This is a genomic window from Pseudomonas sp. LBUM1651 (assembly GCF_059716135.1).
On record NZ_CP166805.1, the window covers coordinates 5,447,984 to 5,678,669 of the forward strand.

215 protein-coding genes, 7 tRNA genes, 3 rRNA genes and 1 pseudogene (2 of these 226 cut by a window edge) are annotated in these 230,686 nt (G+C 58.7%); 93 read left to right on the forward strand and 133 right to left on the reverse strand.

The window, feature by feature from the left end; translation table 11 throughout:
• On the forward strand, positions 1-1,404 hold the 3' portion of the coding sequence (locus ACA066_RS25545) for a C13 family peptidase (RefSeq protein ID WP_497697111.1). Its footprint begins 315 nt before the window's first position; only the last 1,404 of its 1,719 coding nucleotides appear in the window; its start codon lies off the left edge, out of view; its stop codon occupies positions 1,402-1,404.
• Positions 1,405-1,431: 27 nt separating this feature from the next.
• On the forward strand, positions 1,432-2,073 hold the full coding sequence (locus ACA066_RS25550) for an oxidoreductase (protein ID WP_497697112.1): 642 nt from the start codon (positions 1,432-1,434) through the stop codon (positions 2,071-2,073).
• A 145-nt stretch (positions 2,074-2,218) separates the two neighbouring features.
• On the opposite strand, the gene ACA066_RS25555 is transcribed toward ACA066_RS25550, so the two are convergent.
• Genes ACA066_RS25555 through mpl form a run of 3 tightly spaced genes read right to left on the reverse strand, consistent with a single transcriptional unit; the run spans position 2,219 to position 4,474 of the window.
• Positions 2,219-2,503: a YceK/YidQ family lipoprotein gene (locus tag ACA066_RS25555; RefSeq protein ID WP_497697113.1), complete on the reverse strand. Its 285-nt coding sequence runs from the start codon at positions 2,501-2,503 to the stop codon at positions 2,219-2,221.
• The gene (gene ubiX / locus ACA066_RS25560) at positions 2,496-3,128 is read right to left on the reverse strand and encodes a flavin prenyltransferase UbiX (protein WP_008035761.1); all 633 of its coding nucleotides are present in this window, start codon (positions 3,126-3,128) and stop codon (positions 2,496-2,498) included. The genes ACA066_RS25555 and ubiX overlap by 8 nt, the downstream gene beginning before the upstream one ends.
• Complete coding sequence (gene mpl, locus ACA066_RS25565) at positions 3,125-4,474, reverse strand: UDP-N-acetylmuramate:L-alanyl-gamma-D-glutamyl-meso-diaminopimelate ligase (RefSeq protein WP_497697114.1); 1,350 nt, start codon at positions 4,472-4,474, stop codon at positions 3,125-3,127. Before mpl ends, ubiX begins: the two co-directional genes overlap by 4 nt.
• A 210-nt stretch (positions 4,475-4,684) precedes the next feature.
• Between mpl and ACA066_RS25570 the strand changes: the two genes are divergently transcribed.
• Together ACA066_RS25570 and ACA066_RS25575 are read left to right on the forward strand one after the other, a co-directional pair.
• Positions 4,685-4,879 (forward strand): hypothetical protein, encoded by a 195-nt coding sequence (locus ACA066_RS25570; RefSeq protein ID WP_497697115.1) that lies wholly within the window; start codon positions 4,685-4,687, stop codon positions 4,877-4,879.
• An 81-nt stretch (positions 4,880-4,960) separates the two neighbouring features.
• Positions 4,961-5,797, forward strand: a complete 837-nt coding sequence (locus ACA066_RS25575; RefSeq protein ID WP_497697116.1) for a J domain-containing protein — start codon at positions 4,961-4,963, stop codon at positions 5,795-5,797.
• Positions 5,798-5,859: 62 nt separating this feature from the next.
• Here ACA066_RS25575 and ACA066_RS25580 read toward each other — a convergent pair whose 3' ends face one another.
• Positions 5,860-7,776, reverse strand: a complete 1,917-nt coding sequence (locus ACA066_RS25580) for a sigma-54-dependent Fis family transcriptional regulator (RefSeq protein ID WP_497697117.1) — start codon at positions 7,774-7,776, stop codon at positions 5,860-5,862.
• Positions 7,777-8,212: 436 nt separating this feature from the next.
• On the opposite strand from ACA066_RS25580, the gene exaC reads away from it, so the two are divergent.
• The 11 genes from exaC to ACA066_RS25635 all read left to right on the forward strand — a co-directional run bounded on the left by exaC (position 8,213) and on the right by ACA066_RS25635 (position 20,139).
• Positions 8,213-9,733 (forward strand): acetaldehyde dehydrogenase ExaC, encoded by a 1,521-nt coding sequence (gene exaC / locus ACA066_RS25585; protein WP_497697118.1) that lies wholly within the window; start codon positions 8,213-8,215, stop codon positions 9,731-9,733.
• A 216-nt stretch (positions 9,734-9,949) separates the two neighbouring features.
• Positions 9,950-11,320 (forward strand): ethanolamine permease, encoded by a 1,371-nt coding sequence (gene eat, locus ACA066_RS25590; RefSeq protein WP_497697119.1) that lies wholly within the window; start codon positions 9,950-9,952, stop codon positions 11,318-11,320.
• 202 nt (positions 11,321-11,522) lie between these two features.
• Positions 11,523-12,917: an ethanolamine ammonia-lyase subunit EutB gene (locus tag ACA066_RS25595; RefSeq protein ID WP_497697120.1), complete on the forward strand. Its 1,395-nt coding sequence runs from the start codon at positions 11,523-11,525 to the stop codon at positions 12,915-12,917.
• An 8-nt stretch (positions 12,918-12,925) separates the two neighbouring features.
• The gene (gene eutC / locus ACA066_RS25600) at positions 12,926-13,750 is read left to right on the forward strand and encodes an ethanolamine ammonia-lyase subunit EutC (protein WP_497697121.1); all 825 of its coding nucleotides are present in this window, start codon (positions 12,926-12,928) and stop codon (positions 13,748-13,750) included.
• 120 nt (positions 13,751-13,870) lie between these two features.
• On the forward strand, positions 13,871-14,332 hold the full coding sequence (locus ACA066_RS25605; protein WP_497697122.1) for a GNAT family N-acetyltransferase: 462 nt from the start codon (positions 13,871-13,873) through the stop codon (positions 14,330-14,332).
• A gap of 306 nt (positions 14,333-14,638) precedes the next feature.
• A complete protein-coding gene (locus tag ACA066_RS25610) occupies positions 14,639-15,295 on the forward strand; it encodes a DedA family protein (protein ID WP_497697123.1) in 657 nt (218 codons plus the stop codon).
• Positions 15,296-15,298: 3 nt separating this feature from the next.
• Positions 15,299-16,111, forward strand: a complete 813-nt coding sequence (locus tag ACA066_RS25615) for a M90 family metallopeptidase (protein ID WP_497697124.1) — start codon at positions 15,299-15,301, stop codon at positions 16,109-16,111.
• 113 nt (positions 16,112-16,224) lie between these two features.
• Entirely contained in the window at positions 16,225-16,752 is a 528-nt protein-coding gene (gene ppa / locus ACA066_RS25620) for an inorganic diphosphatase (RefSeq protein ID WP_008052339.1), read from the forward strand.
• 228 nt (positions 16,753-16,980) lie between these two features.
• Positions 16,981-17,733 (forward strand): S24 family peptidase, encoded by a 753-nt coding sequence (locus ACA066_RS25625; protein ID WP_497697125.1) that lies wholly within the window; start codon positions 16,981-16,983, stop codon positions 17,731-17,733.
• A gap of 522 nt (positions 17,734-18,255) precedes the next feature.
• Positions 18,256-19,470, forward strand: a complete 1,215-nt coding sequence (locus ACA066_RS25630; protein ID WP_497697126.1) for a tyrosine-type recombinase/integrase — start codon at positions 18,256-18,258, stop codon at positions 19,468-19,470.
• Positions 19,471-19,488: 18 nt separating this feature from the next.
• Positions 19,489-20,139 (forward strand): hypothetical protein, encoded by a 651-nt coding sequence (locus ACA066_RS25635; RefSeq protein ID WP_497697127.1) that lies wholly within the window; start codon positions 19,489-19,491, stop codon positions 20,137-20,139.
• 3 nt (positions 20,140-20,142) lie between these two features.
• On the opposite strand, the gene ACA066_RS25640 is transcribed toward ACA066_RS25635, so the two are convergent.
• Together ACA066_RS25640 and ACA066_RS25645 are read right to left on the reverse strand one after the other, a co-directional pair.
• Positions 20,143-21,234: a YagK/YfjJ domain-containing protein gene (locus ACA066_RS25640; protein ID WP_497697128.1), complete on the reverse strand. Its 1,092-nt coding sequence runs from the start codon at positions 21,232-21,234 to the stop codon at positions 20,143-20,145.
• Between the two features lie 460 nt (positions 21,235-21,694).
• A complete protein-coding gene (locus ACA066_RS25645; RefSeq protein WP_497697129.1) occupies positions 21,695-21,925 on the reverse strand; it encodes a helix-turn-helix transcriptional regulator in 231 nt (76 codons plus the stop codon).
• Between the two features lie 417 nt (positions 21,926-22,342).
• Here ACA066_RS25645 and ACA066_RS25650 point away from each other — a divergent pair, with 417 nt between their 5' ends.
• The 3 genes from ACA066_RS25650 to ACA066_RS25660 all read left to right on the forward strand — a co-directional run bounded on the left by ACA066_RS25650 (position 22,343) and on the right by ACA066_RS25660 (position 25,121).
• Complete coding sequence (locus ACA066_RS25650) at positions 22,343-22,672, forward strand: hypothetical protein (RefSeq protein ID WP_497697130.1); 330 nt, start codon at positions 22,343-22,345, stop codon at positions 22,670-22,672.
• 73 nt (positions 22,673-22,745) lie between these two features.
• Positions 22,746-23,714, forward strand: coding sequence for a DUF932 domain-containing protein (locus ACA066_RS25655; protein WP_497697131.1), 969 nt, complete (start codon positions 22,746-22,748; stop codon positions 23,712-23,714).
• Positions 23,715-24,425: 711 nt separating this feature from the next.
• Positions 24,426-25,121 carry a hypothetical protein gene (locus tag ACA066_RS25660; RefSeq protein WP_497697132.1) on the forward strand — a complete coding sequence of 232 codons (696 nt, stop codon included), beginning with the start codon at positions 24,426-24,428 and terminating at the stop codon, positions 25,119-25,121.
• Positions 25,122-25,409: 288 nt separating this feature from the next.
• On the opposite strand, the gene ACA066_RS25665 is transcribed toward ACA066_RS25660, so the two are convergent.
• From ACA066_RS25665 to ACA066_RS25695, 7 genes are all read right to left on the reverse strand, one after another.
• Complete coding sequence (locus tag ACA066_RS25665; RefSeq protein WP_497697133.1) at positions 25,410-25,703, reverse strand: hypothetical protein; 294 nt, start codon at positions 25,701-25,703, stop codon at positions 25,410-25,412.
• A gap of 335 nt (positions 25,704-26,038) precedes the next feature.
• A complete protein-coding gene (locus ACA066_RS25670; RefSeq protein ID WP_497697134.1) occupies positions 26,039-26,854 on the reverse strand; it encodes a YfaP family protein in 816 nt (271 codons plus the stop codon).
• Between the two features lie 3 nt (positions 26,855-26,857).
• Positions 26,858-28,477, reverse strand: a complete 1,620-nt coding sequence (locus ACA066_RS25675) for a DUF2300 domain-containing protein (RefSeq protein WP_497697135.1) — start codon at positions 28,475-28,477, stop codon at positions 26,858-26,860.
• A gap of 1 nt (position 28,478) precedes the next feature.
• Positions 28,479-33,044: an alpha-2-macroglobulin family protein gene (locus tag ACA066_RS25680; protein WP_497697136.1), complete on the reverse strand. Its 4,566-nt coding sequence runs from the start codon at positions 33,042-33,044 to the stop codon at positions 28,479-28,481.
• Positions 33,041-33,691 carry a DUF1175 domain-containing protein gene (locus ACA066_RS25685; RefSeq protein WP_497697137.1) on the reverse strand — a complete coding sequence of 217 codons (651 nt, stop codon included), beginning with the start codon at positions 33,689-33,691 and terminating at the stop codon, positions 33,041-33,043. Before ACA066_RS25685 ends, ACA066_RS25680 begins: the two co-directional genes overlap by 4 nt.
• Positions 33,676-35,388, reverse strand: coding sequence for a DUF2138 domain-containing protein (locus ACA066_RS25690; RefSeq protein WP_497697138.1), 1,713 nt, complete (start codon positions 35,386-35,388; stop codon positions 33,676-33,678). Before ACA066_RS25690 ends, ACA066_RS25685 begins: the two co-directional genes overlap by 16 nt.
• Before the next feature lie 35 nt (positions 35,389-35,423).
• A complete protein-coding gene (locus ACA066_RS25695) occupies positions 35,424-36,215 on the reverse strand; it encodes a YfaP family protein (protein WP_497697139.1) in 792 nt (263 codons plus the stop codon).
• Positions 36,216-36,218: 3 nt separating this feature from the next.
• On the opposite strand from ACA066_RS25695, the gene ACA066_RS25700 reads away from it, so the two are divergent.
• The 5 genes from ACA066_RS25700 to ACA066_RS25720 all read left to right on the forward strand — a co-directional run bounded on the left by ACA066_RS25700 (position 36,219) and on the right by ACA066_RS25720 (position 42,531).
• Complete coding sequence (locus tag ACA066_RS25700) at positions 36,219-36,356, forward strand: hypothetical protein (RefSeq protein WP_497697140.1); 138 nt, start codon at positions 36,219-36,221, stop codon at positions 36,354-36,356.
• Between the two features lie 1,003 nt (positions 36,357-37,359).
• Positions 37,360-37,602 carry an exodeoxyribonuclease VII small subunit gene (locus tag ACA066_RS25705; RefSeq protein WP_007894317.1) on the forward strand — a complete coding sequence of 81 codons (243 nt, stop codon included), beginning with the start codon at positions 37,360-37,362 and terminating at the stop codon, positions 37,600-37,602.
• Entirely contained in the window at positions 37,599-38,486 is an 888-nt protein-coding gene (gene ispA, locus ACA066_RS25710; protein WP_497697141.1) for a (2E,6E)-farnesyl diphosphate synthase, read from the forward strand. The genes ACA066_RS25705 and ispA overlap by 4 nt, the downstream gene beginning before the upstream one ends.
• 92 nt (positions 38,487-38,578) lie before the next feature.
• A complete protein-coding gene (gene dxs / locus ACA066_RS25715) occupies positions 38,579-40,477 on the forward strand; it encodes a 1-deoxy-D-xylulose-5-phosphate synthase (protein ID WP_497697142.1) in 1,899 nt (632 codons plus the stop codon).
• 170 nt (positions 40,478-40,647) lie between these two features.
• On the forward strand, positions 40,648-42,531 hold the full coding sequence (locus tag ACA066_RS25720; RefSeq protein ID WP_497697143.1) for a TonB-dependent receptor domain-containing protein: 1,884 nt from the start codon (positions 40,648-40,650) through the stop codon (positions 42,529-42,531).
• 151 nt (positions 42,532-42,682) lie between these two features.
• On the opposite strand, the gene ACA066_RS25725 is transcribed toward ACA066_RS25720, so the two are convergent.
• The 12 genes from ACA066_RS25725 to nrdR form a co-directional block, all read right to left on the reverse strand.
• Entirely contained in the window at positions 42,683-43,483 is an 801-nt protein-coding gene (locus tag ACA066_RS25725; RefSeq protein WP_497697144.1) for a cobalamin-binding protein, read from the reverse strand.
• Complete coding sequence (locus ACA066_RS25730) at positions 43,483-43,902, reverse strand: MFS transporter (protein WP_497697145.1); 420 nt, start codon at positions 43,900-43,902, stop codon at positions 43,483-43,485. Before ACA066_RS25730 ends, ACA066_RS25725 begins: the two co-directional genes overlap by 1 nt.
• Positions 43,899-44,516 (reverse strand): GTP cyclohydrolase II, encoded by a 618-nt coding sequence (gene ribA / locus ACA066_RS25735; RefSeq protein ID WP_008033730.1) that lies wholly within the window; start codon positions 44,514-44,516, stop codon positions 43,899-43,901. The genes ACA066_RS25730 and ribA overlap by 4 nt, the downstream gene beginning before the upstream one ends.
• 252 nt (positions 44,517-44,768) lie before the next feature.
• Positions 44,769-45,506 carry a substrate-binding periplasmic protein gene (locus ACA066_RS25740; protein WP_497697146.1) on the reverse strand — a complete coding sequence of 246 codons (738 nt, stop codon included), beginning with the start codon at positions 45,504-45,506 and terminating at the stop codon, positions 44,769-44,771.
• 24 nt (positions 45,507-45,530) lie between these two features.
• Entirely contained in the window at positions 45,531-46,034 is a 504-nt protein-coding gene (locus ACA066_RS25745) for a phosphatidylglycerophosphatase A family protein (protein WP_131062001.1), read from the reverse strand.
• Positions 46,031-46,996: a thiamine-phosphate kinase gene (thiL, locus tag ACA066_RS25750; RefSeq protein WP_497697147.1), complete on the reverse strand. Its 966-nt coding sequence runs from the start codon at positions 46,994-46,996 to the stop codon at positions 46,031-46,033. The genes ACA066_RS25745 and thiL overlap by 4 nt, the downstream gene beginning before the upstream one ends.
• Before the next feature lie 29 nt (positions 46,997-47,025).
• A complete protein-coding gene (gene nusB, locus ACA066_RS25755; protein WP_214379096.1) occupies positions 47,026-47,526 on the reverse strand; it encodes a transcription antitermination factor NusB in 501 nt (166 codons plus the stop codon).
• Positions 47,523-47,999: a 6,7-dimethyl-8-ribityllumazine synthase gene (ribH, locus tag ACA066_RS25760; RefSeq protein ID WP_003228649.1), complete on the reverse strand. Its 477-nt coding sequence runs from the start codon at positions 47,997-47,999 to the stop codon at positions 47,523-47,525. The genes nusB and ribH overlap by 4 nt, the downstream gene beginning before the upstream one ends.
• A 238-nt stretch (positions 48,000-48,237) precedes the next feature.
• Positions 48,238-49,329, reverse strand: a complete 1,092-nt coding sequence (ribBA, locus tag ACA066_RS25765; protein WP_017341037.1) for a bifunctional 3,4-dihydroxy-2-butanone-4-phosphate synthase/GTP cyclohydrolase II — start codon at positions 49,327-49,329, stop codon at positions 48,238-48,240.
• Positions 49,330-49,345: 16 nt separating this feature from the next.
• A complete protein-coding gene (locus ACA066_RS25770) occupies positions 49,346-50,011 on the reverse strand; it encodes a riboflavin synthase (protein ID WP_008000433.1) in 666 nt (221 codons plus the stop codon).
• Positions 50,012-50,057: 46 nt separating this feature from the next.
• Positions 50,058-51,191 (reverse strand): bifunctional diaminohydroxyphosphoribosylaminopyrimidine deaminase/5-amino-6-(5-phosphoribosylamino)uracil reductase RibD, encoded by a 1,134-nt coding sequence (ribD, locus tag ACA066_RS25775; RefSeq protein ID WP_497697148.1) that lies wholly within the window; start codon positions 51,189-51,191, stop codon positions 50,058-50,060.
• Entirely contained in the window at positions 51,188-51,652 is a 465-nt protein-coding gene (nrdR, locus tag ACA066_RS25780; RefSeq protein ID WP_003228656.1) for a transcriptional regulator NrdR, read from the reverse strand. Before nrdR ends, ribD begins: the two co-directional genes overlap by 4 nt.
• A 128-nt stretch (positions 51,653-51,780) precedes the next feature.
• On the opposite strand from nrdR, the gene ACA066_RS25785 reads away from it, so the two are divergent.
• The 3 genes from ACA066_RS25785 (at position 51,781) to trxA (ending at position 53,952) form a co-directional block, all read left to right on the forward strand.
• Complete coding sequence (locus ACA066_RS25785) at positions 51,781-52,245, forward strand: YbaY family lipoprotein (RefSeq protein ID WP_214379102.1); 465 nt, start codon at positions 51,781-51,783, stop codon at positions 52,243-52,245.
• Positions 52,242-52,898, forward strand: coding sequence for a class I SAM-dependent methyltransferase (locus tag ACA066_RS25790; RefSeq protein ID WP_497697149.1), 657 nt, complete (start codon positions 52,242-52,244; stop codon positions 52,896-52,898). Before ACA066_RS25785 ends, ACA066_RS25790 begins: the two co-directional genes overlap by 4 nt.
• Before the next feature lie 181 nt (positions 52,899-53,079).
• Positions 53,080-53,952: a thioredoxin gene (gene trxA, locus ACA066_RS25795; RefSeq protein WP_497697150.1), complete on the forward strand. Its 873-nt coding sequence runs from the start codon at positions 53,080-53,082 to the stop codon at positions 53,950-53,952.
• A 201-nt stretch (positions 53,953-54,153) separates the two neighbouring features.
• Here trxA and ACA066_RS25800 read toward each other — a convergent pair whose 3' ends face one another.
• Complete coding sequence (locus ACA066_RS25800) at positions 54,154-54,504, reverse strand: hypothetical protein (RefSeq protein ID WP_497697151.1); 351 nt, start codon at positions 54,502-54,504, stop codon at positions 54,154-54,156.
• Between the two features lie 134 nt (positions 54,505-54,638).
• Here ACA066_RS25800 and ACA066_RS25805 point away from each other — a divergent pair, with 134 nt between their 5' ends.
• The 4 genes from ACA066_RS25805 (at position 54,639) to ACA066_RS25820 (ending at position 57,891) form a co-directional block, all read left to right on the forward strand.
• Positions 54,639-55,217: a DUF2796 domain-containing protein gene (locus ACA066_RS25805; RefSeq protein ID WP_497697152.1), complete on the forward strand. Its 579-nt coding sequence runs from the start codon at positions 54,639-54,641 to the stop codon at positions 55,215-55,217.
• Positions 55,218-55,383: 166 nt separating this feature from the next.
• The gene (locus tag ACA066_RS25810) at positions 55,384-56,094 is read left to right on the forward strand and encodes an ABC transporter ATP-binding protein (protein WP_497697153.1); all 711 of its coding nucleotides are present in this window, start codon (positions 55,384-55,386) and stop codon (positions 56,092-56,094) included.
• Position 56,095: 1 nt separating this feature from the next.
• Positions 56,096-57,361: an ABC transporter permease gene (locus ACA066_RS25815; protein WP_497697154.1), complete on the forward strand. Its 1,266-nt coding sequence runs from the start codon at positions 56,096-56,098 to the stop codon at positions 57,359-57,361.
• 11 nt (positions 57,362-57,372) lie between these two features.
• Complete coding sequence (locus ACA066_RS25820) at positions 57,373-57,891, forward strand: DUF3299 domain-containing protein (RefSeq protein ID WP_214379113.1); 519 nt, start codon at positions 57,373-57,375, stop codon at positions 57,889-57,891.
• A gap of 24 nt (positions 57,892-57,915) precedes the next feature.
• Here the strand turns inward: ACA066_RS25820 and ACA066_RS25825 are convergent, their stop codons facing one another.
• Entirely contained in the window at positions 57,916-58,089 is a 174-nt protein-coding gene (locus ACA066_RS25825) for a hypothetical protein (protein ID WP_497697155.1), read from the reverse strand.
• Between the two features lie 23 nt (positions 58,090-58,112).
• Between ACA066_RS25825 and ACA066_RS25830 the strand changes: the two genes are divergently transcribed.
• Positions 58,113-58,811, forward strand: coding sequence for an OmpW/AlkL family protein (locus ACA066_RS25830; RefSeq protein WP_497697156.1), 699 nt, complete (start codon positions 58,113-58,115; stop codon positions 58,809-58,811).
• Between the two features lie 123 nt (positions 58,812-58,934).
• On the opposite strand, the gene pgnE is transcribed toward ACA066_RS25830, so the two are convergent.
• Together pgnE and ACA066_RS25840 are read right to left on the reverse strand one after the other, a co-directional pair.
• A complete protein-coding gene (gene pgnE, locus ACA066_RS25835; RefSeq protein ID WP_497697157.1) occupies positions 58,935-59,864 on the reverse strand; it encodes a UDP-N-acetylglucosamine epimerase PgnE in 930 nt (309 codons plus the stop codon).
• Positions 59,857-60,741, reverse strand: a complete 885-nt coding sequence (locus tag ACA066_RS25840) for a sugar nucleotide-binding protein (protein WP_497697158.1) — start codon at positions 60,739-60,741, stop codon at positions 59,857-59,859. The genes pgnE and ACA066_RS25840 overlap by 8 nt, the downstream gene beginning before the upstream one ends.
• Positions 60,742-61,070: 329 nt before the next feature.
• Here ACA066_RS25840 and ACA066_RS25845 point away from each other — a divergent pair, with 329 nt between their 5' ends.
• Positions 61,071-65,408, forward strand: coding sequence for an Lhr family helicase (locus ACA066_RS25845; protein ID WP_497697159.1), 4,338 nt, complete (start codon positions 61,071-61,073; stop codon positions 65,406-65,408).
• Between the two features lie 95 nt (positions 65,409-65,503).
• Here the strand turns inward: ACA066_RS25845 and ACA066_RS25850 are convergent, their stop codons facing one another.
• Positions 65,504-67,621 (reverse strand): mechanosensitive ion channel family protein, encoded by a 2,118-nt coding sequence (locus tag ACA066_RS25850; protein WP_497697160.1) that lies wholly within the window; start codon positions 67,619-67,621, stop codon positions 65,504-65,506.
• A 390-nt stretch (positions 67,622-68,011) separates the two neighbouring features.
• Between ACA066_RS25850 and ACA066_RS25855 the strand changes: the two genes are divergently transcribed.
• The 5 genes from ACA066_RS25855 (at position 68,012) to ACA066_RS25875 (ending at position 73,438) form a co-directional block, all read left to right on the forward strand.
• Positions 68,012-69,223: an MFS transporter gene (locus ACA066_RS25855; RefSeq protein WP_497697161.1), complete on the forward strand. Its 1,212-nt coding sequence runs from the start codon at positions 68,012-68,014 to the stop codon at positions 69,221-69,223.
• A gap of 214 nt (positions 69,224-69,437) precedes the next feature.
• A complete protein-coding gene (locus tag ACA066_RS25860) occupies positions 69,438-70,364 on the forward strand; it encodes a DUF72 domain-containing protein (RefSeq protein ID WP_497697162.1) in 927 nt (308 codons plus the stop codon).
• Complete coding sequence (locus tag ACA066_RS25865) at positions 70,361-71,158, forward strand: endonuclease/exonuclease/phosphatase family protein (protein ID WP_497697163.1); 798 nt, start codon at positions 70,361-70,363, stop codon at positions 71,156-71,158. Before ACA066_RS25860 ends, ACA066_RS25865 begins: the two co-directional genes overlap by 4 nt.
• Positions 71,155-72,450 (forward strand): cardiolipin synthase ClsB, encoded by a 1,296-nt coding sequence (clsB, locus tag ACA066_RS25870; protein WP_497697164.1) that lies wholly within the window; start codon positions 71,155-71,157, stop codon positions 72,448-72,450. The genes ACA066_RS25865 and clsB overlap by 4 nt, the downstream gene beginning before the upstream one ends.
• Positions 72,437-73,438, forward strand: a complete 1,002-nt coding sequence (locus ACA066_RS25875; protein ID WP_497697165.1) for a lysylphosphatidylglycerol synthase domain-containing protein — start codon at positions 72,437-72,439, stop codon at positions 73,436-73,438. Before clsB ends, ACA066_RS25875 begins: the two co-directional genes overlap by 14 nt.
• A gap of 128 nt (positions 73,439-73,566) precedes the next feature.
• On the opposite strand, the gene ACA066_RS25880 is transcribed toward ACA066_RS25875, so the two are convergent.
• The 3 genes from ACA066_RS25880 to ACA066_RS25890 form a co-directional block, all read right to left on the reverse strand.
• Complete coding sequence (locus ACA066_RS25880; protein ID WP_497697166.1) at positions 73,567-74,325, reverse strand: alpha/beta hydrolase family protein; 759 nt, start codon at positions 74,323-74,325, stop codon at positions 73,567-73,569.
• Positions 74,315-75,424, reverse strand: a complete 1,110-nt coding sequence (locus ACA066_RS25885) for a DUF3182 family protein (protein WP_497697167.1) — start codon at positions 75,422-75,424, stop codon at positions 74,315-74,317. Before ACA066_RS25885 ends, ACA066_RS25880 begins: the two co-directional genes overlap by 11 nt.
• Before the next feature lie 293 nt (positions 75,425-75,717).
• Complete coding sequence (locus ACA066_RS25890) at positions 75,718-76,716, reverse strand: GlxA family transcriptional regulator (protein ID WP_497697168.1); 999 nt, start codon at positions 76,714-76,716, stop codon at positions 75,718-75,720.
• A 102-nt stretch (positions 76,717-76,818) separates the two neighbouring features.
• Between ACA066_RS25890 and ACA066_RS25895 the strand changes: the two genes are divergently transcribed.
• The 10 genes from ACA066_RS25895 to ACA066_RS25940 all read left to right on the forward strand — a co-directional run bounded on the left by ACA066_RS25895 (position 76,819) and on the right by ACA066_RS25940 (position 86,165).
• Complete coding sequence (locus ACA066_RS25895) at positions 76,819-77,373, forward strand: cysteine hydrolase family protein (protein ID WP_497697169.1); 555 nt, start codon at positions 76,819-76,821, stop codon at positions 77,371-77,373.
• Positions 77,374-77,671: 298 nt separating this feature from the next.
• Positions 77,672-78,253 carry a YjfI family protein gene (locus ACA066_RS25900; protein ID WP_497697170.1) on the forward strand — a complete coding sequence of 194 codons (582 nt, stop codon included), beginning with the start codon at positions 77,672-77,674 and terminating at the stop codon, positions 78,251-78,253.
• A gap of 24 nt (positions 78,254-78,277) precedes the next feature.
• The gene (locus tag ACA066_RS25905; protein WP_497697171.1) at positions 78,278-78,976 is read left to right on the forward strand and encodes a PspA/IM30 family protein; all 699 of its coding nucleotides are present in this window, start codon (positions 78,278-78,280) and stop codon (positions 78,974-78,976) included.
• A 152-nt stretch (positions 78,977-79,128) separates the two neighbouring features.
• A complete protein-coding gene (locus ACA066_RS25910) occupies positions 79,129-79,692 on the forward strand; it encodes a rhomboid family intramembrane serine protease (RefSeq protein WP_497697172.1) in 564 nt (187 codons plus the stop codon).
• Positions 79,693-79,763: 71 nt separating this feature from the next.
• On the forward strand, positions 79,764-80,798 hold the full coding sequence (locus ACA066_RS25915; RefSeq protein WP_497697173.1) for an ion channel: 1,035 nt from the start codon (positions 79,764-79,766) through the stop codon (positions 80,796-80,798).
• Positions 80,785-81,459: a DUF2491 family protein gene (locus ACA066_RS25920; RefSeq protein ID WP_497697174.1), complete on the forward strand. Its 675-nt coding sequence runs from the start codon at positions 80,785-80,787 to the stop codon at positions 81,457-81,459. The genes ACA066_RS25915 and ACA066_RS25920 overlap by 14 nt, the downstream gene beginning before the upstream one ends.
• A 14-nt stretch (positions 81,460-81,473) precedes the next feature.
• The gene (locus tag ACA066_RS25925) at positions 81,474-81,902 is read left to right on the forward strand and encodes a DUF350 domain-containing protein (RefSeq protein ID WP_497697175.1); all 429 of its coding nucleotides are present in this window, start codon (positions 81,474-81,476) and stop codon (positions 81,900-81,902) included.
• Between the two features lie 18 nt (positions 81,903-81,920).
• Entirely contained in the window at positions 81,921-82,634 is a 714-nt protein-coding gene (locus ACA066_RS25930) for a DUF1190 domain-containing protein (RefSeq protein ID WP_497697176.1), read from the forward strand.
• 12 nt (positions 82,635-82,646) lie between these two features.
• Positions 82,647-83,804, forward strand: a complete 1,158-nt coding sequence (locus tag ACA066_RS25935) for a glutathionylspermidine synthase family protein (RefSeq protein ID WP_497697177.1) — start codon at positions 82,647-82,649, stop codon at positions 83,802-83,804.
• A 156-nt stretch (positions 83,805-83,960) separates the two neighbouring features.
• Positions 83,961-86,165 carry an OsmC domain/YcaO domain-containing protein gene (locus ACA066_RS25940; RefSeq protein WP_497697178.1) on the forward strand — a complete coding sequence of 735 codons (2,205 nt, stop codon included), beginning with the start codon at positions 83,961-83,963 and terminating at the stop codon, positions 86,163-86,165.
• 190 nt (positions 86,166-86,355) lie between these two features.
• On the opposite strand, the gene ACA066_RS25945 is transcribed toward ACA066_RS25940, so the two are convergent.
• Together ACA066_RS25945 and ACA066_RS25950 are read right to left on the reverse strand one after the other, a co-directional pair.
• Positions 86,356-86,877 carry a single-stranded DNA-binding protein gene (locus ACA066_RS25945; protein WP_046028847.1) on the reverse strand — a complete coding sequence of 174 codons (522 nt, stop codon included), beginning with the start codon at positions 86,875-86,877 and terminating at the stop codon, positions 86,356-86,358.
• 9 nt (positions 86,878-86,886) lie between these two features.
• A complete protein-coding gene (locus tag ACA066_RS25950) occupies positions 86,887-88,284 on the reverse strand; it encodes an MFS transporter (protein ID WP_497697179.1) in 1,398 nt (465 codons plus the stop codon).
• 191 nt (positions 88,285-88,475) lie between these two features.
• On the opposite strand from ACA066_RS25950, the gene uvrA reads away from it, so the two are divergent.
• Entirely contained in the window at positions 88,476-91,310 is a 2,835-nt protein-coding gene (gene uvrA / locus ACA066_RS25955) for an excinuclease ABC subunit UvrA (RefSeq protein ID WP_497697180.1), read from the forward strand.
• A 138-nt stretch (positions 91,311-91,448) separates the two neighbouring features.
• On the opposite strand, the gene bfr is transcribed toward uvrA, so the two are convergent.
• The 55 genes from bfr to tyrS form a co-directional block, all read right to left on the reverse strand.
• On the reverse strand, positions 91,449-91,913 hold the full coding sequence (gene bfr, locus ACA066_RS25960; RefSeq protein ID WP_007933692.1) for a bacterioferritin: 465 nt from the start codon (positions 91,911-91,913) through the stop codon (positions 91,449-91,451).
• A 149-nt stretch (positions 91,914-92,062) separates the two neighbouring features.
• A complete protein-coding gene (locus ACA066_RS25965) occupies positions 92,063-93,517 on the reverse strand; it encodes a catalase (protein ID WP_497697181.1) in 1,455 nt (484 codons plus the stop codon).
• A gap of 200 nt (positions 93,518-93,717) precedes the next feature.
• The gene (gene rplQ, locus ACA066_RS25970; protein ID WP_007943777.1) at positions 93,718-94,104 is read right to left on the reverse strand and encodes a 50S ribosomal protein L17; all 387 of its coding nucleotides are present in this window, start codon (positions 94,102-94,104) and stop codon (positions 93,718-93,720) included.
• A gap of 42 nt (positions 94,105-94,146) precedes the next feature.
• Positions 94,147-95,148: a DNA-directed RNA polymerase subunit alpha gene (locus ACA066_RS25975; protein ID WP_003186012.1), complete on the reverse strand. Its 1,002-nt coding sequence runs from the start codon at positions 95,146-95,148 to the stop codon at positions 94,147-94,149.
• A gap of 22 nt (positions 95,149-95,170) precedes the next feature.
• Entirely contained in the window at positions 95,171-95,791 is a 621-nt protein-coding gene (gene rpsD / locus ACA066_RS25980) for a 30S ribosomal protein S4 (protein ID WP_003210056.1), read from the reverse strand.
• Between the two features lie 18 nt (positions 95,792-95,809).
• Entirely contained in the window at positions 95,810-96,199 is a 390-nt protein-coding gene (rpsK, locus tag ACA066_RS25985) for a 30S ribosomal protein S11 (RefSeq protein ID WP_002555466.1), read from the reverse strand.
• Between the two features lie 30 nt (positions 96,200-96,229).
• Complete coding sequence (gene rpsM / locus ACA066_RS25990; RefSeq protein WP_003186020.1) at positions 96,230-96,586, reverse strand: 30S ribosomal protein S13; 357 nt, start codon at positions 96,584-96,586, stop codon at positions 96,230-96,232.
• A 130-nt stretch (positions 96,587-96,716) separates the two neighbouring features.
• A complete protein-coding gene (gene rpmJ, locus ACA066_RS25995; protein ID WP_002555468.1) occupies positions 96,717-96,833 on the reverse strand; it encodes a 50S ribosomal protein L36 in 117 nt (38 codons plus the stop codon).
• 27 nt (positions 96,834-96,860) lie between these two features.
• The gene (gene secY / locus ACA066_RS26000) at positions 96,861-98,189 is read right to left on the reverse strand and encodes a preprotein translocase subunit SecY (protein ID WP_008073883.1); all 1,329 of its coding nucleotides are present in this window, start codon (positions 98,187-98,189) and stop codon (positions 96,861-96,863) included.
• Complete coding sequence (gene rplO / locus ACA066_RS26005) at positions 98,190-98,627, reverse strand: 50S ribosomal protein L15 (RefSeq protein WP_007896782.1); 438 nt, start codon at positions 98,625-98,627, stop codon at positions 98,190-98,192.
• Between the two features lie 3 nt (positions 98,628-98,630).
• Positions 98,631-98,807: a 50S ribosomal protein L30 gene (gene rpmD, locus ACA066_RS26010; RefSeq protein WP_003186033.1), complete on the reverse strand. Its 177-nt coding sequence runs from the start codon at positions 98,805-98,807 to the stop codon at positions 98,631-98,633.
• A gap of 2 nt (positions 98,808-98,809) precedes the next feature.
• Complete coding sequence (rpsE, locus tag ACA066_RS26015; RefSeq protein ID WP_003186035.1) at positions 98,810-99,310, reverse strand: 30S ribosomal protein S5; 501 nt, start codon at positions 99,308-99,310, stop codon at positions 98,810-98,812.
• A 3-nt stretch (positions 99,311-99,313) separates the two neighbouring features.
• The gene (gene rplR / locus ACA066_RS26020) at positions 99,314-99,664 is read right to left on the reverse strand and encodes a 50S ribosomal protein L18 (protein WP_003186037.1); all 351 of its coding nucleotides are present in this window, start codon (positions 99,662-99,664) and stop codon (positions 99,314-99,316) included.
• Positions 99,665-99,674: 10 nt separating this feature from the next.
• A complete protein-coding gene (gene rplF, locus ACA066_RS26025; RefSeq protein WP_003176412.1) occupies positions 99,675-100,208 on the reverse strand; it encodes a 50S ribosomal protein L6 in 534 nt (177 codons plus the stop codon).
• A gap of 12 nt (positions 100,209-100,220) precedes the next feature.
• Positions 100,221-100,613 (reverse strand): 30S ribosomal protein S8, encoded by a 393-nt coding sequence (gene rpsH, locus ACA066_RS26030; RefSeq protein ID WP_003186040.1) that lies wholly within the window; start codon positions 100,611-100,613, stop codon positions 100,221-100,223.
• Positions 100,614-100,823: 210 nt separating this feature from the next.
• The gene (rpsN, locus tag ACA066_RS26035) at positions 100,824-101,129 is read right to left on the reverse strand and encodes a 30S ribosomal protein S14 (protein ID WP_003176414.1); all 306 of its coding nucleotides are present in this window, start codon (positions 101,127-101,129) and stop codon (positions 100,824-100,826) included.
• A gap of 13 nt (positions 101,130-101,142) precedes the next feature.
• Positions 101,143-101,682: a 50S ribosomal protein L5 gene (gene rplE / locus ACA066_RS26040; protein ID WP_003210069.1), complete on the reverse strand. Its 540-nt coding sequence runs from the start codon at positions 101,680-101,682 to the stop codon at positions 101,143-101,145.
• A gap of 22 nt (positions 101,683-101,704) precedes the next feature.
• A complete protein-coding gene (gene rplX / locus ACA066_RS26045; RefSeq protein ID WP_003176416.1) occupies positions 101,705-102,019 on the reverse strand; it encodes a 50S ribosomal protein L24 in 315 nt (104 codons plus the stop codon).
• Between the two features lie 11 nt (positions 102,020-102,030).
• Positions 102,031-102,399 carry a 50S ribosomal protein L14 gene (rplN, locus tag ACA066_RS26050; RefSeq protein WP_002555479.1) on the reverse strand — a complete coding sequence of 123 codons (369 nt, stop codon included), beginning with the start codon at positions 102,397-102,399 and terminating at the stop codon, positions 102,031-102,033.
• 23 nt (positions 102,400-102,422) lie between these two features.
• Positions 102,423-102,689: a 30S ribosomal protein S17 gene (rpsQ, locus tag ACA066_RS26055; RefSeq protein WP_003176419.1), complete on the reverse strand. Its 267-nt coding sequence runs from the start codon at positions 102,687-102,689 to the stop codon at positions 102,423-102,425.
• A gap of 2 nt (positions 102,690-102,691) precedes the next feature.
• Positions 102,692-102,883 carry a 50S ribosomal protein L29 gene (gene rpmC, locus ACA066_RS26060; protein WP_008030901.1) on the reverse strand — a complete coding sequence of 64 codons (192 nt, stop codon included), beginning with the start codon at positions 102,881-102,883 and terminating at the stop codon, positions 102,692-102,694.
• The gene (gene rplP, locus ACA066_RS26065; RefSeq protein ID WP_019409905.1) at positions 102,883-103,296 is read right to left on the reverse strand and encodes a 50S ribosomal protein L16; all 414 of its coding nucleotides are present in this window, start codon (positions 103,294-103,296) and stop codon (positions 102,883-102,885) included. The genes rpmC and rplP overlap by 1 nt, the downstream gene beginning before the upstream one ends.
• A 12-nt stretch (positions 103,297-103,308) precedes the next feature.
• Positions 103,309-103,995: a 30S ribosomal protein S3 gene (rpsC, locus tag ACA066_RS26070; RefSeq protein ID WP_003176422.1), complete on the reverse strand. Its 687-nt coding sequence runs from the start codon at positions 103,993-103,995 to the stop codon at positions 103,309-103,311.
• A gap of 13 nt (positions 103,996-104,008) precedes the next feature.
• Positions 104,009-104,341, reverse strand: a complete 333-nt coding sequence (rplV, locus tag ACA066_RS26075) for a 50S ribosomal protein L22 (RefSeq protein WP_003103908.1) — start codon at positions 104,339-104,341, stop codon at positions 104,009-104,011.
• An 11-nt stretch (positions 104,342-104,352) separates the two neighbouring features.
• Positions 104,353-104,628: a 30S ribosomal protein S19 gene (gene rpsS, locus ACA066_RS26080; RefSeq protein WP_002555486.1), complete on the reverse strand. Its 276-nt coding sequence runs from the start codon at positions 104,626-104,628 to the stop codon at positions 104,353-104,355.
• 16 nt (positions 104,629-104,644) lie between these two features.
• Positions 104,645-105,469, reverse strand: coding sequence for a 50S ribosomal protein L2 (gene rplB / locus ACA066_RS26085; RefSeq protein WP_003210080.1), 825 nt, complete (start codon positions 105,467-105,469; stop codon positions 104,645-104,647).
• Positions 105,470-105,483: 14 nt separating this feature from the next.
• Positions 105,484-105,783, reverse strand: a complete 300-nt coding sequence (gene rplW, locus ACA066_RS26090; RefSeq protein ID WP_002555488.1) for a 50S ribosomal protein L23 — start codon at positions 105,781-105,783, stop codon at positions 105,484-105,486.
• Entirely contained in the window at positions 105,780-106,382 is a 603-nt protein-coding gene (gene rplD, locus ACA066_RS26095; protein ID WP_007896707.1) for a 50S ribosomal protein L4, read from the reverse strand. Before rplD ends, rplW begins: the two co-directional genes overlap by 4 nt.
• 12 nt (positions 106,383-106,394) lie before the next feature.
• The gene (rplC, locus tag ACA066_RS26100) at positions 106,395-107,030 is read right to left on the reverse strand and encodes a 50S ribosomal protein L3 (protein ID WP_003186059.1); all 636 of its coding nucleotides are present in this window, start codon (positions 107,028-107,030) and stop codon (positions 106,395-106,397) included.
• Between the two features lie 80 nt (positions 107,031-107,110).
• Positions 107,111-107,422: a 30S ribosomal protein S10 gene (rpsJ, locus tag ACA066_RS26105; RefSeq protein WP_003186070.1), complete on the reverse strand. Its 312-nt coding sequence runs from the start codon at positions 107,420-107,422 to the stop codon at positions 107,111-107,113.
• Between the two features lie 156 nt (positions 107,423-107,578).
• A complete protein-coding gene (gene tuf, locus ACA066_RS26110; RefSeq protein ID WP_007896660.1) occupies positions 107,579-108,772 on the reverse strand; it encodes an elongation factor Tu in 1,194 nt (397 codons plus the stop codon).
• A gap of 30 nt (positions 108,773-108,802) precedes the next feature.
• Positions 108,803-110,908 carry an elongation factor G gene (gene fusA, locus ACA066_RS26115; protein WP_150582440.1) on the reverse strand — a complete coding sequence of 702 codons (2,106 nt, stop codon included), beginning with the start codon at positions 110,906-110,908 and terminating at the stop codon, positions 108,803-108,805.
• Between the two features lie 30 nt (positions 110,909-110,938).
• Entirely contained in the window at positions 110,939-111,409 is a 471-nt protein-coding gene (gene rpsG / locus ACA066_RS26120) for a 30S ribosomal protein S7 (RefSeq protein WP_002555493.1), read from the reverse strand.
• Between the two features lie 118 nt (positions 111,410-111,527).
• Positions 111,528-111,899: a 30S ribosomal protein S12 gene (gene rpsL / locus ACA066_RS26125; protein WP_002555494.1), complete on the reverse strand. Its 372-nt coding sequence runs from the start codon at positions 111,897-111,899 to the stop codon at positions 111,528-111,530.
• Positions 111,900-112,115: 216 nt separating this feature from the next.
• Positions 112,116-116,315 (reverse strand): DNA-directed RNA polymerase subunit beta', encoded by a 4,200-nt coding sequence (rpoC, locus tag ACA066_RS26130; RefSeq protein WP_017341073.1) that lies wholly within the window; start codon positions 116,313-116,315, stop codon positions 112,116-112,118.
• 64 nt (positions 116,316-116,379) lie between these two features.
• Positions 116,380-120,453 (reverse strand): DNA-directed RNA polymerase subunit beta, encoded by a 4,074-nt coding sequence (rpoB, locus tag ACA066_RS26135; RefSeq protein WP_462019840.1) that lies wholly within the window; start codon positions 120,451-120,453, stop codon positions 116,380-116,382.
• Between the two features lie 220 nt (positions 120,454-120,673).
• Complete coding sequence (gene rplL, locus ACA066_RS26140; protein ID WP_007896630.1) at positions 120,674-121,039, reverse strand: 50S ribosomal protein L7/L12; 366 nt, start codon at positions 121,037-121,039, stop codon at positions 120,674-120,676.
• Between the two features lie 80 nt (positions 121,040-121,119).
• On the reverse strand, positions 121,120-121,620 hold the full coding sequence (gene rplJ, locus ACA066_RS26145) for a 50S ribosomal protein L10 (protein ID WP_010467255.1): 501 nt from the start codon (positions 121,618-121,620) through the stop codon (positions 121,120-121,122).
• Positions 121,621-121,818: 198 nt separating this feature from the next.
• On the reverse strand, positions 121,819-122,514 hold the full coding sequence (gene rplA / locus ACA066_RS26150) for a 50S ribosomal protein L1 (RefSeq protein WP_008041297.1): 696 nt from the start codon (positions 122,512-122,514) through the stop codon (positions 121,819-121,821).
• Positions 122,514-122,945: a 50S ribosomal protein L11 gene (gene rplK / locus ACA066_RS26155; RefSeq protein WP_017341076.1), complete on the reverse strand. Its 432-nt coding sequence runs from the start codon at positions 122,943-122,945 to the stop codon at positions 122,514-122,516. The genes rplA and rplK overlap by 1 nt, the downstream gene beginning before the upstream one ends.
• A gap of 117 nt (positions 122,946-123,062) precedes the next feature.
• Positions 123,063-123,596 carry a transcription termination/antitermination protein NusG gene (nusG, locus tag ACA066_RS26160; RefSeq protein WP_007896622.1) on the reverse strand — a complete coding sequence of 178 codons (534 nt, stop codon included), beginning with the start codon at positions 123,594-123,596 and terminating at the stop codon, positions 123,063-123,065.
• Positions 123,597-123,605: 9 nt separating this feature from the next.
• Positions 123,606-123,974: a preprotein translocase subunit SecE gene (secE, locus tag ACA066_RS26165; RefSeq protein WP_007896620.1), complete on the reverse strand. Its 369-nt coding sequence runs from the start codon at positions 123,972-123,974 to the stop codon at positions 123,606-123,608.
• 45 nt (positions 123,975-124,019) lie between these two features.
• Positions 124,020-124,095: transfer RNA gene (locus ACA066_RS26170), tRNA-Trp, on the reverse strand.
• Positions 124,096-124,263: 168 nt separating this feature from the next.
• Positions 124,264-124,339 (reverse strand) — tRNA-Thr (locus tag ACA066_RS26175).
• Between the two features lie 26 nt (positions 124,340-124,365).
• Positions 124,366-124,439: transfer RNA gene (locus tag ACA066_RS26180), tRNA-Gly, on the reverse strand.
• 24 nt (positions 124,440-124,463) lie between these two features.
• A tRNA-Tyr gene (locus tag ACA066_RS26185) sits at positions 124,464-124,548 on the reverse strand.
• Between the two features lie 142 nt (positions 124,549-124,690).
• Positions 124,691-125,131, reverse strand: a complete 441-nt coding sequence (locus ACA066_RS26190) for a hypothetical protein (protein ID WP_461952993.1) — start codon at positions 125,129-125,131, stop codon at positions 124,691-124,693.
• 7 nt (positions 125,132-125,138) lie between these two features.
• A complete protein-coding gene (locus tag ACA066_RS26195; RefSeq protein ID WP_497697182.1) occupies positions 125,139-125,888 on the reverse strand; it encodes a pantothenate kinase in 750 nt (249 codons plus the stop codon).
• Positions 125,878-126,837: a bifunctional biotin--[acetyl-CoA-carboxylase] ligase/biotin operon repressor BirA gene (birA, locus tag ACA066_RS26200; protein ID WP_497697183.1), complete on the reverse strand. Its 960-nt coding sequence runs from the start codon at positions 126,835-126,837 to the stop codon at positions 125,878-125,880. Before birA ends, ACA066_RS26195 begins: the two co-directional genes overlap by 11 nt.
• A gap of 136 nt (positions 126,838-126,973) precedes the next feature.
• Positions 126,974-127,089, reverse strand: a 5S ribosomal RNA gene (gene rrf / locus ACA066_RS26205).
• Between the two features lie 152 nt (positions 127,090-127,241).
• Positions 127,242-130,133, reverse strand: a 23S ribosomal RNA gene (locus tag ACA066_RS26210).
• 236 nt (positions 130,134-130,369) lie between these two features.
• Positions 130,370-130,445: transfer RNA gene (locus ACA066_RS26215), tRNA-Ala, on the reverse strand.
• A gap of 28 nt (positions 130,446-130,473) precedes the next feature.
• Positions 130,474-130,550: transfer RNA gene (locus tag ACA066_RS26220), tRNA-Ile, on the reverse strand.
• Positions 130,551-130,632: 82 nt separating this feature from the next.
• A 16S ribosomal RNA gene (locus tag ACA066_RS26225) occupies positions 130,633-132,169 on the reverse strand.
• The 16S, 23S and 5S rRNA genes sit together here with 2 tRNA genes alongside, the layout of an rRNA operon.
• Positions 132,170-132,721: 552 nt before the next feature.
• Complete coding sequence (gene tyrS, locus ACA066_RS26230; protein WP_497699964.1) at positions 132,722-133,921, reverse strand: tyrosine--tRNA ligase; 1,200 nt, start codon at positions 133,919-133,921, stop codon at positions 132,722-132,724.
• A gap of 212 nt (positions 133,922-134,133) precedes the next feature.
• On the opposite strand from tyrS, the gene ACA066_RS26235 reads away from it, so the two are divergent.
• Positions 134,134-135,552 carry a peptidoglycan DD-metalloendopeptidase family protein gene (locus tag ACA066_RS26235; RefSeq protein WP_497697184.1) on the forward strand — a complete coding sequence of 473 codons (1,419 nt, stop codon included), beginning with the start codon at positions 134,134-134,136 and terminating at the stop codon, positions 135,550-135,552.
• Between the two features lie 3 nt (positions 135,553-135,555).
• Positions 135,556-136,647, forward strand: coding sequence for an anhydro-N-acetylmuramic acid kinase (locus ACA066_RS26240; protein ID WP_497697185.1), 1,092 nt, complete (start codon positions 135,556-135,558; stop codon positions 136,645-136,647).
• 72 nt (positions 136,648-136,719) lie between these two features.
• Here ACA066_RS26240 and erpA read toward each other — a convergent pair whose 3' ends face one another.
• Both erpA and argC read right to left on the reverse strand, forming a co-directional pair.
• The gene (gene erpA, locus ACA066_RS26245) at positions 136,720-137,070 is read right to left on the reverse strand and encodes an iron-sulfur cluster insertion protein ErpA (RefSeq protein WP_007947969.1); all 351 of its coding nucleotides are present in this window, start codon (positions 137,068-137,070) and stop codon (positions 136,720-136,722) included.
• 168 nt (positions 137,071-137,238) lie between these two features.
• Positions 137,239-138,273 (reverse strand): N-acetyl-gamma-glutamyl-phosphate reductase, encoded by a 1,035-nt coding sequence (gene argC, locus ACA066_RS26250; protein ID WP_017341086.1) that lies wholly within the window; start codon positions 138,271-138,273, stop codon positions 137,239-137,241.
• A 135-nt stretch (positions 138,274-138,408) separates the two neighbouring features.
• On the opposite strand from argC, the gene hemJ reads away from it, so the two are divergent.
• From hemJ to coq7, 6 genes are all read left to right on the forward strand, one after another.
• Positions 138,409-138,837: a protoporphyrinogen oxidase HemJ gene (gene hemJ, locus ACA066_RS26255; protein ID WP_497697186.1), complete on the forward strand. Its 429-nt coding sequence runs from the start codon at positions 138,409-138,411 to the stop codon at positions 138,835-138,837.
• Between the two features lie 33 nt (positions 138,838-138,870).
• Positions 138,871-139,839 carry an NAD(P)H-dependent flavin oxidoreductase gene (locus ACA066_RS26260; RefSeq protein WP_497697187.1) on the forward strand — a complete coding sequence of 323 codons (969 nt, stop codon included), beginning with the start codon at positions 138,871-138,873 and terminating at the stop codon, positions 139,837-139,839.
• A 93-nt stretch (positions 139,840-139,932) separates the two neighbouring features.
• Positions 139,933-140,907, forward strand: a complete 975-nt coding sequence (locus ACA066_RS26265; protein ID WP_497697188.1) for a DUF805 domain-containing protein — start codon at positions 139,933-139,935, stop codon at positions 140,905-140,907.
• Between the two features lie 62 nt (positions 140,908-140,969).
• Positions 140,970-141,758, forward strand: a complete 789-nt coding sequence (locus tag ACA066_RS26270) for an SDR family NAD(P)-dependent oxidoreductase (protein ID WP_497697189.1) — start codon at positions 140,970-140,972, stop codon at positions 141,756-141,758.
• Positions 141,759-141,837: 79 nt separating this feature from the next.
• Positions 141,838-142,176 (forward strand): histidine triad nucleotide-binding protein, encoded by a 339-nt coding sequence (locus ACA066_RS26275; RefSeq protein ID WP_462020913.1) that lies wholly within the window; start codon positions 141,838-141,840, stop codon positions 142,174-142,176.
• Positions 142,177-142,390: 214 nt separating this feature from the next.
• On the forward strand, positions 142,391-143,038 hold the full coding sequence (gene coq7, locus ACA066_RS26280) for a 2-polyprenyl-3-methyl-6-methoxy-1,4-benzoquinone monooxygenase (protein WP_017341092.1): 648 nt from the start codon (positions 142,391-142,393) through the stop codon (positions 143,036-143,038).
• A gap of 136 nt (positions 143,039-143,174) precedes the next feature.
• Here the strand turns inward: coq7 and speD are convergent, their stop codons facing one another.
• Both speD and ACA066_RS26290 read right to left on the reverse strand, forming a co-directional pair.
• Complete coding sequence (gene speD, locus ACA066_RS26285) at positions 143,175-143,969, reverse strand: adenosylmethionine decarboxylase (protein WP_497697190.1); 795 nt, start codon at positions 143,967-143,969, stop codon at positions 143,175-143,177.
• A gap of 238 nt (positions 143,970-144,207) precedes the next feature.
• A complete protein-coding gene (locus ACA066_RS26290) occupies positions 144,208-144,630 on the reverse strand; it encodes an OsmC family protein (protein WP_007941657.1) in 423 nt (140 codons plus the stop codon).
• A gap of 229 nt (positions 144,631-144,859) precedes the next feature.
• On the opposite strand from ACA066_RS26290, the gene crp reads away from it, so the two are divergent.
• Positions 144,860-145,504 (forward strand): cAMP-activated global transcriptional regulator CRP, encoded by a 645-nt coding sequence (crp, locus tag ACA066_RS26295; protein ID WP_497697191.1) that lies wholly within the window; start codon positions 144,860-144,862, stop codon positions 145,502-145,504.
• Here crp and ACA066_RS26300 read toward each other — a convergent pair.
• The 14 genes from ACA066_RS26300 to ACA066_RS26365 form a co-directional block, all read right to left on the reverse strand.
• Positions 145,501-146,202: a lipoate--protein ligase family protein gene (locus ACA066_RS26300; protein WP_497697192.1), complete on the reverse strand. Its 702-nt coding sequence runs from the start codon at positions 146,200-146,202 to the stop codon at positions 145,501-145,503. The genes crp and ACA066_RS26300 overlap by 4 nt on opposite strands.
• A 152-nt stretch (positions 146,203-146,354) precedes the next feature.
• On the reverse strand, positions 146,355-147,191 hold the full coding sequence (gene trpC, locus ACA066_RS26305) for an indole-3-glycerol phosphate synthase TrpC (RefSeq protein WP_497697193.1): 837 nt from the start codon (positions 147,189-147,191) through the stop codon (positions 146,355-146,357).
• Positions 147,188-148,237, reverse strand: a complete 1,050-nt coding sequence (trpD, locus tag ACA066_RS26310; protein ID WP_497697194.1) for an anthranilate phosphoribosyltransferase — start codon at positions 148,235-148,237, stop codon at positions 147,188-147,190. Before trpD ends, trpC begins: the two co-directional genes overlap by 4 nt.
• Positions 148,238-148,246: 9 nt before the next feature.
• Positions 148,247-148,840, reverse strand: a complete 594-nt coding sequence (locus ACA066_RS26315; protein WP_017341098.1) for an aminodeoxychorismate/anthranilate synthase component II — start codon at positions 148,838-148,840, stop codon at positions 148,247-148,249.
• 114 nt (positions 148,841-148,954) lie between these two features.
• Positions 148,955-150,436, reverse strand: a complete 1,482-nt coding sequence (gene trpE / locus ACA066_RS26320; RefSeq protein WP_497697195.1) for an anthranilate synthase component I — start codon at positions 150,434-150,436, stop codon at positions 148,955-148,957.
• A gap of 71 nt (positions 150,437-150,507) precedes the next feature.
• Positions 150,508-151,326 (reverse strand): phosphoglycolate phosphatase, encoded by an 819-nt coding sequence (locus ACA066_RS26325; RefSeq protein ID WP_497697196.1) that lies wholly within the window; start codon positions 151,324-151,326, stop codon positions 150,508-150,510.
• Positions 151,323-151,997 (reverse strand): ribulose-phosphate 3-epimerase, encoded by a 675-nt coding sequence (rpe, locus tag ACA066_RS26330; RefSeq protein ID WP_008035979.1) that lies wholly within the window; start codon positions 151,995-151,997, stop codon positions 151,323-151,325. The genes ACA066_RS26325 and rpe overlap by 4 nt, the downstream gene beginning before the upstream one ends.
• 79 nt (positions 151,998-152,076) lie before the next feature.
• On the reverse strand, positions 152,077-153,225 hold the full coding sequence (locus ACA066_RS26335) for an iron-containing alcohol dehydrogenase (protein WP_497697197.1): 1,149 nt from the start codon (positions 153,223-153,225) through the stop codon (positions 152,077-152,079).
• A gap of 218 nt (positions 153,226-153,443) precedes the next feature.
• The gene (locus ACA066_RS26340; protein ID WP_497697198.1) at positions 153,444-154,268 is read right to left on the reverse strand and encodes an ABC transporter permease; all 825 of its coding nucleotides are present in this window, start codon (positions 154,266-154,268) and stop codon (positions 153,444-153,446) included.
• A gap of 12 nt (positions 154,269-154,280) precedes the next feature.
• Complete coding sequence (locus tag ACA066_RS26345; RefSeq protein ID WP_497697199.1) at positions 154,281-155,528, reverse strand: ABC transporter permease; 1,248 nt, start codon at positions 155,526-155,528, stop codon at positions 154,281-154,283.
• Positions 155,529-155,724: 196 nt separating this feature from the next.
• The gene (locus ACA066_RS26350; RefSeq protein WP_497697200.1) at positions 155,725-156,768 is read right to left on the reverse strand and encodes an ABC transporter substrate-binding protein; all 1,044 of its coding nucleotides are present in this window, start codon (positions 156,766-156,768) and stop codon (positions 155,725-155,727) included.
• A 44-nt stretch (positions 156,769-156,812) separates the two neighbouring features.
• Complete coding sequence (locus ACA066_RS26355) at positions 156,813-157,937, reverse strand: ABC transporter ATP-binding protein (protein WP_497697201.1); 1,125 nt, start codon at positions 157,935-157,937, stop codon at positions 156,813-156,815.
• A gap of 326 nt (positions 157,938-158,263) precedes the next feature.
• Positions 158,264-158,893, reverse strand: a complete 630-nt coding sequence (locus tag ACA066_RS26360; protein ID WP_084318557.1) for a response regulator — start codon at positions 158,891-158,893, stop codon at positions 158,264-158,266.
• Positions 158,894-159,047: 154 nt separating this feature from the next.
• Positions 159,048-161,444 (reverse strand): PAS domain-containing sensor histidine kinase, encoded by a 2,397-nt coding sequence (locus ACA066_RS26365; RefSeq protein ID WP_497697202.1) that lies wholly within the window; start codon positions 161,442-161,444, stop codon positions 159,048-159,050.
• A gap of 73 nt (positions 161,445-161,517) precedes the next feature.
• On the opposite strand from ACA066_RS26365, the gene ACA066_RS26370 reads away from it, so the two are divergent.
• Positions 161,518-162,510, forward strand: coding sequence for an alpha/beta hydrolase family protein (locus ACA066_RS26370; protein ID WP_497697203.1), 993 nt, complete (start codon positions 161,518-161,520; stop codon positions 162,508-162,510).
• Positions 162,511-162,646: 136 nt separating this feature from the next.
• Here ACA066_RS26370 and ACA066_RS26375 read toward each other — a convergent pair whose 3' ends face one another.
• Genes ACA066_RS26375 through ACA066_RS26385 form a run of 3 tightly spaced genes read right to left on the reverse strand, consistent with a single transcriptional unit; the run spans position 162,647 to position 165,103 of the window.
• Entirely contained in the window at positions 162,647-163,414 is a 768-nt protein-coding gene (locus ACA066_RS26375; protein ID WP_497699965.1) for a TerB family tellurite resistance protein, read from the reverse strand.
• Position 163,415: 1 nt separating this feature from the next.
• Positions 163,416-164,087 (reverse strand): N-acetylmuramate alpha-1-phosphate uridylyltransferase MurU, encoded by a 672-nt coding sequence (gene murU, locus ACA066_RS26380; RefSeq protein WP_497697204.1) that lies wholly within the window; start codon positions 164,085-164,087, stop codon positions 163,416-163,418.
• The gene (locus ACA066_RS26385; protein ID WP_497697205.1) at positions 164,084-165,103 is read right to left on the reverse strand and encodes an aminoglycoside phosphotransferase family protein; all 1,020 of its coding nucleotides are present in this window, start codon (positions 165,101-165,103) and stop codon (positions 164,084-164,086) included. Before ACA066_RS26385 ends, murU begins: the two co-directional genes overlap by 4 nt.
• Before the next feature lie 130 nt (positions 165,104-165,233).
• Between ACA066_RS26385 and ACA066_RS26390 the strand changes: the two genes are divergently transcribed.
• The 11 genes from ACA066_RS26390 to ACA066_RS26440 all read left to right on the forward strand — a co-directional run bounded on the left by ACA066_RS26390 (position 165,234) and on the right by ACA066_RS26440 (position 179,344).
• On the forward strand, positions 165,234-168,032 hold the full coding sequence (locus ACA066_RS26390) for an LPS-assembly protein LptD (RefSeq protein WP_497697206.1): 2,799 nt from the start codon (positions 165,234-165,236) through the stop codon (positions 168,030-168,032).
• Positions 168,013-169,329, forward strand: coding sequence for a peptidylprolyl isomerase SurA (surA, locus tag ACA066_RS26395; RefSeq protein WP_497697207.1), 1,317 nt, complete (start codon positions 168,013-168,015; stop codon positions 169,327-169,329). Before ACA066_RS26390 ends, surA begins: the two co-directional genes overlap by 20 nt.
• Positions 169,326-170,315, forward strand: a complete 990-nt coding sequence (gene pdxA / locus ACA066_RS26400; protein ID WP_497697208.1) for a 4-hydroxythreonine-4-phosphate dehydrogenase PdxA — start codon at positions 169,326-169,328, stop codon at positions 170,313-170,315. Before surA ends, pdxA begins: the two co-directional genes overlap by 4 nt.
• Positions 170,312-171,130, forward strand: a complete 819-nt coding sequence (gene rsmA, locus ACA066_RS26405) for a 16S rRNA (adenine(1518)-N(6)/adenine(1519)-N(6))-dimethyltransferase RsmA (RefSeq protein WP_017341115.1) — start codon at positions 170,312-170,314, stop codon at positions 171,128-171,130. Before pdxA ends, rsmA begins: the two co-directional genes overlap by 4 nt.
• A 123-nt stretch (positions 171,131-171,253) precedes the next feature.
• The gene (gene apaG / locus ACA066_RS26410; protein ID WP_262168358.1) at positions 171,254-171,634 is read left to right on the forward strand and encodes a Co2+/Mg2+ efflux facilitator ApaG/CorD; all 381 of its coding nucleotides are present in this window, start codon (positions 171,254-171,256) and stop codon (positions 171,632-171,634) included.
• Positions 171,634-172,515 carry a symmetrical bis(5'-nucleosyl)-tetraphosphatase gene (locus ACA066_RS26415; protein WP_497697209.1) on the forward strand — a complete coding sequence of 294 codons (882 nt, stop codon included), beginning with the start codon at positions 171,634-171,636 and terminating at the stop codon, positions 172,513-172,515. Before apaG ends, ACA066_RS26415 begins: the two co-directional genes overlap by 1 nt.
• A gap of 33 nt (positions 172,516-172,548) precedes the next feature.
• A complete protein-coding gene (gene glpE / locus ACA066_RS26420) occupies positions 172,549-172,878 on the forward strand; it encodes a thiosulfate sulfurtransferase GlpE (protein ID WP_497697210.1) in 330 nt (109 codons plus the stop codon).
• Between the two features lie 297 nt (positions 172,879-173,175).
• Positions 173,176-175,098 carry a PrkA family serine protein kinase gene (locus ACA066_RS26425; protein WP_214379233.1) on the forward strand — a complete coding sequence of 641 codons (1,923 nt, stop codon included), beginning with the start codon at positions 173,176-173,178 and terminating at the stop codon, positions 175,096-175,098.
• Between the two features lie 122 nt (positions 175,099-175,220).
• Positions 175,221-176,492, forward strand: a complete 1,272-nt coding sequence (locus ACA066_RS26430) for a YeaH/YhbH family protein (protein WP_084318393.1) — start codon at positions 175,221-175,223, stop codon at positions 176,490-176,492.
• Complete coding sequence (locus ACA066_RS26435) at positions 176,489-178,051, forward strand: SpoVR family protein (RefSeq protein WP_497697211.1); 1,563 nt, start codon at positions 176,489-176,491, stop codon at positions 178,049-178,051. The genes ACA066_RS26430 and ACA066_RS26435 overlap by 4 nt, the downstream gene beginning before the upstream one ends.
• A 63-nt stretch (positions 178,052-178,114) precedes the next feature.
• The gene (locus ACA066_RS26440; protein ID WP_497697212.1) at positions 178,115-179,344 is read left to right on the forward strand and encodes a multifunctional CCA addition/repair protein; all 1,230 of its coding nucleotides are present in this window, start codon (positions 178,115-178,117) and stop codon (positions 179,342-179,344) included.
• 84 nt (positions 179,345-179,428) lie between these two features.
• On the opposite strand, the gene folK is transcribed toward ACA066_RS26440, so the two are convergent.
• Both folK and folB read right to left on the reverse strand, forming a co-directional pair.
• Positions 179,429-179,947 carry a 2-amino-4-hydroxy-6-hydroxymethyldihydropteridine diphosphokinase gene (gene folK / locus ACA066_RS26445; RefSeq protein ID WP_497697213.1) on the reverse strand — a complete coding sequence of 173 codons (519 nt, stop codon included), beginning with the start codon at positions 179,945-179,947 and terminating at the stop codon, positions 179,429-179,431.
• Positions 179,938-180,294, reverse strand: a complete 357-nt coding sequence (gene folB, locus ACA066_RS26450; protein ID WP_008027044.1) for a dihydroneopterin aldolase — start codon at positions 180,292-180,294, stop codon at positions 179,938-179,940. Before folB ends, folK begins: the two co-directional genes overlap by 10 nt.
• Before the next feature lie 74 nt (positions 180,295-180,368).
• Here folB and plsY point away from each other — a divergent pair, with 74 nt between their 5' ends.
• Positions 180,369-180,938, forward strand: coding sequence for a glycerol-3-phosphate 1-O-acyltransferase PlsY (plsY, locus tag ACA066_RS26455; protein WP_497697214.1), 570 nt, complete (start codon positions 180,369-180,371; stop codon positions 180,936-180,938).
• 23 nt (positions 180,939-180,961) lie between these two features.
• On the opposite strand, the gene tsaD is transcribed toward plsY, so the two are convergent.
• Entirely contained in the window at positions 180,962-181,987 is a 1,026-nt protein-coding gene (gene tsaD / locus ACA066_RS26460) for a tRNA (adenosine(37)-N6)-threonylcarbamoyltransferase complex transferase subunit TsaD (RefSeq protein WP_497399950.1), read from the reverse strand.
• A 199-nt stretch (positions 181,988-182,186) separates the two neighbouring features.
• Here tsaD and rpsU point away from each other — a divergent pair, with 199 nt between their 5' ends.
• From rpsU to ACA066_RS26485, 5 genes are all read left to right on the forward strand, one after another.
• A complete protein-coding gene (gene rpsU, locus ACA066_RS26465; protein WP_002551877.1) occupies positions 182,187-182,402 on the forward strand; it encodes a 30S ribosomal protein S21 in 216 nt (71 codons plus the stop codon).
• Between the two features lie 481 nt (positions 182,403-182,883).
• On the forward strand, positions 182,884-184,863 hold the full coding sequence (gene dnaG / locus ACA066_RS26470; protein ID WP_497697215.1) for a DNA primase: 1,980 nt from the start codon (positions 182,884-182,886) through the stop codon (positions 184,861-184,863).
• A gap of 67 nt (positions 184,864-184,930) precedes the next feature.
• A complete protein-coding gene (rpoD, locus tag ACA066_RS26475) occupies positions 184,931-186,778 on the forward strand; it encodes an RNA polymerase sigma factor RpoD (protein ID WP_497697216.1) in 1,848 nt (615 codons plus the stop codon).
• Between the two features lie 121 nt (positions 186,779-186,899).
• Positions 186,900-190,646, forward strand: coding sequence for a bifunctional diguanylate cyclase/phosphodiesterase (locus ACA066_RS26480; protein WP_497697217.1), 3,747 nt, complete (start codon positions 186,900-186,902; stop codon positions 190,644-190,646).
• Positions 190,647-190,661: 15 nt separating this feature from the next.
• A tRNA-Ile gene (locus ACA066_RS26485) sits at positions 190,662-190,738 on the forward strand.
• A gap of 78 nt (positions 190,739-190,816) precedes the next feature.
• On the opposite strand, the gene ACA066_RS26490 is transcribed toward ACA066_RS26485, so the two are convergent.
• Both ACA066_RS26490 and ACA066_RS26495 read right to left on the reverse strand, forming a co-directional pair.
• A complete protein-coding gene (locus ACA066_RS26490) occupies positions 190,817-191,122 on the reverse strand; it encodes an XRE family transcriptional regulator (protein WP_497697218.1) in 306 nt (101 codons plus the stop codon).
• On the reverse strand, positions 191,115-191,483 hold the full coding sequence (locus ACA066_RS26495; RefSeq protein WP_497697219.1) for a type II toxin-antitoxin system RelE/ParE family toxin: 369 nt from the start codon (positions 191,481-191,483) through the stop codon (positions 191,115-191,117). Before ACA066_RS26495 ends, ACA066_RS26490 begins: the two co-directional genes overlap by 8 nt.
• A gap of 492 nt (positions 191,484-191,975) precedes the next feature.
• Between ACA066_RS26495 and ACA066_RS26500 the strand changes: the two genes are divergently transcribed.
• Positions 191,976-192,284 (forward strand): DUF3077 domain-containing protein, encoded by a 309-nt coding sequence (locus ACA066_RS26500; protein WP_497697220.1) that lies wholly within the window; start codon positions 191,976-191,978, stop codon positions 192,282-192,284.
• A 69-nt stretch (positions 192,285-192,353) separates the two neighbouring features.
• Here ACA066_RS26500 and ACA066_RS26505 read toward each other — a convergent pair whose 3' ends face one another.
• On the reverse strand, positions 192,354-193,001 hold the full coding sequence (locus ACA066_RS26505; protein ID WP_497699966.1) for a peptidase M41: 648 nt from the start codon (positions 192,999-193,001) through the stop codon (positions 192,354-192,356).
• A 207-nt stretch (positions 193,002-193,208) separates the two neighbouring features.
• Between ACA066_RS26505 and ACA066_RS26510 the strand changes: the two genes are divergently transcribed.
• The 10 genes from ACA066_RS26510 to ACA066_RS26555 all read left to right on the forward strand — a co-directional run bounded on the left by ACA066_RS26510 (position 193,209) and on the right by ACA066_RS26555 (position 204,212).
• On the forward strand, positions 193,209-193,670 hold the full coding sequence (locus ACA066_RS26510; protein WP_162436249.1) for an Lrp/AsnC family transcriptional regulator: 462 nt from the start codon (positions 193,209-193,211) through the stop codon (positions 193,668-193,670).
• Between the two features lie 259 nt (positions 193,671-193,929).
• Positions 193,930-195,612, forward strand: coding sequence for a flavin monoamine oxidase family protein (locus ACA066_RS26515; RefSeq protein WP_497621582.1), 1,683 nt, complete (start codon positions 193,930-193,932; stop codon positions 195,610-195,612).
• Between the two features lie 12 nt (positions 195,613-195,624).
• A complete protein-coding gene (locus ACA066_RS26520; protein ID WP_497697221.1) occupies positions 195,625-196,419 on the forward strand; it encodes a carbon-nitrogen hydrolase family protein in 795 nt (264 codons plus the stop codon).
• A 48-nt stretch (positions 196,420-196,467) separates the two neighbouring features.
• Positions 196,468-198,894, forward strand: a complete 2,427-nt coding sequence (gene pqqF / locus ACA066_RS26525) for a pyrroloquinoline quinone biosynthesis protein PqqF (protein WP_497697222.1) — start codon at positions 196,468-196,470, stop codon at positions 198,892-198,894.
• 155 nt (positions 198,895-199,049) lie between these two features.
• The gene (gene pqqA, locus ACA066_RS26530; protein WP_009045898.1) at positions 199,050-199,124 is read left to right on the forward strand and encodes a pyrroloquinoline quinone precursor peptide PqqA; all 75 of its coding nucleotides are present in this window, start codon (positions 199,050-199,052) and stop codon (positions 199,122-199,124) included.
• 72 nt (positions 199,125-199,196) lie between these two features.
• Complete coding sequence (pqqB, locus tag ACA066_RS26535) at positions 199,197-200,108, forward strand: pyrroloquinoline quinone biosynthesis protein PqqB (protein WP_497697223.1); 912 nt, start codon at positions 199,197-199,199, stop codon at positions 200,106-200,108.
• 140 nt (positions 200,109-200,248) lie between these two features.
• Complete coding sequence (gene pqqC / locus ACA066_RS26540) at positions 200,249-201,001, forward strand: pyrroloquinoline-quinone synthase PqqC (RefSeq protein ID WP_497697224.1); 753 nt, start codon at positions 200,249-200,251, stop codon at positions 200,999-201,001.
• Complete coding sequence (gene pqqD, locus ACA066_RS26545; RefSeq protein WP_497697225.1) at positions 200,998-201,273, forward strand: pyrroloquinoline quinone biosynthesis peptide chaperone PqqD; 276 nt, start codon at positions 200,998-201,000, stop codon at positions 201,271-201,273. The genes pqqC and pqqD overlap by 4 nt, the downstream gene beginning before the upstream one ends.
• On the forward strand, positions 201,245-202,420 hold the full coding sequence (gene pqqE / locus ACA066_RS26550) for a pyrroloquinoline quinone biosynthesis protein PqqE (protein WP_497697226.1): 1,176 nt from the start codon (positions 201,245-201,247) through the stop codon (positions 202,418-202,420). The genes pqqD and pqqE overlap by 29 nt, the downstream gene beginning before the upstream one ends.
• Positions 202,386-204,212: a S9 family peptidase gene (locus ACA066_RS26555; RefSeq protein ID WP_497697227.1), complete on the forward strand. Its 1,827-nt coding sequence runs from the start codon at positions 202,386-202,388 to the stop codon at positions 204,210-204,212. Before pqqE ends, ACA066_RS26555 begins: the two co-directional genes overlap by 35 nt.
• A gap of 122 nt (positions 204,213-204,334) precedes the next feature.
• Here the strand turns inward: ACA066_RS26555 and ACA066_RS26560 are convergent, their stop codons facing one another.
• The 4 genes and pseudogenes from ACA066_RS26560 to ACA066_RS26575 all read right to left on the reverse strand — a co-directional run bounded on the left by ACA066_RS26560 (position 204,335) and on the right by ACA066_RS26575 (position 206,776).
• Complete coding sequence (locus ACA066_RS26560; RefSeq protein ID WP_007904205.1) at positions 204,335-204,493, reverse strand: YqaE/Pmp3 family membrane protein; 159 nt, start codon at positions 204,491-204,493, stop codon at positions 204,335-204,337.
• 84 nt (positions 204,494-204,577) lie between these two features.
• A complete protein-coding gene (locus ACA066_RS26565) occupies positions 204,578-204,898 on the reverse strand; it encodes a helix-turn-helix domain-containing protein (RefSeq protein WP_497697228.1) in 321 nt (106 codons plus the stop codon).
• Positions 204,882-205,246: pseudogene (locus tag ACA066_RS26570) on the reverse strand (type II toxin-antitoxin system RelE/ParE family toxin). The gene ACA066_RS26565 and the pseudogene ACA066_RS26570 overlap by 17 nt, the downstream one beginning before the upstream one ends.
• A 246-nt stretch (positions 205,247-205,492) precedes the next feature.
• The gene (locus tag ACA066_RS26575; protein WP_497697229.1) at positions 205,493-206,776 is read right to left on the reverse strand and encodes an aspartate aminotransferase family protein; all 1,284 of its coding nucleotides are present in this window, start codon (positions 206,774-206,776) and stop codon (positions 205,493-205,495) included.
• A gap of 169 nt (positions 206,777-206,945) precedes the next feature.
• On the opposite strand from ACA066_RS26575, the gene ACA066_RS26580 reads away from it, so the two are divergent.
• Positions 206,946-207,866, forward strand: a complete 921-nt coding sequence (locus tag ACA066_RS26580) for a LysR family transcriptional regulator (protein WP_497697230.1) — start codon at positions 206,946-206,948, stop codon at positions 207,864-207,866.
• A gap of 226 nt (positions 207,867-208,092) precedes the next feature.
• On the opposite strand, the gene ACA066_RS26585 is transcribed toward ACA066_RS26580, so the two are convergent.
• The 10 genes from ACA066_RS26585 to bioB form a co-directional block, all read right to left on the reverse strand.
• Positions 208,093-209,871: an acyl-CoA dehydrogenase C-terminal domain-containing protein gene (locus ACA066_RS26585; RefSeq protein WP_497697231.1), complete on the reverse strand. Its 1,779-nt coding sequence runs from the start codon at positions 209,869-209,871 to the stop codon at positions 208,093-208,095.
• A gap of 317 nt (positions 209,872-210,188) precedes the next feature.
• The gene (locus ACA066_RS26590; protein WP_497697232.1) at positions 210,189-211,985 is read right to left on the reverse strand and encodes an acyl-CoA dehydrogenase C-terminal domain-containing protein; all 1,797 of its coding nucleotides are present in this window, start codon (positions 211,983-211,985) and stop codon (positions 210,189-210,191) included.
• A 90-nt stretch (positions 211,986-212,075) separates the two neighbouring features.
• The gene (locus ACA066_RS26595) at positions 212,076-213,362 is read right to left on the reverse strand and encodes a GGDEF domain-containing protein (protein ID WP_497697233.1); all 1,287 of its coding nucleotides are present in this window, start codon (positions 213,360-213,362) and stop codon (positions 212,076-212,078) included.
• A gap of 199 nt (positions 213,363-213,561) precedes the next feature.
• A complete protein-coding gene (locus ACA066_RS26600) occupies positions 213,562-215,367 on the reverse strand; it encodes a phenylacyl-CoA dehydrogenase (RefSeq protein WP_497697234.1) in 1,806 nt (601 codons plus the stop codon).
• 286 nt (positions 215,368-215,653) lie between these two features.
• Entirely contained in the window at positions 215,654-215,950 is a 297-nt protein-coding gene (locus ACA066_RS26605; RefSeq protein ID WP_497697235.1) for a pyrroloquinoline quinone biosynthesis protein PqqE, read from the reverse strand.
• Between the two features lie 120 nt (positions 215,951-216,070).
• Positions 216,071-216,751, reverse strand: a complete 681-nt coding sequence (gene bioD, locus ACA066_RS26610) for a dethiobiotin synthase (RefSeq protein ID WP_497697236.1) — start codon at positions 216,749-216,751, stop codon at positions 216,071-216,073.
• Positions 216,748-217,572: a malonyl-ACP O-methyltransferase BioC gene (bioC, locus tag ACA066_RS26615; protein ID WP_497697237.1), complete on the reverse strand. Its 825-nt coding sequence runs from the start codon at positions 217,570-217,572 to the stop codon at positions 216,748-216,750. Before bioC ends, bioD begins: the two co-directional genes overlap by 4 nt.
• Entirely contained in the window at positions 217,565-218,296 is a 732-nt protein-coding gene (locus ACA066_RS26620; RefSeq protein WP_497697238.1) for an alpha/beta fold hydrolase, read from the reverse strand. Before ACA066_RS26620 ends, bioC begins: the two co-directional genes overlap by 8 nt.
• Complete coding sequence (bioF, locus tag ACA066_RS26625) at positions 218,289-219,467, reverse strand: 8-amino-7-oxononanoate synthase (protein ID WP_497697239.1); 1,179 nt, start codon at positions 219,465-219,467, stop codon at positions 218,289-218,291. Before bioF ends, ACA066_RS26620 begins: the two co-directional genes overlap by 8 nt.
• A gap of 138 nt (positions 219,468-219,605) precedes the next feature.
• Positions 219,606-220,661, reverse strand: a complete 1,056-nt coding sequence (gene bioB, locus ACA066_RS26630; protein WP_262168446.1) for a biotin synthase BioB — start codon at positions 220,659-220,661, stop codon at positions 219,606-219,608.
• A 90-nt stretch (positions 220,662-220,751) separates the two neighbouring features.
• On the opposite strand from bioB, the gene ACA066_RS26635 reads away from it, so the two are divergent.
• From ACA066_RS26635 to rarD, 5 genes are all read left to right on the forward strand, one after another.
• Positions 220,752-221,492: a double zinc ribbon domain-containing protein gene (locus ACA066_RS26635; RefSeq protein ID WP_497697240.1), complete on the forward strand. Its 741-nt coding sequence runs from the start codon at positions 220,752-220,754 to the stop codon at positions 221,490-221,492.
• Between the two features lie 204 nt (positions 221,493-221,696).
• Positions 221,697-222,461 carry a TOBE domain-containing protein gene (locus tag ACA066_RS26640; RefSeq protein ID WP_497697241.1) on the forward strand — a complete coding sequence of 255 codons (765 nt, stop codon included), beginning with the start codon at positions 221,697-221,699 and terminating at the stop codon, positions 222,459-222,461.
• 58 nt (positions 222,462-222,519) lie between these two features.
• A complete protein-coding gene (locus ACA066_RS26645) occupies positions 222,520-224,421 on the forward strand; it encodes a PhoX family protein (protein ID WP_497697242.1) in 1,902 nt (633 codons plus the stop codon).
• Between the two features lie 206 nt (positions 224,422-224,627).
• Entirely contained in the window at positions 224,628-225,602 is a 975-nt protein-coding gene (locus tag ACA066_RS26650; protein WP_497697243.1) for a serine/threonine protein kinase, read from the forward strand.
• 152 nt (positions 225,603-225,754) lie between these two features.
• Positions 225,755-226,642, forward strand: a complete 888-nt coding sequence (gene rarD / locus ACA066_RS26655) for an EamA family transporter RarD (protein ID WP_214379298.1) — start codon at positions 225,755-225,757, stop codon at positions 226,640-226,642.
• Positions 226,643-226,857: 215 nt separating this feature from the next.
• Here the strand turns inward: rarD and ACA066_RS26660 are convergent, their stop codons facing one another.
• Positions 226,858-227,376, reverse strand: a complete 519-nt coding sequence (locus ACA066_RS26660) for a glycine cleavage system transcriptional repressor (protein WP_007947710.1) — start codon at positions 227,374-227,376, stop codon at positions 226,858-226,860.
• Positions 227,377-227,940: 564 nt separating this feature from the next.
• Between ACA066_RS26660 and ACA066_RS26665 the strand changes: the two genes are divergently transcribed.
• Positions 227,941-230,118 carry a malate synthase G gene (locus tag ACA066_RS26665; RefSeq protein ID WP_497697244.1) on the forward strand — a complete coding sequence of 726 codons (2,178 nt, stop codon included), beginning with the start codon at positions 227,941-227,943 and terminating at the stop codon, positions 230,116-230,118.
• A gap of 219 nt (positions 230,119-230,337) precedes the next feature.
• On the opposite strand, the gene ACA066_RS26670 is transcribed toward ACA066_RS26665, so the two are convergent.
• Positions 230,338-230,686, reverse strand: partial view of a response regulator gene (locus ACA066_RS26670; protein WP_497697245.1) — the 3' portion only. It continues 98 nt past the right edge of the window; the window shows 349 of its 447 coding nt (coding positions 99-447); its start codon lies off the right edge, out of view; the stop codon is at positions 230,338-230,340.

Consider the following 230,686-nt stretch of genomic DNA (forward strand, 5'->3'; position numbering starts at 1 on the left):
GGCTTCAAGGCGGGTCGGCGCGAAGGCGAAGGCACCCTCAAAGAAAACGGCATGACCTACCGCGGCGAATTCAAGGCCGATCAATATTCAGGGCTCGGACGTCTGGAACTCGAAGACGGCAGCTCGTATCAAGGTCAGTTCGCCCATGGCAAGCCCAACGGCGAAGGCCAGCGCGGCGACGCCAGCGGCAATCAGTTCACCGGACATTTCAAGGACGGTCAGCTGGAAGGCAACGGGACGTTCAACAGCGCTGAAGGCGACATCTACGTCGGCGGCTTCAAGAACAACCAACTGCATGGCAAGGGCCGCTACGAGAATGCCGACGGCGATGTCTGGCTGGGCCAATTCAAGGAAGGTTCGCTGAACGGCAAGGGCGAGTTGATTGGTGCCGACGGCAGCCACTACATCGGCCAGTTCAGCGACTGGCGCTTCACCGGTCAGGGCCGGCTGAACCTGCCCGACGGCAGCTTCTACATCGGTCAGTTCGACGGCGACAGTTATCAAGGTCGCGGCACGCTGGTATTGACCGATGGCACGGTGCAGAGCGGCACCTGGGTCAATGGCCAGCGAGTGCGCGATGCCGACGGCAAGCTGCTGCCCGACAGCCTCGAACTCGGCCTGCTGGCCCAGGGGCGCTTGCTCGAAGATGCACTGGCCAATGTGCCGGCCTCGACCCCGGCGATCGAGTTGTACACCCTGACTCTTGGCGGTGACGGCAAGCAGAGCGTGTTCCTTCGCGAATCCGATTACGTCAGCAACATGCTCACCAGCCGCTTCGGTGCGTTTAGCCAGATTCGTTTGGTGAACCACCGCGACCATCTCGTCGATCGGCCAATGGCCACCCGGGAGAACCTGCGCCGCGCCGCGCTGACGCTGGCCGAACGCAGCGGCCCGGAAGACTTGATCTTCATCTACCTGACCACCCACGGCACCAGCGAACACGAACTCGTGCTCGATCAGCCGCGCATGGAACTGTCCGACCTGCCGGCCGACGAACTCGCTGTCGTGCTCGCGCCGCTGAAAAACCGCGACAAGATCATCGTGATTTCGTCCTGCTACTCCGGTGGTTTCATTCCCGCGCTCAAGGACGAACGCACGCTGATCATGACGGCCTCGCGCGCCGACCGCGTGTCCTTCGGGTGCTCGGAAGAAGCCAACTTCACGTACTTCGGCGATGCGCTGTTCGCCCAGGCCCTGAATCAGACCGACGATCTGGAACAAGCCTTCAAGCTGGCCAAGGCCGCCGTGGCCGAGCGGGAGTTGGCAGACAGCTTCGAAGCCTCTGAACCGCAGATCTGGGCGCCGAAGACCGTTCTCTCCCACTGGCAGCTGTTACGCAAACAGCAGGCACGAAAAGCGCTACAAAGTGTCTCTATCAGCAGCAAGGATGCAAAGAGCAACTAAGCTGAACAGTATCAAGGGGGACACACTATGTACTTGACGCCTCAGCATGTACTGCTTGCCGGAGCTACCGGTCTGACTGGTGAACATTTGCTTGATCGCCTGCTCAACGAGCCCACGATCACGCGCGTATTGGCCCCCTCACGCCGGCCGCTGGCCGAGCATCCTCACCTGGAAAACCCGGTCGGCGACCCGGCGGAGTTCCTGCCGCAACTGAACGGTCGCGTCGACATCGCCTACTGCTGTCTCGGCACCACGATCAAACAGGCCGGCTCGGAAGAGGCGTTTCGCGCGGTCGATCTCGACATGGTGGTGGCTTTCGCCAAACGGGCGCGGGAAATGGGCGCGCGGCACTTGATCGTGATCAGCGCCCTGGGGGCCGATCGGAGGTCCTCGATTCTCTACAACCGGGTTAAAGGCGAGATGGAATACGCATTGCGCGCGCAAAACTGGCCACAGCTGACCATTTGTCGACCTTCGGTGTTGCTGGGCGATCGCATAGAGCCACGTATGGGTGAGAAAATCGCCGGGCCGTTGTCGCGCCTGATCCCCGGCAAGTACCACGGCATCGAAGCTTGCCAACTGGCCCGCGCCATGTGGCGGTTGGCGCTGGAGGAGCAGGATGGGCTGCGGATTGTTGAGTCGGATGAGTTGCGCAAACTCGGCAAATAATCCGCGGACCTGTGGCGAGGGGGCTTGCCCCCGTTGGGTCGCGCAGCGGCCCTCTGCTGCTTCAGTAACACTGAGTCGCCTGTTTCTGCGACTGCTTCGCAGCCGAACGGGGGCAAGCCCCCTCGCCACAGGAATCGCAGCTGCCTTAAAACCCGCCCGTCGCCTGAAAACTCACGCCGATCACCGTCAACACCGACAACGGCAACAACAGCGTATCAAGCAAAGCGCTAGCCGGCAGATCAACGCCAGGATAGCTCGGCGCCTCCGCACCAAAGCGATCCATGGCGCAGCAACCGCCATTCATGGCATACAAATCCAGCCGCGTTCCCGCATACACCACCGGCGCCCCCGGTTTGGCAGCATCCAGCGTGCGCGCCGTGGCGCAGCCCGCCAGTTGCAGCGCCAGCACGATCATCAGCAGCTTATTCATCGCTGGTCAGATGGTGTTCGCCCCACCGCGGCAGCATGTCTTGCGGAATGTTCAGCAGGTTGAGAATTCGCGCCACGACGAAGTCGATCAGGTCATCGATGGTTTGCGGCTGATGATAGAAGCCTGGCGACGCCGGCAGGATCGTCACGCCCATGTTCGACAACTTGAGCATGTGCTCCAGATGAATGCTCGAATACGGCGCTTCGCGCGGCACCAGGATCAGCTGGCGACGCTCCTTCAGCGTGACGTCAGCGGCCCGTTCGATCAGGTTGTTGCAGGCACCGGTCGCGATAGCCGACAACGTGCCAGTCGAACAAGGCACCACCACCATCGCCGACGGCGCGCCGGAGCCCGAGGCCACCGGCGACATCCAGTCTTCCTTGCCGTACACCCGAATCTGCCCGGCGGCAGCGCCGGTGTATTCGGTGAGGAAGGCCTGCATCATCTGGGTTTTCGGCGGCAACGTAACGTCAGTTTCGGTGGCCATCACCAGCTGCGCAGCCTTGGAAATCAGGAAGTGCACCTCGCGATCTTCACGGATCAGGCAGTCCAGCAGGCGCAAACCGTACTGGGCGCCCGAAGCGCCGGTCATCGCCAGCGTGATGCGTTCCGGACCGTTGTTCATTTAAGCGCCTCGGCCAGTTTGCCGTGCAGGCCGCCGAAGCCGCCGTTGCTCATGATCACCACGTGAGTGCCAGGCTGAGCCTGACTTTTCACGCGCTCGATAATGCCTTCCAGGGAATCGCTGACAATCGACGGCACCGTGCACAACGCCGCGGTAGCACCCAGGTCCCAGCCGAGGTTGGCCGGTGCGTACCAGATCACCTGATCGGCATCGACCACGCTTTCCGGCAAACCATCACGGTGAGCGCCGAGCTTCATGGAGTTGGAGCGCGGCTCGATGATGGCAATCAACGGCGCGTCGCCAATGCGTTTACGCAGACCGTCGAGGGTCGTCGCGATGGCCGTCGGGTGATGAGCGAAGTCGTCGTAGATGGTGATGCCACGGACTTCCGCGACTTTTTCCATCCGGCGCTTCACGCTTTTGAACGCGCTCAGCGCCGCGATGCCCATGGACGGCACAACGCCGACATGCCGCGCCGCCGCCAAGGTGGCCAAGGCGTTGGCGACGTTGTGCTGACCGGTCATGTCCCACTCGACCACGCCTTGAGCGACGCCTTCGAACATCACTTCGAATTTCGAACCGTCTTCACTCAGCAACTTGACCTGCCACTGACCGCCAGCGCCGGTAGTTTGCACCGGGGTCCAGCAGCCCATCTCGATCACACGCTGCAAGGCCGGTTCGGTGGTCGGGTGGATCACCAGGCCTTCGCTCGGGATAGTCCGCACCAAATGGTGGAACTGTCGCTCGATAGCGGACAGATCGGGGAAGATGTCGGCATGATCGAACTCCAGGTTGTTCAGGATCGCCGTGCGCGGGCGGTAGTGAACGAACTTGGAGCGCTTGTCGAAGAACGCACTGTCGTATTCGTCGGCTTCGATCACGAAGAACGGCGTGCCGCCCAGACGCGCCGACACCGAGAAATTCTGCGGCACGCCGCCGATCAGGAAGCCAGGGCTCATGCCCGCGTGCTCCAGCACCCAGGCGAGCATGCTGCTGGTGGTGGTTTTGCCGTGCGTGCCGGCGACGGCCAGTACCCAGCGACCTTGCAGCACGTGATCGGCCAGCCACTGCGGGCCGGAGACGTACGGCAAGCCTTTGTTCAGGACGTATTCCACAGCCGGGTTACCGCGGGACATGGCGTTGCCGATGACCACCAGATCCGGGGCCGGATCGAGTTGCGCCGGGTCGTAGCCCTGGGTCAACTGAATGCCCTGAGCCTCAAGTTGAGTGCTCATCGGCGGATAGACGTTGGCATCGGAGCCGGTCACGTGATGGCCCAGCTCTTTGGCCAGAACCGCCATCGAACCCATGAAAGTGCCGCAGATACCAAGAATATGAATGTGCATAGTCGACCTCGTAAAACATGGCCGCAGGTTAGCGTAGGGAGGGGAAATTCGCACCTGGTGTTTGACTGCCACATTGAGGTGCTGGAAGATTCCGTCCGCGCAACTTCGATAAAACAAATACCCGGAATATAGCCACACAAAGCAGCAATCTGCCTGATAAGTGGTGTCCTTGATAATGTTATTTCTCTCATTGATGCTCGGAATCACGCCATGAAAAACACTGACTATCAGCTGAGCATCGCCCCCGCGCCTGGGACGAAGAAACTCTCCGCCGGGCAGCGAAAATTCAATGGGCTTATCAAGAAAATCGAAAAGCAGCGGCAGACGCTGCAGGCATGGGAAGCTGCCGTTCCTCTTTATATGGAGCGCTGGAGCACTGAATTCAGGCCCGGGCTCGATTCATAGCACGCATGCAGCCTTGAGTTTCTGCACCTGCTGGACGCTCTCAGTGGACGAATCAAGCTCTCGAAGGCCGAACGCAAGACATTGAGTCAGGAAATCTGCGAGCTTGCCGTTTCGCTGATGGAGGACGATGACGATACCTTGAAAGCGTTGCACAACAAGCATAGCGGGCGTGACTTCGACACAGACCAGCACGAAGAAGACCAACTGTTCAAACAGGGGCTGCATGAGATATTCGGTGTCGAACTGGGTGAAGATTTCGATATGAAATCCCCTGACGCCATCGCCCAAAAGATGCATGAACAGCTTCAGGCCGAGCAAGCGGCGCATCAGCGCAAACCGCAGAAAAAAACCGCCCGTCAACTGCGCGAAGAGAAAGAGGCCGCCCAGGCCAGCCAATCGGTGCGTGAGGTCTATCGCAAACTGGCCAGCGCCCTTCACCCGGACCGGGAGAGCGACCCCGTCGAACGCGAACGCAAGACCGCATTGATGCAACGCGTCAACCATGCCTACAGCGAACGTAACCTGCTTGAACTGCTGCATCTTCAGCTGGAAGTCGAGCATATCGACACCGACACCATCAACTCACTCTCCGCCGACAGACTCAAACACTACAACCAAGTGCTGACTGAACAGCTCGAGGAGCTACAGCAGGAAACACTCTGTCTGGAACTGACGTTCAGGGACCAGTTCGACCTCGGCCCATTCGATCGGCTCACGCCTCAAAACCTGGCGAGCCAGTACCAGCATCAGCTCAACCGATTAATCACCGATACCGAATACCTGAAAAACCTGACTCAGGAACTACAAGAGGCCCCCAAGGCCTTGAAAGCCTGGCTCAAGGAGCAAAGGGAGCATCACAAAGCCATGGACCTTGAAGACGAATTCTTCGGTGATGTCCCGGACGATCTCTTTCGTTAAACGGCAGCCGTTCAAGCGGTGGCTGGGCATGTGCGTCGGTGTAATAGGCGCAGCGCCCTGAACTAGCGGGCGATGCCGTGTTTACGCAGTTTCCTGTAAAGCGTATTGCGGCTGACACCCAGCTGTTCGGCAGTGTTAGTCATGTGCCAACGCTGCTGCTCCAGCGCATTGAGCAGCGCCAGCCGCTCGGCATCATCCAGTGGATGTTCGGACGCGCACTCAACTGCTAACGCCACCACCGCCGGCCGGGCCTGCCGAATCATCGCCGGCAAATCCTCCAGCCCGATCCGCCCGCCGTCACACAACGCCGCCAACGTGCGCAACACATTGCGCAACTGCCGGACATTTCCGGGCCAGGCAAACCCCAGCAACGCCTGGCGTGCCGGTTCATCAATCAGCACCGTCTCCCCGCCCGCCTCTTCCGCCAGGAGAAAATCGAGCAACTGTGATTTGTCACTGCGCTCGCGCAACGCCGGCAGTGCGATTTCCAGACCATTTAGCCGGTAGTACAAATCCTCGCGGAAGCTGCCGTCCTGCACCCGCTCCAGCAAATTACGGTGAGTGGCACTGATGATCCGCACGTTGACCGACTCCGGTTCACCGCCAATCGGCACCACTTGCCGATCCTCCAGCACTCTTAACAGCCGGGTCTGCAATGCCAGCGGCATGTCGCCGATTTCATCGAGAAACAAGGTCCCGCCATCGGCCTGCTGCAACTTGCCGCGCATGCCTTCCTTGCGCGCACCGGTGAAGCTGCCGCCGCGATAACCGAACAGTTCGCTCTCGATCAGGCTTTCGGGGATAGCCGCGCAGTTGAGCGCGACGAAGGCCTTTTCAGCCCGCTGACTGGCCTGATGCACGGCTTTGGCGAAGGCCTCTTTGCCGGACCCGGTTTCGCCGTTGATCAGCAGCGGTACGTCCCGCTCGAAGACGCGCAGAGACTTGCGAAAATCTTCCTGCAACCCTGCATCGCCCAGACAAATGCCCGACAACCGCGACGGCCCGGCAATCACCGAAGCAGGTGCCACGGGCACTGGAATACTGCGCGGCTGACCGCGCAACACGGCAAACAGACTTCGCCCGTCACGGGTGCGCAACGGCCAACTGGCGCTGGCATTCGCACTCGCGCGGCCCAGCAACTCGTCCAGCGAGCAGTCGAAAAACGCTTCGACCGGTTTGCCCAGCAGTCCGCCGCGAACATGCCCCAGCAGGTTGAGCGCACTCTGGTTGACGGCACAGATCCGCCCTTCCCCGTCGAACGCCAGCAACCCTTCGCTGAACAGCCCGACGGACTCAGCCTGCAGGTGAAAACGCAGCAACCACTGATTGTCGAAGTAACGCAGGAAATAGCAGCTCTCGATCATCTTCGCCGACAGATTGACCAGCGCCATAGTGTGGAACTGACTTTGCCGCGAGACCTCGTGACGTGCCGAGGACACGTCGAGCACCGCCAGCAGCTCGCCATGCGGGTCGAACACCGGGCTCGCCGAGCAGGTCAGGCCGGTGTGGCGGCCGCGAAAGTGTTCGTCCTGGTGAATGGTCAGCGACTGACGCTCCACCAGGCAGGTGCCGATGCCGTTGGTGCCTTCGCAGGCTTCGCTCCAGTCGGCACCGAGCCAGAGGCCGGCGCGCTCGAAAATCTTCCGCTCGGCGGGCGCGGTCACGCAGTTGAGGATCACCCCGCGCGCATCGGTCAGAAGCACCGCATGGCCGGCGCCGGAGAGTTGCTGATGCAGGCTGCTCATTTCGTTGCCGGCGATGTGCAGCACTTGCTGCAAGCGTTCGCGGCTTTCAAGGACGCGGCCATGCTCCAGCACCGTCGGCGCCATGGTCAGGGCCGGGTCGAGGTGATAGTCCTCAAGACAACGCAGCCAGGACCGGGCAATGGACGGATCGCTGCCGGGCCCGTGCAGGTGGGATTTGCCCTGGGTCACGGTCAGCACTTGCTGGGCATGGCGACTCAAATGGTTGTCGTGCATTTCTTATTATTCTCCCCGAGCGGTTTACACCCCCTGTAGGAGCTGAGCTTTCTCGCGATGGCGTCCTTACATTCAACGTTGATGTTGGCTGTACAGGCGTCATCGCGAGCAAGCTCAGCTCCTACAGGTTATGCAGCAGCCATCTAAGGTGCGTAGATCGCTATGACTGTGTCATATGGGCTCCGAGCATCCTCCAGCCTAGCCTTCATTGCAATGCTGGCAAGACCGCCCGGTCACACGCTGTGCCACAAGCGGTACAAAGTGTCACTGGCACCGTACCGAAAGCGTCACAGGCGCCGCCCGCCCGTCCGACAAAAATTGCGCAAGGCCTTGATTTACCTGACCTGCAAGGCAGTGGCCCGACCTTTGCTCTACGCTTATAGCAAGCGCACAAGCGCTCTCCCTTATAAGCACAAAAAGCCAAGGAGAAATCACCATGCGTTACGCTCACCCCGGTACTGAAGGCGCTATCGTTTCGTTCAAGAGCAAATACGGTAACTACATCGGCGGCGAGTTCGTCGCGCCTGTCAAAGGTCAGTACTTCACCAATACCTCGCCAGTGAATGGCCAACCGATTGCCGAATTCCCGCGTTCCACGGCCGAAGACATCGACAAGGCCCTGGACGCTGCCCACGCCGCTGCCGACGCTTGGGGCGCCACGTCCGCCCAGGCGCGCTCGCTGGTGCTGCTTAAAATCGCCGACCGCATCGAACAGAACCTGGAAGTCCTGGCAATCACCGAATCCTGGGACAACGGCAAAGCCGTGCGTGAAACGCTCAACGCCGACATCCCATTGGCCGCGGACCATTTCCGCTACTTCGCCGGTTGCATCCGCGCCCAGGAAGGCAGCGCCGCCGAGATCGATGGCAACACCGTGGCCTATCACATCCATGAACCACTGGGCGTGGTCGGGCAGATCATTCCGTGGAACTTCCCGATCCTGATGGCCGCGTGGAAACTCGCCCCGGCCCTGGCTGCCGGTAACTGCGTGGTCCTGAAGCCTGCCGAGCAAACCCCGCTGGGCATTACCGTGCTGATGGAGCTGATCGGCGACCTGCTGCCGCCGGGCGTGCTGAACGTGGTGCAAGGCTTCGGCAAAGAGGCCGGCGAGGCTCTGGCCACCAGCAAACGCATTGCCAAGATCGCCTTCACCGGCTCGACCCCGGTAGGCTCGCACATCATGAAGTGCGCCGCCGAAAACATCATTCCGTCCACCGTGGAGCTGGGTGGCAAATCGCCGAACATCTTCTTCGAAGACATCATGCAAGCCGAACCGACCTTCATCGAGAAAGCCGCTGAAGGCCTGGTACTCGCGTTCTTCAACCAGGGTGAAGTCTGCACCTGCCCTTCCCGCGCCCTGGTGCAAGAGTCGATCTACGACGAGTTCATGAAAGTGGTCATGAACAAAGTCCTGCAAATCAAACGTGGCGACCCGCTGGACACCGACACCATGGTCGGCGCCCAGGCGTCCGAGCAACAGTTCGACAAAATCCTTTCGTACCTGGAAATCGCCAAGGGCGAAGGCGCCGAACTGCTGACTGGCGGCAAGATCGAAAAACTCGAGGGCAGTCTGGCGACCGGGTATTACATCCAGCCGACCCTGCTCAAGGGCACCAACAAAATGCGCGTGTTCCAGGAAGAAATCTTTGGCCCGGTGGTGAGCATCACCACGTTCAAGGACGAAGCCGAAGCCCTGGCCATCGCCAACGACACCGAGTTCGGCCTGGGTGCCGGCCTCTGGACCCGCGACATCAACCGCGCCTATCGCATGGGCCGCGCCATCAAGGCCGGTCGCGTGTGGACCAACTGCTACCACCTGTACCCGGCGCATGCCGCGTTCGGCGGTTACAAAAAGTCCGGCGTCGGTCGTGAAACCCACAAAATGATGCTCGACCACTATCAGCAGACCAAAAACCTGCTGGTGAGCTACGACATCAATCCGTTGGGGTTCTTCTAACTCAACGCGATACCGCGTAACGGCTATCGCGAGCAAGCTCGGCTCCTACAGGATCTGCCGTACCTGTAGGAGCATGGCTTGCCAGCGAAGGCGCCCTCAATGACACACCAAACATCGCCCTGCCGCTCTGGCACGGGCTTTGCGTGCCCGCTCTACAGGTAAATGCAGTTCCCGACAGTCCAACAGATCAAACAATAAAAAAGACAGCGAGGACTTATGACTTCTTCCACACAGCTCAAACCCACACTCGGCACCCTGCACTTATGGGGCATTGCCGTCGGCCTGGTGATCTCCGGCGAATACTTCGGCTGGAGTTACGGCTGGGGCACCGCAGGGACCCTGGGTTTTCTCGTCACCGCGCTGATGGTGGCGACGATGTACACCTGTTTCATCTTCAGTTTCACCGAATTGACCACCGCCATTCCCCACGCTGGCGGGCCGTTTGCCTACAGCCGACGGGCCTTTGGCGAAAAAGGCGGACTCATCGCCGGCATCGCCACCCTGATCGAGTTTGTCTTTGCGCCCCCGGCGATTGCCATGGCCATTGGTGCGTATCTCAACGTGCAGTACCCGGAGCTTGATCCCAAGCTCGCAGCAGTTGGTGCTTACTTCATCTTCATGACCCTGAATATTCTCGGCGTCAGCATTGCCGCGACGTTTGAACTGGTGGTCACGGTCCTGGCCGTCGCCGAATTGCTGGTGTTCATGGGCGTCGTTGCGCCGGGCTTCAGCTTCAGTAATTTCGCGCTTAACGGCTGGTCGGGCGCCAACGAGTTCACCATGGGCTCGATCCCTGGCATCTTTGCGGCGATCCCCTTTGCGATCTGGTTTTTCCTTGCGATTGAAGGCGCGGCGATGGCGGCCGAAGAAGCCAAGGACCCGAAACGCACAATTCCCAGGGCTTACGTCAGCGGCATTCTAACTCTGGTGTTCCTCGCGATCGGCGTGATGGTGATGGCGGGCGGCGTGGGTGACTGGCGCCAACTGTCGAACATCAACGACCCGCTGCCTCAGGCGATGAAAGCCGTGGTCGGCAACAATTCGACCTGGATGCACATGCTGGTCTGGATCGGCCTGTTCGGTCTGGTGGCGAGTTTCCACGGGATCATTCTCGGTTACTCGCGTCAGTTCTTCGCCCTGGCTCGTGCCGGTTACCTGCCTCGCTCGCTGGCCAAACTGTCGCGCTTCCAGACCCCGCACCGGGCCATTCTGGCCGGCGGCGTGATCGGCATCGCGGCGATCTACAGCGACGGCGTGGTCAACCTGCAGGGCATGACCCTGACGGCGGCAATGATCACCATGTCGGTATTCGGCGCCATCGTAATGTACATCATCAGTATGCTGAGCCTGTTCAAACTGCGTAAAACCGAGCCGAACCTGGAACGCAGCTTCCGCGCGCCGGGCTATCCGATCGTCCCGGGTATTGCGCTGTTTCTGGCAGTGGTGTGCCTGGGGGCGATGGCGTGGTTCAACCCGCTGATCGGCTGTGTGTTCCTCGGGTTCATGGCGGCCGGTTACCTGTATTTCCAACTGACCGCCAAGCAGCGCTTCGATGCGCCGGCGGATGCGATGCTCGAAGGCGTCTGAGTTGCACCGGCGCCGGGCCATATGCCCGGCGCCTGCCATATTGAAGTGCACGCAGTTCCCCTGTGGGAGCCAGCCTGCTGGCGATTGCGGTCTGACAGTCAGCATAGATTTTGAATGACACACTGCAATCGCCAGCAGGCTGGCTCCCACAAGGGGATGTCAGGGTTATCAAGACTTCTACACATCAGGAGGACACCGTCCCATGGCCACATTTGCCCATTCCGTCGGCGCCCAGACCTATCGCTTCGCCAGCCTCAAAGAGGTCATGGCCAAGGCCAGCCCGGCGCGCTCCGGCGATTTTCTGGCCGGCGTCGCCGCCCTCAACGATGGCGAGCGTGTGGCCGCGCAAATGGCCCTGGCTGATATCCCGCTGACTCATTTCCTGCAGGAAGTGCTGATTCCCTATGAGGCCGATGAAGTCACCCGTCTGATCATCGACACCCACGACAAACAAGCCTTCGCCGCGGTCAGCCATCTGACTGTCGGCGGTTTCCGCGACTGGCTGCTCAGCGATGCCGCCGACGAACAGAGCCTGCGCGCCCTCGCCCCCGGACTGACGCCGGAAATGGCCGCGGCCGTGTCGAAAATCATGCGCGTGCAGGACCTGGTGCTGGTCGCGCAGAAAATCCGCGTGGTCACGCAATTTCGCGGCACCATGGGCCTGCGCGGACGCTTATCCACACGCCTGCAACCCAACCATCCCACCGACGAACCGGCCGGCATCGCCGCGAGCATTCTCGACGGTCTGTTGTACGGCAACGGCGACGCGATGATCGGCATCAACCCGGCCACCGACAGCATTGCCTCGATTTGCGCGATGCTGGAAATGCTCGACGCGATCATCCAGCGCTATGAGATTCCTACACAGGCCTGCGTGTTAACCCACGTCACCACGTCCATCGAAGCGATCAATCGCGGCGTTCCGCTGGACCTGGTGTTCCAGTCGATCGCCGGTACCGAAGCGGCCAATGCCAGCTTCGGCATCAACCTGAACGTGTTGCGGGAAGGTTACGACGCCGGTTTGAGCCTGAATCGCGGCACATTGGGGCAAAACCTGATGTATTTCGAGACCGGCCAGGGCAGCGCCCTGTCAGCCAACGCCCACCACGGCCTCGATCAACAGACCTGCGAAACCCGCGCCTACGCAGTGGCGCGACATTTCAAACCGTTTCTGGTGAACACGGTTGTAGGATTCATCGGCCCGGAGTACCTCTACAACGGTAAACAGATCATCCGTGCCGGTCTGGAAGACCACTTCTGCGGCAAATTGCTGGGCGTGCCGATGGGCTGCGACATCTGTTACACCAATCACGCCGAAGCCGATCAGGACGACATGGACACCCTGCTGACCCTGCTGGGCGTGGCCGGGATCAACTTCATCATGGGCATCCCCGGTTCCGACGACATCATGCTCAATTACCAGACCACCTCGTTCCACGACGCGCTCTATGCCCGACAAACCCTGGGCCTGAAGCCGGCGCCGGAGTTCGAACAGTGGCTGGCAAAAATGGGCATTTTCACCCAGGCAGACGGCAAGATTCATTTCGGTGACCGTCTGCCGCCCGCCTTCCGCCAGGCGATGGGGCAACTGGGATGAGTGCCGAAATGGATAAACCGCCTGTTGATGCAGAAAACCCATTGCTGCAACTACGGCGCCTGACCCCGGCGCGGATTGCCCTTGGCCGCACGGGCACCAGCATGCCGACCAGCGCACAGCTGGATTTCCAGTACGCGCACGCCCAGGCTCGGGACGCAGTGCACCTGCCATTCGACCATGCCGGGCTCAGCGCGCAGTTGGCCGAGTGCGGATACGAAAGTGTGCTCCTGCACAGCGCCGCCACAAACAGGGACAGTTATTTGCAGCGCCCTGACTTGGGGCGGAAATTGAGCGATGAGTCCGCGCAAATCCTGCGCAACCATGCTTCAGCCCATCCCGGCGGCGTCGATCTGGTGATTGTCGTGGCCGATGGTTTGTCGGCACTGGCTGTGCACCGCCACACTGTGCCCTTCCTTGCGCGCATGCGAGAGCAGATCGAAGTCGATGGCTGGACGGTTTCGCCAGTGATTCTGGTAGAGCAAGGCCGGGTCGCGGTGGCCGATGAAATCGGTGAGCTGCTGGGCGCAAAAATGGTGGTGATCCTGATCGGCGAACGCCCTGGGCTCAGCTCGCCAGACAGCCTGGGTTTATATTTCACCTACAATCCAAAGGTCGGCCTGACGGATGCTTACCGCAACTGCATCTCCAATGTGCGACTGGAAGGCTTGAGTTATGGCATGGCGGCACACCGCTTGCTTTATCTGATGCGTGAAGCCTGTCGGCGGCAGCTGTCGGGGGTAAACCTTAAGGACGAAGCGCAGCTTCAGACGCTGGAGTCGGACTCAGGAGCGGACATGAAAGGTAATTTCCTACTGAATTCACCGAAGACCTGAACCGTTTCCGCATTGCGTTTCTGATTCGATTTCAGGCAGGATCGAAACACGGCTGCCCGAGTGAAGAACCGTTCGCCGTCAAAGCACGTGAAGACAGCCACTTGAAGACGAGACCTACCGATGCGGATTATTCAAGCGACCCTCGAACATCTGGACCTGCTGACCCCGTTGTTCGTCAAATATCGCGAGTTTTATGGTTCCCTGCCGTATCCGGACTCGTCCCGGGCGTTCCTCGAGAAACGCCTGCGCCGCAAGGAATCGGTGATCTACCTGGCCCTGGCCGATGACGACGACAAGAAGCTGATGGGTTTCTGTCAGCTGTACCCGAGCTTCTCGTCGCTTTCGCTTAAACGCGTGTGGATCCTCAATGACATCTATGTCGCTGAAGACGCCCGCCGTCAGTTGGTCGCCGACAACCTGATGCGCACCGCAAAAAAAATGGCCAAGGAAACCAATGCCGTGCGCATGCGCGTATCCACCAGCAGCAACAACGAAATCGCCCAGAAAACCTACGAATCCATCGGGTTCAAGGAAGACACCGAGTTCAAGAACTACGTGTTGCCGATCAGCGACGAGCTTTGAATAGGATACCTGTAGGAGCGAGCTTGCTCGCGATGGTCGTCAACGATAACGCTGACAGCCTGACTCCCCGCGGGGTTCTCAGGTTCATCGCGAGCAATCGAGCGTCGACCGGCTGCTCCTACAAAAAACCGCGCCCACCGCCGGTCTTGCACGACATCCCCCGCTACAAACTCGACGCGCTTTTCACTTGTCAGCCCGTATAATGGCGACCTTTCCGGCTTGTAAGAAAAACTACACCCGTCTGTAGCCTTACGCGAAGTCATCCGCACAGGCCTGCCGAGTCGGGCCGTCACCACAGGTGCCCCCATGGATTTCAACCCGCTCGACCTTATCCTGCATCTCGATGTTTACCTCGACTTGCTGGTAAACAACTACGGGCCATGGATCTACGCCATTCTGTTTCTGGTGATTTTCTGCGAAACCGGCCTGGTGGTGATGCCCTTCCTGCCGGGTGATTCCTTGCTGTTTATTGCGGGCGCCGTAGCGGCCGGTGGCGGCATGGACCCCGTGCTGCTGGGCGGTTTACTGATGCTCGCGGCGATCCTCGGCGACAGCACCAACTACATCATCGGACGAACGGCGGGCGAGCGTCTGTTCAGCAACCCGAACTCGAAAATCTTCCGTCGCGACTACCTGCAGCAAACCCACGATTTCTACGACAAACACGGTGGTAAAACCGTGACCCTGGCGCGTTTCCTGCCGATCATCCGCACCTTTGCACCGTTCGTCGCCGGCGTGGGGAAAATGCCTTATCCGCGTTTCTTTGCCTTCAGCGTTCTTGGCACCATCCTTTGGGTGGGCGGCCTGGTGACCCTCGGTTACTTCTTCGGCAACGTACCGTTCATCAAGCAAAACCTGTCGCTGCTGGTGGTCGGCATCATCCTGCTGTCGCTGGTGCCGATGATCATCGGTGTGGTCCGCAGCCGCTTCGGCAGCAACGCGTCCAAAGCCGAACCACGCTGAGCGATGTGGTCGCTCAGCGCCTGGCGTCGCCGGCGCATCCTGGCCAGACACCCGATTGCCGACGACATGTGGCAGCGGGTCCGCCATCACCTGAGTTTTCTCGACGGCATCAGCGCCGCTGAAGACCAGTGGCTGCGCGAAGCCAGTGTGCTGTTTCTCGAAGACAAACACCTGACCGCCCTGCCCGGCGTCGAACTCCATCAGGAGCAGCGCTTGCTGCTCGCCGCCCAGGCGCAATTGCCCTTGCTGAACCTGGGCGATCTGAACTGGTATCAGGGTTTTCACGAAATCGTCCTCTACCCCGACGACTTCCTCAGCCCGCAGCGCCATCGCGACGCCAGCGGCGTGGAGCACGAGTGGGACGGCGAACACAGCGGTGAGGCCTGGCAGCAAGGCCCGATCATCCTCGCCTGGCCCGGCGTGATGGCCAGCGGCGGCTGGGAAGGCTACAACCTGGTGATCCACGAACTCGCGCACAAACTCGACATGCTCAATGGCGACGCCAATGGCCTGCCGCCGCTGCACGCCGACATGCGCGTCAGCGACTGGGCCAGGGTCATGCAAGAGGCCTACGACGACCTCGACCGACAACTGGAGCGCAACCCGGACGCCGAAACCGCCATCGACCCCTACGCCGCGGAAAACCCCGCCGAGTTTTTTGCGGTTACCAGTGAATACTTCTTCAGCGCCCCGGATTTGCTGCACGAGGCGTATCCTCAGGTGTATGAACAGCTGAAGCTGTTTTACCGGCAAGACTCGTTGACCCGGCTGCGGCAACTTCTGGCCGAAGACCCGGTCTATCAGGCACGCGACTAAGGTCTCTACGACCCTTGGTACGTGGCATCAACGGCGGAATATGCCTATAATCGCCGCCACTTTTTGGTCAATCCGGCCAAGTGTTTTTGGTCAACTAACGGGGGCACCGCCCAATGAGCTACAGCAAGATTCCGGCTGGCAAAGACCTGCCGAACGACATCTACGTCGCGATCGAGATTCCGGCCAACCACGCGCCGATCAAATACGAAATCGACAAAGACAGCGATTGCCTGTTCGTTGACCGTTTCATGGCCACCCCGATGTTCTACCCGGCCAACTACGGTTACATCCCGAACACCCTGGCTGACGACGGTGATCCCCTCGACGTTCTGGTCGTGACCCCTTACCCGGTTGCCCCAGGCTCCGTGATCCGCGCCCGTCCGGTCGGCATCCTGAACATGACCGACGACGGCGGCGGCGATGCCAAAGTCATCGCAGTCCCACACGACAAGCTGTCCCAGCTGTACGTCGACGTGAAGGAATACACCGACCTGCCACCCCTGCTGATTCAGCAGATCGAGCACTTCTTCGCGAACTACAAAGATCTCGAAAAAGGCAAATGGGTGAAGATCGAAGGCTGGGCTGGTGCAGACGCCGCCCGCGACGCGATCACCAAGTCGGTTGCTGCCTATAAAGGCTGAGACGCCACTGGCCTTGCGCCACTGACGACTTGAAAAAAACCCCGGTTGATCCGGGGTTTTTTGTGCGTGTTTGAATATCAGCCTAAACAGAACGTTTAACTGGCGGGCAAACCGGTTTTTCTTGTTTAATTTTTACAAAAGACGTCTTACATCAGGACTTAAATTTCACGCCAGATTTGAACGGTTTGTTGAATCAAAGCCTTATGCCGCGCGGCTAGACTCGTGTTTATGAAAAAGAATAAAACCTGCGGCCCACGATTCAGAATGCTCCTGAAAGAGTTCCAAATCACGACAACGAGATTTGCCGAATTCCTGGGCATTCCCGACCCTCAAACTGTCCATAACTGGTATACCCGCGGAGTGCCCGACTACCGCATGGAGGATGTCGCCAGAAGACTGTCCGTGAACACCGAATGGCTGAAAACCGGCGAAGGACCGAAAGACGCCAGGGAATTGCATCTGATCGATGCATCCGGCAACACCTTCGACGCCCAGTCGATCCGGGGCACCTATCGGGTCATCGAGCCAGTCGATATCGAACTGCCCTTTTACAAGGAAGCAGCCACTACCTCCGGCTCCGACAAAACCCACGTCGTCAAAGACCCCAGCGAATCGATCCGCCTGCCTCGTAGCAATCTCGACTCCCTGGAAATCAACCACGCCGATGCCATCTGCGCCCGCATGGTCGGCAACAGCATGGCCGAAAAAATTGAAGACGGCTCCATCGTCGCCATTGATCGCGGGCTCACGCAAATTGTCGACGGAGAGATTTATGCCATCGAACACGATGGTATGTTGCGCATCAAATACCTGAGCCGGGTACCGGGCAATGCGATTCGCATGCGCAGCCACAACAGCGCCGAATACCCGGATGAGGTCTTCAGACCTCCCCAAATCGAAGAAGAAAACATCAGGGTGCTGGGATGGGTGTTCTGGTGGTCGACCCTGAACAAACGCAGGCCGCCGGTGCCGTTTTTGTAGCACCTCGACGGGCAATCCCCTCTTCCAGGCCTCACACAATCCCTGTAGGAGCGAGGCTTGCCCGCGAAGGCGTCCGAACAGTCACCCTCAATCCCAGGGTCGATCACCTGGCCCGAGCACCCGACAGCTCCACTCAACATACCAAGCTGGGAATTCCCCAAAAAAATCAGTATGCTGCGCCCCACATTTGCGCATCGACCCGCCCCGCGGCTCCGATCGCACCGACAAGGCAGATGATTTTCTCGCCGAGTCCCACAGCCGGACGCAAGATCCGGGTGTACGTTTTGAAGGCTGGCGCGGTTTACCAAAAATGAACCAAGCCAGTCCCCGAGAAGCCGGCCACAAGCCGGCTTTTTAATTGTCCAAAATAATTCTATCCCATCCGAGAATCCTGCTGATAGCCTAGCTATTACGGGCGCTTCAGGCGTATCCCTGTCCAATGGCGTTGAACGCCATTTGACCTCATCCGACGATGAGGTGGGGGGACAGGTGGGGGGACAAAGGGACGAAAGGGGAAAACAAATGGGTAAGCTGAATCCAAAACAAGTCGAAAACCTGAGCGAACCCGGCACCTATGAAGATGGCGATGGGCTTCGCTTGATCGTCAAACCAACCGGGCGCAAATCCTGGATTCTTCGCTTTCAACTGGCAGGTCGTCGCAGAGAGATGGGCTTGGGCTCATTCCCTGAGGTGAGTCTCAAGAAAGCCAGGCAAGACGCGAGCAATAAACGAAGCCAGTTGAGCGATGGTATAGATCCTCTAGCCGCTCGCGACATTGAGCGCGCTGCCCAACTTGAAGCCCAGCGAACGAGCGAGGCAAAACAGCTAAAGTTCGAGACACTCGCGAAGGAATACTGCGAGGCCCACGGAGGCACTTGGTCAGAAAAGTGGCGTAAAGGCTGGCTGCGGAAGCTGGAGCTGTATGCGTTTGACCACATCGGCAAGCTGTCAGCCGGAGAGATTGGTACGCCTCAGGTGCTCAAAGTGCTGCAACCAATCTGGATCACCAAAACCAGAACCGCCGACGAGGTACGCGGGCAGATTGAACAAGTACTGGACGCAGCCAAAGCACGTGGCCTACGCGAAGGTGAGAACCCTGCTCGCTGGCGTGGCCACTTAGACAATCTGTTGAGTCGTGCTGAAAAGAAGAAGGCTCGGAAGCGCGAGCACTTTGAAGCATTGCGGTGGCAGGATGTACCCACCCTGATGGCTAAACTCAGCGCAAACACCACACCAGCGTCCTTGGCTGCTCAATTGCTAATCATGACCAGCGCACGCGCCCACATGGTGAGGTTTGCACGTTGGGATGAGTTTGATCTGGAAGCCGGCACTTGGTCTCTGCCAGATGAGCGTATGAAAATGAGGGTAGCTTTTATCGTCCCGCTCGCTGATGAAGTCGTGAAACTGGTGCGGAGCATTCCACGAGCTGAAGGAAGCCCATTTCTATTCCCAGGGCAGGGCAAGACAGGGGTTATGCACGCAAACGCCGTACGCACGCTTCTGCATGGCATGGACTACGAACAAATCACCCGACACGGCTTTCGTTCGTCTTTTCGTGACTGGGCAGGTGAATGTACAAATTATCCTCGTGAGGTTTGCGAGATGGCACTCGCTCACGACGAGCGAGATCAAACAGAAGGGGCTTACTCCCGCTCCGACTTTCTAGACAGGCGGCGCGCCCTGATGATTGACTGGGCTAAGTTCCTAACCTCACCTAAACACAATGAAGAGTCATAAAACCTACGGAGAAAAAAAATGCTTTTTGAGAAGTTAGCTAATAAATCTCCAGAAGCCCTAATCTTAAACACATGGGAAACCCTTCGAACAACATATAACCTCATTCCAGAAAGCACTTGCTTTGATGGTTTTACTCAAAAACTTAGGGATAGCATTAAAAAAGGCAACGTTAGCGAGGCACTCCTCGAAGATCAATGGCTAGCACATATTGCTACAGATCAAATGAATCCAACCTATCCATTTATTTATGCATGCATCCTAAATGAAATCGCACAGCAAACCCTTGACAGTGGGGACCTGAATAAAAGCTGGCCCTTGATTGTGCAAGCCAGTACGAAAGCTGAAGTGGCGGCTGTCCATTTTTTCTACAATGCTGAAATAGATATCCCTGCTGCACTGAAACATCGCAGAGCATCTACTGCCGCCAATGCCAGCAATTCGAAACTCCAACCAGTAAAAGACTACGCTTTAACGCTCATGAGGGAAAAAAACCCCACACATGGCTGGCTGGATTTAAAGCATGCGGCACAATCAATAGAGAGCGAGTTAGGTGACTTTGTCGAAAGAGAAAGAATAAGCTTATCAAGAGCGCTGCTTGTAAACACCCTCAAACGGTGGCACAAGACCGATGAACGATTCCGTGACCTAGTCAATGAAATCATCGGCTAAAACCTAGATAGAAGCCTCAACAGTCACGCTGACGGGCAGCCTTCTAGGTCGCCCCCTCTTCTTCACGACTCTTTTAGGCATTTCCCCACGCCCAAAGGTCCTGGCCCGCCCCTCAGTTGCTATGCGCATGTAATACTCGATTTTAGTCAGATAGATTGCCGCCTTCTGCAAGTTCTTACGCTTCTCTCTATCGGAGTGTTCGATCATACCAATCCCACAGGCACGATAATTACTCTTGGTACGATTACAGTTGTAATACACCCCCTGCCCTTCCGTAGCTCGCTCCCAGAGCTCACCAACAGTCCTCGCCCAGGACACGTCTTCACGCACCTTCGAGCCATCTAGAAAAAACATACAGTGATAATGGAAACCCTTAGATAGACCAAACTCCAATTTCCACGCATGCCCCAAAAGAGCTTTAGAAGGCAGCTTACGTCGCAGCATTTTCAAGAGCTTCTCTCGTTGATTCTTAACAGTCTCAAACTGCAATCCTTCTCGAAAACCCCGATGAACAATAGATTTCGAATAACCGAGATCCACCCTCAAGACCAACACTCGCGAACACCCCTCGAAAATCGCATCTATGTAGGCCAGAAGACTTTTGTAGTTTTTATTCGAAAGCCTTCGGTGCATATTAATATTCGCTTTAAAAGCACCTCCACGCACAGCAGACCTTATCCTCTCAATGACATTATTCAGAGACTCCATCATTTCAGTGGGTTCGCGTTGAAGCTTTCTAAATGAGTAATAGGCGGAGGCATACTCCTGCACACACTCGAAGAATGCTTTTACATAAGGCGTAAAGTCATGAATAGGATAATACTTTTCGATCTCCTCCCGCGCCCACATATTCACTAACAACCTCCTCCCAGTCTGACTGATCACAGACGTTATTCCCCCTCGAATCACCTTTGTACGAAAATGAACCTCATCACTTGCTGCTATTTCCTTCACCAGTGATTCAATCTCTTTAATTTTTAGTGCCGCACCCCGCTCTACTCCAACAGCCATATCTTTAGTGTTAAGTGCATCGAAATACGTGATCGTACTTTCCAGCAAAGCCGCTTCGACACACTGAAGCTCTTTCTTTTTCATATGCAGTCTCAGTCCATTCTTTTCTAAACGCCTGTGCTTGTGATGCACAGGCTTATGCCGTGACAATTATGATAAACACATAGCCACCTAATTAGACTCACTGTCTTACGCGAACAAACAGCTGTTGCTAGACAATACAGCCAGCAACATTACTACCTACCAATGGATTGTAGGAACGGGTAATGAATAACAACCTATATCTACCAACCTAAAGACAATGATCTATAGTTGCCACCTCGATAGTCAAGACAGCTACAGCTGACAACTCTATAACCAGTAACCAATAGATCTATAAAGAGATAGATAACAGCTAATAACAAAGGATCCAGAACCCCTCACTCACCCCACACAGGGCAACTCAGGCAATAGAAAACCCGCGCGCCAGAGTCACCCCAAGCAAAATGATAATTTTCTCTTTATCCAGATTGTCGAGTTAGTGTCAAAAGCATCGGCTGACTCACTAATGTAAAACACTCGCCTCAGCCACTTTTGAACGAATCCAATCATTCACGCTTTCCTCCAGCCAACCAACGGCAGAGCATCCGATCTTCAACGGTTTGGGGAACGTGCTGTCGTATCGAGGTGAGGCAACATTCATCCGGTCATAAATAGTCGACCGCGATAAACCAATACGTTCCTGTACCTGCTTCAACCGAAGCACCCTCATTTGCGTGTGAGCTTTTGCGTCCATCGTGCACCTCTCGTCAGTCGATTTTGCTACGAGGCGGACTGTAAATGGTCTGCCTGGATACGTGCAGAAAGGTGCTTACGTTAAAAAATACATACCGCAAATCCACCCTGTGTTTCCACACATAAGAACCAACCCAACCATCACTCCCATCCTGGTGAGAACTAACTGACACAAGGGTTAGAGAACCAAGTCGACCACGCTCTAAAGATCACAATCGAATAACAGCCACGTTTATTATATTAATTTTGAATATAAACTTTTTTCAATAAATTCGCTTATGCAACGATGCAAAAGTCTATTCAAATTTATTTCAAACACATATTACAAAATTGAACCTCCGCCTCAATTAGTTAAAACAGGCTCACAGCCTTTTTTCTAACAACCAACAACTTTAAATACGGATTATGGAGAAAGAACATGTATACCCCTTGCCCAAGCTGTAACTCAGGACGAGTAGTTACTAAGAATATCGGCAAACAAACGGGAGGACTGATTGGTGCCGCAGGTGGTGCCGCCAGCGGTGCTGCCGGAGCGCTATCGGGCGCAGAAGTCGGTGCAGTACTGGGCGTGGTTGGTGGGCCTGTCGGGATTGCTATTGGCAGTATTGCGGGAGCACTACTCGGTGGACTGTTTGGTGGAGTGGCGGGCGGAATCGCCGGTGCCACCCTGGGTGAACAGATCGATACAAAAGTTCTGCACAACTATCAATGTTTGCATTGCGGTTACAGCTTCAGCGTTAACCAATAGGCCAATTTAAAAGTGACGTCGTAGGTTGATGACAACGACGCTCTTCTCCATTCATTTGCAAGGAATTAAACCCATGGCTCATCTCATCGAAACAATGGCCTACGTAAACGCGACGCCTTGGCATGGCCTGGGCAGTCGCCTCACTGAAAAACAAGCACTGGAAGTCTGGCAGCGTGAAGCCGGGATGAACTGGCAGATTCAAGAAAGCCCAGTTCACTTCAAGGCCGATACCGTTGGTAGGCTCGATACTATTCATTCTTTCCCTGAACAGAAAGTCCTGTATCGCTCCGACACCAAAGCGGCGCTGTCGGTCGTCTCCCAGCGCTACCAGGTGGTACAGCCCCGTGAGGTCTTGGAATTTTATCGTGACCTCACCGACGTGGCCGGTTACGAGCTGGAAACGGCTGGCGTGCTCAAAGGTGGACGCAAGTTCTGGGCGTTGGCGCGTACCGGGCAGACGGCGGCCCTCAAAGGTAACGACGAGGTCAATGGCTATCTGTTGCTGGCCACCTCCTGCGACGGCACCTTAGCGACTACCGCCACCCCGACCACCGTGCGGGTGGTGTGCAACAACACTCTGGCGATTGCCTTGGATGGCACCACCCGCGCCATCAAGGTGCCGCACAGCACCCGTTTCGATCCTCAGGCGGTAAAGAAGCAATTGGGGATCGCGGTCTTCCAGTGGGACTCCTTTATGTACCGGATGCGCTCGCTGGCCGAACGTAAAGTTCAATGGCACGAGGCATTGGGCTACTTCATGAACGTACTGTGTGACGCCAGCCCAGAGACTCCGCTGCCGACAGTCCTACCCAACGAGCGGGCGCTACGCAAGGTGCAAAGCCTGTATGAAGGCCAGGGACGCGGATCGACACTGGAGTCAGCTCAAGGAACCGCATGGGGATTACTCAACGCCGTGACCGAGTACGTGGATCACGAGCGCAGGGCCCGTAGTAGCGAGTACCGCATGGATTCCGCTTGGTTCGGCCAAGGAGCTATTCTTAAGCAACGAGCCCTCAAGGCAGCGTTAATGCTTGCAGCATAAAAACTACAACGCCCCCTAGCCCGCTTTACGCTGGCAAGGAGGTCGTTGTTAAAGCGCGCAATTTCAAAGACCTGCTTCGGCAAGAAGCTCGGATGGCTTGCACTGGATCGCTTTAGCAATCCGCAAAATGTTCAAGAACGCGACATTTCGCTCTCCACGCTAGATTTTTCCCATGTGGGATCGATCAATTTTAGCGAAATCAGCCAATACCTCTTGGGACAGCCCTAACGCCGTGCGGCGCGCACGTACAGCGGCCCCAAACGTGCGAGGTCATGATCTTTATCAAGGCTGGAAGAGACTCTTCCCATGCCAAGAATCGTTACGCTATGATGTCTAAACGACACCATGGCATTTACGGCCCATTTTTCATCTAAGCACGACGGTCTTGCCATCAACCGCCTGCAAACGATTGGTCTAGGGAAGTTCTCGGAGACACGAGGAACCTATGAGAGGGAAAGCCCAGCATTCAGAACCATTAAAAATAGTAATTCAACATGCCAAATACTATTTGCCGCAGCAGTAAACCCTGCAAAGCGCTATATGTCTTTTAGGCAATTTAACCAAGATAACAACAGCAAAAGAAAATCATAACAACTAGCCTAGCGGTCGCACGCACGGTAGTTCGCCGATCCAAATCACCCGGCGACAGACAACCAAATAAATTAAAAATATAAATCAATCAAATAAACAGCCACTAGGATAAAGGACCTCATGAAACTTTTCTACAAAACACTTGCAGCCGCCGCAATAATATCATCTAGCCTTGCCCATGCTGATACTTACCCAGAGTTCCAGCAGTACAACACCCCAGACATCATCAAGTGCGAGGCACTCAAAGACTGGTACCTCTGCACCGACAACAGTCGGCCAGATACACAGGTGATCAAGTACCAGAACAAAGCAACCGGCGAAATTTCAATGCAGGAAGAAAGAACTTTCGATCTAATCGAATGTAACTCTTCGAAGTGTGTGGATGGCGGAAAAAATTATCGCGGCAAAACCAATCTCTTCGCTTTGGGAAAGAACAATTCCAATAGATCTTTGAAGTTCATGGCCTTCAAGGACTACTACATATACCCCGGTGCTGATGGTGCAGATTACGGCTACAAAAATGGTACAGGGCCACTTTTCGGCGGCGCAATGGCGAAAACTACTGTGGTAGCACCAGCGACCGCTTCTTTGAAAGCAACCCCGTCGTCTGAGGGCACCTACGACGTTTGGTGTGATCCTGTGGGTGACGCCTGCAACATCACCATCGACGGCGGCAGTGACGCGATTGCGCGTGATCGTTTGCCGGAGTACATGCCAATGGCAAAGGACACTAGCAACTGCAATCTCGAGTTCTGCTCCAACTCCGACGAAGATGTAATCGGGCTTAATCCTGACTATGATCTCTGGAAAAAATAGACTCCTGATCGGTCTTTATGCTCATAGGAGGGACGTGGTGAGCTAGCAATGGCAACAACGTCGCCTCCCTCCAGGCTCGGCTGCAACCTACATATCGCCCTCTTGACCAATTGCTCGCGCAATCTGCTATGGACCTTCGCTACCACCATCCACCTCGCTCTAGCTCTTTCTTGCTACCATCTCGCATCGTAGATTTCAGATGGAGACGGGTGGATGGCTGTTAGTGAGAAAACGATAATCATCGGACGGATATTCGATACGCTTTACGACGAGAAGACAAACACGTTTTTACGCACGCTGGTCAGCGCAGCGGACGTCCGCATTAACATTTGAAAGCTGCTTGATCGCTCCGACTTGTACAAGTCGATCAGGTACTGGAGGCGCGGCGACTTGGCCGGCAGCGAGCTTGTTGGGCTGTCGATTCTCAGGATCTTCAATTCCATGTGCTGCCTTGGCCAAGGCAAACAGATCATCCTTATCTGCTTGGGTTAGGGTTCGATTAGCATAAAGCCGAGCAATCGCGTCCTGCTGCCAGGCCGGCAGGTTTTGGGACCACGAATAGATTTCTTGAATGATCGACACCAGAACCTCCTTGTACCTGCTTTAACGGTGCCCGAGTGTTGCTCGTTAATCTGACTAGATCAACCGCTGAGACTAGAACCCCGCGACACTGGGATTGCATAAGCGTCGCAGGAAGCATTCAATTCCTAGATAGGATGAGCAAACGAACTCCCGTTACGAACCGCTTCGATGGGGGGACAAATGGGGGGACAGAATTACCGAAAGCTTAGAAGCCCAGCAAAATAAGGCCACAACTCAATAATAACGCCGCCCACAAGCCGGCTTTTTAATGCCTGAAAGAAAGCAAACCCCATCAAGTCGCACAGGGCAGAATCCGCCAGCAGCCTGCTGACCAATTATGGATAACTAAACCCCTTAACCAACGTCAACTCCCCCACCGCCCGCATCGGCACCAGAAAAGTCTCCATCTTCTCGTTCGGCGTCCCCTCCTCCGTAATCACTGTCACCTGCGCCGTCGTCAGCGGTTGAACCGCATCCTCCTGCTCTTCCTCATCACTCCGATACCCGCCGCCAAAGTAATTCACATACACCAAATACTGCCCTTTGATCGGCGCAGGCATGGCGAAGATTTCCGGGCCGTACCCCGTCGTCACGTCCACATCCAGCGCAGCACCATTCGGCACAACACGATCGCCATACCAGATGTGCGCGCCATCGGGCGTGATGAGGTGCAAGTCCAGATCCGTACCGTCGCTGTCCCAGGCCAGCAACACCCGCAACTTGGCCGGTGTCGCACCGCCACTGGCGTTGAGGAATTGTGTGCGATGGCGCTGTTGGCCATCAGGACTGCGCACTTCGACGCTGTTGCTGCCGTTGGGGAACGAGAACGGTCGATCGAATCGGCCAGCGGGATCGATCTTCAGCGGCATGCTGACGCCGTTGACGATCAATCGGCCCGGTTCAGTGGACTTGGGTGTGGCGTTGATCTCGCCGGTGATGCGTGCGGTGTTGGCCTGTCCCACCGGCGTGTTCACTGAGGAAGCCGGGTAGTTGACGGTCTGGCGGAAGTTTTCACCTTCGCCTTCGACCGCACCGGTGCGCCAGCCGCCGACGGGGGTGTCGAGTTTGACGGCGCTTTCAGCCGCAGAAACCGTTGGCAATACACAAACAGAACAAAGGAACAGGAGGACCTGTGGATAACGGAGTTTCATGGCCTATTCCAGCAAGAGGTGGCGGGCGAGCCCTTCGATGTAGGTTTCATCCTGGCCGTTGGGATGAGCTTCAAAAGCCAGGTGCAGGTATTCGTGGGTCAGGTCGAGGCGGTCTTGCAGCGACAGTACGCCGCGCACATAAATGCGCTGGCGTTCGCGGTCGACATAGGGGCGGCCGAAAGCGAGGCGGCAGACGGCGAACGTGCTGACTTCGTTGTAGCCGACCTCGCTTTCCAACCGCGCACGCCAGCCGCGGCGTTGGGTTTGCAGCCAGTCTTGCGCGGCGGGCAGTACTTCGCAGGAGGCGACGGGGTTGTCCCAGCGGCTGAGGCTCGCGCGCGGGTAGGCGTGCAGCAGGATGGCGTCGTAGCGTTGGCCGGCGCTGGCTTGTTCGACGGCTTGTTGCCAGGAGAGTTTGTCCGGGCCGGGTTGGTCGGAGTGGTAGGTGACGGTGCTGCCGGCGAGAACGAGGTCGCTGGTCCACGCGGCGATGTTGCGTGATTCGGCAGTGGCCGGGCGCGGGGCAACGCGTTGGCGGCTGCTGCTGTCGTCGATGCTCAGGCAGTCGCCGTTGCGGGTGGCGTTTTGCAGCAGATAGGTGCGAATGGCGATGGCCAGGGCTTTAGCGGCTTCAGCAGGTTCAGATTTGGCTTCGCGCTGCAGGACCCGGGCGACGTACTCCTCGCGATCCAGGCGGGCGACCAGTTTATCCTTCACCAAAAACAGCTCACCGTCGCTGTGGATATCCAGTTGATTGCCGTTGGCGAAATCAACGCGATAGTCGCCCTGCAAAGGCCCGGAAGACACAACCCGATCCCCCGCCAGAACGCGTCCAATCGGATAACGTGAAAACAGACCAACCTCGACGCAGCGCCCCGCATCCAAAGGCCAATCAACCGGCAGCACCGAAGCCAACGCCTGTCCGTAATTGCGCAGAACCATCTGACTGGTCCCCCGCCCACCGGCCCAAATCGGCGTGCCATCCGCCATCCAACCCGCAAAACCTCCCTGACGCGACGACGGATCCTGATCACCCAACCAGCTCCAGGTTTTCACCCGCAACCGGCCACCGAGCTCGCCCACGACATTGCCATCGGCAGCGTTCAACACCACGTCCAGCAACACCCGCCGCGCCTGATCCTGCGCCGGCATCACGGCCAACATTCGCAGCAACTCCACCACCGGAACCCGCGTGGAGGGCTGCAATGAAGGCAAATCAAGCAGCCACTCCGGCGCTTTCCTCGCTTGCCAATACGTGCGCCAATCAGCGCCAGCAATACCCAACCGTGCTGGCTCAAAATAAAGACCGCAGGACTTCACCAGCGCCTGATCACGCTCAATTTTGCCGCCCGCGGTGCAGCAATAAACTTCTTCTTTCGACTGCCCGCGACATTCATACGCCGGCTCTCGGGCACCGGTGTCCACCAGCCAGCCGTAGACAAACAACTTCCACACACTACCCAACGGAGTCTGCAAGGAGTCAGGCAACGGCTCGCGAGAAATCACCTGGGTCCGGCTCAACGACAGCAATTCACCCTTGAAGCCCAGACGCAACGGCTCGTCCTGCGCTGTCGCCAGCGCAGGGATCAAACACAGCAGCCACCAGACCAAACGTCGGGTCATGTCAGTTGACCGTGATCTGACCAAGCGCCGGTTTCTGTTCCTGGGCCTGATGCTGCGGCGCATAGACCTGAGTGAAACGCACCGGCGGCAGGTTGAACTGGCCTTTCTGCGAGAAGCGCACCAGATGACGCAGACGCCGTTCACCACTCAACGCATCCACCGGAATCGCGTAAGCCATCTGACCCGGTTCGAAGCGCGCCTTCTCCAGCGCCGTCGGTTCAGTGCCGGCCTTGCCCATCAACTTGATGCCCCACGTGGTGCGCTCGACGTCCGCGCCCGGCGGCAGCGGCACTTCGATCATCCCGTAACGCAGCGGTTTCGCGGCTTTGCTGGTGATGATCACTTCGTCCAGATACAGGCTGTCGCTGGACAACGGCTTGGTGCCGACCGCTTCGAGTTTGAAAGTGAAGGCTTCGTCACCCGGCACCAGACGCGACAGGCGACGGGTGATGGTCACGGCCATCGGATCAACTGGAGGTTGTTTAGTCTGGAAACTCAACGCCGCCCGCAACGGGCGTTCTTGCGTCCCGGTCAGCGACAACACTGCAGGCACTGGCGCAGCGCCCTGCCAAGTCCAATACATCTCACCGGTATCACCATGATTTTTCTTCCAGCCTTCACCCGGTGCCAGTGCGATGGTCGGCGAGGCTTGCTCAATGCTGCGTTGCAACCAGGTCAGCGCCAACGCGCGTTCCAGGGTCGATTGCTGTGGCAACAGACGTTGCAACAAGGTTTGCGCGTGAGCCTGATCGAAGGCTTGCAGCGACAGGTTCAACGCTTCGGCAAACGGCTGGGAACTGACCGCCAGACGCTGTTGCGCATCGGGCAATTGACGATTGAAAGCGTCGGGCAACATCACCTTGGACTGACGAGCCAACGATGCCGTAAGCACACGCGCCGCCGCCAACCCGAGCGCCGAATCCGGATCGCTCATGACGATGCTGTCTTCGCCATCCTCCATCAGGTTCGCGGCATTGCCCTCGCCCGCTTTCGCCAGGTCGTCCATCAACCCGCTGAGCAAAGTGTTGACCGGCAATTGCATCTGCTTGGCAAACGACAGGATCAGCGCCCGCTGCAGCAGCGGCGTATTTTTCGCCTGCTTGGAATACACCTCCAGCACCCGCTGCCAGTGCTCCGGCGGCAGGCTCAGTTCCAGCGCCTTGCTGGCGTACCAGTCGGCGTAATAGGCGTACGCGGTGAGGAACGCATCCGGCTCACCGTCCATGCCCCACCAGGTGAAACTCGCGGATGGCCCGGCCATTTGCACCAGGCGCAGACGGCTGTTCTGCATGATCAGGCGCAGGCGATCGCGGATCTGCGGATTCGACGACAAGGTCGGGTACGCAATGCTCAACGGCAGCAAACGACTGGCCGTCTGCTCGACGCCGCCGTACGGATAGCTCAGCAAATCATCGAGCGCCGAGCGGAACAGCGCTTGCGGACTGTCATCCAGATGCAGGCGAATGTCCGTTGCGTCCGCCGGCAAGGTCAACGGTGTATCACCGCTGGCCACGTCCAGGCTTTGACTTTGTGTGACCTGCCAGCCTTCGCCGGTCGCGGTCAGGCGCACGGCCAGCGCGTCAGCGGTTTTGCCATCCAGCACCAGCTCGGCGGTCCACTCGCCAGTGGCCAAGGCAAACGCCGGCAGAGCGATGTAGTTGATGCCGTTGTTCAGCGTCACCGGCACCCGCTGTTCGGTGCCGCCGTAATGAATCACCAGCTCAGCCTTGACCGGTTTTTCCGCCTGACTGAAGGCGAACACACCGAGATCCGGTTTGTCGCCCGTACGGAATTTGCTCGGGCCACTCCACTTCAGGTACAGCGGTTTTTCCGAGCGCACGAATTGCTTTTTCTGCCCGACCTGACCGTCATCGGCGATGGCCCGGGCAGTGATGCGCCAGCGGGTCAGCGAATCGGGCATCTTGAAGGTGAAGCGGGTTTTGCCGTTGGCGTCGGTGATCAATTCCGGCTGCCATGCGGCGGTGTCGACGTCTTCACGACGCGGCCGCTCCAGCACTTTCACGCCGCGCTCGCTGCGGTTGGCTTTGCCCGGTGCACCAGGGCTGCCCGGCAACGCGACGTCGTAGCTGATGAACGACAGACTGGCGCTAGTGCGCACGTTGTTTCGGCGCGGGTGGTAGAAGAACTGGTCGATGGTCGGCGCGACTTCCGGTTGCAGCGCGTAGACCATTTCGTCGACCACGCTGACTGTCAGGTGCGCCGGAATCGGCTTGCCGGCAAATTGAGTGGTGAGGTCGACAGACACGGTATCACCCGGTTGATACGCCTCTTTATCGGTGGTGATAGCCACGTCGATCTGCGGTGCAATCACCTTGATCCCGGCGTTCTGGAAGCTGTATTGACCGCCTTTGGTGTAGAGCACGGAGAAGGTCAGGTTCGGCGCAAAATTGTCCTTCACCGGGATGCGTGCGCGGTATTGGGTGTCGCTGAGTTTTTCCATCTTCAGCCAGTCGCCGCCCTTGGACAGCAGCGCCGTGGCCTCGACCTTGTCCCGCTCAAGCGACAGCAGTGCATCGCTGACTGGCTCAGGGAAAGTAATCAACGCGAGGGCTTCGTCACCCGCCTTGTACTCGGGTTTGTCGAGGATGATTTCCACGGTGCCGGGCACGGCTTTGACGCCGTCCCCGGTGACCGAATGACCGGTCGCACCGACCACACGACCATGCTCATCCTTCAATGTCAGGTTGTAGGTGCCGGGACGGTCGAAGGCCAACGTGAAGCTTTTATCACTGGCGACGAGTTTGCCTTCACCGGTGCTCTGATCTTCCAGGCGCACCCAGCTGTAGCTGCTCGGCGTGACGGTTTTGCTTTGCTCGCTGCCACCTTCATTCAAATAGCTGAACGCAACCTTGTCGCCCACCGCACTGAAGCGCTGCGGCGCCCGCAGACTGAAACTCGCGGCGCCACGATCAATGAGGATTTCCTTGGTGGTCCTGACCCGATACGCCGCGCCATCGCTGGCAAAAACGGTGAGCATGTAACGGCTCGGTTTTTCGGCGGCCGGCAGGTCGAGGGTCGCGTTGCCTTTGGAGTCAGTGGTCAATTCAGCACTGGTCAGTTCCACCGGAAACTGCCCGAGGTATTGCAGCTCGTTATCGACCATCGACAGTTGCTGGGCACGCAGGTTCAGGGTCAACCTGGCATCGGCCACCGGTTTGCCGTCGGGGTACAGCAGCACCAGATTGCCTTTCACCGGTTCGCCGGTGCGGTAATCCTGCTTGGCCAGGTTCAGGGATATTTCGAAGTGCGGCTTGATGTATTCGGCCACGCGGAAGGCGCTGCTGTAGGCCTGATCCTTGTAGCTGAAGCGCAACTGATAACCACCCGCCACCGCGTTGTCCGGCAACTGGAAACGGCCTTGGGTGCCCGCCTTGGAATCGAGTTTCAGCGCCAGCGTTTGCAGCGCGGTGCCCGTGGCATCAAGCACCGTCACGTTGACGTCGGCAGCGGTTGGCAGCACCGAATCGCGAGCGTTCTTGAACTCGCGACCGACGATTTTCAGCGACACCCAATCCCCCGGCCGATACAGCGGACGATCAGTGAACGCATAGAGTTTGGTGTCGTAGATTTCGCTGTCGTAATAGAAGTTCTCGGAGACAAACACCCCGCCCTCTTCGTCCTCGCCGATCACGAACGAACGCTCCGGGCTGACGTGTTTCAGGCGCAGCAAACCATCGGTATCGGTGGCGCCGCTGCTCATCACGCCGAGGCCATCGGTCCACAGCACATTCACCTTCGGCACCGAACTGCCTTCGTGTTTGCGCGCAGCCCAGACCACCAGTTCATCACCGGCAATCTTGCTCACGGCCACAGTGTTGGAGACGAAGACCATGGTAGTCGCACGGTACTTGCCGATCAGCGCTTCGACCAGGTACAGACCCGGTTTCAGGTTGCCCAACGGGATGTACACGTTGCCCGGCGCGACAGTGACGAACTCGCTGGAAGAACCGGCGAGGTTCACACCTGTAGGCGGCTGGATTGGTTTGGCTTGCCACAGCGGATAACGGAACTGGCTGACCACCGGCAGGCCCGGAATCAGTGCGAATTGCGGCTGAGCATCGTAAGGCGTTGGCGCGGCGATGGCGGTGCCCATCTTCAGTTCCGGCACTTCCTCGGTGACTTGTTTGCGCGACTCGTAGGAAAACGCTCGCTGCATCACCCGACGGGATTTTCGATACCAGTTGTCCCACAGGTACGCGAGGGTGTTCGACAGGCCTTCGCCCTTGAACTGGCCGTCGCTGACCACGCGGTGCAGGTTCTTCTGGCGCTTGAGGAAATCCAGCGGTTTGTCGATGCGGTACACGCGAATGTCGGCGCCACCGTAAGGCTCCATGCGGAACCGGCGATAGTCGCGGCCCGGCGCTTCGAGACGGACCATCGCCTGCTCGTCGCTGGCGAAACTGCTGTCGGCCAGCAGGAAAAAGCTTTCACCGGCCACCGGCGTGTAACCGCTCGGCTCGACGGTGTCTTCGGCATTCACTGCCGAAAAAGGCAGCACCAATACCAACAGTAGAGACAGAAAGCGCAGCATGCGGGCACCGGTCATTGGGAGAGAAAGTTCAGTCGATAGACGCCGATGAAGTTGGGGTTGGCTGCGTCGGGTATCCATCGGGTGTCCTTCCATGTCATGAGTTGCTGCAGGCTCGCGGATCGCATGCCGTTGTCAGTGGGGGTGGTGGTGCCGGTGTGATAGGCGATGTAGCGGCCCATCCAGATCATCAGGTGCTGGTCGTCGCCCTGATCGAAAAACATCAGGTCGCCGGGCCGGGCCTGCGCCAGGTCGCGGCCAACCAGATGGCTGTTGAACTGAATCAGTTTGATCGCGTTGACGTACGGCCCGACCTTGCCGCCGCCCTGCTGCCATTGCTGGGCGAGGCCGCGTTGTGCCTCGCTCAATTGCAACTCGGGCGGCAGGTAGCGGTTGGACAGGCCATTGCTGCGCAGCCATTTGTCGTCGTGGACTTTCAGCGCTTCGTTGGCGGCAAAACGCACCAGCCCGGCGCAGTCCTGCTGATACCAGCGCGGGCTCGGGCCTTGGGTCAGTTGCTCCTGGGCGATGCGCACGAACCAGGCGCGAAACACCTGGGATTGCTGCGCGTCGAGCGGCGCCGCTTCGGTGGCAAATGCGCGACTGCCCAGCAACATCGCCAGCAGGCCGAGGCCTCGGATGAGTGCAGTCACAGTGCTTTCCATTCCAGCGGCAGCCACTGCCAATGGCCGTCGGGCTCGCTGCCTTCCGGCAACGTCAGCGCATATTTGCCATAGCCGCCGAGCTTGCGCAGTTTCGGGATCAGGTAGGTTTGCGCGGCGTTGTAGAACACCGGCTCCATGTCCTGCGGCAGGCTGTCGAGGGTTTCCTGCTGCATCAGCTGCGCCATGGAATCCGGGCCGAAGTAGACCGGCATCAGCAGGTCTTTCGGCACCACGTCGGCCATCGGCGGGAAGCGTTTGTCGAGGGTACCGAGGGCTTTGTCCACGAGCTTGTCGTCGAGGGAAAACAGCAGCGTCGAACCGTGGCGCGCCAGGCTGACTTTCATGAAGGCCTTGCCGGTGATCGCGTCCGGGTTCTCGGCATCCTTGGCTTTGTAGGGGCCGAAGTTGGAGCTGACCTGACGCTGCCATTGGTGGTTTTCGCCTTCCTGTTTCTCGACCACCGGGAACGCGTGTTCTTCGACGTTACCTTCATAAGCGCCGACCATCGAGCTGAACAAGTTGCCCAGGTCACCGTCGAGTTTGGCGCTGTCGTCGTCATTCAGGCTGGCCACCAGCAGCGGCGTGTACAGCCGCGAATCGGCGTACCAGCACAGGCCGGCGGCACCGGCCATGTGTTCGGTCAGGGCCTGGGCCACGGTCTCTTCGGCGCCGAGTTTCACCAGCAGCGGTTTCTGTTGTTCGGCGGCGAGCGGCAGGGCCACGCAAGCACTGGCGCCCATCGGCATGGCTTGCCAGATCGGTTTGAAATCGAAGTCTGGCTGGTTTTCCAGTTCGTCCATGGCCAGGAAGCTGTGCCAACCCTTGTCGTCCATGTCGAAGCGCAGGCCGGCGAAGTTCGGGATGAAACGTTGGTAACCCATGGCCAGGACGCTGGCATTGACCGAGAGGCGTTGTTTCACTTCAGGGGCGCGGGGTGGCAGGCCGAAGGCTTCGGGGAACAGTTTCTGGCCGCCGAGCAGTGCTTCCAGCGATTCAGTCGACACCATGCCGGGTTCGTCGACCGGACCGTGGCCGGTCTCATACAACTTGGCCGGATTGGACAGCACCACCAGTTTGTCGCCATGAGAGGCGAACAGCAGCGCTTTGCTGTGGTTGTAGGTGAGTTGATAAAGCGGCACCACATCGCCGCCGACCTTGATTTCACTGAGCTGGGTCAGCTGCGAATCATCCAGCACCACTTTCGCCAGCGGCTCCAGCACCTTGGCCAGACCACCGCGATCCATCACCAACAAAAAGTCTTTCAGACGGCCATCTGCCCCGCGCCACAGCGCCACATCCGCCGGTTGATCGAAAAGCTGTTCGATCAGGCTGTCCTGCAATTTCAGGTCATGCTCGTAGATAATCCGCCGCAGACTGCCAATCAAGCCGAGGCGATCGGCATGGGTTTCGTAATAGAAGACGAAATCTTCGGTGAGGGTTTCCTTAAGGAATGGCACCGCCAGCAAGTCCTTGGGCAACTGGCTCAAGGAATGGGTTTCGAGCAGGCCGTCCGGGCGGCTCATGCCCAGTTTGTCGCTGACCAACTCTGCGGGCGGCGCCTTGGGTTTGTGCATGAACCAGCCAAGTCCGGCCGCCACGCCAGCCACCAGGATCAGCCCGACCAGCAGCGCCGGCCAGCGACGAGGAGTTTTGGCAGCAGGCGCCTCAGCGGCCGGAGATACAGTGTTATCGCTCATTTCACAAAGCCCAATTCATCCGTGGTGCGGGATGCTTAATAGTTGAAAGTCTTGACCAGCAGCAGGTCACCGATCGCGCGCAGGGGCACGATGAAGGTTTCGCGTTTTTCGTCGACGGTGTTTTCGTTGAGCACCAGATTGATTTGCGAGGTGATCACCTCGTTCTGGTTGCTGGTCTCATCGAAGTTATAGCCGCCGCTGCCGAAGTTGCCCCAATAGTTCACGTAAACCAGATAGGTGCCATGCAGCGGCGCGGTCATGGTGAACATTTCCGGGCCGGGACCGTCGACGCCATCCGGGTCCAGGCCACCGCCGTTGCTCATCGCCGGGCGAGCCCAGAACGCATGCTGGCCGTCGGGCGTAATGATGTGCAGGTCGAGCTCGGCTTTCGGATCATCCCAACCCAGCACCACGCGAATCCGCGCCGGCGTGCGCAGGTTATTGGCTTCATAGAATTGGACGCGCTTAAGGGATTTGCCTTCGGCACTGCGCACTTCGACGCTGTTGGCACCGGCGCCAAACGCATACGGCCGGGCGAAACGCCCTTGGTCGTCGGTGTAGAGGTTCAATGGATTGCCGTTGACCGCCAGTGTGTGCGGCCCGCGTTGCGCGCCGATGGCCTTGAGCTGGCCTTCGATCATCGTACGATTGCGCTGCACGCCCCGGTCGATGGGAGGTGTGGGATAGGCGACTTGAGGGTTTTCGCTGCGATCGAGCAGGCCGTTGTAGCGCCAGCCGCCCACCGGTTCCGACAGCTCGGCCGTCGGCTCGGCGCAGGCAGCAGTCGCGCAGACCCACCCCATCAGGCATAGAAAAAATGAACGCATGTGATGCCTCCTGCCATGCATAACGAAACCTTGCGCCTGATCCTCGGCGCGTTACAGATGCAAAAACTGCGTTTCGTCAGAAAGACCCGTGACTATTGGGTCGTAGAAGGCGCGAAGGTTAGCCATTTGGCGGGTTTTTAACAATCGGATCCATCTTGATTTGCGGGGGATATCACGATGATTGTGGGGCGTGAGCCGAATAGCGGCCTTATTCGGCTCACAAAGTGAGCCGAATAATCCTGTACTGCGGATGTTTCCGGAACCATTGCGGGAGCGAGCCTGCTCGCGAAGGCTGCGTGTCAGGTTGCGGGGGGGTTTATGGTGTACATATCCGTTGTTGCGGTAACGGCTGCTATTGGTTCCGCCCTTACGGCGGGTTACTTGGAAGAGCGCCAAGTAACCAAGCGCCAGCGCCCCTGACGTACGGTGCCTCGCTATGGCTCGGCATGCCCTTGCTCCGGCCCTGCTCCGTGGGCCGCCGCCATCGGCCATCCGACGGGGCAGATCAAGATCAAAAGCCAGATCAACAGCCAAAGCCAAAGCCAAAGCCAAAGCCAGATCAACAACTAGAGCGAACTCATACCTGTGGGAGCTAGCCTGCTAGCGATAGACGTCCAGACACCGCGTTCATTCAGACAGCACGCGTTATCGTTGACGTCCATCGCTAGCAGGCTAGCTCCCACAGGGGAAATGCGTACGAACAAAGAGACAGGCCGGTAGGCCGCCTCGCGGTGCTGTGGCGGTAGTCGCCCCCCTTGAGAGGCCGAGTGGAGGTTCTGCGCAGTGGGCAACCCGGCATGGATGCCGGGTTAGCCGCCCCCGGCCATGGATGGCGATGGCGGCGGGCCCACGGAGCAGGACCGGAGCGAGGGCACCCTGAGCCTAAGCGAAGGGCCGAACGAAAGGGGCAAAAGCGCTTGGTTACTTGGCGCTCTTCCAAAGTGACCCGCTGTAAGAGCGGAACCAATAGCCACCGTTACCGAAGAAACGGATATACACCAACCAAATGAACACCCATCCCAAGCGAACAGCGCAGGCTGCGTTTCCCCCTCATGATCAGGGCTACCCAATGGCCGCTGATTTGCCCATACCCCCCATGTCTGCTAGTGTCGCGCCGGTTTAACGTCAACCGGAAATCGACGCCATGGCCCGCAAAAAAGCTGCACTGGATTTCGAACAATCCCTCGCCGACCTGCAAACGCTGGTGGAGCGACTGGAGAACGGCGAACTGTCGCTTGAAGACTCGCTGACCGCTTTCGAGCAGGGCATCGGTCTGACCCGCGACTGCCAGGCAGCGCTGGCCCAGGCCGAGCAAAAGGTTCAAGTGCTGCTCGAGCGTGATGGCGAGCTGGCCGAGGAACCCTTCGACGCGGATCAACCAGAATGATTGCAGCGTATTCGGCGACCAGCCAGGCCCGCGTCAACGCGGCACTGGAAACCTTGTTCAACGCGCCAAGCCCTGAACTCGCGCGGCTGTACGAAGCCATGCGCTACAGCGTGATGAACGGCGGCAAACGCGTGCGCCCTTTGCTGGCTTACGCGGCGTGCGAAGCGCTGGGCGGCAAGGCTGAGCAAGCCAACGGCGCGGCCTGCGCGGTGGAGCTGATCCACGCTTATTCGCTGGTGCACGACGATCTGCCGGCGATGGACGACGACGATCTGCGTCGCGGCCAGCCGACCACCCACAAGAAATTCGATGAGGCCTGCGCGATTCTCGCCGGCGACGGCTTGCAGAGCCTGGCCTTCAGCGCCCTGCTCGACCCGCGCCTGAGCTCATCGGATGCCGAGATTCGCCTGCAAATGGTCAGCGCACTGGCGTTGGCGGCCGGTCCGGCGGGCATGGTCGGCGGTCAGGCCATCGACCTGGGTTCGGTGGGTCTGAAACTCGATCAAAAAGCCCTCGAAACCATGCATCGGCACAAGACCGGCGCGCTGATCGAGGTCAGCGTCAAACTCGGCGCCCTCGCCAGTGGCCGTGCCGAGAAGGACGAACTGAAGTCCTTGCAGATGTATGCACAGGCCATCGGCTTGGCGTTTCAGGTGCAGGACGACATTCTCGACGTCGAAAGTGACACCGAAACCCTCGGCAAACGCCAGGGCGCCGACATCGCTCGCGACAAGCCGACCTACCCGGCCCTGCTTGGCCTCGATGCAGCCAAAGCCTACGCCCTGGAACTGCGCGACCAGGCCCTGCACGCGCTGCGACCGTTTGACGCGGCCGCCGAGCCGTTGCGCGATCTGGCCCGCTACATCGTCGAACGGCGCAGCTGACGGCGTATCCGCCAAGTTAAAACCAACGCGTGGGCAGGGGGCGATGCATCAGGTAAACTGCCGCATCTTTTATACCTATAACGATTCGCCTGATGCCCACGACGTTTCATGAGATTCCCCGCAAGCGCCCGACCACGCCCCTGCTCGACCGTGCCAACACGCCGGACGGCCTGCGCCGGTTGGGCGAAGCCGAGCTGGAAACCCTGGCCGATGAGTTGCGCCTGGAATTGCTCTACTCGGTCGGTCAGACCGGCGGGCATTTCGGTGCAGGCCTGGGCGTCATCGAGCTGACCATCGCGTTGCATTACGTCTTCGACACCCCGGACGACCGGCTGGTGTGGGACGTGGGTCATCAGGCCTATCCGCACAAAATCCTCACCGGCCGTCGCGAGCGCATGGGCACCCTGCGCCAGAAGGACGGCGTCGCCGCTTTCCCGCGTCGATCCGAGAGCGAGTACGACACCTTTGGCGTCGGCCACTCCAGCACCTCGATCAGCGCCGCGCTGGGCATGGCCATTGCCGCCCGCCTGCAAAACAGTGATCGCAAGGCCATCGCGGTGATCGGCGACGGCGCACTGACTGCCGGCATGGCCTTCGAGGCGCTGAACCACGCGCCGGAAGTGAACGCCAACATGCTGGTGATCCTCAACGACAACGACATGTCGATCTCGCGCAACGTCGGTGGCTTGTCGAATTATCTGGCGAAAATCCTCTCCAGCCGCACCTACGCGAGCATGCGCGAAGGCAGCAAAAAGGTCCTGTCGCGCCTGCCCGGCGCGTGGGAAATCGCCCGTCGTACCGAAGAATACGCCAAAGGCATGCTGGTCCCCGGCACGCTGTTCGAAGAGCTGGGCTGGAACTACATCGGCCCGATCGATGGCCACGACCTGCCGACCCTGATCGCCACCCTGCGCAACATGCGCGATCTGAAAGGCCCGCAGTTCCTGCACATCGTCACCAAGAAAGGCAAAGGCTTCGCCCCGGCGGAAGTCGACCCGATCGGTTACCACGCCATCACCAAACTCGAACCGCTGGACGCCCCGGCCGCCGTGCCGAAAAAGGCCGGTGGGCCGAAGTATTCCGGTGTGTTTGGCGAATGGCTGTGCGACATGGCCGCCGCTGATCCGCGCCTGGTGGGCATCACCCCGGCGATGAAGGAAGGCTCCGACCTGGTGGCGTTCAGCGAGCGTTTCCCACTACGCTACTTCGACGTGGCAATTGCCGAGCAACACGCCGTGACCCTCGCGGCCGGCATGGCCTGTGAAGGCGCGAAACCGGTTGTGGCGATTTACTCGACGTTCCTGCAACGTGGCTACGATCAATTGATTCATGACGTCGCGGTGCAAAACCTCGACGTATTGTTCGCCATCGACCGTGCCGGTCTGGTGGGCGAAGACGGCCCGACGCACGCGGGCAGCTTCGACCTGTCGTTCCTGCGTTGCATACCCGGCATGCTGGTGATGACCCCGAGCGATGAAAATGAGCTGCGCAAAATGCTCACCACCGGCCACCTGTACAACGGCCCGGCGGCGGTGCGTTACCCGCGCGGCAATGGCCCGAACGCGACGATCGAGAAAGACCTGCAACCGATCGAAATCGGCAAAGGCGTGGTTCGCCGCCAGGGCAGCAAAGTCGCCCTGCTGGCGTTTGGCGTGCAACTGGCCGAGGCCTTGAAAGTCGCCGAGACGCTGGATGCGACCGTGGTCGACATGCGTTTCGTCAAACCGCTGGACGAAGACCTGGTTCGCGAGATTGCCGGCAGCCATGAGTTGCTGGTGACCATCGAAGAAAACGCAATCATGGGCGGTGCCGGTGGCGCCGTCAGCGAATTCCTCGCCCGGGAAAACATCCTCAAGTCGATGCTGCACCTGGGCCTGCCGGATGTTTACGTCGAACACGCCAAGCCTGCGCAAATGCTGGCCGAGTGTGGGTTGGATGAAGCCGGGATCGAAGCGTCAGTACGTGAACGCCTGAAACTGCTGAACCTCTGATCCTCTGAGCAAATGCAAAACCCTGTGGGAGCGAGCCTGCTCGCGATAGCGGACTGACAGTCAACTAATTCATTGACTGACACACCGTCATCGCGAGCAGGCTCGCTCCCACATTGGTTTTTTGTCCCCTTCAAAATTTGTGTTCGCTTTAACGCACCAACGGACTGCCCATGAAACTCTCCCGCCTCGTCCTGACGCTGACCCTTCTGCCGTCCGGCCCACTCCTGGCCGACACCTTCGAACGTGATCAGGCCCTGAAGCTGCCCGACGTGCTGATCAGCGCCAACCGCCAGGTCGAAGCCCGCAACGACAGCAGCGCCGCCAACACCGTGTTCACCCGCGAAGACATCGACCGTCTGCAACCGGGCAGCGTCACTGACCTGCTGCGTCGTGTGCCGGGCGTGCAAGTCGGGCAAACCGGCGGGCGCGGCAGCCTGCCGGGGATTTACATTCGGGGGACGAAGTCGGCGCAGAGCCTGGTGCTGGTGGACGGTCAACGCATCGGCAACTCGACTTCCGGCGACAGCAACCTGCAACACATCAACATCGAACAGGTCGAGCGCGTGGAAGTGCTGCGCGGCTCCCGTTCGGTGATTTACGGCAGCGATGCGATTGGCGGGGTGATCCAGATTTTCACCCGCCGTGGCGCCGAACAAGGCCTGCAACCGCGCCTGCATGCGGGTTTCGGCAGCAACCAGACCTGGGAGCGAAGCGTCGGTTTGTCCGGGGGTGATGAGCAAACTCGTTTCAATCTGGGTGCCAGCCTCGATGAAACCGCCGGGATCAATCGCACCCACGAATCGTACCCGAGCGATGGCGATCACGATGAGTATCGCAACAAGTCGTTGAGTCTGAGCCTGAGTCACGCCCTCACCGATGACATCGAAATCGGCGCCAACCTGCTGGATAACCGTGGCAAAAGCGCATTCGACAATCCGTTCGGCCGCTTCGACAGCACCACCTTCAAATCGGTCCAGCAGCAACCCTACAACGAGTTCACCGTGAGCAGCCTCAGCAGTTACGTCGATGCGCGCATCAACGACCTGTGGAAAACCCGCGTCGAATTCGGCCACAGCGAAAACCGCGAGAAGTCCTTCGACAAGCTCAGCGACGAACGCGGCGTGTTCAACACTTACCGCGACTCGCTGAACTGGCAGAACGACCTGACGCTCGACACACGCAACAGCCTGATCCTTGGCGGCGACTGGTACGAAGACCGCATCAACAGCAGCACAGCGTTCGACGAGGACAGCCGCTGGAACCGTGCGGCATTTATCCAGCATCGCTATCAGGCGGACAGCTTCTCTACGGAACTGGGCCTGCGCCGAGACCAGAATCAGCAGTTCGGCAGTCAGAACAGCTGGAGCGGTACGTTCACCTTGCCGTTAAACCCGGACAACGACGTGCTGCTGACCTACAGCGAAGGCTTTCGCGCACCGACGTTCAATGACTTGTATTACCCGGATTTCAGCAATCCGGACCTGAAGCCTGAAACCTCGAAAAGCTATGAGCTGCAATGGCGCAGTCAGCTGACCGATACCAGTCGCCTCGAAGCCTCGCTGTATCGCACCGACCTAAAGGACGCAATCATCTTCGGCAGCAACGACCGCCCGCAGAACGTCGCCTCGGCACGGATCAACGGGTTTGAAGCGGCGTTGAAGCAAGAACTGCTCGGCTGGCAGAGCGCTCTTGGCGTGGCGATCATCGACCCGCGGGATCGCGACAGTGGCCACACCCTGGCGCGTCGCGCACGGCGGACGTTGAGCCTGGATCTGGATCGGCAGTTCGATCGACTGGGTTTCGGCGCCAGTTGGCAAGCGGTGAGCAGCAGTTATGACGATGAGAGCAATCAGCAGCCGTTAGGTGGGTATGCGTTGCTGGGATTGCGCGGCAGTTGGGAGCTGAATCGTGAGGTCAAGCTTGAGCTGAAGGTCGACAACCTGCTGGACAAGGGTTACAGCCGGGCGTTGTACAGTCATGACGGCAGCCAGTTTGGGTATCGCGAGGAAGGTCGGGCGTGGATGTTCGGGGTGACCTGGACGCCGGAGTTCTAAGAGCAACTCGGTCACCTGTGGCGAGGGAGCTTGCTCCCGCTCGACTGCGCAGCAGTCGCAAAACCGGCTGACGCAGTCCCATCTGAAGTAACCCACTGACAGATTTGGGGCCGCTTCGCAGCCCAGCGGGAGCAAGCTCCCTCGCCACAGGTCAGCGGTCGGGCGCGATGACTTGGCACAACTTGGCCGTCGCCTCGATCATCTGCCCACTCGGCCGCTCCAGACCCTTGTCGGTCATCAACCGCAACTGCCCATGAGCCACCGCCGCCACCTGCGGCCAGGCCTTCCACGCCTCCAGCTGCGCCTGATCGCTGGCCAGAATCACCTCGGGATTACGCTGCAACACCGCTTCCACACTGACCTGCGGCGCGGGTAATGTCAGGTCGGCAAACACATTGCGCGCGCCGCACACTTCAAGCGCATCGCTGATAATCTGCCCGCCACCGACGGTGTACAGTGGACGATCCCAGACCTGATAAAACACTCGCAACGGGTCGTCCCGTCGATAGCGCTGGCGCAGTGAATCCAGGCGCTGCCGCAAATCGGTGGCCAATGAAACGCCGCGTTCGGGCCTGCCGAGCTGCGCGGCAATCGCCTCGATTTGTGCGGTCAATTGTTCAAAGTTGTGCGGGTCGGCGATGTAGGTCGGGATGTTCAAGCGCTTGAGTTGTTCACGCTGCGCCGGGCCGACACTTCCGGGCCAGAGCAGCAGCAAATCGGGCTTCAGGCTGAGCAGCCGCTCCATGTCCAACTGGCCGTAGCGGCCAACGGAAGGAAGGTCTTTGAGTTCAGCAGGACGATCGCCGGCATCGAGCACGCCGACCAGAAGATCAACCGAATCCAGCTCAACAACGATTTCAGACAGAGACGGCGCGAGGCTGACGACGCGTTCGACAGCAGAGGCCATGCCGCTGACGGCCAGCAGCAAAACCACCAGCCCGATGCGGCACATCAGCCGAGTTGACGTGGGATACGGTAGAGGTAGAACAGCACCGTTGTCGACAGCGCCAACAGCACCAACGGCACCGCTTCAAGCCCGACGAACACCGCCAGGGCGCCGATCCAGGCGGGCAGGCAGGCCGCGAGAAACGCTGAACGGCGTTTAGCCGCGAGGGTGACCCAGGCGGCAGGCTCTTCAGGGGTATCGAGGGATTTCTGGGTGGCGATCAGCGCGTGTTTGTAGCCACCGAAAAACTTCAGGCTGACAAACATCGACGCCACACCGGCGATGAACAACGGCATCGCCAACACCGGCAGAAGCGCCTCGCTCTGGCCGAATACGCCGTTGATCACGAACAGCGGCAACAAGGCCAGCGCCAGGTATTGCCACCAGTTGACGGACAGTCGCCGCCGCACCTGACCGCGGGTCACGCCCGGTCTACCTCGCCCTGGTGCTCGTTGCCCATCATGTGGTCAAGCTTGCTGGCCTTGGTGGCCAGGTAGAGTTTGTTGTGCGGATTGTGGCCGGTGTGCAACGGAACGCGCTCGGCAACCACGATGCCCATGTCGGTCAGGGCTTTGACCTTGCGTGGGTTGTTGGTCATCAGACGCAGGGATTTCACGCCCAGATGCTCAAGCATCGGCAGGCACATGGCGTAGTCGCGCTGGTCGGCGGCAAAGCCCAGACGCTCGTTGGCTTCAACGGTGTCGGCGCCGCCGTCCTGCAATTCATAGGCGCGGATCTTGTTCAGCAGGCCAATGCCGCGGCCTTCCTGACGCAGGTACAGCAACACGCCACGGCCTTCACGGGCGATGGCCTGCAACGCCGCCTCGAGTTGCGAGCCGCAGTCGCAACGCTGGCTGAACAAGGCATCGCCGGTCAGGCATTCGGAGTGCAAGCGGCCGAGTACCGGCGCACCGTCGTCGAACTCACCGAGGCTCAGCACAACGTGCTCGCGCCCGTTTTCTTCATCGAGAAAGCCGTGCATGGTGAATTGCGCAAAAGGCGTTGGCAGCTTGGAAGCGGCGACAAAAACGACAGGCACCGGTGTGCTCCTGATCAATAAGTACTGGAGATTCGCAGACGCGGCATTGTAACAGCACGTTCCTACAGACGCTTAGGCTGAATTATGGAGCATAACGATCTAAAAGTTTGATCTCAGGCCCGCCTCTAAACCCGTAGGAGCAGAGCTTGCTCGCGAAGGCGTCCCGACATTCAACGTTGATGTTGACGGTACGGACGCCTTCGCGAGCAAGCTCTGCTCCTACAGGGTTCATTGTTTGCCATATAGTTGTGTTCAGTTCGAGTAGAGTGGATAAGGCTGCTTCCAGCGTTCGAAGATCGGTTTCAGCCGGCCGTTTTTGACCAGAACCTCCATTCGCTGGTCGAACAGCGCCATCAACTTCCGCGCCTTGGGCGTATCGGCAAAACACAGGTACAGCGGCAACTCCGCGATGTGCGTGCGCCGGAACTGGGACGGATCCTTGGCCCGGCGGACCACGTAATCAACTTCGGTCAGCGCATCAATGTAGTAGTCGGCGCGGTTGTGGGTCAGCATCGACAGAATGCCGGTGCGCCGAACGACTTCGTTATAGCGGTTAACGTTGGGCAGGTAATTCTGGAAATCGTAGCCGCGGACCCAGGCCAGTCGATAATTGCCCAGGGTCTCCGGAGTCGGTGCCGGGTTACTCGCCAGCCCCAGGGCGTAGATGTGATCGGTGTCGTAATTCCAGCGCGGATACAGCAGGTCGCTGACTTCATCGCGATAACCGCCGACACAGGCGTCCACTTCACCCCGCTGGGCCAGGCCGATGGCGCGAATGTAAGGTTCGGTGCGAATGTCCAGTTTGACGCCGGCCGGCTCGAAGACTTCGCGCAACACGTCCCAACCCAGGCCGTGGCCATCGGCGGCGGTGTAGTCTTCCCAGTCTTCGCTGGCCAGATGAATCACCGATGGCGTTGTCACCGCCTCCCCCGCCAGGGCGAGCGAAGCAAACAGGGTGAAACCCATCACAGCCAACCAGCGTCGAGCCATCCTAGTCTCCTGCTCCGCCAAGCATCAGGCGAAAATCCATACCAGCCCCTGCATCGCCAACCACGCGAACACCCCGGCCAATACGTCGTCGAGCATGATCCCGACGCCACCGTGCACATGCCGGTCGATCCAGTGAATTGGCCACGGCTTGAGAATGTCGAAGAAGCGGAACACCACAAAACCCGCGAGCAACCAGTACCAGCCTTCCGGCACCAGCCACAGGGTGATCCACATCCCGACCATTTCGTCCCAGACGATGCCTTCGTGGTCGTGCACCCGCAAATCGTCGGCCACTTTGCCGCACAGCCAGAAGCCGAACAGCATGGTGATGCCCAACATCAGCCAGTAACCCCAGTCGGGCAGCATCTGCCACAACGGAATAAAGGGTAGCGCCACTAACGAACCCCAGGTGCCCGGTGCCTTTGGCAAGGTGCCCGAACCGAAGCCGAACGCCAGGAAATGCCATGGATTGCGCCAGACCGACGGCGGTACGAATTCCGCCGGAACCTGTTTGGGATGATCTGTCACGGTGTCTCCCGAAAATGTTGATAGCCCCGTGTTTGCGGGGTGATGTCTTGTCCGGCAGCATCCAGCAGCACGACGCCCTGCCCCGTCACCACACGCCCGACCACATGGATCGGCCAGCCATCTGCCACCATCTGCGGCAACTCGACGGACGGTAAGGTGAAGGCCAGCACGTAATCGTCTCCGCCGCTCAGGGCGGCGTGTTCAGCGCCCGGTTGACCGAGGAAGGCCACTAAAGCCTTCGACAGCGGCAATCGGTCCCGTTCAACCCGAATGCCGACCTTCGACGCCAGCGCGAGGTGCCCGCAGTCGGCGAGCAGGCCATCGGAGATGTCCAGCGCCGAAGTCGCCTTGCCGCGCAATGCCTGCCCCAACGCGAGTTGCGGTTGCGGCGACCAGTAATGTGCCAGCAGCGGATCGGCGATGGCGGCGTCGGCGGTTCGCTGACCGAGTACCAACGGCAAGGCACCGGCGGCGTTGCCCAGCTCACCGCCGACACACAGCAGGTCGCCTGGCTGCGCACCGCTGCGGGTCAGAGCCTTTCCTGCCGGCACACGACCGAACACAGTCATGGTCAGGCTCAACGGCCCACGGGTGGTATCGCCGCCCACCAGCGCCACGCCGCAGCGCTGCGCCATGAGGGTCAATCCACGGGCATACGCTTGCAGCCAATCGGCGGTCGCCGAAGGCAAGGTCAGGGCAAGGGTAAAGGCAACGGGGGCGGCGCCCATGGCAGCCAGATCACTGACGGCCACGGCCAGCGAGCGCTGACCGAGCAGAAACGGGTCGCAAGGGTCTGCGAAATGCACGCCGGCAACCAGCGTGTCGGTGGAAATCGCCAACTGCTCCCCGGGAGGAACAGCCAGCAAGGCGCAGTCATCGCCGATCCCGAGGGCAACGCCTTCGCCGCCCTGCGCACAAGGCGCGGCGGCGAAGAAGTTGCGGATCAGCTCAAACTCGCCCATGGCTGAGACAAAGAGTGTTCAAGCGCCGATCAGCGCTTGAACGCCTTCACTTCAGCTTCACGCAGACGCGGGGCCAGCTTGTCGAGTACACCGTTGACGAACTTGTGGCCGTCGGTGGAACCGAAGACTTTCGCCAGCTCGATACCTTCGTTGATCACAACGCGGTAAGGCACGTCGACGCGCTCGAGCAGTTCCCAGGTGGACAGGCGCAACACCGCCAGTTCAACCGGGTCCAGCTCTTCGATGGTCAGGTCGAGGCAAGGCTTGAGCGCCGCGTCGATCTTGTCCTTCTGCGCGGGAACCCCGTGGAGGATTTCACGGAAGTAGGCGCCGTCGACATCGCTGAAATCGTTATCGACCCGGAACTGCGCTTCGATCTCGTTCAGCGACTGCTTGGCCATGTGCCATTGGTACAGCGCCTGAGTCGCGAGCTGACGGGCTTCGCGACGCTTGACGCTTTTCGATGGCTTGCCGGCATCCGCAGGCTTTGGATCGCGCGGGTTGAAACGATCGCTATCGTCGCTAATCACTTGGCCTCCAACTGCGCCAGCAGGCTGACCATTTCCAGAGCGGACAGGGCAGCTTCGGCGCCTTTGTTACCGGCCTTGGTGCCGGAACGTTCGATGGCTTGCTCGATGGAATCAACGGTCAGGACGCCGAAAGCGACCGGTACGCCGAACTCCATGGACACCTGGGCCAGGCCCTTGGTGCATTCGCCCGCCACGTATTCGAAGTGCGGAGTACCGCCACGAATGACCGCGCCCAGAGCGATGATGGCTGCGAACTCGCCCTTCTGAGCGACTTTCTGCGCAACCAGCGGGATTTCGAAGGCGCCAGGCGCACGGATGATGGTGATGTCGCTTTCGCTCACGCCATGGCGAACCAGGGCATCAACTGCACCGCTGACCAGGCTTTCAACGACGAAGCTGTTGAAACGGCCCACTACCAAAGCGTAGCGGCCTTTAGGGGCGATGAAGGTACCTTCGATGGTCTTCAGGGTCATTCGTTAGATCTCTTAAAGAGCCGGGACGCGTCTTCTACGCGTCCCTCAGTGATATTTGAACCGCGAATACAGCACCGGAAATTCCGCAACGACGTTCACTTTGTGGCGAGGGAGCTTGCTCCCGCTGGCTGCGTAGCAGCCCCTCTTGTGGGCGCTGCGCACCCAAGCGGGAGCAAGCTCCCTCGCCACAGTAAATCAAACAAGCCTTAAGTGAACAACGATGCCAAACCCCGGATCATTATTCGGAGGGCACGTATTCTACAACTTCCAGATCGAAACCGGATATCGCATTAAATTTCATCGGCGCAGACATCAGGCGCATTTTGCGTACGCCCAGGTCCCGGAGGATCTGCGAACCGGCACCGACAATGCTGTAGGTGGTCGGTTTTTTCACCGGTGCGTGCTCCGCTGTTTCACGGATGTGTGCCAGCAACACGTCGCCATCGAGCGGGTGACCGAGCAACAGCACCACACCGCTGCCGGCCTCGGCAACCGCGGCCATGGCGGCACGCAGGCTCCAGCGGCCAGGCTGCTTGACCATCAGCAAGTCGCGCAGCGGGTCCATGTTGTGCACGCGAACCAGGGTCGGTTCTTCGGCGCACACGTTGCCCAGGGTCAGGGCCATGTGCACGTCGCCTTCCACGGAATCACGATAGGTCACCAGGTTGAATTGGCCCAGTTCGCTGTCCAGCGGCTGCTCGGCAATCCGCTGAACGGTACGTTCGTGGATCATCCGGTAGTGAATCAGGTCGGCGATGGTGCCGATCTTGATGTTGTGCTCGGCGGCGAACGCTTCCAGTTCAGCGCGACGGGACATGGTGCCGTCGTCGTTCATCACTTCGCAGATCACGCCGCTCGGCTCGAAACCGGCCATGCGCGCGAGGTCGCAGGCAGCTTCAGTGTGCCCGGCGCGAGCCAGGGTGCCGCCAGCCTGGGCCATCAGCGGGAAGATGTGGCCGGGGCTGACGATGTCTTCAGCCTTGGCGTCTTTCGCGGCGGCGGCCTGCACGGTGCGCGCACGGTCGGCGGCGGAGATGCCGGTGGTCACGCCGGTGGCGGCTTCGATGGACACGGTGAACTTGGTGCCGAAACCGGAACCGTTGCGCGGCGCCATCAGCGGCAGCTTCAGCAGTTCGCAGCGCTCGCGGCTCATCGGCATGCAGATCAGGCCACGGGCGTGCTTGGCCATGAAGTTGATGTGTTCAGGCTGGCAGCACTCGGCGGCCATGATCAGGTCGCCTTCGTTCTCGCGGTCTTCGTCATCCATGAGGATGACCATCTTGCCTTGGCGGATGTCTTCAACCAGTTCTTCGATGCTATTGAGCGCCACAAGGCACCCCCTTGGGTCAGGATTTGAGGTAGCCGTTGGCGGCCAGAAAGCTTTCAGTGATGTTCCCGGACTTTGCAGGCTCTGCGGCCTTGTCGCCCAACAGCAGGCGCTCCAGGTAACGGGCAAGCAAGTCGACTTCAAGGTTCACCCGGCGACCTGGCTGATAAGACGCCATGATGGTTTCGCTCAGGGTGTGCGGAATGATGGTCAACAGGAACTCGGCGCCATCGACCGCGTTCACGGTCAGGCTGGTGCCGTCGACGGTGATCGAGCCTTTGTGGGCGATGTACTTGGCCAGTTCCTTCGGTGCACGGATGCGGAATTCCACGGCGCGCGCATTCTCGGTGCGGGCAACCACTTCGCCCACGCCATCGACGTGACCGCTGACCAGATGCCCGCCGAGGCGAGTGGTCGGGGTCAGGGCTTTTTCCAGGTTGACCGGGCTGCCGCTTTTCAGGTCGTTCATGGCGGTGCAGTCGAGGGTTTCGCGACTGACGTCCGCCGCAAAGCCATTGCCCGGCAATTCAACGGCGGTCAGGCACACGCCGTTGACCGCGATGCTGTCGCCCAGTTTGACGTCGCTCAGATCGAGCTTGCCGGTTTCTACGTGTACCCGCACATCTCCGCCTTTTGGGGTCAATGCACGAATACTGCCGATGGATTCGATGATGCCGGTAAACATGGAGTCCTCCTCGAGAACAGGGCCGTCGCGTGGCGCAGACCGGAAATTATACGCTCGCCGCTGGCGCAGGAATGGCAATGACTCGCCAGTCATCGCCAACCGCGCGGATTTCGGTGATTTTGAGCTCGGGCGCGTCTTTCATCTGCGCCAATGGCCAGTCCAGCAGCGGTCGTGCCGAGGAACCGAGGAACTTGCCGGCGATGAAGATCTGGAATTCATCCACCAGGCCTTGCTGAGCAAATGCACCCGCCAGACGCGGGCCCGCTTCGACCAGCACCTCGTTGACCCCGCGATTGGCCAGTTCGACCAGCAACTTGCGCAGGTCGACCAAACCATCCTCGCCCGCCACGATCAGGCATTCCGGACCGTTGGCGTATTGCTCTTCGATTGCCATGCAAGTGGCGACCAATGCCGGGCCGGCCTTGAAAAATGGCGCATCCAGCGGCACTCGCAGTCGGCCGTCGATCAGCACGCGAAGCGGCGGACGGCTCATGGCCAAAGCGGTTTGTTCGGCGTCCAGTCCCAGCTCGTCAGCGCGCACGGTCAAACGGGCATTGTCCGCCAGCACCGTGTCGGCGCCGGTCAGCACCACGCTGGCCTGGGCGCGCAGGCGTTGTACCGCCGAGCGTGCGGCCGGGCCGGTGATCCACTGGCTTTCGCCGCTTTCCATCGCCGTACGACCGTCGAGGCTCATGGCCAACTTGACCCGCACGAACGGCAACCCGTGTTCCATGCGTTTGAGGAAGCCTTGATTGAGCTTGCGCGCCTCGCCTTCCAGCACGCCGCTTTCGATAGCGATGCCGGCCTGAGCCAGACGCTGCATGCCGCGACCGGCCACCGACGGGTTCGGGTCCTGCATCGCCGCAACCACGCGAGCGACGCCGGCGTTCACCAGTGCATCGGCGCAGGGCGGCGTGCGGCCGTGGTGGCTGCACGGTTCGAGGGTCACGTAAGCGGTGGCGCCACGGGCCTTGTCACCGGCAGCGCGCAGCGCGTGGACTTCGGCGTGGGGTTCGCCGGTGCGCTCGTGCCAGCCTTCGCCGACAATCTGCCCGTCCTTCACGATCACACAGCCAACCCGTGGGTTGGGGTGTGTCGTGTAATGGCCTTTGCGCGCCAGTTCCAGGGCACGGGCCATGTAATGGGCGTCGAGGATGGCTTGTTCTGGGGAGGTGGTCATTCTTTCACCGGCTCACGGGCCAGGCGATCGATCTCTTCGCGGAACTCGTTGAGGTCCTGGAAGCGTCGATACACGGAGGCGAAACGAATGTAGGCAACTTCGTCGAGCTTTTGCAGCTCGGCCATCACCAGTTCACCGACCACGAGGGATTTGACCTCTCGCTCGCCAGTGGCGCGCAGTTTATGTTTGATGTGCACCAGCGACGATTCGAGGCGCTCGACACTCACCGGGCGCTTCTCCAGCGCCCGCTGCATGCCTGCACGGAGTTTTTCTTCGTCGAACGGCTGGCGGCTGCCGTCGGTTTTGATCAGGCGCGGCAACACCAGTTCAGCGGTTTCGAACGTCGTAAAACGCTCGCCGCAGGCCAGGCATTCGCGCCGGCGGCGCACCTGTTCGCCCTCGGCGACCAGACGCGAGTCGATGACCTTGGTGTCGTTGGCACCGCAGAAGGGACAGTGCATGGTGGCAGGCAACAAAAAAAGGGAGGGCCATGGTAGCGCATCCCGGTGGCAAGACAAGCCATAGGGTTTGCGGTATACAGACTGGCTATATAGAACGATCCATGGATTTCACCTTGCTGGAGCCGCTAATGTCACTCAGACCGCTTGTATTGCTCAGCCTTTTCAGCCTGTTGGTGGCCTGCAGCAGCGACGCACCCAAGCCCCAGCCGCCGACGCCAGGGCCTGCCCCACAGGCGGCGCAGAAGAAAGCCAAAGAGTCCGCCAACCTCGGCCCGCTGCCCGCGTATCAGCGTGAATTGAGCGGCACCCTGCAAGGCGTGCCGGCCGGCGCCGAAGTCGAACTGGCGCTGCTGGTGATCGACGAAAAGGACCGCCCGCAGCAATTGCTCGCCAGTTCGAGCCTGATCGGCACCAATCAAGTGTTGCCGTTTCATCTGCGTTTTAACCCGGAATCTTTCCCGGTCGGCGCCCGCGTTGAACTGCGGGGCCGCGCCAGCCAGTCCGGCCAGCTGATTTTGCACCTGCCGTCGCAGACCATCACGCAGCCAACCACGCAGGTTTTAGGCCAGCTGCAATTCGTCAAAGCGCCATGATTGCATCGCTCGACCTGCAACAGGCGTTAAGTGAACTGCTGGGTGACGCACAGCTTGTCCCGGTCGCATTGCCCGATACCGAGCTGAAACTCTGGCTGATCGACGGCGACAACATGGATCGCGCGTTCAGCCCGGAAGAAACCCGACGGATTCTGCATGACCCGCCGTACTGGAGTTTCTGCTGGGCCAGTGGGCTCGCGGTGGCGCGTTATCTCGCCGAATATCCCGAATGGGTCAAAGGTAAGCGGGTACTGGATTTCGGTGCCGGTTCCGGGGTCGTGGGGATTGCCGCCGTGAAGGCCGGGGCGCTGGAAGTGGTGGCCTGCGACCTGGATCCGCTGGCGATTGCCGCGTGTCGGGCGAATGCTGAACTCAATGATGTACACCTCAACTATTCGACGGATTTTTTCGCCGAGGCGGATCGGTTTGATCTGATTCTGGTGGCCGACGTGTTGTATGACCGGGCGAACCTGCCGTTGCTCGACGAGTTTTTGAGTCGTGGCCAGGAGGCGCTGGTGGCCGATTCGCGGGTGCGGGATTTTCGTCATCCGCTGTATCGGCGCATCGAAATGCTGGAAGCGATGACCTTGCCGGATCTGTGTGAGCCGGAAGAGTTTCGGCATGTGAGCCTGTACCACGCGCGCCGCCGCTAAAAGCATCGCGGGCAAGCCTTGCTCAGGTCCAGCGCCGCTCTCAATAACGGCGCGGACCTGTAGCAAGGCTTGCCCGCGAAGGCGTCCGGTCAGGCAACACACCTTTCAAAGGACACCCCGCTTCCGGCCGCCCCCCGCCAGGCCGTATAGTTGCCCCATTAACGCTTCCAAGAGATCCCCCATGAGTCAGGAAACGCCGTACATCTTCGACGCCACGACCGCCGATTTCGACCAGTCGGTGATCGAGAACTCTTTCCACAAACCGGTGCTGGTGGATTTCTGGGCCGAATGGTGTGCGCCCTGCAAAGTGCTGATGCCGATGCTGCAGACCATTGCCGAGGGCTATCAGGGCGAGTTGCTGCTGGCGAAGGTCAACTGCGACCTCGAACAGGACATCGTTGCCCGCTTCGGCATTCGCAGCCTGCCAACCGTAGTGTTGTTCAAGGATGGCCAGCCGGTGGATGGTTTTGCCGGTGCGCAGCCAGAATCCGCCGTCCGCGCGATGCTTGAGCCTCACGTACAAATGCCGCCACCGGCGGCGGCTGATCCATTCGAACAGGCACAGGCGCTATTCGACGAGAGTCGTTTCGCCGACGCCGAAGCCGTTCTCACTGTGCTGCTGGGCGAAGACAACACCAACGCCAAGGCTCTGATTCTTTATGCCCGCTGCCTGACTGAACGCGGCGAGCTGGGTGAAGCGCAAACCGTGCTCGACGCGGTGAAAAGCGATGAACACAAGGCTGCGTTGGCCGGCGCAAAAGCGCAGATCCAGTTTCTCGGCCAGGCCAAGGACCTGCCGGATGCCGCGGACCTGAAGGCGCGTCTGGCGAAGAATCCGCAGGATGATGAAGCGGTGTATCAACTGGCGATCCAGCAACTGGCCCGCCAGCAGTACGACGCAGCGCTGGACGCGTTGCTCAAGCTGTTCATCCGTAACCGCAGCTACAGCGAAGGCTTGCCGCACAAGACCTTGCTGCAGGTGTTCGAACTGCTGGGCAATGATCACCCGCTGGTGACCACGTATCGCCGCAAACTGTTCGCTGCGCTGTATTGACCGCAACCTTGTAGGAGCACGGCTTGCCGGCGAAGGCGTCCTTGAGATCGCCTTCGCGAGCAAGCTCTGCTCCTACAAATTTGGTTCGATCCAGCTATAGAACGGCGTATCCCCGCTGCGCTGTATTGACCGCAACCTTGTAGGAGCACGGCTTGCCGGCGAAGGCGTCCTTGAGATCGCCTTCGCGAGCAAGCTCTGCTCCTACAAATTTGGTTCGATCCAGCTGTAGAGCGGCGTATCCCCGCCGCTCGATACTTTCACATCAGCGCAATGTCGCAAGCGCACCAGCAAGCGCTTGCCCGACGCCGCGCTGCACGTCAGTCCTTCCAGTTGCTCCAGCAAATCCGGCCCGCTCAATTGCCCGGCCTTGCGCAACAAATCCTTTGCGACCTGCCACTGCGCATCATCCTGATTGATCGGTTTGGCCGGCGCCGCACTGGCTTCGGGTTTGACCACCTGCAACTGCGCGCCGAGCCGTGCCCAGTCACCGTCGTCCATCTCGAGGGTCAAATCCACCGGCCAGTCGCCGATGGTTCCGCGTATCCGCAACATAAGTCTGCTCCTGCACATTTCTGACCCACATGCTCCCATGGGACTTGTGCAACGCCAAGCGGGCGGTCAAACTCTCCGCACTTACGTTATAAGATTACATAACAATTTATTCATTTTACTTCCGGAGACCCGCCATGCGTCGTCTGCTGCTCGCTTTGCCGTTTGCCCTGTTGCCGCTGGCTGTCGCCCACGCCGCTGATGAACATGACCATGAGCACGGCAGCCTCGGCGCTCACGAACATGGCGTCGGGCGCCTGAACGCGGCGCTGGACGGTCAGACCCTGGAACTGGAACTGGAAAGCCCGGCGATGAACCTGGTGGGTTTCGAACACGCCGCCACTACCGACGCCGACAAAGCCAAAGTCGCCGCCGTCCGTGCACAGCTCGAAAAACCGCTGGCCCTGTTCAACCTGCCGAAAGCCGCCGGTTGTGTGGTGGCGAGCCAGGAACTGGAAAGCCCGTTGTTCGGCGACAAACCGGATGCCGATGACGATCACGACGACGATGCCAAAGACGAACATCACCACGACCACAGCGAAATCCACGCTCACTACCAATTCACCTGCGCGGCCCCGGGTGCGCTGAAAACCCTGGACCTGGCGAATATCTTCAACACGTTCCCGGCGACCCAAAAAATTCAGGTACAACTGATCAGCCCGAGCGGGCAGCAAGGAGTTGAAGTGACGGCCAAGGCTGCCGCCCTCAAATTCTAAATTCACCGAAGATCCCCTGTGGGAGCGAGCCTGCTCGCGATAGCGGCCGAACAGTCGACATCTATGTTGAAGGTGATGGCCTCATCGCGAGCAGGCTCACTCCCACAGGGGGTTGGTGTTGAATGTGAAGTTGAGACAAGTACCCAAAACCCATGAAACCGGCGCCATGACCCAAGCACTCATCGAACTGTCCGACCTGGGCTTCAGCTGGCCCGGTCACCCACCGTTGCTGGACATCCGGGCCTTCCGCCTGGAACCGGGCGAAACCCTGTTCCTCAAAGGCCCCAGCGGCAGCGGCAAGACCACCCTGCTCGGCCTGCTCGGCGGCGTGCAAAAGCCGGATCGCGGCAGCATTCGCCTGCTCGGCCAGGAACTGACCGAACTCGGCGCCGGTGCGCGTGACCGCTTTCGCGTGGATCACACCGGCTATATCTTCCAGCAGTTCAACCTGCTGCCGTTTCTCTCGGTGCGCGAGAACGTCGAGTTGCCCTGCCACTTCTCAAGACTGCGCGCCCAGAGGGCGATCCAGCGCCATGGCAGCGTCGATCAAGCCGCCGCCACCCTGCTCGCCCACTTGGGCCTGAAGGATGAAAGCATCCTCAGCCGCCGCGCCGATTCGCTGTCCATCGGTCAGCAACAACGCGTCGCCGCCGCCCGCGCCTTGATCGGTCAGCCGGAACTGGTCATCGCCGACGAACCGACTTCCGCGCTGGATTACGACGCTCGCGAAAACTTCATTCGCCTGCTGTTCGCCGAATGCCGCGAAGCCGGGTCGAGCCTGTTGTTTGTCAGCCATGACCAAAGCCTCGCGCCGCTGTTCGATCGCCACCTGTCGCTGGCCGATCTCAATCGCGCCGCCACCCCGTCCGAGGTCTGAGATGTATTTGTTTCGTCTAGCCATGGCCAGCCTGGCTAACCGCCGCTTCACCGCGATCCTCACTGCATTCGCCATCGCCCTGTCGGTCTGCCTGCTGCTGGCCGTGGAACGGGTGCGCACCGAAGCCAAGGCCAGTTTTGCCAGCACCATCAGCGGCACCGACCTGATCGTCGGCGCCCGCTCCGGCTCGGTGAACCTGTTGCTGTACTCGGTGTTCCGTATCGGCAACGCCACCAACAACATCCGCTGGGACAGCTTCGAGCACTTCGCCAACAACCCGAAAGTGAAGTGGGCGATCCCGATGTCCCTCGGCGACTCCCATCGCGGTTATCGGGTGATGGGCACCACCGAGGCGTACTTCGAGCACTACCAGTACGGCCATCAGCAACACCTGGAAGTGGCCGACGGTCGAGCCTTTGCCACCGACCCGTTCGAAGTGGTGCTCGGCGCCGAAGTGGCCGATGCGCTGCACTACAAACTCGGCGACAAACTGGTGCTGGCCCACGGCGTGGCGGTGATCAGCCTGGTCAAACACGACGACAAACCGTTCACCGTGGTCGGCATTCTGAAACGCACCGGCACCCCGGTGGACCGCACGCTGCACATCAGCCTCGGCGGCATGGAAGCGATTCACATCGACTGGCACAACGGTGTGCCCGCCCAGGGCCAAGGCCGGATCAGTGCCGATCAGACGCGCAACATGGACCTGACGCCGCAAGCGATCACCGCGTTCATGCTCGGCCTCAACAGCAAGATTTCGTCCTTTGCGCTGCAGCGCGAGATCAACGAATTCCGCGGCGAACCAATGCTGGCGATCCTGCCGGGCGTGGCGCTGCAAGAGTTGTGGAGTTTGATGAGCACGGCGGAAAAAGCCTTGTTCGTGGTCTCGCTGTTCGTGGTGCTGACCGGGTTGATCGGCATGCTCACGGCGATTCTCACCAGCCTCAATGAACGTCGGCGCGAGATGGCGATTCTGCGCTCGGTCGGTGCGCGGCCGTGGCACATCGCAACGTTGCTGGTGCTGGAGGCGTTTGCTCTGGCGCTGTCGGGCGTGATCGCCGGCGTGGCCCTGCTTTACGTGTGCATCGCTGCCGCGCAGGGTTACGTGCAGGCCAATTACGGTTTGTATCTGCCGCTGGCCTGGCCCAGCGAGTATGAATGGACGCTGCTCGGTGGCATCCTGATCGCCGCGCTGCTGATGGGCAGCGTGCCGGCCTGGCGCGCGTATCGCCAATCCCTGGCCGATGGCCTGTCGATCCGACTATGAGGACGTTAACGATGCCCCGCGCTCTGCTTGCGCTGTTGATGCTGGTTGCCCTGCCGTTGTGGGCGGCCGAGCCGAAAGAGCTGACCTGGTCGGAAATGATCCCGCCAGACGCCATGCCGGAAGTGCCGAACATGACGCCCCTGCATGACCTGTCGCAGATGGGCAACGCGCTGTCCGCCGAGTCGGCGCCAGCCGCCAAACAGGACATGCCGAATGCGCCGGTGGTGAAGAGCCTCGATGGCCAGAACATTCGCCTGCCAGGCTACATCGTGCCGCTGGAAGTGAGTGAAGAAGGCCGTACCACGGAGTTTCTGCTGGTGCCGTATTTCGGCGCCTGCATCCATGTGCCGCCACCGCCGTCGAACCAGATCGTGCATGTGAAAAGCGAAGTCGGCGTGAAGCTGGACGAGCTGTATCAGCCGTACTGGATCGAGGGGGCGTTGCAGGTCAAGGCGTCGACCAGTGAGTTGGCGGATGCGGGGTATCAGATGGAGGCGGACAAGATTTATGTGTATGAATTGCCGGAGTGAATCCGGCACTTTTGTGTTGCCTGATCAATCGTCATCGCGGGCAAGCCTTGCTCCTACAAGGTCGACCGATCCTGTAGGAGCAAGGCTTGCCCGCGAAGAGGCCATCAAAGGTTCCACAAAAACCCGGACCATCACCGTTTCATTGAGCTGAATCAAAAGACCGTACCAGACGGCTCCGTACCATTGGACATCGAACATTTTCAACGTCCTTTGGAGCCCCCATGCACAAGTCCGCGCTCTGCGCTTCGCTGTTTGCCCTCGCGCTCGCTGCCCCGCTCGCCTACGCCCACGAGGCGGGCGACATCCTCGTTCGTGCCGGTGCAATCACCGTCAACCCGAAAGCCGACAGCTCCAGCGTCAAGGTCGATCAAGGCCCGTTGGCCGGCGCCGATCTGGGTGGCAAGGCCACCATGAGCAGCGACACGCAACTGGGTCTGAACTTTGCCTACATGCTCAACAGCCACTGGGGCATCGAGCTGCTGGCAGCGTCGCCATTCGAGCACGACGTGAAGCTCAAAGGCACCGCCCTCGGCGCGGCCAACGGCAAACTCGGCACCCTGAAACACCTGCCACCGACCTTGAGCGTCGTGTACTACCCACTGGATGCGAAGTCCGCGTTCCAGCCATACGTCGGCGCCGGTATCAACTACACCTGGATCTACGACGAGCACGTCAGCAGCGATGCACAGTCCAACGGCTTCAGCAACTTCAAGGCCGATAACTCGTGGGGCATGGCGTTCCAGGTCGGTGCTGACTACATGATTACCGACAACATCATGCTCAACGCCCAGGTGCGCTACATCGATATCGATACCACCGCGACCGTTGAAAACAACGCCGTTGCACCAGGTACTCGCGCCAAGGTCGACGTGGATGTTGATCCGTTCATCTACATGGTGGGCCTGGGTTACAAGTTCTAAATCGTTCACGTGGTGGGAACGATATTTCTGTAGGAGCGAGCTTGCTCGCGATGGACCTGAGGACGACGCGCTCTACCAGGCAGTACGCGTTACCGTTCACGTCTTTCGCGAGCAAGCTCGCTCCTACAGTCCCAGCAACCGCGCCAGACCGACACTCATCGGTGTCTGCGTCGGACATGTAAAACGCTCCAGCAACCGCTGGTTATTCGCGCGCGAATGGCGGATATCACCGGAACGCGCCGGGCCGTAACTCACCGAAGGCAGCTCGCCGACGACCACTTTCAGCGCTTCAAGCATTTGCTTGAGGCTGGTGGCCTGGTTCCAGCCGACATTGACCGCGCCGCTTTCAACCCGCGGTTTGTCGATGGCTTGCACCAGCACGTCGACCAGGTCCTCGACGTACACGAAATCTCGCGTCTGCTCACCGTCGCCGAACACGGTGATCGGCAGGCCCTTCTGCGCGCGCTCGCTGAAAATGCTGATGACCCCGGAGTACGGCGAGGAGGGATCCTGGCGCGGGCCGAAGATGTTGAAGAAGCGGAAAATCACCGGTTCCAGCCCATGCTGGCGACGGTAGAAATCGAAGTAATGCTCACTGGCCAACTTGTCCGACGCGTACGGTGTCAACGGTGCCTTGGGCGTGTTTTCACTGATCGATTCGCCTTCACCATTGTTGCCGTAGACCGCCGCGCTGGACGCAAACAGCACACGCTTGACGCCGGTCTCGCGCATGGCTTCGCAGACATTCAGCGAGCCGATGAAATTGCTCTGGTGCGTCTTCACCGGATCGTCCACCGAGGCCTGCACCGAAGCCACCGCCGCCAGATGCGCGACCGCACTGCAGCCGGCCATCGCCTTGGCGACCAGCGCCGCATCGGCGACGTCGCCGACAATCAGCTCGACGCCAGGATTCTCCAGCGGCAGGTTGCTGCGTTTGCCGGTGGAGAGGTCATCGAGAATCCGCACCGAGTGGCCCTTGGCGAGCAAGGCCTCGGTCAGGTGCGAGCCGATGAAACCGGCGCCGCCGGTGATTAAAACAGGGCCGTCAGCCATGGCGATAGAACCTGTCCAGTAAGCCCGGGAGTGCCGCACGCCAGGCGCGGGGCTTGATCCCGAAGGTGTGGAGGATTTTCTTGCAGGCCAGCACTGCGTGTTGTGGCTCTTCGGCAGCGTCCGGTCGCGCGGCGTGAGCCTGGGCGGTCGGCGCTTCGATGGCCAGCTCGTGAAGGCTGCGCGCTTCGGTGAGGATCGCCTGCCCAAGCGCCAGCGGCGTGGTCGCCTCGTGCCCGGCGTAATGGTAGGTGCCCCACAGCGGCGCCGCGCAATCGAGTTGTTTGAGCACGGAAATGATCACCCGGGCCGCGTCGTCCACCGGGGTCGGATTGCCCCGGCGGTCGTCAGCCATCAACAGTTCTTCCGGTTTTTCGGCACGGGACAGGAAACGCCCAAGGGTGCCGTCGGGGCTGTCATCGAGCAACCAGCCGAACCGCAGCAGCACATGCTGCGGGCAGGTCGCGCGCACGCTTTGCTCGATCCGCCACAAGGCCTGACCACGCAGGCCCAGCGGCACCGGCTCGTCTTTTTCGCTGTAGGCCGTCGCCCGGGAGCCATCGAACACGCGATAGCTCGAGGGTTGCAGCAGAACGATGTTGTGGTGCTGGCACAGTTCGGCCAGACGCTCGACTGCGCGCTCCTGCCCGGCCAGACGCGGCTCGCTGACCGTCTCCGCCTGAAACCAGTCGAAGTAGTAGGCGAGGTTGATCAACGCGTCCGGTCGGGTGTCGTCGAGCAGTTGCGTCAGGCTCGCGGCATCCCAGCCATCTTGCGGTGGGCGGGGGGCGAGGAAACCGATGTCTTCCTCCGCACCGAGGCGAATCAGCGCCTGCCCAAGGGCATTTCCGCCGCCCAGTAACATAAGGCGCATTCGCATAGAGTCAGCAGGCCCAGTCTGATTGGAACAATGGCTTTATCGACACCGCTCGCGGGCGATGCCGTCGATAGATGCCGGAATCGTTGCATTTTGCGGGTTTAGTGCGCAACCGTCATCCGTAAAGTGTAGATACCTTGGTTGTGCGCTGCCTGTGCCGGCCTCATCGCGAGCAAGCTCGGCTCCTACAGATGATCTCTGTGAGATACAGATTTTGTGTACGACGCAAATCCACTGTAGGAGCCGAGCTTGCTCGCGAAGGGGCCCTAAAGGCCACCAGAAGTCTTGAGCGGTACTTGCATCTTCAGCCCCCCGCCCGCATAAACTGCTGCATGAATCTGCCAATCCCGACGGACAGCGCCCTGGCAGGCTTCCACCCCGCCGTCAGCGCCTGGTTCAGCAGTACCTTCCCGACGGCCACCGCCGCCCAGGTCCGGGCGTGGCCGCTGATCCGCCAGCACCGTTCGACCCTGATCGCCGCGCCCACCGGCTCCGGCAAAACCCTCACCGCGTTTCTCGCCGTTATCGACGACCTGGTTCACCGCGGGCTGGAAACCGCAGGCGGTTTGCCCGACGAAACGCTGGTGGTCTATGTCTCGCCGCTCAAGGCCTTGTCCAACGACATCCAGATCAACCTGCAAAACCCGCTGGCCGGGATCACTGAACAGTTACGCGTGATGGGCTTGCCCGAACTGCAGATCACTACCGCCGTGCGCACCGGCGATACGCCGCAAAAAGACCGCTCGGCGATGCGCAAAACCGCGCCACACATTCTGGTCACCACCCCGGAATCCCTTTACGTGCTGCTCGGCTCCGACTCCGGTCGGCAAATGCTCAGCACCACGCGCACAGTCATCGTCGACGAAATCCACGCCATCGCCACCAGCAAACGCGGCAGCCATCTGGCCCTGAGCCTGGAACGTTTGCAGGCGTTGTGCGCAGCACCGTTGATGCGCATCGGCCTGTCCGCCACGCAAAAACCGATCGAAGCCGTCTCGCGGTTTTTGGTGGGACGTGATCGCGAGTGCGAGATCATCGACATCGGCCACGCCCGTCCGCGGGATCTGGGCATCGAAGTACCGCCAGTGCCGTTGTCCGCCGTCATGGCCAATGATGTCTGGGAACTGGTCTACGACCGCCTCGCCGTCCTCGCCCGCGAACACCGGACCACGCTGATTTTCGTCAACACCCGACGCTTGGCCGAACGTTTGAGCCGGCATTTGAGCGAGCGACTCGGCAAGGAAGCGGTTGCCGCCCACCATGGCAGCCTGGCCAAGGAGTTCCGCCTCGACGCCGAACAGCGGCTCAAGCGTGGCGACCTGCAAGTGTTGATCGCCACGGCGTCGCTGGAATTGGGGATCGACATCGGCGATGTCGATCTGGTTTGTCAGATCGCCTCGCCGCGCTCGATTGCCGGGTTTCTGCAACGGGTTGGTCGCTCCGGCCACCAGGTCGGCGGCACGCCGAAGGGCCGGTTATTCGCCACCACCCGCGACGATCTGATCGAATGCACCGCCCTGCTCGACTGCGTGCGCCGGGGCGAACTCGATACTTTGCAGATTCCTCAAGCGCCGCTGGACGTGCTGGCCCAGCAGATCATCGCCGAGGTCAGTTGCCAGGAATGGCAGGAGCAAGCGCTGCTGGAGGTATTCCGCAAAGCCTCACCCTACGCCGAACTCGACGAAAAACATTATCAGGCGCTGCTGCAGATGCTCGCCGAAGGCTACAACGGTCGCCAGGGCATCCGCAGCGCCTACCTGCACCGCGACGCCGTGACTCGCACGATGCGTGGTCGCCGCGGCAGCAAACTGACCGCCGTGACCAGCGGCGGCACCATTCCGGACAACGCCGACTACAGCGTGCTGCTGGAACCGCAAGGGCTGAACATCGGCAGCGTCAACGAAGACTTCGCCGTGGAAAGCATCGCCGGCGATATCTTTCAGTTGGGCAATACGTCGTACCGAATCCTGCGGGTCGACACCGGCAAGGTCCGGGTCGAGGATGCTCACGGGCAGCCGCCGACCATTCCATTCTGGCTCGGTGAAGCGCCGGGGCGCAGCGCGGAATTGTCCTTTGCCGTGGCGCGCCTGCAAGCGCAACTCGATGCGCTGCTCGGCGCCACGCCCGGCAACTTGCAGCCCGCCCTCGACTGGCTGACCGACACCCTCGGCCTGAACCTCGACAGCGCCGAACAGCTGGTGGATTACCTCGCCCGCGCACGCCTGACACTGGGCGCCCTGCCGTCACAGGATACGCTGCTGATGGAGCGTTTTTTCGACGAGTCCGGCGGCACGCAACTGATCATCCACACGCCGTTCGGCAGCCGTATCAACCGCGCCTGGGGCCTGGCCTTGCGCAAGCGATTCTGCCGCACCTTCAATTTCGAATTGCAGGCCGCCGCCAGCGAAGACGCGATCGTCCTGTCGTTGTCCACCAGCCACAGTTTCGAGCTCGATGATGTCTGGCGCTACCTGCACAGCAACAGCGCCGAGCACCTGCTGATTCAAGCAGTACTCGATGCGCCGCTGTTCGGCGTGCGCTGGCGCTGGAACGCCGGGGTCGCGCTGGCGCTGCCGCGTTACACCGGCGGGCGCAAAGTCGCGCCGCAGATTCAGCGGATGAAAAGCGAAGACCTGATCGCCAGCGTGTTCCCCGACCAGATCGCCTGCGTGGAAAACCTCGCCGGCGAGCGCGAGATTCCCGAGCATCCGCTGGTGGAACAGACCCTCGACGATTGCCTGCACGAAGCCATGGACTGCGAAGGCTGGCTGGCCTTGTTGCGGCGCATGGAAAGCGGTGACGTTCGCCTGATCAGCCGCGACCTGCCGGCGCCCTCGCCACTGGCGGCAGAAATTCTCAGCGCCCGGCCTTACACCTTTCTTGACGACGCGCCGCTGGAAGAGCGCCGCACCCAAGCCGTGCTCAACCGGCGCTGGACCGATCCGCAGTCCACCGACGACCTCGGCGCGCTGGATGCCGAGGCGATTCAAGCGGTGCGCGATGAGGCCTGGCCGGCGCCGACCAGCCTTGATGAAATGCATGAGGCACTGATGAGTCTGGCGTGCGTCAGCGATGCCGAGGCGCAGGCCCATCCGCAGTGGCTCGATTGGCTGAAAGCCCTTGCCGAGGGCGGGCGCACCAGTCGCTTGCAGGTCGATACCGAGCGATCACTGTGGCTGGCGCTTGAACGACTGACGTGCCTGCGGGCGATTTATCCACAGGCGAAATTGTTCCCACCACTGGAGGCGCTGCCGGGGTTCGATGAGGTCTGGGAGCCGGACGAGGCGGTGCTGGAAGTCATCCGCGCACGGCTCAGCGCTTTTGGTCCGTTGCCACTGAGCGCGATTGCCGAACCGCTGGGATTACCTTCGATAAAAATCACCCAGGCGCTGGCGCAACTGGAACGCGAAGGATATGTACTGCGCGGGCAATTCACCCCCGGCGCCGATCAGCAGGAATGGTGCGAACGGCATCTGCTGGCGCGAATCCATCGCTACACGGTCAAGCGCCTGCGGCGGGAAATCGAACCCGTAGCGCTGCAGGATTTCATGCGTTTTCTGTTCGACTGGCAGCATCTTTCTACGGCGACCCAGGGCCAGGGCAGCGCCGTGTTGCCAGCGATTGTCGGGCAATTCGAAGGCTACGCCGCCGCTGCTTCCGCTTGGGACAGCGACATTCTGCCGGCGCGGATCAAAGGTTATTCGGCAGGTTGGCTGGATGACCTGTGCCGCAGCGGCAAACTGGTCTGGACGCGCCTGACCGCACGCAGCAAAAGCGCCAGCACCGCGTTGCGCAGCACGCCCATTGTGCTGCTGCCGCGCAGTCAGTTCGGGTTATGGAGCAGTCTGGCCGAGCAGACACCCGTCAGCGAACTGTCGCCGAAAACGCAAAAGGTTTACGAAGCCCTCAGTCAGCACGGCGCGCTGTTTTTCGATGAGCTGATTCACGAGGCTCATCTGCTGCGCTCGGAGCTGGAAATCGCCTTGCAGGAACTGGTCGGCGCCGGGCTGGTGAACGCCGACAGCTTTGCCGGTTTGCGGGCGCTGATTACGCCGGCGAGTAAACGCCAGGCCCGCAGCAGCCGACGCGGACGCGGACGCGGACGCGGGGCGTTTATCGGCGGCATGGACGATGCCGGGCGCTGGGCGTTGCTAAGACGCGGAACGCCTACGCCGGTGGTGGATAACAAACGTCCGGCACCGACGCCGAACGAGACCCTGGAACACATCGCCATGACCTTGCTGCGCCGCTACGGCGTGGTGTTCTGGCGCCTGCTGGAACGCGAAGCGGACTGGTTGCCGAGCTGGCGCGAATTGCTGCGCACGTTCCATCGGCTGGAGGCGCGCGGCGAGATTCGCGGTGGGCGGTTCGTCAGTGGTTTGGCCGGTGAGCAGTTTGCCTTGCCCGAGGCGATTCCGTTGCTGCGGGAAGTGCGGCGGCGGGCGCATGACGGGAGTTTGATCGCGGTGTGCGGGGTCGATCCGCTGAACCTGGCGGGCACGCTGTTACCCGGCGCGAAAGTTCCGGCGTTGGCGAGTAATCGACTGGTGTATCGCGATGGTCTTCCAGCGGCTGCCGAGATCGCCGGGAAGCAGGTTTTCTGGTTGGAGCTGGATCAGCAATCGACGAGTGATGTACGCATCAAGCTCACCCACCGTAATCCCCTGTAGGAGCGAGGCTTGCCCGCGAAGAACGATAACGCGGTCGTCTTGGTACACCGCGGCGCGTCCTTCGCGGGCAAGCCTTGCTCCTACAGGGATGATTATTACAAAGTACGCGGCTGATCCGGCAGCAACACCGGTGAGCTCTCTGGCGCCGCCCCGTCATTCTCCTGCTCAGCAACCGCATGCCGGGGCATCAAAACCTGCTGTGGATAAGTCTGCGCAAAATGTACCCACGGGCTGTTATCCACAAGCTTCTTCAGACGCTGGTTAAACGCCCGGCTCACCGCATACTGCCCACCCGATACCGTACGGAACTGCGCCGTCAGCACCACGCCGTTGAGGTCCATTTTGTCGACGCCAAACACGTCCAGCGGCCCTTGCAGGTTGTACTTGAGAAACGCGTCCTCACGGATCGACTCCCCCGCCTCGCGGATCAGCTCGATGGCTTTGTCCACATCGGTGTCGTAGGTGAACTGCACCGAAAAAAACGCATAGGCGAATTGCCGCGACTGGTTTGTCACGGCCTTGATCTGCCCGAACGGCACCGAGTGCACAAAGCCCTTGCCGTCGCGCAGGCGCAAGGTGCGGATGGTCAGGCCTTCGACGGTGCCGGTATGCCCGGAATCGAGCACCACCCAATCGCCAATCGACAGCGTGTCTTCAATGATGATGAACAGGCCGGTGATCACATCCTGCACCAGTTGCTGCGAGCCGAAACCGATGGCCAGACCGACCACCCCGGCACCCGCCAATAGCGGTGCCACGTTGATCCCGAGGTTCGCCATGGTGGTGATTGCGCAGATCACCACGAGGATGATTTTGATCGCGTTGCGCAGCAGCGGAAGAATCGTTTTTACCCGCGTACTGGGCTGTGTCGTGCGTTTATTGATCGGCGGTTTCAGCGCTTCCTGAATCGCTGTATCGAGCACCACCCACAGCAACCAGGTCACCAGAAAGATCAGGCCCATGCTGCTCAGCGACTCACTGATCGCCCGGCCCACCGAGTTACGCTCGGCGAACTCGAACAGCGAGACGCCCCAGATCCGCCCGAGAATTTCGATGAACACAACAGCCATGACAATCCGCAGCAACGCATGCAGCAAGCTGAGAAAGCGCTCCTTGTAGGCACTGCTGCGCTGGATCGCTTGGGCTTTTCCGGATTTGAACAGGTGCTGGAAAATCGTGCTGAGGAACACCGTGGCGATCAGCAGAATGGTGGTGAACAACGCACAGCGCAGGGCTTTCTGATTGTCCTCGCCGACGCCGATCAGGTTGATCGCCGAGACCATCACCATCAGCAGAATCGGCCAGTACCAGAGCCCGGAAAAGATCCGCAGGGATTCCTGCAATGAAGGCTGTTTCAAGCGCTGCGCCAGCGCCCGGTTGCGGATCAAATGCGCCACCGGACGCCTCAGGCGGATCACCAGTAATCCAAAGATGATTGAAGCAAACAGGCCGGTAAACACGGCGATGCTGCTGGTGATGTTGCCGCCCAGTTGCCGGGCGATCTGCGGGCTGGTCAAGGCGTCGCTGAGCGCCGCAAGGAAGCCGATCAGAAACAGCGGTTTGGGGCAGTAATCACGAATGATCTGCACCGCCCGGCGCTTGTGGCCGGTGTTGAACATGACGATCACGCACAAGAACATCGAGGTGGAGAAAATGCCGCTGCTGGTGGCGTAGGCAAAGCACAGGGCCAGCGCCCGGCCCACCGAGTTCGGCAGAAAATGGCTGACGTATAACGTCAGCGGCAGGCAGATCAACGCGGGAATCGTGTACGGCAACAGGTAGCCGAGCAGGTCCTGGCTGCGCTGCCGTTTTCGAAAAAACCGCCCTTCACTCAAGCGCTTGTCCAGCAGTGCACCGAGCACCGTGAGCAAGGCGAACACACCGAGCCAGACGCCGGACAACAACAGGAAATCGCCGACCACGCTCATCGGTGATCGAGAGGACGGCTGATTCACCAGTTTGTCGACTTCATCCGCCGCCCGATCCGCCCGCAGGCGCCAGGCGTCTACCAGATTTTCGTTGAGGTCGAGCTTGTCCTGAACGTCGTCGATGCTGGGACTGATCGCCCCGAGCAGACCGCCCTGGACCAGCGGTTCAGGTTTTGCCGGTTCCTCGGCTGCGGCGGGAAGTCCCGGCAGTGTGGCGGCTTCCAGCTCGTTGCCGCCTAAAAACAGCAACGCCCCCAGTAATATCGCGGTCTTGAACTTGAGCAAAACGGGGAGCTCCTTGAAAAGGGTCTGTAAGGAACTGATTGGTAAATGCCCGACAAGTTCGGTTTTGGCCGTGAGATAACAGCCTGCCCCGGTCCCTGTGAGGGAAAACACCAACCCTGTGGCGAGGGGGCTTGCCCCCGTTGGGGTGCGCAGCGCCCCCAAAAACCTGCAAACCGAAATTCCAGATACACCGCGTTGTATGGCTTTGCGACTGCTTCGCAGTCGAACGGGGCGATGCGGCGGTCCGACAAGCCCCCTCGCCACAGGGTTCATCACCAGCAGCACGATCTTTGCGCACAGAGCAAATATCAAATGCCCACCCCACTATTTTTCCGCACAACCCAAACCCGGACACTGCGCTCCATCAATCAATCCACCGGAGTTGCAGCCATGCCCATTGCCTTGCTCGCGCTGACCCTCAGCGCCTTTGCCATCGGGACGACTGAGTTCGTCATCGTTGGCCTGTTACCCACGATAGGCGCCGACCTCGGCGTCAGCCTGCCGTCCGCCGGCCTGCTGGTCAGTCTCTACGCCCTGGGCGTTGCCATCGGCGCCCCGGTGCTGACCGCCCTCACCGGCAAAGTCCCGCGCAAACTGCTGCTGTTGTCGCTGATGGTGCTGTTCACCCTCGGCAACCTGCTGGCCTGGAAAGCGCCGAGCTACGAATCGCTGATCATTGCGCGAATTGTCACCGGCCTGGCCCACGGGGTGTTTTTCTCGATCGGTTCGACCATCGCCACCAGCCTGGTGCCGAAGGAAAAAGCCGCCAGCGCGATCGCGATCATGTTTACCGGCCTGACGGTCGCGCTGGTCACCGGCGTGCCGCTGGGGACGTTTATCGGTCAGCATTTCGGCTGGCGTGAAACCTTCCTCGCCGTTTCTGCACTGGGTGTGATCGCCTTCATCGGCAGCCTGCTTTACGTGCCGAAAAACATTGCCCACAGCAAACCGGCTTCGCTGTTGCAGCAACTGCAGGTGCTCAAGCAACCGCGTCTGCTTCTGGTGTATGCGATGACGGCGGTCGGTTACGGTGGTTCGTTCATCGCGTTTACGTTCCTGGCCCCGATTCTTCAGGACATCTCCGGTTTCAGCGCCAGCACCGTCAGCCTGGTGTTGCTGGTCTATGGCATCTCGGTGGCGGTCGGCAACATCTGGGGCGGTAAACTGGCCGACAAACGCGGCCCGATCAGCGCCCTGAAAATCATCTTCGCCCTGCTCGCCGCCGTGCTGTTCGTGCTGACGTTCACCGCTGGCAACCCATGGCTGGCGCTGGCCACCGTGCTGGTCTGGGGTGCGGTTGCATTCGGCAACGTGCCGGGCTTGCAGGTGTATGTGGTGCGTCAGGCCGAACATCACACGCCGCAGGCGGTGGACGTGGCCTCTGGGCTGAACATCGCCGCGTTCAACCTCGGCATTGCCGGTGGCGCGTGGGGTGGTGGTTTGATCGTCGCGCACATGGGCCTGATCCACACCGCGTGGATCGGTGGCCTGGTGGTGCTGGTGGCGCTGGCGCTGACTGCGTGGAGCGGTCGTCTGGATCGTCTCGGCCCGGGGTACGCCGAGCCGGCGGAAGGCTCGACCCGCGTCGTCGCCAGCCACTGATCACCCCCTGTGGGAGCGAGCCTGCTCGCGATAGCGATCTGTCAGTCACATCAATGTTGAATGTGGTATCGCATTCGCGAGCAGGCTCGCTCCCACAATTGATCCGTGGTGTTCTTTCGAGCGTTAACCGTCCGTAGTCCCGTCGAAACTTTCTCGCTTGCCCCGCAGTCATCAAAAGACGGGGCAATCCGGGGACCATCCGACGGGAGGCGACATGGCGGCGATTCACATTGGCATTTCAGGCTGGCGCTACACACCCTGGCGGGGGGATTTCTACCCGAAGGGGCTGACCCAGAAGCGCGAATTGCAGTTCGCGTCACGGGCGGTCAACAGCATCGAAATCAATGGATCGTTTTACGCCCTGCAACGGCCCGAACGTTATGCCGAGTGGTACGACGAAACCCCGGCAGACTTCGTCTTCAGCATCAAAGCCCCGCGGTTCATCACCCACATCAAACGCCTGCGAGATGTCCATAAACCCTTGGCGAATTTCTTTGCCTCAGGGGTACTGGAACTCAAGGAAAAACTCGGCCCCGTCCTCTGGCAATTCCCGCCCAGCTTCAAATTCGACGCCGAGCTGTTCGAACACTTTCTCGAGCAATTACCCCGCGACACCGAACAGGCCGCCACCCTCGCCCGCCAGCATGATTCGCACGTGAACGGTCACGCCAGCATGAAGGCGTACAAGAAAAAGCCGCTGCGTCACGCCGTCGAGATCAGAAACGACACCTTCGTCGACCCGGCGTTTGTCCGCCTGCTCAAACGCCACAACGTCGCCTTGGTCATCGCTGACACGGCCGGTAAATGGCCGTATCGCGAAGACATCACCAGCGACTTCGTCTACCTGCGTCTGCACGGCGCCGAAGAACTCTATGCCAGTGGTTACACCCCCGAAGCACTGGAACGCTGGGGCGAGCGGATCGACGCCTGGAACCACGGCCGGCAACCCTCGGACCCGCAACTGATCGCACCACGGCAAAAGCCCAAGGCGCGCAAATCCCGGGAAGTGTTTTGCTATTTCGACAATGACATCAAGGTCCGCGCGCCCTTCGATGCCCGCCGCTTGCTCGAACATTTTCATCTCGACAAGAATCTCGCCACCGCCCCCGGCGAGCCTGCTGCCGAAGGGGTGCTGCCATGAATGGGCCCGAGCCGTTCAGTGCCACCGATGATCAACCGCCAGCCATGGCCGCCGTGCGCCGCTTCACCGTGCTGACGGTCAACACGCACAAGGGTTTTACCGCGCTCAACCGGCGTTTCATCCTGCCGGAACTGCGTGAAGCGGTGCGCAGCGTGTCCGCCGACGTGGTGTTTTTACAGGAAGTCCACGGCACCCACGAACATCATCCCCGGCGCTACAGCAACTGGCCGACGATGCCGCAGTACGAGTTTCTCGCCGACACGCTATGGCCGCAATTCGCCTACGGGCGCAACGCGGTGTACCCGGCGGGCGATCACGGCAATGCGCTGCTGTCGAAATTCCAGATCATTCGCCACGACAACCTCGACGTGTCCATCAGCGGACACGAGAACCGCGGCATTCTGCATTGTGTACTGCGCCTGCCCGGCGACGGCCCGGAAGTGCACGCCATCTGCGTCCATCTGGGGCTGCGCGAAACCCATCGCAACGAACAGCTGAAGCTGCTGGCCCAGCGTCTCGAAGAGTTGCCGACCGATACCCCGGTGATTGTCGCCGGCGACTTCAACGACTGGCGCCAGCGCGCCGATGCGCTGCTCAAGCCCTGTGGTTTGCGCGAGGTGTTCGCCGAACTACACGGCAAACCGGCGCGCAGTTTTCCGGCGCGCTTGCCGGCCTTGCGCCTGGACCGCATCTACGTGCGCAACCTCAAGGCCAGCCGTCCGCAAGTCCTGGCGGCGCGGCCCTGGTCACACCTTTCCGACCACGCACCGCTATCGGTGGAGATCGAGCTATGAGCAGCGCACCGATGGAAAAAACCACCGTGGAACACCTGGCCACCCACCCGTCGATCCGTGAGCCCGGCGTGGTCGACGTCCAATACGGCTGGCAGGGCAACAACCTGGTGGAACTGCTGGAAAACGGCGAAGCCTATTTTCCGCGGGTGTTCGAGGCCATGCGCCAGGCCAAGACTGAGATCCTCCTGGAAACCTTCATCGTGTTCGAGGACAAGGTTGGCAACGAGCTGCAGCAAGTGCTGATCGAGGCAGCGCAACGCGGCGTGCGGGTCGCCGCCAGCCTCGACGGTTTTGGCTGCGGCGAGCTGACCACCGGCTATCTCACCGCATTGAGCGAGGCCGGCGTGCGCATTCAGATATTTGACCCGGCGCCGAAACATCTGGGCTTTCGCACCAACTGGTTCCGGCGCCTGCACCGCAAGATTGTGGTGGTCGACGGCACGATTGCGTTCATCGGCGGGATCAACTTTTCCGCCGACCATCTGGCCGACTTCGGCCCCGAGGCCAAGCAGGATTACTCGGTTGAAGTGCAAGGCCCGGCGGTGGCCGACATTCATCACTTCGCCCTGCTGCAAAGCGGCCGCCCGGCGCGGGCCAAATACTGGTGGCAACGAAGGCGGCAGCGGCGTTCGGAGCTGGCCTTCAGCGACCACGATGGTCAGGTTCGTTTGGTGTACCGCGACAACGGCGATCACCAGACCGATATCGAAGAGGTTTATCGACAGGTGCTGCGCAGTGCCCAGCGCCGCGTAGTCATCGCCAACGCCTACTTCTTCCCGGGCTATCGCCTGCTGCGCGAGATTCGCGACGCCGCTCGCCGTGGTGTCGATGTGCGGCTGATTCTGCAAGGTCAGCCGGACATGAGGGTGGCCAAACTGGCGGCGCGCATGACCTATGACTACTTGCTCAAGGCCGGCGTGCAGATTCACGAGTATTGCGAGCGCCCGCTGCACGGCAAAGTCGCGCTGGTGGACGAGGACTGGAGCACCGTCGGTTCGAGCAACCTCGACCCGCTGAGCCTGTCGATGAATCTGGAGGCCAACGTGCTGATCCGCGATCGCGCCTTCAACCGCGATTTGTTCGAACGCCTCGAAACGCTGAGCAACAACCATTGCAAAGCCATGTGCGCGGACAAATCCCCGCGCGGACGGGTCTGGCACATGACCGTCGGTTTTCTGGTGTTTCACTTCCTGCGGCATTTCCCGGCGTGGGCCGGCTGGCTGCCGGCACACAAGCCGCGCCTGAAACCCTTTACCCACCTCGACGGAGGCGACCATCATGAACCGCGTTGAAGCGCACTCGGCGCCTCACGCCGACAGCCCGACACCCGCCTCGATAAAAAAAACACGCTGGAGTCGCTGGAAGAAACCGCTGACGATGCTGTTTTTCCTGGCGCTGATCGTGCTGTTCACGATGCTGGCCCAGCGCATCGAATGGAGCGAGGTGTTCGACAACCTTGCCGACTTCAAGGTGCGCACGCTGATCATTGCCTCCGGGCTGACGCTGGTGAGTTTTCTGGTGTACGCCTGCTTCGACCTGATCGGCCGCACCTACATTCGTCAGGACCTGACCTGGAAGCAGATCCTGCCGGTGGGCATCATCAGCTACGCCTTCAACCTCAACCTCAGCGCCTGGGTCGGCGGCATCGCCATGCGTTATCGCCTGTATTCGCGGCTCGGCGTGAGCAAAAGCAACATCGCGAAAATCCTCGGCCTGAGCCTGGCGACGAACTGGTTCGGCTACATGGTGATTGCCGGCGCGGTGTTCAGCAGCGGCCTGGTGCGCATGCCGCCCGGATGGAAACTCAGCACTGGCGCGTTGCAAGGTGTGGGGATTTTGTTATTGCTGGTGAGCGCGGGTTATCTGGCGGCGTGCCGGTTTTCCACGCGGCGCGAGTGGACCATTCGTGGCGTGGAAATCAACCTGCCTTCCTTGCGCATGGCGATCCTGCAACTGTGCCTCGGCGCACTGAACTGGTCGCTGATGGCGGCGGTAATTTTCACCTTGCTGCCCAGCAAGCTGGATTATCCGTTGGTGCTCGGGGTGTTGCTGATCAGCGCCATCGCCGGGGTCATCACCCACATTCCGGCGGGGCTCGGGGTGCTGGAAGCGGTGTTTGTGGCATTGCTGCAGCATGAGGTTTCGCGGGGGAGCCTGGTGGCGGGGTTGCTGGCGTATCGGGCGATTTATTTCATCTTGCCGTTGCTGATTACGTTGGTGATGTATCTGATCGTCGAGGCCAAGGCCAAGTCGCTGCGGATTGCAAAAAAGCCCAAGTGATTTGGTGATTGCGAGGACGCCTTCGCGGGCAAGCCTTGCTCCAGGTTGGGTGTCGATCACGAAATCGGGATACACACCCAACCTGTAGAAGCAAGGCTTGCCCGCGAAGGCGTCCGTAAGAGCACCACTTACTTGGATTGAATAATGCTCAACCGCTCACCCACCACCATCTCGGTAATCCAGTCCACCAGAATCGAGGTGTACGCCTGCTGCGAAACCGGCTCGCTCAATGCGTGATCGGCGCCGTCGATAATCCGGTGCGTCAGCGAATGCGTCTGCTGGCACGCGGCGCGGTAGCTCATGATCGTCGCGTGTGGCACGTAGTCGTCGGACTCAGACTCCACCAACAGCACATCCCCGGTAAATTGCGAACAGGCGTGCAACGCGCGATTGCTGTCAGCGCGAACCAGTGTGGCGCGGTAATCACGCAAATCCATCTTGTCCAGATCGCGCTTGGGCGTGTGCCATTGCTCATCGCGATACAGCGCCGGCACCCGCAGCGCCAGCCAGCGTACCGGACGCAATGAAGTCAGGATCGACGCCAGGTAACCGCCATAACTGGTGCCGACCACGGCAATCGCCGAAGTATCGAGTGCCGGATGCGCGAGCAATCGGTCGTAAGCCGCCAGCAGATCGCGCAGGTTGTCTTCTCGCGTGACCCGCGTCAGCGCAATGCCGGTGCCGCCGGTGTGCCCGCGCAAGTCGAACGTGAGGCACACGCAGCCGAGACCGGCGATGCCTTTGGCCCGCTCAAGGTCGCGCTCCTGGCTGCCACCCCAGCCGTGCACGAACAGCACGCCGGGGACTTTCGACTTGGGGCTGAGAAAAGTCCCGATCATCTGTTCATCGTCGATGTCGATCTGAATGGTTTCGCTTCTAGCCGTCATAGGATTGGACCGTTACGTACTTGAGAAGAAATTCACTGTTTTGCGCCGGCCCGCGGTACACCTCGATGGCGTCCGCCGGCAGCGCCTGATCGAGGTAGGTTTCCACCGAAGACACGCGGATGGCGCGCATGCCCGGGTGATTGACAAAACTCTGCAACGCCGCCACTTCCGCGCTGCTCGCGCCGCCCATGCGCCAGGACTGTTCGAGCACGCCACTGCGTTGCAGGCCGTTCGTGTCCAGGCCTTGCGCAATGTCGTAGTTGCGCCGCGACGCGTAGAAACCGGGATAGGCCTCGTCCGCGGCGTTGTCGAACACCTGCGCTTGCCGGATCGCCAATCGCACCTCATCGGGAAGATCCAGCCCGAGCAGATCGTCGTAGCCACCCTGCACCACGAGCAGGTTGGACCCTCCATAAACCTGCTCGCCCTGACCGTCTTTGGTCAAGTATTGATCACCGCAGTAGCTCAGTACTCTGTCGCCGATGAAGCTTTGGCCGACGCTGTGGGTCACCACGTCGGTCAGGTCCTGTTCCAGCACCACGCCTTCGGTGAACAGCGTTGGGGCATCGGGTCTGGCAAGGATTGCGTCGAACTGATCAAGGCTTTTGATTACCTCCTGACCCCGCCCGGCACAGGCATGAATCGGCTTCAAGCGAATGGGGCCGCTGTAGAGCAAGTGTTCCGCTGCAGGACGCGCATCGTCGAGGGAAAACACGCTGAGGCCATCAAGCACCACATTGCGCACCCGCTCGGAAAACAACGGCGACCAACCTTGCGGAGCATGAGCATTTTTGTTGCGCAGGCCGTGGCTGATGGCTTTGGTGCAGATGAAATCATGCTCGACGTAGCCACCCCACAAATCCTCCGGTCCGCTGACTCCGAGCTGTCGCGCGGCAGCGGCACCGACCAGGGTTTGGGTGGGCAACAGATAAAGGTCACGACCGCTGTGCAGTTCGGGGTCATAACTGCCACCGAATTTGAGCCCGAGGATATGCGCCAGCCAACGGGCCAGCGCGCGATTGGTTTCGACTTCATGTTGTGGCGCGTCGGGGCGCACCGAATGGGCGACTACCAGTTTCTTGCGGTTTGTTGGGGTCATGCGTCCCCCTTCAATCGGCGCTAGATGAATGTAGTTGTAGGGGTGCAGAGATCAGGCCAAGCGGGACTGGAGTGAAAGGTTCAGCAATTCAACCAGTTGCCGAAACGGTGATAGCACTGAGCCTGTCTCATTCTGCACGACACCTGTTTCAGTTCCCGCATTTTGCACGACCCAAGCCATGCATAGACCCACTGTGGGAGCGAGCCTGCTCGCGATGGCGGTGTGTCTTTAGCATTAATGCCTACTGATACACCGCTTTCGCGAGCAGGCTCGCTCCCACAGTAAGTTGACACCTACTGACGGGCCACGGCTGCAGTCGGCGTCACACCAAACCGCGCCCGATAATCACTCGGCGCCAGCCCCGTTATTTTCTTGAACGTCGCGCGAAAGGCGCTCGGGTCCTGATAGCCCACGGTCCAGGCAATGTGATCGATGGTGCCGTTGGTGAATTCAAGCATTTCCCGGGCCTTGCCGACCCGCAGGTGCTGGCAGTACTCGGTGGGTTTCAACCCGGTCGCCGCGCGGAATCGGCGCAGGAACGTGCGCTCTTCCAGCCCTGCCCGTTCGGCCATCGCCGTCAGCGACACATCAGTCGCCCCGGTGCTTTGCAGCCAGTGCTGAACCTTGAGAATCGAGGCGTCGCCATGGCTGAGAATCGGTGAAAAGTTACTGCCGCATTCGCTCGCACTGTCGCTGTGTTCCACCACCAGAAAACGCGCCGTGCCGGTGGCGATGCTCGGTCCCAGCAGTCGGTTGACCAGACGCAAACCCAGCTCGGACCAGGCCATCAACCCGGCGGTGGTAATCAGATCGCCGTCGTCGACGATCGGTGTATCGGCCTTGAGTCTGATCGCCGGGTAACGCTCGGCGAACGCCTTGGCCGAGGTCCAGTGGGTGGTGGCGCTGCGGCCGTCGAGCAGACCGCTTTCGGCCAATAGAATCGAGCCCACGCAGACGCCGCCAAGGGTCGCGCCTTGTGCATGTTGCTGCCGAATCCAGCTCAGCAAGCCTTGCGGCGCCTGGCCTTCGGAAAAACCGGCAATCGACGGCGGGATCAACACCGCCACCAATGCACCGTCCGGCGCGGGATGGCTGTCGTAGACGCGCTGGGGCGCCTGATCGCCATCGACCTGCCAATGGCTGACCCGCAACAGCGGCAACCGCGCCGCCTGATAGTCGGCGGCAATCCGGTTCGCCACCCCGAACAAGTCCGTCAGCCCGTGCACCGCCGCCATCTGCGCGCCCGGATAAATCAGCACGCCCAGCTCGGCGATTGCCCTTTGTGCGTCCATTGTCAGTTTTCCCCCTTCTATTGTCGGTGCGGCCAATCCTCGGACGGCCTGCCAGACCCGATACTTCATTCCACACCCAACAAGCACTTCGAGGAAACAGTCATGGCCAAGCAAGCACTCATCGTAGTCGATATCCAAAACGACTACTTCCCCCAAGGCAAGTGGCCGCTGGTCGGTGCGGATGCCGCTGCGGACAACGCCGTACGCCTGATCAAAGCCTTCCGCGATGCCGGTGATTCGGTGATACACATTCGCCACGAATTCACCTCCAACGACGCGCCGTTCTTCACCCCAGGCTCTGAAGGCGCGAAGTTGCACCCCAAAGTCCTCAACCGCGCCGACGAGCCGGTGGTGCTCAAGCACTTCGTCAACTCGTTCCGCGAAACCGAACTGAAGTCGATTCTCGACGAACAAGACATCAAGGAACTGGTGGTGGTCGGCAGCATGAGCCACATGTGCGTCGACGGCATTACCCGCGCGGCCGCCGACATGGGTTACGCCGTCACCGTCATTCACGACGCCTGTGCCTCCCGTGATCTGGAGTTCAACGGCGTCACCGTTCCGGCCGCCCACGTTCACGCAGCCTTCATGTCGGCCCTGGGTTTTGCTTATGCCAGCGTGGTGTCCACCGACGAGTTCCTGGCGGCCAGCCGCTAAGGTTTTTCGTCGAGCGTTTACAAGTCGACGCCCCTGAAAAATGAAAGGCCAGTAGCGTTCTCACGTTACTGGCCTTCTTTCGTTGCCCTTGCATGCCTGTCATAAAAATCTCACGCGTGAGCTATTGAGGGTAGCGAAGATTGCCTGTAGTGTTTCTCACGCGTGAGTTTTTCACAACGAGGTCAGCACCATGAAAAGCAGCTCTCCATCAGATCCGCCTTCCGGGTCTGGGACCGATGCACCGAGCAGCAAGGGAGAGCGCTCGAAGCCGTCCGCGAAAAAACCGTCGAGCTTCTACATGAAGCAGATGCGCGCGGGCCTGGGTGCCGCCGGTTATGTGAAACACGAGACTTGGGTGCTTCCCGAAAACCGAAGCCTGCTCAAGCAGATGGAGAAACAGCTACGCCAACCGATTCGGGCTGGCTCATTCATGTCGGAGAATTACATGAGCGCAGGTAACAACTGGAACATCGATCGCCTCTACAGCGCCCTTCAAGCCCTGGACGAAGTGGTCTCGAACGACATCACCCTCTCCCTGGTTCAAGGCTCCGAGTCCAGCATCAAGCTGGAAATGAACGACTTCGGTGGCTTGCCGATTTACATCGCAGTGGTGGGCGACCAGATCATCGTCGATACCGTACTGATCGACGTCGAGTCGATCAAGGACGTGCCGGTCTTCAATGATGCGGTGTTGCGCAGCCGGGAAATGTTTCCGCTGTCGTCGATCGGTATCGAGTCCATGCCCAACGGACAGGTCGTTTACAACATGTTCGGCGCGTTGAGTTCCGACTCGAGCCTGACCAACGTCGTGACCGAGGTCAAAACCCTCGTCGACAACGTCCAGCGCGCCAGCGAAGCCTTCGAACGTTTCTTCAATTAATTATTCGGGAATAGGGAATATCCAATGACTCAGTCCATCTGGAGCAAATTGTTCACCGCGCTGCGTGGCGGTGCCAATGAAGTCGGCGAATCGATCGCCGACCAGCAGGCCCTGCGCATCCTCGACCAGGAAATTCGCGATGCTGATAGCGCACTGGCCAACGCCAAGCGTGAGCTCGTCACCATCATGGCCAAGCACAAACTGTCGGCCGGTCGCGTCAGCGAGTACAACGCCAAGATCAAGGACCTGGAATCCAAGGCTCTGGCCGCGATCCAGGCCAACCGCGAAGACCTGGCACTGGAAGTGGCCGAAGCCATTTCGACCCTGACCAACGAACTGGATGTCGAACAAAAGCAGGCCACCGAGTTCGGCGGTTATGCGGACAACATGCGCAAAGACATCACCAAGGCTGAAAGCCGCATCAAAAGCCTGCGTCAGCAAGTGGACATGGCCAAGGCGCGGGAAAGCGTGCAGAAAGCCCAGGTCAGCGCGTCCATCGCCAGTGGCGGCGCCAACGGCAAACTGGAAACCGCGGTCGGTACGCTGAACCGCTTGCAAGCCAGGCAGCAGCAACGCGCCGCTGAATTGGAAGCGCACGACCAACTGGCCGATGCGTCGACCGGCACCGACCTGGAGCGCAAGCTTCGCGAAGCCGGCATCACGCCAGATACCGGCAGCGCCAACGCGATTCTGGAACGCCTGAAGCAAAAATCGGCCGAGTAAACGGGGCCGGATGCATAACCTGTAGGAGCGAGCTTGCTCGCGATGGACGTTAACGATAACGGGTGTTTTCTGAATAAACCCGCCGCTCTTGAGTCCATCGCGAGCAAACTCGCTCCTACAGAGGGCTGTTTTTTGTTGAATAGAGGTCAAGGATGGATGCCCTGAAGGGTTTCAAGACAATCGCCAGCCTCGCCATTTTCATGGTTGCGCTGCAACTGCTCAATGTCACGACCGGCTACAGCCTTGTGGCATTCGGCCTGGTGCCGAGAACAGTCCACGGACTGGTCGGCATCATCACCTCGCCCTTTTTACACGCGTCCTTTGCGCACCTCAGCGCCAACCTGATTCCCTTCCTGATTCTGGGCACCCTGGTCATTGTCGACGGGCTCAACCGGTTCCTTGCCGTCAGCGCGATCATCATTCTGCTGGGCGGCTCGCTGGTCTGGCTATTCGGTTTTGCCGGCGTGCACATTGGCGCCAGCGGCTGGGTATTCGGATTGTGGGCCTACCTCCTGTCCCGCGCCTGGTTTCACCGTAGCTGGGGCAATCTGATCACGGCGAGCGTCGTGGCGCTGCTCTATGGCGGCCTGGTCTTTGGCTTTCTTCCGCGTCAGGGTGTGTCCTTCGAAGGGCATCTGTTTGGTGCGTTCGCCGGATTTATTGCAGCCAAGGTACTTCTAACTGCACCGCGCAGCAGGTTTAATGCCGCTCGGTAACCGCACTCCAGCATTCAGATGCCGGGGCGATTACCTCGCCAGGAATGAGCCCCCACGGAGTCAGGGACGAAATGTCGATTTTCCTTTTACTGCGCCTGTACGCCTCGTCCCTCTTCCACCGGTTCGGTTGGGCGGGACTGGTGATAGCCCTGGGCGTGCACCTGACCATAGCGTATCTGGGCCTGGTGTTGCTGGGCGAACAGCACCTCACCGCCCCCGCCACGTTTACCTACTTCTATCTCACCACCACGCTCACCGTCGGCTATGGCGATCTCGCGCCACAGACATCGGCGGGACGCATTTTCGTGGCCACCTGGGTCATGCTCGGGGGCATTGCGCTGCTGACGGCAGCCATTGGTAAAACCACCAGCAGCGTTATCGATGTATGGAGAAAAGGCATGAAGGGCAAAGGTGATTACACCGGCAAGGTCGGGCATACGGTGCTCATCGGTTGGGAAGGTGCAGCCAGCGAACGGGTCGTTGAATTGTTGCTTCAGGATGAAACCTCCAACGACAACCTGATCGTCATTTGCGATTGCACCCTTGAAGAAAACCCCATGCCGGGCCAGGCCGCCTTCATCAGGGGTGAAAGCCTGTCCTCGGTGGCGCTGTTACTGCGCGCGGGTGTTCCGGGCGCCGAACGCGTCCTGGTGCGAACCCATTCAGACGACCTGACCCTGGCCACGGTGCTGGCGGTCAATCAACTGAAGCCTGTCGGGCATGTGGTTGCGCACTTCAATGACAGTGAAATCGCCGCGCTCGCCAGCGCCTACGCGCCCAGCCTGGAATGCACGTCAAGCATGGCCATCGAGATGCTGGTGCGCGCGTCTCAGGACCCGGGTTCGTCCGTGGTCATCAACGAACTGCTGTGCGTGGGCCAAGGCGCCACCCAATACCTGATGAAACTGCCCGAGACGTTCAACGCTACGTTCGGCGATCTGTACACGCAGATGAAGGAACACCACAACGCCACTCTCATCGGCTACCGCGCCAAAGGCGCCCGGCAACCGTCGATCAACCCGCCCAGCGCGACACGCGTTGACGGCGGCGAACTCTTCTATATCGCCTCCACCCGCCTGAAGGAAATCTCCAATGGGATGGTTTAAACAGCTGATGGGGCTTGAGGCCCCGAACGCGAATACGGAATCGAATTGGACCGCCAGCGAAACTCAGCCGGCCACCGGCCCGCTGTGTCTGGCGCTGGGCAAAGGCGTGATGTTCGACACCACGCTTAAATTGCTGCTCGACGGAAAAACCGCCGTGGCCATCCCGGACTCCCAACAGATCTGGAGCAACGGCACCATTGACCTCGGACAGTCGACCTGGCTGTCGCGCTACTACATGAATGACGAAGACTACTGGCTGCAAGTGCACACCACCGGCGACATCGCCGGCCAGATCGAGTCGGTGATCCTGTTCAACTACCTCAGCTACGTCACTATCAGCAGCGAAGCAGAGCTACGTCGGCTGGCCGGTCCGCAAAGCCTGATCGGGCTGCCGACTTACACACACAACGGCGTCGAGTACACCCGAGAATGGGGTACCGAGGATGGCCAGACTGAACTGGCGGCGTTGAGCGAACAGCTGAAAAATCCGGATGAGTCCTACAGTATCGAGCACCGCTCAATGCTGTACGCCCGCGACACCGGCCTGACCAATCGCCGGGAATTCCTGCTGTTTTCCGTCGAAGAGGACGCCGAAGGCACCATCAGCTTGAGCACTTCGCTGGGCATTTCGCTGTACACCACCGACCTGAACACTTTTTAAAAAGGAAGAAACCCATGCTAGAAGCGCTCTCCATTTCCCTGAACAAAGCCGCCGTGCTTGGGTTTGTCGTGTACATCCTCGGTGCCGCCGTGCTGTTCGCGCTGTTCCAGTTCATCTACACCCGACTTACCCCGCATAAAGAGTTCGAATTGATTCGTTCGGGCAATGTGGCTGCCGCAATTGCCTTGGGCGGCGCGATCATCGGTTTCGCGATTCCGGCCAGCAATGTGATTGCCTACTCGATCAGCATTCTCGACTTCGTCGTCTGGGCCGTGATCGCCGCGTTCGTGCAATTGCTGGCTTTCCTGATGACCAGCCTGGTGCTCAAGGGCACCTCCGAGCGCATCAAGAAAGGCGAAATCGCCGCGGGCATCTACGTGGCAGCAGTGGCTATCAGCGTCGGCATGTTGAACGCCGCCTGCATGACCCCTTCCCAGAACTGATCGCGCACGGAGCTCCCGATGAAACGAAGCAAGTACGTTCAGCTCTCGCTGGCAGCATCGGTCGCCATGGCGATATCAGGTTGCGGGCCAACGGAGAAAACCTACTCGGTACAGAAGAAGTACAACTTCCAGTCCGTGCAGCAATGCGCCGATGAAAAGCTTCCGGTAGATGTCTGCTCGGACGCCTTCATGACCGCCATGGCCGAACATCGGCGCATTGCGCCGGTGTACGACAACCAGGCCGATTGCGATGCCGACTTCGTCGCCGACTGGTGCCAGCAGGATTCCGCCGGCAAGTTCATCCCGAAACTGGGTGGCTTCGAACTGACCGCCGATGGCGAGGTGACGCAATCCCAGGTGGACGCCGCCAAGGCTCAATTACCCGCCTCGGAAGCGAACGGTGGCGGCTCCGGATTCTCCGGCACCAGCCTGCTGACCGGCCTGCTGATCGGCAACATGCTGAGCAATAACCGCAACAGCTACTATTCCGAGCCGGTGTACCGCTACCGCGATGACCGTGGCAGCTATTCGTCTTCGACGCTCGGCCAGCGGATTGCGAAAGGTTCGACCTTTACCAAATCCAATCAGGCGCGATACGGCAGCAGCAACTACGCCGACTCGATTCGTTCCGCCAGCAAACCGGTGTCCGTTGCCTCGTCCACTTCCCGTGGCGGCTTCGGCAGCAAAGCCAGTGCACGCAGCGGCTGGGGTGGCGGCGGGTCGAGCAGTTAAGGAAACCGGACCATGAAAAAAATCCATTGCGCAGAGCGTCCCGACTGGAAACAGACTGCCGAGAATCTCGGCTTTCTGTTCCATACCATCGACGACGAACCCTATTGGGACGAGAGTGCGTATTACCAATTCACGCTCAAACAAATCGAGAGAGATCTCGAAGACCCGACCACCGAGATTCATGAGATGTGCATGGACCTGGTGGCCCGCGTGGTGCAGAGCGAGGAATTGCTGGAGCGCTTGAGCATCCCCGCGCCATTCTTCGACATGGTCCGCACCTCATGGCTCGAAGGTCATCCGCATCTGTACGGGCGCATGGACTTTTCCTACAACGGCACCGGCCCGGCCAAACTGCTGGAGCTCAACTACGACACGCCGACCAGCCTGTATGAAGCGGCGGCGTTTCAGTGGGGCTGGCTGGAGCAATGCATCGAACGTGGCTTGCTGCCCCGGCACGCCGACCAGTTCAACAGCATCGACACCAAGCTGCATCAGGCTTTTGCTCAACTGCAGCTCACACAGCCCTTCTATTTCGCCTCGATGAAAGACTCGGTCGAGGACAAGGGAACCACCGATTACCTGCGGCTCGTTGCGGAAAAGGTCGGCATCGAATCCCGCCACATCGACATCGAAGACATTGGCCTCACCAGTGACGGACGTTTCGTCGATCTTGAAGATCGCTGGATTCCCCACCTGTTCAAGCTGCATGCCTGGGAGTTCATCTTCCACGAACCCTTTGGTGCAGCGATTGCCCAGAGTGATACGCAGTTTTTCGAACCGGCCTGGAAATCCATCATTTCCAACAAAGGTATCCTGCCGCTACTGTGGGAGTTCAACAAAGGTCACCCGAACCTGCTCGCCGCCCACCTGGATAACGACCCGAACAAAGCGGTGCCCAAGGGCTGGGTACGCAAGCCATTCTTCTCCCGGGAAGGCGCCAACATCGAGTTGCAAACTGCCGACGGTCTGATCGTTAAAGAGGACGGGCCCTACACGGATGCGCCGTTTATCCTTCAGGAGTTCGCGCCACTTCCCCAGTTTGGCGACAGCTACACGCTGATCGGTTCCTGGGTGATCGGCGATCAGGCGGCGGGGATTGGTGTGCGTGAGGACAACAGCTTGATCACCAAGGATTCGAGCCGGTTCTTGCCACACCTGATACTCGACTGAACACTCACCGTTAGTGGAAATGCCCGTTGCCATGCATCGGGCGTTGGCGTGAAACAGGTGCAAACCCGATCGCGGACCAGACAACCACAAGACTTACCGCCGAAAAGCCGGATAATGGCGGCCAAATCGTCTAGCCCGTTATTCTGGTAATCCCCCATGGAAATCAAGGTCAACTTTCTCGACAACCTTCGGCTTGAAGCCAAGTTCGACGACTTCACGGTGGTGGCCGATCAACCTATCCGCTACAAGGGCGATGGCTCGGCACCGGGTCCGTTCGACTACTTCCTGGCTTCGTCGGCGTTATGTGCGGCGTACTTTGTGAAGTTGTACTGCAGCACGCGCAATATCCCCACGGATAACATCCGCCTGTCGCAGAACAATATTGTTGACCCGGAAAACCGTTACAACCAGATTTTCAAGATCCAGGTCGAGTTGCCGGCGGACATCTCCGACAAGGACCGCCAGGGCATCCTGCGTTCCATCGACCGTTGCACCGTGAAAAAAGTGGTGCAGGCCGGGCCTGAGTTTGTGATCGAAGAAGTGGAAAACCTCGACGCCGATGCCCAGGCGTTGTTGATGCCTGCTTCCAGTTCAGAGGCGGGCACTTATATTGCGGGCAAGGATCTGCCGCTGGAGCAGACCATCGCCAATATGTCGGGGATTCTGGCGGACCTGGGCATGAAGATTGAAATCGCCTCGTGGCGCAATATCGTGCCCAATGTGTGGTCGCTGCATATCCGCGATGCGCACTCGCCGATGTGCTTCACCAACGGCAAGGGTGCGACCAAGGAAGGCGCGCTGGCGTCGGCGTTGGGCGAGTTTATCGAGCGGCTCAACTGCAACTTCTTCTACAACGACCAGTTCTGGGGCGAAGACATCGCCAACGCAGAATTTGTGCATTACCCGAACGAGCGCTGGTTCAAGCCAGGCCGAAAAGATGAACTGCCAGCTGAAATTCTCGACGAGTACTGCCTGAAGATTTACAACCGCGACGGCGAGCTACGTGGTTCCCATCTGATCGATACCAACTCGGGCAATGAAGAGCGCGGCATCTGCTCGCTGCCGTACGTGCGCCAGTCCGACGGCGAGGTGGTGTACTTCCCGTCCAACCTGATTGAAAACCTGTACCTGAGCAACGGCATGAGTGCCGGTAACACGCTGGCCGAAGCCCAGGTGCAGTGCTTGTCGGAGATCTTCGAGCGCGCGGTCAAACGCGAAATCATCGAAGGTGAATTTGCACTGCCGGATGTGCCGGCCCACGTGCTGGCGAAGTACCCCGGGATACTGGCCGGTATTCAGGCGCTGGAAGAACAGGGGTTCCCCGTGTTGGTGAAGGATGCGTCCCTGGGGGGTGAGTTCCCGGTGATGTGCGTCACGTTGATGAACCCGCGTACCGGCGGTGTGTTCGCCTCGTTCGGCGCGCACCCGAGCCTGGAAGTGGCGCTGGAACGCAGCCTGACCGAATTGCTCCAGGGCCGCAGCTTCGAAGGCCTCAACGACCTGCCCCAGCCGACGTTTGAAGGTCATGCGGTAACCGAGCCGAATAACTTCGTCGAGCACTTCATCGACTCCAGCGGCGTGGTGTCGTGGCGCTTCTTCAGCTCAAAATCGGATTACGAATTCGTGGAGTGGGACTTCTCCGGCCAGGGTGAAAACTCGAACGCCGAGGAAGCCGCGACCTTGTTCGGCATTCTCGAAGGCATGGGCAAGGAAGTGTACATGGCGGTCTACGAGCATATCGGCGCGACGGCCTGCCGTATCCTGGTGCCGGACTATTCGGAAATTTATCCGGTAGACGATCTGATCTGGGATAACACCAACAAAGCGCTGTTCTTCCGCGCCGACATCCTGAACCTGCATCGCCTGGACGAAGACGAACTGCAAGCGCTGGTTGAGCGTCTGGTGGAAAGCGAGCTGGACGACTACACCGACATCACCACCTTGATCGGCATCGAATTTGACGACAATACCGCCTGGGGTCAGCTGACGATCCTGGAGTTGAAGCTGCTGATTTATCTCGCCTTGCAGCAATTTGAAGAGGCGAAAGAGGCAGTGGAAATGTTCTTGCAGTACAACGACAACACGGTTGAGCGTGGCTTGTTCTACCAGGCCGTCAATGTGGTGCTGGAGATGAAGCTGGACGAAGACCTGGAACTGGAAGACTACGAGGCCAACTTCCGCCGGATGTTTGGCAACGAGCGGACGGATGCAGCGATCGGCTCGGTGGACGGCAGCGTGCGTTTCCATGGCTTGACGCCGACCAGCATGAAACTGGAGGGGCTCGACAGGCACCTGCGGTTGATCGACAGCTACAAGAAACTGCATTCGGCACGGGCCAACGTCACGACGTTATCCCGTTGACCGCAATCCTGTAGGAGCCAAGCTTGCTGGCGAAGAACGATGACGCGGTAAATCAGGAAAACTGCGGTATCGTTCTTCGCCAGCAAGCTTGGCTCCTACAAAATGAGGGGCAAAAGAAAACCCCCGACCAGTCCAGAGGACCGATCGGGGGTTTCGAGGCTAAACCTTATGGTTAAGTCTCGGATGTTTCCTAGAACGGGATATCGTCATCAAAGCTGTCGAAATCCGGAGCCGGCTGAGGAGCGGCCTGCTGTGGAGCCGGACGCGACTGTTGCGGTGCCGACTGCTGCGGACGCGGAGCCTGTTGGCGTGGAGCCGGGGCGGACTGCTGGTAGTTGTTGCCCCCGCCTTGTTGGTCGCCCTGCTGTGGACGGCCACCGAGCAGTTGCATGGTGCCTTGCATGTCGACCACGATTTCAGTGGTGTAACGCTTGATACCGTCTTTTTCCCACTCGCGGGTCTGCAGCTTGCCCTCGATGTAGACCTGCGAACCTTTACGCAGGTATTCGCCGGCGATTTCCGCAACCTTGCCGAACATCGACACACGGTGCCATTCAGTCTTCTCGACCTTCTGACCGGTTTGCTTGTCGGTCCACTGTTCGCTGGTCGCCAGACTCAGGTTGGTCACGGCGTTACCGTTAGGCAAGTAGCGAACTTCGGGATCCTGGCCGCAAGTGCCGACCAATATGACTTTGTTAACCCCACGGGCCATAACGTTCTCCTAGGCTACGCACGCTGCCCCGGCCGGGTTGTTCACCAGGCGCTCAAGGGTGGTGCGATCCAATAGTTCGGTGTCCAATTTTATGTAAATCGCCGCTTCATCTTCGACGATTACTGCATCTGTTACCCCTACGACGGCCTTCAGGCGCTCGACCAGACCCGCTTCGCGGATCGCCTCGGGCGACAACGGCAAGCGCAGGCTCGTCACGTAAGGTGGTTCGCGCATGGTAACAGCAAAGGCCAGCCAGAGGGCAGCCAGGCCGGCGCATCCGAGGAATACAGCCGACAAACCGCCGTGCTGGAACATCCAGCCGCCGAGGATCCCGCCCGCCGCCGAACCGAGGAACTGACTGGTGGAATAAACCCCCATCGCCGTGCCCTTGCCGCCTGCCGGTGAAACCTTGCTGATCAGCGATGGCAAGGAAGCTTCCAGCAAATTGAACGCGGTAAAGAACACCACCGTCCCGATCACCAGAGCCCGCAAGCTATCGCCGAACTGCCAGAAGAATAGCTCAGTGAGCATCAGCGTCAGCACCGAGCCCAACAAAACTCGTTTCATTTTGCGTTTCTTCTCGCCGTAGATAATGAACGGGATCATGGCGAAGAAAGAAATCAGCAGCGCGATCAGGTAGACCCACCAGTGCTGCTCTTTGGGCAGCCCGGCTTTTTCAACCAGGGCCAGCGGCAATGCAACGAAGCTCGACATCAACATCGCGTGCAACACAAAAATGCCCAGGTCCAACCGCAACAGGTCCGGGTGCTTGAGCGTCGGCATCAGCGCCTGACGTGCTACGCCGGACTCGCGATGCTGCAACGGCCCGGTGGAGCGCGGCACCATGAACATCACAATCACGATGCCAAACAGCGCCATGCCACCCGTAGCAAGAAACAATCCGGACAGACCGAAAGCGCGGGTCAGCAACGGTCCTACCACCATGGCGACCGCGAACGACAGACCGATCGTCATGCCGATCATGGCCATGGCTTTCGTCCGATGCTGTTCGCGGGTCAGGTCTGACAGCAACGCCATCACTGCCGCGGAAATTGCCCCGGCGCCTTGCAGGATTCGTCCGGCAATAACGCCCCAGATCGAATCGGCATTGGCCGCCAGCACGCTGCCGAGGGCGAAGACGATCAGCCCCAGGTAAATCACCGGGCGGCGCCCGATGCGGTCAGAAATGAAACCGAAAGGAATCTGAAAAATCGCCTGGGTCAGGCCGTAAGCGCCAATCGCCAGCCCGATGAGGGCCGGGGTCGCTCCTGCCAGATCCATCCCATAGGTCGCCAATACCGGCAACACCATGAACATGCCAAGCATACGGAAGGCGAACACAAGGGCCAGACCGCTTGCTGCGCGGGTCTCACTGCCACTCATGCGTTCGCTGTGGGGATCGTGCATGGAAAAACCTCATGTGAACCGGCGGCGATTCTACCAGTCCCATCGATTGACGGGGTATATCGCGACGCTTTGACGCGCTCCGCTGACAGACTCTTCATGTACGACAGTCACCCACTCGTTTGATAGTGTGCATCCATCCAGTATTTGGCCGTATACTCCTACGTTTTCGACGCCCGCCGAGCGAGGCCACTTTGGACAAGATCCTGATTCGTGGGGCCCGAACCCACAACCTGAAGAACATCGACCTGACCCTGCCACGGGACAAACTGATCGTCATCACCGGCCTGTCCGGATCCGGCAAATCGTCCCTGGCATTCGACACGCTGTACGCCGAAGGTCAGCGCCGCTATGTCGAATCGCTGTCGGCCTATGCCCGGCAGTTTTTGTCGATGATGGAAAAACCTGACGTCGACACCATTGAAGGCCTGTCGCCAGCCATTTCCATCGAGCAGAAGTCGACCTCGCATAACCCGCGTTCGACTGTCGGCACCATCACCGAAATCTACGACTACCTGCGCCTGCTTTACGCTCGCGTGGGTATTCCACGCTGCCCGGATCACGACATTCCGCTGGAAGCGCAGACTGTCAGCCAGATGGTTGACCTGGTCCTCGCCCAACCGGAGGGCAGCAAGCTGATGCTGCTGGCACCGGTGATTCGCGAGCGCAAAGGTGAACACCTTTCGGTCTTCGAAGAGTTGCGCGCCCAGGGCTTTGTCCGGGCCCGGGTCAACGGCAGGATCTGCGAACTGGATGAGCTGCCGAAGCTGGATAAACAGAAGAAGCATTCGATTGATGTAATAGTCGACCGCTTCAAGGTTCGCGCCGACCTGCAACAGCGCCTCGCCGAATCGTTCGAGACCGCGCTGAAGCTGGCGGACGGCATTGCCCTGGTTGCGCCGATGGACGATGAGCCGGGTGAAGAAATCATCTTCTCCGCGCGCTTCGCCTGCCCGATTTGCGGCCACGCCATCAGCGAGCTGGAACCCAAGCTGTTCTCTTTCAACAACCCGGCCGGTGCCTGCCCGACGTGCGATGGTCTGGGCGTGAAACAGTTCTTCGACATCAAGCGACTGGTCAATGGCGAACTGACCCTGGCCGAGGGCGCGATTCGCGGCTGGGACAGGCGCAACGTCTATTACTTCCAGATGCTCGGGTCGCTGGCGTCGCACTACAAGTTCAGCCTCGAAGTACCGTTCAACGAACTGCCCGCCGATCAGCAGAAATTCATCCTGCACGGCAGCGGCTCGCAGAACGTCGACTTCAAATACCTGAACGACCGTGGCGACATCGTCAAACGCTCGCACCCGTTCGAAGGCATCGTACCGAACCTGGAGCGTCGCTACCGCGAAACCGAATCGGCCTCGGTGCGCGAAGAGCTGGCCAAGTTCCTCAGTACCCAGCCGTGCCCGGATTGCCGGGGTACACGCCTGCGTCGTGAGGCGCGGCATGTCTGGGTGGGCGAGAAGACTTTGCCGGCCGTCACCAATCTGCCGATTGGCGATGCCTGCGAATACTTCGGTGTGTTGAAGCTGACCGGGCGTCGCGGTGAAATTGCCGACAAGATCCTCAAGGAAATCCGTGAGCGTCTGCAGTTTCTGGTCAACGTTGGCCTCGACTATCTGTCGCTGGATCGCAGTGCCGACACGTTGTCTGGTGGTGAAGCTCAGCGGATTCGTCTGGCCAGTCAGATCGGCGCCGGTCTGGTTGGTGTTCTGTACATCCTCGATGAACCGTCGATTGGTCTGCACCAACGCGACAACGATCGGTTGCTGGGCACGCTCAAGCACCTGCGCGATATCGGCAACACGGTGATTGTGGTCGAGCACGATGAAGATGCGATTCGCCTTGCTGACTATGTGGTGGATATCGGCCCGGGCGCTGGTGTGCATGGCGGCCATATCGTCGCCGAAGGCACACCGGCCGAGGTCATGGCTCACCCTGACTCGTTGACCGGCAAGTACTTGTCGGGCCGGGTGAAGATCGCCGTACCGGCCAAACGCACACCGCGTAACAAGAAGTTGTCGCTGTCCCTCAAGGGTGCTCGCGGCAACAACCTGCGTAACGTCGATCTGGACATTCCGATCGGTCTGCTGACCTGTGTCACCGGCGTATCTGGCTCGGGCAAATCGACGCTGATCAACAACACACTGTTTCCGTTGAGCGCTACCGCACTCAACGGTGCAACGACGCTGGAAGCATCGGCTCACGACAGCATCAAAGGGCTGGAGCATCTGGACAAGGTCGTCGACATCGACCAGAGCCCGATCGGCCGCACCCCGCGCTCCAACCCGGCGACGTACACCGGGTTGTTCACGCCGATTCGCGAGCTGTTCGCCGGCGTGCCGGAATCCCGTTCGCGCGGTTACGGGCCGGGGCGTTTCTCCTTCAACGTGAAGGGCGGACGCTGCGAGGCCTGTCAGGGCGACGGCTTGATCAAGGTTGAAATGCACTTCCTGCCGGACATCTATGTTCCGTGCGATGTCTGCAAGAGCAAGCGCTACAACCGCGAAACGCTGGAGATCAAGTACAAGGGCAAGAGCATCCATGAAACCCTTGAGATGACCATCGAGGAGGCTCGGGTGTTCTTCGATGCGGTGCCTGCCTTGGCGCGCAAGCTTCAGACGTTGATGGATGTCGGCCTGTCGTACATCAAGCTGGGGCAATCGGCGACCACGCTGTCCGGTGGTGAAGCGCAGCGGGTGAAACTGTCCCGCGAACTGTCCAAGCGCGATACCGGCAAGACGCTCTATATCCTTGATGAGCCAACCACTGGCCTGCACTTCGCGGATATCCAGCAACTGCTCGACGTGCTGCATCGCCTGCGCGACCACGGCAACACCGTGGTGGTGATCGAGCACAATCTGGACGTGATCAAGACGGCTGACTGGTTGGTGGATCTTGGGCCGGAAGGTGGCTCCAAGGGCGGGCAGATCATTGCGGCCGGTACGCCTGAGGAAGTCTCCGAGATGAAGCAGTCTCACACCGGCTTCTACCTCAAGCCGCTGCTGGCTCGCGACAAGGCCTGAATCAGGCCCATGAAAAAGCCCCTGTCACTTTGTCGGTGACAGGGGCTTTTTTGTGTTGAAACTGTAGGAGCACAGCTTGCTGGCGATGGCGATCTCGGGGATGCCATCGCCGGCAAGCCGTGCTCCTACAGTTCAGAGTCAGAACTGCGATTGCAGGTAATTCTCCAGACCGATCAACTTGATCAGACCCAACTGCTTCTCCAGCCAGTAGGTGTGATCTTCTTCGGTATCGTTCAGCTGGATGCGCAGGATCTCACGACTGACGTAGTCCTTGTGCAACTCACAGAGCTCGATGCCCTTGCAGAGTGCGGCGCGGACTTTGTATTCCAGGCGCAGGTCGGCGGCGAGCATATCCGGTACTGTGGTACCGACATCCAGGTCATCCGGACGCATGCGTGGCGTGCCTTCGAGCATCAGGATACGGCGCATCAGGGCGTCAGCGTGCTGCGCCTCTTCTTCCATTTCGTGGTTGATACGTTCGTAGAGCTCGGTGAAACCCCAGTCCTCGTACATCCGCGAATGGATGAAATATTGATCACGCGCCGCCAGTTCGCCGGTCAGCAACGTGTTGAGGTAATCGATTACGTCTGGGTGGCCTTGCATCGCCCTACATCTCCCTGCTTGAAAGTCTGTAGTTTGAACCACGGCGACTGTTTGGTCACTTTGTTTGCGCGATAAAAGCGAAGATATTCTGAGAAAAGTCATTTAAATAGCGCAAAAACCGCCCAAATGAGGGCGGTTCTGCTTCTCGTTTAAACTTCTTTAATCTGTACGTTGAGTGCCTTTGCGATTGCTTCTCCATACGCCGGGTCGGCCTTGAAGAAATGCTGCAATTGGCGATCAATCACATCGCTTGAAACGCCAGCCATCGCACCGGCAATGTTGTTGACCAACAGCGTCTTCTGCTCACCACTCATGAGTCGGAACAGCGCACCGGCATGGCTGTAGTAGTCGGTGTCTTCGCGATGATCGTAACGATCAGCCGCGCCACTCAATGCCAGAGCTGGCTCAGCATAGCGAGGCGCTTGTTTCGGCGATTCGACGTAGCTGTTCGGCTCGTAGTTCGGCGCAGCACCGCCATTGCTGCCAAACGCCATGGAGCCATCACGCTGGTAGCTGTTGACCGGGCTGCGAGGCGCATTCACCGGCAGTTGCTGGTGGTTGGTGCCTACACGGTAGCGGTGCGCATCTGCGTAAGCGAACACGCGACCTTGCAGCATGCGGTCTGGCGACAGGCCGACACCCGGCACCATGTTGCTCGGACCGAACGCCGCCTGCTCGACTTCAGCGAAGTAGTTCAGCGGATTGCGGTTGAGCTCCAGTTCGCCGACTTCGATCAGTGGAAACTCTTTCTGCGACCAGGTCTTGGTTACGTCGAAAGGGTTCTCGTAATGTGCCGCCGCCTGGGCCTCGGTCATGATCTGAATGCATACGCGCCATTTCGGGAAATCACCGCGCTCGATTGCACCGAACAAGTCGCGCTGTGCGTAATCCGGATCCGTACCGGCCAGGCGAGCAGCCTCTGCCGGCGCCAGGTTCTTGATCCCTTGCTGGGTCTTGTAGTGCCACTTCACCCAGTGACGCTCGCCGCTGGCGGCGATCAGGCTGTAGGTGTGGCTGCCGAAGCCGTGCATGTGACGATAGCCGTCAGGAATGCCACGATCCGAAAACAGGATGGTGACCTGGTGCAGCGCCTCAGGCGAGTGCGACCAGAAGTCCCACATCATCTGCGCGCTTTTCAGGTTGCTCTGTGGCAGGCGTTTTTGAGTGTGGATAAAGTCCGGAAATTTGAGCGGATCGCGAATGAAGAATACCGGTGTGTTGTTGCCAACGATGTCCCAGTTGCCTTCCTCGGTGTAGAACTTCAGGGCGAAGCCACGTGGATCGCGCTCTGTGTCGGCCGAACCGCGCTCACCGCCTACGGTGGAAAACCGCAGGAACGTTGGGGTTTGCTTGCCGATGGATTCAAACAGTTTGGCGCTGGTGTACTCGGTGATGTCACGCGTGACGGTGAACGTACCGTAAGCACCCGAACCTTTGGCGTGCACGCGGCGCTCCGGGATATTTTCACGGTTGAAGTGGGCAAGCTTCTCGATCAGGTGGAAGTCGTCGAGGAGCAATGGGCCGCGAGGGCCAGCGGAGCGAGAATTCTGGTTGTCGGCGACAGGAGCGCCACTGGCGGTTGTAAGTATTTTGTTTTGGCTCATGCGATCTCTTCCTCTGTCAGTCTTTAACTGCCGGCTAATCGGCTGAGAGGGAGTATTGATCAGGAACGTTACACCTACTAATTCATTAACCTGTAGGCATCGATAGAAAATAACTAATGAAACGAGCCGTACGGGCAAACTTTTCGATCGCCCACAAAAAACCGGGCACAAGGCCCGGTTTTTCGTTTCAGACTGACGTCTTACTCAGCGGATACAGCTTCACCGCCGGTAGCACGATCAACCAACTCGACGTACGCCATAGGCGCGTTGTCGCCAGTGCGGAAACCGCACTTGAGGATGCGCAGGTAGCCACCCTCACGGGTAGCGTAACGCTTGCCCAGGTCGTTGAAGAGCTTACCAACGATAGCTTTCGAACGAGTACGGTCGAAAGCCAGACGGCGGTTAGCCAGGCTGTCTGTCTTGGCCAAAGTGATCAGCGGCTCAGCAACGCGACGCAGTTCTTTAGCTTTCGGCAGTGTAGTTTTGATCAGCTCGTGCTCGAACAGCGACACTGCCATGTTTTGAAACATGGCCTTGCGGTGCGAGCTAGTGCGGCTCAGGTGACGACCACTTTTACGATGACGCATGGTTCATTCCTTACCAAACACGACGTTCGGTGATTACGACGATCAGGCAGTCGCCTTGTCGTCCTTCTTAAGACTTGCAGGCGGCCAGTTGTCGAGGCGCATGCCGAGGGACAGACCGCGGGAGGCCAGAACGTCCTTGATTTCAGTCAAGGATTTCTTGCCAAGGTTCGGAGTCTTCAACAGCTCTACTTCGGTACGCTGAATCAGGTCACCGATGTAGTAGATGTTTTCCGCCTTAAGGCAGTTAGCCGAACGTACAGTCAGTTCCAGATCGTCAACCGGGCGAAGCAGGATCGGATCGATCTCGTCTTCCTGCTCGACAACCACTGGCTCACTGTCACCTTTGAGGTCGACGAACGCAGCCAACTGCTGTTGCAGAATGGTTGCAGCGCGGCGGATAGCCTCTTCAGGATCCAGGGTACCGTTGGTTTCCAGATCAATAACCAGCTTGTCCAGGTTAGTACGCTGCTCGACACGGGCGTTTTCCACCACGTATGCGATACGGCGAACCGGGCTGAACGAAGAGTCAAGCTGCAAGCGACCGATGCTGCGGCTTTCGTCTTCATCGCTCTGACGCGAGTCTGCCGGTTCATAACCACGACCACGAGCTACGGTGAGCTTCATGTTCAGGGCGCCGTTAGACGCCAGGTTAGCGATTACGTGATCGGGGTTAACGATCTCGACATCATGATCCAGCTGAATATCGGCAGCGGTAACCACCCCCGAACCCTTCTTCGACAAGGTCAGCGTAACTTCGTCACGACCGTGCAGCTTGATAGCCAGACCTTTAAGGTTCAACAGGATTTCAATTACGTCTTCCTGTACGCCTTCGATGGCGCTGTACTCATGGAGTACACCGTCAATCTCGGCCTCGACTACTGCACAGCCGGGCATTGAGGACAACAGGATGCGGCGCAGCGCGTTGCCCAGGGTGTGGCCGAAACCACGCTCGAGAGGCTCGAGAGTGATCTTGGCGCGGGTTGGACTGACAACCTGCACATCAATATGGCGGGGTGTCAGGAACTCATTTACCGAAATCTGCATGGATGCACCTATTTTCTAGCCCTTACTTGGAGTAGAGCTCGACAATCAGGCTTTCGTTGATGTCGGCGGACAGATCACTGCGAGCTGGAACGTTCTTGAAAACGCCCGACTTCTTCTCAGTGTCTACTTCTACCCATTCTACGCGGCCACGTTGGGCACACAGATCGAGAGCTTGGACAATGCGAAGTTGGTTCTTTGCTTTCTCGCGAATCGCGACCACGTCACCAGCACGAACCTGGTACGACGGCACGTTTACGGTCTGACCGTTAACGCTGACGGATTTGTGCGATACCAGCTGACGGGATTCGGCACGAGTAGAGCCAAAACCCATACGGTATACAACGTTGTCCAGACGGCATTCGAGCAGTTGCAGCAGGTTTTCACCAGTTGCACCTTTCTTGCCAGCAGCTTCTTTGTAGTAGCCGCTGAATTGACGCTCGAGAACGCCGTAGATACGACGGACCTTCTGCTTTTCACGCAGTTGGGTGCCGTAATCGGACTGGCGACCGCGGCGTTGGCCGTGGATACCAGGTGCTGCTTCAATGTTGCACTTCGATTCGATCGCGCGCACGCCGCTCTTCAGAAAGAGATCGGTGCCTTCGCGACGAGCGAGTTTGCATTTTGGACCAATGTAACGAGCCATTCTTTACAATCTCCTGGATTACACGCGGCGCTTCTTCGGCGGACGGCACCCGTTGTGCGGGATTGGCGTCACGTCGGTGATGCTGGCGATCTTGTAGCCACAGCCGTTCAAAGCGCGGACTGCAGATTCACGACCTGGGCCTGGACCTTTGACGTTAACGTCGAGGTTTTTCAGACCGTATTCCAGCGCAGCTTGACCAGCACGTTCAGCAGCTACTTGAGCAGCAAACGGGGTGGACTTGCGGGAACCGCGGAAACCCGAACCACCGGAGGTAGCCCAGGAAAGAGCGTTGCCTTGACGGTCGGTGATGGTCACGATTGTGTTGTTAAAAGAAGCATGGATGTGGGCGATGCCATCAACCACTGTCTTTTTAACTTTTTTACGAGGACGAGCAGCAGGTTTAGCCATGATTAATTTCCTGTCGATTCGCTGGGGCGATTACTTGCGGATCGGCTTACGCGGACCTTTACGGGTACGCGCGTTAGTCTTGGTACGCTGACCGCGTACTGGAAGACCACGACGATGACGCAGACCGCGATAGCAACCGAGGTCCATCAAACGCTTGATTTTCATGTTGATTTCGCGACGCAGGTCACCTTCAGTGGTGAACTTCGCCACTTCGCCACGCAGCTGTTCAATCTGCTCGTCGCTCAGATCCTTGATCTTTGCGGCTGGGTTTACCCCAGTCACTGCACAAATTTTCTGTGCAGTAGTGCGACCAACACCATAGATGTAGGTCAGCGAGATAACAGTATGCTTGTTATCTGGAATGTTAACGCCTGCAATACGGGCCATTCAGTGGGACTCCAATTGACAGCTACCTACGCCCCGGAAGCCAAGAAATAGGGCGCGAGATAATATCGCTGTAATAACAAATAATCAACCCGGTAGCGCACTAGCTACCGGGCTTGAAGCACAATCACACTCAGCCTTGGCGCTGTTTGTGACGCGGTTCCGCGCTGCAAATTACTCGAACAACACCTTCGCGGCGAATAATCTTGCAGTTACGGCACAGCTTTTTCACCGATGCACGAACTTTCATCACCAACTCCTCGAACCTTATGGGTACTCAGCGCAACATGCCGCTGCCGTAACCCTTCAGGTTGGCTTTCTTCATCAGGGATTCGTACTGGTGCGAAACGAGGTGCGATTGTACTTGGGACATGAAGTCCATCACAACCACGACGACGATCAGCAACGAGGTCCCGCCAAGGTAGAACGGAACGTTTGCTGCAACCACCAGGAACTGGGGCAACAGGCACACGGCCGTCATGTAAAGAGCACCGAACAGGGTCAAACGAGTCAGAACGCCATCAATGTAGCGCGCAGACTGCTCACCTGGACGGATGCCCGGAATAAAGGCACCGGACTTCTTCAGGTTTTCCGCTACGTCTTTCGGATTGAACATCAACGCCGTATAGAAGAAGCAGAAGAAAATAATCCCTGCACTAAACAGCAGAATATTCAACGGCTGACCAGGAGCGATCGACTGCGAGATATCCTGCAACCAGCCCATACCCTCGGACTGACCAAACCAGGTACCCAACGAAGCCGGGAACAGCAAGATGCTGCTCGCGAAAATGGCCGGAATAACGCCCGCCATGTTCACTTTCAACGGCAAGTGGCTGGTCTGCGCAGCAAAGACCTTGCGGCCCTGCTGACGCTTGGCGTAATGCACAGCAATACGACGCTGGCCACGCTCAATGAACACCACAAAACCGATAATCGCTACTGCCAACAAACCGATGGCAACCAAGGCGAAAATGTTGATATCACCCTGACGCGCAGACTCGAAAGACTGCCCGATCGCCCTCGGAAGACCGGCGACGATACCTGCGAAAATCAACATCGAGATACCGTTGCCAACACCACGCTCAGTAATCTGCTCACCCAGCCACATCATGAACATCGCACCAGCCACAAAAGTGGATACCGCAACGAAATGGAAGCCAAAGTCACCAGTGAACGAAACGCCCTGCCCCGCCAGACCAATGGACATGCCAATTGCCTGAACGAGAGCGAGGACGACAGTGCCGTAGCGGGTGTACTGGGCAATCTTACGACGCCCAGCTTCACCTTCCTTCTTCAACTGCTCCAGCTGCGGGCTGACGGCGGTCATCAGCTGCATGATGATCGATGCCGAAATGTACGGCATGATCCCCAGTGCAAAGATGCTCATCCGCTCAAGCGCGCCACCGGAAAACATGTTGAACAAGCTAAGAATGGTCCCCTCATTCTGTCGAAACAGGTCCGCGAGTCGGTCCGGATTGATACCTGGAACCGGGATGTGTGCGCCTATTCGGTAGACGATAATCGCCAGGAACAGAAAACGCAGACGAGCCCAGAGTTCAGACATACCGCCTTTGCCGAGCGCAGAGAGAGCACCTTGCTTAGCCATTTATTCCTCGAACTTGCCGCCAGCTGCTTCGATAGCCGCACGCGCACCTTTGGTGGCGCCGATTCCCTTTCCGATGGTAACAGCGCGAGTCACTTCGCCGGACAGCATGATTTTCACACGCTGTACGTTGACGTTGATCACGTTGGCATCTTTCAAGGACTGCACGGTGACGATGTCGCCTTCCACTTTAGCCAGCTCGGACAGACGCACTTCTGCGCGATCCATGGCTTTCAGGGAAACGAAACCGAACTTCGGCAGGCGACGATGCAGCGGCTGTTGACCGCCTTCAAAGCCTGGAGCAATGGTGCCACCGGAGCGGGAGGACTGACCTTTGTGGCCACGGCCACCGGTCTTGCCCAAACCACTACCGATACCACGGCCCGGACGATGCTTTTCGCGACGGGAACCCGGCGCTGGACTCAGATCATTGAGTTTCATCGATTAACCCTCGACACGCAGCATGTAGTAAGCCTTGTTGATCATCCCGCGATTCTCGGGAGTATCAAGTACTTCTACAGTGTGACCGATGCGACGCAGACCCAGACCCTTAACGCACAGTTTGTGGTTAGGGATGCGGCCGGTCATGCTTTTGATCAGCGTAACTTTAACGGTAGCCATGATCAGAAGATCTCCTTGACGCTTTTGCCACGCTTGGCGGCAATGGATTCAGGAGACTGCATAGCCTTCAAACCTTTGAAAGTGGCGTGAACCACGTTTACCGGGTTAGTCGAGCCGTAGCACTTGGCCAGAACGTTCTGAACGCCAGCAACTTCGAGAACAGCACGCATAGCGCCGCCAGCGATGATACCGGTACCTTCAGAAGCCGGCTGCATGTACACCTTCGAAGCGCCATGGGCGGACTTCATTGCGTACTGCAGAGTGGTGCCGTTCAGATCAACTTGGATCATGTTGCGGCGAGCAGCTTCCATTGCCTTCTGGATCGCAGCAGGCACTTCACGCGACTTGCCACGGCCGAAGCCAACGCGCCCTTTACCATCACCAACCACGGTCAACGCGGTGAAAGTGAAGATACGGCCGCCTTTAACGGTTTTGGCTACGCGGTTAACTTGAACCAGCTTCTCGATGTAGCCTTCGTCGCGCTTTTGGTCGTTATTTGACATAACTTAGAACTCCAGCCCAGCTTCACGAGCAGCATCAGCCAGCGCCTTGACGCGGCCGTGGTACTTGAAGCCAGAGCGGTCGAAAGCCACCTGCGAGACGCCAGCGGCTTTAGCACGCGTAGCGACCAGCTGGCCAACCTTAGTGGCCGCGTCGATGTTGCCAGTGGCGCCATCACGCAGTTCTTTATCCAAAGTCGAGGCAGATGCCAGGACTTTGTTGCCGTCGGCCGAAATGACCTGGGCGTAGATGTGCTGCGACGAGCGGAACACGCAGAGACGCACGACTTCGAGTTCGTGCATTTTCAGGCGTGCTTTGCGAGCGCGACGCAGTCGAGTAACTTTTTTGTCGGTCATTTGCTATGCCCTACTTCTTCTTGGCTTCTTTACGACGGACGACTTCGTCCGCGTAGCGCACACCTTTGCCTTTGTACGGCTCTGGTGGACGGAAGTCGCGGATCTCGGCGGCCACTTGACCTACCAGCTGCTTATCGATGCCCTTGATCAGGATATCGGTCTGGCTAGGAGTCTCAGCGGTGATGCCTTCCGGCAGTTCATAATCCACTGGATGCGAGAAGCCAAGAGCCAGGTTCAGCACTGTGCCTTTTGCTTGCGCTTTGTAACCAACACCGACCAGCTGGAGCTTGCGCTCGAAGCCTTGGCTTACGCCTTGGACCATGTTGTTTACCAACGCACGAGTGGTACCAGCCATTGCGCGAGTTTGTTGATCGCCATTGCGAGCAGCGAAACGCAGCTCACCAGCTTCTTCAACGATCTCAACGGACGAATGGATGTTCAGTTCGAGAGTGCCCTTGGCACCCTTCACCGAAAGCTGTTGGCCTGCGAATTTGACTTCGACACCGGCTGGCAGCTTAACGGGGTTCTTAGCGACGCGTGACATGCTTATCCCCCCTTAGAACACAGTGCAAAGAACTTCGCCGCCGACACCGGCAGCGCGCGCAGCACGATCCGTCATCACACCTTTGTTGGTGGAGACGATAGACACACCGAGACCGCCACGAACTTTTGGCAGATCATCGACGGACTTGTACTGACGCAGGCCTGGACGGCTAACGCGCTTCACTTCCTCGATGACCGGACGGCCTTCGAAGTACTTCAGCTCGATGGACAGCAGTGGCTTGATTTCGCTGCTGATCTGATAACCCGCAATGTAACCTTCGTCCTTCAGGACTTTGGCAACAGCTACCTTCAAAGTAGAAGATGGCATGCTTACGACGGACTTTTCAGCCATCTGGGCATTACGGATTCGAGTTAGCATGTCCGCTAACGGGTCCTGCATACTCATGGGCTAGACGCTCCTAATACACAAAAAATTAGCCTTGCGGCTACTACGTGTCGCCGAGTACATCCATGCGAAAAAAGCACGGGCTCAGGCGAGCCGGGTATTCTAGACACACCCCACAAATGAATCAAGCCCCAAAAGGGGCTTGATTCAAGTTCAAGGTCACCGGTGGTCAGGATCTCACGATCCCGAACACCGAGACTTTGATAGTGCTTACCAGCTGGCTTTAACCAGACCAGGTACGTCACCACGCATTGCAGCTTCACGCAGTTTGTTACGGCCAAGGCCGAACTTGCGGTAAACGCCGTGTGGACGACCGGTCAGGCGGCAGCGGTTACGCATGCGCGAAGCGCTTGCGTCACGTGGCTGCTTCTGCAGAGCTACTGTAGCTTCCCAACGCGCTTCTGGACTTGCGTTCAGATCAACGATGATAGCTTTCAGTGCTGCACGCTTTTTGGCGTACTTGGCAACCGTGAGCTGACGCTTCAGCTCGCGGTTTTTCATGCTCATCTTGGCCATTTTCCTACTCCAATCAGTTGCGGAACGGGAATTTGAAAGCACGCAACAGGGCGCGACCTTCATCATCGTTCTTGGCAGTGGTGGTCAGGGTAATGTCCAGACCGCGGAGAGCATCGATCTTGTCGTAGTCGATTTCCGGGAAGATGATCTGCTCTTTAACGCCCATGCTGTAGTTACCACGACCATCGAAGGACTTGGCATTCAGGCCGCGGAAGTCGCGGACCCGAGGCAGGGAGATCGACAGCAGACGATCCAGGAATTCGTACATACGCTCACGGCGCAGGGTCACTTTGACGCCGATCGGCCAACCTTCACGGACTTTAAAGCCAGCGATGGATTTCCGAGCGTAAGTCACAACGACTTTCTGGCCGGTGATCTTTTCCAGGTCAGCAACAGCGTGCTCGATGACTTTTTTGTCGCCGATCGCTTCGCCCAGACCCATGTTCAGGGTGATTTTGGTAACGCGCGGAACTTCCATCACGTTCGAAAGCTTAAGTTCTTCCTTAAGTTTCGGAGCGATTTCCTTCCGGTAAATCTCTTTTAGTCGTGCCATGGTCTCATCTACCTAGCAGTGTTCAAGCATCAACCGCTTTTTGGGTCGACTTGAAGACACGAATTTTCTTGCCGTCTTCTACTTTGAAACCAACGCGGTCAGCCTTGTTGGTTTCGCCGTTGAAAATGGCGACGTTAGAAGCATCCAGTGGAGCTTCTTTTTCGACGATACCGCCCTGCACGCCCGACATCGGGTTAGGCTTGGTATGACGCTTAACCAGGTTCAGACCGCCAATAACCAAACGGTTGTTAGCGAGAACCTTAAGCACCTTACCGCGCTTACCTTTGTCTTTGCCGGCGATCACGATGATCTCGTCGTCACGACGAATCTTTTGCATGTCGGATCTCCTTACAGCACTTCTGGGGCGAGCGAGACGATCTTCATGAACTTCTCAGTACGAAGTTCACGGGTCACTGGCCCAAAGATACGGGTGCCGATCGGCTCTTGCTTGTTGTTCAGAAGAACAGCAGCGTTGCCATCAAAGCGGATAATGGAGCCATCTGCACGGCGAACGCCGTGACGAGTGCGGACTACTACTGCAGTCATCACTTGGCCTTTTTTCACCTTACCGCGAGGAATTGCTTCCTTCACGGTAACTTTGATGATGTCACCGATACCAGCGTAACGACGATGGGAGCCACCCAGCACCTTGATGCACATAACACGGCGAGCGCCGCTGTTATCGGCCACATCGAGCATGGATTGAGTCTGAATCATATAATTTCTCCGACCCCTAGTCCTTAGACTTCCACAGCGCGTTCGAGAACATCAACCAGCGCCCAAGACTTGGTCTTGGCCAAAGGACGAGTTTCACGAATAGTGACTTTGTCGCCGATGTGGCACTGATTGGTTTCGTCGTGCGCGTGCAGCTTAGTCGAACGCTTAACGTATTTACCGTAGATCGGGTGCTTTACGCGACGCTCGATCAGAACGGTGATGGTCTTGTCCATTTTGTCGCTGACAACACGGCCAGTCAGCGTACGGACGGTTTTTTCGGCTTCAGCCATGATTACTTACCTGCCTGCTGTTTGAGCACAGTCTTCACGCGAGCGATGTCACGCTTAACTTGCCGGAGCAGGTGAGACTGCCCCAACTGGCCAGTTGCTTTCTGCATCCGCAGATTGAACTGGTCGCGCAGCAGGCCGAGCAGTTGCTCGTTAAGCTGCGGCGCGTCTTTTTCACGAAGTTCATTCGCTTTCATCACATCACCGTCCGTTTAACAAAGGAGGTGGCGAGTGGCAGCTTCGCAGCAGCCAGGGCGAAAGCCTCACGCGCCAGCTCTTCAGAAACGCCCTCGATTTCATACAGGACTTTGCCTGGCTGAATCTGGGCAACCCAGTACTCCACGTTACCCTTACCTTTACCCATCCGAACTTCGAGTGGCTTTTTGGAAATAGGCTTGTCCGGGAATACACGGATCCAGATCTTGCCGCCACGTTTAACGTGACGGGTCAGTGCACGACGCGCTGACTCGATCTGACGAGCGGTGAGACGACCACGAGCTACAGACTTCAGCGCATACTCGCCGAAGCTGACTTTGCTACCGCGCAATGCCAGGCCACGGTTGTGACCAGTCATTTGCTTGCGGAACTTCGTACGCTTTGGTTGCAACATTTGGCGTACCCCTTACTTAGCAGCTTTTTTACGAGGCGCTGGTGCTTGTGGTTTCAGCTCTTCTTGGCGACCACCAATTACTTCGCCTTTGAAGATCCAAACCTTTACACCGATCACACCATAAGTGGTGTGAGCTTCGTAGTTGGCATAGTCGATGTCGGCACGCAGGGTGTGCAGTGGCACACGACCTTCGCGATACCATTCAGTACGTGCGATTTCAGCACCGCCGAGACGACCGCTCACTTGGATTTTGATGCCTTTGGCACCAATGCGCATGGCGTTCTGTACAGCGCGCTTCATAGCGCGACGGAACATTACGCGACGCTCCAGCTGCTGAGCTACGCTCTGCGCAACCAACATACCGTCGAGTTCCGGCTTGCGGATTTCTTCGATATTGATGTGCACAGGCACACCCATTTGCTTGGTCAGGTCCTGACGCAGTTTCTCAACATCTTCACCTTTCTTCCCGATAACGATACCTGGACGAGCGGTGTGGATGGTGATACGTGCAGTTTGGGCCGGACGATGGATATCGATACGGCTTACGGACGCGCTTTTTAGTTTGTCTTGGAGATACTCACGCACCTTCAGATCAGCGAACAAATAGTCCGCATAAGTCCGACCGTCTGCGTACCAGACGGAGGTGTGCTCCTTGACGATTCCCAGGCGAATGCCAATGGGATGTACTTTCTGACCCATCTCTTCGACTCCGTTACTTGTCAGCAACCTTGACAGTGATATGGCAAGACCGCTTGACGATGCGATCAGCACGGCCTTTGGCACGTGGCATGATTCGCTTCAGCGAACGCCCTTCGTTGACGAAAACGGTGCTGACTTTAAGGTCATCAACGTCTGCGCCTTCGTTATGCTCGGCGTTGGCTACGGCCGACTCCAGCACTTTCTTCATGATCTCGGCGGCTTTCTTACTGCTGAAAGCCAACAAGTTGAGCGCTTCGCCCACCTTCTTCCCGCGGATCTGGTCGGCGACCAAGCGGGCTTTCTGGGCGGAGATTCGAGCGCCCGACAACTTAGCGGCTACTTCCATTTCCTAACCCCTTAACGCTTGGCTTTCTTGTCAGCCACGTGCCCACGATATGTGCGGGTACCGGCGAACTCGCCCAGTTTGTGGCCGACCATGTCTTCGTTCACGAGAACTGGCACATGTTGACGACCGTTGTGTACTGCGATGGTCAGACCGACCATTTGTGGCAGGATCATCGAACGGCGCGACCAGGTTTTAACTGGTTTGCGATCGTTCTTTTCCGCCGCCACTTCGATCTTCTTCAGTAGGTGAAGATCGATAAAAGGACCTTTTTTCAGAGAACGTGGCACTGTCGTATCCCTCTATTTACTTGCGACGACGGACGATCATTTTGTCGGTACGCTTATTACCACGAGTCTTCGCGCCCTTAGTCGGGAAGCCCCATGGCGATACCGGATGACGACCACCAGAGGTACGACCTTCACCACCACCATGTGGGTGGTCAACCGGGTTCATGGCAACACCACGAACGGTTGGGCGAACGCCACGCCAGCGTTTGGCACCAGCTTTACCCAGCGAACGCAGGCTGTGCTCGGAGTTCGAGACTTCACCCAGGGTCGCGCGGCATTCAGCCAGCACTTTACGCATCTCACCAGAACGCAGACGCAGGGTCACGTAGACACCTTCACGAGCGATCAGCTGAGCCGAAGCACCAGCGGAACGAGCGATTTGCGCGCCTTTACCTGGCTTCAATTCGATGCCGTGTACGGTGCTACCAACTGGAATGTTACGCAGTTGCAGAGCGTTGCCCGGCTTGATCGGTGCCAGAGCACCTGCGATCAGCTGGTCACCAGCACTCACGCCTTTAGGGGCGATGATGTAGCGACGCTCGCCATCTGCGTACAGCAGCAGAGCGATGTGAGCAGTACGGTTTGGATCGTATTCGATACGCTCGACAGTGGCAGCGATGCCATCTTTGTCGTTGCGACGGAAATCGACCAGACGATAATGCTGCTTATGGCCACCACCAATGTGACGAGTGGTAATACGACCATTGTTGTTACGACCACCAGTCTTCGATTTTTTCTCGAGCAGCGGTGCGTGAGGAGCGCCTTTATGCAGCTCCTGGTTGACCACCTTGACCACAAAACGGCGGCCAGGGGAAGTCGGTTTGCATTTAACGATTGCCATGATGCACCCCTTCCTTACTCAGCACTGCTGCTGAAATCGAGATCTTGGCCTGGCTGAAGGGAGATAACTGCCTTCTTCCAGTCATTACGCTTGCCCAGACCGCGAGCAGTGCGCTTGCTCTTACCCAGAACATTCAGGGTAGTAACACGCTCTACTTTCACGCTGAACAGGCTTTCGACGGCCTTCTTGATTTCCAGCTTGGTTGCGTCAGTTGCAACCTTGAAAACGAACTGGCCTTTCTTGTCAGCCAGAACCGTAGCCTTCTCGGAAACGTGCGGGCCAAGCAGAACTTTAAATACGCGTTCCTGGTTCATCCCAGCAGCTCCTCGAATTTCTTCACGGCCGACACGGTGATCAACACCTTGTCGTATGCGATCAGACTAACTGGATCGGAACCTTGCACGTCACGTACATCAACGTGTGGCAGGTTGCGAGCAGCCAGGTACAGGTTCTGATCAACTACTTCAGACACGATCAAGACGTCAGTCAGACCCATGCCAGTCAGTTTGTTCAGCAGATCTTTGGTCTTCGGTGCATCAACAGCGAAGTCCTGAACCACAACCAGACGATCAGTACGCACCAGCTCAGCAAGGATGGAACGCATTGCTGCGCGGTACATCTTCTTGTTCAGCTTCTGGGTGTGATCCTGAGGACGAGCTGCGAAAGTGGTACCGCCGCCACGCCAGATTGGGCTACGGATAGTACCGGCACGAGCACGGCCAGTACCTTTCTGACGCCATGGGCGCTTACCGCCACCACGAACGTCGGAACGGGTCTTTTGCTGCTTGCTACCTTGACGGCCGCCGGCCATGTAGGCCACGACTGCTTGGTGAACCAGCGTCTCGTTGAATTCGCCGCCAAATGTCAGTTCGGAAACTTCGATCGCTTGAGCGTCATTTACATTTAATTGCATGTCAGCTTCCCCTTAACCGCGAGCCTTGGCTGCTGGACGTACAACCAAGTTGCCGCCAGTAGCGCCAGGAACAGCGCCCTTGACCAACAACAGATTGCGTTCAGCGTCCACGCGCACTACTTCGAGGGACTGCACGGTCACGCGCTCAGCGCCCATATGACCGGACATTTTTTTGCCCTTGAATACACGACCAGGAGTCTGGCACTGGCCGATAGAGCCTGGAACGCGGTGGGACACGGAGTTACCGTGGGTATTATCTTGCCCGCGGAAGTTCCAACGCTTGATCGTACCCTGGAAGCCTTTACCTTTGGACTGACCGGTTACATCAACCAGTTGACCAGCGGCGAAGATTTCAGCGTTGATCAGATCGCCGGCCTGGTACTCGCCTTCTTCAAGGCGGAATTCCATTACGGTACGACCAGCGGCAACGTTCGCTTTAGCGAAGTGGCCAGCCTGAGCAGCTGTAACACGCGAAGCACGACGCTCGCCTACAGTGACTTGCACTGCACGATAGCCATCGGTCTCTTCAGTTTTGAACTGGGTGACGCGATTCGGCTCGATCTCAATGACCGTGACCGGAATGGAGACACCTTCTTCGGTGAAAATACGGGTCATACCGCATTTACGACCGACTACACCAATAGTCATGTTGTAAACCTCATGAGTGTACGGGGCTTTCACCCGCTATGGCCGCCCATTTCAGAGCGTTACACGACTAAGACCGAGTCTTAGCCGAGGCTGATCTGCACTTCCACACCGGCCGCAAGATCAAGCTTCATAAGAGCATCAACGGTTTTATCCGTTGGCTGGACGATGTCCAGAACGCGCTTATGAGTACGGATCTCGTACTGGTCACGCGCGTCTTTGTTGACGTGCGGGGAGACCAGAACGGTGAACCGCTCTTTACGGGTAGGCAGTGGAATTGGACCACGCACTTGAGCACCAGTACGTTTCGCGGTTTCCACGATTTCCTGGGTGGATTGGTCGATCAGGCGATGGTCAAAAGCCTTCAACCTGATACGGATTTGCTGATTTTGCATTGGATTTCAGACTCCGGCTGCTATTCCCACCGGGCGCAATACGCCCGTTAAAAGGAGGCGCAATTCTATAGACGCCCCAGATAGGTGTCAACCCAATAAAAAAGCCCCCGCTAAGCGGGGGCTTTTTCAACTCATCAAAGCTTACTCAAAAAGAGCTTACTCGATGATTTTGGCTACGACGCCAGCGCCGACGGTACGACCGCCTTCACGGATAGCGAAACGCAGACCGTCTTCCATTGCGATGGTCTTGATCAGGGTGACAACCATTTTGATGTTGTCGCCTGGCATTACCATTTCAACGCCTTCTGGCAGTTCGCAGTTACCAGTCACGTCAGTAGTACGGAAGTAGAACTGTGGACGGTAGCCTTTGAAGAACGGAGTGTGACGGCCGCCTTCTTCTTTGCTCAGAACGTAGACTTCAGCTTCGAACTTGGTGTGCGGCTTAACCGAACCTGGCTTAACCAGAACCTGGCCACGCTCAACGTCGTCACGCTTGGTACCACGCAGCAGAACGCCGCAGTTCTCGCCAGCACGACCTTCGTCGAGCAGCTTACGGAACATTTCAACACCGGTGCAGGTGGTGACGGTAGTGTCACGCAGACCAACGATTTCCAGTGGATCCTGAACCTTGACGATACCGCGCTCGATACGGCCAGTTACAACAGTACCGCGACCGGAGATCGAGAATACGTCTTCGATTGGCATCAGGAACGGCTTGTCGATAACACGAACTGGATCTGGGATGTAGCTGTCCAGAGTCTCAACCAGTTTACGAACGGCAGTGGTGCCCATTTCGTTGTCGTCTTGGCCGTTCAGAGCCATCAGAGCCGAACCGATGATGATCGGAGTGTCGTCACCTGGGAAGTCGTAAGTGCTCAGCAGATCGCGCACTTCCATCTCAACCAGTTCCAGCAGCTCAGCGTCGTCAACCATGTCAGCCTTGTTCAGGAAGACAACGATGTACGGAACGCCAACCTGACGGGACAGCAGGATGTGCTCACGGGTTTGTGGCATCGGACCATCAGCGGCCGAGCAAACCAGGATAGCGCCGTCCATCTGAGCAGCACCGGTGATCATGTTCTTCACGTAGTCAGCGTGACCTGGGCAGTCAACGTGAGCGTAGTGACGGATCAGCGAGTTGTATTCAACGTGCGCGGTGTTGATGGTGATACCACGAGCTTTCTCTTCCGGAGCGCTATCGATCTTGTCGAAAGCAACAACGGCCGAACCGAAAACTTCGGAGCAAACGCGAGTCAGAGCAGCGGTCAGCGTGGTTTTACCGTGGTCAACGTGACCAATGGTGCCAACGTTGACGTGCGGGAGGGTACGGTCAAATTTTTCTTTAGCCACGACAATTAACTCCTAGCCTAAAGGACTGAATCAGCCTTGTTTTTTGGTAACGGTTTCGACGATGTGCGACGGAGCCGTATTGTATTTTTTGAATTCCATAGAGTAGCTTGCGCGACCTTGGGACATGGAACGAACGTCGGTCGCATAACCGAACATCTCGCCCAACGGAACCTCGGCACGAATTACTTTACCGGAAACCGTATCTTCCATACCCAGGATCATGCCGCGACGACGGTTAAGGTCGCCCATCACGTCACCCATATAGTCTTCAGGTGTAACAACCTCTACCGCCATGATCGGCTCGAGCAACTCACCACCGCCCTTCTGGGCCAGTTGCTTGGTCGCCATGGAAGCAGCCACCTTAAACGCCATCTCGTTCGAGTCGACGTCGTGGTAGGAACCATCAAACACGGTAGCCTTCAGGCCGATCAGCGGATAGCCGGCAACTACGCCGTTCTTCATCTGCTCTTCGATACCTTTCTGGATAGCCGGGATGTACTCCTTAGGAACCACACCACCCACTACTTCGTTCACGAATTGCAGACCTTCCTGACCTTCGTCAGCAGGAGCAAAACGGATCCAGCAATGGCCGAACTGACCACGACCGCCGGATTGACGAACGAACTTGCCTTCGATTTCACAGTTCTTCGTGATGCGCTCACGATAGGAAACCTGAGGCTTACCGATGTTGGCTTCGACGTTGAACTCACGGCGCATCCGGTCAACCAGGATGTCCAGGTGCAACTCGCCCATGCCGGAGATGATCGTTTGACCAGTCTCTTCATCAGTCTTGACGCGGAAAGATGGATCTTCCTGAGCAAGCTTGCCCAGAGCGATACCCATTTTTTCCTGGTCATCCTTGGTCTTAGGCTCTACGGCAACCGAAATAACCGGCTCCGGGAAGTCCATGCGAACCAGGATGATTGGCTTGTCAGCGCTGCACAAGGTTTCACCAGTGGTGACGTCCTTCATGCCGATCAAGGCCGCGATGTCACCAGCGCGTACTTCCTTGATTTCTTCACGGGCGTTTGCGTGCATTTGCACCATACGACCCACGCGCTCTTTCTTGCCTTTAACCGAGTTGATCACGCCGTCGCCGGAGGCCAACACGCCCGAGTAAACGCGGACGAAGGTCAAGGTACCCACGAATGGGTCGGTAGCAATTTTGAAAGCCAGAGCCGAGAACGGCTCGCTGTCATCTGCGTGACGCTCCATTTGCTTTTCCTCGTCATCCGGGTCAGTACCCTTGATGGCAGGAATGTCGGTTGGAGCAGGCAGGTAATCGATAACGGCGTCGAGAACCAGGGGAACGCCCTTGTTCTTGAAGGAAGAACCGCAAACAGCCAGAACGATCTCACCAGCGATAGTACGCTGACGCAGAGCGGCCTTGATTTCCGCGTTGGTGAGTTCTTCACCTTCGAGGTACTTGTTCATCAGCTCTTCGCTGGCTTCGGCCGCAGCCTCAACCATGTTGCCGCGCCATTCGTCAGCCAGTTCCTGCAGTTCAGCAGGGATAGGCTTGCGAACTGGAACCATGCCTTTGTCGGAGTCATTCCAGTAAACAGCTTCCATGGCCATCAGATCGATCTGACCCTGGAAGTTGTCTTCGGAACCGATAGCCAACTGGATTGGCACCGGGGTGTGACCCAGGCGCTGCTTGATCTGACCGATCACGCGCAGGAAGTTAGCACCAGCACGGTCCATCTTGTTTACGTAAACAAGACGTGGAACGCCGTACTTGTTGGCTTGACGCCATACGGTTTCCGACTGAGGCTCAACACCCGAGGTGCCGCAGAACACAACGACCGCGCCGTCGAGAACACGCAGGGAACGCTCAACTTCAATAGTGAAGTCAACGTGGCCCGGGGTGTCGATGACGTTGAAGCGGTATTGATCTTTGTGCTGCTTCTCGGAACCCTGCCAGAAGGCGGTAATCGCAGCAGAAGTAATGGTAATACCACGCTCCTGCTCCTGCACCATCCAGTCGGTGGTCGCGGCGCCGTCATGCACCTCGCCCATTTTGTGACTTTTGCCAGTGTAAAAAAGGACGCGCTCGGTGGTGGTGGTTTTACCAGCATCCACGTGAGCAACGATACCAATGTTACGGTAGCGATTAATCGGTGTTGTACGAGCCATAAAGCCCTCGCAAAATTAGTGACGCTAAAATTAGAAGCGGTAGTGCGAGAAAGCCTTGTTGGCTTCAGCCATACGGTGCACGTCTTCACGCTTCTTAACTGCAGCACCTTTACCTTCAGCAGCGTCCAACAGTTCGCCAGCCAAACGCAGAGCCATAGACTTCTCGCCGCGCTTACGGGCGAAGTCTACCAACCAGCGCATTGCCAGAGCGTTACGACGGGACGGACGAACTTCGACCGGAACCTGGTAAGTAGCACCGCCTACACGGCGCGACTTTACTTCGACCAGCGGAGCGATGGCGTCGAGAGCTTTCTCGAAGATTTCCAGGGGGTCGCTGTTCTTGCGTTCTTTAACTTTTTCCAGCGCGCCATAAACGATACGCTCGGCAACGGCTTTCTTGCCGCTTTCCATTACGTGGTTCATGAACTTGGCCAGGATCTGGCTGCCGTATTTTGGATCGTCAAGCACTTCGCGCTTGGCTGCTACGCGTCTTCTTGGCATGGATAAGCCCTCAAACGGTCTTCAGGTTCGCTCGGAATCAGTGCCCTTTCGGGACGCCTCCGACCTTACTCTTATCGACTCAGAAAAATAGAAAATCTGTTTTTACAAAAAGCCACTACTACTTAGGCTTCTTGGTACCGTACTTCGAACGACCCTGGTTACGACCTTTAACGCCGGAAGTATCCAAAGAACCGCGAACGGTGTGGTAACGAACACCCGGCAAGTCTTTTACACGGCCGCCACGGATCAGTACGACGCTGTGCTCTTGCAGGTTGTGGCCTTCACCGCCGATGTACGAGGAAACCTCGAAACCGTTGGTCAGACGCACACGGCATACTTTACGCAGTGCCGAGTTAGGTTTTTTCGGCGTGGTGGTATACACACGAGTGCATACGCCACGACGTTGCGGGCAGTTCTGCAGCGCAGGCACGTCGGATTTCTCGACGATACGCTTACGCGGCTGACGTACCAGCTGGTTGATAGTTGCCATCTACTAGCTCCACTGTTGTCTTGCGACGCTATTGTCTTGCAAGAAAAGCAAAATGGCAGGAACGAATTCCCGCCAAATTTAGGGGTACAAGAGTCTAAAGAGGATCTTGTCCCCAGTCAAGGCAAGGCCCCGACCTTCCCGCTCACCCAACCTCGACAAATTGTCTTGATTCGATGAACGGAACGACCGGGGCCTTACGCTCATTTATCGCAGAACTCAGTTACCGCTAGAGTTCAGCGCTTCGGTCAGTGCAGCTTCCACTTCACTGGCGCTTACGCGCAACGGTTTGTCAGCATCACGGCGACGCTTACGCTCGCTGTGATAAGCCAGACCGGTACCCGCCGGGATCAGACGACCCACGACTACGTTTTCTTTCAGGCCGCGCAGGTAATCGCGCTTGCCGGTTACCGCCGCTTCGGTCAGTACGCGAGTGGTTTCCTGGAAGGAAGCCGCCGAGATGAACGATTCGGTGGACAACGACGCCTTGGTGATACCCAGCAGCACGCGAGTGAACTTGGAAACGAATTTCTCGTCGCCAGCCAGACGCTCGTTCTCTACCAGAACGTGAGTCAATTCCATCTGGTCGCCCTTGATGAAACTGGAATCGCCGGATTCAGCGATTTCAACTTTACGCAGCATCTGACGCAGGATGGTCTCGATGTGCTTGTCGTTGATCTTCACGCCTTGCAGACGGTAAACGTCCTGGATCTCGTTCACGATGTACTTGGCCAGCGCACTCACACCCAGCAGACGCAGGATGTCGTGTGGATCGCTTGGGCCGTCGGAGATAACTTCGCCGCGGTTTACCTGTTCGCCTTCGAAGACGTTCAGGTGGCGCCACTTCGGAATCAGCTCTTCGTACGGATCGCTACCGTCGTTCGGGGTAATGACCAGACGGCGCTTGCCTTTGGTCTCTTTACCGAACGCGATGGTGCCGCTGACTTCAGCCAGAATCGAGGCTTCTTTCGGACGACGGGCTTCGAACAAGTCGGCAACACGCGGCAGACCACCGGTGATGTCACGGGTTTTCGAAGTCTCTTGCGGAATACGAGCGATAACATCACCGATCGCGATTTTCGCACCGTCCGCTACACCAACCAGGGCGTTAGCAGGCAGGAAGTACTGAGCAATTACGTCGGTACCCGGCAGCAAGAGATCCTTGCCGTTGTCATCAACCATCTTCACAGCAGGACGAATATCTTTACCGGCAGCTGGACGGTCTTTGGCGTCGAGTACTTCAATGTTGGTCATACCGGTCAATTCGTCAGTCTGACGCTTGATCGTGATGCCTTCTTCCATGCCCACGTAGGTCACGGTACCTTTCATTTCGGTAACGATTGGGTGAGTGTGCGGATCCCACTTGGCCACGATTGCGCCAGCGTCGACCTTGTCACCTTCTTTAACCGAAATCACAGCACCGTACGGCAGCTTGTAACGCTCGCGCTCACGACCGAAGTCATCAGCGATTGCCAGCTCACCGGAACGGGATACAGCAACCAGGCAACCATCCACTCGCTCAACGTGCTTCAGGTTGTGCAGACGGACGGTACCGCCATTCTTCACCTGAACGCTGTCGGCTGCGGAGGTCCGGCTTGCCGCACCACCGATGTGGAACGTACGCATGGTCAGCTGGGTACCCGGCTCACCGATGGACTGGGCAGCAATAACGCCGACCGCTTCACCGATGTTCACCTGGTGACCACGAGCCAGGTCACGGCCGTAGCACTTGGCGCAAATGCCGTAGCGGGTTTCGCAGCTGATCGGCGAACGCACGATCACTTCGTCGATGCTGTTCAGCTCGATGAACTCGACCCACTTCTCGTCTACCAGCGTGCCGGCAGGAACGATAACTTCTTCGGTACCTGGCTTGAATACGTCACGGGCAATGACACGACCCAATACGCGTTCACCCAATGGCTCAACAACGTCACCGCCTTCAATGTGCGGAGTCATTACCAGGCCATGCTCGGTGCCGCAATCGATCTCGGTCACAACCAGATCCTGCGCCACGTCTACCAGACGACGAGTCAGGTAACCGGAGTTCGCAGTTTTCAACGCGGTATCCGCCAAACCTTTACGAGCACCGTGAGTCGAGATGAAGTACTGAAGTACGCTCAAACCTTCACGGAAGTTCGCAGTAATCGGCGTTTCGATGATGGAACCGTCCGGCTTGGCCATCAGGCCACGCATACCGGCGAGCTGACGGATCTGCGCAGCAGAACCCCGTGCGCCCGAGTCGGCCATCATGTACATCGAGTTGAAAGACTCTTGGTCGACTTCGACGCCATGACGGTCGATGACTTTCTCTTTCGAGAGGTTGGCCATCATCGCCTTGGAAACTTCGTCGTTCGCCTTGGACCAAAGGTCGATCACTTTGTTGTACTTCTCGCCCTGGGTTACCAGGCCGGAGGCGTACTGACTCTCGATCTCTTTCACTTCGTCGGTGGCAGCACCGATGATGCGGGCTTTCTCATCCGGGATAACGAAGTCGTTAACACCGATGGAAACGCCGGAGATGGTCGAATAGGCAAAACCGGTGTACATCAACTGGTCAGCGAAGATCACGGTCTCTTTCAAACCAACCACGCGGTAGCACTGGTTGATCAGCTTGGAGATCGCCTTTTTCTTCATCGGCTGGTTGACGACGTCGTACGACAGGCCAGGTGGAACAACCTGGAACAACAGCGCACGGCCGACAGTGGTGTCGACGATACGGGTGTTCTTGACGCTGCCACCGTCACGATCGTTAACGGTTTCGTTGATCCGCACTTTGACCTTGGCATGCAGTGCGGCTTCGCCGGCACGGAACACACGGTCAACTTCCTGCAGATCCGCGAACACACGACCTTCGCCCTTGGCGTTGATCGCTTCACGAGTCATGTAGTACAGACCCAATACAACGTCCTGCGACGGAACGATGATTGGCTCACCGTTGGCTGGCGACAGAATGTTGTTGGTCGACATCATCAACGCACGCGCTTCCAGCTGGGCTTCCAGTGTCAGCGGTACGTGCACGGCCATTTGGTCGCCGTCGAAGTCGGCGTTGTACGCAGCACAGACCAGAGGGTGCAGCTGGATAGCCTTACCTTCGATCAGTACCGGTTCAAACGCCTGGATACCCAGACGGTGAAGGGTCGGTGCACGGTTTAGGAGAACCGGGTGTTCACGGATAACTTCAGCGAGAACGTCCCAAACCTCTGGCAGCTCGCGCTCGACCATCTTCTTGGCTGCTTTGATGGTGGTCGCGAGACCACGCATTTCCAGCTTGCCGAAAATGAACGGCTTGAACAGCTCGAGAGCCATTTTCTTAGGCAGACCGCACTGGTGCAGACGCAGGGTCGGACCTACGGTAATTACCGAACGACCGGAGTAGTCAACACGCTTACCGAGCAAGTTCTGACGGAAACGACCCTGTTTACCCTTGATCATGTCAGCCAGGGATTTCAGAGGACGCTTGTTGGAACCGGTGATAGCGCGGCCACGACGACCGTTGTCGAGCAGTGCGTCGACGGCTTCCTGCAACATACGCTTTTCGTTGCGCACGATGATGTCCGGAGCGGACAGGTCGAGCAGACGCTTCAAGCGGTTGTTACGGTTGATCACTCGACGATACAGATCGTTGAGGTCGGAAGTCGCGAAGCGACCGCCATCCAGCGGGACCAGTGGACGCAGATCTGGCGGCAGAACCGGCAGAACGGTCAGCACCATCCATTCTGGAAGGTTGCCGGAACCCTGAAAGGCTTCCATCAACTTCAGACGCTTGGACAGCTTCTTGATTTTGGTTTCGGAGTTGGTTTGCGGAATTTCTTCACGCAGACGGCCAATCTCGTGCTCCAGGTCGATAGCGTGCAGCAGTTCGCGGACAGCTTCGGCACCCATGCGGGCATCGAAATCGTCGCCGAACTCTTCCAGCGCTTCGAAGTACTGCTCGTCGTTCAGCAGCTGACCTTTTTCAAGGGTGGTCATGCCTGGATCGATAACGACATAGCTCTCGAAGTAGAGAACGCGTTCGATATCACGCAGGGTCATGTCCATCAGCAAGCCGATACGGGACGGCAGCGATTTCAGGAACCAGATGTGGGCAACTGGCGAGGCCAGTTCGATGTGCGCCATGCGCTCACGACGAACTTTAGCCAGCGCGACTTCAACGCCGCACTTCTCGCAGATCACGCCACGGTGCTTCAAGCGCTTGTACTTACCGCACAGGCACTCGTAATCCTTTACCGGGCCAAAGATCTTGGCGCAGAACAGGCCGTCACGCTCTGGTTTGAACGTACGGTAGTTGATGGTTTCCGGCTTTTTAACTTCACCGAACGACCACGAACGGATCATCTCAGGCGATGCCAATCCAATACGGATGGCGTCGAACTCTTCGACTTGACCCTGGTTTTTCAGCAAATTCAGTAGGTCTTTCAAGGCCTTTCCTCCTGGCGGAGCAGAGAGCGGGCAATCCTGCCCCGCTCTCGATTCGCGTCACGTGTTATTCGGTTTCCAGATCGATATCGATGCCGAGGGAACGAATTTCCTTGATCAACACGTTGAAGGACTCGGGCATGCCCGGCTCCATACGGTGATCGCCATCCACGATGTTTTTGTACATCTTGGTACGGCCGTTCACATCGTCCGACTTCACTGTGAGCATTTCTTGCAGAGTGTAAGCAGCACCGTATGCTTCCAGTGCCCAGACCTCCATCTCCCCGAAACGCTGACCACCGAACTGCGCCTTACCACCCAGCGGCTGCTGAGTAACCAGGCTGTACGAACCGGTAGAACGAGCGTGCATCTTGTCGTCTACCAAGTGGTTCAGCTTCAGCATGTACATATAGCCGACAGTAACCGGGCGCTCGAACTTGTTGCCGGTACGGCCGTCGGTCAGCTGCATCTGGCCGCTTTCTGGCAGGTCTGCCAGTTTCAGCATGGCCTTGATTTCGCTTTCCTTGGCACCGTCGAACACTGGAGTGGCCATTGGAACGCCGCCACGCAGGTTCTTCGCCAGATCCAGGATTTCCTGGTCGGAGAAGCTATCCAGATCTTCGTTACGACCGCCGATCTGGTTGTAGATCTCGTCGAGGAATTTACGAAGCTCAGCGACTTTGCGCTGCTCTTCGATCATCCGGTTGATCTTCTCGCCCAGACCTTTAGCCGCGAGACCGAGGTGGGTTTCAAGGATCTGACCAACGTTCATACGCGAAGGTACGCCCAACGGGTTGAGGACAACGTCGACCGGGGTGCCATTGGCATCGTGCGGCATGTCTTCAACCGGCATGATCACGGAGACCACACCTTTGTTACCGTGACGACCGGCCATCTTGTCGCCCGGCTGGATGCGGCGACGGATTGCCAGGTAAACCTTGACGATTTTCAGCACGCCTGGAGCCAGGTCATCGCCCTGCTGCAGCTTGCGCTTCTTGTCTTCGAACTTATCGTCCAGCAGACGGCGGCGATCAACGATGTAGGCCTGAGCCTTCTCGAGTTGCTCGTTAAGAGCATCTTCAGCCATGCGCAGTTTGAACCACTGACCATGCTCAAGACCGTCGAGAACTTCGTCGGTGATTTCCTGACCTTTCTTCAGACCGGCGCCGCCTTCGGCTTTGTGGCCGACCAGAGCGGAACGCAGACGTTCGAAAGTGGCGCCTTCAACGATACGGAACTCTTCGTTCAGGTCCTTGCGGATCTCGTCGAGTTGAGTCTTCTCGATCGACAGTGCACGAGCATCACGCTCAACACCGTCGCGGGTGAAGACCTGTACGTCGATGACGGTACCCTTGGTGCCAGTAGGCACGCGCAGGGAGGTGTCTTTAACGTCGCTGGCTTTTTCACCGAAGATGGCACGCAGCAGTTTTTCTTCCGGAGTCAGTTGAGTCTCGCCTTTCGGAGTGACCTTACCGACCAGAATGTCGCCTGCGCCAACTTCAGCACCTACGTAAACGATACCGGCTTCGTCCAGCTTGTTCAGTGCAGCTTCACCCACGTTCGGGATGTCTGCAGTGATTTCCTCTGGCCCAAGCTTGGTGTCACGGGCCACACAGGTCAGTTCCTGGATGTGGATCGTGGTGAAGCGGTCTTCCTGAACCACACGCTCGGACAGGCAGATGGAGTCTTCGAAGTTGAAGCCGTTCCATGCCATGAACGCGATGCGCATGTTCTGACCCAGAGCCAGCTCACCCATGTCGGTGGACGGACCATCGGCCATGATGTCGCTACGCTGAACCCGATCACCTTTACGCACCAGCGGACGCTGGTTGATGCAGGTGTTCTGGTTGGAGCGGGTGTACTTGGTCAGGTTGTAGATGTCGACACCAGCTTCGCCGGTTTCAACTTCGTCATCAGCAACACGAACCACGATACGGCTGGCGTCGACGGAATCGATAACGCCGCCACGACGAGCCACGACGCAAACGCCGGAGTCACGAGCTACGTTACGCTCCATGCCGGTACCGACCAGCGGCTTGTCAGCGCGCAGGGTTGGTACAGCTTGACGCTGCATGTTCGAACCCATCAACGCACGGTTGGCGTCGTCGTGCTCGAGGAACGGGATCAGCGACGCTGCAACCGAAACTACCTGCTTCGGCGATACGTCCATCAAGGTGACGTCTTCCGGCGCCTTGACGGTGAACTCGTTCAAGTGACGAACAGCTACCAGCTCGTCGATCAGGACTTTCTTGTCGTTCATCGTGGCCGAAGCCTGAGCGATCACGTGATCAGCTTCTTCAATGGCGGACAGGAACACGATCTCGTCGGTGACCAGAGCGTCTTTCACCACGCGGTACGGGCTCTCGAGGAAGCCGTACTGGTTGGTGCGCGCATAGGCGGCCAGGGAGTTGATCAGACCGATGTTCGGACCTTCCGGCGTTTCGATCGGGCAAACACGACCGTAGTGCGTCGGGTGTACGTCACGAACTTCAAAGCCAGCACGCTCACGAGTCAAACCGCCAGGGCCGAGTGCAGACACACGACGCTTGTGGGTGATCTCGGACAGCGGGTTGTTCTGGTCCATGAACTGGGACAGCTGGCTGGAACCGAAGAACTCCTTCACCGCCGCAGCCACTGGCTTGGCGTTGATCAGGTCTTGCGGCATCAGGCCTTCGCTTTCAGCCATCGACAGACGCTCTTTGACCGCACGCTCAACACGTACCAGGCCAACGCGGAACTGGTTCTCGGCCATTTCGCCTACGCAGCGAACACGACGGTTACCCAGGTGGTCGATGTCATCGACGATGCCTTTACCGTTACGGATGTCGACCAGAGTCTTCAGAACCGCGACGATGTCTTCTTTGCACAACACGCCCGAACCTTCGATCTCGGTACGACCGATACGACGGTTGAACTTCATCCGGCCGACCGCAGACAGGTCATAGCGCTCAGGGCTGAAGAAAAGGTTGTTGAACAGAGTCTCGGCAGCGTCTTTGGTTGGCGGCTCGCCTGGACGCATCATGCGATAGATCTCGACCAGCGCTTCCAATTGGTTGCTGGTGGAGTCGATCTTCAGTGTGTCGGAGACGAACGGACCGCAGTCGATATCGTTGGTGTACAGAGTTTCGATACGAACGACCTGAGCCTTGGCGATTTTTGCCAGGATCTCGGTGTTCAGCTCGGTGTTGCACTCTGCCAGGATTTCGCCGGTTGCCGGATGCACGATGACCTTGGCGGTAGTGCGACCCAGGACGTAGTCCAGAGGCACTTGCAGCTCTTTGATCCCTGCTTTTTCCAGCTGGTTGATGTGGCGAGCAGTAATACGACGACCTTGCTCGACAATAACCTTGCCTTTGTCATCCAGGATATCCAGGACAGCAATTTCACCACGCAGGCGCTGAGGCACCAGTTCCAGACTGAGGTTTTCACCTTGCACGTGGAAGACGTTGGTGGTGTAGAACGCGTCAAGCACTTCTTCAGTGGTATAGCCGAGCGCGCGCAGCAGTACCGATGCAGGCAGCTTGCGACGACGGTCGATACGCACGAACACGCAGTCTTTCGGGTCGAACTCGAAGTCCAGCCACGAACCGCGGTAAGGAATGATGCGCGCGGAGTACAGCAGTTTACCGGAGCTGTGCGTCTTGCCACGGTCGTGGTCGAAGAACACGCCCGGGGAACGGTGCAGCTGGGAAACGATTACACGCTCGGTACCGTTGATTACGAAGGTACCGTTCTCAGTCATCAGGGGAATTTCACCCATGTAGACTTCTTGCTCTTTGATGTCCTTGATCGCTTTGTTCGACGATTCTTTGTCGAAAATGATCAGGCGCACTTTTACCCGCAAAGGTACGGCGTAAGTTACACCGCGCAATACGCATTCTTTGACATCAAATGCCGGTTCGCCCAGGCGATAACCGACGTACTCCAGCGCAGCATTGCCGGAGTAGCTGATGATCGGGAAAACGGATTTGAAGGCCGCATGCAGGCCCACGTCGCGGAACTGATCTTTAGTCGCTCCCGCTTGCAAGAATTCACGATACGAATCCAGCTGGATGGCCAGGAGGTACGGCACATCCATGACGTCCGGCAACTTGCTAAAGTCCTTGCGGATACGTTTTTTCTCAGTATATGAGTAAGCCATCAGCGTTCCCCAGCTTGGTCACCTGCTTGTTTGGCCTCTCCCGACGGGAGCAGCCAGAAAATCGTGCAAACCCCATGGTTTGCGCCACCACATCGGGTGGTTACAGCTCGTTATCAGCACCGACCCAGTCGGCTGCCAATAACGGAAAAAGGCCGGTGGCAAGAGCCACCAGCCATCAGCCTTTCGCTTAACGCTCGGGCTGGAGGAGCAAAGTCGATGCTTACTTCAGCTCGACTTTAGCGCCTGCTTCTTCCAGAGTGGCTTTTGCTTTGTCAGCTGCATCTTTCGATACGGCTTCCAGAACGATGCCAGGAGCGCCGTCAACTACTGCCTTGGCTTCTTTCAGGCCCAGACCGGTCAGTTCACGTACTGCCTTGATCACGTTAACTTTCTTCTCGCCAGCTTCGGTCAGCATGACGTTGAATTCAGTTTGTTCTTCAACAACGGCAGCAACAGCAGCTGGACCAGCGGAAGCAGCGGCAGCGGAAACGCCGAACTTCTCTTCCATGGCCTTGATCAGCTCAACGATTTCCAGAACGGATTTTTCGCCGATTGCTTCGATGATTTGGTCGTTAGTCAGAGACATGACTATAAATTCCTGTATTGGGGTGACAGCCTACGCGGCCATCGAAATAAACAATAAACGCTGAAAGAAGTCGCTCAGCCTTAGGCTGCAGCAGCTTCTTTCTGGTCGCGAAGAGCCGCCAGAGTACGAGCCAATTTGCTGGTTGCGCCTTGAATCACGCTCATCAGCTGAGAAATTGCTTCGTCACGGGTCGGCAGGCTTGCCAGTACGTCGATCTGATTAGCCGCGAGGAACTTGCCCTCGAACGCAGCTGCCTTGATCTCGAACTTATCCTGACCTTTTGCAAATTCCTTGAAGATACGAGCAGCAGCGCCCGGATGTTCTTTGGAGAATGCAATCAAGGTCGGGCCAGTGAACACGTCGTTGAGCACGTCATATTGAGTGCCAGCAACGGCGCGCTTGAGCAGGGTGTTACGTACAACACGTACGTAAACGCCAGCTTCACGAGCCTCTTTACGGAGTCCGGTCATAGCGCCTACTGTTACGCCACGGGCATCAGCCACGACAGCGGACAGAGCAACTTGGGCAGCCTTGTTGACTTCAGCGACGATGGCCTTCTTGTCTTCAAGTTTAATTGCCACGGGAAAAACTCCTGCTTGTTACCGTTTCATCCAACCGAGGCCAGATGTCGTTTTGGTGTCTGATTCGGTAAGGAACCGGGAGCACCATCTGCGTAGGCTTGAGGTTTAAGACTTGCGCCGCCTACGGTCTTGGATAGCCCCCGCCAGGCAGGGACCCCAATCTTTCAATTGGCGCAATCGCTCGCGCCAACCTGTGTCTTACGCGTCGAGCGAGCTTTGGTCGATGACCAGACCTGGGCCCATGGTGGTGCTCAGGGTAACGCGCTTGACGTAAATGCCTTTCGAGGAAGCTGGCTTGATACGCTTCAGATCAGCGATCAGGGCTTCAACGTTTTCCTTCAGCTTGACGGCGTCGAAGCCAATCTTGCCAACGGAGGTGTGGATGATGCCGTTTTTGTCGGTGCGATAACGAACCTGACCAGCTTTGGCGTTTTTAACCGCGGTAGCTACGTCTGGTGTTACGGTGCCGACTTTAGGGTTAGGCATCAGACCACGTGGACCGAGGATCTGACCCAACTGACCTACAACGCGCATTGCATCCGGGGATGCGATAACTACGTCATAGTTCAGGTCGCCGCCTTTCATTTCGGCAGCCAGGTCGTCCATACCTACACGGTCAGCGCCGGCAGCCAGAGCGGCCTCAGCAGCTGGACCCTGGGTGAACACAGCAACGCGAACAGTCTTGCCAGTGCCGTGCGGCAGCACAGTAGCGCTACGAACGACCTGGTCGGATTTACGCGGGTCAACACCCAGGTTCACAGCAACGTCGAACGACTCGCTGAACTTTACAGTCGACAGCTCAGCCAGCAGAGCAGCAGCGTCTACAAAGTTGTAGGACTTGCCTGCTTCGATTTTGCCGGCGATAGCCTTTTGACGCTTGGTCAACTTAGCCATTACACACCCTCCACGTTAAGGCCCATGCTACGAGCAGAACCGGCGATGGTACGCACGGCTGCTTCCATATCAGCTGCAGTCAGATCCGCGTTTTTAACTTTCGCGATATCTTCCAGCTGAGCACGAGTCACGGTGCCAACCTTAACGGTGTTCGGACGAGCGGAACCGCTAGTCAGACCGGCCGCCTTCTTCAGCAGAACCGAAGCAGGGGTGGATTTGGTTTCGAAAGTGAAGCTACGGTCGCTGTAGACAGTGATGATCACTGGAGTCGGCAGACCTGGTTCAATACCCTGAGTACGGGCGTTGAAAGCCTTGCAGAATTCCATGATGTTCACGCCGTGCTGACCCAGAGCAGGACCAACAGGTGGGCTTGGGTTAGCCTGAGCGGCCTTCACTTGCAGCTTGATGTAAGCGGTAATCTTCTTGGCCATGAGGCACTCCAATTACGGGTTCGAACGCCTCGAAAGGCTCCCCGGTTACTTGCGCGTTTATCCCAGTGACGACAAAACCCCACAGCCTAGGGCTGCGGGGTTGGGATGCTTGCCCAGCTAGACCTTTTCGACCTGGCTGAACTCGAGCTCTACCGGAGTAGAGCGACCGAAAATGAGCACTGCCACTTGGATTCGGCTCTTTTCGTAGTTAACTTCTTCAACCGTACCGGTAAAATCGGCAAACGGTCCGTCGTTGACACGTACCGACTCGCCCGGCTCGAACAACGTCTTCGGCTTCGGCTTGTCGCTACCGTCAGCGACACGACGCAGAATCGCTTCTGCCTCTTTATCAGTGATTGGCGCAGGCTTATCAGCGGTACCGCCGATGAAACCCATCACCCGAGGAGTATCCTTGACCAAGTGCCAAGTACCCTCATTCATGTCCATCTGAACCAGCACATAACCTGGGAAGAACTTGCGCTCGCTTTTGCGTTTCTGGCCATTACGCATTTCAACCACTTCTTCAGTGGGAACCAGAATCTCGCCAAAGCCATCTTCCATGCCAGCCAGCTTTACGCGCTCGACCAACGAGCGCATGACATGCTTCTCGTAACCGGAGTAAGCATGCACAACGTACCAACGCTTAGCCACGGGACACCCTTAGCCGACAATCAAGGAAACAAGCCAGCCGAGCAGGGAATCAAGCCCCCACAACAGCAACGCCATAACCAGAACAACAGCCACAACAATCAACGTGGTCTGCGTGGTTTCTTGGCGAGTTGGCCATACGACTTTACGAATCTCGGTGCGAGCTTCCTTCACCAGCACAAAGAAAGACTTGCCCTTGACTGTCTGCAGGCCTACAAAGGCAGCTACAGCAGCAATGACAAGCAATGCAAGCACACGGTACAGGATCGGCGAAGCAGAGTAATACTGATTACCAACAACGCCAACGACCACCAAAGCGACTACTACTAGCCACTTGAGCAGATCGAAGCGAGAGCCTTGAGCTTCAGCTTTAGGAGTCATCTATGAAGATCCTGTGAAAAGAAAGCCAGACACACCAAGTGAATCTGGCAGGTCAGGAGGGAATCGAACCCCCAACCTACGGTTTTGGAGACCGTCGCTCTGCCAATTGAGCTACTGACCTAAAACAAAATCAGGCCGACCATTATGCCGGCCCAAAAAAGACATTACAACAATTTACTCAACAGCCTTTGCGCCCCACCAGCACCGGGATTCAAACCACCCCCGGAACAACGAAACACAACCAGACCATTAAAACAAAGGCAGATATTTTCATATCTGCCTTGTTATATGGAGCTCTTGAGCGGATTTGAACCGCTGACCTCACCCTTACCAAGGGTGTGCTCTACCAACTGAGCTACAAGAGCGTAACACTGTGCAAAACCTGCAAACTTGGAGCGGGTAGCGGGAATCGAACCCGCATCATCAGCTTGGAAGGCTGAGGTTCTACCACTAAACTATACCCGCGAGGCTTGCAGCTCTCGCTAAAAATGGTGGAGGGGGAAGGATTCGAACCTTCGAAGTCGTAGACGTCAGATTTACAGTCTGATCCCTTTGGCCGCTCGGGAACCCCTCCTAAGCGAGCCGGCATTCTATATCATGCCAGCCTTCTGTCAAGCATTTTCTCATTAAAAACCTGAGGTTAGCTGCGTTGACCTCGCCTTGCACCGTTGACCTTTAAAGGTCTTCACTGCGAAGCGGGCGCCATTCTATGCAAACTATTCAGCGGGCGCAACCCCCTCGCACGGCATTATTTTATGTTTTAACTCATTGAATTCTCTGGAAAGGTTTTGCAGCTGTACATCATCCAGCCAGCGCCGGCTTTCTGGGGCCACGCGCACCCAGTAACCCGCAAACTCGGGAAGATCCTTTGGCAGGGACTGATATTTGATCTCCATGCCATTCAAGCGCCGCTCAACAGCCTGAGCAGCTTCTGGACGAACAAAACCACCCAAGTACAGACAGCTATTGTCCGCCTGAGCAGCTTTTCCTTTATCCCGGGATGCATCAGTCGTCTCGCTCAACAAGCGAATATCCTGCTGAGCCCCCCGATACAAACTCAAAGGAGTGACATCCTTCGCGCGCAGAGGAGCCTCTTGTTGGTGCCAGATGTAATAGAACACGTTGAGAACAAGCAGCAGCAGGAACAACCAACGCATATGAACCTCAGGACAAAGGACATGCCATAGCCAAACCTACAAATACCAGATCTGGAACCACTCTGGCCTCAGGCACGATCTCGGAAACCAGCCCCGCATCTCCACCAGTAAGGAAAACGGAAAAATCTGCCCCCCAGTAGCTACGCGCGAGCTCTAACTGAGTCAGAACAAACCCCCTGAGCATCAGCGAGCAACCCCGCTCAACCGCCTCGACGGTTGTCCGACCCGGGACGAGACTTTCCAGAGCGCGCTCGGCAGCGAGATCTCCATAACGAATTTTACGGGTATGGGTACGCAACTGATTCCGCATCAACGGCATACCCGGACAAATGAATCCTCCGAGATGCTCTCCATCACCGGCGACGTAATCCGCAGTGACAGCAGTGCCGAAATCCAGCACTAGGCAAGCACGCGATGCCAAGTGGAATCCTCCTAGCATCGCCAGCCAGCGATCTAGCCCCAGGCGTTCGAACTCCTCGTAGCCATTGCGAACCCCAGACATTTCGCGAGCAGGGGTCGCGCAAGCTACCGACACTTCAAAAGTCTCTGTCAGCAGAGAAACCAACGCACCGGTTTCCTCGACCGTTCTGACACTAACCAACCGACAGAACTTGAGAGCAAGTCCCTTGAGCGTATTCAAACTCTCCAGCAATGCGAGATTCGAATCGACGACTCCTTCACCGACCGTCTGACGCGCATCCGCGCCAAGCACTCGCCACTTGATGAAACTGTTTCCGCAGTCGAGCTCAAGAATCATTACGCAACCTCAAGCTGAGCTCACCACCACTAAAGACTTTTTCCACACCACCCACCTTCAAGCGCAGAGCACCCTGACTATCAATACCCAGCACTTCGCCATCTATTTGGTTAACACCAGCGATCAACGACACCGCCCGTCCCTGCCATAGATGATTTTGCTCCCACTCAGCCTGGATAGCGGGAAATCCGTCGACCTGATGCCGACTCAAATATACCTGGAGCATCTGACCCAACCGCGCGACCAGTTGATTGCGATCGAATGCCCGCCCCGACTCGAGCCGCATGGATGTCCACTGCTGATCAACCTCATCGGTCATCTGCATATTCACATTAATTCCAACACCCAGCACCACGTGACACACATCAGCAGGATCTCCGACCAACTCGAGCAATATTCCCGCGATTTTTTTCTGACCAACCAGAACATCGTTCGGCCACTTCAAGCCCGCATCTGAAACACCCAGCCCTCTCAGGGTTTGCATGACGGCAAGCCCGACAACGAGGCTCAGACCTTCCAGCTGGCGCATGCCTCCATCAATACGCAGCACCAGACTGTAATAGATATTTTCCGCAAAAGGACTCGCCCACTTACGCCCACGGCGTCCACGACCAGACGTCTGCCGCTCGGCGAGCACAAGGAATGGCGCTGCTTGGCCACGATCAATTGCACGTAGCGCTTCAGCATTCGTGGAGTCAATTGAATCGAAAACCAGAATGGGCCAATCAGAAGAAGGCGCCTGCTCTGCTATCGCGACAGAATCAAGCAGAGTCAACGGCGAAGCCAGTTGATAACCGCGCCCTCGCACTTTGTGGATGGACAAGCCAAGTTCAGCTTCTAAAAGCTGAAGCTGTTTCCATACAGCACTACGACTGACACCCAAAGCGGCGCCCAGGGCCTGACCTGAATGGAATCGGCCATCCTTAAGAAGCTTCAACAATGTCAGCATGCAAGTCTCGCCTCACAATGAGGCCCGCATGATAGCCACGCCTTGAGCTGTTGCATAGAAACCGTATCAGGCAGATTTTCCTGCGGGCAAAACAAAACCCCTACCTGCATACGCAGATAGGGGTTTCGGAATTTAATCTTGACGATGACCTACTCTCACATGGGGAAACCCCACACTACCATCGGCGATGCATCGTTTCACTGCTGAGTTCGGGATGGGATCAGGTGGTTCCAATGCTCTATGGTCGTCAAGAAATTCGGGAGCCAGGTCGTTTACCTTTCGGTTCACGCTCCAGCGAATGGGTATGCGATAGTTTGTGCGTTGCTCTCGAACTTTCGGTTCGTCTCGTCTTCACACACCGCAATCTGATGCTCTTTCGAGTAGTCAAATTGCTTGGGTGTTATATGGTCAAGCCTCACGGGCAATTAGTATTGGTTAGCTCAACGCCTCACAGCGCTTACACACCCAACCTATCAACGTCGTAGTCTTCGACGGCCCTTCAGGGGACTCAAGGTCCCAGTGAGATCTCATCTTGAGGCTAGTTTCCCGCTTAGATGCTTTCAGCGGTTATCTATTCCGAACATAGCTACCCGGCAATGCCACTGGCGTGACAACCGGAACACCAGAGGTTCGTCCACTCCGGTCCTCTCGTACTAGGAGCAGCCCCTCTCAAATCTCAAACGTCCACGGCAGATAGGGACCGAACTGTCTCACGACGTTCTAAACCCAGCTCGCGTACCACTTTAAATGGCGAACAGCCATACCCTTGGGACCGGCTTCAGCCCCAGGATGTGATGAGCCGACATCGAGGTGCCAAACACCGCCGTCGATATGAACTCTTGGGCGGTATCAGCCTGTTATCCCCGGAGTACCTTTTATCCGTTGAGCGATGGCCCTTCCATACAGAACCACCGGATCACTAAGACCTACTTTCGTACCTGCTCGACGTGTCTGTCTCGCAGTCAAGCGCGCTTTTGCCTTTATACTCTACGACCGATTTCCGACCGGTCTGAGCGCACCTTCGTACTCCTCCGTTACTCTTTAGGAGGAGACCGCCCCAGTCAAACTACCCACCATACACTGTCCTCGATCCGGATAACGGACCTGAGTTAGAACCTCAAAGTTGCCAGGGTGGTATTTCAAGGTTGGCTCCACGCGAACTGGCGTCCACGCTTCAAAGCCTCCCACCTATCCTACACAAGCAAATTCAAAGTCCAGTGCAAAGCTATAGTAAAGGTTCACGGGGTCTTTCCGTCTAGCCGCGGATACACTGCATCTTCACAGCGATTTCAATTTCACTGAGTCTCGGGTGGAGACAGCGCCGCCATCGTTACGCCATTCGTGCAGGTCGGAACTTACCCGACAAGGAATTTCGCTACCTTAGGACCGTTATAGTTACGGCCGCCGTTTACCGGGGCTTCGATCAAGAGCTTCGCGTTAGCTAACCCCATCAATTAACCTTCCGGCACCGGGCAGGCGTCACACCCTATACGTCCACTTTCGTGTTTGCAGAGTGCTGTGTTTTTAATAAACAGTCGCAGCGGCCTGGTATCTTCGACCGGCATGGGCTTACGGAGCAAGTCCTTCACCCTCACCGGCGCACCTTCTCCCGAAGTTACGGTGCCATTTTGCCTAGTTCCTTCACCCGAGTTCTCTCAAGCGCCTTGGTATTCTCTACCCAACCACCTGTGTCGGTTTGGGGTACGGTTCCTGGTTACCTGAAGCTTAGAAGCTTTTCTTGGAAGCATGGCATCAACCACTTCGTGTTCTAAAAGAACACTCGTCATCAGCTCTCGGCCTTAAGATCCCGGATTTACCTAAGATCTCAGCCTACCACCTTAAACTTGGACAACCAACGCCAAGCTGGCCTAGCCTTCTCCGTCCCTCCATCGCAATAACCAGAAGTACAGGAATATTAACCTGTTTTCCATCGACTACGCTTTTCAGCCTCGCCTTAGGGACCGACTAACCCTGCGTCGATTAACGTTGCGCAGGAAACCTTGGTCTTTCGGCGTGGGTGTTTTTCACACCCATTGTCGTTACTCATGTCAGCATTCGCACTTCTGATACCTCCAGCAAGCTTCTCAACTCACCTTCACAGGCTTACAGAACGCTCCTCTACCGCATCACCTAAGTGATACCCGTAGCTTCGGTGTATGGTTTGAGCCCCGTTACATCTTCCGCGCAGGCCGACTCGACTAGTGAGCTATTACGCTTTCTTTAAAGGGTGGCTGCTTCTAAGCCAACCTCCTAGCTGTCTAAGCCTTCCCACATCGTTTCCCACTTAACCATAACTTTGGGACCTTAGCTGACGGTCTGGGTTGTTTCCCTTTTCACGACGGACGTTAGCACCCGCCGTGTGTCTCCCATGCTCGGCACTTGTAGGTATTCGGAGTTTGCATCGGTTTGGTAAGTCGGGATGACCCCCTAGCCGAAACAGTGCTCTACCCCCTACAGTGATACATGAGGCGCTACCTAAATAGCTTTCGAGGAGAACCAGCTATCTCCGAGCTTGATTAGCCTTTCACTCCGATCCACAGGTCATCCGCTAACTTTTCAACGGTAGTCGGTTCGGTCCTCCAGTTAGTGTTACCCAACCTTCAACCTGCCCATGGATAGATCGCCCGGTTTCGGGTCTATTCCCAGCGACTAGACGCCCTATTAAGACTCGCTTTCGCTACGCCTCCCCTATTCGGTTAAGCTCGCCACTGAAAATAAGTCGCTGACCCATTATACAAAAGGTACGCAGTCACCCAACAAAGTGGGCTCCCACTGCTTGTACGCATACGGTTTCAGGATCTATTTCACTCCCCTCTCCGGGGTTCTTTTCGCCTTTCCCTCACGGTACTAGTTCACTATCGGTCAGTCAGTAGTATTTAGCCTTGGAGGATGGTCCCCCCATATTCAGACAAAGTTTCTCGTGCTCCGTCCTACTCGATTTCATGACCAAGAGATTTTCGCGTACAGGGCTATCACCCACTATGGCCGCACTTTCCAGAGCGTTCCGCTAATCTCAAAGCCACTTAAGGGCTAGTCCCCGTTCGCTCGCCACTACTAAGGGAATCTCGGTTGATTTCTTTTCCTCAGGGTACTTAGATGTTTCAGTTCCCCTGGTTCGCTTCTTAAGCCTATGTATTCAGCTTAAGATACCTAACTTATGTTAGGTGGGTTCCCCCATTCAGACATCTCCGGATCACAGTCTGTTTGCCGACTCCCCGAAGCTTTTCGCAGGCTACCACGTCTTTCATCGCCTCTGACTGCCAAGGCATCCACCGTATGCGCTTCTTCACTTGACCATATAACCCCAAGCAATCTGGTTATACTGTGAAGACGACATTCGCCGAAAATTCGCGATTAAACTCACAAATTTTACCTTAGCCTGATCCGCTACCAGTGAAAGTAACGTCCAGTCTATCTTTCTATCACATACCCAAATTTTTAAAGAACGATCTAGCCAAAGACTAGAAATCAACATTCACCACCATCACGATGGAATGCTCATTTCTAAGCTTTATACAATCAGAAGCAGTAGTGGTGGAGCCAAACGGGATCGAACCGTTGACCTCCTGCGTGCAAGGCAGGCGCTCTCCCAGCTGAGCTATGGCCCCGTATTGCTACAGGATCCCACACAAAAATTGGTGGGTCTGGGCAGATTCGAACTGCCGACCTCACCCTTATCAGGGGTGCGCTCTAACCAACTGAGCTACAGACCCAATTTCGGGCTGCTTCTTATCGTCTTCTTCAATGAATCAAGCAATTCGTGTGGGAACTTATGGAGCAGCTGATGTCGTCGATTAAGGAGGTGATCCAGCCGCAGGTTCCCCTACGGCTACCTTGTTACGACTTCACCCCAGTCATGAATCACACCGTGGTAACCGTCCTCCCGAAGGTTAGACTAGCTACTTCTGGTGCAACCCACTCCCATGGTGTGACGGGCGGTGTGTACAAGGCCCGGGAACGTATTCACCGCGACATTCTGATTCGCGATTACTAGCGATTCCGACTTCACGCAGTCGAGTTGCAGACTGCGATCCGGACTACGATCGGTTTTATGGGATTAGCTCCACCTCGCGGCTTGGCAACCCTCTGTACCGACCATTGTAGCACGTGTGTAGCCCAGGCCGTAAGGGCCATGATGACTTGACGTCATCCCCACCTTCCTCCGGTTTGTCACCGGCAGTCTCCTTAGAGTGCCCACCATAACGTGCTGGTAACTAAGGACAAGGGTTGCGCTCGTTACGGGACTTAACCCAACATCTCACGACACGAGCTGACGACAGCCATGCAGCACCTGTCTCAATGTTCCCGAAGGCACCAATCCATCTCTGGAAAGTTCATTGGATGTCAAGGCCTGGTAAGGTTCTTCGCGTTGCTTCGAATTAAACCACATGCTCCACCGCTTGTGCGGGCCCCCGTCAATTCATTTGAGTTTTAACCTTGCGGCCGTACTCCCCAGGCGGTCAACTTAATGCGTTAGCTGCGCCACTAAGAGCTCAAGGCTCCCAACGGCTAGTTGACATCGTTTACGGCGTGGACTACCAGGGTATCTAATCCTGTTTGCTCCCCACGCTTTCGCACCTCAGTGTCAGTATCAGTCCAGGTGGTCGCCTTCGCCACTGGTGTTCCTTCCTATATCTACGCATTTCACCGCTACACAGGAAATTCCACCACCCTCTACCATACTCTAGCTTGTCAGTTTTGAATGCAGTTCCCAGGTTGAGCCCGGGGATTTCACATCCAACTTAACAAACCACCTACGCGCGCTTTACGCCCAGTAATTCCGATTAACGCTTGCACCCTCTGTATTACCGCGGCTGCTGGCACAGAGTTAGCCGGTGCTTATTCTGTCGGTAACGTCAAAACAGCAAAGTATTAATTTACTGCCCTTCCTCCCAACTTAAAGTGCTTTACAATCCGAAGACCTTCTTCACACACGCGGCATGGCTGGATCAGGCTTTCGCCCATTGTCCAATATTCCCCACTGCTGCCTCCCGTAGGAGTCTGGACCGTGTCTCAGTTCCAGTGTGACTGATCATCCTCTCAGACCAGTTACGGATCGTCGCCTTGGTGAGCCATTACCTCACCAACTAGCTAATCCGACCTAGGCTCATCTGATAGCGCAAGGCCCGAAGGTCCCCTGCTTTCTCCCGTAGGACGTATGCGGTATTAGCGTCCGTTTCCGAGCGTTATCCCCCACTACCAGGCAGATTCCTAGGCATTACTCACCCGTCCGCCGCTCTCAAGAGAAGCAAGCTTCTCTCTACCGCTCGACTTGCATGTGTTAGGCCTGCCGCCAGCGTTCAATCTGAGCCATGATCAAACTCTTCAGTTCAAACATCTTTGGGTTTTTAAGAAACCCTAAACTTGGCTCAGCAATCGTTGGTTACATCTTTGATTTCTCGCGGAGTAACTTGTGATGCTGATAATCTTGTTGACTATCAGTCTGACTCCACAAGCACCCACACGAATTGCTTGATTCAGTTGTTAAAGAGCGGTTGGTCAAGGACTTTCGTCTCAACCGAGGCGCGCATTCTACAGCGTCCTCTGTATCTGTCAAGCGGTTATTTTCAGAATTTTTCAAAGTTTCCTTTGCAACTTCAACCACTTGCGCTTCCGATCTCTCGTTAGCGGGAGGCGAATTCTACAGCGTTAGTCGCTGCTGTCAACACCTCTTTTTCTCCGCTTTCGACCGAGAAGATCGAACCGTCAAAAGAGCCAAACAACACCGCTCTTTCAACTCCTTCGGGGCTTCGATGAACTGAAGCAGCTCGCTGCCGAAAACTGCGTAACTCTTTGTTTACCAAGAAGTTTTCCGTTTCGACTGCGCCGGAAGTGGGGCGAATTATAGACTTCCAGAATCTGCAGTCAACCCCTGATTTCAGCTTTATTCGGATTTAAGCGAAATACGCGCAAATGCCTTCTTTCCAGCCTGGCAAACATGGGTCGCACCCAGTACGTATATAAAGGTGCGATCGACAACCTCACCATCTATACGAACACCGCCAGAGTTCAGGAGATCGCGCGCCACCGCCGAGTTCTTCACGAGTCCGGCCTTATTAAGGACGGCAGCGATCGGCATATCTTCGGTAGCGGTCAATTCGATTTCTGGCAGATCGTCCGGCAGTTCGCCATCCTTCATGCGGTTACCCGCTGCACGGTGAGCATTGGCTGCGGCCTCCTCACCATGGAAGCGTGCAACGATCTCCTCGGCCAGCTTGATCTTGATGTCACGCGGATTGGCACCCGCCTCAACATCAGCACGGAATGCACTGATCTCGTCCATGGAGCGGAAGCTGAGCAATTCGAAGTAACGCCACATCAGCGCATCCGGAATGGAAACCAGCTTGCCGTACATCACACCCGGAGCTTCCTGAATACCGACATAGTTGCCCAACGATTTGGACATCTTCTTCACGCCATCCAGGCCTTCGAGCAACGGCATGGTCAGAATGCATTGAGCCTCCTGCCCGTAACCACGTTGCAGCTCACGCCCCATCAGCAGGTTGAACTTCTGGTCGGTGCCGCCCAGTTCGACATCCGCGCGCAAGGCGACCGAGTCGTAACCCTGAACCAGCGGATAGAGGAACTCATGAATGGCAATTGGCTGATTGGTCGTGTAGCGCTTGTCGAAGTCGTCACGCTCGAGCATGCGCGCAACGGTGTACTGCGATGTCAGGCGAATGAAGTCGGCCGGCCCCATCTGATCCATCCAGGCGGAGTTGAACGCCACTTCGGTTTTCGCCGGATCAAGAATCTTGAAGACTTGAGTCTTGTAGGTCTCGGCATTCTCGAGAACCTGCTCGCGGGTAAGCGGCGGGCGTGTTGCGCTCTTGCCGCTCGGATCACCGATCATCCCGGTGAAGTCACCTATAAGGAAGATCACCTGATGCCCCAGCTCCTGGAACTGACGCAGCTTATTAATAAGCACGGTGTGACCCAGGTGCAAATCCGGCGCGGTTGGATCGAAGCCTGCCTTAATACGCAGCGGCTGGCCACGCTTGAGCTTTTCGATCAGCTCGGACTCGACCAACAGTTCTTCCGCACCACGTTTGATCAGCGCTAGCTGCTCTTCAACCGACTTCATAACAGACCCGCAAGGCTCGAATTCAAAGGGGACCAACCATACAAGATCGCGCGTCAAATACAAAGTTTGGCCGGCGCAATGACGCCAATCCGCTGGCAGAACGACCACGGACTTGCTTCAGAGATGATTTGGTTATATTTTATACAGTTATTTCATCTTCATCATGTCATTCATCTTTTCCAATTCATCTTTTTTCAAAGTCAAAATTACCCATGACCAAAGAATCGTCTAAAGCGCCACCGCTTTACCCGAAGACCCACCTGCTCGCAGCAAGTGGCATCGCCGCCCTTCTGAGCCTGGCGCTTCTGGTATTTCCTTCCAGTGATGTAGAAGCCAAAAAGACGACCCTGAGTCTTGAACTGGAAAGCCCTGCTGAACAACTGACACAAGATCAAGACGCCGCCGACGCGGTCCAAGCCACAAATGAGCCGACAACTTCCCCTTTCGCGCAAATCGAAAACAGCGCCGAAGACACCCCGGAAACCGCTCAGGCCGTACCTGCGCCAGTTGTCGAAGAAAAGAAGGCGCCCAACCACAGGGAAGTGATCGTCGCCAAAGGTGACACGCTCTCCACCCTGTTCGAGAAAGTCGGTCTCCCGGCCGCTTCGGTGCATGAAATACTGGCCAGCGACAAGCAAGCCAAGCAATTCAGCCAGCTCAAGCATGGCCAGAAACTCGAATTCGAACTGAGCCCTGAAGGCCAGCTGACCAATCTGCACAGCACGGTCAGCGACCTTGAAAGCATCACCATGACCAAGAATGACAAGGGTTATGTGTTCAACCGCATCACCGCGAAGCCTAGCGTGCGTTCCGCTTACGTTCATGGCGTGATCAACAGCTCGCTGTCGCAATCCGCCGCTCGCGCCGGCCTGTCCCACAGCCTGACCATGGACATGGCCAGCGTGTTTGGCTATGACGTCGACTTTGCCCAGGATATTCGCCAGGGTGACGAGTTCGACGTGATCTACGAACAGAAAGTCGTCAACGGCAAGGCCGTCGGCAACGGGCCGATCCTCTCAGCGCGCTTCACCAACCGCGGCAAGACCTATACCGCCGTGCGTTACACCAACAAACAAGGCAACAGCAGCTATTACACCGCTGACGGCAACAGCATGCGCAAGGCGTTTATCCGTACGCCAGTGGATTTCGCCCGCATCAGCTCCAAGTTTTCCATGGGCCGCAAGCACCCGATCCTGAACAAGATCCGCGCCCACAAAGGCGTCGATTACGCTGCTCCGCGCGGCACGCCAATCAAGGCTGCCGGCGACGGCAAAGTGTTGTTGGCCGGTCGCCGCGGCGGCTACGGCAATACCGTGATCATTCAGCACGGCAACACCTATCGCACGCTGTATGGCCACATGCAGGGATTTGCCAAAGGCGTCCAGACAGGTAGCTCTGTAAAACAGGGTCAAGTGATTGGCTACATTGGCACCACCGGCCTGTCTACTGGCCCGCACCTGCACTACGAGTTCCAGGTCAATGGTGTGCACGTCGATCCGCTGGGTCAAAAAGTGGCGATGGCCGATCCGATTTCCAAAGCAGAACGCGCTCGCTTCCTCGCGCAGAGTCAGCCGCTGATGGCGCGCATGGACCAAGAGAAATCCACCCAACTGGCTTCGAGCAAGCGCTAAGCCATGACGTTCTATATAGGTGTGATGTCCGGAACCAGCCTCGATGGCCTGGACATCGCCCTGGTCGAGGTGGCACCGGCGATCAAGCTGATCGCCACGCACTACATTCCCATGCCTGACTCCCTGCGCACCGAGCTGCTTGGCTTGTGCGCCAGCGGTCCGGACGAAATTGCCCGCTCAGCCATCGCCCAGCAGAACTGGGTAAAGCTGGCGGCGCAGGGCATTCATACCCTTCTCGATCAACAAAACCTGAAACCCGAAGACATTCGCGCGATTGGCAGTCACGGCCAGACCATTCGCCACGAACCGGCGCGCGGTTTCACGGTGCAAATCGGCAACCCTGCCCTGCTGACCGAATTGACTGACATCACCGTGGTCAGCGACTTCCGAAGCCGCGATGTGGCCGCCGGCGGTCAAGGTGCCCCACTGGTTCCCGCCTTCCACGAAGCCTTGTTTGAAGAACAGGCCGGCAACCGCGCGGTACTGAATGTTGGCGGCTTCAGCAACCTCAGCCTGATCGAGCCCGGCAAACCTGTGGCGGGCTTCGACTGCGGCCCAGGGAATGTGTTGCTGGACGCCTGGATTCATCAGCAACGCGGCGAGAACTTTGATCGCGACGGTCAATGGTCCGCCAGCGGCAAGGTCGAACCTGCTCTTCTGAAAGCGCTGCTCGGCGATCCATTCTTCGTGACCAAAGGCCCGAAAAGCACCGGCCGCGAAGTGTTCAACCTGCCATGGCTGACACAGCATCTGTCAAAACTGGCGACCTTCGCCGCCGAAGACGTGCAAGCAACGCTGCTTGAACTGACCGCACTGACCATCACCGAATCACTGCAAAGCGCTCAATCGGATACCCGGGAGTTGCTGGTCTGCGGCGGCGGCGCACACAACGCCACATTGATGAAGCGGCTGGCCAGCCTGCTGCCTGGCGCGACAGTCAGCAGCACAGCCACTCACGGCGTTGACCCCGACTGGGTAGAGGCCATGGCCTTCGCCTGGCTGGCCCATTGCTGCCTGGAAGGCATTGCAGCCAATCGCCCAAGCGTCACCGGCGCCCGCGGCCTGCGCATACTCGGCGCCATCTACCCCGCCTGAAGCAGAATCCCGGACAGCAAAACGCCGCAGGACCCTGAGGTCCTGCGGCGTTTGTTTATACGGTAAGCGCGATCAGATCGAGAACGAAGAGCCGCAGCCACACGTGGTGCTGGCGTTCGGGTTCTTGATCACGAAACGCGAACCTTCCAGACCTTCCTGATAATCCACCTCGGCGCCTGCCAGGTACTGGAAGCTCATCGGATCGACGACCAGGCTCACACCTTCGCGCTCCACGATGGTGTCGTCATCGGCCACTTCTTCATCAAAGGTAAAGCCGTACTGAAAACCTGAACAACCGCCGCCCGTAACGAATACGCGCAGCTTCAAGCGATCATTCCCCTCTTCATCGACCAGGCTCTTCACCTTGTGCGCGGCACCGTGGGTGAATTGCAAAGCCGTGGGGGTGAAGGATTCGACGCTCATGCTAACTATCTCCCGGCGTTACGCCGCCATAATGCGTGATGACGCGCATTATCCGCTTCTCCTAGAAAATCGGTCAACTATTGTTACGGTATATCAATAAACCCGATTGCCGGCCGGAAATGCGAAAAGGCCCGTTTGACGGGCCTTTTTGCTGAGTGGGATAAAACCTTACGGCAACATGCCGGCATGGGACAGTCCCAGACGCTCATCCAGCCCAAACAGGATGTTCAGGTTCTGCACTGCCTGGCCCGACGCGCCTTTGACCAGGTTATCGATCACCGACAACACCACCACCAGATCACCGTCCTGCGGACGATGCACGGCGATACGGCAGACGTTGGCACCACGCACGCTGCGGGTTTCCGGATGGCTGCCCGCCGGCATCACATCAACGAACGGTTCGTTGGCATAACGCTTCTCAAACAGCGCCTGCAGATCCACCGAGCGATCCACGACCGTCGCGTAGAGCGTCGAGTGAATGCCGCGAATCATCGGGGTCAGGTGCGGAACGAAGGTCAGCCCGACGTCCTTGCCTGCTGCGCGACGCAGCCCCTGGCGAATTTCCGGCAAGTGACGGTGACCTTTAACGGCGTAGGCCTTCATGCTTTCCGACGTCTCAGAGTACAGCGAACCTACGGAAGCGCCACGGCCGGCACCGCTGACGCCGGATTTGCAGTCAGCGATCAAGCGAGTGGTATCGGCCAGACCAGCTTCGAGCAATGGCAGGAAACCCAATTGCGTGGCGGTCGGGTAGCAACCCGGCACGGCGATCAGGCGAGCCTGTTTGATCTGCTCGCGATTGACTTCCGGCAAGCCATAGACGGCTTCTTCCAGCAGCTGCGGAGCACCGTGAGGCTGGCCGTACCACTTTGCCCATTCATCTGCGTCTTGCAGACGGAAGTCCGCCGACAGGTCGATGACCTTGGTCCCCGCCGCCAGCAGTTCACCCGCCAACGCATGGGCAACACCGTGAGGCGTGGCGAAGAACACCACGTCGCAGGCGCCCAGGGTCTTGATGTCCGGAACGCTGAACGCAAGGCCATCGTAATGACCGCGCAGGTTCGGGTACATATCAGCCACGGCCAGACCGGCCTCGGATCGGGAAGTGATCACGACCACTTCTGCCTGCGGATGCTGTGCCAACAGACGCAGCAGTTCGACACCGGTGTAACCCGTGCCGCCGACGATACCGACCTTGACCATAAACCTGCCCTCAACGAACCCACTGGAAAGCCGTCGATAATAGGGCCCGCATCGTCCTGCGACAACCGTCAAGGTGACGTGCGGACGCGCTACCCTCTACTATCTTCGCTACCGTGAACCTGGGAATAACTAAAAATGCTTTATCTGTGGCTCAAAGCGCTTCACATCATCAGCATGGTCTGCTGGTTTGCCGGCCTGTTTTACTTGCCGCGCCTGTTCGTCTATCACGCCCAAAGCGAAGACGCTGTCAGCAAAGAACGCTTCAGCCTGATGGAGCGCAAGCTGTACCGCGGCATCATGGGGCCGGCGATGATCGCCACACTGATTTTCGGCATCGCACTGATCGGCCTGAACCCGAGCATATTCAGCCAGGGTGCGTGGATTCACGCCAAGTTGACGCTGGTGGTAATCCTGATCGGCTACCACCACATGTGCGGCGCGCAGGTAAAACGTTTTGCCCGTGGCGAGAACACCCGCAGCCATGTCTTTTATCGCTGGTTCAATGAAGTGCCGGTTCTGATATTGCTGGCTATCGTAATTCTGGTCGTCGTTCGGCCGTTCTAACTTCAATCAGCACCACTCACCGGGGTACTTCCAATGTCGCTGCCCGCTTTGCTCGAACAACGTTTGCGTCTGCCCGTCGTGGCAGCGCCGATGTTCCTGATTTCCAATCCACAATTGGTACTCGCCTGCTGCCGTAATGGCGTGGTGGGCAGCTTTCCCGCGCTGAACCAGCGTGAGAGCAGCGGCTTCAAGGCCTGGCTGGAAGAAATCGAGGCAGGCCTGGCGACACTGGATAACCCCGCGCCTTATGCCGTGAATCTGATCGTCCACAACAGCAACCCGCGGCTGCAGGCGGACCTGGACATCTGCATCGAGCACAAGGTGCCGATCGTGATCACCAGCCTCGGCGCCGTGAAAGAACTGGTCGATGCCGTTCACAGCTATGGCGGCCTGGTCTTCCATGACGTGACGACCCGTCGCCATGCAGAGAAAGCCGCCGAAGCGGGCGTCGATGGCTTGATTGCCGTGGCCGCGGGCGCCGGTGGACACGCCGGCACGTGGAGCCCGTTCTCGTTGATTGCCGAGATTCGCCAGTTCTTCGACAAGACGCTGCTGCTGGCCGGCTGTCTGAACCACGGCCACGAGATTCTGGCTGCGCAATTGCTCGGTGCGGATCTGGCCTACTTCGGTACGCGATTTATCGGCACCGCTGAAAGTCATGCGCCTGACGCCTACAAAGAGATGCTGCTGAACGCCAGAGCGGCAGACATCATCCATACGCCGGCGGTGTCGGGCGTCCCGGCGAGCTTTATGCGTCAGAGCCTGGAAGCGGCCGGTTTCGACATGGCGGCGTTGCAAAACAAGGGCGAGGTCAATTTCGGCTCCAAGCTCAAGCCACTGAGCGATGAAGCCAAGGCCTGGAAAACCGTGTGGTCCGCCGGCCAGGGCGTCGGGGAGATCGATGATTTGCCGAGCGTGGATCAATTGGTCGCCCGGCTGGACGCTGAATACCGCAAGGCGCTGGAGCTGGCAGCACAACTGTCGAAACGCTGGCCGCGCTGACAGGAAAATTTGGCCAGCCATCCTCGGCTGGCCTTACACTCCGCGCTCGCAACTCTCTAAATACTCAAACACTCGCGACAAGGATGCCTCGCAATGAGCGATAACCGTTTCAAGATCGTATTCGACGGCGCTCTGCTGCCGGGGGTCGATATCACCACTGCCAAACTCAATCTGGCGGCGTTGTACAAAAGCGAAGTGGTGGCCATCGAACGGCTGTTCACTGGACAAACGGTTGCGCTCAAGCAAGGTCTGTCGCAGACAGAGGCGCAAAACTATCATCAGGCGCTGACGAAAACCGGCATCGATGCCCGTATCGAAGCCGAACCCTCGATTGAATTGAACCTGGCCGACGTTCATCACGCTCCCGCCAGCAGCCAACCGGTGTTCGCAGATCCCGAGTCGCCGTATGCACCGCCCCAAGCCACGGTCGGCGAAAGCCTGCCCCAGTACTCCACGCTCAAGCCTTTTGGCGTCGAAGGACGCATCGGCCGTTTGCGTTACCTGGCCTGGACCATGGTCCTGACGCTGGTCATGCTCGGCATCGGGTCGGTGGTAGCCGTTTTCGCCATCGCCCTGATCAGCAGCGATTCGACCGCAGGCCTGATTGTCGGAGGGCTGTTGGTATTTTTCCTGTGCATCGCCATCGCGGTCGTCAGCATTCAGATCAGCGTTCAGCGCCTGCACGACATTGGCTGGTCCGGCTGGCTCTGGTTACTGAATCTTGTGCCGTTCGTGGGCAGCTTCTTTCCGTTTGTGATCATGTGCGTGCCGGGCACCAACATCGCCAATCGCTACGGCCCTCCACCACCGCCGAACACCACGGCAGTCAGAGTGTTGTCTTCGCTGTGGGTCGTGGTGATTGCCCTCGGCTTTATTGGTCTGCTGGCGGGTGGCTTCAGTGCGATCCAGCAAGAGTACGAAAGCGCGGCCGAAACCAGCTATGACAGCGGTTCGGTAACCACCGACGAAGTGGAAGTCGAGCCTGCCGCGGAGGCCGAAGCGGCACCCGATTCCGCAGACGAAGAAGCCGAAGAAGCCCCGGCCCCTGTAGACTCTGCGAAAGAATGAACAGCGCTCCCCGCCCGTGACACCTGCGTCGCCGGCGCGGAGTTGTTGCGATGGAGAACTGCATGACCCGTTACGCTCTGATCACTGGCGCTTCCAGCGGCATCGGCCTGGCGATGGCCGAAGCGCTCGCCCGCCGTGGCCGCAGCCTGATTCTGGTGGCCCGACAGCGTGATCAGCTGGAAAGTATTGCTACTGAACTGACCCAACGTTTTGGCGTGGAAGTGTTGTTCCGCGCCTGCGACCTCGGCGAGCCACTGCGCCTGTCCGGGTTTCTGCTGGAACTGGAAGAAGGTGACCGGCAGATCGACCTGCTGGTGAACTGCGCCGGCATCGGCACCTGCGGCCCGTTCCTGGCGCAGGACTGGATGACCGAACAAGACCTAATCGAAGTGAACATCCTCGCCCTGACCCGTCTGTGTCACGCCATCGGCAACAGCATGGCGCTGCAGGGTGGCGGGCAGATCTTGAATGTCGCTTCGGTCGCGGCCTTCCATCCCGGCCCCTGGATGAGCACTTACTACGCCAGCAAGGCGTATGTGCTGCACTTTTCCGAAGGACTGCGCGTCGAGCTGAAGAAATGCGCGGTCAAGGTGTCGGTGCTTTGCCCCGGCCCGACCCGCACGGCGTTTTTCCGCACCGCACAACTGGATACCGACAAACTGGTCGACAGCAAACTGCTGATGAGTCCCGAGGAAGTCGCGCTCTATACCGTGCGGGCGCTGGATAAGAATCGCGCCATTATCATTCCGGGTCGACTGAACCGCTGGTTCGCGTTCCTGCCACGGCTTGGCTCACGCTGGCTGACCCGGACAATCGCGGGCATGGTCAACAAGGCCTACTGTCCGCGCTGATCAACCTTCAAGGCAAAAGGCTGGGCTCGGCGATATCCGATGAGTACACTCAGGCCAGCCAAATAACGGAGAAACAGCTGTGGATACTCTGTTCACCAAAATCATCAACCGGGAAATCCCGGCGAAGATCATTTACGAGGACGACCAGGTACTGGCCTTCCACGACATCGCCCCACAGGCGCCAGTGCATTTTCTGGTGATCCCGAAGAAACCTGTGCGCACCCTCAACGACCTCACCGAGGACGATAAGGCATTGGCTGGACATATTCTGTTCACCGCCCAGCGTCTGGCACTGGAACTGGGCTGCGAAGACGGTTTCCGTGTCGTCATGAACTGCAATCCACTGGGTGGGCAGACCGTCTATCACATTCATATGCACGTACTGGGTCAGCGCCAGATGCACTGGCCGCCGGGCTGATTAATCACCTGCTCTTTGTAGGAGCGAGCGGTGCGGCGATCCGACTTGCCCGCGAAAGGGCGACGCGGTCATTCAGGGGGACTGCGTTATCGTTCTTCGCGGGCAAGCCTCGCTCCTACAGGTTCGGTGGTGACCCCGCCAGAAATGACCCAGCGCAAACCTTCCCTGGCCGATTGGGTTAAACTGGCCGCCGAGATTCTTCCCGGAGGTCAGCATGACTACCCAACGTCACTACTCGCCGATTGACCGTCTTCTGCTGCAAGCCGATGCCGCGATGCGTACCCTGCTGCCCTTCAGTGGCCAGCCGTACCGTCCGTCCCCCGCGATCGTGCAGCCGGAAACGCAGATGAGCGACGAAGACACCCGGCACGTTGCCGGCTTGATGCGTATCAACCACACCGGCGAAGTCTGCGCCCAGGCGCTGTATCAGGGCCAGGCCCTGACCGCCAAGCTGCCGCAGGTGCGCGCGGCCATGGAACATGCTGCCGAAGAAGAAATCGACCACCTGGTCTGGTGCGAACAACGCATCAAGCAGTTGGGCAGCCACACCAGCATTCTCAACCCGCTGTTCTACGGCATGTCGTTCGGCATTGGTGCGGTGGCCGGGTTGATCAGCGACAAAGTCAGCCTGGGGTTTGTTGCGGCTACCGAGCATCAGGTGTGCAAGCACTTGAATGAACATCTTGAACAGTTGCCGGCCGAGGACGAAAAGTCCCGGGCGATTCTTGAGCAAATGCGTATTGATGAAGAGCACCATGCCGAAAGTGCGCTGGAGGCAGGGGGCTTTCGTTTTCCGGCACCGGTGAAGTTCGGGATGAGTTTGATGGCCAAGGTGATGACCAAGAGTACGTACCGGATCTGATGTAGGAGCATGGCTTGCCCGCGATGGCGTCCTTGAGATCGCCATCGCGGGCAAGCCATGCTCCTACAACGGTATCGCAGCAGACATAAAAAAGGCGACGGCCGTGAGGTAGTCGCCTTTTTTTGTGTTCAAAGTCTTAGGTCGGCATGTTGCGCGCGTAGAAGATTTCGAGCATTTCGTGTTTCACACGGTCGGTCACTTGAGCACGCTGCTCAGGGGACAGGTTGTTGGTCGCATCACCGAACAGGTAGCTATCAAGTTCGAAGTTCTTCAACAGCATTTTGGTGTGGAACAGGTTTTCCTGGTACACGTTCACGTCGGTCATCTGGTACGCGTCGCGGGTGTCGTCGGAGAGGTAGTTCTGAATCGAGTTGATCTCGTGATCGATGAAGTGCTTGTTGCCTTCGACGTCACGGGTGAAACCGCGCACACGATAATCCACGGTCACGATGTCCGAATCGAACTGGTGAATGAGGAAGTTGAGCGCTTTAAGCGGTGAAATGACGCCACAAGTCGACACGTCAATGTCCACACGGAAGGTCGCAATGCCGTCGTCCGGATGGATTTCCGGGTAGGTATGCACCGTGATGTGGCTCTTGTCGAGGTGGGCCAGGATAATCTCGGGCAACGGGCCCGGGGATTCTTCGATCTGGCTGTCGGTCGGGGTCACCGGCTCTTCCGAGATCAGAATCGTGACGCTGGCGCCCTGTGGATCGTAGTCCTGACTGGCGATGTTCAGGATGTTGGCACCAATGATATCGACAACTTCTGTGAGGATCTGCGTCAGGCGCTTCGCGTTGTACTCTTCATTGATGTACTCGACGTAAGCCTGCTGGTCTTGCGGGGTTTCCGCGTAGCAGATGTCATAGATGTTGAAGCTCAAGGTCTTTGTCAGGTTATTGAACCCGTGGAGCTTGAGTTTGCTTTTCACCGTTAAAAACTCTCTATGTATGCGGCCCGGGCCGCGTGATCAAGCATGCCCGTCAGATGCGAACGACGCACCCGCGTAGGACGGTTAACACCTCTTCGCGATGGCGATTTTGGTTGTCTGTTCGGGCAAGCGGCCGGTCGGCTGACGGACCACTCCCCTGAAAAAAGTGGCGCATTATGCAGACGTCAGCTTGGGATCGCCAGAGTCTGCACTGCTTTTATGATAGTTGAATGTCGATTCAACCGAGTTCGATGATTTCGTAGTCGTGGGTAATCGCAACACCGGCCGCGCCGAGCATGATCGACGCCGAGCAATACTTCTCGGCAGACAGCTCGATGGCGCGTTTGACCTGGGCTTCTTTCAGCCCGCGGCCCTTGACCACGAAATGCATGTGGATCTTGGTGAAGACCTTCGGATCCTCGGTCGCACGCTCGGCTTCGAGGAAGGCTTCGCAGCTTTCGACGGCCTGACGGGACTTCTTGAGGATGCTGACCACATCGAAATTGCTGCAACCGCCGACACCCAGCAGGAGCATTTCCATCGGCCGGACACCCAGGTTACGACCACCGGCATCGGGCGGACCGTCCATGACCACGACATGACCGCTACCGGATTCGCCGAGGAACATGGCTTCGCCAGCCCATTGGATGCGTGCCTTCATCGCCAAGACTCCACTGTCTAAAAAAGGGTCGCCAGCTTAGCACAGGGCCCTGGATTGACAGTGCTCGCCGTCCTACGAGATAACCACCAGCTTTGTAGGTAAATTCTCGAATATTGCAGGAAGTGTCTGGTAAGCTGGCGCCAATTCACTGGCGCATAGCCAGTTTCGCTGCAACCCCAGTGCCTCATAAAAAACCAAACACACCGTGCAGTCTTTTCGGGATACAACCATGGTTGCTATTGCCCCTACACCCAAAATCAAGAACATCGACAAGCTGTTGATGCATTGTCAGCGCCGTCGTTATGCGGCCAAGAGCAACATCATTTGTGCCGGCGACCGCTCGGAGACGCTGTTCTTCATCATCAAAGGCTCGGTCACCATCCTGATCGAGGATGACGACGGCCGTGAAATGATCATTGCCTACCTGAACGCCGGGGACTTTTTCGGGGAGCTGGGTCTGTTTGAACAGGCCGGCCTGGAACAGGAACGCAGCGCCTGGGTGCGCGCCAAGATCGAGTGTGAAGTCGCGGAAATCAGCTACGCGAAATTCCGCGAGTTGTCCCAGCAAGATCCAGACATTCTTTACGTACTCAGCGGACAAATCGCACAGCGCCTGCGCAACACCACCCGCAAGGTCGGTGACCTGGCGTTCTTCGACGTCACCGGCCGAGTCGCTCGTTGCTTGCTGGAACTGTGCAAACAGCCAGACGCCATGACCCACCCCGATGGCATGCAGATCAAGGTGACCCGACAGGAAATCGGGCGGATTGTCGGGTGCTCCCGGGAGATGGTCGGTCGCGTGCTCAAGGACCTGGAAGAGCGCAACCTGGTCGACGTCAAAGGCAAGACCATGGTGGTCTTCGGTACGCGCTAAGCCTTGAACATGTCTGCCAGCATCTGGCGATAGAGCGCGTCGAGCCGCTCCAGTGCATCGGGCGCCGCAAACTTTTCATGCAAGGCGATGTGGCTCCCGGCACGAACCCGCTGTTCCAGACCGCACGCCTCGTTGAAGCGATTGACTGCCGCGACCATCGATTCGCGCTCGTTATCCAGCAACAAAGCACCGTGCACCAACCCGACCGGGCGTGAACCACCCTTGCTCTGGCGCCAGCGCTGAGCGGTGCCGACCATCTTGCGTCCGTCGAGATTGACGTTGAAACGGCCATCGCAGAACGCGCCATCCACTTCGCCCAAAGACGAAACGCCGCCCAGTTCATCCAGCAACTGACAGATAGGGTCGCAGAGTCGGCGATAAGCGGTTTCGATGCGGTTCTGGTCGCCCTCGCTGCGTGGCGGCGCGTAGACCAGCGCGATGTTGATGGTTGATGCCGATTGCGGCACCGGTTCGCCGCCGGTTTCGCGCAACAGTACTGGCCAGCCTGCGGCGGCAGATACTTCGCAGGCGGCGTCGAAGCCAGGCAGGCGATTCAAGCGGCGTGGCATGACCAGTGCTTTGTCACTTGGTTGCCAGAACAGCAGGCCGAACTCTGAATCGCCGGTGCAGACTGAGGCCAACAAATCCTGTTCGGCTTGCAGGCCGGCTTCGACGGTCAGAATGGTCGGCAGGGTCATGGACTACTCCGTAAGGCATGAAGTCTTTGAGGGATTTGAGTGCCCCATCGCGAGCAAGCTCGCTCCCACATTTGATCGGCGTTGATTAATTGAACGCGGACTAATGTGGGAGCGAGCTTGCTCGCGATGGGGTCGGCTCGATCTGCGTGCAATCAGTCGAGGGTCGAGCCGCTGACAGCAACGCCACGCTCAGGGAAGAACAGACGCTGCAATTCGGTACCAGGGCTTTCGGCGCGCATGAACGCTTCACCAACCAGGAACGCATACACGTCGCTGATTTCCATCAGCTCGACATCGGCCCGATTGAGAATGCCGCTTTCAGTGATTACCAGACGGTCACGCGGAATCCGCGGCAACAGGTCGAGGGTGGTTTCCAGACTGACTTCGAAGGTGTGCAGGTTGCGGTTGTTCACGCCGACCAGCGGAGTATCGAGGGTTTTCAAGGCCCGCTCCAACTCGTCGCCATCGTGGACTTCCACCAGCACATCGAGGCCGACGCTTTTGGCCACTGCCGCCAGCTCGGCCATTTTCACGTCATCCAGTGCGGAGACGATCAATAGCACGCAGTCAGCGCCCAAAGCACGGGCTTCGACGATCTGGTACGGATCGATCATGAAGTCCTTGCGGATCACCGGAAGATTGCACGCCGCCCGAGCCTGTTGCAGATACGCATCGGCGCCCTGGAAGTAATCGATATCGGTGAGTACCGACAGGCAGGTCGCGCCGCCCTTCTCGTAACTCCTGGCAATGTCCGCCGGAACGAAGTTCTCGCGAATCACGCCTTTGCTTGGCGAAGCTTTCTTGATTTCAGCAATGACCGCCGGGTGTTTCAGCTTGGCCTGCGCGATCAATGCCTTGGCAAAACCACGGGGTGCATCGGCCGCCTTGGCCAGACTTTCCAGCTCCGCCAGGCTCACACGAGCGCTACGCTCGGCGACTTCCTGGACTTTGCGCGCCAGAATGTTTTCCAGAACCGTCGGTACACTCATCCCTCATTCTCCACTTTGAATACCGCGGTAAATGCACCCAACTCCTCAAGTTTTTCCCGGGCGAGGCCTGTGTGCAGCGCATCGTGCGCCAGGGCAACGCCTTCTTTCAAACTGGTCGCCAGGTCGGCGGCATAAAGCGCAGCACCGGCATTGAGCACAATCATCTCGGCGGCTTTCTGACCGCTCTCGGTCTTGCGCTTGCCGAGGGCATCGCGAATCAGCTCGAGCGAAGCGGCCGGGCTTTCCACCGCCAGGCCGTGCAGGCTCTGGCTCTTCATGCCCAAATCTTCCGGTTCGACCCAATACTCGGTGATCTGGTCATTTTTCAGTTCCGCCACGAAGGTCGGCGCGGCCAGACTGAACTCGTCCAGGCCATCCTTCGAGTGCACCACCAGCACATGCTTGCTGCCCAAACGCTGCAAGACTTCGGCCAACGGCCGGCACAGCGCCTGGCTAAACACGCCCACCACCTGATGTTTCACGCCGGCCGGATTCGTAAGCGGGCCGAGCATGTTGAACAAGGTACGCAAACCGAGATCCTTGCGCGGGCCGGCGGCGTACTTCATGGCACGGTGATGAGTCTGGGCAAACATGAAACCGATGCCGACGTTGTCGATGCAACGCGCCACCTGAACCGGGGTCAGGGTCAGGTAGATGCCCGCCGCTTCCAGCAGATCGGCGCTGCCGCTTTTACCCGACACCGCACGGTTACCGTGTTTGGCCACAGTGCAACCGGCCGCTGCCACCACGAAGGAAGAAGCCGTCGAAACGTTGAAAATGTTGGCCCCGTCACCGCCGGTGCCGACCACATCGACCACGCCGTCGAGGGTCTTGAGTTCGACCTTGTCCGCCAGCTCGCGCATGACCGACACGGCGCCGACGATCTCGTCGATGCTTTCGCTCTTCATGCGCATGGCCATCATGAACGCGCCGATCTGCGCGTCCGTGCACTGCCCGGTCATGATTTCGCGCATCACATCGCGCATTTCTTCGGTGCTGAGGTCGAGGTGATCGACGATACGGCTCAGGGCTGTCTTGATATTCATGGAAAGTCCTTAGCGCGTACCGCCGGTTTGTTTGAGGAAGTTGGCGAACAGCTCGTGGCCCTGTTCAGTCAGGATAGACTCAGGGTGGAACTGCACACCTTCGATGTTCAACGTCTTGTGGCGCAGGCCCATGATCTCGTCGACCGAGCCGTCTTCAAGCTGGGTCCAGGCGGTCAGCTCCAGACAATCCGGCAGCGTTTCGCGCTTGACGATCAACGAGTGATAGCGCGTAACCGTCAGCGGATGATTCAGGCCTTCAAATACACCTTTGTCCTCGTGGAACACCGGGCTGGTCTTGCCGTGCATCACCTGACGGGCGCGGACCACGTCGCCACCAAAGGCCTGGCCGATGGACTGATGGCCCAGGCAGACGCCCAGAATCGGCAGTTTGCCGCCAAAATGCTTGATCACATCAATCGAGACGCCGGCTTCGGTCGGCGTGCAAGGACCCGGTGAAACCACGATCCGCTCAGGGTTGAGGGCTTCGATTTCGGCAATGGTGAGTTCATCGTTGCGCACGACTTTTACCTCGGAGCCGAGTTCGCCCAGGTACTGCACAACGTTGTAAGTAAAAGAGTCGTAGTTATCGATCATCAGCAACATGGCTTGAGAACCTCTTGAATTCACTGACTATAAAGACTGCCTTCGAATGAGTGACCCGCAGCGTCCAGCGCTTTGTCAGGCAAAGCGGCATGGCATACGGGGCACGTTCATCGGTCAGCTTTCCGGGGTTTGTTCAGCCAGGGCGACTGCACGGAACATTGCGCGGCGCTTGTTCAGGGTTTCTTCCCATTCCAGCGCCGGCACCGAGTCGGCAACGATGCCGCCACCCGCCTGCACGTGCAGTTCGCCGTTCTTGATCACCGCGGTGCGAATGGCAATCGCGGTGTCCATGTTGCCGTTCCAGGCGAAGTAACCGACCGCGCCGCCGTAGACGCCACGCTTGACCGGTTCCAGTTCGTCGATGATTTCCATCGCGCGAATCTTCGGTGCGCCGGACAAGGTGCCCGCCGGCAGGATCGCCCGCAGCGCGTCCATCGCCGTCAGCCCGGCCTTCAGTTGCCCGGTGACGTTGGAAACAATGTGCATCACGTTGGAATAACGCTCGATGACCATCTTCTCCGTGAGCTTCACCGAACCGATTTCCGAAACGCGACCAGTGTCGTTACGACCCAGGTCGATCAGCATCAAGTGCTCGGCGATTTCCTTGTCGTCGGACAGCAGGTCTTTTTCCAGTGCCAGATCGGCTTCTTCGTTGGCCCCGCGCGGACGCGTGCCGGCGATCGGGCGCACGGTGATCAGGTTGTCTTCGACCCGCACCAGCACTTCCGGCGAACTGCCGACGACATGGAAGTCGCCAAAGTTGAAGAAGTACATGTAAGGCGTCGGGTTGAAGCAGCGCAGCGCCCGGTACAGATCAATCGGCGCAGCCTTGAAGTCGATCGACATGCGCTGGGACGGCACGACCTGCATGCAGTCACCGGCCAGGATGTATTCCTTGATGGTGTCGACGGCTTTTTCGTAATCGTCCTGGGTGAAACTGGAGCGGAACACCGGGTCAGCCGATTGTTGCTTGCTGAAATCCAGGCCTCGGCGCGGGGTGATGGGCTGGCGGAGTTTTTCCAGCAGCTCTTCCAGGCGGGCGCGGCCTTGCTCGAAGGCGTCTTCCTGCGACGGGTCGGCCAGGACAATCGCGTGCATCTTGCCAGCGAGGTTGTCGAACACCACCACCGCATCGGACACCATCAGCAGAATGTCCGGCACGCCCAGCGGATCCGGGTTCGGGCACTTGCCCAGACGCTTCTCCACATAACGCACGCAGTCGTAGCCGAAGTAACCCACCAGACCGCCGTTGAACCGCGGCAGGCCGGGGATAGTCGGTACGTTGTAACGGGCTTTGAAGGCTTCGACGAACGCCAGCGGATCTTCCGCTTCATGGCTTTCGATCTCGACGCCGTCATGAGTCACGCTGACGTGATGGTCATGAACTCGCAGCACGGTGCGGCACGGCAGGCCGATGATCGAGTAACGGCCCCACTTCTCCCCGCCCTGCACCGATTCGAGCAGGTAGGAATTGGGTTCGTCAGCCAGTTTCAGGTAGATCGACAGCGGCGTGTCGAAGTCGGCCAGGGTTTCGCAGGCAAGCGGGATGCGGTTATAGCCGGCAGCGGCCAAACGCAGGAATTCTTCGCGGATCATGGAGTAGCCTCGTGGCTTGAGGTGCTAACAGTCAGGTATGCAAACGCGCCGGCAGACCGGCAAGGAACAAGTCAGGCGCGCCAACGCCAGCGGGCCAGGGCCTTGATGACTTTCATCCAGAGTTTGCGAGTGACCACCACGATGGCGTTTCCAGAAGGGGGTTGAACAGCGTCGGCCAACGTTATCTCAGCGGCCGGATCCAGGCAACCGGGAATTAGTTTGCGCAGGTCGTCGATGACCAGCGCCGGCGACTCCTCGGCAATCGGCCGACCATGGTTGTAGCCATAACTGAGCGCCACACATTTGACCCCCGCCGCTTTCGCCGCCAGCACATCGCTGCGCGAGTCACCGACGAACAACGATTGCGACGCCGGAATGTTGGCCATTTTCATCACGAAAAACAGCGCCGCCGGGTCGGGTTTCTTCTGCGGCAGGGTGTCGCCGCCGATGATCCATTTGAAATAACGGCCGATTTTCATCTGATCCAGCAGCGGTGCGACGAAGCGCTCCGGTTTGTTGGTGATCAGCGCCATTTCCACGCCTTGTTTGTTCAGCCACTTAAGGGTGTCGCGCACGCCGGGGTAAACCACCGTCAGGTCGTGACCATCCTCATAAAAGCCGTTGAACAATTCCAGCGCATGCTCGGCTTCAACGTCATCGACACCCTCGGCGTCTATGTGATTGGCCAGGGCCCGACGCACCAGCATGTACACGCCGTTGCCGACCCAGTCACGCACCGATTCGATGCCGACAGGCTGACGCCCGAGTTTGAGCAGCATGTTATCCACCGCCGCGGCGAGGTCAGGGACCGAATCGACCAGCGTGCCGTCCAGATCGAACATCACCAGCCGTGGCAGATGCCCCGGGAACAGCTGCTCAAAGCCGCTCATGGGCGGGCCAACGCCAGTTCGGAACGCATCTTCTCGATGACTTCCTGGTAGTTCGGCGCATTGAAGATCGCCGAGCCGGCCACGAAGGTGTCAGCGCCAGCCGCTGCGATTTCACGGATGTTGTTCACGTTGACGCCGCCGTCGATTTCCAGGCGAATGTCACGACCCGAGGCATCGATCAATGCGCGAGCTTCACGCAGCTTGTCGAGGGTGCCAGGGATGAACTTCTGCCCGCCGAAGCCCGGGTTGACGCTCATCAGCAGGATCATGTCGACCTTGTCCATCACGTACTTGAGCACGTCCAGCGGGGTCGCCGGGTTGAACACCAGTCCCGACTTGCAGCCGCCCTCGCGGATCAGTTGCAGGGAACGGTCAACGTGCTGCGTGGCTTCCGGGTGGAAAGTGATGTAGGTCGCACCAGCTTCGATGAAGTCACCGACGATGCGGTCCACCGGGCTGACCATCAGGTGCGCGTCGATCGGCGCGGTCACGCCGTACTTGCGCAGCGCGGCGCAGACCATCGGGCCGATGGTCAGGTTCGGCACGTAGTGGTTGTCCATGACATCGAAGTGCACGAAGTCGGCGCCGGCGGCCAGAACGTTGTCCACTTCCTCCCCCAGGCGGGCGAAGTCGGCGGAGAGAATCGACGGAGCAATTACGAAGGGCTGCATGACGCACCTTTTCTGAGCAGAATCACGATGGCGCGCATTGTATACCTCATGCTTTGACGCGCGCACCGTGACGCGATAATCAGTAAGCCGCGCGGTAGATCTTCTCGATATCAATCGCGCTCAATTTGCGCGGATTATTGCGCATCAGGCGCTCGATCCCCGCCGCTTCCACGGCCATGGCCGGGATCGCATCCTCGGGAACGCCGAAACTGCGCAGGCCTGGCGGGATTTCTACGGCTGCGCACAACGCGGTCATCGCCTCGACGGCTTTGTCCGCGGCGTCATTGGCGCTCAGATGAGCGGTCTTCACCCCCATGGCTTCGGCAATATCCTGCATGCGCTCGACGCAGGCCATCTTGTTCCAGGTCATGACATACGGCAGCAACAAGGCGTTACTGACGCCGTGGGCGATGTTGAAACGACCGCCCAGCGGATACGCCAGCGCATGCACCGCGCCGACCCCGGCATTGCCGAACGCCATGCCGGCCATCAAGCTGGCGGTGGCCATGTCTTCGCGGGCTTGCAGGTTGGACGGATTGGCGTAGGCCTTGGGTAACGCTTGGGTGATCAACTTGATCGCGCCGATGGCCAGCGCGTCGGTAATGGCTGAAGCATTGAGGGACAAATAAGACTCGATGGCGTGCACCAGCGCGTCGACGCCACTGGCGGCGGTGACGCTGCGCGGGCACGTCAGGGTCATTTGCGGGCTGACCAGAGCCACATCCGGCAACAGATAGTCGCTGACGATGCCTTTTTTCAGCTGCGCGACCTTGTCGGAAAGGATCGCGACGTTGGTCACTTCCGAGCCGGTGCCGGCGGTGGTCGGGATGGCGATCAACGGCGGGCCTTTTCGCGGCACCTGGTCGATGCCGAACAGGTCTTCCAGTTCCCCGTGGTAACCGGCGTAGGCCGCGACGCTTTTGGCTATGTCGATCGCACTGCCGCCGCCCAGACCGATCAGCCCGTCATGCCCGCCTTCGCGGTAAACGCGCATGCAGTCTTCGACGATGGCGATTTCCGGGTCCGGCAATACACGGTCGAAAATCTCGTAGCTCCGATCACCCAGCTGCGCGAGTGCCAGCTCGACCGTACCGGACTTGACGAGCGCGGCGTCGGTGACGATCAGCGGGTTGTCGATGTCCAGGCGCGTGAGTTCGGCGGCCAGTTGCTCGATGGCCCCTGCGCCGGTGATCAGTTTGCGAGCAATTTTGAAAGAGGAAAGACTCATCGTGCGCAGCCTCTTATAGATAGGGGAGCTGGGCACAATAGTAGCTGGGGATTGGGGTTTGTCTGCTATTCAGGGTGTGAATGATCAAACATAGGAAACAACATAAATCCAATGTAGGAGCAAAGCTTGCTCGCGAAGGGGCCCTGTCAGTCAACATCGATGCTGAATGTTATGGCCTCTTCGCGAGCAAGCTTTGCTCCTACAAAATCAAAAGCTAATCAGACCTGGGCGGTACGCAATTTTTCGCTGCGGCCACGCAGCCATTCCAGGGTCAGCAGCAGGATTACCGAGAAGGCGATCAGCAGTGTCGCCGCAGCGGCAATGGTCGGGCTGAGGTTTTCGCGGATACCGCTGAACATCTGCCGAGGCAAGGTCGCTTGCTCGGGACCGGCGAGGAACAGCGTCACCACCACTTCATCGAACGAGGTCGCGAAGGCAAACAGCGCGCCGGAGATCACGCCGGGAGCAATCAGCGGCAAGGTCACGCGACGGAACGCCGTCAGCGGCGAAGCCCCCAGACTTGCAGCGGCCCGCACCAGGTTCTGGTTAAACCCCTGCAACGTCGCCGACACCGTGATGATCACGAACGGCACACCCAACACCGCATGCACCACGATCAGCGAGAAGAAGCTGTTGCCCAGACCCAGCGGCGCAAAGAACAGATAACTCGCCACACCAATGATCACCACCGGCACCACCATCGGCGAAATCACCAGCGCCATCACCAGCGGCTTGCCCGGGAAGTCGCCGCGGGTCAGGCCAATCGCCGCCAGCGTACCGAAGATCATCGCCAGCACGGTCGCCGCCGGGGCGACGATGATGCTGTTCTTCAGTGCGCGCATCCATTCCGCTGAAGCGAAGAAGTCCTGATACCAGTGCAGCGAAAAGCCTTGCAGCGGGTACACCAGGAAACTGCCCGAGTTGAACGACAGCGGAATGATCACCAGCACCGGCAGAATCAGGAACAACAGAATCAAGCCGCAGAGAATCCGCAAACTGTAGAACCACACCCGCTCGACGGGCGACATATAAGGACTCAGCATTTCATTCTCCCCTTAGCTCAGGCGCAGGCGACTGGCGCCCACCAGCCAGCTGTAAATCAGATAAAGCACCACGGTCGCCAACAGCAGCAGCCCACCGAGCGCAGTCGCCATGCCCCAGTTGATGCTGGTGTTGGTGTAAAAGGCGACGAAGTAGCTGACCATCTGATCGTTCGGGCTGCCCAGCAACGCCGGAGTGATGTAGTAGCCGATGGCGAGGATGAACACCAACAGGCAACCGGCGCCGACACCGGCATAGGTCTGCGGGAAGTACACCCGCCAGAAGCTGGCGAACGGGTGGCAGCCGAGGGAAATCGCGGCGCGCATGTAAGTCGGCGAGATGCCTTTCATGACGCTGTAGATCGGCAGAATCATGAACGGCAGCAGGATGTGCACCATCGAGATGTAAACCCCGGTGCGGTTGAACACCAGCTCCAGCGGCTTATCGATGATGCCCATGGCCATCAGACCGCTGTTGATCAAACCGCCTGATTGCAGCAACACGATCCACGCGGCGACGCGCACCAGGATCGAAGTCCAGAACGGCAGCAGCACCAGAATCATCAACAGGTTGCTTTGGCGCGAGGGCATGTTTGCCAGCAGGTAAGCCAACGGATAGGCCAGCACCAGGCAAATGGCGGTGATGATCAGGCCCATCCAGAAGGTGCGGGCGAAGATGTCGAGGTAAATCGCCTGATCCGGCGTGGCCGGGGCGATTTCGCCGAGGTCGTCGATGCGATGATCGACCGCCGCCAGCAAGTAGTAAGGCGTGATGTTGCTGGCGTTGCGGCGTACCGCTTGCCAATAGGCCGGATCACCCCAGCGTTCGTCGAGCCCTTCCAGCGCTTCTTTATAAGAGGCCGGTTCAGTGGCGAACGGCAAGGCGCGGGCGGTTTTGGTCAGCAGGCTGCGGTAGCCGGCCAACTCCATGTTCAAGCGCTTGGACAGGTCGCCCAAGGTCTGATTCTTGCGCGCTTCAGCAAGGTCTTCGCTGGCCGCTTTGTACACCGGTTCAGCGGGCAGGCCGCGGCCGTCCCAACCGGCGATGGCCGCCACGGTGCGCGGCATGCCGCCGACCACTTCCGGGTTGCCCACGCTTTTGTAGAGCAGCGCCACGATCGGTACCAGGAACACCAGCAACAGAAACAGCACCAGCGGCGCGATCAAGGCCTGGGCCTTCCAGCGATTGATCCGCTCGGCGTGCTTGAGCCGCTGCTTCAAGGTGGGGTCAGTGCCCGCGTTCAGGGGAATGGCGGTGGCCATGGCGTACTCCGGAAATCTTTGATCAATCGATGAAGTGGGAGCGAACCTGTGTGGCGAGCGAGCTTGCTCGCGCTGGGCTGCGGAGCAGCCCCAAAATTCTGTTAACAACATCCAATTTTGTGAGTGCTACGCACTCAAGCGGGAGCAAGCTCCCTCGCCACAAAAGCCCGCCCTCACAGGAGGGCGAGCCCTCTAGTTACTTCGCAGCCCAGGAATTGAAGCGCTGTTCCAGTTGCTCGCCGTTGTCAGCCCAGAAGCTGACGTCGATCTGCACCTGGTTGGCGATGTTTTCCGGGGTGGTCGGCATGTCTTTCAGGACATCCTTGGCCAGCAACGGAACAGCCTGGGTGTTGGCCGGGCCGTAGGCGATGTTTTCCGAGTAGGTCTTCTGCTGCTGTGGTTGTACCGAGAACGCGATGAATTTCTTCGCCGCTTCGGCACGCGCCTTGTCGAGACCTTTTGGAATCGCCCACGCATCGAAGTCGTAGATACCGCCGTTCCACACGACTTTCAGATTGCTTTCTTTCTGTACCGCTGCGATCCGGCCGTTGTAGGCCGAGCTCATGACCACGTCACCCGAAGCGAGGTATTGCGGCGGTTGCGCGCCGGCTTCCCACCACTGAATGCTTGGTTTCAGCTCATCGAGCTTCTTGAACGCGCGGTCCTGACCGTCTTTGCCGGCCAGCACTTTGTAGACGTCTTTCGGCGCAACGCCGTCGGCCATCAGTGCGAATTCCAGGGTGTACTTGGCGCCTTTGCGCAGGCCGCGCTTGCCCGGGAATTTCTTGGTGTCCCAGAAATCCACCCAGCTGGTCGGTGCGGTTTTCAGCTTGTCGGCGTTGTAGGCCAACACGGTCGACCATACGAAGAAACCCACGCCGCAAGGCTGGATGGCGCCTTTGACGTAGTCTTCGGTCTTGCCGAACAGTGCCGGGTCGAGTTGCTCGAACATGTCTTCGTCGCAACCACGGGACAATTCTGGCGATTCAACTTCCACCAGGTCCCAGGACACACTCTTGGTGTCGACCATGGCTTTGACCTTGGCCATCTCGCCGTTGTACTCGCCGGCGACAATCTTGCCGTTGCCCGCCGCTTCCCACGGTGCGTAGAAGGCTTTGACCTGCGCGGCCTTGTTCGCACCGCCAAAGGACACCACGGTCAGGTCCGGGCCCGCCGCCATCGCGTGTGCCGCACCGATCATGCCCATGACCAGGGCGGTGAATTTCAGGGATCTCAACATTTATTGTTCTCTCCACGTGCAGGGTTGGTTGAAGCAGGGGGCGATCAGTTCGCCTCTAGAAGTGGGTCGAGCGCGCGAACGTGTTCGACCTGCCAGCCAAGCGGTACCACGTCGCCGACAGCGAGCGCAGGATCGAGCTCGGCAATCGGTTGTTTCACGAAGAAGTCGGTCTTGCCACAGACTTCCAGGCGAACCCGGACGTGGTCGCCCAGATAGATGAATTCCGCCACCCGCCCTGAGAAGCGGTTGACGCAGGACTCGCTCGAACCATTGAGGCTCACGCGTTCCGGACGAATCGACAGCGTGACGGGCTCGCCGGTCTTGCCGACGTTGACCGCCAGGGCTTCAACCTTTTCACCGCGACCGAGTTCGACCACGCAACGGTCGCCGGTGTGGCTGTGCAAACGGCCGTTGAGACGGTTGTTCTCGCCGATGAAGTTGGCGACGAAGGTGTTCTTCGGTTCTTCATACAGGCTGCGCGGCGGGGCGATCTGCTGGATTTCGCCCTGATGGAACACCGCCACGCGGTCGGACATGGTCAAGGCTTCGCCCTGATCGTGGGTCACGTAGACCACGGTCACGCCGAGGCGCTGATGCAGGTGCTTGATTTCCATCTGCATGTGTTCGCGCAGTTGTTTGTCGAGTGCACCAAGGGGCTCGTCCATCAATACCAGTTGCGGTTCGAACACCAACGCGCGGGCCAAAGCCACACGCTGCTGCTGTCCGCCGGACAGTTGCGCCGGATAGCGCTGGGCGAAGGTGTCGAGCTGAACCATGCTCAGGACACGTTTGACCCGGTCACTGACATCGCTCTTGTTCAAGCCGCGCACGGTCAGCGGAAACGCGAGGTTCTCGGCGACGGTCATGTGCGGGAACAGTGCGTAGTTCTGGAACACCATGCCGATGTCGCGTTTGTGTGGCGGCACGTTGTTGATGGAGCGCCCGGCCAGGAGGATTTCGCCGGCGGTCGGCGTTTCGAATCCGGCGAGCATCATCAGGCTGGTGGTCTTGCCCGAGCCGGACGGCCCGAGCAAGGTGAGGAACTCGCCTTTGCGAATGTCCAGGTTGAGGTCTTTGACGATCAGGTTCTCGCCGTCGTAGCTCTTTTGCACTCCACGAAAGCTGACCAGAATGTCGCTGGCCCCTGCGTTTGAATCGACCTGGCTCATACCCACACCTATGTTGTTGATGACTGCTGTGGACTAAGCCTAGTGGACGCTGGTGAGCACGCAAATCGGGGCGCAGGAGAGAATCGCCTCAGCCGGATGGAAGGTTGGGGGTAGGGATTGCCCTACAAGGATGGCGGGATTGGATAGCGGCAGCGGCAAGTTTCAAGCTGCAAGCCGCAAGACCGGGCAAAAGCGGGTTTGCAGGCGTGTCGCAATTGGATATGACGACGAGATTCCTGTAGGAGCAAGGCTTGCCCGCGAAGGCGTCCTCACAGGCGCTAAAGGCTTCGCGGGCAAGCCTTGCTCCTACAGGTGATGGGGTACTTTCAGAGCAGTTTGTGCTCCATCGCGTATTTCACCAGTTCGGCCAGCGAGGTGATGTTGAGTTTCTGCATCAGCCGCGCCTTGTGGGTGCTGATGGTCTTGCTGCTCAGGGCCAGTTGCTGGGCGATGTCGTTGACGTTGGCGCCCTGGGCCAGGCGTTCGAACACCGAGAACTCACGCTCCGACAACAGTGAATGCAGCGGCCGCGAATCGGTCAGGCCGACTTCGAAGACCATGCGGTCGGCCAGCTCCGGGTCGATGTAACGCCCGCCCGCCGCGACTTTGCGGATCGCCGTCAGCAGCAGCGCGGGGTCGCTGTCCTTGGTCGCGTAGCCTGCAGCACCGACCTTCAAGGCCCGTGCAGCCATTTGCGCTTCGTCGTGCATCGACAACACCAGGATTGCGGGCGGATTGTTCAACGCACGGATCCGCGGAATCGCTTCCAGGCCATTGACCCCAGGCATGGAGATATCCAGCAACACCACTTCGCAGGGAACATGACGCAAGGTCTCGAGCAACTGCTCGCCATTGCTCGCCTCCCCCACCACCAGCAAATCCTTGGCCAGGCCGATCAATTGTTTAATGCCTTCGCGAACGATGGTGTGGTCTTCGGCTACCAGTACACGGATCACAGACTTCTCCAGATTCAAAATCTATCGCGAGCAGGCTCGCTCCCACAGTGGATTGGGGTGTGTCAGCTATTTATGCCCCTACACGAATCCCTGTGTGCGGGCTTGCTCCGGGCGGCGTTCCGACGAAGGCGTCAGTAAAACCAACACAAATGCTTCAGAACTCATCCAACGGCACGCGCACACTCAGGGTCGTACCCTCCCCCGGCTCACTTTCGAGCGACAACTGCCCACCCATGATCAACACCCGCTCGCGCATGCCAACAACCCCAAAGGATGTCGGCCTTCCGGTAGCGGCGACAAATCCTACGCCATCATCACTGACCGTCAGACACAACTCGTCGCCTTCAAGCGTCAACGTCAGTTCGACAGTATGCGCCTGGGCATGCCGCATGACATTGGTCAGCGCCTCCTGAAGGATCCGGAACAGGCCAATCGCCTTGGCATCACTGAGCGCCGGCAAGTTGTCCGGCACCTGCACCAGACATGGAATCTGCGTGCGCGCCTCGAAGCGCCGGGCCTGCCATTCGATGGCCGAGGCGATACCGGCATCGAGAATCGGTGGGCGCAGCGCCGTAGCAACATCGCGCACCAACTGGAACAACTGAGCGATCAAGCGCTTCATGCTGTTCAAACGTTCGTTCAGACCAGGGTCGAGCTGGGCGTAGGCCAATTCGCACATCGACGTTTCCAGCTTCAACACGGTCAACATCTGACCCAACTCATCGTGAACTTCCCGGGCGATACGGGCCTTCTCCTCTTCCCGCACGCTTTCAAGGTGTGCCGATAACTCACGCAACTGCTCACGGGAGCTGGCCAGTTCCAGTTCGATGCGTTTGCTCTCGCTGATGTCCCAGACGATGCCGTCCCAGACATAGGCGCCATCTTCGAGGCGTCGAGTGATGGCTTTGATCTCGGCCCAGCGCTGCTCGCCCTGACGCGTGAGAATCCGCCCCTGCCACGACCAGTCGCTGTCAGTGTCCAGCGCGTGATCCTGCGTCCGGTGGTAGCTGGCCTTGTCGTCCGGATGCACCAGGCTGCGCAGGCCTTTGTCGCGATGGGCCAGGGTCGCCGGCGAATAACCCACCAGGCTCTCGCTGCCTTCGCTGATGTAGGCAAAGTCGATCTGCCCCGTCACCGGCGCCCGTTCCAGGCGAAAGACCAATCCCGGCACGTTGGCGGCGATCCCTTGCAGGCGCGCCTCGCTTTCCTGCAACGCGGCCAGGGCGCGACGGCGCTCGGTGACGTCATTGAGGTAGACCACCAGGTATTCGCCGTCACGGAAACGCAAGAAGCTCAACGAAACATCCGTCGGCAAAAGGCTGCCATCGGCCCGCAGGCAATTGGTTTCGAAACTTTGCGGGCCTTCCTCGCTGGCGCGGGCGCGTTTCCACAGGTTCAGCCAGCGGTCCATGTGCAGACCGGGCTCGAAGTCGATCAGCGGTCGGTCGATGATGCCTCCCGCCGGATAGCCGAGCATGGTTTCGGCGGCCCGGTTGGCGTAGCGCACATGGCTGTCCCAGTTGACCCAGAGAATGCCGACCGTGCTCTGATCAATGGAAAACTGCGTGAGGCGCAACGCTTCTTCACTGGCGGCTCGCAAGGCAATGTCTTCCCGCGCCGCTAACAGACGATGCTCCAGGCTGTGTTGCTGCCGCCGCTGCCAAAATACGATCGCCATGCAGCTCAGCATCAGCACCGCCAACAGCAGACTGAGGTTCTGCCAGAACCCCGGGGACTCCGTCAGTCGCGGGTACTTGGGTTGCAGCCATTGGTTGTGCAGTTGCTCCAGATCCTTGGCCGGGATCGCTCGCAGCGCGCTTTCGACAATGCCGGCGAGTTCCGGCCAGTCCCGCCGCGTGGCCACGCGCAACAATTGCGGCAGACCGATGTCGCCGACCACCACCAGCCCGGCAAACTCCGGCTCGACAGACAGACGCCCCAACTGTGCTTCGTCGACCACGGCGTAACTGGCCTGTTGACTCAGCAACAGTTGCAAGGCCTGGCGCTCGATCGGGACGCCCTGGAGGTTCAGGTGCGGATAATTACTGCGCAGGTAATCGGCGGTGGCGCTGGGCATGCGCACGGCAACGCGGGTCTGGCTGTCGAGTTTTTCCAGCTCCACCACGCCGGCCGCCTTCTGGTCGCTGACCACCAGTTGCGGCACCCGCATGTACGGGTCGGAAAACTGCCACAGGCGCAGGCCACCGGGGGTTTGCGCCAGCCCCGGCGCGATGTCGATTTCACCTTCGCGGGCGGCGGCCTCCAACTGCGCGAGGTCGGGAAAGTTGCGCCAGCTCAGCTCGACCTTGAGCGACTTGGCCAGCCACTTCATCAACTCGACGTTGACCCCGGACAACCGCTGCAAGCGGCGATCGTATTGCGCATAGGGCACTTGCAACACCAGCCCGACGCGCAATTCATCATGCTGCGCCAGCCATTGCTGCTGACGTGCGGACAATTGGGCGACGTGCGCCGGTGGCGCAGGCGCCGCCCAGCCCATCAAGGGAAACCACAAACAGCCGATAACCCACAGGCAGCGAAAACGCTTCATCGAAGTCTCACACACTGACAAATACTGACCAACCCATTAGGCTGCCGGAATAACTTCTGGCCTGGAATATCCGATGCCCCCTGTCTACCGCCTGGCACTGCCAGCATTGTGCCTGTCGCTGATCCTGCCTTGCGCCTTTTCCGTCCAGGCCGCTGATCCCGCACCCGCTGCCGCGGAAAAATCCGCAGACGAAAAACCGGTCGAACGTCAGCCGCTGCTTGAGCGTAGTCAGGAAGAAGCGACAGCACTTGAGCGAAAAATCCCTGCTCAGGAACAGCAACAACTGCAAGCGGGCAGCGATACCTTTCTGGCCTTGTGGAAACCGGCCAATACGGCGGATCCCAAAGGAGCGGTGATTATCATCCCGGGCGCCGGTGAAACCGTTGACTGGCCGCAAGCAATCGGCCCCCTGCGACGCAAACTGCCGGACGCCGAGTGGAGCAGCCTGAGTATCACCTTGCCTGACCTGCAAAGCGATGCCATTGCGCCACGTACCGTTGAAGTAGCGCCAACGCCCAAGGCGCCTGACGTCGGCAGCAAGGACTCGACCACCGCAGCCCCCATCGAGCAAGCGGCTGGCGGTGAAGCGGAAGTCGTCGACAAGGCCATCGCCGAAACCAGCGACGAGCAGGCCAAAGCCGACGCCGAGCGAATCTTCGCACGCATCGATGCGGCCATTGCCTACGCCGAACAACAGAGCGCTCGCCGCATAGTGGTGCTCGGTCATGGCACTGGCGCGTACTGGGCCGCACGTTACCTGAGTGAGAAGCAGCCTTCGCAAGTCGAGAAATTCGCGATGGTCGCCGCCCAGACGCCCGTTGCGGCGAAGACGGAACTGGCTGAATTGACGCCGACCCTTAAATTGCCGACGGCCGACATCTTCTATCTGGACAAGCCACTGGATCGCAACGCGGCGCTGGAACGCTTGCAGGCCAGCAAGCGTTTGAAGGCTTCGGCGTTCAGTCAGGTATCGCTCAAGGCATTGCCGGGGGATAGCAAGGCTGAGCAGGAGCAGTTGGTGCGGCGGGTGCGGGGGTGGTTGAACCCCAAGCCAGAGGTGAACTGACAGACCGAGTTGCTCCCTTCGCGGGCAAGCCTTGCTCCTACAGGTTTTATGTCGATCATAAAAATTGCGTACGACATAAAACCTGAGCAAGGCTTGCCCGCGAAGGCGTCAGCGCTGTCGATACATAACTCACCGGCTAGCGAAAATCCCGCCGCTGACGAATCAACGTATAGGCGCTATGCAATTCGCGCGTCTTGTCAGTCGCTTCACGCACCTGCAACGCCGTCGCCCCACTGCCGGCAATCTTGTCCGGATGATGGCGACTCAGCAAACGTCGATAAGCGCGCTTGATCTGCGCCGGGTCGGTGGTGGCGGACACGCCCAACAGCAACATCGCTTCCTGATAAGTGACCGCACTGCTGGCGACCGATGGCCTGGACGGTACGTAGTCCGCCGCCAGCGCCTGAACCTGGTACGACGTCCAGCCGAGCCATTTGCCCCATTGGGCAATCAGCTTGCGCTCGGCATGACCGGCGCGGCCATCGGCCCAGATCATTCGCCAGCAGGCGCGCAACACGCCCTCCGCCGCATGGGGCTGGGCACTCAAGCGTCGCAGATAACCGCGCAACCGGTCATGCCCTGACTTGCCGCGATTGAACGCCGCGATCGCCCGGCGCTTTGCCGACTCGGTCATTTCCAGCGCCTGCATTTCCTGACGCGCCTGCTGGATGTGGCTATCCACCACCCGTCCGTCACACTTGGCCAGCCGCCCCAGCAACACAAACAGCAGTTCATCGTTGCGCAGCACCGGACGACCACCGAGCGCTTCCCGCAAATGCCCCCAGCTCTGCAGTTTCAAGTGCCGATCCAGCGCCTGCCCCAACAACGCGCCGAGCATGGCCCCCGGAATGCTGGCGATGGCATAGCCCGCTCCGGCTCCAATGAGAGTCCCTGGCCACAGCATGTCAGCGACTCGCTTCAATCAGCGTTTCGACTTCAGCCAGACGCTCGTGAGTGCCAACATCCACCCATCGACCGTGCAGCCGCTCACCCGTCACCTGGCCGTCAGCCATGGCTTTGCGCAACAGCGGTGCAAGCTTGAAAGCTCCGGCCGGGCAGCCGTCGAACAACTGTGGATGCAACACCGCGATGCCGCTGTAAGTCAGGGTCGACGTATCAGGCTGGCCATCGTGCACTTGTCCGTCGACCAGGGTGAAATCGCCCGCCGGATGGTGGTTCGGGTTATCCGCCAGCACCAGATGCGCCAGACCGTTGATGGGCTGATGCAACACGCTGAAGTCGTAGTCGGTCCAGATGTCACCGTTGACCACCACAAACGCCTCATCACCCAACAACGGCAACGCGCGAAAAATCCCGCCGCCGGTTTCCAGTGGCTCACCTTCCGCCGAGTACTGAATGCTCACGCCATACGGCGAGCCGTCACCCAGATAGTCTTCGATCTGCTGACCCAACCACGCATGGTTGATCACGATCTCGGTAAACCCGGCGGCGGCCAGCGCACGCAAGTGGTACTCGATCAACGGCACGCCGCCGGCACGAACCAGCGGTTTGGGCGTCGTCAGGGTCAGCGGGCGCATGCGTTCGCCCTTGCCCGCTGCCAGAATCATTGCCTTCATGCAGTCGCTCCAGCACGCAGACTGAGGAGCAACACATCCAGCTCGGCCAGTTCAGGGCGGCGGGCGATCACGGCGTCTATATAAGCAAAGAAGCGCGGCACGTCGGCCAGGTAGCGCGGCTTGCCGTCGCGATGGCAGATGCGCGCGAAGATACCGATGACTTTCAGGTGACGCTGCACGCCCATCAGGTCGCTGGCGCACAGGAAGTCTTCAAAGTCCGGCTGAACCGGAATGTCCAGGGCGCCCGCTTGCTGCCAGTAAGCTTCCAGCCAGCCGCGCACACGCTCTTCGGGCCAGCTCAGGAACGCGTCCTTGAACAGGCAGGTCACGTCGTAGGTCACCGGGCCGTAGACCGCGTCCTGGAAATCCAGCACGCCGGGATTCGGCTCGCTGAGCATCAGGTTGCGCGGCATGTAGTCGCGATGCACCAGCACTTTGGGCTGCGCCAGCGCGCTGTCGATCAACAGCTCCGTGACGTTCTGCCAGAGCATTTGCTGCGCAGCGTCGAACTCGATGCCCAACTCACGCTTCACATACCACTCAGGGAACAATTCCAGCTCGCGGCGTAACAGCGCCACGTCGTAACTCGGCAGTGGCGCAACCATCGGCAGTTGCTGAAAAGCGAGCAGTGCCTGCAGGGCATCCTTGAACAAATCGTCGGCATTTTCACTGTCGATGACGTCCAGATACGTCTTGTTGCCCAGGTCATTGAGCAAAAGAAAACCGCGTTCCAGGTCCTCGGCATAAATTTTCGGAACATTTACTCCGGATTTCGCCAGTAAAAAAGCGATGTCCACGAAGGGTTTGCAGTTTTCCTGGGGCGGTGGCGCGTCCATTACGACGAAACTTCTGCCTGCGCCTTCCCAGCGAAAATAGCGCCGAAAACTCGCATCACTACTGGCCGCGGTCAACGTGGCCGGGGGTACGGCGCCCCAACCTTGCTCCGCAAAGAGGGTCGCCAACTGCTCATCGAGCCAAACTTTCAGGTGTTGCAAACGTACATCTTGGTCAGGCATTGCAAGGGTCTCCGACGGCGCTAGCCGTCAAGCGGGTCATGCTTTATTATCCAGCATCTTTTTCAGACCATCGAGAGGCGTGCGGCCCACACCGCGGGCAGATGGCACGCAGGAAGCCCGGACTAATAAGATGGCATTGAAATCCCCCGCGTTTCGTAAAAAATTTCCGTTGTTGGTCACCGGCAGTCTGCTGGCCCTGCAACCTCTAGCCACTTCGTTCGTGGTCGCCGCGGAACAGTATGACTGCTCAGTCTCTGCTTCGGGTGCCTGGAACTGTGCGCCAAAGACGCCGGCGGCTGCATTGCCTCCACGTCCCGCCCATGACGGCAGCGCAGTCTCCGCGACCGGTGAAGCCCCGGCCGAGAGCGCCACCGGCGAAGACACTGGCGCCAAGACTGCGCTGGTCACCGAATCCAAAGGTCGCGGACTCAAGTCCCGTAGCGAAGACTACAGTCACCTCGACTGGGTTCCGCGCGAGAAGCTCACTGCAGCGCAATTGGCCGAAACCGGTCCTTATTGCTCTGGTTCCTATATCGAACCGATTCGTCCTGGCATGAATGACAAGACGAATAAAAGTGACGCTCCGACCTTTGTCGGCGCCAAGGCCTCCCGCTATAAGCAGGATGAGCAGATCGCTACCCTCGCGGGCGACGTGGTCTTGCGTCAGGGCAGCATGCAGGCTGAAGCCGACGAAGCGAACCTCTATCAGGCCGAGAGCCGTGGCGAGCTGGACGGCAACGTGCGCATTCGCGACAACGGCGCGCTGATCGTCGGCGACCACGCCGAAGTGCAGCTCGACACCGGGGAAGCCAAGATCGACAACGCCGAATACGTGATGCACAAATCCCGTATCCGCGGTAATGCGCTGTACGCCAAGCGTGCCGAGAACGCGATCATCCGCCTCAAGGATGGTACGTACACCACGTGCGAACCGAACAGCAACGCCTGGCAGCTCAAAGGCAACAACATCACCTTGAACCCGGCCACCGGTTTCGGTACCGCGACCAACGTGACGCTGCGGGTCAAGGACATTCCGGTTCTGTACACGCCGTATATCTATTTCCCGATCGACGACCGTCGCCAGTCCGGCTTCCTGCCGCCGACCATTGGCACCGGCAGCGATACCGGCTTCCTGCTGGTCACTCCGTACTACTTCAACCTGGCGCCGAACTACGATGCCACGTTGTACCCGCGCTACATGAGCAAGCGCGGCCTGTTGATGGAAGGCGAATTCCGTTACCTGACCAAGTCCAGCGAAGGTCAGTTCGGCGCCGCGTACCTCAACGATGACAACACCGATCGTAGCCAGCAAACCGACTACGAAAAAACCCGCTACATGTACAACTGGCAGCACAAGGGTGGTCTTGACTCTCGCGTTTTCACCCAAGTGGATTACACCAAGATCAGCGATCCGTACTACTTCCAGGATCTGCAGACTGATCAGATTGGCGTGAAAAGCGAGGATTACGTCAATCAGCAGGGTTCCGTCACCTACCGTGGCGACAGCTACACCGCTCGCTTGAACGCCCAGGCGTATCAGCTTGCAACCGTTTCGAACATCACACCGTATGATCGTTTGCCGCAGATCACCTTCAGTGGTCAGCTGCCAACGCACCCGAACGGCCTGAATTTCGACTACGAAACAGAAATCGTACGTTTCGATCGTGACCTGAAAACGGGTCAGTTCTCCGATGAAGACGGCAACCTGTCGCCTCGTCTGGACACCAATGTATTTGGCCTTGCCCGCGCCAACGGTGACCGCCTCAACGTCAAGCCAGGCGTCAGCCTGCCGCTAGATTGGACCTATGGCTTCGTGAAGCCGTCGCTCAAGTATCAGTACACTCAGTACCAGCTGGATCTCGACGGTCAGGGTAAAGCCGACATCGCCGGTCAGGGCGCCGAAGGCGATCGCCTCAACGGTACCTTCAGCAGCAACCAGAACCGTGGCGTCCCGATCGCGAGCATCGACAGCGGCCTGTATTTCGACCGCAATACCACCTGGTTCGGTAAAAACTATCGCCAGACCCTGGAACCACGCCTGTTCTACCTGTATGTGCCTGAAGAAGACCAGAAGGACATCCCGGTCTTCGACACTGGCGAATACACCTTCAACTATGCGTCGCTGTTCCGTGAAAACCGCTTCTCGGGCTCCGACCGTGTCGGCGACGAGAACAAACTGTCGTTGGGCGTGACCAACCGCTGGATCGAAGAAGACGGTTTCGAGCGTCAACGCATCAGTGTCGGCCAGGCCTTGTATTTCAAGGACCGCAAAGTCCAGTTGCCGGGTATCGATGCGAATACCCGCAAGGATGCGCAATCTGATGTCTCGCCTTATGCGCTGGAATACGAATACCGCTGGAACCGTGATTGGCGCACGACTGCCGATTACAACTGGGATCCGGACAGCCGCAGCCCTCGCTCGGGCAGCGCGATGTTCCACTACCAGCCTGAAGACAACCCGAACAAGGTCATCAACGCCGGTTATCGCTATCGTAATGACCAGGTCCGTTACGACCAGAACACCGGCCAGTGGTCGGTGGGCGGCGGTGACTACGGCACTCCGGGCACCCCGGGCTACGTGAAGGACTACTACAAGATCCAGCAGCACGACTTCTCGGTGATCTGGCCGATCGTGCCGCAATGGAACGCCATCAGCCGCTGGCAGTATGACTACAACCGCAACCGTACCCTGGAAGCCTTCGGTGGTTTCGAGTACGACAACTGCTGCTGGAAACTGCGCCTGATCAATCGGTACTGGGTGTCGTATGACGAATTCAGTCAGAACGCCCCGGAAAACGAAAAAGGCGACCATGGCATCTTCCTACAAATCGTTCTGAAAGGTCTCGGCGGCCTCACCGGCGCCAAAGTAGAGAGCTTCCTCGACAAAGGCATCCAAGGTTATCGTGAACGTGAAGACCAAGCTTTCTGATTGTCTGCGCCCGCTAGTGCTGGGCGCGCTGTTCCTGGGTACTGCGGCGAATGCCGCGGTACAGTCCATCGATAAAGTGGTGGCCATTGTCGATAACGATGTGGTCATGCAGAGCCAACTGGACCAACGGGTTCATGAAGTTCAGCAAACCATCGCCAAACGCGGTGCTTCTGCACCGCCGGCCGGTGTGCTGGATCAGCAGGTGCTCGAGCGTCTGATCGTCGAGAACCTGCAACTGCAGATCGGTGAACGCTCCGGCATCCGCATTACCGATGAAGAGCTGAACCAGGCTGTCGGCACCATTGCCCAGCGCAATAACATGTCGATTGAGCAATTCCGCGCCGCACTGACTCGCGATGGTCTGTCTTACGACGACGCCCGTGAACAGATTCGCCGCGAAATGATCATCAGCCGTGTGCGCCAGCGTCGTGTGGCCGAGCGCATCCAGGTGTCCGAACAGGAAGTGAAGAACTTCCTCGCCTCCGACCTTGGCAAGATGCAGTTGTCCGAAGAATTCCGTCTGGCCAACATCCTGATCCCTACGCCGGAAAGCGCTAACTCCGACGCAATTCAGAATGCAGCCAAACAGGCAGACGCGGTTTACCAGCAGCTCAAGCAAGGCGCTGATTTCGGTCAGTTGGCAATTGCCAAATCCGCCAGCGAAACCGCACTGGAAGGCGGCGACATGGGCTGGCGTAAAGCCGGTCAGCTGCCACCTCCGTTCGATCGCATGCTGAGCACCATGGCTGTCGGCGATATTACCCAGCCAATGCGCACGCCGGGCGGCTTCATCATCCTGAAGATCCTCGACAAGCGTGGCGGTGAGACCCAGACGCGTGACGAAGTGCACGTGCGTCATATCCTGGTCAAACCTAGCCCGATCCGCGACGAAGCGAAAACCAAAGCCCTGGCTGAGTCGCTCTACACCCGAATCGAATCGGGCGAAGATTTCGGCGAGCTGGCGAAAAGCTTCTCGGAAGATCCGGGTTCTGCCCTCAATGGTGGTGACCTGAACTGGATCGACCCGAATGCACTGGTGCCTGAATTCCGCGAAGTGATGGCCAAGACCCCACAAGGTCAGCTGTCCAAGCCGTTCCAGACTCAATATGGCTGGCACGTTCTGGAAGTCCTTGGCCGTCGCGCCACCGACAGCACCACCCAGGCCCGTGAGCAGCAAGCCATGACCGTACTGCGTAACCGCAAATACGACGAAGAGCTGCAAACCTGGCTGCGTCAGATCCGTGACGAAGCGTACGTAGAGATCAAACTCCCTGGTGCAGACCAGGCAGCGCAGTGAAACCCAAGCGTTTCGCGCTGACACCCGGTGAACCGGCCGGCATAGGTCCTGACCTGTGCCTGCTGCTCGCCTCGCAAGCCCAGCCACACCCCCTGATTGCCATTACCAGCCGCGACCTGCTCATAGAGCGGGCCGCGCAACTGGGTGTGGTTGTCGATTTGCTGCCAGTCACGCCTGATGCCTGGCCGGATGTGCCCGCGCCAGCCAACAGCCTGTATGTCTGGGATACACCGCTCAGTGCACCGGTGACTGCTGGTCAACTCGACAAAGCCAATGCTGCTTTCGTTCTGGAAACCCTGACCCGCGCGGGCCAGGGCTGCCTCGACGGGCATTTCGTCGGGATGATTACCGCCCCTGTGCACAAGGGTGTGATCAATGAATCAGGCATCGCCTTTTCCGGTCATACGGAATTTCTCGCTGACCTGACGCATACCGCGCAAGTGGTGATGATGCTCGCGACTCGCGGATTACGCGTGGCGCTGGTCACCACTCACCTGCCCCTTCGCGAGATTGCCGATGCAATCACGCCGGAGCGTCTGGAACGGGTCACGCGGATACTGCACGCAGACCTGCAAGAAAAATTCGGCATCGCCCGGCCACGCATCCTGGTCTGCGGGCTCAACCCGCACGCCGGTGAAGGCGGACACCTGGGCCATGAAGAAATCGACATCATTGAACCTACATTAGAGCGCCTGCGCGGCGAGGGCATGGACCTTCGCGGCCCCCTGCCCGCCGACACTCTGTTTACCCCCAAATATCTGGAGCACTGCGACGCGGTGCTGGCGATGTACCACGACCAGGGCCTGCCCGTGCTGAAATACAAAGGCTTCGGCGCGGCAGTCAACGTGACCCTCGGCTTGCCGATCATCCGCACCTCGGTCGACCACGGCACTGCCCTGGACCTGGCCGGCAGCGGTAAAATCGACACCGGCAGCCTGCAAGTCGCCCTGAAAACCGCCTACCAGATGGCCGAGACCCGTTTATGACCGAGCATTACCAACACCGGGCGCGCAAGCGTTTCGGCCAGAATTTCCTGCACGATGCCGGCGTTATCGACCGCATCCTGCGCTCCATCCATGCCAAACCCGAAGACCGCCTGCTGGAAATCGGCCCGGGCCAGGGTGCGCTGACTCAAGGCCTGCTGAACAGCGGTGCCCAGTTGGACGTGGTGGAACTGGACAAAGACCTGATCCCGATCCTCAACCAACAGTTCGCCGGCAAGAGCAACTTCAACCTGCATCAGGGTGACGCGCTGAAGTTCGACTTCAACAGTCTGAACGCCGCACCGAACAGCCTGCGGGTGGTTGGCAACCTGCCGTACAACATCTCTACGCCGCTGATTTTTCACCTGCTGAACAACGCAGGCATCATCCGCGACATGCACTTCATGCTGCAGAAAGAAGTGGTCGAGCGTCTGGCGGCAGGCCCTGGTGGTGGAGACTGGGGTCGCCTGTCGATCATGGTTCAGTACCACTGCCGCGTAGAGCACCTGTTCAACGTTGGCCCGGGCGCGTTCAACCCACCGCCGAAAGTCGATTCGGCCATCGTACGCCTGGTGCCACACGCGGTACTGCCACACCCGGCCAAGGATCACCGGCTGCTGGAGCGCGTCGTGCGCGAAGCCTTCAACCAGCGCCGCAAGACCCTGCGCAACACCCTAAAATTGCTGCTGAGCAACGACGAAATCACCGCCGCCGGTGTCGACGGCAGCCTGCGCCCAGAGCAGCTCGATCTGGCCGCCTTTGTGCGCCTGGCTGACAAGCTCAGCGAACAAGTCCTACAGAAACCCGCCGCCGACTGACAGGCAACAAGCGTTATCGGGTAGGACACCAGCCCCCATGTCTGGTTTACTACCCGATACTTGGCCTAGACTGAGTAACATCAGCTACGCCCCGCGTCCCGCTTCGTTTTTAAGGCCTCTTGCATGTCCGATCCTCGTTATCAGGTCGACGTCAGCGTCGTCACCCGCTATCTGGCAGAACAATCGCAACCCGAGCAAAACCGCTTTGCCTTCGCTTACACCATCACCGTGCACAACAATGGCGAATTACCGGCCAAGCTGTTGTCGCGGCACTGGGTGATCACCGATGGCGACGGGCATGTCGAGGAGGTGCGGGGTGCCGGCGTTGTGGGTTTGCAGCCGCTGATCCAGGCCGGCGACAACCACACCTACAGCAGTGGCACGGTGATGACGACCAAGGTCGGCACCATGCAAGGCACCTATCAAATGATTGCCGATGACGGTAAGCACTTCGACGCCATCATCGCCCCATTCCGCCTGGCGGTGCCTGGGGCCCTGCACTGATGGCGACGTATGCCGTCGGTGACCTGCAAGGGTGCCTCGAACCCTTGAAATGCCTGCTCGAGCAAGTCGCCTTCGACCCTGCCCGGGACAAACTGTGGCTGGTCGGCGATCTGGTCAACCGTGGCCCGCAGTCGCTGGAAACCTTGCGCTTCCTTTATAGCCTGCGCGAATCACTGGTGTGCGTACTGGGCAACCACGACCTGCACTTGCTGGCCGCCGGGCATAACATCGAACGCCTGAAGAAAGCCGACACCCTGCGCGAGATTCTCGAAGCACCGGATCGCGCGGAACTGCTGGAGTGGGTCCGCCAGCAAAAGCTCATGCATTACGACGAACAGCGCGACATCGCCCTGGTCCACGCTGGCATACCGCCACAATGGTCGCTGCGCAAAGCCTTGAAGTGCGCCGCCGAGGTCGAAGAGGCCCTGCGCGACGACAACCGTTTTGCTCCTTACCTCGACGGGATGTACGGCAACGAACCGTTGAAATGGGACAATGACCTCAAAGGCGTGACCCGCCTGCGCGTGATCACCAACTATTTCACCCGCATGCGTTTCTGCACCAGCGAAGGCAAGCTGGACCTCAAGAGCAAGGAAGGTCTCGACACTGCACCGGAGGGTTACAAACCCTGGTTCCAGTTCAAGGAGCGCAAGACCAAGGGTGTGAAAATCATCTTCGGTCACTGGGCAGCGCTTGAGGGCCAGTGCAACGAGCCGGGCATCTTCGCCCTCGACACCGGTTGCGTCTGGGGTGGTTCGATGACCCTGATGAACGTCGACACCTTTGAGCGCCTGCAGTGCAAATGCGACGAGCATGGCCATACCCTGCCGCCAGTCGCCTCCCCTATTCCCGAACAAACGTCGGTCAGCGCCCAGCGCTAGACTGCGCTTTCATCCGAGCCACAGGAGCCCGCCATGAGCGAATTCAAACGCATCCCCCCAGAACAGGCCCAGGCCCTGCGCGAACAAGGCGCAGTGGTGGTCGATGTTCGAGATCCTGCAACATTTGCCGCGCTGCATATCGCCGGCTCGAAGCATCTGGACAACCATTCTCTGCACGTTTTCATTCAGGGCGCCGACCTGGATGCCCCGACGGTCGTGGTCTGCTATCACGGCAATTCCAGCCAGGGCGCAGCGGCCTACCTGATCAGCCAGGGCTTCTCTGACGTCTACAGCATGGATGGCGGTTTTGAGCTGTGGCGTACGACTTATCCTTCGGAAACAGCGCAAGGCACTTCCGAATAATATTTTTGTAACGCGCAAGCCCCCGGCTCCCGCGGGCTAGCGCGGTGGCAGACGAACGGTCAGCCACAACTAATTACGTATCCGCCCTTTACCTCCTGAATTCCCAACTATCCTTAAGCGCAGGCCATCCAAAACAGGGGAGAGCCGGTACACCGGCGCGCGGATCATCGGGAGTAGCTTTCGAAGTAGTCAGCTTCGAGAGAGTTCTGGGGGGTAAACAGCGACTGCCTGTTCGGTTGCTGCCAGCATCGACTGAATGATCCGGCGTCGGCTCCACGTATCGAGCGAGGTGACGTCATGAGTATCTTTAGCCACTTCCAACAACGCTTCGAGTCCACACGCCAGGAAGAACTCTCGCTACAAGAGTACCTGGAGCTGTGCAAAAAGGACCGCAGCGCCTACGTTTCCGCCGCCGAGCGTCTCTTGCTGGCCATCGGAGAACCGGAGCTGCTCGACACCTCGACCAACTCGAGGCTTTCGCGAATCTTTTCCAACAAGGTAATCCGACGCTATCCGGCCTTTGAAGACTTCCACGGGATGGAAGAATGCATCGACCAGATCGTCTCGTATTTCCGCCATGCCGCTCAGGGCCTGGAAGAGAAGAAACAGATCCTCTACCTGCTCGGCCCGGTCGGTGGCGGTAAATCGTCCCTGGCCGAGAAGCTGAAACAGCTGATCGAGAAGGTGCCTTTCTACGCGATCAAAGGCTCGCCGGTTTTCGAATCGCCCCTGGGTCTGTTCAACGCCACTGAAGATGGCGCGATCCTCGAGGAAGACTTCGGCATTCCGCGGCGCTATCTCAACACCATCATGTCGCCATGGGCCACTAAACGCCTGGCCGAATTCGGTGGCGACATCAGCCAGTTCCGCGTGGTGAAACTCTATCCGTCGATCCTCAACCAGATCGCCGTAGCCAAAACCGAGCCGGGAGATGAAAACAACCAGGACATCTCGGCACTGGTGGGCAAGGTCGATATCCGTAAACTGGAGGAATTCCCGCAAAACGACGCCGACGCCTACAGCTATTCGGGTGCACTGTGCCGGTCCAACCAGGGCCTGATGGAATTCGTCGAAATGTTCAAGGCGCCGATCAAGGTGCTGCACCCATTGCTGACCGCCACTCAGGAAGGCAACTACAACAGTACCGAAGGTCTGGGGGCGATTCCTTTTACCGGGATCCTGCTGGCCCACTCCAACGAATCGGAATGGCACACCTTCCGCAACAACAAGAACAACGAAGCCTTCATCGACCGGATCTACATCGTCAAAGTCCCGTACTGCCTGCGGGTCAGCGACGAAGTGAAGATCTACGACAAGCTCTTGTTCAACAGTTCGCTGGCGAAGGCCCACTGCGCACCCGACACGCTGAAGATGCTCGCCCAGTTCACCGTACTCTCACGCCTCAAGGAGCCGGAAAACTCCAACATCTACTCCAAGATGCGTGTGTATGACGGTGAAAACCTCAAGGACACCGATCCGAAGGCCAAGTCGATCCAGGAATACCGCGACAACGCGGGTGTCGACGAAGGCATGAACGGTCTGTCGACCCGCTTCGCGTTCAAGATTCTGTCGAAGGTCTTCAACTTCGATCCGCACGAAATCGCCGCCAACCCGGTGCACTTGCTGTACGTACTGGAACAACAGATCGAACAGGAGCAATTCCAGGCCGAAACCCGTGAACGCTATCTGCGCTTCCTCAAGGAATACCTGGCGCCGCGTTATATCGAGTTCATCGGCAAGGAAATCCAGACTGCCTATCTCGAGTCTTACAGCGAGTACGGCCAGAACATCTTCGATCGATACGTGCTGTACGCCGACTTCTGGATCCAGGACCAGGAGTATCGCGACCCGGAAACCGGCGAGATTCTCAACCGTGTAGCGTTGAACGAGGAATTGGAAAAAATCGAAAAACCGGCCGGCATCAGCAATCCGAAGGATTTCCGCAACGAAATCGTCAACTTCGTGCTGCGCGCCCGGGCCAACAACAACGGCAAGAACCCGACCTGGCTCAGCTACGAAAAACTGCGGGTGGTCATCGAGAAGAAAATGTTCTCCAACACCGAGGACCTCCTGCCGGTCATCAGCTTCAACGCCAAGGCCAGCAAAGAGGACCAGCAGAAGCACAACGACTTCGTCACACGGATGGTCGAGCGGGGTTACACCGACAAACAGGTACGGCTTCTTTCCGAATGGTACCTACGGGTCCGGAAATCGCAGTGAAGCAGCTGCAAGCTTCTAGCTACAAGCTGCAAGGGAAAAGCGGTTGAATCCCAGCCTCGGGAGTTAATGGCGCTTTCGCTTGCAGCTTGAAGCTTACGACTTGAAGCTCCCCGGAGGGGCCTATGAGCTATGTGATCGACCGACGTCTCAATGGCAAGAACAAGAGCACGGTAAACCGTCAGCGGTTTCTGCGGCGTTACCGTGATCACATCAAGAAGGCTGTCGAAGAGGCGGTCAGCCGGCGCTCCATTACCGATATGGAGCACGGCGAACAGATCAGCATTCCCGGCCGCGACATCGACGAGCCGGTGCTTCACCACGGTCGCGGTGGCAAGCAGACCGTCGTGCACCCGGGCAACAAGGAATTCACCAGTGGCGAGCACATTGCCCGTCCACCGGGAGGTGGCGGCGGCAGAGGCCCGGGCAAGGCCGGCAACTCGGGCGAAGGGATGGACGAATTCGTCTTCCAGATCACCCAGGAAGAATTCCTCGAGTTCATGTTCGAGGACCTTGAGCTGCCGAACCTGGTCAAGCGCAACCTGACCGGCACCGACACCTTCAAGACCGTACGCGCAGGGATCAGCAACGAAGGCAACCCGTCGCGGATAAACATCATCCGCACCTTGCGCTCCGCCCATGCACGGCGCATCGCCCTGTCCGGCAGCAGCCGGGCGAAACTGCGCGAAGCCAAAGAAGAACTGCTGCGACTCAAGCGGGATGAACCGGACAACTTCGGCGATATTCAGGAAATCGAGGCCGAAATCGAAAAACTCAGTGCGCGCATCCACCGCGTTCCGTTCCTCGATACCTTCGACCTCAAGTACAACCTGCTGATCAAACAACCCAACCCCAGCTCCAAGGCTGTGATGTTCTGCCTGATGGACGTCTCCGGCTCCATGACCCAGGCGACCAAGGACATCGCCAAGCGTTTCTTTATCCTGCTGTACCTGTTCCTCAAGCGTAACTACGAAAAGATCGACGTCGTGTTCATCCGCCACCACACCAGCGCCCGGGAAGTGGATGAGGAAGAGTTTTTCTACTCCCGCGAAACCGGCGGCACCATCGTTTCCAGCGCCTTGAAACTGATGCAGGAGATCATGGCCGAACGCTATCCAAGCAACGAGTGGAACATCTATGCCGCCCAGGCCTCCGACGGCGACAACTGGAATGACGACTCGCCGATCTGCCGCGACATCCTGATCAACCAGATCATGCCGTTTGTGCAGTACTACACTTACGTTGAGATCACCCCGCGCGAACACCAGGCCTTGTGGTTCGAATATGAACGCATCGCCGAAGCCTTTTCTGACACTTTTGCCCAGCAACAACTGGTCTCGGCCGGGGATATCTATCCGGTCTTCCGTGAACTCTTCCAGCGCAGGTTAGTGACATGACCGCCAAAGAGCAGAAGCGCCAACCCATTTCCACCGGCTCCGAATGGACGTTCGAGCTGATCCAGGCCTACGACCGAGAAATCAGCCGTATCGCGGCTCGCTATGCACTCGATACCTACCCCAACCAGATCGAAGTGATCACCGCCGAGCAGATGATGGACGCCTACGCCTCTGTCGGCATGCCGCTGGGTTATCACCATTGGTCCTACGGCAAACACTTCCTCAGCACCGAGAAATCCTACTCTCGAGGCCAGATGGGGCTGGCCTACGAGATCGTGATCAATTCGGACCCCTGCATTGCCTATCTGATGGAAGAAAACACCATCTGCATGCAGGCCCTGGTGGTGGCCCACGCGTGCTACGGGCACAACAGCTTCTTCAAAGGCAACTACCTGTTCCGCACCTGGACCGACGCGAGTTCGATCATCGATTATCTGGTGTTCGCCAAGCAGTACATCATGCAGTGCGAAGAGCGCCACGGCATCGATGCGGTCGAGGACCTGCTGGATTCCTGCCATGCGCTGATGAACTACGGGGTTGACCGCTACAAACGCCCTTATCCGATTTCCGCCGAAGAGGAACGTCGTCGGCAAAAGGATCGGGAAGAGCACATGCAGAAGCAGATCAACGATCTGTGGCGCACCATTCCAAAAGGCGCGGACAAGTACAGCGACAAGGACAACGCGCGCTTCCCCGCCGAACCTCAGGAAAACATCCTGTACTTCATCGAAAAACATGCGCCGCTACTGGAGCCGTGGCAGCGCGAGATCGTGCGCATCGTGCGCAAGATCGCGCAGTACTTCTACCCACAACGCCAGACCCAGGTGATGAACGAAGGCTGGGCGACGTTCTGGCATTACACCCTGATGAACGACCTGTACGACGAAGGCCTGGTCACTGACGGTTTCATGATGGAGTTCCTGACGTCCCACACCAGCGTGGTTTTTCAACCAGGCTTCGACAGCCCGTACTACAACGGTATCAACCCCTACACCTTGGGGTTTGCGATGTATCGGGACATTCGGCGCATGTGTGAAAGCCCCACCGAGGAGGATTACCGCTGGTTCCCGGACATCGCGGGCACCGACTGGCTGCCGACCATCAAGTTCGCCATGAGCAGCTTCAAGGATGAGAGCTTCATCCTGCAGTACCTTTCACCCAAGGTCATCCGCGACCTGAAGTTGTTCAGCATTCTCGATGATGACCAGAAGGACGATCTGCTGGTGCCGGCCATTCACGATGAAGATGGCTACCGCACAATCCGTGAAACCCTGGCAGCGCAGTACAACCTGGGCAATCGCGAGCCCAACATCCAGATCTACAGCATCGACCGCCGTGGCGACCGCTCCCTGACCCTTCGTCACCAGCAACACGACCGCAAACCGCTGGGCGAGTCTACCGAGGAGGTGCTCAAGCACTTGCACCGTCTCTGGGGCTTCGACATTCACCTGGAAACCCTGCAAGGGGATCAGGTGATGAAAACCCACCATGTTCCGCCCAGAAACGAGCACAGCGAAGGCGATTACGGCCGGCTGGACCTGGCCGTCATCCATCTTTGAACCTTTTTCGGCCTCCGGAAGTTCGACGCAACGGTTATTCTGTCGAGCTAACGGAGGTTTTTTATGCAGATTTATAAAGTCGGCGGCGCGGTTCGTGATCGCCTGCTGGGCAAACCTGTCACGGATATCGACTGGGTCGTGGTCGGGGCCACCACCGAAGAAATGCTCGCCAAGGGCTTTCGTCCGGTAGGTGCGGACTTCCCGGTGTTTCTTCACCCGAAAAGCGGTGAGGAATACGCCCTTGCCCGGACCGAACGCAAAAGCGGGCGCGGCTATGGCGGCTTCACCTTTCACGCCAGCCCCGAAGTGACGCTCGAAGAAGACCTGATCCGTCGTGACCTGACGATCAACGCCATGGCCGAAGACGATCAGCAGAAGCTGACCGACCCCTATCATGGCCAACGTGATCTCGAGGCTCGCTTGCTTCGTCACGTTTCCCCCGCGTTCGCCGAAGATCCACTCCGTGTTCTGCGTGTTGCGCGCTTTGCCGCGCGATATGCCGAGCTCGGCTTTACCGTTGCACCTGAAACGCTGGAGCTGATGCGTGAGCTCAGCGAGTCAGGAGAACTCGAAGCGCTGACGGCAGAACGCAGCTGGAAGGAAATTTCCCGCGCACTGATGGAAGATCAGCCACAAGTGTTCATCCAGGTGCTGCGCGACTGTGCCGCGCTGAAGGTGTTGATGCCGGAAGTCGACGCACTGTTCGGTGTCCCGCAGCCCGAAGCCCACCATCCGGAAATCGACACAGGCGCCCACACCTTGAGCGTGCTCGAACAAGCCGCACTGCACAAACAGCCGCTAACTGTGCGCTGGGCCTGCCTGCTGCATGACCTGGGCAAAGGACTGACGCCGGAAGAAGAATGGCCCCGGCACATTGCCCACGAACACAAGGGCCTGAAGCTGATCAAAGCAGTCAATGAACGCTTCAAGGCGCCGAAGGACTGTCAGGAATTGGCGCTGCTGGTGGGCAAATATCACACCCATGGCCATCGCGCTCTGGAGCTAAAGCCTTCGACCTTGCTGGAGTTGCTGCAGAGTTTCGATGTCTACCGTCGGCCGCAGCGATTTGAAGAGTTTATTGCAGCGTGTGAAATGGACGCGCGTGGGCGCAAAGGGCTGGAGCAGAGAAGTTATCCACAGGCGGATTATTTGCGTGGGGCGGCGAATGCTGCGCGAAGCGTGGCGGTTCAGCCGTTGCTGGAGAAGGGATTCAAGGGGCCGGAGTTGGGTGAGGCGATCAAGCGCGAACGGCTCAAGGCTTTGAAAGCCTACAAAGAGGCGGCGTCTGCCTGAAAAGCTTCGAGGGCAAGTCTCGCTCCTACGGGTGGCACTGCAGCCCTGTAGGAGCGAGGCTTGCCCGCGAAGGCGTCATCCGCCTCACAACAAATTCAAAGGGGTTAGCTGATCGCCTCGCCACTCAAACGCCACCGGCGCCAACACCTGATCAATCTGCGCTTCACTCCACAAGGTCGCAAAGCTTTTGCCCACACCCGGATGCACACGATCCGGCGCAATCAGCGACAACGGCCACAGCACAAAGGCATTTTTGAGAATTTCAGCCCTTGGCAGTATCAGGCCATCGAAGTTGCCCACCAGGTCACCGAACAGCAACACGTCGATATCCAGCGGCAAACCCCTGCGGTCCGGCGCATAGCGGCCATTGTCCGCCTCAATGAATTTCAACCGGCGGTCCAACTCCATCAGCGGCAGATCGGTGTAAGCCGAAACCACAAAATTGAAGAAGGGCCCGCTCTTGATCCCCACAGGCTGGCTTTCGAACACCGCCGAGCAGCGTATATCCACCAGAAAACCCGCCAGGGCTTCCAGGCCAGCCTGCAAATGGGTTTCGCGCTCGATATTGCTACCGAGCCCGAGATACACCTGAGTCAGCGACATCCGCGCTCGATCTCCACGCCCACACCACCGGTGGCCGCCGGGACGGCGCCTGGCTTGGTCAGTTTGAGGCGCATCCAGGTGATATTGAATTCGCTCATCAGGACTTCCACCAGTCGCTCGGCAAAGGTCTCGACCAGCTGGAACTGCGCCTGCTCGGCAAAGGCCTGGATGCGCGACGAAACGCTCGCGTAATCGAGCGCCAAGGTCAGGTCGTCACCGGCCGCAGCCGGGCGATTATCCCAGGCGAAGCTCAGATCAAGACGCAGGCACTGTCGGATGCCTCGCTCCCAGTCGTAGGCACCAATCACGGTGTCGACTTCCAGGCCCTCGATAAACACTCTGTCCAAGCACTCTTCTCCGCTGCACGACAAGGGCGCAATGCGCCGTTAGAATCAGGGCGTCCTCGCCCGGAATAGTTAGCATGTTTTGGTTACTGGCGACCTTCGCCTACCTGCTCGGCTCTCTGTCCTTCGCCATTTTGCTCAGCCGCCTGACCGGTAACCCCGATCCGCGAATGAGTGGCTCGGGCAATGCCGGCGCCACCAACATGTTGCGCCTGGCCGGCAAAAAACTCGCCATCCTGACCTTGGTCGGCGACCTCTGCAAAGGCCTGCTGCCGGTGTTGATCGCAGGCATTGCGGGCCTTTCGCTGCAAGAACAGGCCTGGATCGGCGTTTGCGCCGTCATCGGTCACCTGTTCCCCCTGTATTTTCGCTTTCGCGGCGGCAAGGGTGTCGCCACCGCCGCTGGCATGTTGCTGGGCCTTTACCCGCCTGCAGCCCTGTTGGCGGTCTGCGCGTGGCTGCTGACGTTCTACCTGACCCGCACCAGCTCACTCGCCGCCCTGATCGCCACACCGCTGACCCTGCCGCTACTGGCCTGGCAAGAGCCAGCGGCGTTGCTGCCCATGAGCGCGCTCACGGGCCTGATCGTCTGGCGTCATCGCGGCAATCTACGCGACCTGTTTGCCGGGCGCGAACGGCATTTTTAGATACCGGACGTGAGCGCCGCTCATCACAGCCCCGACAATTGCTCCATCGGCCAGCGCGCCTGAACGCTGATCGCCAGGCTTTCATGCTGACCGGCCTGCAAACGCTGGCAACCAGCGAACGCGATCATCGCGCCATTGTCGGTGCAGAACTCCGGACGGGCGTAAAACACATCGCCCTTCAGGTCGCCGAGCATTTTCTCCAAGGAAGATCGCAACGCCTTGTTCGCACTGACGCCGCCAGCGATCACCAGACGCTTCATGCCCGCCTGTTTCAGGGCACGCTTGCACTTGATGGTCAAAGTCTCCACCACGGCCTGCTGGAACGCCAGCGCGATGTCGCAACGGGCTTGCTCGCTGTCGTCCCCGGCGCTGACGCTCTGCTGCCAGGTGTTCAGGGCAAATGTCTTCAGCCCGCTGAAGCTGAACGCCAGGCCCGGGCGGTCGCACATCGGACGCGGGAAGGTGAAACGTCCTGCAACGCCTTGCTCCGCCAGACGAGCGATTTCCGGACCGCCCGGATAATTCAGTCCCATCATCTTTGCGGTCTTGTCGAAGGCTTCACCGGCCGCATCGTCAAGGGTCTCGCCCAAGAGCGTGTATTGACCGATCCCGTCGACCTGAACCAGCTGCGTATGACCGCCGGACACCAACAAAGCGACGAACGGGAATTCTGGCGGTTTCGACTCCAGCATCGGCGCCAGCAGGTGGCCTTCCATGTGGTGCACGCCAAGGGCCGGAATGCCCCAGGCAAAGGCCAGCGCCTGAGCGCAGGAAGCGCCCACCAACAATGCACCGACCAACCCGGGACCTGCGGTGTAGGCGATCGCATCGATCTCGGTCGGCACGCAGCCGGCCTCGGCCAACACCTGACGAATCAAGGGCAGCATGCGTTTGACGTGATCGCGCGAGGCCAGCTCCGGTACCACACCGCCATAGGCGCGGTGCAGGTCGATCTGGCTGAACAGCGCGTCGGCCAGCAGGCCGCGTTCACTGTCATATAATGCGACACCGGTTTCGTCGCAGGAGGTTTCTAATCCCAGTACTAGCATGGGTTTGCGCCTTGTTTAGGCTGAATTCGAAGGCGCGCATAATAGTCGCCATGCGATGCACCGACTAGCGGTTTTCGATCAGAGGCTTTGCATTCCGAGCGATGAGGGGTTAACATCCGCAACCCTTAAAAACCGACGTCTTCAAGTGCTCTTTTGCCGCGAGGATGTTGACCCCGGTAATGAATGAAGGTAGCTCTGGATGCCAGCCGTCAAAGTAAAAGAGAACGAACCCTTCGACGTAGCTCTGCGTCGTTTCAAGCGCTCCTGCGAAAAAGCCGGTGTACTGGCTGAAGTTCGTAGCCGCGAATTTTACGAGAAGCCAACTTCTGAGCGTAAGCGCAAAGCAGCAGCCGCTGTTAAGCGTCACGCCAAGAAAGTTCAGCGCGAACAGCGCCGCGCCGTTCGTCTGTACTAATACACAGACGATCGTAGCAAGCTTCTGCCAAGCCCGGCCCTCAGCCGGGCTAATGGCATTTGCGTAAAACGCTTGATGCTTCACCGTCAAAGCCGCACACGCGACCGAGACAAACCTGCTTCACAGCGTCAGACCTGGCTCTTTTGCCAGCGGTGCACGTCTTTTCTGACGAGCCTTCCAAGGCTACTGACGAGCACACCCACTGATTCCTCTCACGACGATCAGCCCAAGGCACCTTCTTGCGTGCCCGCTTATGAGCTTTCCGGGGCCATCGACTGGCCGCAGCGGATTCAGCGAAACACTTTCAAATAGTCGAATACTGATTGGTATTAACGTCAGTGGATTTTCGGCAGATACACTTCCCGATAGCGATTACGCAGACGACACTGGTCGAGCCGCACATTTTGCGCGCCTCAAACATCGACCCGCGTACGGCCGTACTTCGTTTCGGGTCCATTTCAGCGCAGATGACGAGAACGCCATGGCCGGGCTAATTCCCCAGAGCTTCATTGACGACCTTCTGAACCGCACCGACATCGTCGATGTGGTCAGCTCGCGCCTGCAACTGAAAAAGGCCGGCAAGAACTACACCGCCTGCTGCCCGTTTCACAAAGAGAAAACCCCCTCCTTCAGCGTCAGCCCCGACAAACAGTTCTATTACTGCTTCGGCTGTGGCGCTGGCGGTAACGCCCTCGGCTTCATGATGGACCACGACAACCTGGACTTCATCCAGGCTGTCGAAGAACTGGCCAAAGCCGCCGGCATGGAAATCCCCCGCGAAGAAAGCGGCCGGCCGCACAAACCGCGCCAGCCAACCGATTCGCCGCTGTACCCGCTGCTCACCGCCGCCGCCGATTTCTACCGCCAGGCACTGAAAAGCCATCCATCGCGCAAAGCCGCTGTGGACTACCTGAAGGGTCGTGGACTGACCGGCGAGATTGCCCGGGACTTTGGCCTTGGTTTCGCCCCGCCTGGCTGGGACAATCTGTTCAAGCACTTGAGCAGCGACACCCTGCAACAGAAAGCCATGGTCGATGCCGGCCTGCTGATCGAAAACGCTGAAACCGGCAAACGCTATGACCGCTTCCGCGATCGCGTGATGTTTCCGATCCGCGACAGCCGTGGGCGCATCATCGCTTTCGGCGGCCGGGTATTGGGCGATGACAAACCGAAATACCTGAACTCACCGGAAACCCCGGTATTCCATAAGGGCCAGGAACTCTACGGCCTTTATGAAGCACGCAAAAATAACCGTAACCTCGACGAAATCATCGTCGTCGAAGGCTACATGGACGTCATCGCCCTCGCCCAGCAAGGCCTGCGCAATGCCGTTGCCACACTAGGCACCGCCACCAGCGAAGAGCACTTGAAGCGACTGTTTCGCGTCGTGCCCAACGTGCTGTTCTGCTTCGACGGCGACCAGGCTGGCCGCAACGCCGCATGGCGAGCATTGGAAGCCACACTGCCCTGCCTGCAAGATGGACGACGGGCGCGATTCCTGTTCCTGCCAGAGGGCGAGGACCCGGATACGCTGGTCCGCTCCGAAGGCACTGACGCATTCCGCGCGCGAATCAATCAGCACGCACAGCCACTGGCAGATTATTTCTTCCAGCAGCTGACCGAGGAATCCGATCCGCGCTCGCTCGAAGGCAAGGCCCACATGGCCACCCTCGCCGCGCCGCTGATCGACAAGGTCCCGGGTGCGAACCTGCGCATCCTGATGCGTCAGCGCCTGACCGAAATCACCGGACTGAGCGGTGAAGCCGTGAGCCAACTGGTGCAAAGCGCACCTCAGGAAGCGCCACCCGCCTACGATCCAGGCATCGATTACGACGCCATGCCGGACTACAGCGACTACCATCAGCCGCAGGCACAAGAGATGTATGTGCCGCAGCAGGAATGGACGCCGAAGAAACCCGGCGCCGGCGGCAAGAAATGGGACAAGAAACCCTGGGACAAGAATGGCAAACGTGGCGGTGATCGCGATCAACCGAGTGCTCCGCGCACACCGATTGCCGTGGAAGCCCCGACACTGATTGCACTTCGCACGCTCATTCATCACCCGGAACTGGCTGGCAAGGTAGAAACCGCCGATCACTTCGCCAATGAGAGCAACACCTACGCACAACTGCTGGTGGCCCTTATCGAGGCTGTGCAAAAAAATCCTAAGCTAAACTCAATTCAGTTAATGGCCCGCTGGCACGGGACTGAACAGGGACGCCTTCTCAAAGCATTGGCGGAAAAGGAATGGCTGATTAAAGGCGATAACCTTGAACAACAGTTTTTAGACACCATTACTAGGCTATCAGCCGGTCAACACACCGACAGCCTTGAAGCACTTATCAGAAAAGCAAGGCAGCCAGGATTGACCGCAGAGGAAGCAAATCAGATCGCAAATCAGATGCGTGACCTATTAAAACGCAATATGGCCACACCAAACCCGACCTCAACTGGCGCGTGAGGTCATAGCTCAGGTATAATCCTCGGCTTGTTTTTTGCCCGCCAAGACCTTCAGTGGATAGGGTGTTATGTCCGGAAAAGCGCAACAGCAGTCTCGTATCAAAGAGTTGATCACACTTGGTCGTGAGCAGGGCTACCTGACTTACGCGGAGGTCAACGACCACCTGCCGGAGGATATTTCAGATCCGGAACAGGTGGAAGACATCATCCGCATGATCAATGACATGGGGATCAACGTATTCGAGGTTGCGCCAGATAAGGATTCCCTTATGCTGGCCGACGCCGATACCGACGAAGCCGCGGCCGAAGAGGCAGCAGCAGCGTTGGCAGCGGTCGAGACCGACATTGGTCGCACCACCGACCCGGTGCGCATGTACATGCGCGAAATGGGTACGGTAGAGCTCCTCACACGTGAAGGCGAAATCGAAATCGCCAAACGTATTGAAGAGGGCATCCGCGAAGTGATGGGCGCAATTGCGCACTTCCCTGGCACGGTTGACCATATTCTCTCCGAGTACACTCGCGTCACCACCGAAGGTGGCCGCCTGTCCGACGTCCTGAGCGGTTATATCGACCCGGACGACGGCATTGCGCCGCCTGCTGCAGAAGTGCCGCCGCCAGTCGACCCGAAAGCCGCTCCAGCTGCCGACGACACCGACGACGATGACGCCGAAGCGACGGATGACGAAGAAGAAGCCGAAAGCGGTCCGGATCCGATTATCGCGGCACAGCGTTTTGGCGCTGTCTCCGATCAGATGGAAATCACCCGCAAGGCGCTGAAAAAGCACGGTCGTGGCAACAAGCAGGCAATCGCCGAACTGTTGGCCCTGGCTGAGCTGTTCATGCCGATCAAACTGGTGCCGAAGCAATTCGAAGGCCTGGTCGAGCGTGTTCGCAGTGCCCTTGATCGTCTGCGTCAGCAAGAGCGCGCGATCATGCAACTGTGCGTTCGTGATGCCCGCATGCCGCGTGCCGATTTCCTGCGCCAGTTCCCGGGCAATGAAGTTGACGAAAGCTGGACCGACGCGCTGGCCAAAGGCAAAAGCAAATACGCTGAAGCCATTGGTCGCCTGCAGCCGGACATCATTCGTTGCCAGCAGAAGCTGACCGCGCTGGAAACCGAAACCGGTTTGACGATCGCCGAGATCAAGGACATCAACCGTCGCATGTCGATCGGTGAGGCCAAGGCCCGCCGCGCGAAGAAAGAGATGGTTGAAGCGAACTTGCGTCTGGTGATCTCCATCGCCAAGAAGTACACCAACCGTGGCCTGCAATTCCTCGATCTGATCCAGGAAGGCAACATCGGTTTGATGAAAGCGGTAGACAAGTTCGAATACCGCCGCGGCTACAAATTCTCGACTTATGCCACCTGGTGGATCCGTCAGGCGATCACTCGCTCGATCGCCGACCAGGCCCGCACCATCCGTATTCCGGTGCACATGATCGAGACGATCAACAAGCTCAACCGTATTTCCCGGCAGATGTTGCAGGAAATGGGTCGCGAACCGACCCCGGAAGAGCTGGGCGAACGCATGGAAATGCCTGAGGACAAGATCCGCAAGGTATTGAAGATCGCTAAAGAGCCGATTTCCATGGAAACCCCGATCGGTGATGACGAAGACTCCCATCTGGGTGACTTCATCGAAGACTCGACCATGCAGTCGCCAATCGATGTCGCTACCGTTGAGAGCCTTAAAGAAGCGACTCGCGAAGTTCTGTCCGGCCTCACTGCCCGTGAAGCCAAGGTTCTGCGCATGCGCTTCGGTATCGACATGAATACCGACCACACCCTCGAGGAGGTTGGTAAGCAGTTCGACGTGACCCGTGAACGGATTCGCCAGATCGAAGCCAAGGCGCTGCGCAAGCTGCGCCACCCGACGAGAAGCGAGCATTTGCGCTCCTTCCTCGACGAGTGATCACAAAACCCCCGGCCCAGGCCGGGGGTTTTGCTTTGTGCAGATAAAATCCCCCGCACTTCCCTCCCGCCGAATAGCCCGTCTACACTCGAAGCATTCCCCGAGCCATAACGAGACCGTTATGCCCAGACTGCCGACCGTGCTTTTTTTGCTGTCGCTGATGACCTGGACCGCAACGGCTGGCGCGCTGACTCTGACCGACGAAGAACGTAGCTGGCTGGCGGCCCACCCGGACTTGCGCCTGGGTGTCGATGCGTCATGGCCACCCTTCGAGTTTCGCGATGATCAGGGCCGCTATCAAGGCCTTGCGGCGGACTACATCGACCTGATCCGCCAACGCCTGGCTATCAAGCTCACGCCCATCGAACCCGTGAGCTGGACGGTTGTTCTCGAACAGGCCAAACAAGCCAGACTGGACCTGTTACCGGGCATCATGTCGACCCCGGAACGCCAGACGTACCTGTCATTTACGCGTCCCTACCTGGACTTTCCAATTGTCATTCTTGCCCACGTCGGCGGCGCTCAACCGCGCAAACTCGAAGACCTGTACGGCCTGAAAATCGCCGTGGTGGAAAACTACGCGCCCCATGAACTGCTGCGCACCCACCATCCCGACCTGAATCTGGTGGCGTTGCCTAACGTCAGCTCAGCCTTGCAGGCACTGGCGACCGATGAAGTGGACGCGGTGGTCGGCGATCTCGCCTCCAGCGTCTGGAGCCTGCGCCAGCTCAAACTCGACGGACTGTATGTCAGCGGTGAGACGCCCTATCGCTATCAACTGGCCATGGGCGTGCCCCGTGACAACAAGATTCTGGTCGGCATTCTGGACAAAGTCCTGGCGGATATGACCCCGGACGAAATCAGCACCATCCAGGAGCACTGGGTCGGCAACGTTCTCGATCATCGAACGTTCTGGTCCGACCTGCTGGTGTACGGCCTGCCGGGATTATTGCTACTGACGACGGTGCTCGGGGTAGTCATCCGGATCAACCGCCGCCTGAGTTCGGAAATCGCCCGCCGCGTCGACCTGGAACAGGAACTGCGCAGCAGCGAATACCACTACCGCGGGCTGGTGGAGAGTCTTTCGGCCATCGCCTGGGAAGCGCGGATCACCGATTTCACCTACAGCTACGTGTCGCCCCACGCCGAAGAATTGCTTGGCTACCCCTTGGCCCATTGGCTGATTCCGGGCTTCTGGCGCAACATCATCCACCCCGCCGACCTGACCCGTGCCCAGACATTCTGCGATCACGAAGTCCTGGCCGGCCGCGATCACAGCCTCGATTACCGAGTCATCACTGCCGACGGACGCTGCATATGGGTACGCGACATCGTCAGCCTGATCGAGCACGGGCATGAACCGGTGATGCGTGGCCTGATGATCGACATCAGCGAGGCCAAGCGCACCGAAGAGGCCTTGCGTCTGTCGGAACAGAAGTTCGCTTCGGTATTCCAGCAATGCCCGGACATCCTGGTCATTGCGCGACTCTCCGACGGCTGCCTGCTGGAGGTCAACGAAGCGTTTGAAGAACAGATCGGCCTCAAGGCAGAAGACGTCATCGGCCAGACCGCCACCGACCTCAACATTTGGGGCATCCCCGGCGTCGGGCCGGGTTTGTTGCAGCGCTTGCAGGCCGGCAGCATCCGTAACCTGGAGATGCCCTTTCGCCGCAACAATGGCCAGGTATTTACCGGCCTGATCTCTGCCGAACCCTTCGACCTCGACACCACCCCGGCGCTGGTGGTGGTCGTCCGGGATATCAGTCAGCTCAAGGAAACCCAGCAACAGCTGCAAACCTCCGAAGAAAAATTCGCCAAGGCCTTCCACGCGTCCCCCGACGGTTTATTGCTGTCCCGGCAGAGCGACGGTTTGCTGCTGGAGGTCAACGAGGGTTTCAGCCGCATTACCGGTTTCAACAGCGCGATGTCCGTGGACCGCTCGGCATTGGAGTTGGGGATCTGGGTCAATCTCAACGAACGCAAACAGATGCTCGACCTGCTGCATCGGGACGGTTTCGTCCGCGACTTCAGTTGCCATATCCGCCGCAGCGACGGGCAGATCCGCCTTTGCGAGGTATCGAGCCGTCCGCTGCCGATCGGCGATGAAGACTGCATGCTGACCATCGCCCGGGACATCACCGAGCGCCACCTGATGCAGGAAAAACTGCAACAGGCCGCGACCGTGTTCGAGAGCACCGCCGAGGGCGTGTTGATCACCGACACCCAGCAGCACATCAGCGCGGTCAACCGCGCGTTTACCGAAATCACCGGCTACAGCGAAAGCGAGGCCTTGGGCCACACCCCTCGCCTGCTCGCCTCAGGCCTGCATGACAGCGCTTTCTACGCGGCCATGTGGCATCAACTGACGGCCGAAGGGCATTGGCAGGGCGAGATTTCCAATCGGCGCAAAAACGGCGAGTTGTACCCGAGCTGGCTGACCATCAGCGCCGTGCGTAACCGCGACAAATTCATCACCCACTTTGTCGCCGTATTCGCGGACATTTCCAGCCTCAAGCACGCGCAGGCCAAACTCGATTACCAGGCGCACCACGACCCGCTGACGGGCTTGCCGAACCGCACGCTGTTCGAGAGCCGACTGCTGACCGCACTCAACAACCAGCAGGAAAACGGCGGCCAGGGCGCAGTGTTGTTCCTCGATCTTGACCGCTTCAAACACATCAACGACAGCCTCGGCCACCCGGTCGGCGACCTGCTGCTCAAGGGCATCGCCATGCGCCTCAAGGACCAGTTGCGCGACATCGATACCGTGGCGCGCCTCGGTGGTGACGAATTCATCATCCTGCTGCCCGGCCTGCAACAGTCGAGCGACGCCGACAACATTGCCACCAAACTGCTCAACTGCTTCTCTGCGCCATTCCAGGCTGGCGAGCACGAGTTCTTCATCAGTGCCAGCATTGGCACCAGCCTCTACCCCAAGGACGGTTGCGACGTCGCCACACTGGTCAAGAACGCCGACGCGGCGATGTACCGCTCCAAGGCCAAGGGCCGCAACCGGGTCGAAAGCTATACCCGCGACCTGACCGCTCAGGCCAGCGAGCGCGTCGCACTGGAGCACGAACTGCGCCGCGCCATCGAGCGTAATGAACTGTTGCTGCACTACCAGCCGAAAATCAGCCTGGACGACAATCGCCTGGTGGGTGCAGAAGCCCTCATCCGATGGCATCACCCGACCTTCGGCGCCGTGCCACCAGAGCACTTCATCCCCTTGGCCGAAGAGAACGGGATGATTCTGCAAATCGGCGACTGGGTGCTCGAGACCGCGTGCCGGCAGATGTACGAATGGAACCTGACTTATGAATGCCTCGGCCCATTGTCGGTCAACCTCGCCGGCGCACAACTGCGCCAGCCCAACCTGCTCGGCCGGATCGAACAACTGCTCAAGGACAACGGTCTTCAGCCCGGATTATTGCAACTGGAAATTACCGAAAACTTCATCATGAGCCAGGCCGAGGAAGCGCTGGCGGTGCTGCATCAACTCAAACACCTGGGCGTGCAACTGGCCATCGATGACTTCGGCACCGGCTATTCATCCCTGAGTTACCTCAAGCGCCTGCCGCTGGACATCCTCAAGATCGACCAGTCGTTCGTCCGCGGCCTGCCGGATGATCCCCATGACGCGGCCATTGTTCGCGCGATCATCGCGTTGGGCCGCAGCATGCAATTCACTGTGATTGCCGAGGGCGTGGAAACCTTCGCCCAGCAGCAATTCCTCGCGGAGGAAGGCTGCGAACAGATTCAGGGCTACATCGTCAGCCTGCCCTTGCCGCCGGACGAATTCGCCGCGACGTTTCTTCGTATAGCCGTATCGGATTTTTCGGATAGCACAGCCGAGAAACCGTCGCTATAATCCGCGGCCTACTGAGGGCCTATAGCTCAGTTGGTTAGAGCAGAGGACTCATAATCCTTTGGTCCACGGTTCAAGTCCGTGTGGGCCCACCAAACAAAAAAGCCGCGCTGAATGCGCGGCTTTTTCGTGTCTGAGTGGCTGGGTTTTTGTAGCACTGATTTTTGAGTCGCTCAGTTCGCAAAGTTTTCGATCTTTACCTGTCCCTCAGGAAAGGTCGCGATGATTTCCAGTTCACCGCCCATTGCGCGTATGTAGTTGCGCAACGTGCTGATGTACATGTCAGTGCGTCGCTCCATCCTGGAAATCGCCGCCTGATTGACATGCAGCGTCTTGGCCAGCGTTTCCTGGCTCAATGCCTGAGCCTGACGCAACTCGTGCAACGGCATTTCCGCTCGCAGTTTTCGAACCAGCGCGTCGACACGCTCTTGAGACTCAGGTGAGCGCCGCGCCACCAAATCAGCGAATTTTTTAGCCATTCTCATAGCCCTCGTTCTTCAAAGTTTCCAAATGCTCGTCGTACAGACGTTCGGCTAGCGGCACGTACTTCAGCAGATACCAACGATCCTGGCCGGTTTTATCACCGCCGATCAACAGAATCGCGCATCTCCGTGGATCAAAGGCGTACAGCACACGGTAGGGTCTACCAGCATGTTGCACCCTTAACTCTCGGAGGTTGCCATGCCGGGAGCCCTTGATATCGCTGGTGTAGGGAAAACCCAACAGCGGTCCGTCATCGCCTAGCAACATGACTGTTGCCTGTACGGAGTCCTGCTCTGCTTCGTTGAGGCGATCCCACCAGCCTTCAAATTCATCGGTGTATTCAATTTCCCAACCCATACCAATATGCCACCCAAGGAATATGATCTCAAGGGAATAACTCTAGGCTTTAGCGGCCATGCGACCACCTTGGTTGCCAATGAAATTGTTATCGATGGTTTCTGGTTAGATCTCGGTGTTCGGCGCGTGTCGTTTAGCGGTGTTTACTTAAAGTGTCGGAATACCGGATGACGTCCGCAGACCTTGTAGGCAAACTCCGAATCGTGCGTTTTGGGCACTTTGATGCCTTGTTGCGCCTTTCTTCGACGGGATAGGCTCCAGACGTCGCTGACCATTCAGCGATCGGGCTTGGAAACCCGTCGAAATGAATCGCAACAGCACCGCTTCAAGAATGACAGCTATAAAGCTTGCGCTCTTGATTTATGGCGGCTGTGCGCGGGACGTCTTCGGACGTGCCGGTTTCCTAATTTCCCGGTTTTCCAACCTGCGCATAGCCGTCACCCATTCGCTTGGAAACGAATGCGACGGCACTTCAAATTAGGAGTTTTCAACATGACAAAAACAAATCCGCTCCACCCCTCAGAACTACAAACCATCGGCCTCACCCCCTTCATCTACTGCTCAAACCAAGCACTGTTCCGTGTCGGTCGCGGCGTCCCCCTTGCCGATGCTCTGGCGCAAGCCTCCAATCTATTGTTTCTCGCCAAGGAACTGACCATGGACGCCGCTTACGCCAAAGACACCGACCGCCACGCCTGGGCCGCGCATTGCCTGACGTCGATGAGCAAAGCCGTGGTCGACGACGTGATGAAGGTGTTGGAGCACGGGCCTGATCGCACCGATACGAAGCCCAAAAAATAGCGGCCGATTGGCCATGGAATGAGCCCCGAGAATTCGGGGCTTTCACAGGATGTTCGGCGCTGCGCTGTCTTACGCCCAAACACCCAACGCTGGAATCGCCTGCACTGGCCGCAACCGCTCAAGCATTTCACGCGTAAAAACGACTTCATACGTATCCGCCGCCCTGCCCCACTGCTCCACGATGACCATGCTGTCGACCAGCACACTTCCCAATTCGGTAATCGTATCCGCCAGATCATCGACGATTTTTTGAGTCCGGCCCCATACGCGATCAGTCATCGCTTGAAGCTCAGCCGCAATACGGTCAGATGACGCAGGGGCCGTATCGGGACAGGTGATGTTGCGCAGCAAATGCTGTAACTCTTTTACTTTGGCGTAATCCTGTTCCGCCCCCTGCGCGCCTTTCAGGATGGCTGCTGCTTTCGACTTGTCGACGCGTTTCCCGGACGAAAGTGTTGAAGCTAATGTCTGCCCCATAACGCCAGCCAAGAGGACCATCATTCGCGCTTCCAAATACGTGGTCAGCGTTTCCATCGACGAAATCGGGCGCGCCAAGGTAATGGAGGCGCCCCCTTGATGCCTTAGGTCCATGGTCACGGACAGAGTCACGCCGCCCGTTGCAAACCCCAATGCGCGGGCCACGACGTAGTGGCCCATTTCGTGATTGGCGATCTGCAATGCGTGATTCCGCACAACGGAAGGCATCCTGTTTGTCATGTCCATCGCCTCACATCCCTCGATAGCCCATTCGACTACGCCTTACGGTTGGCGTCCATCGTGTTGTGCCCTCGCCTGAATCAGCCATTAACTGTTTCGTGACATCAGTGTCCTGGCAAACCAACGCCGAGGCGCCATCAAGCATCCGCAGTGCGAGCTGTGCCTGTAACATGCTGAACCATAGATCTGTATCGCTGGAGACCACCCTTGCCCGACATCCGCCCGCCCGTTCTCGACGAAATCGACCGCCAATTGATCGCGGCCCTGCAGATCAATGCCCGCGAAAGCGTGGCCATGCTCGCTCGGCAATTGGGCATCGCTCGCACCACTGTGACTTCGCGGTTGGCGCGACTGGAAAAGGCCAAGGTCATCACCGGTTACGGCGTGCGATTGGGCCAACGGGTGGTGGATGGCGGGTTGCAGGCGTATGTCGGGATCACGGTACAGCCGCGCTCGGGCAAGGAAGTGTTACGGCGGTTGAGTGCGATGGCACAGGTGCAGCAGTTGTGCGCGGTAAGTGGCGAATTTGATTATGTGGCGTGGTTAAGGACTGAATCGCCGGAGCAGCTGGATCAGTTGCTGGATCAGATCGGGAGTGTGGATGGGGTGGAGAAGACCACCACGTCGATCATTCTCAGCAGCAAGATTGATCGCGGGCAGCCGGTTTAAATGCGGTCCAAGGTGGGAGCGAGCCTGCTCGCGAAAGCGGTGTGCCAATGAAAATCAACATAACTGACACACCGCATTCGCGAGCAGGCTCGCTCCCACAGTGAACAGTGTGTATCAATAGATCGTCACTCTGATCTATTAATTAGCAAAACGACGACACATTGCGTCTTATTAACGTGTTCTACGCTCTCTAGAATGGCTGCCATCTTTTCCTATACTCAGACGCGCATCCCGCGTCCGGTCGCCAGCAAGGTCAGCCATGAACAAGAACAATCGCCATCCTGCAGACGGTAAAAAACCAGTCACCATTTTCGGCCCGGACTTTCCATTCGGCTTTGACGACTGGATCGAGCACCCGGCCGGCCTCGGCAGTATTCCTGCGCACAACCACGGCGCCGAAGTGGCGATCGTCGGCGCGGGGATTGCCGGTTTGGTGGCCGCGTATGAGTTGATGAAACTGGGCCTCAAGCCCGTCGTCTACGAAGCCTCGAAAATGGGCGGCCGTCTGCGCTCCCAGGCGTTCAACGGGACCGATGGCATCGTCGCCGAACTGGGCGGCATGCGCTTCCCGGTGTCGTCCACGGCGTTTTACCACTATGTCGACAAGCTCGGCCTCGAAACCAAGCCCTTTCCCAATCCGCTGACGCCTGCCTCTGGCAGCACCGTGATCGACCTGGAAGGCAAAACCCACTACGCACAGAAGCTGGCCGATCTTCCTGCATTGTTCCAGGAAGTGGCTGACGCCTGGGCCGACGCCCTGGAGGCCGGCTCGCAGTTCTCCGATATCCAGCAAGCGATCCGTGACCGTGACGTGCCGCGCCTCAAAGAGCTCTGGAACACCCTGGTTCCGCTGTGGGACGACCGCACTTTCTACGACTTTGTCGCCACCTCCGAAGCCTTCGCCAAGCTCTCGTTCCATCACCGCGAAGTGTTCGGCCAGGTCGGTTTCGGCACCGGCGGCTGGGACTCGGACTTCCCGAACTCGATGCTGGAAATCTTCCGCGTAGTGATGACCAACTGCGACGATCACCAACATCTGGTCGTCGGCGGCGTCGAACAAGTGCCGCAAGGCATCTGGCGCCACGTACCGGAACGTTGCGTGCACTGGCCCGAAGGCACCAGCCTCAAGTCGCTGCACAGAGGCGCGCCACGCTCCGGGGTTAAAAAAATCGCTCACGCCGCGGACGGCCGTTTTGCCGTCACCGATAACAACGGCGACACCCGCGAGTACGCGGCAGTGCTGACCACCTGTCAGAGCTGGCTGCTGACCACCCAGATCGAATGCGACGAAACCCTGTTCTCGCAAAAGATGTGGATGGCCCTCGACCGCACCCGCTACATGCAGTCGTCGAAAACCTTCGTGATGGTCGACCGGCCGTTCTGGAAGGACAAGGATCCGGAAACCGGCCGCGACCTGATGAGCATGACCCTCACCGATCGCCTGACCCGTGGCACGTATCTGTTCGACAACGGCGACGACAAACCCGGGGTGATTTGCCTGTCGTACTCGTGGATGAGCGACGCGTTGAAAATGCTTCCGCACCCAGTGGAAAAACGCGTCGAACTGGCGTTGAACGCGTTGAAAAAGATCTACCCGAAAGTCGACATCGCCGCACGGATCATTGGCGATCCGATCACCGTGTCCTGGGAAGCCGACCCGCATTTCCTCGGTGCTTTCAAAGGCGCCCTGCCCGGCCACTATCGCTATAACCAACGCATGTACGCGCATTTCATGCAGGACGACATGCCAGCCGAACAACGCGGGATTTTCATCGCGGGCGACGACGTTTCGTGGACGCCGGCGTGGGTCGAAGGCGCGGTGCAGACATCGCTCAACGCGGTGTGGGGCATCATGAAACACTTTGGCGGTGAAACTCACGCCGAGAACCCGGGTCCAGGAGATGTGTTCAACGAGATCGGTCCGATCGCCCTGCCCGAGTAAGAGGAATCCTAAATGCGCGTAGCCCTTTACCAATGTCCGCCGCTGCCCCTGGACGTCGCCGGCAATCTGCAACGCCTGCATCAACTGGCGCAGGAAGCGAAAGGCGCCGATTTGCTGGTGCTGCCGGAGATGTTCCTGACCGGCTACAACATCGGCAGCGATGCCGTCAGCGTGCTGGCGGAGGTGTACAACGGTGAATCGGCGCAACAAATTGCGCGCATAGCCAAATCGGCGGGGATCGCCATTTTGTATGGCTATCCCGAGCGCACCGAAGACGGGCAGATCTACAACGCCGTGCAGCTGATCGACGCCAATGGCGAGCGCCTGTGCAACTACCGCAAGACTCACCTGTACGGCGACCTCGATCACTCGATGTTCAGCGCCGGGCAGGGTGATTTTCCGCTGGTGGAGCTCAACGGCTGGAAGCTGGGTTTCCTGATCTGCTACGACGTTGAGTTTCCGGAAAATGCGCGGCGACTGGCCCTGGCCGGCGCCGAGCTGATCCTGGTGCCGACGGCGAACATGATTCCCTACGACTTCGTTGCCGACGTCACCGTCCGCGCACGCGCCTTCGAAAACCAGTGTTACGTGGCGTACGCCAATTACTGCGGAAACGAAGGCGAGATCCACTACTGCGGCCAAAGCAGCATCGCCGCACCGGATGGCAGCCGCATTGCTCAGGCAGGTCTCGATGAAGCGCTGATTGTCGGTGAGCTGGATCGTCAGTTGATGGTCGATTCCCGTGCGGCCAATCGCTACTTCCTCGATCGCCGCCCGGAGCTTTACGGCGAGCTGAACAAGCGCTGACCGACCGTTATCCGCTAGCATTAGCGCTTCTCTGTTCTGGAAGTGCTCATGCCTGCGTTGAATCAACCTCGCCCCCACACTGAAACCCTGGCCAACGGCCTGCGAGTGACGTTACGTCATGCCCCGAATTTGAAGCGTTGTGCGGCGGCGTTGCGTGTCGCTGCGGGCAGTCATGACGTGCCATTGGCATGGCCCGGCCTGGCGCATTTTCTTGAGCATCTGTTGTTTCTCGGTACCGAGCATTTTCCTGCGGAACAAGGGCTGATGGCCTACGTTCAAGGTCATGGCGGGCAGGTGAATGCACGGACCAGTGAACGCACCACGGACTTCTTTTTCGAACTGCCGCCACAGGCGTTCAGCGGTGGGCTGGAACGTCTGTCAGACATGCTCGCTCATCCACGTATGAATCCAGACGATCAGCAGCGGGAACGGGAAGTGCTGCAGGCAGAGTTTGTTGCCTGGTCACAGGACGCGACGGCGCAACAGCAACTGGCGCTGTTCGATGGACTTTCGCCGACTCATCCGTTGCGCGGCTTTCATGCCGGCAACCGCGACAGCCTGCCGGTGCCGCAGCCAGAATTTCAGAATGCGTTGAAGGATTTCCATCAACGGTTTTACCGGACCGGACAGATGACGCTGAGCCTGGCCGGCCCGCAAAGTATCGAAGAGCTCAAGCAAATGGCGCTGAGTTTCGGCGCGGCGATTCCCGTGGGAGAAAACGTCCCGCAACAGGCTCCTGTGCCGCTGATGGAATCTTCGGACGCAAGTTATCAACAGGTGAACGAGCGCAGGCTTGATCTGCTGTTTACCTTCGAATCGCTGCCCACTTCATCGACCGAAGCATTGGCGTTTCTGTGCCATTGTTTGAACGCCTCGAAACCCGGCGGGCTGCTGGCTGAATTGCACGCACGTGGTTTGGCTGAGCACATGAACGCCGAGCCGCTGTACCAATTTGCCGGGCAAGCCGTGCTGCACGTTGAATTCACAACGACCGCATCGGCGAGCGTCCTGCACGAGAAGCTGCTGGATTGGCTGGGTTTTTTTGCCTCGCAGCAAGACTGGGCCGCTCTGCGTGAAGAGTACGCGGTCGTGCTTCAGCGTCAGCAACAAGTCAGCGGTGCGCTGCAACTGGCCCGACTCGACAGCGAACAGCTGGAAACCGGCCTATCCGAACAAGGCGTTGCAGCGCTCAAGGACATCCTTAAGAAAATCGGTGCTGTGGATAACTTCAGCGGTGAATGGCAACTGCCGGCACCGAATCCGTTCTTGCGCACCGAAGCGCCGCCCCAAAACGCCGGACTGATTCGCGGGCAAACCAGCAAGCACCGCGGCCTTCGCACATTTGCCCAGGACCGTTCGCGCAGCCGTCGTGAAAACTCTCCAATGCAATTCAGCCAGGCCTTGCCGGATAACACCGCTGAAGGCGCGATTTATTTGCGCTGGCGACTCGAGGCCGAACCTCATCCCCGACTTCAACAGTGTCTGGAAAACAGCCTGCAGCCACTGCGCGAGGATGCGCGTCAGGCGGGCGTCGACGTTTCCTTCAGCGCATCAGGCAATGAATGGCTGCTGAAGGTGACGGGACTGCAGGAACCGATGCCGACCGTTCTCGAACATGCGCTGAAAGAGCTGACAAAACCTGCCAACGGTTTCTCACAGGAAGAATCGAAAAGCACAGCGCTGATCCCGATTAAACAACTGCTCAAGGCGCTGCCCGGTCATTGCCTTGAGCACACCGGTGTCTCTGATGACTTGCAGCAGTTATGGTCGAGTGCGCGCTGGGAAGGCCTGGCCACCGGCCTGTCGGCACAGACTCAAGCAGCGATGGGGCTGGCCCTGAGCCGAGTGCCCGGCGCAGCGGACACCCAATCGTCCCCGCCGGCCTCGATCAACTCACAGCGCCTGTGGACAACGCTCGACACTGAATCCAGCGAACACGCGTTGTTGCTGTTCTGTCCGACGGCTACCCAGGACATCTGCGACGAAGCCGCATGGCGCTTGCTGGCCCATGTCTGTCAGACGCCGTTCTACCAGCGCCTGCGGGTTGAGCTGCAACTGGGTTACGCGGTGTTCAGCGCACTGCGTCAGATCCATGGGCAGACCGGAATCCTGTTTGGCGTGCAGTCTCCGGGCACCGCGCCATTGAAGTTGCTTGAACACATGGAGTGCTTCCTGAGCGACCTGCCCGGATTGGTCGAGGCGATCGACGAGGCGGCTTTCATCGCCCAGCGCCAGGCGTTGGCCGATCAATTCGACATAGCGGCCTTACCCTTGGCCCAGGCTGCCGAACTGCTCTGGCAAGGCAAGCTGGCTGGCCGCTCGTCGGATTACCTGACGCAACTGCCCTTGTCGATTCTGGCCATCGACCACCCGACCCTGTGCGCCTCCGCCCATCGACTGAACAACGCCGAAGGTGGCTGGCGCTGCCTGGCCAGCAGTTCGGAACCGCAAGCACCTTGGCAAGTGACAAAATGATCATTACCGCTGGTGCAATTAGCTTTTTCCGAGATTGCCGGCCAATCACTCTGTAATTTTGAGTAACATAGCCACCTAACTATCTGAACATCTCCGGCTGGAGGTGGACTATATGTATAGATCTCATCCGTCCCATCACCTGAAGGAGCGCTCCCATGTCCTGGTCCAAACCTGCTTACACCGACCTGCGTATCGGCTTTGAAGTCACCATGTACTTCGCAAGCCGCTAAGTTTGTCCTGCCGTTCAGCGCCTCGGTTTGCCGAGGCGTTTTTATTTCCAGCGTTGAAATGATGGAGCACCCATGTTTGTCCAGATTCTAGGTTCCGCCGCCGGCGGCGGTTTCCCCCAGTGGAACTGCAACTGCGTGAACTGCGCGGGTTTTCGCGACGGGAGCCTGAACGCCAATGCGCGGACCCAGTCGTCCATCGCGATTTCCGACGACGGCGTGAACTGGGTGCTGTGCAACGCCTCGCCGGACATCCGTGCCCAACTCCAGAGTTTTACCCCAATGCAACCGGGCCGCGCCCTGCGCGATACCGGCATCAGCGCGATCATCCTGATGGACAGCCAGATCGACCACACCACCGGCCTGCTCAGCCTGCGCGAAGGTTGCCCGCACAATGTCTGGTGCACCGACATGGTCCATGAAGACCTGAGCACCGGTTTCCCGTTGTTCACCATGCTGACTCACTGGAACGGCGGCCTGAACTGGAACCGCATCGAACTCGACCGCAGCTTCACCATCCCGGCGTGCTCGAGTCTGCGCTTCACCCCGTTGCCGCTGCGCAGCGCTGCGCCGCCTTACTCGCCGCACCGCTTCGACCCGCATCCGGGCGACAATATCGGGCTGATCGTCGAAGACCTGAACACCGGCGGCAAGCTGTTCTACGCGCCGGGACTGGGCAAGGTCGACGCGCCGCTGCTGGAAATCATGGCCGGCAGCGACTGCCTGCTGGTGGACGGCACGATGTGGGACGACGACGAAATGCAGCGCCGTGGTGTCGGCACCCGCACCGGCCGGGAAATGGGTCACTTGGCGCAAAACGGCCCCGGCGGCATGCTGGAAGTGCTGGAGCAACTGCCCAAGCAGCGCAAGGTGCTTATCCACATCAACAACACCAACCCGATCCTCGATGAGGATTCGCCGGAGCGTGCCGAGCTGGTTCGGCGCGATGTTGAAGTGGCGTATGACGGCATGAGTATTGTGTTGTAGGGCATCGAGACCGCTGCGCGGTCTATCGCCAGCAGGCTGGCTCCCACAGGGGGAATGCGATCACCTGTGGGAGCCAGCCTGCTGGCGATGAGGCCGGTCCAGACACCACAAAATCCACCGGTTGCACCCGGAGAACCGAAATGACCGACACCGCAATGTCCCCCACCGAATTCGAAGCCGCCCTGCGCGCCAAGGGCGCCTACTACCACATCCATCACCCGTACCACGTGGCGATGTATGAAGGCCGGGCGACCCGCGAACAGATCCAGGGTTGGGTTGCCAACCGGTTTTACTACCAGGTGAACATTCCCCTGAAGGACGCCGCCATCCTGGCCAATTGCCCGGACCGCGAGATCCGCCGCGAGTGGATTCAACGTCTGCTGGACCATGACGGCGCCCCCGGTGAAGACGGCGGCATCGAAGCCTGGCTGCGTCTCGGTCAAGCCGTCGGCCTCGACCCGGACCAACTGCGCTCCCAGGAACTGGTGCTGCCCGGCGTACGTTTCGCCGTGGACGCCTACGTCAACTTCGCCCGCCGGGCCAGTTGGCAAGAAGCCGCCAGCAGCTCACTGACCGAGCTGTTCGCGCCGCAGATCCACCAATCGCGCCTCGACAGCTGGCCGCAGCATTACCCGTGGATCGACCCGGCCGGTTATGAGTATTTCCGCACCCGTCTGGGCCAGGCGCGCCGCGATGTGGAGCACGGTCTGGCGATCACGTTGCAGCACTACACGACGCGGGAAGGCCAGGAGCGCATGCTGGAAATTCTCCAGTTCAAACTGGACATTCTTTGGAGCATGCTCGATGCCATGAGCATGGCCTACGAACTGAAACGCCCGCCGTATCACAGCGTGACCGAGCAACGGGTCTGGCATAAAGGAATCACCTTATGAGTTTCGATCGCAGCAAGACCCCGACCTGGCGTCCCGGCTACCGCTTTCAGTACGAACCGGCGCAGAAAGGCCATGTGCTGCTCTACCCGGAAGGCATGATCAAACTCAATGAAAGCGCCGCACTGATCGGCGGTTTGATCGACGGCGAACGTGATGTCGCAGCGATCATCGCCGAACTGGACGCGCAGTTCCCCGGCGTGCCGGAGCTCGGTGATGACATCGAGCAATTCATGGAGGTCGCCCGTGTTCAGCACTGGATCGAACTTGCCTGATTCCGTGTCAGGCAAGTTACCGCCCAAACCGGAAATCGGCCTGCCGCTGTGGCTGCTGGCCGAGCTGACCTATCGCTGCCCGCTGCAATGCCCCTACTGCTCCAATCCGCTGGACTTCGCCGAGCAGGGCAAAGAGCTGAGCACCGAGCAGTGGATCAAGGTGTTCCGCGAAGCGCGGGAAATGGGCGCGGCGCAACTGGGCTTTTCCGGCGGTGAACCGCTGGTGCGCCAAGACCTCGCCGAACTGATTGCCGAGGCGCGCAACTTGGGTTTCTACACCAACCTGATCACCTCCGGCATCGGCCTCACCGAGCAGAAAATCAGCGATTTCAAGAAAGCCGGCCTGGACCACATCCAGATCAGCTTCCAGGCCAGCGACGAGCAGGTGAACAACTTGCTGGCCGGCTCGAAAAAGGCCTTCGCGCAGAAGCTGGAAATGGCTCGCGCGGTAAAGGCTCATGGCTATCCGATGGTGCTGAATTTCGTCACCCATCGGCACAACATCGACAAGATCGACCGGATCATCGAGTTGTGCATCGCCCTTGAGGCGGACTTCGTCGAACTCGCCACTTGCCAGTTTTACGGCTGGGCGCAGCTCAATCGGGTCGGTCTGTTGCCGACCAGGGAACAACTGGTCCGCGCCGAACGCATCACCAACGAATACCGCGCCAAACTCGAAGCCGAAGGGCATCCGTGCAAGCTGATTTTCGTCACGCCGGACTACTACGAAGAACGCCCGAAAGCCTGCATGAATGGCTGGGGCAGTATTTTTCTGACAGTGACTCCGGACGGAACCGCCCTGCCCTGTCATGGCGCCCGACAGTTGCCAGTACAGTTTCCCAACGTGCGCGACCACAGCATGCAGCACATCTGGTACGACTCGTTCGGCTTCAACCGCTTTCGCGGCTACGACTGGATGCCCGAGCCGTGCCGCTCCTGCGACGAGAAAGAAAAGGATTTCGGCGGTTGCCGCTGCCAGGCGTTCATGCTCACGGGTGACGCGAGTAATGCCGACCCGGTGTGCAGCAAGTCGGAACATCACGGCTTGATTCTCAAGGCCCGCGAAGAAGCCGAACACTCGACCCAGACCATTGAACAACTGGCCTTTCGCAATGAACGAAACTCACGACTCATCGCCAAAAGCTGAACCTTTCAGCGCCGCCAAGGCTGTCGCTGCCGGTATCGACTTTGCCGAATTGCAGGTTGGCCGGCATGGCCTGTTCTGGAATGAATACCGCCCCGAGGACGCCGCTTGCCGCATCTGGCATTGGCGGGACGGCCAGGCACATTGCCTGACGCCAGCGGGTTTCAGTGTGCGCAGTCGGGTGTACGAATATGGCGGTGGGGCGTTTTGCCTGACAGATGACGGGGTGGTTTTCGTCAACGAGGCGGATCAGCAGCTGTACCGCCAATCGCTGAAAGACGCCCCCCCCGAGGTGCTGACATCCGGCGAGTGCCGCTATGGCGACCTGCAGTTTGCGCACGGGCAGGTGTTGGCGGTTGAAGAGCATCGAGACCGGCATCGTCTGGTGGCCATCGATCTGGCGGACGGCGCGCGTCATCTGCTGGCCGAAGGTGCGGACTTTTATGCCGCGCCGACGTTGAGCCCTGACGCTCAACGGTTGGCCTGGATCGAATGGAGCCGCCCGGACCAACCATGGACCGCGACTCGCCTGATGGTTGCCGACCGCCAGGACGACAGCCGTTTCACTCAAGCCCGTTGTGTGGCGGGCGATGATGTTCAGGAGTCGCTGCAGCAGCCGCGATTCGATGACAGTGGTCGTCTGTATTGTCTGACGGATCGTGGCGGCTACTGGCAGCCGTGGGTCGAGTCTTCCGATGCTTTGCGCCCGTTGCCCAGCACTGCGGCTGATCATGGGCCAGCGCCCTGGCAGTTGGGTGGTTGCACTTGGCTGCCCCTCAGCGAAAACACCTATCTGGCCAGCTGGACCGAAGGCGGATTCGGCCGACTGGGACTTTGCGGCGAAACACCTGAAGATTTCACCGGGGACTACAGCCGTTTCCGACATCTCGCACTGGATGACCAATTCATCTATTGCATCGCTGCCTCGCCGGTCAGTTCGTCCGCCGTGATTGCCATCGACCGCACAACCCGACAGGTCAAGGTGTTGGCCGGGGGAATAGCACCGTTGCCCGCCGGGCAAATCAGCGTCCCGCAAACCCTGCGCTACCCGAGCGGTGCAGGCGAGGCTCACGGATTCTTCTATCCGGCAATGACTGGCGACACCAAGCCGCCGTTGGTGGTGTTCATCCACGGTGGCCCGACATCGGCGTGCTACCCGATGCTCGATCCGCGCATCCAGTATTGGGCGCAACGCGGTTTCGCCGTGGCCGACCTCAACTACCGTGGCAGCAGCGGCTATGGCCGGGCCTATCGCCAGGCGCTGCATTTGAGTTGGGGAGACGTGGATGTGGAAGATGCCTGTGCGGTGGTCACCCATCTCGCCGAGCGCGGGCTGATCGATGGCGACGAGGCGTTTATTCGCGGTGGCAGCGCCGGCGGGTACACCACGCTGTGCGCGTTGGCGTTCGAGAAGGTCTTCCGCGCCGGCGCCAGCCTTTACGGCGTCAGCGATCCCGTTGCCCTGGGCCGCGCGACGCACAAGTTCGAAGGCGATTATCTGGATTGGCTGATCGGCGATCCCGTCAAAGACGCCGAGCGCTACGCCGCACGCACACCCCTGCTGCATGCGAGCAATATCAGCGTGCCGGTGATTTTCTTTCAGGGTGAACTCGACGCCGTGGTCGTGCCGCAGCAAACCCGCGACATGGTCGAGGCGCTGCAGAACAACGGCATTCTGGTTGAAGCGCATTACTACGCGGACGAACGTCACGGTTTTCGCAAGGCCGGCAATCAGGCCCATGCGCTGGAGCAGGAGTGGTTGTTTTATCGGCGGGTGATGGCGCTCGCGGACTGATACCGTGGCGCCCCCCTTCGCGGGCAAGTCGGATCGCCGCACCGCTCACTCCTACAGAGCCAACACCGTACCTGTAGGAGCGTAGCTTGCTCGCGAATGCGATCTATCTGGCGCCGCCGCTATCAGCGCTTGGCGATGATATACACCGCATGCACGATCCCCGGGATGTAACCGCACAGCGTCAGCAGAATATTCAGCCAGAACGCGCCGGCGAAACCGACTTGCAGAAACACACCCAGTGGCGGCAACAGAATGGCGATGATGATGCGAATGAAGTCCATGGGTCAGCTCCTGATGTGAAGTGGGCTCGTGTGAGCCACACAACCAATCGACCTGCGCTGTTCGTCGGGGTTCAGTGCGGTTCTTCAGGCGAGTATCTCTAGACCGTGCTTCTGCACGATGCTCAACAACTTCAGGGCCATGCCACTGGGATGTTTGTCCCCTGCTTCCCACTGCTTGACCGTCGACGCGCTGGTATTCAGGTAACGCGCAAACACTGGCTGGCTGACGTTGTTGCGCTCGCGCAGCGCTTTGATTTGCTCCGCCGGCATCGCGTCCGGAACGGTTGCAAGACAGGATTCGTCGAATTCGCGCATGGTCGCTTTGCTGATAGCACCGATGGCATACAAGGCACTGGCGGATTCATGTACCGATTCCAAGGCCTCACTTTTAAATTTCTTGTTCATGAATATCTCCAAAAACTCTCTGCTATTCAGTAGGTGCTGGACTTCCAAATCTGTCAGTCCTTCGTAGGTCTTCGCCACTTTCCGAAAACCGATCAGATCAGCCGGACTGATATTGCTTTGATCTTTCTTGGCGTACAGAAATTGATAAACCCAGTATCGACCGCCTTTGGCCACGACAATCGAGCGGTGTCGATTGGCATTCAGGCGCTTCTTCCAGACCCCGCCGCCGAGACTTTCAGCCTGGCCATTGAGCATTTCGGTGAACGCCTCACGAAGCTCATCATCACAAATCCAGGCCTTACCAGCCTGCACCGCAAAACGCCTGGTCTTGAATAACCTGGGCAACATCGGCATTCCTTCCGCAAAAACATACCACTCAGTGGTATAGAAATCAAAACCATCCCCACGACAATGTAGGGCATCGGCACTCCTGCCGATGCCCTCTAAAAAGCCATTGATCCCGCTATTGCTCAAGCTCCGATTGGCATCTGGCAAAACGCAGAGACAAAAAAACACCCCACGTCAAAAGAATCAAACGTGGGGCGATGCGTTATACCGCGAGACGGTTCGGGAATTCGTGCACGACGGGTCTGATCAGACGGCAATGCCTTTTCGGCATTGCAGCTGTGCGGTGCGTACGCGGGAAAAGGCTCGGGCCAGGCGCAGGAGCATTTCGTCGATGTTGGCCTTGCTGACGGTGAGCGCCGGGGTGAAACGCAGGCAATCGGCTTGCGGGGCGTCGAGCAGCAGCCCTTCGTACATCGCCGCTTTAACGACGGCGTCAGCCGAATCCTCGGACAGGGTAAGACCCCAGAGCAGCCCCTGTCCGCGTAACTCACCGTGCCCATAGCGATGCGTCAGACGGGCGAGGCCTTCGCGCAGGTGCTGGCCGGTTTCCCGGACATGCTCGAGAAATCCCTTGTCCTGCACGCTATCGAGTACCGCAAGGCCGGCAGCGGTCATCAGTGCATTGCCATGATGGGTGCCCGTCAGTTCGCCGATATCGAAACAGCAAGCCTTGCCCCGCGCCAGCAACGCTGCCAGAGGCACGCCACCGCCCAGCCCTTTGCCGAGGACAACGATATCTGCCCGCACGCCGTAGGATTGTTCCGCGAGCAATGTCCCGAGACGACCGACACCGGTCTGCACTTCGTCGAAGATCAACAGAATGCCGAGCTCACGACAAAGGCGTTCGACACCTTTGAGGTAAAACTCGGTGGCGGGGATCACCCCGGCTTCGTTCTGGATCGGTTCGAGCATGATTGCCACGGTCCGGGCATCAACCGCTGCATGCAAGGCTGCAAGATCGTTGAACGGAACGTGGCTGAAACCGGGGAGCTGAGGCTCGAAGCGGTTGGTCAGAGTGGAACTGTCCGACGCGGGAATCGTCCCAAGACTACGGCCATGACAACCCTTCTTGGCCACGATGATCCGCGAAGCACCGCCGCGATTTCGCTGCCCCCACTTGCGCGCCAGTTTGATCGCCGCTTCACAGGCTTCGCTGCCACTGTTGAGCAGGTACGCCTGATCACTGCCGGTGCTGACGCAGAGCCGCTCGGCGAGGTTGAGCATGCCGCGGTTATGCAAGCCGAAGCCTGGGTTGATCAGCGACTGAGCCTGCGCCGTAATCGCATTGACCAGTACAGAAGGGCTATGTCCGAGGCTATTGGCCCCGCCACCCTGGGAAAAATCCAGATAGGCACGGTCGTCGCTGTCCCACAACCAGGAGCCCTGGCCGCGCACAAAAATCTGTTTCGGCCGCTCGACACTGGGCATCAGGCACTCGCTGGAAAGATTGTCACCTCTGGACGGCAGGAAATTGTCCGCGGCCAAGTCATCAAGGCTGGGCGCGCTACGCCGTAAATTGAACAGATTCATCCGAAAAAACCTCGTTCGAGGTTTTTTGCCTGACCTATGTAAACAACCTCGGCGTAAACGGTATTCATCGCGCTCTATGGCCCTGTAAGCCTTGTGAATGCGGTTAGACTAGGCCCAGACCAGGCCTCGGGCCATTTCGATTTCCCAGCATTTTCGATAAGTAAATCTTATGGATTTCAAACAACTGCGTTATTTCGTCGCGGTCTACGAAGAGGGCCATGTCGGCCGGGCCGCCGAGCGACTTTCGATCTCTCAGCCGGCACTGTCCCAACAGATCCGCCACCTCGAACAAAACCTTGATGTCAGCCTGTTCGAGCGCAGCAGCAAACGCCTGCTGCCTACCCTGGCCGCCCACACGTTGTACAACCATGCCCTGCCCTTGCTGGATGGTTTGCAACGGGCCCGTGAAGCGCTGGGCAATTTCAAGGGGCAAGCGCTGCGCACACTGGCCATTGGTGTGTTGCAAACCGTCCACACCAGTCTCGTGCCGCAAATGCTCGAACGTGTACGCAAGGCGCAGCCGCACCTGGTGGTGCAGATCTATGAACTGACCGGGTTGGAGATCGAGCGGCGGCTGCTCAACGGCGCTCTGGACATCGGCATCAGTTACCTGCCGCCCCGTCAGCCGGGGCTGCACGGCGTGATGCTGTACGAAGATGAACTGACGCTCGTCATCCCGGCGGATCACCCGTTGCGCGAATTCAAGAAAGTCTCCATGAGTCAGGCTGCCGAGTTGCCGATGTTGCTACTGGGTGAAGAGTTTCAGGTGCGGCAGATCTGGCAGACGCAACTGGCCAGCCTGGGGCGGCGCCCGCAGGTGCAGGCGGAACTGAACAATATGGCGGGGATTCTCGACAGTCTGCCCCACACCCGGCTGGCGACTGTGCTTCCGGGGCGCTCGCAGAAAGCGCTCGGCAACCAAGAACTGCTCTGGAAACCGCTGACCGAACCGCGGGTGCCGCTGAAAGTCGGGTTGGTATGTCGGGATGTGCAGCGACAACAAGCCTCGCTGGCCTTATTGCGAGCCTTGCTGGAAGAAGTGATGAACGCACCGGATGAGCGCTCGGCAACCGTGGATGGGCTGAGCTGATCACTTTTCTGCGGGCAAAAGAAAACCCCGCCGAAGCGGGGCTTTGCAGACTGTTTCCCTGACATCCATTTCACTCCGCCGTCCTGGCAGAATCCTACGTGTCCGTGTTGTTGCTTTGCGCTTCCTGCGCGACGTCCATGAGAATAGATTAGCTGTGGATCCAATCTGCATCTATGGGAGAAGAGCAGCACGTCATGTAAGCGAAGGCTTACATGACGTTACAACGTCAGAACTGCGCTGCGTCCAGCAGAAACAGCGATTCGCTACCGGCCTTCACCGACGCGCTCAACGAGTGAATACGCGGCAGCAGGCGTGCGAAATAGAACCTCGCGGTGCCCAGTTTGCTCGCGTAGAAATCGTCCTGCGCTTCTTTGCCCAAGGCCGCCTTGGCCATCAGTGCCCACATGTAGGCGTAGGCCACATAACCGAAGGTTTGCAGGTACTCGACCGAGGCCGCGCCGATTTCGTTCGGATTGTTTTTCGCCCGGTCCAGCAACCACGCGGTCAATTCGTCGAGGGTGGTCACGGCATCGTTCAGCGGCTTGGTGAACTCGGCCAGGTCAGCACTGGCAGTCGCGGTGAAGTGACGAATCTCGTCGGCGAACAGGTTGTAGAACGCCCCGCCGCTACCGACGATCTTGCGGCCTACAAGGTCCAGCGCCTGAATGCCGTTGGTGCCTTCGTAAATCTGGGTGATGCGCACGTCGCGAACCAGTTGTTCCTGGCCCCATTCACGGATGTAACCGTGGCCGCCGAAAACCTGTTGGCCATGAATGGTGGTTTCCAGACCGAGGTCCGTCAGGAACGCCTTGGCTACCGGGGTCAGCAGCGACACCAGTTCTTCAGCGCGCTTGCGGGTGGCCGCGTCTTCGCTGAACTTGGCGGTGTCCAGTTGCATGGCCACGTACGTCGAGAACGCACGGCCGCCTTCGTTCGAGGCTTTCATGGTCAGCAGCATGCGACGCACGTCCGGGTGGACGATGATCGGGTCCGCCACTTTGTCCTTGTTCTGCGCGCCAGTCGGCGAACGGCTTTGCAGACGGTCGCGGGCGTATTCGATGGCGTTCTGGTAAGAGCGCTCGCCAGAGGCCAGGCCCTGGATGCCGACGCCCAGACGCTCGTAGTTCATCATGGTGAACATCGCCGCCAGGCCTTTGTTCGGCTCGCCGACCAGGTAGCCCACGGCTTCGTCGAAGTTCATCACGCAGGTCGCGGACGCCTTAATGCCCATCTTGTGCTCGATCGAACCGCAAGTCGCCGGGTTGCGCGCGCCCAGGCTGCCATCGGCATTGACCATGAACTTCGGCACCAGGAACAACGAAATGCCTTTCGGCCCTGCTGGCGCGTCCGGCAGTTTTGCCAGCACCAGGTGGATAATGTTCTCGGTCAGGTCGTGTTCACCGCCGGTGATGAAAATCTTGGTGCCGCTGACTTTGTAGGAACCGTCGGCCTGTGGTTCGGCCTTGGTGCGGATGATCCCCAAGTCGGTGCCGGCGTGCGGCTCGGTCAGGCACATCGAACCGGCCCAGACGCCGGCGTACATGTTCGGCAGGTAGGCCGCTTTCAGCTCGTCGCTGGCGTGGGCGTTGATCGACAGGCAAGCACCGGCGGTCAGCATCGGGTACAGCCCGAACGACAGGTTCGCGGAGTTGACCATCTCTTCGACCTGGGCCGAAACCGCCTTGGGCATGCCCATGCCGCCGTAGGTCGGATCGCCACCGACGCCGACCCAACCGCCTTCAGCATAAGTCTGATAAGCCTGTGGGAAACCTGCCGGCGTGGTGACAGCACCGTCCGCCCAATGGCAACCTTCTTCGTCAGCGGCACGGTTCAGGGGCGCGATGCTTTTGCCGGTGACCTTGCCGGCTTCTTCAAGAATGGCTTCAACGGTTTCCGCATCGACAGTCTCGGCCAGTGCAGGCAACTCGGCCCAGAGTTTAGCGACTTCGAACACTTCATTAAGGACGAAGCGCATATCGCGCAGGGGCGCTTTGTAGTCAGCCATGGCAAACCTCGCAGGATCTTTACAGGTAAATCGAAGGAAGAAAGTTTCGTAGGGGGCCGAGTGTAACCCAAGAACTTTTGAGACACATAGGGTCAGCCCGTGACCGTTTTGTAATTTTTAGTCATTGAATTTTTATGTCTGCCAGAACGCCTTCGCGGGCAAGCCCTAATGCCGATGTAGGAGCGAGCTTGCTCGCGATGGTTTTTAACGAAAACGCGTGTTTACTGGCTAAACGCGGAGCTTTTGAGTCCTTCGCGAGCAAGCTCGCTCCTACAATTTCCTTAACTGACTTGCCCGCGAAGCTTTTCCGCTATTGGTCAGAGCGCAAACAACTCCGCCGGGAGCTTCATCAGGCAATCGCTACCCGCTTCGATGGCCGCACGATGAGCGGCGGTGCGCGGCAGCAAGCGCTTGAAGTAAAACTCGCTGGTCGCCAGTTTACCCCGGCAGTAATCGGCATCACCGCTGCCTGCATCCAACTGCGCCTGAGCCACCAAAGCCATGCGCAACCACAGATAACCAAGAATGATGTAACCGCTGAACATCAGGTAGTCCACTGACGCGGCCCCGACTTCGTCCGGATTCTTCATCGCGGCCATGCCGACCTGAGTGGTCAATTCGCCCCACTGCTGATTCAACCCGTTAAGTTGCGCCACATAACTGGCGAGTTGCGGATGCCCGGCGTTCGCCGCGCAAAACTTGTGAACGATTTTGGTAAAGCCGCGCAGCAGTTTGCCCTGGCTGCCAAGCACTTTGCGCCCCAGCAAATCCAGCGCCTGAATGCCGTTGGTGCCTTCGTAGATCGGTGCGATCCGGCAATCGCGAACCAGTTGCTCCATGCCCCACTCACGAATGAAACCGTGGCCACCAAACACCTGCATGCCGAGGTTGGTCACTTCCAGCCCGGTGTCGGTCATGAAAGCTTTGCAGATCGGCGTCAGGAAGGCCAACAGGTCTTCGGCGTCCTGCCGCGCGGTTTCATCCGGGCTCAAATGCGCAGCGTCCAGCAATTGCGCGGTGAAGTACGTCAGCGCGCGATTGCCTTCGTTGAAGGCTTTCATGGTCAGCAACATCCGCCGCACATCAGGGTGAACGATGATCGGGTCGGCGACTTTTTCCGGCGCTTTCGGGCCGGTTAGCGAGCGCATCTGCAGGCGGTCGTTGGCGTACTTGATCGCGCCCTGGAAGCTCGCTTCGCCCAGACACAAACCCTGCATCCCGGTGCCGAGGCGCGCATGGTTCATCATGGTGAACATGCAGTTCAGGCCCTTGTTCGGTTCACCGATCAGGAAGCCCTTGGCCTCGTCGAAGTTCAGCACGCAGGTGGCCGAAGCCTTGATGCCCATCTTGTGCTCGATCGAGCCGCAGGAAACGCCGTTGCGCTCGCCCGCTTCACCGTCGGCATCCGGCAGGAGTTTGGGAACGATAAACAGCGAAATGCCCTTGGTGCCTGCAGGCGCATCCGGCAGTTTCGCCAGCACGAGGTGAATGATGTTGTCGCTCATGTCGTGTTCGCCGGCGGAGATGAAGATCTTGCTGCCGGAGATTGCGTAACTGCCGTCCGCCGCAGGCAGGGCACGGGTCTTGATGATGCCCAGATCGGTGCCGCAATGGGCTTCGGTCAGGCACATGGTGCCGGTCCACTGACCCGCGGTGAGTTTGCTCAGGTAGGTGTTTTTCTGTTCGTCGGTGCCATGGGCGTGAATGGCCGACATCGCACCGTGGGTCAGACCGGGGTACATGCCCCAGGAAGTGTTGCTGGAGCCGACCATTTCGCTGATGACCAGCCCCAGAGAACTCGGCAAGCCCTGGCCGCCGTAAGCGGGATCAGCCGCCAGACCATGCCACCCACCTTCCACGTATTGTGCGAAGGCTTGCTTGAAGCCTGTAGGCGTTGTCACCACGCCATTGTCGAAATGGCAGCCTTCTTCGTCGCCGCTGCGATTGAGCGGTGCCAGCACGTTCTCGCAGAATTTCGCACCTTCTTCGAGGATCGCATTGACCATGTCCGGGCTGGCCTCGGTGGCACCCAGCGCCGCGTAGTTGCTGTGAAAATCGAAGACGTGGTCGATCAGAAAGCGCATGTCGCGCAGGGGAGCTTTGTACTCGGGCATGGTCATTTCTCCGGCAGCAGATGCCTTAAACCTACTGCCGCCGACCACTCCTCACAATCACAGTCCAGACGCTGAATGCGCCATCATCACTCAACCCGCAGCCGCCTCGCGCACCGCACCACGACGGTTCTGACCGTAAGCCACCACACAGTTTCGCCCGGCACCTTTGGCAGCGTAGAGCGCCTCATCGGCAGACTTGAGCACTTTTTCAGGGTTACGTTGGTCCACCCGTTCGGCGACGCCGATGCTCACGGTGACCGATACACTCGAGGCCGCGGAACCGGAACGACGCTGACGCCCCTGCTGGTCGTCCTGAGGACGGTTGTCCTGATTACGCAGATGAATGTTGTAGGTTGCAATGGATTCACGGATCACTTCCAGGTGCGGCATGCACTCCTCGAGCGTCTTGCCCGCAAACACCAGTGCAAATTCCTCACCGCCATAGCGATAAGCCCTACCGCCACCGCCGATTTTCGATAATTTGCTGGCAACCAGCCGCAGCACCTGATCGCCGACATCGTGGCCGTGGGTGTCGTTGAATTTCTTGAAGTGGTCGACGTCGCTCATGGCGAGTACGTAATTGCGCCCCAGGCGCTGCATGCGCTCGTTCAACGCGCGGCGCCCCGGCAGCCCGGTGAGCTCATCACGGAAAGCCATTTGATAGGCTTCATGGGCAACCGCCGCGGCGATCATCAACATCACCTGACTGCACATGATGTTCAGGGTAAACGGCAGGATGAAGGTTTTCGGTAATGCCCAGAACAACCCGAGCAAACCCACCAGTTGTGCGGCGTGCAACGGTCTCGGGTTACGCCAGTATTGCCAGCTCAGCAGCAGGAACGAAGCGATGAACACCGGATAGGACAGCTGGATCAGGCTCATCCAGGCACCATGCAGGGCGGGCCAGCGGATTTCCGACAGCCACATCAGCAACGCCTGTGGGTAACTTTGCTCCAGTCCCAACGCCACACTGCCGACGGCCAGCAACACCGCGAAACGGGCGACCATGTCCTGGAACAGATGGGTGCGTTCCTGCCACGCCGCGAACACACCAAACAGCAGCGGAAGCAGCAAACAGCACAGGTGAAAAACCACAGCGGCGTCTTCGCGCACCTTGCCGTTGTCGCGGTAATAGTCGGTCTGGGTGTCGAGCAGGTAGTAGGCGATGTACACCGTGACCATCAGAAACAGCTCGCGCTGACGTCGGTAAACCGCGCAGTAAGCGCCGCCGAGCAACAAAACGAGGGTGGGCAACACGTTGAACAGCGACGTGAAGAAGACGTTCAGATCCTTGACGTAGGCAGCCGCCAGCCCCGCAATCAACAGTAGAAGTGACGGTAGGAAATGACTGAAACGTACAGCAGAAGAACGCGGCAAGGGTAAAGCTCCGACCCGGCAAACTGAGATGGCATTGTGCCCTCTCATCGAGCGACATGTCACATCGCCATCCTCTTTAACGGCAGCAAAGTCGTTCTTCTTAGCGTTTTAGTCAGGAATATTTGCGCACGTAAATCGCCCACAAAAAAGCCGCTGTTCCCGAAGGAAACAGCGGCTTGCTGAAGCGACGACCCGAGACTTAGTAGCCCAGTGCGAAGTCTTCTTCTTTCATGTCCATCAGGTTGTTGGCGCCCGACAGCATGGTTGCAACGTGAGTGCGGGTACGCGGCAGGATGCGCTGGAAGTAGAAGCGCGCCGTCTGCAATTTGGCGGTGTAGAACGCCGTTTCGCTGGTGCCGGCCGCCAGTTTCTCGGCTGCCAGACGCGCCATATCAGCCCAGAAGTAGGCCAGGCAGGCATAACCGGAGTACATCAGGTAATCCACGGAAGCCGCGCCGACTTCTTCGCGATCTTTCATGGCGGCCATACCGACCTTCATGGTCAGCTCGCCCCATTCTTTGTTCAGTGCAGCCAGCGGCGCGACGAATTCCTGAACGGCTTCGTTGCCTTCGTTGGTCTGGCAGAACTTGTGGACGATCTTGGTGAAGCCTTTCAGGGCCTCGCCTTGAGTCATCAGCACCTTGCGGCCCAGCAGGTCCAGTGCCTGGATGCCGGTGGTGCCTTCGTACAGCATCGAAATGCGGCTGTCGCGAACGTTCTGCTCCATGCCCCATTCGGCGATGAAGCCGTGGCCGCCGTAGATTTGCACGCCGTGGTTGGCGGATTCGAAACCGACTTCGGTCATGAAGGCTTTGGCGATTGGCGTCATGAACGCCAGCAGTGCGTCGGCTTTCTTCTTCTCTTCTTCGTCCACGCCGTACTTGACGATGTCGACTTGCTTGGCGGTGAAGTAAACCATTGCGCGGTTGCCTTCGGCGAACGCTTTCATGGTCAACAGCATGCGACGGACATCAGGGTGCACGATGATCGGGTCAGCGGCTTTTTCCGGCGCTTTCGGGCCAGTCAGGGAGCGCATTTGCAGACGATCGCGAGCGTATTTCAGGCCGCCCTGGAAGCCGATCTCTGCGTGAGCCAGACCTTGCAGCGCGGTGCCCAAACGTGCGGTGTTCATGAAGGTGAACATGCAGTTCAGGCCTTTGTTCGCCTGGCCAATCAGGAAACCGGTGGCCTCGTCGAAGTTCATCACGCACGTGGCGTTACCGTGGATGCCCATTTTGTGTTCCAGGGAACCACAGGACACGGCGTTGCGTGCACCGATCGAACCGTCTTCGTTCGGCATGAACTTCGGAACGATGAACAGCGAAATGCCTTTGGTGCCAGCCGGTGCATCCGGCAGGCGGGCCAGCACGATGTGGACGATGTTGTCGGCCATGTCGTGTTCACCGGCCGAGATGAAGATCTTGGTGCCGGAGACTTTGTAGGAACCGTCGGCCTGAGGCTCGGCCTTGGTGCGCAGCATGCCCAGGTCGGTGCCGCAGTGCGGTTCGGTCAGGCACATGGTGCCGGTCCACTCGCCGGAAACCAGCTTGGTCAGGTAAGCCTCTTGCTGCTCAGGCGTACCGTGCTCGGAGATGGTGTTCATCGCGCCATGGGACAGGCCTGGGTACATGCCCCACGACCAGTTGGCCTCGCCGACCATTTCGCTGACAGCCAGACCCAGAGACTCTGGCAGGCCCTGGCCGCCGTGCTCTACGTCGTGGGCCAGGCTTGGCCAGCCGCCTTCGACGAATTGCTTGTAGGCTTCTTTGAAGCCGGTCGGGGTTTTAACGCCGGACTCGCTCCAGGTGCAGCCTTCGGTGTCACCCACGCGGTTCAGCGGAGCCAGCACCTGCTCACAAAACTTGGCGCCTTCTTCGAGAATGGCGTCAACCATGTCCGGAGTTGCGTCTGCACAAGCCGGAAGGCTCTGATAGTGCGCTTCGTAGCCGAGCAGTTCGTCACGAACGAAGCGAATATCACGCAAGGGGGCCTTGTAGTCAGGCATAGCGATAAACCTCTGCTGATGTAACCGGGAATGAACGACCGTGGTGATTTGTTGTAACGGTCAAACAGTTGTTTGAAACATACGTTTACGCCCAAACCTTGTCAAGCGTCGATCTTTTGCCGTTCGTCATCGCTCGGCGCAAATCCCGAACGCACGACAACACTGCGCCGTTGCCCAGGCAACACGCCGTATAAAAAAGTTTAGTTGGGGAAGAAGGACTTACACACAAAAACGCCGCGAAAGGTCGCGGCGTTTGAAGTGCTGATGAAGCGGATGAAGCGGATGATCAGGCGAAAGTATCGATCAGCGTGCCGAGCATTTTATCGGAAGACTTGGCGACTGCTACGCCCGCCTCGACCTGAAACTTGCCCTGCGCCATCTCGACCATGTTGCTGGCCAAGTCTGATTGCTGACTGCGATCAACTGAACGCAGACGATCAACCTGAACCTCGGAAGACTGGCTGGTAACCGAGCGTTCGATTGTATTGTTGGCGATCTGGCCAGAAGCCTGATCGACACGGTTCTGCCCTGTCTGAATAGTACTCAGACCGGCGTAAAAAGCGGTACTTCCTGAGATTTCCATGGGAGAACTCGTCCTACAAAGGATCAACAGCGGGCATTGAAACAGACGCACGCAAAAAACACCCGACAAAAACACTAATGGCACAGTGCCTTGTCATAGGTAAAACCATTGCTTGAAGCTTCAGTCCAGCAAATCCAGCTGAAGGTGTTCCGCCACCGCCTCCGCTGTCACCAGCTTGAGTTTCGGCACTCGTCCAAGACACGGCGCGGGGATCCGCTCGGCAAGCGTGGCAAGGTTTTCTTCAAGGCGCGCCGTCTTTGCATCGATGATGTTGGCCACCCAACCCGCCAGCTGCAAACCGTCCTGCGCAATCGCCTCGGCTGTCAGCAACGCATGGTTAATGCAACCCAGCCGCACGCCGACCACCAGAATCACCGGCAGATCCAGCGCCATGGCCAGGTCCGACAGGTTGTCCTGATCCGCCAGCGGCACGCGCCAGCCACCGGCGCCTTCGATCAGGGTGAAATCGGCCTGCATCTCCAGAATCTTCTGCATCGGTGCCAACAAGGATTGCACCGTCAACGCCACGCCCGCCTCGCGTGCCGCCAGATGCGGAGCGATTGCCGGTTCGAACGCCACCGGATTGACCTGTGCATACGTCAGCGGCACCGAGCATTCCGCCAGCAACGCCAACGCGTCGGCGTTGCGCAAGCCCTTGGGCGTCACGTCGCAACCTGAAGCAACCGGTTTCCCCGCCGCCGTACTCAGGCCCGCCGACCGCGCGGCATGCAGCAAGCCCGCAGCCACAGTGGTCTTGCCGACATCGGTGTCAGTACCGGTGATGAAATACGCTGCGCTCATAAGGGTTTCTCCAAAACGGCATACACCACTTGATAAGTCGCCGGCAGGCCTTCGGCCTGACGAAACTGCTCGTAAGCCTCGACCAGGCCGAGAATCCGCGCCCTGCCGGTCAAACCGCCCGGCCTCCCGGGATTGAGGTTGTGCGCACCCAGCGCCTTGAGTTCGTGGGTCAGGCTGCGCACATCCGGGTAATGCAGCACGTGAGGACGGGTTTGCAGACTCGCGACCTTCAAGCCGCTGGCCGCGCACAGCTGTTGATAAACCCCGAACTCGCGGAAGCGGTTGACGTGCACCATGCCATCCACTTGCCTCCAACTGTCACGCAGCTCTGACAGTGTGCCCACGCACAGACTAGCAAATGCAAACTTTCCGCCAGGTTTAAGCACACGATGGGCTTCACTGAGCACCGAAGCGAAGTCCGCGCACCACTGCACCGCCAGGCTGGAGAAGATCAGATCACAGGTCGAATCCTGCAAGGGCAGTCGTTCCGCATCGCCGGCGATGAAATGCGTGGCCCCACCCAACGGGCGCGCGTGATTGAGCATGCCTTCGGCGATGTCCAGCGCCACGCCGTGACCGGCAGGAAAACGCTCACTCAGCACACGACTGAAATGCCCGGTGCCACACCCAAGATCGAGCCAGCGACCTGGTACGAAATTGCCCGGCAAACGGCTTAACAACTGGCTGCCGACATCACGCTGCAATTCGGCGACGCTGTCGTAGCTGGCCGCCGCGCGGGAAAAGGACGCGGCAACCTGGCGCTTGTCCGGCAAGCCGCCGGGCTGCTTTGGAAGGGGAAGCGGAAGGGATAAATCAGTCATCACCGGACTCATGCAAAAAGGCCTGGATCGCCCCTGCCACACCGTGCGGGTCTTCCAGGAGAAACGCGTGGCTGGCCTGTTCAATCAGGCCGATTTCGACGTCCGGCAGCAATGCCAGCAAATCCGCCACCGCTTCGGCTGGAACCAGCCCGTCGAGGCCGGCGAACAAATGCAGCTGCGGGCCGCGGAATGCTTGCAATGCCTGACGGGTATCCAGTTGCGCAAGCAGCTCCAGGCCGCTCATCAATACCGCAGCAGAGGTGTGGGGCGCGCCACCGAGCAATAACCGCGACAATCCGCGTGGGTCTTCGGCGCCTTGAGCGCAGAGCAACGAAAAGCGCTTCAGCGTCGTGCGCAGATCGGCGCTGCATCCGGTCAGAAACGCGTCGAAGGTCTCGCCGGGCATCGCGTTTGGCCATTGCTCATGGGCGACAAACGAAGGATTGCTCGCCAGGGTCAACAAGCCGCAGCAACGATCGCCGCGCCGCGCCGCCAACTCGGAAGCGAGCATGCCGCCGAGGGACCAGCCGCCGAGCCAGGCGTCTTGCGGGATCGTCGAATCCAGCTCATCGAGCCATTCTTCAAGATCGCTCGATTCCAGCTCCGGCAGCGGCTCGATCTCGACCCGCAGATGCTCATCCAGCCCTTGCAACGCAGCTGCCAATGGCTCCAGAGGTGAAATCCCGAGCCCCCAGCCAGGTAGCAGAATCAGACGATCACGCATGGCTTGGCTCCGGTCCCAGTTGTGCAAAACAATCGGCCAGTCCATTTAACAATAGCTGCACCTGCGCCTCGCTGTGCGCGGCGGTCAGGGTCACACGCAGTCGGGCGCTGCCGGCGGGCACGGTCGGTGGGCGGATCGCGGTCACCATCAATCCACGCTCGCGCAGCATTTGCGACAGCCGCACCGCACGCCCGGCATCGCCGATCATGATCGGCTGGATCGGAGTGAAGCTGTCCATCAGCTCCAGGCCGATCTGCTCGGCACCTTGTCGGAACTGACGAATCAGGATGTTCAGATGTTCACGACGCCAGTGCTCGGTGCGCAGCAGTTCCAGGCTTTTCAGCGTTGCGCAGGCCAGGGCAGGCGGTTGGCTGGTGGTGTAAATGTACGGACGAGCGAACTGGATCAAACTCTCGATCAGTTCTTCGCTGCCGGCAACAAAGGCGCCTGCAGTGCCAAAAGCTTTGCCGAGGGTGCCCACCAGCACCGGCACGTCCTCCTGGCTCAGGCCGAAATGCTCGACGATCCCGCCACCATTGGCGCCCAGCGGACCAAAACCATGCGCGTCATCGACCATCAGCCACGCGCCTTTGGCCTTTGCTTCCCGGGCCAGCGCTGGCAGGTCGGCGATGTCGCCGTCCATGCTGAACACGCCGTCGGTGACCACCAGCGTATTGCCAGAGGCTTTCTCGAGACGGTTGGCGAGACTCACCGCGTCGTTGTGCAGATAACGATTGAAACGCGCGCCGGACAACAGGCCGGCGTCGAGCAACGAGGCGTGGTTGAGGCGGTCTTCGAGCACCGTATCGCCCTGCCCCACCAACGCGGTCACAGCGCCGAGGTTGGCCATGTAACCGGTGGTGAACAGCAACGCACGCGGGCGGCCAGTCAAGTCAGCTAACGCTTCTTCCAGCTCATGATGTGGCGTGCTGTGGCCAATGACCAAGTGCGAAGCGCCGCCACCGACACCCCAACGGGACGCGCCGGCGCGCCAGGCTTCGATCACTTGCGGGTGATTGGCCAGGCCCAGGTAATCGTTGTTGCAGAACGCCAGCAACGGCTGACCGTCGACCACCACTTCGGGGCCTTGAGGGCTTTCGAGCAATGGGCGTTGGCGGTAGAGATGTTCGGCACGACGGGCAGCAAGGCGTGCGGCGAGATCGAAAGACATGCAGGCCTCGCGAGTAGGAAGGAGATAAAGCTTCTGCAGGAGCAAAGCTTGCTCGCGATGAATGCGCCTCTGTCTGTTTGAATGACCGTGGCGATCCGATCGCGGGCAAGCCTTGCTCCTACAGGGGGTCAGCGGTGATCAAACAGCAGCGTTATAGAACATCTCGCTGCTCTTCTGCTCCACCAGCGCCTGTTCGATGGCTGCCTGGTGCACTTCGTCGGCATGCTCTTCACGCGCTTCCGGCAGGATCCCCAGGCGCGAGAACAGTTGCATGTCCTTGTCGGCCTGCGGGTTGGCGGTGGTCAGCAGTTTGTCGCCATAGAAAATCGAGTTCGCACCGGCAAAGAACGCCAGGGCCTGCATCTGCTCGTTCATCGCTTCGCGGCCGGCGGACAGGCGCACGTGGGATTGCGGCATCAGGATGCGCGCGACGGCGAGCATGCGGATGAAGTCGAACGGGTCGATGTCTTCGGCGTTTTCCAACGGCGTACCGGCGACTTTCACCAGCATGTTGATCGGCACCGATTCCGGATGCTCCGGCAGGTTGGCCAGCTGGATCAGCAGGTTGGCACGGTCATCGAGGGACTCGCCCATGCCGAGGATGCCGCCGGAGCAGATCTTCATCCCCGAATCACGCACGTAGGCCAGGGTTTGCAGGCGCTCGCTGTACGTGCGGGTGGTGATGATGCTGCCGTAGAACTCGGGCGAGGTGTCGAGGTTGTGGTTGTAGTAATCGAGGCCGGCCTTGGCCAGCGCTTCGGTCTGGTCCTGATCCAGACGACCGAGGGTCATGCAGGTTTCCAGGCCCATGGCTTTCACGCCCTTGACCATCTCCAGCACGTACGGCATGTCTTTGGCCGACGGGTGTTTCCACGCCGCGCCCATGCAGAAACGGGTCGAACCGATGGCCTTGGCGCGGGCAGCCTCTTCGAGGACCTTCTGCACTTCCATCAGTTTTTCTTTTTCCAGGCCGGTGTTGTAGTGACCGGACTGCGGACAATATTTGCAATCTTCCGGGCAGGCGCCGGTCTTGATCGAGAGCAGCGTGGAAACCTGGACGCGGTTGGCGTCGAAATGCGCGCGGTGCACGGTCTGCGCCTGGAACAGCAGGTCGTTGAATGGCTGAACGAAGAGTGCTTTGACTTCGGCCAAAGACCAGTCATGACGCAGTGTTGCAGAGGTGCTGGCGCTCATGGGCGTTTCCTTGATTATGCTTGGCTAGCGGCTGGGGAATGGAATACCCACAGACGCGACACGGATGTTCGGCATATTTAAGGAAGAGCGATGCGCTGTCAACCACGATACAAAGGACCGGTTTACATCTGGTTAAAAAACAAACAACCCTGTTTGCTTTGCGGTGAGATGGCAGATGAAGCTACGCCAATCTGCACGGCGTGTGAAACCGACCTGCCCTGGCTCGGCGATCACTGCCGGACCTGCGCCCTGCCCTTGCCCGCGGCGGACATGACCTGCGGCCAATGTTTGAAGGCGCCGCCCTCCTTCGAACAAGTGATCGCCCCGTGGACCTACAGTTTTCCAGTCGACAGTCTGATCACCCGCTTCAAGCACAGCGCGAAATGGCCGTTTGGCCGCCTGCTTGCCGAACTTCTCGCTCATTACCTACAACATCGCTTCGATGAAGCGCTGGAGCGACCCGATGCGCTGGTCCCGGTGCCGCTGGCGACCAGGCGTCTGCGGCACCGGGGGTTCAATCAGGCTGCAATGCTGGCCCGCTGGTTAAGCGCGAGCCTGGATATCCCCTGCGAAGAACAGCTGCTCAAGAGGATTCAAGACACCAGCGCGCAACAAGACCTGAAGGCCGAGGCTCGCAAAAAGAACCTGCACAACGCATTCGCCCAGATGCCCGATGCGGTGATCAAGGGGCGTCACCTGGCGCTGGTCGACGACGTGCTGACCACTGGCGCGACCGCCCAGGCCCTGGCACACCTGTTGATGGATGCCGGCGCCTCGCGGGTCGATGTCTATTGCCTGGCGCGCACGCCCAAACCCGGCGACGCGGTTTGACTCAAGAACACAAAACCTGTGGGAGCGAGACCGGCTTGCCGGCGATGGACTCAAGAGCGACGCGTTTGTTCAGAAAGCACGCGTTATCGTTAACGTCCATCGCCGGCAAGCCGGTCTCGCTCCCACAGGGATTTCCACATGACTTGACTCCCGCAGCCCAAGCCGCCAACGTCCTCCCATCGTCACAGCCCAAAGCGCCTTGCCATGTCCTTGCCTACGTTGTTGTCCCAGCACATTGTCCGTCGCCCGCAGCGCATCGCATTGCTGCAACACATCGCCGAACAGGGCTCGATCACCCGCGCTGCGAAAAGCGCGGGGCTGAGTTACAAAGCCGCGTGGGATGCCATCGACGAGTTGAACAACCTGGCGCAGAAGCCGCTGGTGGAGCGCAGTGTCGGCGGCAAGGGCGGTGGTGGTGCGAAGCTGTCCAGCGAAGGCCAACGCGTATTGCGCCTGTATCAAAAGCTGCAAACACTGCAGGCCCAGGTGCTGGAAGCCGCCGAAGACGCCAGCGACCTGGACCTGCTCGGCCGCCTGATGCTCAGAACCAGCGCGCGCAATCAGTTGCACGGCAAGGTCATGGCGATTGAAGCTCAGGGGCGCAACGACCTGATTCGTCTTGAACTGGCCGAAGGCCTGGGTCTCGATGCGCAGATCACCCACGACAGCACCGTGCGCCTGGAACTGGAGCCCGGCACGGAAGTGGTCGCCCTGATCAAGGCCGGCTGGCTCGAACTGCTGGCCATCGAAGACACTGCAACACCCGGACACAATGACCTGACCGGCACCATCGAAGAAATCCTCAACGCCGAGGACGGCCCCAGTGAAGTGCGCATCGGCCTGCCCAATGGCCAGACGTTATGCGCGCTGGCCGAACCGCTGCACTTGAAAACCCACGGCCTCGCCACCGATAAACCGGTACGGGTGCAATTTGCGCCGTCCAACGTGTTGCTCGGTACACCGCTCTGAAACACAAGCGTCATTAACGCTCTTTAAGGTGACTGTAAAAACCCGCAGGGAGCCTGATGTGAGCCTATTAGAAGACAACCAGAACACCGACCTCGAGAACATGGTCGGCCTCAGCCGTCGTGGTTTCATCAGCGCGGGCGCCCTGTGCGGTGCAGCCATGTTCCTCGGCGGCAACCTGCTGAGCCGCAGCGTGCTCGCGGCCAGTGTCAGCGCAGGCACCAGCAAACTGTTGGGTTTTGACAGCATCCCCGCCGCCACCAGCGACGCCATTACCCTGCCGCCGGGCTACAAGTCTTCGGTGCTGATCAGCTGGGGCCAGCCGCTGCAACAGAACGGTCCGGCATTCGACCCGAGCGGTAACGGCTCCGCCGAACATCAGGAAAGCCAGTTCGGCGACAACAACGACGGCATGAGCCTGTTCGAGTTTCCGGGTGAAAAAGACCGCGCGCTGATGGCGATCAACAACGAATACACCAACTACCGTTACCTCTACCCCCATGGCGGCATGCCGCAATCGAAGGAAGAAGTGCGCAAGGCGCTGGCCTGCGAAGGCGTGTCGGTGATCGAAGTGCAACGCAAGAACGGGCAATGGCAATTCGTTCAGGGCTCGCGCTACAACCGTCGCATTCACGGTAACGCGCCGATCAGCCTCAGCGGCCCCGCTGCCGGCCATGACCTGTTGAAAACCAGCGCCGACCCGCACGGTAAGAACGTCCTCGGCACCTTCCAGAACTGCGCCAACGGCAAGACGCCGTGGGGCACCTACCTGACCTGCGAAGAGAACTTCACCGACTGCTTCGGCAGCAGCAATGCCGAACAGAAATTCGACGCCGCGCAGAAACGCTACGGTGTGGTGGCCGCCAGCAAAGAGATCAACTGGCACCCACACGACGAGCGATTCGACCTGGCGAAAAACCCCAACGAACTCAACCGTCACGGCTGGGTGGTGGAAATCGACCCGTTCAATCCGCTGTCGACACCCGTCAAGCGCACCGCACTGGGCCGTTTCAAACATGAAAACGCTGCCCTGGCCGAAACCCATGACGGCCACGCCGTGGTGTACATGGGCGACGACGAGCGCGGCGAGTTCATCTACAAGTTCGTCAGCCGCGACAAGATCAACCACAAAAACCCGAAAGCCAATCGTGACCTGCTGGACCACGGCACCTTGTACGTGGCGCGCTTCGACGCGGGCGACGGCAACGCCGATCACCCGAAAGGCCAGGGCGAGTGGATCGAACTGACCCACGGCAAAAACGGCATCGACGCCAGCAGCGGTTTTGCCAATCAGGCAGAGGTGCTGATTCACGCGCGCCTCGCGGCCACGGTGGTGAAAGCTACGCGCATGGACCGTCCGGAGTGGATCGTCGTCAGCCCCAAGGACGGCCAGGTCTATTGCACGCTGACCAACAACGCCAAGCGCGGTGAAGACGGTCAACCGGTGGGCGGGCCTAACCCCCGCGAGAAGAACGTGTACGGGCAGATTCTGCGCTGGCGCACCGACCGTGATGACCACGGTTCGAAAAGCTTTGCCTGGGATCTGTTTGTGGTCGCCGGCAACCCGGGTGTCCACGCCGGCACGCCGAAGGGCGGTTCGTCGAACATCACGCCGCAAAACATGTTCAACAGCCCGGATGGCCTGGATTTCGACAAGGCCGGACGCTTGTGGATCCTGACCGATGGCGACTCGAGCAACGCCGGTGATTTTGCCGGCATGGGCAACAACCAGATGCTCTGCGCCGACCCGGTCACCGGGGAGATCCGCCGCTTCATGGTCGGGCCGATTGGCTGCGAGGTGACGGGGATCAGCTTCTCGCCGGATCAGAAGACGCTGTTTGTCGGGATTCAGCATCCGGGGGAAAACGGTGGGTCGACGTTCCCTGAGCATCTGCCGAATGGCAAGCCGCGGTCTTCGGTGATGGCGATTTCCCGTGAGGATGGCGGGATCGTCGGCGCCTGATCGGGCCTCTTCGCGGGCAAGTCGGATCGCCGCCCGCTCGCTCCTACAGGTGATTTGCGGTGTGTCGCAGATCGAATGTGGGAGCGAGCCTGCTCGCGATGGCGCCAGCCCAACCAACACTCATCTCAAGCCCAACCACTATAGAAGCCCCGTCTGCGCTACCATGCTTGGCCGGACGCGGCAGCCTGCTGCGCGCAGGAGTCAGCATGGCCCACCCGTTTGCAACCCTCACCCCAGACCTCGTGCTCGATGCCGTCGAAAGCATCGGCTTTCTCAGCGACGCGCGCATTCTGGCGCTCAACAGCTACGAGAACCGCGTCTATCAGGTCGGCATCGAAGACTCCGAACCGCTGATCGCCAAGTTCTACCGCCCGCAGCGCTGGACCAACGAAGCGATTCTTGAAGAGCACCAGTTCACCTTCGAACTCGCCGAGTGCGACGTGCCGGTGGTGGCGCCGATGATTCACAACGGTGCCAGCCTGCACGAACACAACGGTTTCCGTTTCACCCTGTTCCCTCGCCGTGGCGGACGCGCGCCGGAGCCGGGCAATCTCGATCAGCTGTATCGACTGGGCCAACTGCTCGGCCGCCTGCATGCCGTGGGCTCGACAAAACCCTTCGATCACCGCGAAGCGCTGGGCGTGAAGAACTTCGGTCACGATTCGCTGACGACGCTGCTCGAAGGCAATTTCATCCCCAAAAGCCTGCTGCCGGCCTACGAGTCCGTCGCCCGCGACCTGCTCAAGCGTGTCGAAGAGGTCTACAAAGCCACGCCGCACCAGAACATCCGTATGCACGGCGATTGCCACCCCGGCAACATGATGTGCCGCGACGAGATGTTCCACATCGTCGACCTCGACGACTGCCGCATGGGCCCGGCGGTGCAGGACATCTGGATGATGCTCGCCGGCGACCGTCAGGAATGTCTCGGTCAGTTGTCGGAATTGATGGACGGCTACAACGAATTTCACGACTTCGACCCGCGGGAACTGGCGCTGATCGAACCGCTGCGCGCGTTGCGCCTGATGCACTACAGCGCCTGGCTGGCGCGTCGCTGGGACGACCCGGCGTTCCCGCACAGTTTTCCGTGGTTCGGTACGGAGCGGTATTGGGGGGATCAGGTGTTGGCGTTGCGTGAGCAGTTGGCCGCGCTCAACGAAGAACCGTTGAAGTTGTTCTAGCCCCGGTAGGAGCCGGCTTGCTGGCGATGAACGATGACACCGTCCTCCTGACACACCGCGTTATCGTTCATCGCCAGCAAGCCGGCTCCTACAAAACTCCTGACATGCCTATACAATCCCCTTTTTGTTAGCTGCCTAAGCAAGGATTCTGCATGCAAGCCGCCAACCCGCGTCGCGGGTACATCCTGGGCCTGAGTGCCTACATCATCTGGGGCCTGTTCCCGATCTACTTCAAAGCCATCGCCAACGTGCCCGCCGTGGAGATCATCATCCACCGCGTGCTCTGGTCTGCGCTGTTCGGCGCCTTGCTGCTGATGGTGTGGAAGCATCCGGGCTGGTGGCGCGAGCTGCGTGACAACCCGAAACGGCTGGCGATCCTCGCGCTGAGCGGCACGCTGATCGCGGCCAACTGGCTGACGTACGTCTGGTCGGTGAACAACGGGCGCATGCTCGAAGCCAGCCTCGGTTACTACATCAACCCGCTGGTGAACGTGTTGTTGGGGATGTTGATCCTCGGCGAACGGCTGCGACGCATGCAGTGGATCGCGGTGGGTCTGGCCGCGGTCGGTGTGGCGCAACAGGTGTGGCAGGTCGGCAGTCTGCCGTGGGTGTCGCTGGTGCTGGCGCTGACGTTTGGCTTCTACGGTTTGATCCGCAAGCAGGCGCCGGTCAAAGCCTTGCCCGGTCTGGTGGTGGAAACCTGGATGCTGGTGCCGATTGCCATGGCCTGGCTGCTGTTCAATCAGACGGCCATGAGCGCTCAGCCCGAGTTCTGGACGACTACCGAAGCCTGGTGGCTGGTCGCCGCCGGGCCGGTAACCCTCGTGCCGCTGGTATGTTTTAACGCCGCCGCGCGGCATTTGCCCTACACCACGCTGGGATTCCTCCAGTACCTGGCGCCGACATTGGTGCTGCTGCAAGCCGTACTGCTGTTTGGCGAACACTTGTCATCCAGCACACTGGTGGCGTTTATCTTTATCTGGGCCGGGCTGGCGGTTTACAGCGTCGATGCGTGGATAAGTTTGCGCCGTCGCAGCTGATCAAAAATCGTACGAACCTCTACAGGCCACGTATTTCGTGGCCTGCATCGATCCTTCCCAAGGTTATCCACAGCGTGATCCCCGGCGTTTGTGCGCAACTTGTTGAATCTGATGGTTTTTTGATCAGTTCATGAAGAAGCCCGGCCGGCGTGGGCTGGCGGGCTGTCTCTACAGGTTATCCACAGGCAGGTGCACGTATAACTTGGATAACCCTGTCAGGGTTCGCTGCGCAGGACCAATTCCACCATCAAATCGTCCGCCAGGGTTTCCAGGCGCGACTGCAACACATCCAGAGAAAGCGTCAGCGGCACGGCGAGAATCGCTTCGGCGTGGAACAGCGGCTCGCTGCTCATCGGCGCCGGGCGCACTTCGGTAACCAGTCGTTCCAGATTGACCCCCTGCTCACTCAACAGACGCGTGATGTCGCGCACGATCCCCGGACGATCATTGCCCACAAGTTCCATGGCAATTGGTTTCCAGGTGCAGGATTGTTCGATGCCGCTTTCGGCAATCAGCACGCGAATGCCATGGGCCGACAACGCCTGCAAGGCATCGACCAATTCGTCGTAGGCCTCGGCCGGCACGCCCACCCGAAGAATCCCGGCAAACTGCCCGGCCATGCGTGACATGCGGCTTTCCAGCCAGTTGCCGCCGTGCTCGGCAATGCACTGGGCGATGCGCTCGACCTGCCCAGGTTTGTCCGGTGCGAAAACAGTGAGTACGAGGTGGTCCATGGCGCAGCCCTCTTTTGTTATAGAAAGAGAAGTATAGGCAAGGGTTGTTGCTACGTTGAATCGGCCGACGCCTTCGCGGGCAAGCCTTGCTCCTACGGGTTTTGTGTCGTTCACAAAATTGGTAACCGGGCCCAAAACCTGTAGGAGCAAGGCTTGCCCGCGAATGGCGCACCAGCGATTCAACTGAAAAGCACAAATCGTGTACAACTTTTTATATTTAACTGGAACAATCTCATACTTTTTTGAGAACATCCCCATCCCCGACGTGACTGCAATGCGTCATGGGGTCGCAGAACGACGTAATTAGTCTAATTTTCACAACCGCAATTCATCATGTAGTATGCCGCAGCGCGCACTACATAACGTTGGATCGATGTCTGCCACAGGCGCGGTCGCAGCCCTGAAAGCCCTATCAGCAAGGCCTCAACGCCGTTGATCGGTTCCATCCCAGCCGCCCGAAATGGCATGTACTGGTGGAAGGGGTTTGTGGTTTAAATAGCCAGAGGCTTCATTGTTAATTTGAAGAGCTGAAAAGCGAAATAGCTGAGCAGAGTGAGGCAAGCAATGACTGAACACGTTCAAGTCGGTGGCCTGCAGGTCGCCAAAGTCCTGTTCGACTTCGTGAACAACGAAGCCATTCCCGGAACCGGCCTCACCGCCGACAAATTCTGGGCCGGTGCCGACAAGGTCATTCACGACCTGGCGCCGAAGAACAAAGCCCTACTCGCCAAACGCGATGATTTCCAGGCTCGTATCGATGGCTGGCACCAGTCCCGTGCCGGTCAGGCGCACGACGCCGTGGCTTATAAAGCCTTCTTGCAAGACATCGGTTATCTGCTGCCAGAAGCGGCTGATTTCCAGGCAACGACGCAAAACGTCGATGACGAAATCGCCCGCATGGCCGGCCCACAGCTCGTGGTGCCGGTCATGAACGCCCGCTTCGCGCTCAACGCCTCGAATGCCCGCTGGGGCTCGTTGTACGACGCGCTCTATGGCACCGACGCCATCAGCGAAGCTGACGGCGCGGAAAAAGGCAAAGGCTACAACAAGGTTCGCGGCGACAAGGTCATCGCCTTCGCCCGCGCCTTCCTCGATGAAGCCGCGCCATTGGCCGCCGGCTCCCACGTCGATTCCACCGGCTACAAGATCGTTGACGGCAAACTGGTGGTCGCCCTGAAAGGTGGCAGCAACAGCGGCCTGCGCAACGACGCTCAGCTGATCGGTTTCCACGGCGATGCGGATGCACCGACCGCGATCCTGCTGAAGAACAACGGCCTGCACTTCGAAATCCAGATCGACGCCAGCACCCCGGTCGGCCAGACCGACGCTGCCGGTGTCAAAGACATCCTGATGGAAGCCGCGCTGACCACCATCATGGACTGCGAAGACTCCGTTGCTGCCGTCGATGCCGATGACAAAGTGGTGATCTACCGCAACTGGCTCGGCCTGATGAAGGGCGACCTGTCGGAAGAAGTCTCCAAGGGCGGTCAGACTTTTACCCGCACCATGAACGCCGACCGCACCTACACCGGCGTTGATGGCAAGGAACTGAGCCTGCACGGTCGCTCGCTGCTGTTCGTGCGCAACGTTGGTCACCTGATGACCATCGACGCGATCCTCGACAAAGACGGCAACGAAGTTCCGGAAGGCATTCTCGACGGTCTGGTGACCAGCCTCGCGGCGATCCACAGCCTCAACGGCAACAGCTCGCGCAAGAATAGCCGCACCGGTTCGGTCTACATCGTGAAGCCGAAGATGCACGGCCCGGAAGAAGCGGCGTTCACCAACGAACTGTTCGGGCGCATCGAAGACGTACTCGGCCTGCCGCGCAACACGCTGAAAGTCGGAATCATGGACGAGGAGCGCCGCACCACGATCAACCTCAAGGCGTGCATCAAGGCGGCCAGCGAGCGCGTGGTGTTCATCAACACCGGTTTCCTCGACCGCACGGGCGATGAAATCCACACCTCCATGGAAGCCGGCCCGATGGTGCGCAAGGCGGACATGAAGGCTGAAAAATGGATCGGCGCTTACGAGAACTGGAACGTCGATATCGGTTTGAGCACCGGCCTGCAAGGTCGCGCGCAGATCGGTAAAGGCATGTGGGCCATGCCGGACCTGATGGCGGCGATGCTCGAACAAAAAATCGCTCACCCGCTGGCCGGTGCCAACACCGCCTGGGTTCCATCGCCGACAGCAGCTGCACTGCACGCGTTGCACTACCACAAGGTCGACGTGTTCGCCCGTCAGGCCGAACTGGCCAAACGTGCCCGCGCGTCGGTGGACGACATCCTGACCATCCCGCTGGCGGTAAACCCGCAGTGGACCGCGGAACAGATCAAGAACGAACTGGACAACAACGCCCAGGGCATTCTCGGTTACGTGGTGCGCTGGATCGACCAGGGTGTTGGCTGCTCGAAAGTGCCGGACATCAACGACGTCGGCCTGATGGAAGACCGTGCCACGCTGCGGATTTCCAGCCAGCACATCGCCAACTGGCTGCGCCACGGTATCGTCACCGAAGAGCAAGTGATGGAAAGCCTCAAGCGCATGGCCCCGGTGGTTGACCGTCAGAACGCCAACGACGCGCTGTACCGTCCGCTGGCACCGAATTTCGACAGCAACATCGCCTTCCAGGCGGCGGTCGAACTGGTGGTTGAAGGCACCAAACAGCCGAACGGCTACACCGAGCCGGTCCTGCACCGTCGTCGTCGCGAGTTCAAGGCTGCGAATGGCCTGTAACTGAGCGTTGATGCCGTGTCATTAAAAAGCCCTGATCGAAAGATCAGGGCTTTTTCATGTGGCCGCGTTTCCTGTGGCGAGGGAGCTTGCTCCCGTTCGACGGCGAAGCAGTCGTAAATTCAGCGGATGCGGTATGTCAGGCGACATAAGGTCGCCCATATTGGGGCCGCTTCGCAGCCCAGCGGGAGCAAGCTCCCTCGCCACAAAAAGCCCTCAGCGCTACGGCTCCATCCCCAGCTCATGCTTGACCAATTCCAGCAGTTTGCGGGTATCGATTGGCTTCAGCAGGAAATCCACCACGCTCAAATGCATGGCGGCAATCGCGTCCTTCACGTCGGCATCGCCCGAAACGATGATGATCGGCATGGCTGCCCGAACGGATTCACGGACTTTGCGGATCAAATCCAGGCCGTCAATGTGTCCCATCCGCAGGTCAGTAATCACCAAGCCGATCGATGGCATCTCATCCAGCATCTTGAGCGCGGTTTCACCGCTGGCCGCGGTCATGCAACGAATGCCATCTAGACCCAGAATTTCCGACAGCAGCTCACGCGCATCCTTATCGTCA

Bases quoted from the DNA above. Each gene is read 5' to 3' on its own strand.
- ACA066_RS25550 (WP_497697112.1), top strand. From the start codon at position 1,432: ATGTACTTGACGCCTCAGCATGTACTGCTTGCCGGAGCTACCGGTCTG.
- ACA066_RS25555 (WP_497697113.1), bottom strand. From the start codon at position 2,503: ATGAATAAGCTGCTGATGATCGTGCTGGCGCTGCAACTGGCGGGCTGC.
- ubiX (WP_008035761.1), bottom strand. From the start codon at position 3,128: ATGAACAACGGTCCGGAACGCATCACGCTGGCGATGACCGGCGCTTCG.
- mpl (WP_497697114.1), bottom strand. From the start codon at position 4,474: ATGCACATTCATATTCTTGGTATCTGCGGCACTTTCATGGGTTCGATG.
- ACA066_RS25570 (WP_497697115.1), top strand. From the start codon at position 4,685: ATGAAAAACACTGACTATCAGCTGAGCATCGCCCCCGCGCCTGGGACG.
- ACA066_RS25580 (WP_497697117.1), bottom strand. From the start codon at position 7,776: ATGCACGACAACCATTTGAGTCGCCATGCCCAGCAAGTGCTGACCGTG.
- exaC (WP_497697118.1), top strand. From the start codon at position 8,213: ATGCGTTACGCTCACCCCGGTACTGAAGGCGCTATCGTTTCGTTCAAG.
- eat (WP_497697119.1), top strand. From the start codon at position 9,950: ATGACTTCTTCCACACAGCTCAAACCCACACTCGGCACCCTGCACTTA.
- ACA066_RS25595 (WP_497697120.1), top strand. From the start codon at position 11,523: ATGGCCACATTTGCCCATTCCGTCGGCGCCCAGACCTATCGCTTCGCC.
- eutC (WP_497697121.1), top strand. From the start codon at position 12,926: ATGGATAAACCGCCTGTTGATGCAGAAAACCCATTGCTGCAACTACGG.
- ACA066_RS25605 (WP_497697122.1), top strand. From the start codon at position 13,871: ATGCGGATTATTCAAGCGACCCTCGAACATCTGGACCTGCTGACCCCG.
- ACA066_RS25610 (WP_497697123.1), top strand. From the start codon at position 14,639: ATGGATTTCAACCCGCTCGACCTTATCCTGCATCTCGATGTTTACCTC.
- ACA066_RS25615 (WP_497697124.1), top strand. From the start codon at position 15,299: ATGTGGTCGCTCAGCGCCTGGCGTCGCCGGCGCATCCTGGCCAGACAC.
- ppa (WP_008052339.1), top strand. From the start codon at position 16,225: ATGAGCTACAGCAAGATTCCGGCTGGCAAAGACCTGCCGAACGACATC.
- ACA066_RS25625 (WP_497697125.1), top strand. From the start codon at position 16,981: ATGAAAAAGAATAAAACCTGCGGCCCACGATTCAGAATGCTCCTGAAA.
- ACA066_RS25630 (WP_497697126.1), top strand. From the start codon at position 18,256: ATGGGTAAGCTGAATCCAAAACAAGTCGAAAACCTGAGCGAACCCGGC.
- ACA066_RS25635 (WP_497697127.1), top strand. From the start codon at position 19,489: ATGCTTTTTGAGAAGTTAGCTAATAAATCTCCAGAAGCCCTAATCTTA.
- ACA066_RS25640 (WP_497697128.1), bottom strand. From the start codon at position 21,234: ATGAAAAAGAAAGAGCTTCAGTGTGTCGAAGCGGCTTTGCTGGAAAGT.
- ACA066_RS25645 (WP_497697129.1), bottom strand. From the start codon at position 21,925: ATGGACGCAAAAGCTCACACGCAAATGAGGGTGCTTCGGTTGAAGCAG.
- ACA066_RS25650 (WP_497697130.1), top strand. From the start codon at position 22,343: ATGTATACCCCTTGCCCAAGCTGTAACTCAGGACGAGTAGTTACTAAG.
- ACA066_RS25655 (WP_497697131.1), top strand. From the start codon at position 22,746: ATGGCTCATCTCATCGAAACAATGGCCTACGTAAACGCGACGCCTTGG.
- ACA066_RS25660 (WP_497697132.1), top strand. From the start codon at position 24,426: ATGAAACTTTTCTACAAAACACTTGCAGCCGCCGCAATAATATCATCT.
- ACA066_RS25670 (WP_497697134.1), bottom strand. From the start codon at position 26,854: ATGAAACTCCGTTATCCACAGGTCCTCCTGTTCCTTTGTTCTGTTTGT.
- ACA066_RS25675 (WP_497697135.1), bottom strand. From the start codon at position 28,477: ATGACCCGACGTTTGGTCTGGTGGCTGCTGTGTTTGATCCCTGCGCTG.
- ACA066_RS25680 (WP_497697136.1), bottom strand. From the start codon at position 33,044: ATGACCGGTGCCCGCATGCTGCGCTTTCTGTCTCTACTGTTGGTATTG.
- ACA066_RS25685 (WP_497697137.1), bottom strand. From the start codon at position 33,691: ATGGAAAGCACTGTGACTGCACTCATCCGAGGCCTCGGCCTGCTGGCG.
- ACA066_RS25690 (WP_497697138.1), bottom strand. From the start codon at position 35,388: ATGAGCGATAACACTGTATCTCCGGCCGCTGAGGCGCCTGCTGCCAAA.
- ACA066_RS25695 (WP_497697139.1), bottom strand. From the start codon at position 36,215: ATGCGTTCATTTTTTCTATGCCTGATGGGGTGGGTCTGCGCGACTGCT.
- ACA066_RS25700 (WP_497697140.1), top strand. From the start codon at position 36,219: ATGCCTCCTGCCATGCATAACGAAACCTTGCGCCTGATCCTCGGCGCG.
- ACA066_RS25705 (WP_007894317.1), top strand. From the start codon at position 37,360: ATGGCCCGCAAAAAAGCTGCACTGGATTTCGAACAATCCCTCGCCGAC.
- ispA (WP_497697141.1), top strand. From the start codon at position 37,599: ATGATTGCAGCGTATTCGGCGACCAGCCAGGCCCGCGTCAACGCGGCA.
- dxs (WP_497697142.1), top strand. From the start codon at position 38,579: ATGCCCACGACGTTTCATGAGATTCCCCGCAAGCGCCCGACCACGCCC.
- ACA066_RS25720 (WP_497697143.1), top strand. From the start codon at position 40,648: ATGAAACTCTCCCGCCTCGTCCTGACGCTGACCCTTCTGCCGTCCGGC.
- ACA066_RS25725 (WP_497697144.1), bottom strand. From the start codon at position 43,483: ATGTGCCGCATCGGGCTGGTGGTTTTGCTGCTGGCCGTCAGCGGCATG.
- ACA066_RS25740 (WP_497697146.1), bottom strand. From the start codon at position 45,506: ATGGCTCGACGCTGGTTGGCTGTGATGGGTTTCACCCTGTTTGCTTCG.
- thiL (WP_497697147.1), bottom strand. From the start codon at position 46,996: ATGGGCGAGTTTGAGCTGATCCGCAACTTCTTCGCCGCCGCGCCTTGT.
- ribH (WP_003228649.1), bottom strand. From the start codon at position 47,999: ATGACCCTGAAGACCATCGAAGGTACCTTCATCGCCCCTAAAGGCCGC.
- ACA066_RS25770 (WP_008000433.1), bottom strand. From the start codon at position 50,011: ATGTTTACCGGCATCATCGAATCCATCGGCAGTATTCGTGCATTGACC.
- ribD (WP_497697148.1), bottom strand. From the start codon at position 51,191: ATGACCACCTCCCCAGAACAAGCCATCCTCGACGCCCATTACATGGCC.
- nrdR (WP_003228656.1), bottom strand. From the start codon at position 51,652: ATGCACTGTCCCTTCTGCGGTGCCAACGACACCAAGGTCATCGACTCG.
- ACA066_RS25785 (WP_214379102.1), top strand. From the start codon at position 51,781: ATGTCACTCAGACCGCTTGTATTGCTCAGCCTTTTCAGCCTGTTGGTG.
- ACA066_RS25790 (WP_497697149.1), top strand. From the start codon at position 52,242: ATGATTGCATCGCTCGACCTGCAACAGGCGTTAAGTGAACTGCTGGGT.
- trxA (WP_497697150.1), top strand. From the start codon at position 53,080: ATGAGTCAGGAAACGCCGTACATCTTCGACGCCACGACCGCCGATTTC.
- ACA066_RS25800 (WP_497697151.1), bottom strand. From the start codon at position 54,504: ATGTTGCGGATACGCGGAACCATCGGCGACTGGCCGGTGGATTTGACC.
- ACA066_RS25805 (WP_497697152.1), top strand. From the start codon at position 54,639: ATGCGTCGTCTGCTGCTCGCTTTGCCGTTTGCCCTGTTGCCGCTGGCT.
- ACA066_RS25810 (WP_497697153.1), top strand. From the start codon at position 55,384: ATGACCCAAGCACTCATCGAACTGTCCGACCTGGGCTTCAGCTGGCCC.
- ACA066_RS25815 (WP_497697154.1), top strand. From the start codon at position 56,096: ATGTATTTGTTTCGTCTAGCCATGGCCAGCCTGGCTAACCGCCGCTTC.
- ACA066_RS25820 (WP_214379113.1), top strand. From the start codon at position 57,373: ATGCCCCGCGCTCTGCTTGCGCTGTTGATGCTGGTTGCCCTGCCGTTG.
- ACA066_RS25825 (WP_497697155.1), bottom strand. From the start codon at position 58,089: ATGTTCGATGTCCAATGGTACGGAGCCGTCTGGTACGGTCTTTTGATT.
- ACA066_RS25830 (WP_497697156.1), top strand. From the start codon at position 58,113: ATGCACAAGTCCGCGCTCTGCGCTTCGCTGTTTGCCCTCGCGCTCGCT.
- pgnE (WP_497697157.1), bottom strand. From the start codon at position 59,864: ATGGCTGACGGCCCTGTTTTAATCACCGGCGGCGCCGGTTTCATCGGC.
- ACA066_RS25840 (WP_497697158.1), bottom strand. From the start codon at position 60,741: ATGCGAATGCGCCTTATGTTACTGGGCGGCGGAAATGCCCTTGGGCAG.
- ACA066_RS25845 (WP_497697159.1), top strand. From the start codon at position 61,071: ATGAATCTGCCAATCCCGACGGACAGCGCCCTGGCAGGCTTCCACCCC.
- ACA066_RS25855 (WP_497697161.1), top strand. From the start codon at position 68,012: ATGCCCATTGCCTTGCTCGCGCTGACCCTCAGCGCCTTTGCCATCGGG.
- ACA066_RS25860 (WP_497697162.1), top strand. From the start codon at position 69,438: ATGGCGGCGATTCACATTGGCATTTCAGGCTGGCGCTACACACCCTGG.
- ACA066_RS25865 (WP_497697163.1), top strand. From the start codon at position 70,361: ATGAATGGGCCCGAGCCGTTCAGTGCCACCGATGATCAACCGCCAGCC.
- clsB (WP_497697164.1), top strand. From the start codon at position 71,155: ATGAGCAGCGCACCGATGGAAAAAACCACCGTGGAACACCTGGCCACC.
- ACA066_RS25875 (WP_497697165.1), top strand. From the start codon at position 72,437: ATGAACCGCGTTGAAGCGCACTCGGCGCCTCACGCCGACAGCCCGACA.
- ACA066_RS25880 (WP_497697166.1), bottom strand. From the start codon at position 74,325: ATGACGGCTAGAAGCGAAACCATTCAGATCGACATCGACGATGAACAG.
- ACA066_RS25885 (WP_497697167.1), bottom strand. From the start codon at position 75,424: ATGACCCCAACAAACCGCAAGAAACTGGTAGTCGCCCATTCGGTGCGC.
- ACA066_RS25890 (WP_497697168.1), bottom strand. From the start codon at position 76,716: ATGGACGCACAAAGGGCAATCGCCGAGCTGGGCGTGCTGATTTATCCG.
- ACA066_RS25895 (WP_497697169.1), top strand. From the start codon at position 76,819: ATGGCCAAGCAAGCACTCATCGTAGTCGATATCCAAAACGACTACTTC.
- ACA066_RS25900 (WP_497697170.1), top strand. From the start codon at position 77,672: ATGAAGCAGATGCGCGCGGGCCTGGGTGCCGCCGGTTATGTGAAACAC.
- ACA066_RS25905 (WP_497697171.1), top strand. From the start codon at position 78,278: ATGACTCAGTCCATCTGGAGCAAATTGTTCACCGCGCTGCGTGGCGGT.
- ACA066_RS25910 (WP_497697172.1), top strand. From the start codon at position 79,129: ATGGATGCCCTGAAGGGTTTCAAGACAATCGCCAGCCTCGCCATTTTC.
- ACA066_RS25915 (WP_497697173.1), top strand. From the start codon at position 79,764: ATGTCGATTTTCCTTTTACTGCGCCTGTACGCCTCGTCCCTCTTCCAC.
- ACA066_RS25920 (WP_497697174.1), top strand. From the start codon at position 80,785: ATGGGATGGTTTAAACAGCTGATGGGGCTTGAGGCCCCGAACGCGAAT.
- ACA066_RS25925 (WP_497697175.1), top strand. From the start codon at position 81,474: ATGCTAGAAGCGCTCTCCATTTCCCTGAACAAAGCCGCCGTGCTTGGG.
- ACA066_RS25930 (WP_497697176.1), top strand. From the start codon at position 81,921: ATGAAACGAAGCAAGTACGTTCAGCTCTCGCTGGCAGCATCGGTCGCC.
- ACA066_RS25935 (WP_497697177.1), top strand. From the start codon at position 82,647: ATGAAAAAAATCCATTGCGCAGAGCGTCCCGACTGGAAACAGACTGCC.
- ACA066_RS25940 (WP_497697178.1), top strand. From the start codon at position 83,961: ATGGAAATCAAGGTCAACTTTCTCGACAACCTTCGGCTTGAAGCCAAG.
- ACA066_RS25945 (WP_046028847.1), bottom strand. From the start codon at position 86,877: ATGGCCCGTGGGGTTAACAAAGTCATATTGGTCGGCACTTGCGGCCAG.
- ACA066_RS25950 (WP_497697179.1), bottom strand. From the start codon at position 88,284: ATGCACGATCCCCACAGCGAACGCATGAGTGGCAGTGAGACCCGCGCA.
- bfr (WP_007933692.1), bottom strand. From the start codon at position 91,913: ATGCAAGGCCACCCAGACGTAATCGATTACCTCAACACGTTGCTGACC.
- ACA066_RS25965 (WP_497697181.1), bottom strand. From the start codon at position 93,517: ATGAGCCAAAACAAAATACTTACAACCGCCAGTGGCGCTCCTGTCGCC.
- rplQ (WP_007943777.1), bottom strand. From the start codon at position 94,104: ATGCGTCATCGTAAAAGTGGTCGTCACCTGAGCCGCACTAGCTCGCAC.
- ACA066_RS25975 (WP_003186012.1), bottom strand. From the start codon at position 95,148: ATGCAGATTTCGGTAAATGAGTTCCTGACACCCCGCCATATTGATGTG.
- rpsD (WP_003210056.1), bottom strand. From the start codon at position 95,791: ATGGCTCGTTACATTGGTCCAAAATGCAAACTCGCTCGTCGCGAAGGC.
- rpsK (WP_002555466.1), bottom strand. From the start codon at position 96,199: ATGGCTAAACCTGCTGCTCGTCCTCGTAAAAAAGTTAAAAAGACAGTG.
- rpsM (WP_003186020.1), bottom strand. From the start codon at position 96,586: ATGGCCCGTATTGCAGGCGTTAACATTCCAGATAACAAGCATACTGTT.
- rpmJ (WP_002555468.1), bottom strand. From the start codon at position 96,833: ATGAAAGTTCGTGCATCGGTGAAAAAGCTGTGCCGTAACTGCAAGATT.
- secY (WP_008073883.1), bottom strand. From the start codon at position 98,189: ATGGCTAAGCAAGGTGCTCTCTCTGCGCTCGGCAAAGGCGGTATGTCT.
- rplO (WP_007896782.1), bottom strand. From the start codon at position 98,627: ATGAAACTCAATGATCTGAGTCCAGCGCCGGGTTCCCGTCGCGAAAAG.
- rpmD (WP_003186033.1), bottom strand. From the start codon at position 98,807: ATGGCTACCGTTAAAGTTACGCTGATCAAAAGCATGACCGGCCGCATC.
- rpsE (WP_003186035.1), bottom strand. From the start codon at position 99,310: ATGTCAAATAACGACCAAAAGCGCGACGAAGGCTACATCGAGAAGCTG.
- rplR (WP_003186037.1), bottom strand. From the start codon at position 99,664: ATGACCGACAAAAAAGTTACTCGACTGCGTCGCGCTCGCAAAGCACGC.
- rplF (WP_003176412.1), bottom strand. From the start codon at position 100,208: ATGTCACGCGTCGCTAAGAACCCCGTTAAGCTGCCAGCCGGTGTCGAA.
- rpsH (WP_003186040.1), bottom strand. From the start codon at position 100,613: ATGAGTATGCAGGACCCGTTAGCGGACATGCTAACTCGAATCCGTAAT.
- rpsN (WP_003176414.1), bottom strand. From the start codon at position 101,129: ATGGCCAAGATGAGCATGAAAAACCGCGAGCTGAAGCGTCAGCTCACG.
- rplE (WP_003210069.1), bottom strand. From the start codon at position 101,682: ATGGCACGACTAAAAGAGATTTACCGGAAGGAAATCGCTCCGAAACTT.
- rplX (WP_003176416.1), bottom strand. From the start codon at position 102,019: ATGCAAAAGATTCGTCGTGACGACGAGATCATCGTGATCGCCGGCAAA.
- rplN (WP_002555479.1), bottom strand. From the start codon at position 102,399: ATGATTCAGACTCAATCCATGCTCGATGTGGCCGATAACAGCGGCGCT.
- rpsQ (WP_003176419.1), bottom strand. From the start codon at position 102,689: ATGGCTGAAGCCGAAAAAACCGTCCGTACGCTGACTGGCCGTGTTGTC.
- rpmC (WP_008030901.1), bottom strand. From the start codon at position 102,883: ATGAAAGCGAATGAACTTCGTGAAAAAGACGCGCCGCAGCTTAACGAG.
- rplP (WP_019409905.1), bottom strand. From the start codon at position 103,296: ATGTTGCAACCAAAGCGTACGAAGTTCCGCAAGCAAATGACTGGTCAC.
- rpsC (WP_003176422.1), bottom strand. From the start codon at position 103,995: ATGGGTCAGAAAGTACATCCCATTGGCATTCGCCTGGGAATCGTCAAG.
- rplV (WP_003103908.1), bottom strand. From the start codon at position 104,341: ATGGAAGTAGCCGCTAAGTTGTCGGGCGCTCGAATCTCCGCCCAGAAA.
- rplB (WP_003210080.1), bottom strand. From the start codon at position 105,469: ATGGCAATCGTTAAATGCAAACCGACTTCCCCTGGCCGCCGTTTTGTG.
- rplW (WP_002555488.1), bottom strand. From the start codon at position 105,783: ATGAACCAGGAACGCGTATTTAAAGTTCTGCTTGGCCCGCACGTTTCC.
- rplD (WP_007896707.1), bottom strand. From the start codon at position 106,382: ATGCAATTAAATGTAAATGACGCTCAAGCGATCGAAGTTTCCGAACTG.
- rplC (WP_003186059.1), bottom strand. From the start codon at position 107,030: ATGACTATTGGTGTAGTCGGTCGTAAATGCGGTATGACCCGTATTTTC.
- rpsJ (WP_003186070.1), bottom strand. From the start codon at position 107,422: ATGCAAAATCAGCAAATCCGTATCAGGTTGAAGGCTTTTGACCATCGC.
- fusA (WP_150582440.1), bottom strand. From the start codon at position 110,908: ATGGCTCGTACAACACCGATTAATCGCTACCGTAACATTGGTATCGTT.
- rpsG (WP_002555493.1), bottom strand. From the start codon at position 111,409: ATGCCAAGAAGACGCGTAGCAGCCAAGCGCGAAGTGCTTGACGATCCA.
- rpsL (WP_002555494.1), bottom strand. From the start codon at position 111,899: ATGGCAACTATCAACCAGCTGGTACGTCAGCCGCGTAAGCGTATCGTC.
- rpoB (WP_462019840.1), bottom strand. From the start codon at position 120,453: ATGGCTTACTCATATACTGAGAAAAAACGTATCCGCAAGGACTTTAGC.
- rplL (WP_007896630.1), bottom strand. From the start codon at position 121,039: ATGTCTCTGACTAACGACCAAATCATCGAAGCAATCGGCGAAAAATCC.
- rplA (WP_008041297.1), bottom strand. From the start codon at position 122,514: ATGGCTAAGTTGACCAAGCGTCAAAAGGCTATCGCCGGCAAAATCGAA.
- rplK (WP_017341076.1), bottom strand. From the start codon at position 122,945: ATGGCCAAGAAGATTACCGCTTACATCAAGCTGCAAGTGAAGGCCGCT.
- secE (WP_007896620.1), bottom strand. From the start codon at position 123,974: ATGACTCCTAAAGCTGAAGCTCAAGGCTCTCGCTTCGATCTGCTCAAG.
- ACA066_RS26190 (WP_461952993.1), bottom strand. From the start codon at position 125,131: ATGCGTTGGTTGTTCCTGCTGCTGCTTGTTCTCAACGTGTTCTATTAC.
- ACA066_RS26195 (WP_497697182.1), bottom strand. From the start codon at position 125,888: ATGATTCTTGAGCTCGACTGCGGAAACAGTTTCATCAAGTGGCGAGTG.
- birA (WP_497697183.1), bottom strand. From the start codon at position 126,837: ATGCTGACATTGTTGAAGCTTCTTAAGGATGGCCGATTCCATTCAGGT.
- tyrS (WP_497699964.1), bottom strand. From the start codon at position 133,921: ATGAAGTCGGTTGAAGAGCAGCTAGCGCTGATCAAACGTGGTGCGGAA.
- ACA066_RS26235 (WP_497697184.1), top strand. From the start codon at position 134,134: ATGACCAAAGAATCGTCTAAAGCGCCACCGCTTTACCCGAAGACCCAC.
- ACA066_RS26240 (WP_497697185.1), top strand. From the start codon at position 135,556: ATGACGTTCTATATAGGTGTGATGTCCGGAACCAGCCTCGATGGCCTG.
- erpA (WP_007947969.1), bottom strand. From the start codon at position 137,070: ATGAGCGTCGAATCCTTCACCCCCACGGCTTTGCAATTCACCCACGGT.
- argC (WP_017341086.1), bottom strand. From the start codon at position 138,273: ATGGTCAAGGTCGGTATCGTCGGCGGCACGGGTTACACCGGTGTCGAA.
- hemJ (WP_497697186.1), top strand. From the start codon at position 138,409: ATGCTTTATCTGTGGCTCAAAGCGCTTCACATCATCAGCATGGTCTGC.
- ACA066_RS26260 (WP_497697187.1), top strand. From the start codon at position 138,871: ATGTCGCTGCCCGCTTTGCTCGAACAACGTTTGCGTCTGCCCGTCGTG.
- ACA066_RS26265 (WP_497697188.1), top strand. From the start codon at position 139,933: ATGAGCGATAACCGTTTCAAGATCGTATTCGACGGCGCTCTGCTGCCG.
- ACA066_RS26270 (WP_497697189.1), top strand. From the start codon at position 140,970: ATGACCCGTTACGCTCTGATCACTGGCGCTTCCAGCGGCATCGGCCTG.
- coq7 (WP_017341092.1), top strand. From the start codon at position 142,391: ATGACTACCCAACGTCACTACTCGCCGATTGACCGTCTTCTGCTGCAA.
- ACA066_RS26290 (WP_007941657.1), bottom strand. From the start codon at position 144,630: ATGAAGGCACGCATCCAATGGGCTGGCGAAGCCATGTTCCTCGGCGAA.
- crp (WP_497697191.1), top strand. From the start codon at position 144,860: ATGGTTGCTATTGCCCCTACACCCAAAATCAAGAACATCGACAAGCTG.
- ACA066_RS26300 (WP_497697192.1), bottom strand. From the start codon at position 146,202: ATGACCCTGCCGACCATTCTGACCGTCGAAGCCGGCCTGCAAGCCGAA.
- trpC (WP_497697193.1), bottom strand. From the start codon at position 147,191: ATGAGTGTACCGACGGTTCTGGAAAACATTCTGGCGCGCAAAGTCCAG.
- trpD (WP_497697194.1), bottom strand. From the start codon at position 148,237: ATGAATATCAAGACAGCCCTGAGCCGTATCGTCGATCACCTCGACCTC.
- ACA066_RS26315 (WP_017341098.1), bottom strand. From the start codon at position 148,840: ATGTTGCTGATGATCGATAACTACGACTCTTTTACTTACAACGTTGTG.
- trpE (WP_497697195.1), bottom strand. From the start codon at position 150,436: ATGATCCGCGAAGAATTCCTGCGTTTGGCCGCTGCCGGCTATAACCGC.
- ACA066_RS26325 (WP_497697196.1), bottom strand. From the start codon at position 151,326: ATGAGCGGCTTTGAGCAGCTGTTCCCGGGGCATCTGCCACGGCTGGTG.
- rpe (WP_008035979.1), bottom strand. From the start codon at position 151,997: ATGCAGCCCTTCGTAATTGCTCCGTCGATTCTCTCCGCCGACTTCGCC.
- ACA066_RS26335 (WP_497697197.1), bottom strand. From the start codon at position 153,225: ATGAGTCTTTCCTCTTTCAAAATTGCTCGCAAACTGATCACCGGCGCA.
- ACA066_RS26340 (WP_497697198.1), bottom strand. From the start codon at position 154,268: ATGCTGAGTCCTTATATGTCGCCCGTCGAGCGGGTGTGGTTCTACAGT.
- ACA066_RS26345 (WP_497697199.1), bottom strand. From the start codon at position 155,528: ATGGCCACCGCCATTCCCCTGAACGCGGGCACTGACCCCACCTTGAAG.
- ACA066_RS26350 (WP_497697200.1), bottom strand. From the start codon at position 156,768: ATGTTGAGATCCCTGAAATTCACCGCCCTGGTCATGGGCATGATCGGT.
- ACA066_RS26355 (WP_497697201.1), bottom strand. From the start codon at position 157,937: ATGAGCCAGGTCGATTCAAACGCAGGGGCCAGCGACATTCTGGTCAGC.
- ACA066_RS26365 (WP_497697202.1), bottom strand. From the start codon at position 161,444: ATGAAGCGTTTTCGCTGCCTGTGGGTTATCGGCTGTTTGTGGTTTCCC.
- ACA066_RS26370 (WP_497697203.1), top strand. From the start codon at position 161,518: ATGCCCCCTGTCTACCGCCTGGCACTGCCAGCATTGTGCCTGTCGCTG.
- ACA066_RS26375 (WP_497699965.1), bottom strand. From the start codon at position 163,414: ATGCTGTGGCCAGGGACTCTCATTGGAGCCGGAGCGGGCTATGCCATC.
- murU (WP_497697204.1), bottom strand. From the start codon at position 164,087: ATGAAGGCAATGATTCTGGCAGCGGGCAAGGGCGAACGCATGCGCCCG.
- ACA066_RS26385 (WP_497697205.1), bottom strand. From the start codon at position 165,103: ATGCCTGACCAAGATGTACGTTTGCAACACCTGAAAGTTTGGCTCGAT.
- ACA066_RS26390 (WP_497697206.1), top strand. From the start codon at position 165,234: ATGGCATTGAAATCCCCCGCGTTTCGTAAAAAATTTCCGTTGTTGGTC.
- rsmA (WP_017341115.1), top strand. From the start codon at position 170,312: ATGACCGAGCATTACCAACACCGGGCGCGCAAGCGTTTCGGCCAGAAT.
- apaG (WP_262168358.1), top strand. From the start codon at position 171,254: ATGTCCGATCCTCGTTATCAGGTCGACGTCAGCGTCGTCACCCGCTAT.
- ACA066_RS26415 (WP_497697209.1), top strand. From the start codon at position 171,634: ATGGCGACGTATGCCGTCGGTGACCTGCAAGGGTGCCTCGAACCCTTG.
- glpE (WP_497697210.1), top strand. From the start codon at position 172,549: ATGAGCGAATTCAAACGCATCCCCCCAGAACAGGCCCAGGCCCTGCGC.
- ACA066_RS26425 (WP_214379233.1), top strand. From the start codon at position 173,176: ATGAGTATCTTTAGCCACTTCCAACAACGCTTCGAGTCCACACGCCAG.
- ACA066_RS26430 (WP_084318393.1), top strand. From the start codon at position 175,221: ATGAGCTATGTGATCGACCGACGTCTCAATGGCAAGAACAAGAGCACG.
- ACA066_RS26435 (WP_497697211.1), top strand. From the start codon at position 176,489: ATGACCGCCAAAGAGCAGAAGCGCCAACCCATTTCCACCGGCTCCGAA.
- ACA066_RS26440 (WP_497697212.1), top strand. From the start codon at position 178,115: ATGCAGATTTATAAAGTCGGCGGCGCGGTTCGTGATCGCCTGCTGGGC.
- folK (WP_497697213.1), bottom strand. From the start codon at position 179,947: ATGTCGCTGACTCAGGTGTATCTCGGGCTCGGTAGCAATATCGAGCGC.
- plsY (WP_497697214.1), top strand. From the start codon at position 180,369: ATGTTTTGGTTACTGGCGACCTTCGCCTACCTGCTCGGCTCTCTGTCC.
- tsaD (WP_497399950.1), bottom strand. From the start codon at position 181,987: ATGCTAGTACTGGGATTAGAAACCTCCTGCGACGAAACCGGTGTCGCA.
- rpsU (WP_002551877.1), top strand. From the start codon at position 182,187: ATGCCAGCCGTCAAAGTAAAAGAGAACGAACCCTTCGACGTAGCTCTG.
- dnaG (WP_497697215.1), top strand. From the start codon at position 182,884: ATGGCCGGGCTAATTCCCCAGAGCTTCATTGACGACCTTCTGAACCGC.
- rpoD (WP_497697216.1), top strand. From the start codon at position 184,931: ATGTCCGGAAAAGCGCAACAGCAGTCTCGTATCAAAGAGTTGATCACA.
- ACA066_RS26480 (WP_497697217.1), top strand. From the start codon at position 186,900: ATGCCCAGACTGCCGACCGTGCTTTTTTTGCTGTCGCTGATGACCTGG.
- ACA066_RS26490 (WP_497697218.1), bottom strand. From the start codon at position 191,122: ATGGCTAAAAAATTCGCTGATTTGGTGGCGCGGCGCTCACCTGAGTCT.
- ACA066_RS26495 (WP_497697219.1), bottom strand. From the start codon at position 191,483: ATGGGTTGGGAAATTGAATACACCGATGAATTTGAAGGCTGGTGGGAT.
- ACA066_RS26500 (WP_497697220.1), top strand. From the start codon at position 191,976: ATGACAAAAACAAATCCGCTCCACCCCTCAGAACTACAAACCATCGGC.
- ACA066_RS26505 (WP_497699966.1), bottom strand. From the start codon at position 193,001: ATGACAAACAGGATGCCTTCCGTTGTGCGGAATCACGCATTGCAGATC.
- ACA066_RS26515 (WP_497621582.1), top strand. From the start codon at position 193,930: ATGAACAAGAACAATCGCCATCCTGCAGACGGTAAAAAACCAGTCACC.
- ACA066_RS26520 (WP_497697221.1), top strand. From the start codon at position 195,625: ATGCGCGTAGCCCTTTACCAATGTCCGCCGCTGCCCCTGGACGTCGCC.
- pqqF (WP_497697222.1), top strand. From the start codon at position 196,468: ATGCCTGCGTTGAATCAACCTCGCCCCCACACTGAAACCCTGGCCAAC.
- pqqB (WP_497697223.1), top strand. From the start codon at position 199,197: ATGTTTGTCCAGATTCTAGGTTCCGCCGCCGGCGGCGGTTTCCCCCAG.
- pqqC (WP_497697224.1), top strand. From the start codon at position 200,249: ATGACCGACACCGCAATGTCCCCCACCGAATTCGAAGCCGCCCTGCGC.
- pqqD (WP_497697225.1), top strand. From the start codon at position 200,998: ATGAGTTTCGATCGCAGCAAGACCCCGACCTGGCGTCCCGGCTACCGC.
- ACA066_RS26555 (WP_497697227.1), top strand. From the start codon at position 202,386: ATGAACGAAACTCACGACTCATCGCCAAAAGCTGAACCTTTCAGCGCC.
- ACA066_RS26560 (WP_007904205.1), bottom strand. From the start codon at position 204,493: ATGGACTTCATTCGCATCATCATCGCCATTCTGTTGCCGCCACTGGGT.
- ACA066_RS26565 (WP_497697228.1), bottom strand. From the start codon at position 204,898: ATGAACAAGAAATTTAAAAGTGAGGCCTTGGAATCGGTACATGAATCC.
- ACA066_RS26575 (WP_497697229.1), bottom strand. From the start codon at position 206,776: ATGAATCTGTTCAATTTACGGCGTAGCGCGCCCAGCCTTGATGACTTG.
- ACA066_RS26580 (WP_497697230.1), top strand. From the start codon at position 206,946: ATGGATTTCAAACAACTGCGTTATTTCGTCGCGGTCTACGAAGAGGGC.
- ACA066_RS26585 (WP_497697231.1), bottom strand. From the start codon at position 209,871: ATGGCTGACTACAAAGCGCCCCTGCGCGATATGCGCTTCGTCCTTAAT.
- ACA066_RS26590 (WP_497697232.1), bottom strand. From the start codon at position 211,985: ATGCCCGAGTACAAAGCTCCCCTGCGCGACATGCGCTTTCTGATCGAC.
- ACA066_RS26600 (WP_497697234.1), bottom strand. From the start codon at position 215,367: ATGCCTGACTACAAGGCCCCCTTGCGTGATATTCGCTTCGTTCGTGAC.
- ACA066_RS26605 (WP_497697235.1), bottom strand. From the start codon at position 215,950: ATGGAAATCTCAGGAAGTACCGCTTTTTACGCCGGTCTGAGTACTATT.
- bioD (WP_497697236.1), bottom strand. From the start codon at position 216,751: ATGAGCGCAGCGTATTTCATCACCGGTACTGACACCGATGTCGGCAAG.
- bioC (WP_497697237.1), bottom strand. From the start codon at position 217,572: ATGACTGATTTATCCCTTCCGCTTCCCCTTCCAAAGCAGCCCGGCGGC.
- ACA066_RS26620 (WP_497697238.1), bottom strand. From the start codon at position 218,296: ATGCGTGATCGTCTGATTCTGCTACCTGGCTGGGGGCTCGGGATTTCA.
- bioF (WP_497697239.1), bottom strand. From the start codon at position 219,467: ATGTCTTTCGATCTCGCCGCACGCCTTGCTGCCCGTCGTGCCGAACAT.
- bioB (WP_262168446.1), bottom strand. From the start codon at position 220,661: ATGAGCGCCAGCACCTCTGCAACACTGCGTCATGACTGGTCTTTGGCC.
- ACA066_RS26635 (WP_497697240.1), top strand. From the start codon at position 220,752: ATGCGCTGTCAACCACGATACAAAGGACCGGTTTACATCTGGTTAAAA.
- ACA066_RS26640 (WP_497697241.1), top strand. From the start codon at position 221,697: ATGTCCTTGCCTACGTTGTTGTCCCAGCACATTGTCCGTCGCCCGCAG.
- ACA066_RS26650 (WP_497697243.1), top strand. From the start codon at position 224,628: ATGGCCCACCCGTTTGCAACCCTCACCCCAGACCTCGTGCTCGATGCC.
- rarD (WP_214379298.1), top strand. From the start codon at position 225,755: ATGCAAGCCGCCAACCCGCGTCGCGGGTACATCCTGGGCCTGAGTGCC.
- ACA066_RS26660 (WP_007947710.1), bottom strand. From the start codon at position 227,376: ATGGACCACCTCGTACTCACTGTTTTCGCACCGGACAAACCTGGGCAG.
- ACA066_RS26665 (WP_497697244.1), top strand. From the start codon at position 227,941: ATGACTGAACACGTTCAAGTCGGTGGCCTGCAGGTCGCCAAAGTCCTG.